This window comes from Chryseobacterium edaphi (assembly GCF_025628985.1).
Lineage (GTDB): Bacteria > Bacteroidota > Bacteroidia > Flavobacteriales > Weeksellaceae > Chryseobacterium > Chryseobacterium edaphi.
The window spans coordinates 980,413-1,211,098 of record NZ_JAOTEM010000001.1 but is presented as its reverse complement, the minus strand read 5'-3'; the positions used below and the strand labels follow the sequence as shown (position 1 = coordinate 1,211,098).

The 230,686-nt window shown below is 33.5% G+C and carries 228 protein-coding genes, 1 tRNA gene, 1 other RNA gene and 1 pseudogene (1 of these 231 cut by a window edge); 122 read left to right on the top strand and 109 right to left on the bottom strand.

Going from position 1 to position 230,686, the window contains the following annotated elements; all coding sequences use genetic code 11:
- A protein-coding gene (locus NZ698_RS05725) for a metal-dependent hydrolase (protein WP_263002119.1) crosses the window boundary here: on the top strand, positions 1-659 show its 3' portion. The gene continues 28 nt to the left of window position 1, outside the view; the window shows 659 of its 687 coding nt (coding positions 29-687); the start codon falls outside the window, past its left edge; its stop codon occupies positions 657-659.
- 68 nt (positions 660-727) lie between these two features.
- Here the strand turns inward: NZ698_RS05725 and ffs are convergent.
- Positions 728-825, bottom strand: an RNA gene (gene ffs, locus NZ698_RS05720) — signal recognition particle sRNA small type.
- A 132-nt stretch (positions 826-957) separates the two neighbouring features.
- On the opposite strand from ffs, the gene NZ698_RS05715 reads away from it, so the two are divergent.
- The 15 genes from NZ698_RS05715 to NZ698_RS05645 all read left to right on the top strand — a co-directional run bounded on the left by NZ698_RS05715 (position 958) and on the right by NZ698_RS05645 (position 16,324).
- Positions 958-1,551, top strand: coding sequence for a DUF4199 domain-containing protein (locus NZ698_RS05715; protein ID WP_263002118.1), 594 nt, complete (start codon positions 958-960; stop codon positions 1,549-1,551).
- Between the two features lie 17 nt (positions 1,552-1,568).
- On the top strand, positions 1,569-2,519 hold the full coding sequence (locus NZ698_RS05710; protein WP_263002117.1) for a glycosyltransferase family 2 protein: 951 nt from the start codon (positions 1,569-1,571) through the stop codon (positions 2,517-2,519).
- A gap of 10 nt (positions 2,520-2,529) precedes the next feature.
- Complete coding sequence (locus tag NZ698_RS05705; protein ID WP_263002116.1) at positions 2,530-3,747, top strand: ATP-binding protein; 1,218 nt, start codon at positions 2,530-2,532, stop codon at positions 3,745-3,747.
- Positions 3,744-4,259, top strand: a complete 516-nt coding sequence (locus NZ698_RS05700) for a hypothetical protein (RefSeq protein WP_263002115.1) — start codon at positions 3,744-3,746, stop codon at positions 4,257-4,259. Before NZ698_RS05705 ends, NZ698_RS05700 begins: the two co-directional genes overlap by 4 nt.
- Before the next feature lie 9 nt (positions 4,260-4,268).
- Positions 4,269-4,970, top strand: a complete 702-nt coding sequence (locus NZ698_RS05695) for a GIN domain-containing protein (protein WP_263002114.1) — start codon at positions 4,269-4,271, stop codon at positions 4,968-4,970.
- A gap of 28 nt (positions 4,971-4,998) precedes the next feature.
- The gene (locus NZ698_RS05690; RefSeq protein WP_263002113.1) at positions 4,999-5,346 is read left to right on the top strand and encodes a hypothetical protein; all 348 of its coding nucleotides are present in this window, start codon (positions 4,999-5,001) and stop codon (positions 5,344-5,346) included.
- Between the two features lie 26 nt (positions 5,347-5,372).
- Entirely contained in the window at positions 5,373-7,121 is a 1,749-nt protein-coding gene (locus tag NZ698_RS05685; RefSeq protein WP_263002606.1) for a phospho-sugar mutase, read from the top strand.
- Positions 7,122-7,153: 32 nt separating this feature from the next.
- A complete protein-coding gene (locus tag NZ698_RS05680) occupies positions 7,154-7,510 on the top strand; it encodes a four helix bundle protein (protein ID WP_263002112.1) in 357 nt (118 codons plus the stop codon).
- Between the two features lie 45 nt (positions 7,511-7,555).
- The gene (locus NZ698_RS05675; RefSeq protein ID WP_263002111.1) at positions 7,556-8,809 is read left to right on the top strand and encodes a pyridoxal phosphate-dependent aminotransferase; all 1,254 of its coding nucleotides are present in this window, start codon (positions 7,556-7,558) and stop codon (positions 8,807-8,809) included.
- A gap of 77 nt (positions 8,810-8,886) precedes the next feature.
- Positions 8,887-10,215, top strand: coding sequence for a S1 family peptidase (locus NZ698_RS05670; protein ID WP_263002110.1), 1,329 nt, complete (start codon positions 8,887-8,889; stop codon positions 10,213-10,215).
- A gap of 23 nt (positions 10,216-10,238) precedes the next feature.
- Positions 10,239-13,076, top strand: coding sequence for a DUF2135 domain-containing protein (locus NZ698_RS05665; RefSeq protein ID WP_263002109.1), 2,838 nt, complete (start codon positions 10,239-10,241; stop codon positions 13,074-13,076).
- Between the two features lie 262 nt (positions 13,077-13,338).
- Positions 13,339-14,061, top strand: a complete 723-nt coding sequence (kdsB, locus tag NZ698_RS05660; protein ID WP_263002108.1) for a 3-deoxy-manno-octulosonate cytidylyltransferase — start codon at positions 13,339-13,341, stop codon at positions 14,059-14,061.
- Positions 14,062-14,205: 144 nt separating this feature from the next.
- Positions 14,206-14,868 carry an outer membrane lipoprotein-sorting protein gene (locus NZ698_RS05655; RefSeq protein WP_263002107.1) on the top strand — a complete coding sequence of 221 codons (663 nt, stop codon included), beginning with the start codon at positions 14,206-14,208 and terminating at the stop codon, positions 14,866-14,868.
- A gap of 23 nt (positions 14,869-14,891) precedes the next feature.
- Positions 14,892-15,467, top strand: coding sequence for a glutathione peroxidase (locus NZ698_RS05650; protein WP_263002106.1), 576 nt, complete (start codon positions 14,892-14,894; stop codon positions 15,465-15,467).
- 62 nt (positions 15,468-15,529) lie between these two features.
- The gene (locus NZ698_RS05645; protein WP_263002105.1) at positions 15,530-16,324 is read left to right on the top strand and encodes a tetratricopeptide repeat protein; all 795 of its coding nucleotides are present in this window, start codon (positions 15,530-15,532) and stop codon (positions 16,322-16,324) included.
- 97 nt (positions 16,325-16,421) lie between these two features.
- Here NZ698_RS05645 and NZ698_RS05640 read toward each other — a convergent pair whose 3' ends face one another.
- Positions 16,422-17,078: an NAD(P)H-binding protein gene (locus NZ698_RS05640; RefSeq protein WP_263002104.1), complete on the bottom strand. Its 657-nt coding sequence runs from the start codon at positions 17,076-17,078 to the stop codon at positions 16,422-16,424.
- A gap of 92 nt (positions 17,079-17,170) precedes the next feature.
- On the opposite strand from NZ698_RS05640, the gene NZ698_RS05635 reads away from it, so the two are divergent.
- Positions 17,171-17,524: an MmcQ/YjbR family DNA-binding protein gene (locus tag NZ698_RS05635; protein ID WP_263002605.1), complete on the top strand. Its 354-nt coding sequence runs from the start codon at positions 17,171-17,173 to the stop codon at positions 17,522-17,524.
- A gap of 515 nt (positions 17,525-18,039) precedes the next feature.
- Complete coding sequence (locus NZ698_RS05630) at positions 18,040-18,891, top strand: GLPGLI family protein (RefSeq protein ID WP_263002103.1); 852 nt, start codon at positions 18,040-18,042, stop codon at positions 18,889-18,891.
- Here NZ698_RS05630 and NZ698_RS05625 read toward each other — a convergent pair.
- Positions 18,888-19,808: a bifunctional riboflavin kinase/FAD synthetase gene (locus NZ698_RS05625; protein WP_263002102.1), complete on the bottom strand. Its 921-nt coding sequence runs from the start codon at positions 19,806-19,808 to the stop codon at positions 18,888-18,890. The two genes, NZ698_RS05630 and NZ698_RS05625, sit on opposite strands and share 4 nt — an antisense overlap.
- A 206-nt stretch (positions 19,809-20,014) precedes the next feature.
- Between NZ698_RS05625 and atpD the strand changes: the two genes are divergently transcribed.
- The 3 genes from atpD (at position 20,015) to NZ698_RS05610 (ending at position 22,795) form a co-directional block, all read left to right on the top strand.
- Positions 20,015-21,523, top strand: a complete 1,509-nt coding sequence (gene atpD, locus NZ698_RS05620; protein WP_263002101.1) for a F0F1 ATP synthase subunit beta — start codon at positions 20,015-20,017, stop codon at positions 21,521-21,523.
- An 81-nt stretch (positions 21,524-21,604) separates the two neighbouring features.
- Positions 21,605-21,886, top strand: coding sequence for a F0F1 ATP synthase subunit delta/epsilon (locus NZ698_RS05615; protein ID WP_129536951.1), 282 nt, complete (start codon positions 21,605-21,607; stop codon positions 21,884-21,886).
- A 78-nt stretch (positions 21,887-21,964) separates the two neighbouring features.
- Positions 21,965-22,795 carry a hypothetical protein gene (locus tag NZ698_RS05610; protein ID WP_263002100.1) on the top strand — a complete coding sequence of 277 codons (831 nt, stop codon included), beginning with the start codon at positions 21,965-21,967 and terminating at the stop codon, positions 22,793-22,795.
- A gap of 323 nt (positions 22,796-23,118) precedes the next feature.
- Here the strand turns inward: NZ698_RS05610 and NZ698_RS05605 are convergent, their stop codons facing one another.
- The 3 genes from NZ698_RS05605 to NZ698_RS05595 form a co-directional block, all read right to left on the bottom strand.
- A complete protein-coding gene (locus tag NZ698_RS05605) occupies positions 23,119-25,332 on the bottom strand; it encodes a B12-binding domain-containing radical SAM protein (protein ID WP_263002099.1) in 2,214 nt (737 codons plus the stop codon).
- Positions 25,333-25,590: 258 nt separating this feature from the next.
- Positions 25,591-26,853, bottom strand: a complete 1,263-nt coding sequence (locus tag NZ698_RS05600; protein ID WP_263002098.1) for an aminotransferase class I/II-fold pyridoxal phosphate-dependent enzyme — start codon at positions 26,851-26,853, stop codon at positions 25,591-25,593.
- A gap of 74 nt (positions 26,854-26,927) precedes the next feature.
- The gene (locus tag NZ698_RS05595) at positions 26,928-27,965 is read right to left on the bottom strand and encodes a PLP-dependent cysteine synthase family protein (protein ID WP_263002097.1); all 1,038 of its coding nucleotides are present in this window, start codon (positions 27,963-27,965) and stop codon (positions 26,928-26,930) included.
- Between the two features lie 224 nt (positions 27,966-28,189).
- Here NZ698_RS05595 and NZ698_RS05590 point away from each other — a divergent pair, with 224 nt between their 5' ends.
- The 6 genes from NZ698_RS05590 to NZ698_RS05565 all read left to right on the top strand — a co-directional run bounded on the left by NZ698_RS05590 (position 28,190) and on the right by NZ698_RS05565 (position 37,695).
- Entirely contained in the window at positions 28,190-31,675 is a 3,486-nt protein-coding gene (locus NZ698_RS05590) for a glycosyltransferase family 117 protein (protein ID WP_263002096.1), read from the top strand.
- A gap of 98 nt (positions 31,676-31,773) precedes the next feature.
- Entirely contained in the window at positions 31,774-33,261 is a 1,488-nt protein-coding gene (locus tag NZ698_RS05585) for a DUF8728 domain-containing protein (RefSeq protein ID WP_263002095.1), read from the top strand.
- Between the two features lie 135 nt (positions 33,262-33,396).
- Entirely contained in the window at positions 33,397-33,927 is a 531-nt protein-coding gene (locus NZ698_RS05580) for a DUF1697 domain-containing protein (protein WP_263002094.1), read from the top strand.
- Positions 33,928-34,034: 107 nt separating this feature from the next.
- On the top strand, positions 34,035-34,844 hold the full coding sequence (gene kdsA / locus NZ698_RS05575; RefSeq protein ID WP_263002093.1) for a 3-deoxy-8-phosphooctulonate synthase: 810 nt from the start codon (positions 34,035-34,037) through the stop codon (positions 34,842-34,844).
- 42 nt (positions 34,845-34,886) lie between these two features.
- On the top strand, positions 34,887-37,139 hold the full coding sequence (locus NZ698_RS05570) for a TonB-dependent receptor plug domain-containing protein (RefSeq protein ID WP_263002092.1): 2,253 nt from the start codon (positions 34,887-34,889) through the stop codon (positions 37,137-37,139).
- An 82-nt stretch (positions 37,140-37,221) separates the two neighbouring features.
- Complete coding sequence (locus NZ698_RS05565; RefSeq protein WP_263002091.1) at positions 37,222-37,695, top strand: DUF3347 domain-containing protein; 474 nt, start codon at positions 37,222-37,224, stop codon at positions 37,693-37,695.
- Positions 37,696-37,774: 79 nt separating this feature from the next.
- On the opposite strand, the gene NZ698_RS05560 is transcribed toward NZ698_RS05565, so the two are convergent.
- The 5 genes from NZ698_RS05560 to NZ698_RS05540 all read right to left on the bottom strand — a co-directional run bounded on the left by NZ698_RS05560 (position 37,775) and on the right by NZ698_RS05540 (position 42,625).
- On the bottom strand, positions 37,775-38,431 hold the full coding sequence (locus NZ698_RS05560) for a T9SS type A sorting domain-containing protein (protein WP_263002090.1): 657 nt from the start codon (positions 38,429-38,431) through the stop codon (positions 37,775-37,777).
- Between the two features lie 446 nt (positions 38,432-38,877).
- Positions 38,878-39,999: an FAD-dependent monooxygenase gene (locus tag NZ698_RS05555; RefSeq protein WP_263002089.1), complete on the bottom strand. Its 1,122-nt coding sequence runs from the start codon at positions 39,997-39,999 to the stop codon at positions 38,878-38,880.
- Positions 39,999-40,631, bottom strand: a complete 633-nt coding sequence (locus tag NZ698_RS05550) for a hypothetical protein (protein WP_263002088.1) — start codon at positions 40,629-40,631, stop codon at positions 39,999-40,001. The genes NZ698_RS05555 and NZ698_RS05550 overlap by 1 nt, the downstream gene beginning before the upstream one ends.
- Positions 40,632-40,696: 65 nt before the next feature.
- Positions 40,697-41,563 carry a sigma-70 family RNA polymerase sigma factor gene (locus NZ698_RS05545; RefSeq protein ID WP_034757900.1) on the bottom strand — a complete coding sequence of 289 codons (867 nt, stop codon included), beginning with the start codon at positions 41,561-41,563 and terminating at the stop codon, positions 40,697-40,699.
- 270 nt (positions 41,564-41,833) lie between these two features.
- Positions 41,834-42,625, bottom strand: coding sequence for a S1/P1 nuclease (locus tag NZ698_RS05540; RefSeq protein ID WP_263002087.1), 792 nt, complete (start codon positions 42,623-42,625; stop codon positions 41,834-41,836).
- Positions 42,626-42,903: 278 nt separating this feature from the next.
- On the opposite strand from NZ698_RS05540, the gene NZ698_RS05535 reads away from it, so the two are divergent.
- Genes NZ698_RS05535 through NZ698_RS05525 form a run of 3 tightly spaced genes read left to right on the top strand, consistent with a single transcriptional unit; the run spans position 42,904 to position 45,968 of the window.
- Positions 42,904-43,845 (top strand): type VI secretion system baseplate subunit TssG, encoded by a 942-nt coding sequence (locus NZ698_RS05535; protein ID WP_263002086.1) that lies wholly within the window; start codon positions 42,904-42,906, stop codon positions 43,843-43,845.
- A gap of 53 nt (positions 43,846-43,898) precedes the next feature.
- Positions 43,899-44,798, top strand: a complete 900-nt coding sequence (locus NZ698_RS05530) for a TssN family type VI secretion system protein (protein WP_263002085.1) — start codon at positions 43,899-43,901, stop codon at positions 44,796-44,798.
- 24 nt (positions 44,799-44,822) lie between these two features.
- Positions 44,823-45,968 carry a hypothetical protein gene (locus NZ698_RS05525; RefSeq protein ID WP_263002084.1) on the top strand — a complete coding sequence of 382 codons (1,146 nt, stop codon included), beginning with the start codon at positions 44,823-44,825 and terminating at the stop codon, positions 45,966-45,968.
- Between the two features lie 76 nt (positions 45,969-46,044).
- Here the strand turns inward: NZ698_RS05525 and NZ698_RS05520 are convergent, their stop codons facing one another.
- Positions 46,045-46,698 carry a metal-dependent transcriptional regulator gene (locus NZ698_RS05520; protein WP_263002083.1) on the bottom strand — a complete coding sequence of 218 codons (654 nt, stop codon included), beginning with the start codon at positions 46,696-46,698 and terminating at the stop codon, positions 46,045-46,047.
- Between the two features lie 85 nt (positions 46,699-46,783).
- Here NZ698_RS05520 and NZ698_RS05515 point away from each other — a divergent pair, with 85 nt between their 5' ends.
- The gene (locus tag NZ698_RS05515) at positions 46,784-47,815 is read left to right on the top strand and encodes a threonine aldolase family protein (protein WP_263002082.1); all 1,032 of its coding nucleotides are present in this window, start codon (positions 46,784-46,786) and stop codon (positions 47,813-47,815) included.
- 54 nt (positions 47,816-47,869) lie between these two features.
- Here the strand turns inward: NZ698_RS05515 and NZ698_RS05510 are convergent, their stop codons facing one another.
- The 6 genes from NZ698_RS05510 to NZ698_RS05485 form a co-directional block, all read right to left on the bottom strand.
- The gene (locus NZ698_RS05510) at positions 47,870-48,373 is read right to left on the bottom strand and encodes a hypothetical protein (protein ID WP_263002081.1); all 504 of its coding nucleotides are present in this window, start codon (positions 48,371-48,373) and stop codon (positions 47,870-47,872) included.
- A 697-nt stretch (positions 48,374-49,070) separates the two neighbouring features.
- Positions 49,071-49,841 (bottom strand): phosphatase PAP2 family protein, encoded by a 771-nt coding sequence (locus NZ698_RS05505; RefSeq protein WP_263002080.1) that lies wholly within the window; start codon positions 49,839-49,841, stop codon positions 49,071-49,073.
- Between the two features lie 51 nt (positions 49,842-49,892).
- Positions 49,893-50,477 carry an HD domain-containing protein gene (locus NZ698_RS05500; RefSeq protein ID WP_263002079.1) on the bottom strand — a complete coding sequence of 195 codons (585 nt, stop codon included), beginning with the start codon at positions 50,475-50,477 and terminating at the stop codon, positions 49,893-49,895.
- 164 nt (positions 50,478-50,641) lie between these two features.
- Positions 50,642-52,288 carry an LTA synthase family protein gene (locus NZ698_RS05495; RefSeq protein WP_263002078.1) on the bottom strand — a complete coding sequence of 549 codons (1,647 nt, stop codon included), beginning with the start codon at positions 52,286-52,288 and terminating at the stop codon, positions 50,642-50,644.
- Between the two features lie 388 nt (positions 52,289-52,676).
- On the bottom strand, positions 52,677-53,963 hold the full coding sequence (locus NZ698_RS05490) for a sensor histidine kinase (RefSeq protein ID WP_263002077.1): 1,287 nt from the start codon (positions 53,961-53,963) through the stop codon (positions 52,677-52,679).
- Between the two features lie 9 nt (positions 53,964-53,972).
- Entirely contained in the window at positions 53,973-54,650 is a 678-nt protein-coding gene (locus NZ698_RS05485) for a response regulator transcription factor (protein WP_263002076.1), read from the bottom strand.
- 228 nt (positions 54,651-54,878) lie between these two features.
- On the opposite strand from NZ698_RS05485, the gene NZ698_RS05480 reads away from it, so the two are divergent.
- The 4 genes from NZ698_RS05480 to NZ698_RS05470 all read left to right on the top strand — a co-directional run bounded on the left by NZ698_RS05480 (position 54,879) and on the right by NZ698_RS05470 (position 57,183).
- Positions 54,879-55,256, top strand: coding sequence for a VOC family protein (locus NZ698_RS05480; RefSeq protein ID WP_263002075.1), 378 nt, complete (start codon positions 54,879-54,881; stop codon positions 55,254-55,256).
- Positions 55,257-55,277: 21 nt separating this feature from the next.
- Positions 55,278-56,003 (top strand): SDR family NAD(P)-dependent oxidoreductase, encoded by a 726-nt coding sequence (locus tag NZ698_RS05475; RefSeq protein WP_368407650.1) that lies wholly within the window; start codon positions 55,278-55,280, stop codon positions 56,001-56,003.
- 45 nt (positions 56,004-56,048) lie between these two features.
- Entirely contained in the window at positions 56,049-56,306 is a 258-nt protein-coding gene (locus NZ698_RS19505) for an SDR family NAD(P)-dependent oxidoreductase (RefSeq protein ID WP_368407649.1), read from the top strand.
- Positions 56,307-56,379: 73 nt separating this feature from the next.
- Positions 56,380-57,183: an AraC family transcriptional regulator gene (locus NZ698_RS05470; RefSeq protein WP_263002074.1), complete on the top strand. Its 804-nt coding sequence runs from the start codon at positions 56,380-56,382 to the stop codon at positions 57,181-57,183.
- A gap of 14 nt (positions 57,184-57,197) precedes the next feature.
- Here the strand turns inward: NZ698_RS05470 and NZ698_RS05465 are convergent, their stop codons facing one another.
- From NZ698_RS05465 to NZ698_RS05455, 3 genes are all read right to left on the bottom strand, one after another.
- The gene (locus NZ698_RS05465; RefSeq protein ID WP_263002073.1) at positions 57,198-57,533 is read right to left on the bottom strand and encodes a nuclear transport factor 2 family protein; all 336 of its coding nucleotides are present in this window, start codon (positions 57,531-57,533) and stop codon (positions 57,198-57,200) included.
- 133 nt (positions 57,534-57,666) lie between these two features.
- Positions 57,667-59,403 (bottom strand): UvrD-helicase domain-containing protein, encoded by a 1,737-nt coding sequence (locus NZ698_RS05460; RefSeq protein ID WP_263002072.1) that lies wholly within the window; start codon positions 59,401-59,403, stop codon positions 57,667-57,669.
- Positions 59,404-59,612: 209 nt separating this feature from the next.
- Positions 59,613-60,596, bottom strand: a complete 984-nt coding sequence (locus NZ698_RS05455) for an aldo/keto reductase (RefSeq protein ID WP_263002071.1) — start codon at positions 60,594-60,596, stop codon at positions 59,613-59,615.
- Between the two features lie 147 nt (positions 60,597-60,743).
- On the opposite strand from NZ698_RS05455, the gene NZ698_RS05450 reads away from it, so the two are divergent.
- Together NZ698_RS05450 and NZ698_RS05445 are read left to right on the top strand one after the other, a co-directional pair.
- Positions 60,744-61,685 (top strand): helix-turn-helix domain-containing protein, encoded by a 942-nt coding sequence (locus tag NZ698_RS05450; RefSeq protein ID WP_263002070.1) that lies wholly within the window; start codon positions 60,744-60,746, stop codon positions 61,683-61,685.
- An 84-nt stretch (positions 61,686-61,769) separates the two neighbouring features.
- Entirely contained in the window at positions 61,770-62,528 is a 759-nt protein-coding gene (locus tag NZ698_RS05445) for an SDR family NAD(P)-dependent oxidoreductase (RefSeq protein ID WP_263002069.1), read from the top strand.
- A gap of 70 nt (positions 62,529-62,598) precedes the next feature.
- On the opposite strand, the gene NZ698_RS05440 is transcribed toward NZ698_RS05445, so the two are convergent.
- The 4 genes and pseudogenes from NZ698_RS05440 to NZ698_RS05425 form a co-directional block, all read right to left on the bottom strand.
- A complete protein-coding gene (locus NZ698_RS05440; RefSeq protein WP_263002068.1) occupies positions 62,599-63,204 on the bottom strand; it encodes an NAD(P)H-dependent oxidoreductase in 606 nt (201 codons plus the stop codon).
- Between the two features lie 20 nt (positions 63,205-63,224).
- Positions 63,225-63,809, bottom strand: a pseudogene (locus tag NZ698_RS05435) (NAD(P)H-dependent oxidoreductase); the annotation flags it as partial.
- A 225-nt stretch (positions 63,810-64,034) separates the two neighbouring features.
- A complete protein-coding gene (locus NZ698_RS05430; protein WP_263002067.1) occupies positions 64,035-64,673 on the bottom strand; it encodes a helix-turn-helix domain-containing protein in 639 nt (212 codons plus the stop codon).
- A 52-nt stretch (positions 64,674-64,725) separates the two neighbouring features.
- A complete protein-coding gene (locus NZ698_RS05425) occupies positions 64,726-64,896 on the bottom strand; it encodes a hypothetical protein (RefSeq protein WP_263002066.1) in 171 nt (56 codons plus the stop codon).
- A gap of 126 nt (positions 64,897-65,022) precedes the next feature.
- Here NZ698_RS05425 and NZ698_RS05420 point away from each other — a divergent pair, with 126 nt between their 5' ends.
- Positions 65,023-65,916, top strand: coding sequence for a helix-turn-helix domain-containing protein (locus NZ698_RS05420; RefSeq protein WP_263002065.1), 894 nt, complete (start codon positions 65,023-65,025; stop codon positions 65,914-65,916).
- Positions 65,917-66,001: 85 nt separating this feature from the next.
- Here NZ698_RS05420 and NZ698_RS05415 read toward each other — a convergent pair whose 3' ends face one another.
- Genes NZ698_RS05415 through NZ698_RS05405 form a run of 3 tightly spaced genes read right to left on the bottom strand, consistent with a single transcriptional unit; the run spans position 66,002 to position 68,594 of the window.
- Entirely contained in the window at positions 66,002-67,237 is a 1,236-nt protein-coding gene (locus NZ698_RS05415; protein WP_263002064.1) for a MutS-related protein, read from the bottom strand.
- A gap of 47 nt (positions 67,238-67,284) precedes the next feature.
- Positions 67,285-67,872 (bottom strand): 5'-methylthioadenosine/S-adenosylhomocysteine nucleosidase family protein, encoded by a 588-nt coding sequence (locus tag NZ698_RS05410; RefSeq protein WP_263002063.1) that lies wholly within the window; start codon positions 67,870-67,872, stop codon positions 67,285-67,287.
- A gap of 23 nt (positions 67,873-67,895) precedes the next feature.
- Positions 67,896-68,594: a DsbA family oxidoreductase gene (locus NZ698_RS05405; protein WP_263002062.1), complete on the bottom strand. Its 699-nt coding sequence runs from the start codon at positions 68,592-68,594 to the stop codon at positions 67,896-67,898.
- 107 nt (positions 68,595-68,701) lie between these two features.
- Between NZ698_RS05405 and bla the strand changes: the two genes are divergently transcribed.
- The 6 genes from bla to NZ698_RS05375 all read left to right on the top strand — a co-directional run bounded on the left by bla (position 68,702) and on the right by NZ698_RS05375 (position 73,536).
- A complete protein-coding gene (gene bla, locus NZ698_RS05400) occupies positions 68,702-69,595 on the top strand; it encodes a class A beta-lactamase (protein ID WP_263002061.1) in 894 nt (297 codons plus the stop codon).
- A 13-nt stretch (positions 69,596-69,608) separates the two neighbouring features.
- Positions 69,609-70,262, top strand: coding sequence for a VOC family protein (locus NZ698_RS05395; protein ID WP_263002060.1), 654 nt, complete (start codon positions 69,609-69,611; stop codon positions 70,260-70,262).
- A gap of 147 nt (positions 70,263-70,409) precedes the next feature.
- A complete protein-coding gene (locus NZ698_RS05390) occupies positions 70,410-71,012 on the top strand; it encodes an alpha/beta fold hydrolase (protein WP_263002059.1) in 603 nt (200 codons plus the stop codon).
- A gap of 276 nt (positions 71,013-71,288) precedes the next feature.
- A complete protein-coding gene (locus tag NZ698_RS05385; protein ID WP_263002058.1) occupies positions 71,289-72,344 on the top strand; it encodes a serine hydrolase domain-containing protein in 1,056 nt (351 codons plus the stop codon).
- Between the two features lie 37 nt (positions 72,345-72,381).
- Positions 72,382-73,026, top strand: a complete 645-nt coding sequence (locus tag NZ698_RS05380) for an alpha/beta hydrolase (RefSeq protein ID WP_303649205.1) — start codon at positions 72,382-72,384, stop codon at positions 73,024-73,026.
- The gene (locus tag NZ698_RS05375) at positions 73,027-73,536 is read left to right on the top strand and encodes a YqiA/YcfP family alpha/beta fold hydrolase (RefSeq protein WP_263002057.1); all 510 of its coding nucleotides are present in this window, start codon (positions 73,027-73,029) and stop codon (positions 73,534-73,536) included. It begins immediately after the preceding gene.
- 88 nt (positions 73,537-73,624) lie between these two features.
- On the opposite strand, the gene NZ698_RS05370 is transcribed toward NZ698_RS05375, so the two are convergent.
- The 6 genes from NZ698_RS05370 to NZ698_RS05345 form a co-directional block, all read right to left on the bottom strand.
- Positions 73,625-74,539 (bottom strand): helix-turn-helix domain-containing protein, encoded by a 915-nt coding sequence (locus NZ698_RS05370; protein WP_263002056.1) that lies wholly within the window; start codon positions 74,537-74,539, stop codon positions 73,625-73,627.
- Positions 74,540-74,582: 43 nt separating this feature from the next.
- The gene (locus NZ698_RS05365; protein WP_263002055.1) at positions 74,583-75,482 is read right to left on the bottom strand and encodes an SDR family oxidoreductase; all 900 of its coding nucleotides are present in this window, start codon (positions 75,480-75,482) and stop codon (positions 74,583-74,585) included.
- A gap of 94 nt (positions 75,483-75,576) precedes the next feature.
- The gene (locus NZ698_RS05360) at positions 75,577-76,491 is read right to left on the bottom strand and encodes a helix-turn-helix domain-containing protein (protein WP_263002054.1); all 915 of its coding nucleotides are present in this window, start codon (positions 76,489-76,491) and stop codon (positions 75,577-75,579) included.
- 19 nt (positions 76,492-76,510) lie between these two features.
- Positions 76,511-77,689: a 4-hydroxybenzoate 3-monooxygenase gene (locus NZ698_RS05355; RefSeq protein WP_263002053.1), complete on the bottom strand. Its 1,179-nt coding sequence runs from the start codon at positions 77,687-77,689 to the stop codon at positions 76,511-76,513.
- A 105-nt stretch (positions 77,690-77,794) separates the two neighbouring features.
- Positions 77,795-78,709, bottom strand: a complete 915-nt coding sequence (locus NZ698_RS05350; RefSeq protein ID WP_263002052.1) for a helix-turn-helix domain-containing protein — start codon at positions 78,707-78,709, stop codon at positions 77,795-77,797.
- A gap of 48 nt (positions 78,710-78,757) precedes the next feature.
- A complete protein-coding gene (locus tag NZ698_RS05345) occupies positions 78,758-79,597 on the bottom strand; it encodes an SDR family NAD(P)-dependent oxidoreductase (protein WP_263002051.1) in 840 nt (279 codons plus the stop codon).
- Positions 79,598-79,780: 183 nt separating this feature from the next.
- On the opposite strand from NZ698_RS05345, the gene NZ698_RS05340 reads away from it, so the two are divergent.
- The 8 genes from NZ698_RS05340 (at position 79,781) to NZ698_RS05305 (ending at position 86,389) form a co-directional block, all read left to right on the top strand.
- Positions 79,781-80,617: a M23 family metallopeptidase gene (locus NZ698_RS05340; RefSeq protein ID WP_263002050.1), complete on the top strand. Its 837-nt coding sequence runs from the start codon at positions 79,781-79,783 to the stop codon at positions 80,615-80,617.
- Positions 80,618-80,729: 112 nt separating this feature from the next.
- Positions 80,730-81,086 (top strand): hypothetical protein, encoded by a 357-nt coding sequence (locus NZ698_RS05335; RefSeq protein WP_263002049.1) that lies wholly within the window; start codon positions 80,730-80,732, stop codon positions 81,084-81,086.
- Positions 81,087-81,167: 81 nt separating this feature from the next.
- Complete coding sequence (locus NZ698_RS05330) at positions 81,168-81,875, top strand: DUF2071 domain-containing protein (RefSeq protein WP_263002048.1); 708 nt, start codon at positions 81,168-81,170, stop codon at positions 81,873-81,875.
- A 25-nt stretch (positions 81,876-81,900) separates the two neighbouring features.
- Positions 81,901-82,293 carry a 2-dehydro-3-deoxyphosphooctonate aldolase gene (locus NZ698_RS05325; protein WP_263002047.1) on the top strand — a complete coding sequence of 131 codons (393 nt, stop codon included), beginning with the start codon at positions 81,901-81,903 and terminating at the stop codon, positions 82,291-82,293.
- A 313-nt stretch (positions 82,294-82,606) separates the two neighbouring features.
- Entirely contained in the window at positions 82,607-83,518 is a 912-nt protein-coding gene (locus NZ698_RS05320; RefSeq protein ID WP_263002046.1) for an alpha/beta hydrolase, read from the top strand.
- A 252-nt stretch (positions 83,519-83,770) separates the two neighbouring features.
- Positions 83,771-84,682 carry a helix-turn-helix domain-containing protein gene (locus NZ698_RS05315; RefSeq protein WP_263002045.1) on the top strand — a complete coding sequence of 304 codons (912 nt, stop codon included), beginning with the start codon at positions 83,771-83,773 and terminating at the stop codon, positions 84,680-84,682.
- Between the two features lie 34 nt (positions 84,683-84,716).
- Positions 84,717-85,220 (top strand): hypothetical protein, encoded by a 504-nt coding sequence (locus tag NZ698_RS05310; protein ID WP_263002044.1) that lies wholly within the window; start codon positions 84,717-84,719, stop codon positions 85,218-85,220.
- Positions 85,221-85,378: 158 nt separating this feature from the next.
- Positions 85,379-86,389 carry an SDR family NAD(P)-dependent oxidoreductase gene (locus tag NZ698_RS05305; protein ID WP_263002043.1) on the top strand — a complete coding sequence of 337 codons (1,011 nt, stop codon included), beginning with the start codon at positions 85,379-85,381 and terminating at the stop codon, positions 86,387-86,389.
- 105 nt (positions 86,390-86,494) lie between these two features.
- On the opposite strand, the gene NZ698_RS05300 is transcribed toward NZ698_RS05305, so the two are convergent.
- On the bottom strand, positions 86,495-87,202 hold the full coding sequence (locus tag NZ698_RS05300; RefSeq protein ID WP_263002042.1) for a DUF6261 family protein: 708 nt from the start codon (positions 87,200-87,202) through the stop codon (positions 86,495-86,497).
- A 390-nt stretch (positions 87,203-87,592) separates the two neighbouring features.
- Here NZ698_RS05300 and NZ698_RS05295 point away from each other — a divergent pair, with 390 nt between their 5' ends.
- Both NZ698_RS05295 and cap12 read left to right on the top strand, forming a co-directional pair.
- A complete protein-coding gene (locus NZ698_RS05295) occupies positions 87,593-88,615 on the top strand; it encodes a nucleotidyltransferase-like protein (protein WP_263002041.1) in 1,023 nt (340 codons plus the stop codon).
- Positions 88,616-88,617: 2 nt separating this feature from the next.
- Positions 88,618-89,559 (top strand): CBASS system CD-NTase-associated NAD(+) hydrolase Cap12, encoded by a 942-nt coding sequence (gene cap12, locus NZ698_RS05290; RefSeq protein WP_263002040.1) that lies wholly within the window; start codon positions 88,618-88,620, stop codon positions 89,557-89,559.
- Between the two features lie 53 nt (positions 89,560-89,612).
- On the opposite strand, the gene NZ698_RS05285 is transcribed toward cap12, so the two are convergent.
- Positions 89,613-91,034: a sugar MFS transporter gene (locus NZ698_RS05285; RefSeq protein WP_263002039.1), complete on the bottom strand. Its 1,422-nt coding sequence runs from the start codon at positions 91,032-91,034 to the stop codon at positions 89,613-89,615.
- Positions 91,035-91,214: 180 nt separating this feature from the next.
- Between NZ698_RS05285 and NZ698_RS05280 the strand changes: the two genes are divergently transcribed.
- Positions 91,215-91,964, top strand: a complete 750-nt coding sequence (locus tag NZ698_RS05280; RefSeq protein WP_263002038.1) for an NUDIX hydrolase — start codon at positions 91,215-91,217, stop codon at positions 91,962-91,964.
- Between the two features lie 39 nt (positions 91,965-92,003).
- On the opposite strand, the gene NZ698_RS05275 is transcribed toward NZ698_RS05280, so the two are convergent.
- The 3 genes from NZ698_RS05275 to NZ698_RS05265 all read right to left on the bottom strand — a co-directional run bounded on the left by NZ698_RS05275 (position 92,004) and on the right by NZ698_RS05265 (position 94,343).
- Positions 92,004-92,630, bottom strand: coding sequence for a chloramphenicol acetyltransferase (locus tag NZ698_RS05275; RefSeq protein WP_263002037.1), 627 nt, complete (start codon positions 92,628-92,630; stop codon positions 92,004-92,006).
- A gap of 78 nt (positions 92,631-92,708) precedes the next feature.
- Positions 92,709-93,875: a dipeptidase gene (locus NZ698_RS05270; protein ID WP_263002036.1), complete on the bottom strand. Its 1,167-nt coding sequence runs from the start codon at positions 93,873-93,875 to the stop codon at positions 92,709-92,711.
- Between the two features lie 120 nt (positions 93,876-93,995).
- On the bottom strand, positions 93,996-94,343 hold the full coding sequence (locus tag NZ698_RS05265) for a winged helix-turn-helix transcriptional regulator (RefSeq protein WP_263002035.1): 348 nt from the start codon (positions 94,341-94,343) through the stop codon (positions 93,996-93,998).
- A gap of 128 nt (positions 94,344-94,471) precedes the next feature.
- On the opposite strand from NZ698_RS05265, the gene NZ698_RS05260 reads away from it, so the two are divergent.
- The 15 genes from NZ698_RS05260 to pdeM all read left to right on the top strand — a co-directional run bounded on the left by NZ698_RS05260 (position 94,472) and on the right by pdeM (position 108,883).
- Positions 94,472-95,533, top strand: a complete 1,062-nt coding sequence (locus NZ698_RS05260; protein WP_263002034.1) for an NADH:flavin oxidoreductase — start codon at positions 94,472-94,474, stop codon at positions 95,531-95,533.
- A gap of 454 nt (positions 95,534-95,987) precedes the next feature.
- Complete coding sequence (locus NZ698_RS05255; RefSeq protein ID WP_263002033.1) at positions 95,988-97,109, top strand: aldo/keto reductase; 1,122 nt, start codon at positions 95,988-95,990, stop codon at positions 97,107-97,109.
- 3 nt (positions 97,110-97,112) lie between these two features.
- A complete protein-coding gene (locus tag NZ698_RS05250) occupies positions 97,113-97,403 on the top strand; it encodes a DUF3861 domain-containing protein (RefSeq protein ID WP_263002032.1) in 291 nt (96 codons plus the stop codon).
- Positions 97,404-97,419: 16 nt separating this feature from the next.
- Positions 97,420-98,271 (top strand): NAD(P)-dependent oxidoreductase, encoded by an 852-nt coding sequence (locus NZ698_RS05245; RefSeq protein WP_263002031.1) that lies wholly within the window; start codon positions 97,420-97,422, stop codon positions 98,269-98,271.
- A 78-nt stretch (positions 98,272-98,349) separates the two neighbouring features.
- Positions 98,350-98,745, top strand: coding sequence for a MauE/DoxX family redox-associated membrane protein (locus NZ698_RS05240; RefSeq protein WP_263002030.1), 396 nt, complete (start codon positions 98,350-98,352; stop codon positions 98,743-98,745).
- A gap of 127 nt (positions 98,746-98,872) precedes the next feature.
- A complete protein-coding gene (locus NZ698_RS05235) occupies positions 98,873-99,454 on the top strand; it encodes a Crp/Fnr family transcriptional regulator (protein WP_263002029.1) in 582 nt (193 codons plus the stop codon).
- 112 nt (positions 99,455-99,566) lie between these two features.
- Positions 99,567-100,640, top strand: coding sequence for an SDR family oxidoreductase (locus tag NZ698_RS05230; protein WP_263002028.1), 1,074 nt, complete (start codon positions 99,567-99,569; stop codon positions 100,638-100,640).
- Positions 100,641-100,728: 88 nt separating this feature from the next.
- Positions 100,729-101,319, top strand: a complete 591-nt coding sequence (locus NZ698_RS05225; protein WP_263002027.1) for a TetR/AcrR family transcriptional regulator — start codon at positions 100,729-100,731, stop codon at positions 101,317-101,319.
- Between the two features lie 68 nt (positions 101,320-101,387).
- On the top strand, positions 101,388-101,846 hold the full coding sequence (locus NZ698_RS05220) for a hypothetical protein (protein ID WP_263002026.1): 459 nt from the start codon (positions 101,388-101,390) through the stop codon (positions 101,844-101,846).
- 2 nt (positions 101,847-101,848) lie between these two features.
- Positions 101,849-102,151 carry a DUF3817 domain-containing protein gene (locus tag NZ698_RS05215; RefSeq protein ID WP_263002025.1) on the top strand — a complete coding sequence of 101 codons (303 nt, stop codon included), beginning with the start codon at positions 101,849-101,851 and terminating at the stop codon, positions 102,149-102,151.
- A complete protein-coding gene (locus NZ698_RS05210) occupies positions 102,148-102,507 on the top strand; it encodes a rhodanese-like domain-containing protein (protein ID WP_263002024.1) in 360 nt (119 codons plus the stop codon). The genes NZ698_RS05215 and NZ698_RS05210 overlap by 4 nt, the downstream gene beginning before the upstream one ends.
- A gap of 47 nt (positions 102,508-102,554) precedes the next feature.
- A complete protein-coding gene (locus NZ698_RS05205; RefSeq protein ID WP_263002023.1) occupies positions 102,555-103,583 on the top strand; it encodes a ligase-associated DNA damage response exonuclease in 1,029 nt (342 codons plus the stop codon).
- Positions 103,584-103,843: 260 nt separating this feature from the next.
- A complete protein-coding gene (locus NZ698_RS05200; protein WP_263002022.1) occupies positions 103,844-105,424 on the top strand; it encodes an ATP-dependent DNA ligase in 1,581 nt (526 codons plus the stop codon).
- Positions 105,425-105,683: 259 nt separating this feature from the next.
- The gene (locus NZ698_RS05195; protein WP_263002021.1) at positions 105,684-108,140 is read left to right on the top strand and encodes a ligase-associated DNA damage response DEXH box helicase; all 2,457 of its coding nucleotides are present in this window, start codon (positions 105,684-105,686) and stop codon (positions 108,138-108,140) included.
- A 98-nt stretch (positions 108,141-108,238) separates the two neighbouring features.
- Positions 108,239-108,883, top strand: coding sequence for a ligase-associated DNA damage response endonuclease PdeM (gene pdeM / locus NZ698_RS05190; RefSeq protein ID WP_263002020.1), 645 nt, complete (start codon positions 108,239-108,241; stop codon positions 108,881-108,883).
- A 2-nt stretch (positions 108,884-108,885) separates the two neighbouring features.
- Here the strand turns inward: pdeM and NZ698_RS05185 are convergent, their stop codons facing one another.
- Positions 108,886-109,188, bottom strand: coding sequence for a helix-turn-helix transcriptional regulator (locus NZ698_RS05185; protein ID WP_263002019.1), 303 nt, complete (start codon positions 109,186-109,188; stop codon positions 108,886-108,888).
- 350 nt (positions 109,189-109,538) lie between these two features.
- On the opposite strand from NZ698_RS05185, the gene NZ698_RS05180 reads away from it, so the two are divergent.
- Positions 109,539-110,129: a Crp/Fnr family transcriptional regulator gene (locus tag NZ698_RS05180; RefSeq protein WP_263002018.1), complete on the top strand. Its 591-nt coding sequence runs from the start codon at positions 109,539-109,541 to the stop codon at positions 110,127-110,129.
- A gap of 33 nt (positions 110,130-110,162) precedes the next feature.
- On the opposite strand, the gene NZ698_RS05175 is transcribed toward NZ698_RS05180, so the two are convergent.
- The gene (locus tag NZ698_RS05175; RefSeq protein WP_263002017.1) at positions 110,163-110,906 is read right to left on the bottom strand and encodes an SDR family oxidoreductase; all 744 of its coding nucleotides are present in this window, start codon (positions 110,904-110,906) and stop codon (positions 110,163-110,165) included.
- 45 nt (positions 110,907-110,951) lie between these two features.
- Entirely contained in the window at positions 110,952-111,566 is a 615-nt protein-coding gene (locus NZ698_RS05170; protein WP_263002016.1) for a Crp/Fnr family transcriptional regulator, read from the bottom strand.
- Positions 111,567-111,972: 406 nt separating this feature from the next.
- Here NZ698_RS05170 and NZ698_RS05165 point away from each other — a divergent pair, with 406 nt between their 5' ends.
- The gene (locus NZ698_RS05165; RefSeq protein ID WP_263002015.1) at positions 111,973-112,479 is read left to right on the top strand and encodes a pyridoxamine 5'-phosphate oxidase family protein; all 507 of its coding nucleotides are present in this window, start codon (positions 111,973-111,975) and stop codon (positions 112,477-112,479) included.
- 27 nt (positions 112,480-112,506) lie between these two features.
- Positions 112,507-112,860 carry a hypothetical protein gene (locus tag NZ698_RS05160; RefSeq protein WP_263002014.1) on the top strand — a complete coding sequence of 118 codons (354 nt, stop codon included), beginning with the start codon at positions 112,507-112,509 and terminating at the stop codon, positions 112,858-112,860.
- Positions 112,861-112,890: 30 nt separating this feature from the next.
- Here NZ698_RS05160 and NZ698_RS05155 read toward each other — a convergent pair whose 3' ends face one another.
- The 6 genes from NZ698_RS05155 to NZ698_RS05130 all read right to left on the bottom strand — a co-directional run bounded on the left by NZ698_RS05155 (position 112,891) and on the right by NZ698_RS05130 (position 116,719).
- On the bottom strand, positions 112,891-113,484 hold the full coding sequence (locus NZ698_RS05155; protein WP_263002013.1) for a Crp/Fnr family transcriptional regulator: 594 nt from the start codon (positions 113,482-113,484) through the stop codon (positions 112,891-112,893).
- Entirely contained in the window at positions 113,481-113,864 is a 384-nt protein-coding gene (gene ytxJ, locus NZ698_RS05150; RefSeq protein ID WP_263002012.1) for a bacillithiol system redox-active protein YtxJ, read from the bottom strand. The genes NZ698_RS05155 and ytxJ overlap by 4 nt, the downstream gene beginning before the upstream one ends.
- The gene (locus NZ698_RS05145) at positions 113,861-114,322 is read right to left on the bottom strand and encodes a DUF1569 domain-containing protein (RefSeq protein WP_263002011.1); all 462 of its coding nucleotides are present in this window, start codon (positions 114,320-114,322) and stop codon (positions 113,861-113,863) included. The genes ytxJ and NZ698_RS05145 overlap by 4 nt, the downstream gene beginning before the upstream one ends.
- Entirely contained in the window at positions 114,316-114,852 is a 537-nt protein-coding gene (locus NZ698_RS05140) for a YfiT family bacillithiol transferase (protein ID WP_263002010.1), read from the bottom strand. The genes NZ698_RS05145 and NZ698_RS05140 overlap by 7 nt, the downstream gene beginning before the upstream one ends.
- Positions 114,839-115,432, bottom strand: coding sequence for a hypothetical protein (locus tag NZ698_RS05135; RefSeq protein ID WP_263002009.1), 594 nt, complete (start codon positions 115,430-115,432; stop codon positions 114,839-114,841). Before NZ698_RS05135 ends, NZ698_RS05140 begins: the two co-directional genes overlap by 14 nt.
- Before the next feature lie 144 nt (positions 115,433-115,576).
- Positions 115,577-116,719: a DEAD/DEAH box helicase gene (locus tag NZ698_RS05130; RefSeq protein ID WP_263002008.1), complete on the bottom strand. Its 1,143-nt coding sequence runs from the start codon at positions 116,717-116,719 to the stop codon at positions 115,577-115,579.
- Positions 116,720-117,062: 343 nt separating this feature from the next.
- Here NZ698_RS05130 and pncA point away from each other — a divergent pair, with 343 nt between their 5' ends.
- Complete coding sequence (gene pncA / locus NZ698_RS05125) at positions 117,063-117,668, top strand: bifunctional nicotinamidase/pyrazinamidase (RefSeq protein WP_263002007.1); 606 nt, start codon at positions 117,063-117,065, stop codon at positions 117,666-117,668.
- A 107-nt stretch (positions 117,669-117,775) separates the two neighbouring features.
- Here pncA and NZ698_RS05120 read toward each other — a convergent pair whose 3' ends face one another.
- Positions 117,776-118,741 (bottom strand): pseudouridine synthase, encoded by a 966-nt coding sequence (locus NZ698_RS05120; protein WP_263002602.1) that lies wholly within the window; start codon positions 118,739-118,741, stop codon positions 117,776-117,778.
- Positions 118,742-119,131: 390 nt separating this feature from the next.
- Between NZ698_RS05120 and aroB the strand changes: the two genes are divergently transcribed.
- The 3 genes from aroB (at position 119,132) to NZ698_RS05105 (ending at position 121,876) form a co-directional block, all read left to right on the top strand.
- A complete protein-coding gene (aroB, locus tag NZ698_RS05115; protein ID WP_263002006.1) occupies positions 119,132-120,178 on the top strand; it encodes a 3-dehydroquinate synthase in 1,047 nt (348 codons plus the stop codon).
- A 256-nt stretch (positions 120,179-120,434) separates the two neighbouring features.
- A complete protein-coding gene (locus NZ698_RS05110; protein WP_263002005.1) occupies positions 120,435-121,094 on the top strand; it encodes a porin family protein in 660 nt (219 codons plus the stop codon).
- A 203-nt stretch (positions 121,095-121,297) separates the two neighbouring features.
- Entirely contained in the window at positions 121,298-121,876 is a 579-nt protein-coding gene (locus tag NZ698_RS05105; RefSeq protein WP_263002004.1) for a porin family protein, read from the top strand.
- Positions 121,877-121,943: 67 nt separating this feature from the next.
- On the opposite strand, the gene purF is transcribed toward NZ698_RS05105, so the two are convergent.
- From purF to NZ698_RS05080, 5 genes are all read right to left on the bottom strand, one after another.
- A complete protein-coding gene (gene purF, locus NZ698_RS05100; RefSeq protein WP_263002003.1) occupies positions 121,944-123,443 on the bottom strand; it encodes an amidophosphoribosyltransferase in 1,500 nt (499 codons plus the stop codon).
- 105 nt (positions 123,444-123,548) lie between these two features.
- The gene (gene purC / locus NZ698_RS05095; protein WP_263002002.1) at positions 123,549-124,268 is read right to left on the bottom strand and encodes a phosphoribosylaminoimidazolesuccinocarboxamide synthase; all 720 of its coding nucleotides are present in this window, start codon (positions 124,266-124,268) and stop codon (positions 123,549-123,551) included.
- 30 nt (positions 124,269-124,298) lie between these two features.
- Entirely contained in the window at positions 124,299-124,994 is a 696-nt protein-coding gene (locus NZ698_RS05090) for a DUF3307 domain-containing protein (protein ID WP_263002001.1), read from the bottom strand.
- Position 124,995: 1 nt separating this feature from the next.
- Positions 124,996-125,601 carry a SatD family protein gene (locus NZ698_RS05085; protein ID WP_263002000.1) on the bottom strand — a complete coding sequence of 202 codons (606 nt, stop codon included), beginning with the start codon at positions 125,599-125,601 and terminating at the stop codon, positions 124,996-124,998.
- A 109-nt stretch (positions 125,602-125,710) separates the two neighbouring features.
- Positions 125,711-127,573 carry an endonuclease gene (locus tag NZ698_RS05080; RefSeq protein ID WP_263001999.1) on the bottom strand — a complete coding sequence of 621 codons (1,863 nt, stop codon included), beginning with the start codon at positions 127,571-127,573 and terminating at the stop codon, positions 125,711-125,713.
- A 191-nt stretch (positions 127,574-127,764) separates the two neighbouring features.
- Between NZ698_RS05080 and NZ698_RS05075 the strand changes: the two genes are divergently transcribed.
- From NZ698_RS05075 to NZ698_RS05015, 13 genes are all read left to right on the top strand, one after another.
- Positions 127,765-128,904, top strand: coding sequence for an acyl-CoA dehydrogenase family protein (locus NZ698_RS05075; RefSeq protein ID WP_263001998.1), 1,140 nt, complete (start codon positions 127,765-127,767; stop codon positions 128,902-128,904).
- Positions 128,905-129,112: 208 nt separating this feature from the next.
- Entirely contained in the window at positions 129,113-132,043 is a 2,931-nt protein-coding gene (locus tag NZ698_RS05070) for a reprolysin-like metallopeptidase (protein WP_263001997.1), read from the top strand.
- Between the two features lie 208 nt (positions 132,044-132,251).
- Positions 132,252-132,956, top strand: coding sequence for a hypothetical protein (locus NZ698_RS05065; protein ID WP_263001996.1), 705 nt, complete (start codon positions 132,252-132,254; stop codon positions 132,954-132,956).
- Between the two features lie 139 nt (positions 132,957-133,095).
- On the top strand, positions 133,096-133,563 hold the full coding sequence (locus NZ698_RS05060; protein ID WP_263001995.1) for a pyrophosphohydrolase domain-containing protein: 468 nt from the start codon (positions 133,096-133,098) through the stop codon (positions 133,561-133,563).
- Between the two features lie 26 nt (positions 133,564-133,589).
- A complete protein-coding gene (locus tag NZ698_RS05055) occupies positions 133,590-134,186 on the top strand; it encodes a TlpA family protein disulfide reductase (protein WP_263001994.1) in 597 nt (198 codons plus the stop codon).
- Entirely contained in the window at positions 134,183-134,788 is a 606-nt protein-coding gene (locus NZ698_RS05050; RefSeq protein ID WP_263001993.1) for a DUF4230 domain-containing protein, read from the top strand. The genes NZ698_RS05055 and NZ698_RS05050 overlap by 4 nt, the downstream gene beginning before the upstream one ends.
- Positions 134,789-134,799: 11 nt before the next feature.
- Positions 134,800-134,982 (top strand): hypothetical protein, encoded by a 183-nt coding sequence (locus tag NZ698_RS05045; RefSeq protein ID WP_263001992.1) that lies wholly within the window; start codon positions 134,800-134,802, stop codon positions 134,980-134,982.
- 164 nt (positions 134,983-135,146) lie between these two features.
- Positions 135,147-137,066 (top strand): threonine--tRNA ligase, encoded by a 1,920-nt coding sequence (gene thrS, locus NZ698_RS05040; RefSeq protein ID WP_263001991.1) that lies wholly within the window; start codon positions 135,147-135,149, stop codon positions 137,064-137,066.
- A gap of 187 nt (positions 137,067-137,253) precedes the next feature.
- Complete coding sequence (gene infC, locus NZ698_RS05035; RefSeq protein ID WP_047444040.1) at positions 137,254-137,754, top strand: translation initiation factor IF-3; 501 nt, start codon at positions 137,254-137,256, stop codon at positions 137,752-137,754.
- Between the two features lie 321 nt (positions 137,755-138,075).
- The gene (gene rpmI / locus NZ698_RS05030; RefSeq protein ID WP_047444039.1) at positions 138,076-138,273 is read left to right on the top strand and encodes a 50S ribosomal protein L35; all 198 of its coding nucleotides are present in this window, start codon (positions 138,076-138,078) and stop codon (positions 138,271-138,273) included.
- 117 nt (positions 138,274-138,390) lie between these two features.
- Complete coding sequence (gene rplT, locus NZ698_RS05025; RefSeq protein WP_047444038.1) at positions 138,391-138,735, top strand: 50S ribosomal protein L20; 345 nt, start codon at positions 138,391-138,393, stop codon at positions 138,733-138,735.
- A 109-nt stretch (positions 138,736-138,844) separates the two neighbouring features.
- The gene (locus tag NZ698_RS05020; protein WP_263001990.1) at positions 138,845-140,032 is read left to right on the top strand and encodes a M28 family peptidase; all 1,188 of its coding nucleotides are present in this window, start codon (positions 138,845-138,847) and stop codon (positions 140,030-140,032) included.
- A gap of 83 nt (positions 140,033-140,115) precedes the next feature.
- On the top strand, positions 140,116-141,297 hold the full coding sequence (locus tag NZ698_RS05015) for a M28 family peptidase (protein ID WP_263001989.1): 1,182 nt from the start codon (positions 140,116-140,118) through the stop codon (positions 141,295-141,297).
- Positions 141,298-141,328: 31 nt separating this feature from the next.
- Here the strand turns inward: NZ698_RS05015 and hisIE are convergent, their stop codons facing one another.
- From hisIE to NZ698_RS04945, 14 genes are all read right to left on the bottom strand, one after another.
- Complete coding sequence (gene hisIE, locus NZ698_RS05010; RefSeq protein ID WP_263001988.1) at positions 141,329-141,913, bottom strand: bifunctional phosphoribosyl-AMP cyclohydrolase/phosphoribosyl-ATP diphosphatase HisIE; 585 nt, start codon at positions 141,911-141,913, stop codon at positions 141,329-141,331.
- Complete coding sequence (gene hisF / locus NZ698_RS05005; RefSeq protein ID WP_263001987.1) at positions 141,907-142,662, bottom strand: imidazole glycerol phosphate synthase subunit HisF; 756 nt, start codon at positions 142,660-142,662, stop codon at positions 141,907-141,909. Before hisF ends, hisIE begins: the two co-directional genes overlap by 7 nt.
- Positions 142,655-143,377, bottom strand: a complete 723-nt coding sequence (gene hisA / locus NZ698_RS05000) for a 1-(5-phosphoribosyl)-5-[(5-phosphoribosylamino)methylideneamino]imidazole-4-carboxamide isomerase (RefSeq protein ID WP_263001986.1) — start codon at positions 143,375-143,377, stop codon at positions 142,655-142,657. Before hisA ends, hisF begins: the two co-directional genes overlap by 8 nt.
- Positions 143,378-143,379: 2 nt before the next feature.
- Positions 143,380-143,958: an imidazole glycerol phosphate synthase subunit HisH gene (gene hisH, locus NZ698_RS04995; RefSeq protein WP_263001985.1), complete on the bottom strand. Its 579-nt coding sequence runs from the start codon at positions 143,956-143,958 to the stop codon at positions 143,380-143,382.
- Positions 143,959-145,053, bottom strand: a complete 1,095-nt coding sequence (gene hisB / locus NZ698_RS04990) for a bifunctional histidinol-phosphatase/imidazoleglycerol-phosphate dehydratase HisB (RefSeq protein ID WP_263001984.1) — start codon at positions 145,051-145,053, stop codon at positions 143,959-143,961. It lies immediately after the preceding gene.
- A 2-nt stretch (positions 145,054-145,055) separates the two neighbouring features.
- Complete coding sequence (gene hisC / locus NZ698_RS04985) at positions 145,056-146,081, bottom strand: histidinol-phosphate transaminase (protein ID WP_263001983.1); 1,026 nt, start codon at positions 146,079-146,081, stop codon at positions 145,056-145,058.
- 2 nt (positions 146,082-146,083) lie between these two features.
- Entirely contained in the window at positions 146,084-147,361 is a 1,278-nt protein-coding gene (gene hisD / locus NZ698_RS04980; protein ID WP_263001982.1) for a histidinol dehydrogenase, read from the bottom strand.
- Position 147,362: 1 nt separating this feature from the next.
- Positions 147,363-148,220 carry an ATP phosphoribosyltransferase gene (gene hisG / locus NZ698_RS04975; protein WP_263001981.1) on the bottom strand — a complete coding sequence of 286 codons (858 nt, stop codon included), beginning with the start codon at positions 148,218-148,220 and terminating at the stop codon, positions 147,363-147,365.
- 247 nt (positions 148,221-148,467) lie between these two features.
- Complete coding sequence (locus NZ698_RS04970) at positions 148,468-149,565, bottom strand: glycosyltransferase family 4 protein (RefSeq protein WP_263001980.1); 1,098 nt, start codon at positions 149,563-149,565, stop codon at positions 148,468-148,470.
- Positions 149,562-150,338, bottom strand: coding sequence for a polysaccharide deacetylase family protein (locus NZ698_RS04965; RefSeq protein ID WP_263001979.1), 777 nt, complete (start codon positions 150,336-150,338; stop codon positions 149,562-149,564). The genes NZ698_RS04970 and NZ698_RS04965 overlap by 4 nt, the downstream gene beginning before the upstream one ends.
- Positions 150,339-150,340: 2 nt before the next feature.
- On the bottom strand, positions 150,341-151,270 hold the full coding sequence (locus tag NZ698_RS04960; protein WP_263001978.1) for a glycosyltransferase family 2 protein: 930 nt from the start codon (positions 151,268-151,270) through the stop codon (positions 150,341-150,343).
- A 6-nt stretch (positions 151,271-151,276) separates the two neighbouring features.
- The gene (locus tag NZ698_RS04955; RefSeq protein WP_263001977.1) at positions 151,277-152,443 is read right to left on the bottom strand and encodes a glycosyltransferase family 87 protein; all 1,167 of its coding nucleotides are present in this window, start codon (positions 152,441-152,443) and stop codon (positions 151,277-151,279) included.
- 27 nt (positions 152,444-152,470) lie between these two features.
- Positions 152,471-153,283, bottom strand: a complete 813-nt coding sequence (locus tag NZ698_RS04950) for a 2,3,4,5-tetrahydropyridine-2,6-dicarboxylate N-succinyltransferase (protein ID WP_263001976.1) — start codon at positions 153,281-153,283, stop codon at positions 152,471-152,473.
- Positions 153,284-153,408: 125 nt separating this feature from the next.
- A complete protein-coding gene (locus NZ698_RS04945; protein ID WP_263001975.1) occupies positions 153,409-153,978 on the bottom strand; it encodes a C40 family peptidase in 570 nt (189 codons plus the stop codon).
- A gap of 150 nt (positions 153,979-154,128) precedes the next feature.
- On the opposite strand from NZ698_RS04945, the gene NZ698_RS04940 reads away from it, so the two are divergent.
- Positions 154,129-154,779: a hypothetical protein gene (locus tag NZ698_RS04940; protein ID WP_263001974.1), complete on the top strand. Its 651-nt coding sequence runs from the start codon at positions 154,129-154,131 to the stop codon at positions 154,777-154,779.
- 62 nt (positions 154,780-154,841) lie between these two features.
- On the opposite strand, the gene NZ698_RS04935 is transcribed toward NZ698_RS04940, so the two are convergent.
- The 10 genes from NZ698_RS04935 to amaB form a co-directional block, all read right to left on the bottom strand.
- Entirely contained in the window at positions 154,842-155,213 is a 372-nt protein-coding gene (locus tag NZ698_RS04935) for a hypothetical protein (RefSeq protein ID WP_263001973.1), read from the bottom strand.
- 24 nt (positions 155,214-155,237) lie between these two features.
- Positions 155,238-155,311 (bottom strand) — tRNA-Ala (locus NZ698_RS04930).
- Between the two features lie 198 nt (positions 155,312-155,509).
- Positions 155,510-156,925, bottom strand: coding sequence for an efflux transporter outer membrane subunit (locus NZ698_RS04925; protein ID WP_263001972.1), 1,416 nt, complete (start codon positions 156,923-156,925; stop codon positions 155,510-155,512).
- A 21-nt stretch (positions 156,926-156,946) separates the two neighbouring features.
- Complete coding sequence (locus NZ698_RS04920; protein WP_263001971.1) at positions 156,947-160,093, bottom strand: efflux RND transporter permease subunit; 3,147 nt, start codon at positions 160,091-160,093, stop codon at positions 156,947-156,949.
- A complete protein-coding gene (locus NZ698_RS04915; protein ID WP_263001970.1) occupies positions 160,093-161,277 on the bottom strand; it encodes an efflux RND transporter periplasmic adaptor subunit in 1,185 nt (394 codons plus the stop codon). The genes NZ698_RS04920 and NZ698_RS04915 overlap by 1 nt, the downstream gene beginning before the upstream one ends.
- A 2-nt stretch (positions 161,278-161,279) precedes the next feature.
- Complete coding sequence (locus NZ698_RS04910) at positions 161,280-161,735, bottom strand: GbsR/MarR family transcriptional regulator (RefSeq protein WP_263001969.1); 456 nt, start codon at positions 161,733-161,735, stop codon at positions 161,280-161,282.
- Between the two features lie 202 nt (positions 161,736-161,937).
- Positions 161,938-162,456 (bottom strand): GNAT family N-acetyltransferase, encoded by a 519-nt coding sequence (locus NZ698_RS04905; protein ID WP_263001968.1) that lies wholly within the window; start codon positions 162,454-162,456, stop codon positions 161,938-161,940.
- 176 nt (positions 162,457-162,632) lie between these two features.
- Complete coding sequence (locus NZ698_RS04900) at positions 162,633-162,863, bottom strand: DUF2007 domain-containing protein (RefSeq protein ID WP_129537152.1); 231 nt, start codon at positions 162,861-162,863, stop codon at positions 162,633-162,635.
- Positions 162,864-162,926: 63 nt separating this feature from the next.
- Positions 162,927-164,252 carry an L-lysine 6-transaminase gene (gene lat / locus NZ698_RS04895; RefSeq protein ID WP_263001967.1) on the bottom strand — a complete coding sequence of 442 codons (1,326 nt, stop codon included), beginning with the start codon at positions 164,250-164,252 and terminating at the stop codon, positions 162,927-162,929.
- Positions 164,253-164,363: 111 nt separating this feature from the next.
- Complete coding sequence (gene amaB, locus NZ698_RS04890; protein WP_263001966.1) at positions 164,364-165,914, bottom strand: L-piperidine-6-carboxylate dehydrogenase; 1,551 nt, start codon at positions 165,912-165,914, stop codon at positions 164,364-164,366.
- Positions 165,915-166,045: 131 nt separating this feature from the next.
- On the opposite strand from amaB, the gene NZ698_RS04885 reads away from it, so the two are divergent.
- Positions 166,046-166,240, top strand: a complete 195-nt coding sequence (locus tag NZ698_RS04885; protein WP_263001965.1) for a hypothetical protein — start codon at positions 166,046-166,048, stop codon at positions 166,238-166,240.
- Between the two features lie 51 nt (positions 166,241-166,291).
- Here NZ698_RS04885 and NZ698_RS04880 read toward each other — a convergent pair whose 3' ends face one another.
- Both NZ698_RS04880 and NZ698_RS04875 read right to left on the bottom strand, forming a co-directional pair.
- A complete protein-coding gene (locus NZ698_RS04880) occupies positions 166,292-166,486 on the bottom strand; it encodes a type II toxin-antitoxin system antitoxin (RefSeq protein ID WP_263001964.1) in 195 nt (64 codons plus the stop codon).
- A 224-nt stretch (positions 166,487-166,710) separates the two neighbouring features.
- Complete coding sequence (locus NZ698_RS04875) at positions 166,711-167,577, bottom strand: SPFH domain-containing protein (protein WP_263001963.1); 867 nt, start codon at positions 167,575-167,577, stop codon at positions 166,711-166,713.
- A 344-nt stretch (positions 167,578-167,921) separates the two neighbouring features.
- On the opposite strand from NZ698_RS04875, the gene NZ698_RS04870 reads away from it, so the two are divergent.
- Positions 167,922-168,134 carry a hypothetical protein gene (locus tag NZ698_RS04870; RefSeq protein WP_263001962.1) on the top strand — a complete coding sequence of 71 codons (213 nt, stop codon included), beginning with the start codon at positions 167,922-167,924 and terminating at the stop codon, positions 168,132-168,134.
- 113 nt (positions 168,135-168,247) lie between these two features.
- Here the strand turns inward: NZ698_RS04870 and NZ698_RS04865 are convergent, their stop codons facing one another.
- Positions 168,248-171,592, bottom strand: a complete 3,345-nt coding sequence (locus tag NZ698_RS04865) for a cytochrome c biogenesis protein (protein ID WP_263001961.1) — start codon at positions 171,590-171,592, stop codon at positions 168,248-168,250.
- A 236-nt stretch (positions 171,593-171,828) separates the two neighbouring features.
- On the opposite strand from NZ698_RS04865, the gene NZ698_RS04860 reads away from it, so the two are divergent.
- The 6 genes from NZ698_RS04860 (at position 171,829) to NZ698_RS04835 (ending at position 178,664) form a co-directional block, all read left to right on the top strand.
- Complete coding sequence (locus NZ698_RS04860) at positions 171,829-174,363, top strand: FtsK/SpoIIIE family DNA translocase (RefSeq protein WP_263001960.1); 2,535 nt, start codon at positions 171,829-171,831, stop codon at positions 174,361-174,363.
- A 69-nt stretch (positions 174,364-174,432) separates the two neighbouring features.
- On the top strand, positions 174,433-175,080 hold the full coding sequence (gene lolA1 / locus NZ698_RS04855; protein WP_263001959.1) for an outer membrane lipoprotein periplasmic chaperone LolA1: 648 nt from the start codon (positions 174,433-174,435) through the stop codon (positions 175,078-175,080).
- Between the two features lie 67 nt (positions 175,081-175,147).
- A complete protein-coding gene (locus NZ698_RS04850; RefSeq protein WP_263001958.1) occupies positions 175,148-176,602 on the top strand; it encodes an LptF/LptG family permease in 1,455 nt (484 codons plus the stop codon).
- Between the two features lie 163 nt (positions 176,603-176,765).
- Positions 176,766-177,533 (top strand): hypothetical protein, encoded by a 768-nt coding sequence (locus NZ698_RS04845; RefSeq protein ID WP_263001957.1) that lies wholly within the window; start codon positions 176,766-176,768, stop codon positions 177,531-177,533.
- A gap of 79 nt (positions 177,534-177,612) precedes the next feature.
- Positions 177,613-177,957 (top strand): hypothetical protein, encoded by a 345-nt coding sequence (locus NZ698_RS04840; RefSeq protein ID WP_263001956.1) that lies wholly within the window; start codon positions 177,613-177,615, stop codon positions 177,955-177,957.
- Positions 177,958-178,019: 62 nt separating this feature from the next.
- Positions 178,020-178,664, top strand: a complete 645-nt coding sequence (locus tag NZ698_RS04835; RefSeq protein ID WP_263001955.1) for a hypothetical protein — start codon at positions 178,020-178,022, stop codon at positions 178,662-178,664.
- Positions 178,665-178,724: 60 nt separating this feature from the next.
- Here the strand turns inward: NZ698_RS04835 and frr are convergent, their stop codons facing one another.
- Both frr and pyrH read right to left on the bottom strand, forming a co-directional pair.
- Positions 178,725-179,279, bottom strand: a complete 555-nt coding sequence (gene frr / locus NZ698_RS04830; protein ID WP_263001954.1) for a ribosome recycling factor — start codon at positions 179,277-179,279, stop codon at positions 178,725-178,727.
- A gap of 83 nt (positions 179,280-179,362) precedes the next feature.
- Positions 179,363-180,070 carry a UMP kinase gene (gene pyrH / locus NZ698_RS04825; RefSeq protein ID WP_263001953.1) on the bottom strand — a complete coding sequence of 236 codons (708 nt, stop codon included), beginning with the start codon at positions 180,068-180,070 and terminating at the stop codon, positions 179,363-179,365.
- A gap of 165 nt (positions 180,071-180,235) precedes the next feature.
- Here pyrH and porQ point away from each other — a divergent pair, with 165 nt between their 5' ends.
- From porQ to NZ698_RS04800, 5 genes are all read left to right on the top strand, one after another.
- On the top strand, positions 180,236-181,228 hold the full coding sequence (gene porQ / locus NZ698_RS04820) for a type IX secretion system protein PorQ (RefSeq protein WP_263001952.1): 993 nt from the start codon (positions 180,236-180,238) through the stop codon (positions 181,226-181,228).
- Positions 181,229-181,426: 198 nt separating this feature from the next.
- Positions 181,427-182,098: a (d)CMP kinase gene (cmk, locus tag NZ698_RS04815; protein ID WP_263001951.1), complete on the top strand. Its 672-nt coding sequence runs from the start codon at positions 181,427-181,429 to the stop codon at positions 182,096-182,098.
- 90 nt (positions 182,099-182,188) lie between these two features.
- Entirely contained in the window at positions 182,189-182,539 is a 351-nt protein-coding gene (locus NZ698_RS04810; protein ID WP_263001950.1) for a YtxH domain-containing protein, read from the top strand.
- Between the two features lie 76 nt (positions 182,540-182,615).
- Positions 182,616-182,924 (top strand): phage holin family protein, encoded by a 309-nt coding sequence (locus NZ698_RS04805; RefSeq protein WP_263001949.1) that lies wholly within the window; start codon positions 182,616-182,618, stop codon positions 182,922-182,924.
- Between the two features lie 2 nt (positions 182,925-182,926).
- A complete protein-coding gene (locus NZ698_RS04800; protein WP_263001948.1) occupies positions 182,927-183,424 on the top strand; it encodes a phosphoribosyl-ATP pyrophosphatase in 498 nt (165 codons plus the stop codon).
- 67 nt (positions 183,425-183,491) lie between these two features.
- On the opposite strand, the gene NZ698_RS04795 is transcribed toward NZ698_RS04800, so the two are convergent.
- A complete protein-coding gene (locus NZ698_RS04795) occupies positions 183,492-184,217 on the bottom strand; it encodes a TrmH family RNA methyltransferase (RefSeq protein ID WP_263001947.1) in 726 nt (241 codons plus the stop codon).
- Between NZ698_RS04795 and tamL the strand changes: the two genes are divergently transcribed.
- Positions 184,203-186,800 (top strand): translocation and assembly module lipoprotein TamL, encoded by a 2,598-nt coding sequence (gene tamL, locus NZ698_RS04790; protein WP_263001946.1) that lies wholly within the window; start codon positions 184,203-184,205, stop codon positions 186,798-186,800. The two genes, NZ698_RS04795 and tamL, sit on opposite strands and share 15 nt — an antisense overlap.
- Here the strand turns inward: tamL and NZ698_RS04785 are convergent.
- Positions 186,797-187,414 carry a SanA/YdcF family protein gene (locus tag NZ698_RS04785; protein WP_263001945.1) on the bottom strand — a complete coding sequence of 206 codons (618 nt, stop codon included), beginning with the start codon at positions 187,412-187,414 and terminating at the stop codon, positions 186,797-186,799. The two genes, tamL and NZ698_RS04785, sit on opposite strands and share 4 nt — an antisense overlap.
- Entirely contained in the window at positions 187,411-188,535 is a 1,125-nt protein-coding gene (locus tag NZ698_RS04780; protein ID WP_263001944.1) for a ferredoxin--NADP reductase, read from the bottom strand. Before NZ698_RS04780 ends, NZ698_RS04785 begins: the two co-directional genes overlap by 4 nt.
- Positions 188,536-188,656: 121 nt before the next feature.
- Between NZ698_RS04780 and NZ698_RS04775 the strand changes: the two genes are divergently transcribed.
- From NZ698_RS04775 to NZ698_RS04730, 10 genes are all read left to right on the top strand, one after another.
- Positions 188,657-189,223 carry a TlpA family protein disulfide reductase gene (locus NZ698_RS04775; protein ID WP_263001943.1) on the top strand — a complete coding sequence of 189 codons (567 nt, stop codon included), beginning with the start codon at positions 188,657-188,659 and terminating at the stop codon, positions 189,221-189,223.
- 20 nt (positions 189,224-189,243) lie between these two features.
- Complete coding sequence (locus NZ698_RS04770) at positions 189,244-190,215, top strand: FecCD family ABC transporter permease (RefSeq protein ID WP_263001942.1); 972 nt, start codon at positions 189,244-189,246, stop codon at positions 190,213-190,215.
- Between the two features lie 203 nt (positions 190,216-190,418).
- The gene (locus NZ698_RS04765; RefSeq protein WP_263001941.1) at positions 190,419-191,342 is read left to right on the top strand and encodes an ABC transporter ATP-binding protein; all 924 of its coding nucleotides are present in this window, start codon (positions 190,419-190,421) and stop codon (positions 191,340-191,342) included.
- A 166-nt stretch (positions 191,343-191,508) separates the two neighbouring features.
- Positions 191,509-191,958 carry a MarR family winged helix-turn-helix transcriptional regulator gene (locus NZ698_RS04760; protein ID WP_263002601.1) on the top strand — a complete coding sequence of 150 codons (450 nt, stop codon included), beginning with the start codon at positions 191,509-191,511 and terminating at the stop codon, positions 191,956-191,958.
- 44 nt (positions 191,959-192,002) lie between these two features.
- The gene (locus NZ698_RS04755; protein ID WP_263001940.1) at positions 192,003-194,396 is read left to right on the top strand and encodes a 3-hydroxyacyl-CoA dehydrogenase/enoyl-CoA hydratase family protein; all 2,394 of its coding nucleotides are present in this window, start codon (positions 192,003-192,005) and stop codon (positions 194,394-194,396) included.
- 100 nt (positions 194,397-194,496) lie between these two features.
- A complete protein-coding gene (locus NZ698_RS04750) occupies positions 194,497-195,678 on the top strand; it encodes a thiolase family protein (protein WP_263001939.1) in 1,182 nt (393 codons plus the stop codon).
- 18 nt (positions 195,679-195,696) lie between these two features.
- Positions 195,697-197,478 (top strand): acyl-CoA dehydrogenase FadE, encoded by a 1,782-nt coding sequence (locus tag NZ698_RS04745; protein ID WP_263001938.1) that lies wholly within the window; start codon positions 195,697-195,699, stop codon positions 197,476-197,478.
- Between the two features lie 200 nt (positions 197,479-197,678).
- Complete coding sequence (locus tag NZ698_RS04740; RefSeq protein ID WP_263001937.1) at positions 197,679-198,260, top strand: YdeI/OmpD-associated family protein; 582 nt, start codon at positions 197,679-197,681, stop codon at positions 198,258-198,260.
- 101 nt (positions 198,261-198,361) lie between these two features.
- Entirely contained in the window at positions 198,362-198,673 is a 312-nt protein-coding gene (locus NZ698_RS04735) for a hypothetical protein (protein ID WP_263001936.1), read from the top strand.
- Between the two features lie 102 nt (positions 198,674-198,775).
- The gene (locus tag NZ698_RS04730) at positions 198,776-199,222 is read left to right on the top strand and encodes a phosphohydrolase (protein WP_263001935.1); all 447 of its coding nucleotides are present in this window, start codon (positions 198,776-198,778) and stop codon (positions 199,220-199,222) included.
- Here the strand turns inward: NZ698_RS04730 and NZ698_RS04725 are convergent.
- Both NZ698_RS04725 and NZ698_RS04720 read right to left on the bottom strand, forming a co-directional pair.
- Positions 199,219-199,938: a DUF2490 domain-containing protein gene (locus NZ698_RS04725; protein ID WP_263001934.1), complete on the bottom strand. Its 720-nt coding sequence runs from the start codon at positions 199,936-199,938 to the stop codon at positions 199,219-199,221. The genes NZ698_RS04730 and NZ698_RS04725 overlap by 4 nt on opposite strands.
- A 51-nt stretch (positions 199,939-199,989) precedes the next feature.
- Positions 199,990-201,801, bottom strand: a complete 1,812-nt coding sequence (locus NZ698_RS04720; RefSeq protein ID WP_263001933.1) for a TonB-dependent receptor plug domain-containing protein — start codon at positions 201,799-201,801, stop codon at positions 199,990-199,992.
- 500 nt (positions 201,802-202,301) lie between these two features.
- Here NZ698_RS04720 and uvrA point away from each other — a divergent pair, with 500 nt between their 5' ends.
- Positions 202,302-205,091: an excinuclease ABC subunit UvrA gene (gene uvrA / locus NZ698_RS04715; RefSeq protein WP_263001932.1), complete on the top strand. Its 2,790-nt coding sequence runs from the start codon at positions 202,302-202,304 to the stop codon at positions 205,089-205,091.
- 259 nt (positions 205,092-205,350) lie between these two features.
- On the opposite strand, the gene NZ698_RS19545 is transcribed toward uvrA, so the two are convergent.
- The 4 genes from NZ698_RS19545 to NZ698_RS04690 all read right to left on the bottom strand — a co-directional run bounded on the left by NZ698_RS19545 (position 205,351) and on the right by NZ698_RS04690 (position 208,428).
- A complete protein-coding gene (locus tag NZ698_RS19545; RefSeq protein WP_263001931.1) occupies positions 205,351-205,818 on the bottom strand; it encodes a hypothetical protein in 468 nt (155 codons plus the stop codon).
- Between the two features lie 242 nt (positions 205,819-206,060).
- On the bottom strand, positions 206,061-206,495 hold the full coding sequence (locus NZ698_RS04705; protein ID WP_368407648.1) for an endonuclease V: 435 nt from the start codon (positions 206,493-206,495) through the stop codon (positions 206,061-206,063).
- Between the two features lie 6 nt (positions 206,496-206,501).
- Complete coding sequence (locus NZ698_RS19495) at positions 206,502-207,305, bottom strand: GNAT family N-acetyltransferase (protein ID WP_368407647.1); 804 nt, start codon at positions 207,303-207,305, stop codon at positions 206,502-206,504.
- A gap of 67 nt (positions 207,306-207,372) precedes the next feature.
- Positions 207,373-208,428, bottom strand: a complete 1,056-nt coding sequence (locus tag NZ698_RS04690; protein ID WP_263001930.1) for a M28 family metallopeptidase — start codon at positions 208,426-208,428, stop codon at positions 207,373-207,375.
- Positions 208,429-208,508: 80 nt separating this feature from the next.
- On the opposite strand from NZ698_RS04690, the gene NZ698_RS04685 reads away from it, so the two are divergent.
- The gene (locus tag NZ698_RS04685; protein ID WP_263001929.1) at positions 208,509-209,648 is read left to right on the top strand and encodes an aminotransferase class I/II-fold pyridoxal phosphate-dependent enzyme; all 1,140 of its coding nucleotides are present in this window, start codon (positions 208,509-208,511) and stop codon (positions 209,646-209,648) included.
- 88 nt (positions 209,649-209,736) lie between these two features.
- Here the strand turns inward: NZ698_RS04685 and NZ698_RS04680 are convergent, their stop codons facing one another.
- From NZ698_RS04680 to NZ698_RS04670, 3 genes are all read right to left on the bottom strand, one after another.
- Positions 209,737-212,472, bottom strand: a complete 2,736-nt coding sequence (locus NZ698_RS04680) for a sodium-translocating pyrophosphatase (protein WP_263001928.1) — start codon at positions 212,470-212,472, stop codon at positions 209,737-209,739.
- A gap of 312 nt (positions 212,473-212,784) precedes the next feature.
- Positions 212,785-213,396 carry an inorganic pyrophosphatase gene (locus NZ698_RS04675; RefSeq protein WP_263001927.1) on the bottom strand — a complete coding sequence of 204 codons (612 nt, stop codon included), beginning with the start codon at positions 213,394-213,396 and terminating at the stop codon, positions 212,785-212,787.
- A 23-nt stretch (positions 213,397-213,419) separates the two neighbouring features.
- Positions 213,420-213,932 (bottom strand): DUF7935 family protein, encoded by a 513-nt coding sequence (locus tag NZ698_RS04670; RefSeq protein WP_263001926.1) that lies wholly within the window; start codon positions 213,930-213,932, stop codon positions 213,420-213,422.
- 169 nt (positions 213,933-214,101) lie between these two features.
- Between NZ698_RS04670 and NZ698_RS04665 the strand changes: the two genes are divergently transcribed.
- Positions 214,102-214,884, top strand: coding sequence for an FkbM family methyltransferase (locus NZ698_RS04665; RefSeq protein WP_263001925.1), 783 nt, complete (start codon positions 214,102-214,104; stop codon positions 214,882-214,884).
- Positions 214,885-214,893: 9 nt separating this feature from the next.
- On the opposite strand, the gene NZ698_RS04660 is transcribed toward NZ698_RS04665, so the two are convergent.
- The 8 genes from NZ698_RS04660 to pepE all read right to left on the bottom strand — a co-directional run bounded on the left by NZ698_RS04660 (position 214,894) and on the right by pepE (position 222,131).
- Positions 214,894-215,826, bottom strand: coding sequence for a phytanoyl-CoA dioxygenase family protein (locus tag NZ698_RS04660; RefSeq protein WP_263001924.1), 933 nt, complete (start codon positions 215,824-215,826; stop codon positions 214,894-214,896).
- A gap of 69 nt (positions 215,827-215,895) precedes the next feature.
- A complete protein-coding gene (locus NZ698_RS04655; RefSeq protein WP_263001923.1) occupies positions 215,896-216,813 on the bottom strand; it encodes a hypothetical protein in 918 nt (305 codons plus the stop codon).
- Entirely contained in the window at positions 216,810-217,487 is a 678-nt protein-coding gene (radC, locus tag NZ698_RS04650; protein WP_263001922.1) for a RadC family protein, read from the bottom strand. The genes NZ698_RS04655 and radC overlap by 4 nt, the downstream gene beginning before the upstream one ends.
- A gap of 38 nt (positions 217,488-217,525) precedes the next feature.
- Entirely contained in the window at positions 217,526-218,101 is a 576-nt protein-coding gene (locus tag NZ698_RS04645; protein ID WP_263001921.1) for a murein L,D-transpeptidase catalytic domain-containing protein, read from the bottom strand.
- 14 nt (positions 218,102-218,115) lie between these two features.
- Positions 218,116-218,784, bottom strand: a complete 669-nt coding sequence (locus tag NZ698_RS04640; protein ID WP_263001920.1) for an ABC transporter ATP-binding protein — start codon at positions 218,782-218,784, stop codon at positions 218,116-218,118.
- A gap of 77 nt (positions 218,785-218,861) precedes the next feature.
- Positions 218,862-220,019, bottom strand: a complete 1,158-nt coding sequence (locus tag NZ698_RS04635; protein ID WP_263001919.1) for a sensor histidine kinase — start codon at positions 220,017-220,019, stop codon at positions 218,862-218,864.
- 5 nt (positions 220,020-220,024) lie between these two features.
- Positions 220,025-221,398: a D-alanyl-D-alanine carboxypeptidase/D-alanyl-D-alanine endopeptidase gene (gene dacB, locus NZ698_RS04630; protein WP_263001918.1), complete on the bottom strand. Its 1,374-nt coding sequence runs from the start codon at positions 221,396-221,398 to the stop codon at positions 220,025-220,027.
- 40 nt (positions 221,399-221,438) lie between these two features.
- On the bottom strand, positions 221,439-222,131 hold the full coding sequence (gene pepE / locus NZ698_RS04625; protein ID WP_263001917.1) for a dipeptidase PepE: 693 nt from the start codon (positions 222,129-222,131) through the stop codon (positions 221,439-221,441).
- A 205-nt stretch (positions 222,132-222,336) separates the two neighbouring features.
- On the opposite strand from pepE, the gene NZ698_RS04620 reads away from it, so the two are divergent.
- Positions 222,337-222,870: a tetratricopeptide repeat protein gene (locus NZ698_RS04620; RefSeq protein ID WP_263001916.1), complete on the top strand. Its 534-nt coding sequence runs from the start codon at positions 222,337-222,339 to the stop codon at positions 222,868-222,870.
- A gap of 58 nt (positions 222,871-222,928) precedes the next feature.
- On the opposite strand, the gene NZ698_RS04615 is transcribed toward NZ698_RS04620, so the two are convergent.
- Entirely contained in the window at positions 222,929-223,417 is a 489-nt protein-coding gene (locus NZ698_RS04615) for a YdeI/OmpD-associated family protein (protein WP_263001915.1), read from the bottom strand.
- A 123-nt stretch (positions 223,418-223,540) separates the two neighbouring features.
- On the opposite strand from NZ698_RS04615, the gene fsa reads away from it, so the two are divergent.
- Positions 223,541-224,194, top strand: coding sequence for a fructose-6-phosphate aldolase (fsa, locus tag NZ698_RS04610; RefSeq protein WP_263001914.1), 654 nt, complete (start codon positions 223,541-223,543; stop codon positions 224,192-224,194).
- Between the two features lie 53 nt (positions 224,195-224,247).
- On the opposite strand, the gene NZ698_RS04605 is transcribed toward fsa, so the two are convergent.
- The 4 genes from NZ698_RS04605 to pdhA all read right to left on the bottom strand — a co-directional run bounded on the left by NZ698_RS04605 (position 224,248) and on the right by pdhA (position 228,830).
- Positions 224,248-225,093 carry a GLPGLI family protein gene (locus tag NZ698_RS04605; protein ID WP_263001913.1) on the bottom strand — a complete coding sequence of 282 codons (846 nt, stop codon included), beginning with the start codon at positions 225,091-225,093 and terminating at the stop codon, positions 224,248-224,250.
- 14 nt (positions 225,094-225,107) lie between these two features.
- Positions 225,108-225,953, bottom strand: coding sequence for a GLPGLI family protein (locus NZ698_RS04600; protein ID WP_263001912.1), 846 nt, complete (start codon positions 225,951-225,953; stop codon positions 225,108-225,110).
- Positions 225,954-226,129: 176 nt separating this feature from the next.
- A complete protein-coding gene (locus NZ698_RS04595) occupies positions 226,130-227,746 on the bottom strand; it encodes a dihydrolipoamide acetyltransferase family protein (RefSeq protein ID WP_263001911.1) in 1,617 nt (538 codons plus the stop codon).
- Positions 227,747-227,828: 82 nt separating this feature from the next.
- The gene (gene pdhA, locus NZ698_RS04590) at positions 227,829-228,830 is read right to left on the bottom strand and encodes a pyruvate dehydrogenase (acetyl-transferring) E1 component subunit alpha (protein ID WP_263001910.1); all 1,002 of its coding nucleotides are present in this window, start codon (positions 228,828-228,830) and stop codon (positions 227,829-227,831) included.
- Positions 228,831-228,956: 126 nt separating this feature from the next.
- Between pdhA and NZ698_RS04585 the strand changes: the two genes are divergently transcribed.
- Positions 228,957-229,604, top strand: a complete 648-nt coding sequence (locus NZ698_RS04585) for a phosphatase PAP2 family protein (RefSeq protein ID WP_263001909.1) — start codon at positions 228,957-228,959, stop codon at positions 229,602-229,604.
- 39 nt (positions 229,605-229,643) lie between these two features.
- Complete coding sequence (locus NZ698_RS04580; protein WP_263001908.1) at positions 229,644-230,111, top strand: BlaI/MecI/CopY family transcriptional regulator; 468 nt, start codon at positions 229,644-229,646, stop codon at positions 230,109-230,111.
- A 109-nt stretch (positions 230,112-230,220) separates the two neighbouring features.
- On the opposite strand, the gene rbp is transcribed toward NZ698_RS04580, so the two are convergent.
- The gene (gene rbp, locus NZ698_RS04575) at positions 230,221-230,604 is read right to left on the bottom strand and encodes an RNA-binding regulator (RefSeq protein WP_263001907.1); all 384 of its coding nucleotides are present in this window, start codon (positions 230,602-230,604) and stop codon (positions 230,221-230,223) included.
- Positions 230,605-230,686: the final 82 nt, after the last annotated feature.

Here is a 230,686-nt window from a genome sequence, read left to right as displayed (position 1 = left end):
GTTTTTTGTTCACTTACAAAGAGAAAACAATTCTTTGTGATCCTTTCTACAATTACAAAAAAGCTGAATCAGGATTTGATATTACAGCTCAGAAAATTGATTACATTTTAATCACTCACGCTCACGGAGATCACATTGCAGATGTAGGAGAAGTATTACAGCATTATCCTGAAGCTACCATTATTGGTCAGCCAGAAATCTGTGCGTACTTTAAAGAAGCTACAAATAAAGATGATGTGAACTTAGGAGGATCAGCAGAAATCGACGATCTTAAAATCTCTATGGTTCCGGCTCATCATACAAGTTCTTTTCCAGACGGAAGCTATGGTGGAGTTCCTGTAGGATACATTTTCAGACTTCCTGAAGGTAAGAATGTTTATTTGGCAGGAGATACAGGAGTAATGGCAGATATGCAGTTATTTCCACAATTATATGGAAATTTACACTTATCAATTCTTCCGATTGGTGGTCATTACACGATGTGTGCAAGAAAAGCAGCTTTTGCAGCTTCAGAATTACTGAAAACTCCAAAAGTGATCGGATGTCATTTTGATACTTTCCCGGCAATTGAGATCGATCATGAAAATGCAATGAATCAGTTTAAAGAAAAAAATGTTGAATTGATTCTTCCAAAATTGGGTGAAAATTTCGATATATAACAAAAAAAAATTAAGAGATTAAGTAATTTAAATAAAATCATCTTAATCTCTTAATTTAAAAAAATAAAAAATGGCAAGCTACCTAAATCACACCGCTACGACCAATTACCTTTGCTGCGTTCCCACCCTGGAGGGTTCTCAGGAGCTGGTTGTTTAGGACTTGCCGTTGCAAAGATAGGAATTAATTGTAAACTTAAAAATATTATTAAAGAAAAAATCTTAGAAAAATCCTTTATCAAAGCTAAACTGCTGAAATTTAGAGCAATATTTTTTAAGAAATTTTCTAAAAATTAGAATTATGACGAAAAGTCCAGTAATCTTAGGAATTTTGCTTTATGCTGCTACAATGGTGATCTTTTTTGTAGTTTATTTCCTCTTCTCAGGCGTTGAGTATTTTGATACTTCATTGAAAGTCAATGCTTTCGTTTTACCAATTTTTTATGCACTTACAGCTTTTTGGTCTGTAAAATCCCGTTGGAATACTCATAGAATGGGTTTCAGAGAAGCTTTTAAAAGAGCTTTTGTTCCGATGTTTGTCGGCGGAATTTTATCAATTGTAAGCATTTTTTCTTTCTTAAATTTTATCGATACTGATGCAAAAGATCTTCTTAATTACCAATATGTTCAGAGACAAAAGTCAGAATTAGATAAAGAATATCTTTCTGCAAAAAAGATTTTGAAACATCAAAAAGACATCGACGAGCTCGAGCAAAAATATCAGGAAGGTCTTCAGAGATTTGACCCTAAAACAGTTAAGGGAAAAGATATGTTGACAGCAAGTCATTTTTCAGGATATTTTGCATCAATTCTTATATTTTACGTAGTTTTGTCAGTATTTTTCGGGGCATTTTTCAGAAAGAAAACAATGCCTGAAGAAATCATTGAAGAGTAATTTTTTATTGAAATTAAATGAATTTATCTATAGTTATTCCGTTGCTTAACGAGGAAGAATCTCTCGAAGAGCTTTTTACAAGAATTGATAATGTTTGTAAAACCAGTAACTTATCTTATGAGGTATGGTTTATCGACGACGGAAGTACAGATCTATCGTGGAGCATTATTGAGAATTTGAAAGTGCAGCATCCACAGATCCACGGAATAAAATTTTCCAAAAATTACGGAAAATCACAAGCTTTACACGCAGCTTTTGCAAGAACCAACGGTGATGTAATCATTACCATGGATGCCGACCTACAGGATTTTCCGGAAGAAATTCCTGAGCTGTACAGAATGGTGATTGAAGATAATTACGACATTGTTTCCGGCTGGAAAAAGAAGCGTTTTGACAATGTGATGACCAAAAATGTGCCTTCAAAACTCTTCAATGCTGCAGCAAGAAAAGTTTCCGGAGTGTATTTGCATGACTTCAACTGTGGTCTGAAAGCTTATAAAAAACAGGTTGTAAAATCAATTGATGTGTACGGAGATATGCACCGTTACATTCCTGTTTTGGCGGCGAATGCAGGTTTCAGAAGAATTACAGAGAAAGAAGTTCCGCATCAGGCAAGACCTTACGGAACCTCAAAATTTGGGACAGAAAGATTCGTTCGCGGATTTTTAGATTTGGTAACCCTTTGGTTTGTAAGCCGTTTTGGCGGAAGACCAATGCATTTCTTTGGAGCAGTTGGAACCATCATGTTTATCGTAGGTTTTCTCTCTGCATTTTGGTTAGGAGTTTCAAAATTGATTGATGTTGCAAGAGGAATTTACGGACATTTAATCACGAATAATCCATGGTTTTTTATTGCATTAACTATGATGTTGATGGGAACTTTGCTTTTCATTGCAGGATTTTTGGGTGAAATGATTATCCGAACCAACAGAGAGCATAAGAATTATAATATTGACGAAGTGATATAAGATATTTATTATGAAAATTAAAATTAAGAATTTTGGACCCATAAAGGATGGAATTCTAGAAAATAATGGTTGGATTGATATAAAAAAAGTCACATTATTTATAGGTGATCAAGGCTCTGGAAAAAGTACAATAGCTAAATTAATTTCAACATTTATGTGGATTGAAAAGGCTTTAGTTAGGGGTGATTTTGATGAAAAATGGTTAGAAAGAAAAAACAGATTGAAAAATTATTTCTTTAAATATCATCGGCTTGAAAACTATTTTAACCATCCTGATAATTCTGTTATAGAGTATGTTGGAGATGCTTTTCATTTTATTTATGAAAAAAACACTCTTAAAGTTATAACTGTATTAGGTGATAATTATAAACTTCCGCAAATTATGTATGTTCCAGCTGAAAGGAATTTTATATCGTATGTTAAATCGGCAAACGAATTAAAACTCTCATCGGAATCTTTACAAGAATTTTTAACAGAGTTTGATAATGCTTTAAATTCCTTAAATAGTAGGTTTGAATTACCAATTGATAATCTTATTGTTGAGTATGATAAACAGCATAAAATAATTAATATTAAAAACAAAGATCATAAAGTAAGATTATCAGAATCCTCTAGTGGAATTCAATCCTTAGTTCCACTATATTTAGTATCTAATTTTCTTTCTAATTCCATTAAAATTTCTTCTGAAAATAAAGAGTCTATGAGTTCACAGGAACAAAATAGGTTTAAAAATATTGTCGTGGAAATTTACAATAATGATAATTTAACTATTGAACAGAAAAGGCTTGCTGTATCTGCATTATCAGAGAGATTTAATAAAAAAACATTTATTAATATTGTTGAAGAACCTGAACAAAATCTTTTTCCTCTATCACAATGGAAAATGTTAAGTAGTTTGTTAGTTTTAAATAATTTAGTTTTAAATAATAAATTAATAATGACATCTCATAGTCCATATATTGTTAATTACCTAAGTATATCTGTACAGGCTAGAGAATTAATAGATAAAATTAATGATAAAGATCAAAAAGATAAGATTGCTAATGTTATAAATCTTAATTCAACGATATCATCTAGAGAAATTTCTATATATGAATTAAATAATGGTCTAATAAGCAAATTGTCGGATTATGAAGGAATCCCTTCAGATAATAATTATTTAAATTTAATGCTAAAGAAAGGAAATGAAATTTTTGATCAACTATTAGAAATTGAAGAAGAATTATGAGTTTAAATTTTTTTGATAATAGTTGTCAAGAAATTCCAATCAATAAGAAACTATTCGGCATCCGCGATGATATTGATGGAATTAAGGCTTATATTGATGAAAATAATCCTGATGATTGGGCTGCAACTGTTAAAAATGAAAAGGGCAACAATGGTGAAGGATATAATATTCTTTTTACGGCAATAGATAAATGTGTTCTAAATGATGTTGAATATCCTAATCGAGGTAGATGTGAAGGAATGCTTACTACTGAAAAGCACCTTTTTTTATTAGAATTAAAAGATAGAGCAAAACTACATAGTGGAGATATGTTAATACAATTAGAGAGTACTATCAATTTTCTTAACGAGTTTCATCCAAATGAATTAAGCAATTATAAACATAAAAAGGTTTTTGGTTGTAACAAAAAAAAGAAAGGTATATTCTATGAAATTGATAACGAGTTACAAAAAAAATTTTTTGATAAATATAAATTTAGAATAGATATTCAAACTGATATAGTTCTTGTTTAGTATACTGAAATGAAAAATACAATTTACACTATATTATTGTTGACAATAATTTCCTGCGGAAAAATTTCCCCAAAAGGAAATTTAGAGAAAAAAGAAATTGATGTGGAAGAATTTGTCAATTTAGATTTAGACGGAAAATTTCGTGTATTTTACGCAAGAGGACCGAAGAATTTTGTTGAAATTGAAACCTATCCGAATATTGCTGATAATCTGGATGTTGACGTAGATGAAAAAACACTTTCTATCAAAGAAGGCAGAGGAACAAAAGGTGTAGATTTCTACAATGTGACTATTTATTCGAAATACAATCTGGAAAAAGTTTCTCTTTCAGATTCTGTGGAAATGAATATTTCAAGCGAAATTAAAACCGATAATTTTAGACTCAATTTAAAAAATAATGCTACTTTTATGGGTTCAGTGAATACAAGAAGAGCAGAAGTGGAAATGCTGAACAGAAGCCGTGCCAATTTTTTGGGTGAAACTAAAGATGCACTGATAAAAATCTCAGATACAGCAAGTTTGATCGCGCCATATTGGAAAATCGCGAATCTGAACATTGATTCTAAAAATGGAAATTATGCAGAAGTTAATGTAAAGGATTCATTAAAGGGAAATATACAAAATACAGCTAAATTTTTGTATTACAATGATCCGATCAGAGCTTTTAAGGTTGAAAAAACTACAAAAGTTGAGAATAAAAAACTTCAGTAGAATTTCTAAAATGTATTTAGATAACTAGATGAAAACTCTTTTACTATTTTTAATCCTGATCGCAACGTCCTCAACATCTTGTGTGTCAACGAAAGTAAGTTTCAAAAATAATTATGATTATTCTGTTTTAAGAAATAATTCAAAATATATTATTGAAACAAAAGACGGAAATAAAATAAGACAGTTTGAATTTTTAAAACAAACCGAAAATTTAATTGTTGGAAAACAAGAAAATTCAGAAGTTCAGATTGAAAAAGGTAATATTAATAAAATTTTAAAGCAAAGTGCAGGAAAAACAATTCCTCTTATCGTAGGAATAGTAGGAGTTGCTGTTGTAATACCTGCCTATACTGATAATAAACCTGTTGGACAATAATAAATAAACTATAAATAATGTCAGAAATATCAACCATTGATAAAGCTAAATTATGGCTTTCAGATACATTTGATCAGGAAACGAAAGATGCTGTTCAAGCATTAATCGACAGCAATTCTCCAGACCTTGAAGATTCTTTTTACAGAGAATTGGAGTTTGGTACAGGAGGAATGCGTGGAATTATGGGTGTTGGAACTAATCGTTTAAATAAATACACGTTAGGTCAAGCAACACAGGGACTTGCGAATTATATGTTACAGCAATTTCATGGTGAAGAAACCGAAGGTTCGGCGAAGTCAGAGACGAGCCAAATTAGTGTTGCGATTGCTTATGACGTAAGAAATAACTCAAAAGAATTCGGAAAACTTGTTGCTGATGTTTTAACGGCAAACGGAATTAAGGTTCTTCTTTTTAAAGATCACAGACCAACTCCGGAATTATCTCTCACCGTTCGTGACAGAAAATGTAACGGAGGGATTGTATTGACAGCTTCTCACAATCCACCAGAATATAATGGTTACAAAGTATACTGGAATGATGGAGCGCAAATCGTTCCGCCGCATGATGAAGCGATTATCAATGAAGTATATTCTGTGAAATTTGAAGAAATTAAATTTGACGGAAATGATGATCTGATCGAATGGATCGGAGAGGAGCAGGATGATGTTTATATCGATGCCTGTATCGAAAATTCTACTTACCAAGATGTTGGAAAAGGAAATTTAAATATCGTTTTCACATCAATCCATGGAACGACTTATACAACAGTTCCCAAAGCTTTGGAAAAGGCAGGCTTCAAAAAAGTTGATTTGGTTAAAGAACAAATGATTCCAAGTGGAAATTTCCCAACGGTAGATTCTCCGAATCCGGAAGAACCTGCAGCTTTGGAAATGGCAATGGATTTAGCTAAAATCACCAACGCAGACATCGTAATCGGGACTGATCCGGATGGTGACAGATTGGGAATTGCAGTAAGAAATCTTGAAGGTGAAATTCAGTTATTAAATGGAAATCAGTGTAATACGATTTTAACGTATTATATTTTAGACCAATTAAAAAAGCAAAATAAAATTATAGGAAAAGAATTTATCGGTTCTACAATCGTGACTTCAGATATTTTCTTTGACATTGCTAAAAAATTCGGTGTTGACTGCAAAGTTGGATTGACAGGTTTCAAATGGATCGGAAAAATGATCCGTGATTTCGAAGGTCAGGAAAAATTCATTTGCGGTGGTGAAGAAAGTTTCGGATTTATGACAGGAGATTTTGTGCGTGATAAAGATTCTTGCGGAAGCATCATTTTAGCCTGCGAAATTGCGGCTTGGTGCAAAGCCAACGGAAAAACAATGTACGAATATCTGATTGAGATTTATCAGGACACAGGAATGTATTACGAAGGCTTGATCAACGTTACGAAAAAAGGTAGAGAAGGTGCAGAAGAAATTCAGAATATGATGAAAAATTTCCGTGAAAATCCTCCAAAATCATTGGCTGGATCTTTAGTAGAAGAAGTGAAAGATTTCAAAGAGCAGACTAATTTTGTAGTTTCTGAAAATCAAAAACATGTGATGAATGATATTCCAAAATCAAATGTTTTGATCTATTACACACAAGACGGAACAAAAGTGTGCGTAAGACCTTCAGGAACAGAGCCAAAGATCAAATTTTACGTTTCTGTAAAACAAGATTTAAACTCAAAAGAAGATTTTAAAGCAACATTAAAATCTTTAGAACAAAAAATAGAAGAAGTAAGAAAAGATCTTCAGTTAAATTAATATAATTAGTTATAAGTTTTGAATTATAAATTATGAGTGAGAGCATTGTTGGTAAGAAAAGTTTTGATTTCGCTGTAATTATTGTCAATTTTTATAGAAAGTTTACAGTTGATAAAAAAGAATATGTTTTATCTAAACAACTTTTACGATCAGGAACTTCAGTAGGAGCAAATGTACGTGAAGCCTTAAATGCGCAAAGTAGATTAGATTTTATACATAAATTATCCATCTCTCAAAAAGAATGTGACAAAACAATTTATTGGCTAGAACTTTTATATGAAACTCAATATATTTCAAAAGAAGAATTTGAAAAGTTAAAAAATCCAGCAATGGAAATTTTGAAAATATTGAGAAGCATTATTATAACCACGAAGAGTAAAAACTCATAATTCATAATTAATAACTTATAACATTTAACATCTAATATATAAAAAGTGAAAGTTTCAAAATTAGCGGCGAACCTGATCGGTTCTGAAATTGTAAAAATTGGTAATGAAGTAAATGATCTTAAGGCAAAAGGAGCAGAAATAGCCAACCTTACTATTGGCGATCTGAATTCTAATCTGTATCCGATTCCGGCAGAGTTGAAAGAAGAAATTCAGAAAGCGTATCAGAATAATTTAACGAATTATCCGCCTGCAAACGGACTTTTATCTTTAAGAAAAGAAGTTTCCAACGATCTTAAAAGAAGATGGAATCTTGATTATGACGCGAATGATGTTTTGATCACAGCAGGTTCAAGACCATTGATTTACGCTGTTTATAAAGTGATTGTTGATGAAGGTGATAAAGTAATTTATCCGACACCGTCTTGGAATAACAATCATTACGCATATTTGACTTCAGCAGATGCAATTGAGGTAAAAACTACTCCCGAAAATAACTTTTTACCGACAGCAGAAGAGCTTAAGCCACATTTGAGCGGAGCTGTTTTATTGGCACTTTGTTCTCCGTTAAACCCTACAGGAACAATGTTTACGGAAGAACAGCTTTCAGAAATTTGTCAGCTTGTTTTAGAAGAAAACAAAAGAAGAGGAGCAGACGAAAAGCCGTTGTATATAATGTATGATCAAATTTATTCGAATCTTACTTTTGGTGCAAAACACGTTGATCCCGTTTCACTTTTCCCTGAAATGAGAGAATTTACTATTTATATTGACGGTATTTCAAAATGTCTTGCTGCAACCGGAGTGCGTGTTGGTTGGGGATTTGGCCCTGCAAATATCATTGATAAAATGAAAGCACTTCTTACTCACGTTGGAGCTTGGGCGCCAAAACCTGAGCAGGAAGCTACTGCGAAATATTATCAAAACTCTGATAATGTAGATACTTTCGTAAACGAATTTAAAGGAAAACTTGAAGCAAGTCTAAAAGTTCTTCACAATGGAATTCAGGATTTGAAAGGAAAAGGACTTGCTGTAGAAAGCATCGAACCGATGGGAGCACTGTACTTAACAATCAAATTAGATTACATAGGAAAAACAAAACCTGATGGAGCTCTTATCGAAAGTTCTTCAGACTTAGTATTTTATTTAATCAATGAAGCTGGAGTTGCTTTAGTTCCTTTCTCAGCTTTCGGTGAAGCCAAATCTGAGCCTTGGTTCAGAGCTTCTGTGGGTGGTTTGGATATCACTGAAATTGAAGTAATGATGCCGAAATTGGAACATGCTTTAAATAATTTGAAATAAATTAAAAATTTTTTTTAATTTTATAAAATGTTGATTCTTTCATTAGAGTCAACATTTTTTTAACTTAATTAACACAAATGAACAACGAAAAAAATGATTCCAACAATGGGTTGGATTCTCAACCCCACGGTGAAACCCCTCAGAATCAGTATGATTTTTCCGAATCTGCACATTCTCTTGCAGAAAATTCTAATATTAATTCTGAAGAAAAAATTCCTTTACCTGAAGAAACAAATCAGGGTTCTCAACCAATCGAAACTAAAAAGAAAAACCCCTACAAAATTGCATTTTATGCTTTAGGAAGTGTTATTATTCTCGGATCTGCATCTTTTTTTGGATATAAATATATGAAACAGAAAGAAATTCCTGTTGAAATAAACCAATGCCTCGATACAGATACCAAAGTTTATGATGCTTACAAAGATGCGGTAGTATTGATCAAACATCAATACGGCTATTTTGCGAAAATAAACGGAAAAGAATTTCAACTTACAGTTCCGGAAGCTACGGAAGAAACTATCTATGGAACAGGTTTTTTTATTGATAGAGAAGGTTCTCTACTGACAAACACTCATGTTTTGCAACCTTGGAGTTCTAATGACGCACAAAACGAGAAGATTCAAACCAACATTTCAAATATGAGGATGAAAATTGCGTCAATTCTCACGACTGATATTTCGGAAGACGGGTACGAAAGTTTTATTCTCCGAAATTGGGAAAATGCAAGTGCAAATCAAGAAGAAGAAGAAGGTGAGTATTCTGAAAATGACGGAGAATCAGAAAATAATTCAGGAGAAGAATTCGTAACTTCCTCTGACTCTCAAATTGATTCTACAACTGCGGTGACGGATATTGCGGCTTCAATTCCTCAAAAAGAATATATTTCTGGAGAAAATATTGAAGTTTACATGAAAACAATTGATATTTCTGTAGCATTGCATGATTCCAATGAAGAATGGCTGAATTGTAATATTGTAAAAATTTCAGATGATGCAAATATTGATTTGGGAATATTACAGCTTCTTGACAAAAAGACTCCTGAAAGCGTTACCAATATTATTAATATGGATAATATGATCAGTGACGATAAGTCATTAAAACCTGGAGAAAAGGCAATTATGATAGGTTATCCTCTCGGTGTAGATTTGGCGCAGACCAATTCAGGAATTAAAGTGCAGCTTTACAACGGACAGATTAGTAAAGAATCAGACGGAAATAAAATTCAGTACAGTATTACTTCCACACACGGAGCAAGCGGCGCGCCGGTTTTTAATAAATGCGGTCAATTGATTGCCGTTAATTTCAGTGGAGTAGATGAGATTCAGGGATTTAATTTCGGAATTGTTGCCAAACAAATAAATACTATCTTTAAAACTAATGTTGGTGAAATAAAATCTAATAATTAAAAAACAAGAAACACATTTTTTATATGAATAAAATTTTAAACATCTGTGCATTAATGATTTTCAGTGCAGTTTTTTCACAGATTCCCATTTTGGAAATTGAAAATCAGAAAAAACATCCTGTCATTTTGCAAGAAGCAAAAATCGACACTAAAATTTTGGGAAATCTTGCAACAACCACCGCAACATATACTTTTTACAATCTGAGCAGCAGAATTTTAGAAGGGAAATTGACTTTTCCGCTTCCTGAAGGAGTAAGTGTAAGTGGTTATGCCTTAGATATTAATGGAAAACTCAGAAATGCAGTTCCTGTTCCGAAAGAAAGAGCAAAAGAAGTTTTTGAAAGTGTTGAGAGACGAAATGTAGATCCAGGAATTATTGAAAAAGTGGAAGGAAATAATTTCAGAACGAGAATTTATCCGATTCCACAGAATGGAAGCAGAACAGTTCAAATTACTTATCATCAGGAACTGAAGAATTTAGCTTCTGATTATCAGTATTTTTTAAGCTTTGTCAACGCAACGACCATTCCGAAATTTAGTTTGAATGTTTCGATTCATGAGAATACTTCAGTTCCGAAAATTTTAGAAAATCCAGATGGAAATTTTACTTTTCAGAAACAGGGAAATCAATGGATTGCAGAAATTCATAAAGACAATTTCACGCCTCATGAAAGTTTTAAAATAACAATTCCAAAGACGAACCAATCTGCGAATGTGCTATTTCAGAAAGCTTCGGATAACAAATCTTATTTTGCAACAAGCATTGCAATGAATTTTCCTGTAAAAGAAAAACCAAAATCTCAAAAAATCGCCATTATTTGGGACAATTCTTTTAGCGGATCAAAAAGAAATCGAGATAAAGAACTTGATTTCCTAAATGCTTATTTTGCTGATAATAAAGATGTTTTGGTATCTTTTGTCTTATTAAATAATACTTTAGAGAAGACAGAAGAATTTACAATAACATCAGGAAACTGGAGTCAATTGAAAAGCAAAATTCTAAATGTAAAATACGATGGTGGAACTGATTTTGGAGCTTTAAAAGAAATTCCGAATGTTGAAGAATATCTTTTATTTTCTGACGGAATTTCAAATTTTGGAGATCTTTCAATAAAATTCAAAAAATCACTAAACAGCATCTCAAGTACACCAACTTCTGATTTTAATACGCTTAAACTTTTATCTTCACAATCTGGCGGAAATTTTATCAATTTAAATGAATTAAATACAGATTCAGCTCTAAAAACATATAAAAAACTTCCCGTAAAGTTTTTAGGATTTAAAGAAAATCCGGTGATTCAGGATATATTTCCAACAGTAGGTTCTGCGGTTAATGAGCCTGTCAATATTTTCGGAATTTCATCTTCAAACTTGGGAAAACTCACTGCTGTTTTTTCTGTCGGAAATGATCATTATGAAGTTCCTGTAGATTTTAATGTAGGTTCTCAGGTTGAAAATTGGCAGATTGCTCAGTTTTGGGCTCAGAGAAAAATCAATGAGCTGGAACTGAATTCTACCCAAAACAGAAATGAAATAAAAAATATCAGCGAACAATTCGGTGTAGTGAGTAAAAATACAAGTTTGATTGTTTTGGAAGATATCAATGATTACGTTCGCTACAAAATCGATCCACCACAGGAATTGCAGGCAGAATATCAAAAAATCGTTTCTCAGAATAAAGGACGAATTTTAGAACAGCGAAGAAATCTTTTATCTAAAGCTTTTGACAAAACCAAAGAATTAAAAACTTGGTGGAAAACAGAATTTAAACCATCAGAAGAAAAAAAATATCCGAAAATTTCTAATCAATCGGCAAGAGATACTACAGATAATAGACGACTTGAAGAAGTTGTAGTTGTAGGTGCTTTAGGAATTAAAAGAAATGAAGTTTCAAGCTCTAATAAAATGGTAGGGTCTGAAGCAAAACCTAAAGGGAAAATTACTTTAGTTGACGTTGAAAGCAAAGAAGAATACATGAAAGATTTTCAAAATCTGCAATCTGCTGAAGTCATTTATCAAAAATATTTGGAAAACCGTTCAAAATACGAAAAGCAGGTTTCTTATTACTTTGATATTTCTAAATTGCTTTTCAAAAAAGGAGATAAAGCACTCTCATTGAAAGTTTTAAGTACATTGGCTGAGCTGGATTTGGAAAACGAAGAATTGTACAAAACCATATATTATCTTCTGAAACAGCGTGGTCATTATGACAAAGAACTTTGGATCACGCAGAAAATTCTGGAATGGCGACCGTTCGATTCCCAGAGCCACAGAGATTATGCTTTGGCTTTGGTTGATAATAAAAGACCACAGGAAGCTCTGAATGTTTATAAATCCTTACTGTATCAGGAATTTACAGATGAAATTTCCATGAGAGACAACGGAATTGAAGAAATTCTGATCATGGAAATCAATAATATTCTGAGGCAGAACAAAAATGTTGACGGAAGCAAGATTGATGATCGTCTGAAAGCAGATCTTCCGGTTGATATTCGGGTTGTAATCAATTGGAACAAAGACAATACAGACATTGATCTTTGGGTAACAGATCCTCGTGGAGAAGATTGTTCTTACGGTCACAAATCCACTCAAATCGGAGGTAGATTGAGCAACGACTTTACACAAGGTTTTGGTCCGGAACAGTTTTTACTAAAAAAAGCGGTCAAAGGAAAGTATAAAATCAAAACCAATTTCTTTGGTGAAAGACAAAATATGCTTTCGGGGCCTACAACCGTGATGGCAGAAGTTTATCTCTACTATTCAGACGGGAGACAGGAGCGGAAAATTGCAGTTTTCCAGAGTCAGAAAGAAAATAAACGTGAAAGTGACAGCAAAATTCTAATAGGAGAATTTGAGTTTTAGAAAAAATCATATAAATTGCCGAAGATTTGTACTTCGGCATTTTTTATGGAAGTTTAAGGCAATATTCATGACCAGGTTTATTTTTATGGCAGCTTTTTCCGCCTGAAGTTTATCCTGAGTTTATCGAAGGGCTCCCGCTTTTTTACCTCGCTATCTGAGCGTAGTCGAAGGCAGCAAGGCAATAAGAGCTCCGCTCAAGTCGGGCTGCAAACGTTTCGTTTTTTGTACAATTTAAGTTTTAACTAGAAAGTAAAGAAAATATATGAAAATTATCGCCGTCATTCCCGCACGTTACGAAGCAAGCCGTTTTCCGGGAAAACTGATGCAGATTTTAGGAGAAAAAACCGTCATCACAACAACCTATCAGAATGTTGTGGAAACAGGTTTATTTGATGAAGTTTTTGTAGCGACAGACTCTGAAATTATTTTTGAAGAAATTAATAATAATGGTGGAAAAGCTGTAATGACAGGTCAACACGAAACGGGAAGCGACCGTATTGCTGAAGCCGTGCAAAACATCGATTGTGATATCGTTATCAATGTTCAGGGGGACGAACCGTTTCTTAAATTAGAACCTCTGAAGCAACTGATTGAAGTTTTTAAACAAGATGATAATCAGGAAATTTCTTTAGCATCTCTGAAAATTCAACTTACTGAAAAAGAAGAAATTGAAAATCCGAATAACGTAAAAGTAATTACTGATAATAATGGTTTTGCTTTATATTTCAGCCGTTCTGTAATTCCTTTTCACAGGGAAATTTCTTATGATATCAGTTATTTCAAACATATCGGAGTATATGCTTTCAGAAAACATGCTTTGCTTCAGTTTTCAAAATTAGAAATGAAACCTTTAGAAATTTCAGAAAAAATAGAATGCATCCGTTATCTTGAATATGGCATGAAAATCAAACTGATAGAAACCAATTTCATCGGAGTAGGAATTGACACGCCGGAAGATCTTGAAAAAGCAAGAAAGCTGATATAGTTTAAAAGAGCCAAGTAAACAGTTTGATGTAAAAACTAAAAATGCCAACACATTAGAAAATTGGAATATTTTGTTACACTGTTAGATTTCTACATTGTTACATTAACAAAGAAAGACTTATATTTGAATTTATAAATTGATTGAATGAAGAAATTACTCTTAGTACTCGTCCTGATATTTTCGCAACTATCTTTTGCACAGACAGCCAAAGAAATCATTGATAAAAACATCGAATTGTCCGGAGGATTAACGAGTTGGAAGCTTTTAAATTCAGTATTGCTTCAAGGGAAAGTAATTTTAGGAATTAAAGATGAATATCCTATTAAAATTTATCAGCAACGCCCGAATTTTACCAAAACTGTACTTACCATCAGCGGAAAGGAAACTGCTATTGAAGGATATGACGGCAGTAAAGGTTATGCAATGAATTATGCAACCAACAAACTTCAGGTTTATCCTGATTATATTACCGAAAGTTTTGACAATGATTTTATCGATTGGGAAAATAAAGGTTTTGAGGCTAAATATTTAGGAAAAGAAAAAGTAGGAGATATTTATTGTCATAAGGTTGAACTCACAAAAAACGTCAATAAAAATCTATATTATTTCGATACAAAAACATACATGCTTTTAAAAGAAGTAAAAAGAGAAGAAACGTTGACTTATTCTGATTATAAAAAGGTAGGAAACTTATTGATGCCCTTCAGAATCGAGTCTTCAAGCACAAAAAAAGACGGAGATTTTGTGATGCTTTTAAACAAAGTAGAAATCAACAAAGTTTTCCCTGCCAATATTTTTAAGTTTTAAAATCATCATTAATATTAAATCTAATGAAAAAATTATTTATCATGCTGCTTTCATTTGTGGCATTTTTCAACAGTTGTGCACAGAAAAAAAGCTCATCCAAATCTAAAAGTAAAGAACTTATGGGAAAAACAATATATGATTACAAAGTCGAAGCTTTGGAAGAAGGGAAAGAAATCAATTTTGCCGATTTTAAAGGAAAGAAAATCTTGATCGTAAACACCGCTTCAGAATGTGGTTTTACTCCTCAATATGCTGATCTTGAGAAGCTTTCAAATGAATATAAAGATAAATTGGTGGTTATAGGATTTCCTGCAAATAATTTTGGCGGACAGGAACCGGGAACCAATGTTGAAATCGGAGCTTTTTGTCAGAAAAATTATGGAGTGACTTTTCCATTGGCAGCAAAAGTTTCTGTAAAAGGTGATGACACCGCTCCAATCTTTAAATATTTAACAGAAAAAGAACTTAACGGAGTAAAAAACACAACTATACTTTGGAATTTTACGAAGTTTTTAGTTGATGAAAACGGTAAGTTAGTTGACACTTTTGTAAGCACTACAAAACCTACTGACAAAGCGATTACTAAGTATTTGCAGTAGAATTAAAATAAATTATTAAATTTATGAAGTGGATTTTATCCACTTTTTTTATTTAAAAAATTATGAAAAAACTAGTAACTCTTTTTATTGTATTTCTTTCCATAAATGTATTTTCACAGGAAAATTATTTTTCAGGAAAAACAAATTATTGTACTCCTCAAAAAGAGGAATCAAAGAAAAATTTTGAAATTTCTTTTTTAGCGCTTAAATATCCCAAATATTATGGAGGATATACCAACCTTCTAATGAAAGTTGTAAAAGAAGATCCTGGTTATTGTGATGCCTATTTTATGGCAGGGTATTTTTTTAGATTGCAGGATATGCATAAAGAAGCATTGGCTTTGTACTACATTGCAGACAGTTTAGCACAGAATAAAGCTCCAATATTTAAACAAAATCTTGCAATACAATTCATGAGATTTGGAAAAGCGGATAAAGCGAGAGCAAAGTATGAAGAAATGGTGAAATATTTTCCAACCAATCCTGAAGGTTTTTATGGAATCGCAAACACTTCAATAATTTTATCTGATTATGATAAAGGATTGGAGAATTTGAAAAAAGCAGAAGAATTATATCAAACTTCAGGAGGTGTAAATAATGATGTAAAGTATATGTATGGAATGCTTAATTGTCTTAAAGGAAATTATGAAAAAAGTTTACCATACTTAGACGAAGTATATTCTACCTACAAAAAAGATGAAAATTATTTATCACTATATGCTTTGGCACAAATAAAAGTTGGTAAGAGTACTAACGATGAAAAATTAATTAAGAAAGCAAAAAAGACCTATGAAAAAATAAAAGATAAACCTCTTGTTGAAGATATTTCAATAAAATTAAAAGAGGAATTTTCTTAAATTTCAGAGTATAATAAATTCAACTTCGTGCAGAATAGCAATAATTATTAGGTGCTATTTGGAGAACGGAGTCGAAATATTTTATCATTAATTATTCTTAATCATTGCTTTTCTCCGCAAATCCAAAAATATTACCCAGTTTTATACTCGAATAACCATTGCTTTTTATTTTTGAAGAATTGACCATTGCTTTGGCTAAGACCTCTGTTGGCAGTGGTTTCTGACTTTCAAAAAGTCCGATTTTGTTGGCAAATTTAATAATTCTGCTTCCAAGAACTTCTCCTGTTCGTTCAGAGTCTTTTCGTTCTAACATTCCAGGTTTGAAAATCGTAATTTTATTGAAATGTAACTGTTTTACAGCTTCTTCCAATTCGCCTTTCATTTTAGAATAAAAAATTTTAGACTTCGGATTGGCTCCATAAGCTGAAACCAAAACATAATCATCGACATCATTTTCTTTGGCAGCTTTTGCAAATTCGTATTGATAATCAAAATCAACTTTTTTCTGTGCTTCCTTGCTTCCGGCATCTTTTAGAGTCGTTCCCAAACAAGAAAACGCAACATCACCTTTTACAAAACTTTTCCATTCTTCGGGTTTTTCAAAGTTGACAACATGAACTTTCAGTTTATCATTTTGAAGATTGAGTGGTTTTCTTACGAAAACATTCACTTCTTCGAAGTCTCTATCATTTAATAATTGTTGAACCAAGTCTTTTCCTGTAGCGCCTGTTGCACCGATTACCAAAGCTTTCATAATAATTGTGATTAATTCTGATGTAATTTTCTCTTTTAAATTTACTAAATTTGAAACTAATATCAATCATTATTAATCATTTATTAAAATTCATGAATGCCAACGAAATTCTGGAATATGGTCTTGCTAAAAAGGGCGTAACTGAAAGTTTTCCTTTTGATAAGGAAACATTGGTTATGAAAGTAGGGACAAAAATGTTTCTGCTCATGTCTCTGGAAAAGCAACCTTTGACAATCGCCGTAAAAACCGATCCTGAATGGAGTGCAGAACTCCGTGAGCAACATCCACAAATTACCGGAGCTTATCACATGAATAAAATTCATTGGAATTCTGTCTCAATTGATGGTCTGAAAAAAGAATTGATTTTAAAAATGATCGATCATTCCTATGATTTAATTTTTAAATCTTTGACAAAGAAGGCGAAAGAGGAAATTGAGAATTCTTAAAATTATTTTTCATTCAATATAATCTGATTATTCTTATTTATTAGTGATTTATTTTTAATTATAAGTATTTAAAAATTAGCTATTTAAAATAATAAATTTATCAATAAAAAGTGATAATAACTATTGTATTTTTCACTTTTTCTTTTTTCTTTTTTCTTTTTTCTTTGAAGCGTTAAAACCAAATGCGCAAAAAGTTTAAACACAAATTTATTTATTAATTAAAAATTTTATTAAAATGAAAAATTTCAAAAAATTATCTCGAAATTAGCTTAAAACTGTAACAGCAGGTCAAGTTTGGTTTGCGGATACTTCTTGTGGTGTACAAGCTACAACAACTCAAAATTGGACTGCAGCAGAAGCAGATGCATGGCGTGAAAGGCTTGAAGCAAATTATTGTAAGACTCCAACATATTCTGGTAACGATGTTAAACATTTAGCATCTAATTAAGCTAATTTTGTGCACTTATAGTGAAAAATCATTTCCTGTAAGTGCCATTTTTATAATAAAAAATTTTATGCATATTAATAAAAAATTATTCCAGCTATTAATACTATTATTTATTTCTTTTTCTTTTACTCAATCATATGCACAAGATACTATAGTTGGTGAATTTACTTATCTACTAAAAGCAAAATTTGATTTGCGAACTGATTATAGGGATCAAGAACTTTTTTCATTACAAATAACTGATAATCATGCATTTTTTGCAAGTGTAATATCGTTGAAGGGTGATTCTGTAATGGCGAATTCTGGAACGTCGACAAAAAATTCTGATGGAAGTATAACTCTTGGTTGGAAAAAAGGAGTAGTGATTCCAAAAACAGATTTTAATTTTACTATTATTCAATCAAATGATAATATACAGTATTTCGATTCAGTTGGAATGTCGTTACTTACCTATAAAGAACCTGTAATAAAGAATTGGAAACTCATAGATGAAACAAAAATCATCAATACTATTAACTGTAAAAAAGCAGAAGTTACTTTTAAAGGAAGAAACTGGATTGCATGGTATTCCCCAGAAATTCCTTTTCCATATGGTCCTATGAAATTTAGCGGATTACCCGGATTAATTATAAAAATAACTGATGATAAAGGTGATTTTGATTTTGAACTGGTAAAATCTGTATCTGATACTCAACTAAAAGGTAAATTAGTAAATATCAAGAAAAGTAGATATACTAATGCTATTGAAACAACACAGGCGAAATTAAGACAAGCACAAAAAAATGCTGATGCTAATGCCGCTGGTGTACTAGCAAGCTATGGAACCACGATTATAAAAGGGCAGGAAATGATAAGGGAAAGAGAAAAAGCAAGAGAAGAAAATAAAAAATACGCAAACCCACTTGAATTAGAGAACTAAAAGATAAAACTCTTCGTCAGTTTTTTATCCTCATCCAATCTTTCAATCAATTTTTCTAAACTTTCAAATTTGATTTCTTCGTGCAGGAAATCTCTGAATTTTACGGTGATATTTTGATCATAAATATCTCCCTCAAAATCAAGAATATAAACTTCAACGGTTAATTTTTCTCCATTGACGGTTGGGTTGGTTCCCACACTCAGCATTCCTTTGTATTGTTGACCTTTTACAAAAACTTCAACAATGTAAGCTCCTTTTTTCGGTAAAAGTTTAATTGATTCAGTCTCAATATTAGCAGTTGGATATCCAATCGTTCTTCCTAATTTTTTTCCATGAACCACCGTTCCTGAAATCGAGTAGGAGTAGCCTAACATCTCATTGGCATCTTTTATATTTCCTTCTAAAAGAGCATTTCTTATTTTGGTAGAGCTGATATTATTTTCGTGAATGTTGATAGCTTCCATTTGTTCGACCTCAAAATCCAGTTCTGCTGACAGTTTTTGAAGCAGTTCAAAATTTCCGCTTTTGTTTTTTCCGAAAGAATGATCGTAACCGATGATCAGATATTTTACATTTAGTTGATCAATTAAAATCTGACGTACAAATTCTTCTCCGGTAAGATTTCTGAATTCATCATCAAATTCTTTTACAAATAAATTATGGATGTTGTATTTTTCCATCAGAAATTTTTTCTCCTCGATGGTGTTGAGAAGTTTTAAATCTTCATTTGGATTAAATACAAACCTGGGATGTGGCCAGAAGGTAAGGATTGCCGTTTCTAAATCATTCTCAGAACCAACTTTTTTCAGCTCGTCAATAATATATTTATGACCAAGATGTACACCGTCAAACATACCTAAAGATAATGCTAAAGGCTTTTCAGAGTGGTAATCTTTAAAATTCTTGAAGATATTCAAAACGGAAAAATTTTGACAGCAAATATAAACATAATGTAACAATGTATCGATATAACAATTTACCAATGTTTTCAACCGCAAAATGATTGGGAAACCAATAAATTTTTACAATGGGAAATTATTGAAAAAGCATGATAAAAATCTTTTTTTTAGCAATTGCAGGTTTGTGAAGATTCATTATATTTGCACCAAGAAAAAATTTAGCAATGGCAAACCAAATTAAAGGAAAAATTTCTCAAATTATTGGTCCTGTAATCGACGTAGTTTTTAATAATGTGGAAGCAATTCCTAGTATTTATGATGCGTTAGAGATTATCAAAGGGAACGGTGAAAAAGTAGTCTTAGAGGTAGAACAACATATTGGTGAAGATACAGTAAGATGTATCGCAATGGATGCTACAGACGGTCTTCAAAGAGGGCAGGAAGTAATAGGATATGGTAATCCTATCATGATGCCAATTGGTGAAGCTGTAAACGGAAGACTATTCAACGTTGTTGGGGATGCTATCGATGGGCTTCAAAATATTTCTAAAGAAGGTGGTCTTCCTATTCACAGACCAGCTCCGAAATTTGATCAACTTTCAACTTCTGCAGAAGTTTTATTCACAGGTATTAAAGTAATCGACTTAGTTGAGCCTTACGCAAAAGGAGGTAAGATTGGATTGTTCGGTGGTGCCGGTGTTGGTAAAACAGTATTGATTCAGGAGTTGATTAACAATATTGCAAAAGGACACGGAGGTCTTTCTGTTTTTGCCGGAGTAGGTGAAAGAACAAGAGAAGGAAATGACCTTTTGAGAGAGATGCTAGAGTCAGGTATTATTAAATACGGAGATGACTTTATGCATTCTATGGAAAACGGTGGTTGGGATCTTTCTAAAGTTGACCTAGAGGTTATGAAAGAATCTAAAGCTGCTTTCGTTTTCGGACAAATGAATGAGCCGCCAGGAGCAAGAGCTAGAGTAGCACTTTCTGGTCTTACATTAGCTGAGTACTACAGAGACGGTGGTGAAAGCGGACAGGGTAGAGACGTATTGTTCTTCGTAGACAACATCTTCCGTTTTACGCAGGCTGGTTCTGAGGTATCTGCACTTCTTGGTCGTATGCCATCTGCGGTAGGTTACCAACCAACATTGGCATCTGAAATGGGTGCGATGCAGGAAAGAATTACTTCAACTAAAAATGGTTCAATTACTTCAGTACAGGCGGTTTACGTACCTGCGGATGATTTAACTGACCCGGCTCCTGCTACAACGTTTGCTCACTTAGATGCAACAACTGTACTTGACAGAAAAATTGCTTCATTAGGTATTTATCCTGCAGTAGATCCATTGGCTTCTACGTCAAGAATTTTGGCTCCGGAAATTATCGGTGAAGAACATTATAACTGTGCTCAGAGAGTGAAAGAAATTCTTCAGAGATACAAAGCTCTTCAGGATATCATCGCAATCTTAGGGATGGAAGAACTTTCTGAAGAAGATAAATCTGTAGTTTACAGAGCTAGAAAAGTTCAAAGATTCTTGTCTCAGCCTTTCCACGTAGCAGAACAGTTTACAGGTATTCCGGGATCATTGGTAGATATCAAAGATACCATCAAAGGATTCAACATGATTATGGACGGTGAATTAGATCACTTACCGGAAGCTGCTTTCAACTTGAAAGGAACTATCGAAGAAGCGATCGAAGCCGGACAAAAAATGTTAGCTGATAACGCTTAAGAAATTTTAAATGTTAAATTTTAGATTTTAGATTGAAAAATTATTTAAAATTTAAAATCTATAATCTATAATTCATAAAAGATGAATATAAAAATTTTAACACCAGAATACGTAGTTTTTGAAGGAGAGGTAAACTCTGTATTGTTGCCTGGAAAAAATGGTGAATTTCACATCATGAAAAACCACGCAGGAATCGTTTCTTCATTAGTTGGCGGTAAAGTAAAATTGTATGCAAATTCTATCAACGAAGCTTTTGCTAAAAACTTTACCAAAGAAAATGAAAAAGACTCTGTTTTTTCTTATCCTATAAAAAGCGGTGTGATAGAATTTAATCACGATAAAGGAATTATCCTTTGCGAATAATTAAATGATAAGCTAAATATATTTTCAAGAAAGTGTAACTTTGTTACACTTTTTTTATGCCTTATAAAAATCTGATTCATGCAGAAAAGTTTAATCTTATTCTTTACAGTTCTGAGTTTTATATGCAATGCTCAAATTATTAAAACCAAAAGAGGAATTGTAAGTCTCGACGGAACTCACGTAGCCAAAATTACCAATAAATCTAATGAATATACTTTTATGGATTTAAAGGAAACCCCAATTTTCACAGTCGAATTTGTCGATAAAAGTGTGGTGGATTCAGTACGCGACAGTTATGTGAAAATTAATCGGGTGTACAACCGTGAGAAAACGTTAGATTTAGATTATATATCACCATCTGCATTTTCGGGTGATGAAAAATCTGCGGTGTATACTTGTATAAAGGGTTTAAAAATTATTGATGAAAGAGGAATCAACATCAAAAACCTTGATGAACTTTTTAAAAATATGCCTAAACGTAAGCTTGACAATAAAACTAAAGAAGCTTATACCATCCGGACAAAAATTGATAAATTAAATCTTGAGGTCAACAGTGTGGGTGAAATTTTAAGCAACGGTATCCCGGTAGGATATTTTACTAATTTACCTGTAAGTTTTGGTTCAGATGACAGAGTTACAGACAAAACTTTTGTGGACATCGAAATTTATGATGCAAAAAGTAAGTACATCGGAAAATACATTACAACCACCAAACAAATAAAAACTGCCGGAGGAAAAACTTTTACTTTGTACAGAGAAATGTCAGGAAGAGCTTCCATTTTAAAATATCCCACTTACAAAGCAATTGCCGAACGCATGGCAATACTGGATCCGAATTTTATAAAAATTCAGGAGAAAGTAATTGTGGGCGAAGTGGTGAAAGATGGAATTGAAAAAGATAAAAAGTGATTTTTCAGACAAATTTTAATGAAGATTTTTATTCAGTATTAACTTGTATGTCATCCGGAGCTTGTCGAAGGAAGCCGTTTAAAAAAAAATAAAAATTCTATTTGCTTTAGCCAAAACTTAAAAAATCCTGAGAAATTGTTTTTCAGGATTTTTATTTAGTATAAATTTTATTAACGTTCGGTTTATCATTGACTGCGTCGAATCTTCGATTTCCATAGGAATCTAAATTTTTTTATTATAAAATAACTGCCGAGATTCCTACGGAATGACAAACATTATTTATAATTTTAAAAACTAAAAACTAAAAACTAAAAACTAAAAAATCACAAACTCAAAATCACTCCGTTTTCTTTCAGCTGTTGCATCGGCTTTGAAAACCAGAACAGTTCAAAATCTTCAAAATCATTTTCAAAATTAGTTTTCAATTGTTGTAAAGTAATCCTTTTCGGATTCTCAAAAGTGTTTTCCTGCAAAATTTTGGTCAGCCATTCTCCTTTTTCCTGTTCAAAATCTAAAGAAACAATATTGGTTTTTAAATGGAACGTAATTCTCGTGTACGGCCATGAGTTTTGTTTTTTTGTTTTTATGTAATTCTCAGCGATTACGTTTTTTTCCAGAAAAACAATTTTTGAATTAGGTTTGAATGTAAAATTCTCTTCTTCCAATAGTGAATCGTGAATGTAATCGGGATGAATCGTTGTTTTCGGAATTTTAAAATCAAACCAGTTCTGCAGCGGTAATTCAAAATTAATTCCGTGCATATAATTGAACAGAGATTTTTTTAATCCAAAACTAAATTTACTGTGGTCGATTCCTGTTCTGTCTGTGAAATCGATATCGTTATTGGCGAACAAAATTTCTTGTTTGATCGGAGTGACTCCAAATTCTTCAGGATTTAATCCGACAGGTGAATGAGCAGTCATCGCAAACTGATGCCAAAATGCACTTTGCAGAATTCCCATTTCAAAAAGCTGGCGAACCATTTCCAGAGAATCGACCGTTTCCTGAATCGTCTGGGTCGGGTAGCCGTACATCAGATATGCATGAATCATTACTCCAGCTTCAGTGAAATTTCTTGTTACCTGAGCAACCTGTTCAACAGATATTCCTTTATCGATTAATTTTAGCAAACGGTCACTCGCAACTTCCAGTCCACCTGAAACCGCAACACAACCAGAAAGTTTTAAGAGAAAACATAAATCTTTAGTAAAACTTTTTTCAAATCTGATATTCGTCCACCAGGTTACCACGAGATTTCTTCGTAAAATTTCCAGAGCAACTTCACGCATCAAAGCTGGTGGAGCCGCCTCATCCACAAAATGAAATCCGGTTTCGCAAGTTGTCTCAATGAGTTCTTCCATTCTGTCAACCAGAATTTTGGCAGAAATAGGCTCGTAAATTTTTATATAATCTAAAGAAATATCACAAAAAGTACATTTTCCCCAGTAGCAACCGTGCGCCATAGTTAGTTTATTCCATCTTCCGTCGCTCCACAAACTGTGCATCGGATTAGCAATTTCAATGACAGAAATATATTGATCTAACTGTAAATCAGCATAGTCTGGAGTTCCAACTTGTGCTTGTTTGTAATCGTGCTTTGTGGAATTGTTTTTATAAACAACCTCTTCATTTTCAATTAAAAAAGTTCGTTTGTAAGAGGCTTCACTTCGACTTTGCTCAGTGTTGACTGGCACAGCCTGACAAACATTTTCGTACACCAATTCAAGAGGAACTTCACCATCATCCAAAGTGATAAAATCAAAAAATTCAAAAACCCTTTTGTCTTTCACTTCTCTCAATTCGGTATTGGGAAAACCGCCGCCCATTGCAATTTTAATGTGAGGATAATTCTCTTTGATAAATTTCGCAGAACGAAAAGCAGAATATAAATTTCCGGGAAAAGGAACCGAAAAACAAACCAGCTTTGGCTGAACCAATTCCAGTTTTTCGTGAAGAATTTTTAAAGTGATATTATCAATGAAAGTTTGATTTGAATTTAATTTTAAATATAATTCGTCAAAAGAATTGGCCGACTTTCCTAATCTTTCGGCATATCTGCTGAAACCAAAATCAGAATCTACATGTTCAACTATATAATCAGATAAATCTTCTAAATATAATGTAGACAAGTGTTTAGCTTTATCTTGCAAACCCATATTTCCAAACGCAAATTCCATATCATCAAGCTGATTGAAACGGGAAGCTTCAGGTAAAAAATTCATTGAACAAATCTGTCTCGCCAAAGTTGGATTTCTATTCTGTAAAAAAAGAATGACCTGATCGATGGTTTTAATGTACTCATCTCTTAAAGCAAAAATTCTCTGTGAGTTTTCAGATGTATTTTTTAAATCAATTTCTTTTGCAAAAATTCTTTGAATTCCTTCTTTTGAAAACAATTCCAAAATCACTTCAATGCCCAAATCGATCTGATAGCTTGATATATTTTTGGTATTTAAAAAACCTTTGATATATGCGGTCGCCGGATATGGAGTGTTGAGTTGCGTGAAAGGTGGAGTTATAAGAAGAAGATCTTTCAAAAGTAATTTTTTGCAAATTTATGAGTTTAAATGGAAAAGGAAGAAAATTTTTTGGATGATTTGAAAAATTAAACATTAAGAAGGTTTAGGTGGTTAGAATGATTAAGTAAATATCTAAAGATATTATTAAGCAGACTGCTTCATTCAAATTTATTTGAATCTTAAATAAACTTTATTATTTCATTTTCTTAATGTTTTAAAATTTAAAAACCGTTAGAATTTTCTAACGGTTTTGTATATTAATAAATGAAAATCAAATTACATTTGCTTGTACTCGATATTCATTTGCTTTTCCATTTCTGCGTAAGCTCCAGATTCTAATTTCTCTTTGATGCCTTCGAAAGCTGCCAAAGTTTCATTAATTTCGGAATCTGTATGAGAAGCGGTAGGAATTAATCTCAATAAAATCATTCCTTTTGGAATTACAGGATATACTACAACTGATGTAAATACTCCGTAATTTTCTCTTAAATCTTTAGCTAAAAGTGTCGCTTCAATCGTTGTTCCCTGAATGAAAACCGGTGTCACACACGTATTGGTGTTTCCAAGGTTGAAACCTCTTGCTTTTAATCCGTTTTGAAGTTTATTTACGTTTTCCCACAATTTATCTTTAATTTCTGGGCGAGTTCTTAATAGTTCCAATCTTTTCAAACCTCCGATTACCATTGGCATTGTCAAAGATTTAGCGAAAATCTGAGAACGAAGATTGTATTTTAAGAATCTGATAATCGTTTCATCTCCTGAAAGAAAAGCTCCGAAACCAGCCATTGACTTGGCAAAAGTTGAGAAGTACACATCAATCTGATCCTGACATCCTTGCTCTTCACCAGCTCCGGCTCCTGTTTTACCTAAAGTTCCGAATCCGTGTGCATCATCAACCAACAGTCTGAAATTGAATTTAGATTTTAAATCGCAAATTTCTTTCAGTTTACCCTGCATTCCTCTCATTCCAAAAACACCTTCAGTAATCACTAAGATTCCTCCACCGTTTTCTTCAGCAACTTTCGTTGCTCTTGCTAGGTTTTTCTCTAAACTTTCAATGTCGTTATGTTTGAAAGTAAAACTTTTTCCCATGTGAAGACGTACTCCGTCAACGATACAAGCATGAGAATCTGCATCATAAACGATAACGTCATGTCTTGTCACCAATGCATCGATACAAGAAACCATTCCCTGGTAACCGAAATTCAGAAGATAAGCAGCTTCCTTTTGAGTGAACTCTGCCAATTCTTTTTCAAGTTGTTGGTGCTGTTGAGTTTCTCCAGACATTGCTCTTGCGCCCATCGGATAAAACATTCCGAATTCTGCAGCAGCTTTTGCATCAGCCTCCAAAACTTCCGGGTGGTTACACAATCCTAAATAGTCATTGGCACTCCAGAAAATTACATCTTTACCTTGAAATTTCATTCTCGGACCAATCGGACCTTCCAATTTTGGGAATACAAAATATCCTTCTGCATAATCTGCAAACTGACCAAGAGGTCCGGGATTTTGTTTTATTCTGTCAAAAATATCTACCATTGTATGAGTATGTTTTATGTAAAAAAGCCTTTTGTATTGTACTAAAAGGCTTGATTTGTATTGCTATATTTTTCTTATTTGATGAATTCTGTTTTGAAAACTTCATCATAGTTGTGGAAACAGTTGTTGATAAATCCCTGCTCCTCCATCCATTTGTCGCTGTACACTTTTGTAATGTAACGTGAACCGTGATCAGGATAAATCATTACAACAAAATCATTTTCAGTCAGTTCGTGAGATTGTGCATACTGCATCAATCCCTGAGTAACAGCTCCTGTAGTGTAACCTCCCATAATAGCTTCTTTTAAAGCAATCTCACGGGTTCTGTACGCAGACATTTCGTCGTTGACTCTCACAAACTCATCCACTTTATCGAAAAGAAGGGCAGAAGGAATTAAATTTTTCCCCATTCCTTCAATTTGGTAAGGATGAACGTCTTCTTTATGAATTTCTCCGGTTTCGTGGTAACTTTTTAAAATAGATCCGTCAGCATCTACACCGATGATTTTAATATTAGGATTTTTCTCTTTTAAGAATTTTGCTGAACCGGATAATGTTCCGCCAGTTCCAGTACATGCAAAAAGGTGAGTAATTTTCCCTTCTGTCTGTTCCCAAATCTCAGGACCTGTAGTCTGATAGTGGGCATCAACATTCAATTCATTAAAATATTGATTGATATAAACAGAATTTGGGGTTTCGGCAGCAATTCTTTTTGCTACTTCATAATATGATCTCGGGTCATTCGCAGGTACATTCGCAGGACATATATATACTGTTGCACCAAGAGCTTTCAGATATGCTATCTTTTCAGCTTTTGTTTTGTCACTCACGGCAAGAATACATTTGTATCCTTTGATGATGCAAACCATAGCAAGTGAAAAACCTGTATTTCCGGAAGTCGTTTCTACAACTACAGAATCTTCCTTTAATAAACCTTTTTTCTCAGCGTTTTCAATAATGTGAAGTGCGATTCTATCTTTTGTGGAATGTCCAGGATTATATGATTCTAACTTGGCATAAACTTTAGCAGGAATGTCTTTAGTTACTGTATTAAGTTTCACTAAAGGGGTGTTCCCAATCAAGCCAAGAATATTATCGTAAACATTACTCATTATTTGTTATTTTTCAAATAAAAATCTGACCGCAAAAATACAAAAAAATAAATAATTTTTAAACTTTTCAGAAATTATAAGTGTTGAAAGTAGAATTAAATGTTTTAAGCTCTCAATTACAGTCTCGAAACGCAGACAAAAAGCACGCCAGTTTTTTAAATTTTTGTTAAAATCTACATAAAATGAAGTAAAAACCTTATTTTCGCACTAATTGATTTTATACTATGAAAAACTGGACTTTTAGGCAATGGAACACCCTTCTCGGATGGGTGATTTTCGTCATTGCATTTTTCACGTACTTGTCAACGATAGAACCCAACTTCAGTTTTTGGGATTGTGGTGAGTACATTTCTTCAGCCGTAAAATTAGAAGTAACACACGCACCGGGAGCAGCTTTGTTCCAGATTGTTGGTGCTGTTGCCGCTATTTTTGCTTTTGGAAAAGGTGAAAATTATTCTGTTGTAATTAATGCAATGTCTGCATTATTCAGCGCATTTACGATTCTGTTTTTGTTCTGGACGATTACACATTTTGTAAGAAGACTTCTCAACAAAGATTTTGAGGAAGTTACCAAACATCAGGAAATTGCTATTCTTTTTGCCGGAGTGATTGGTTCTCTTTGTTTTACCTGGTCGGATACTTTTTGGTTTTCGGCAGTGGAAGGAGAAGTTTACTCGATGGCTTCACTGTTTATTGCCATATTGGTTTGGCTGATCACAAAGTGGGAGAATGAATACAAAGAATCTGACAATGAACGATGGATCATTCTGATTTTCTTCGTTGTAGGACTTTCTGTTGGTGTTCACATGATGTGTATGTTGGCAATTCCGGCAGTTTGCTTAGTATATTATGCAAGAAATTATGAATTTACCTGGAAAAATTTCCTTTGGGCAAATGGAATTACATTAGGAATATTAATTTTTGTATTTAAAATAATTTTCCCTGTAATCATGTCATTATTCGGAAAGCTTGAAATATTCTTTGTGAATGGTGTAGGTCTTCCTTTCCATTCCGGAACGATTGCTGGTTTTGTTATTTTAGTTGCGATTTGTTATTTCATTTTAAAATATGCGAGACAGGCAAAGAAAAATATTTACCAAACAATAGCTTTATCTGTTGTCTATATGATGATTGGTTTCTCTTGCTGGATGGTAATTCCGATCAGAGCAAATGCCAATCCGCCGATGAACCTGAACGATCCCGATACCGCAATCGGTATGCTTGATTATTATAACAGAGAACAATACGGTGACTGGCCAACAATTTATGGTCAAAACTACACAGCTTTTTTAGATAACAGCGGGATTGAAAAGAATGAAGACGGAAGTTTCAAAACAAATAAAACAGGAGAGATTTACGAAAAAGATGAGAAATTAGGAACCTATAGAAAAACCGGTGACCGTTTCAATTACGTTTTCAATCCTGCTCATGTAAGTTTGATGCCAAGAATGTTCAGTGAAGATAAAGATGTGATGGCAAATTACATCTCAATGTACGGAGCGCCGGATTTTCAATTTAATTATGCTAATGAAGAGATCGCAGATGATCCTCAAGCTAAAGAAATTTTTGAAGAATTAAGAGGGAAATATGAAGATAAAACCATTACTGCAGCAGATTATTTAAAGGTAAAACCATATGAACTGATTACCGTTCAGCGACCTTCTTTTGCTCAGAATATGGATTATTTTATCACATTCCAAAACGGATATTATTTCATCAGATATCTTTTATGGAACTTTGCAGGAAGACAAAATGATCTTGAAGGAAGTACACAGGATACAAGCGGAAACTGGATTTCTGGATTTTCTTTTATAGATAATTACAGATTGGGAGATCAGGATGCAATGCCTTCAAAATTTAATAATGAAAGTACTGTAGCATTCTTTTTCTTACCATTATTATTAGGAATTATCGGATGTTACTTCCAGTTTATGAGAGATTTTGGAAGATTCTATGCACTTCTTTCTTTATTTATATTAACAAGTGTGGGAATCGTTTTCTACACCGGAATGAAGCCTTTTGAACCAAGAGAAAGAGATTACGCAGTAGTTGGTTCCTTCTATGCCTTTGCTATTTGGATTGGATTGGGAGCAGGAGCAATTCTCTGGTATTTGCAGTCAAAAGTTAAATCAAATATTGCTAATATCGGTTTTGGTGTTGTTTTATTAGGAATTCCTTTGATGATGGGCTTCCAGAATTACAATGTTCATGACAGAAGCGGAAGATATACTGCTTATGATTATTCATATTCTATGCTGAAATCTTTACCGAAAGATGATATTCTTTTCGTTTATGGCGATAACGATACCTATCCGGTTTGGGCAATGCAGGAAACTGAAAGATTCCGTGATGATGTAAAAGTGGTTAACTTTACGTTGCTTTCAACTCCTTGGAATATCGATCAGGTGAAGAGAAAAACTTACAATGCAAGTCCGATCCCAAGTCAATTGACTCACGATGATTACAGAGACGGTGTTAATGATCAGATTTATCTGATGAAAAAAGAAAATTGGGAAGGCGTACTAAGCAATTTAAAAGATGCTGGAACTCCGCCGGAATTACTTAAGCCATTCGAAAAATATCTTGTTCAGGATTCTATGACATTAAAAGAAGCTGTAAATTTCCTTAAAATAAAATCTCCTGAAAAAGACGAAGTTTTAAAAATGATTTTCGGTGAAGCACGTTACGAGAAATATAATTTCCTTCCTGTGAGCAAATTTATTTTGCCTGTTAATAAAGCAAACGCTGTAAAATCAGGTATTATCAAAGCTTCTGATGCTCCAAACGCAGTTGATCAGATTATGATTAAATATGAAGCAAATACTTTATACAAAAGCAATTTGATGATGTTTGATATTTTGGCAAACTTTGATTGGAAGCGTCCGATCAACTTCTCTTCAGGAGGAGTTTATGACAGCGAAAATATTTTCTTCTTAGACGAATATCTTCAGTTTGACGGTTTCAGTTACAGATTGGTTCCGATTCATACACCAAGAAGCAGTGACGGAGAAATGGGTAGAGTAGATGCCAATTCATTATACAATGTAGTTAAAAACTTCAAATGGGGTAACTTCAAAGATCTGAATGTTCATTTTGACGAAACTGCTACTTCAAATATTGTTAGCTACAGAGGTTCTGCAAGCAGAGCTGCGGCAGCTTTGGCATTATCCGGACAAAAAGGTAAAGCTTTAGAGATCTTAGATTTAGCTTCAAAAGAAATTCCTGCAGAGAAATATAATGATCCACGTTCTTTGAGTTCAATGGTTTATGGTTATATCGTTGCAGGTCAGGAACAAAAAGCATTAAAATTAGCTGAAATTCTTAAAAAAGGAATTTTCGAAGAGTATGATTATTATCTGAATTTAAGTAAAGCTGACCAAAGATTTGTTGGTAGACAGATGAGATCAAAACCAATGGAATATTCTCTTGTAGTTTCTGCTGTTACAGATGCTTACAAGAAAATCGGTCAAGATCAAAAAGCTTATGCTTATTTAGTGAAATCTATTGAGCCAATTGATAAGAAATTCAATGTTTTCATTAAAGATCTTCAGCAGATGGGCAAAGAAAAAGCGATGAAAGAATCTGAAAACGTACAAAAAATCACTCCTTTTTATCAGTATTTATTTGATGTAATGGAACCTTTTGATTCAACTTATTCGAAAGAAAAAGAAGATCAGATTACCAATTCGATCATCAAAGCAACACAGTAGAAATTTATTTCAAATACTTAAAACGGAACTTCGGTTCCGTTTTTTTTATGTTGATATTCAAGAATAATAGGATTATATTTGTGCATCAAAAAAACGCAATGGCCGAGAACACAAACAAAAATCTTCCATTATATGCTGTAATATTTGCAGTAATTGCAAAACTCTATTTTCTACTGACGCATCACATTCAGGAAGATGCTTTCATCACTTGGCGTGTTGCCCAGAATTTGTTGGATTATGGAGTGATTGGTTTTAATGGTGATACCAAAATTTCTGCTTCTACAACGCATTTGTATGTTTTTGTTTCTTATTTTTTTAATTTGATTTTCGGAAAAGAAAATTTTATCGAACCACTTTTGGTTACCAATACCATCCTTTTCACCATTGGTAGTTTATTCCTTTCTCATTTATTATTAAAAAATCCGTGGCATAAAGCAATTTTTATTTTTCTGTTCGGACTATTACCGCCTTCCATAAAAATTTCAATCCTTGGAATGGAGTATGGAATTTTGTTTTTCCTCGAAATGGCTTTACTTTATTATGGTTTTAAAAAAGAGAAAAAATGGGCATTGATTGTGCTTCCTGTTTTGATTTTATTTACAAGAATCGATACGGTTATTTTTCTCGGAATTGTATTTTTAGTCGATGTCTTCTGGAATAAAAAAATAAAATGGTTTTATGTTTTAGGTGGAATTTTAGGTGTTTCCGCAGCATTAGCTTTTAATTGGTTTTACTTTGGTGAATTGGTAAATAATACGATTGTTGCTAAAAAATTGGCTTACGACAGAGTTTATACTTTAAGTCAGGATTTCGAATATTTTAGGTTAAACTATGGTAACTTCTGGGGAATGCTGAAACTTCCGGGAGACTTCAATCCGTTTACCATTATTATTGCCATTTTTGAATTGCTGTGTTTTATTTTCCTTATTCGACAGAGAGAAAAAAGAAATTATTTTCTTTGGATTATTTTCCTTTTTGCATGGACAAAACAGATTATTTTTCTTTCCCAAAAAAGCCTTTTCGATTGGTATTATTGGGTTCCTCAAATTTTACTTTTCATTCCGGTTTTAATATTTGTAATAGAGCAAAAAGTAAAAAGAAACTGGTGGCTTTCAGCATTAATTATTGTTTATATTTTACCGATGTTGGCGTTCCAAACTATTCATTCTATTGCAACAGGAAACGGAGAATGGAATTACAGAAGAACAATTGGATTGTTTCTGAATAATTACGAAAAAGACAAAAAACAATGGATTTTGCTCGAACCAGCTGGTTATATTCCTTATTTTTCAGGTTTAAAAGCAATCGATGAAGTTGGCTTAGTTGATAAACAAATTCAGGACGAAATCAAAAAAGATAAACCCAATTATTGGGTGAATACTGTAAAAAAAAGAAAACCGAAATATTTGTTATCCTACAATAGTTTATTTGAAGGAAAAGACGGTCTTTATTACAAAGCTCATTACAAATTATTGAATGAATTCAGAATAAAAAATCACCTTCAAAGTGATAACAAAATTCTGGAGAAAATCTACAAACTGAAACCTTCCGGAACTGATTATAATTTGTATGAAAGGGTTAAATAAAAGTAAAAAGTAAAAAGTAAAAAGTAAAAAGTAAAAAGTAAAAAGTAAAAAGTAATTTTGACTCTAAAACTCTAAAACTCTAAAACTCTAAAACTCTAAAACTCTAAAACTCTAAAACTCTAAAACTCTAAAACAATGAAATACTGTGCTTTCCTCCGCGGCGTCAATGTAAAAGGAACCAACATGAAAATGGCGGAAGTCTGCGAAGTTTTCAAAAATGCTGGAATGAAAGATGTGGCTTCGGTTTTGGCTTCAGGAAATATTATATTTTCATCCGAAAAAAGTGCACAAGATTTAAAAATAATTCTTGAAAAAGCAATGTCTGAATATTTCAATTATGAAGCTTTTTTATTTATAAAATCTGTGGAAGAAATTGAAAGTTTTTGGAATTCAAATCCTTTCGACAAAAACGAAAATTTGCATATTTATGCTTTTGTCGGTCATAATGAAGTCGAAAAAGTTTTAATGAAAGAATTTGAAAGTGCCGAAAAAACAGAAAATGAAGAAGGGAAAATCGTCAATAACAACTTTTATTGGCAGGTTCCGAAAGGAAATACTTTAGATTCTACCTTCGGAAAAATTTTAGGCAAAAAAAACCTGAAAGATCAGTTTACAAGCAGAAATATCAACACTTTTGAGAAGATTATGAAAAAGATTAATTCTTAGTAATTTCAAATTATAGTGATTTAAATGCATTTAAATCCTAAGAATTAAATAATTTCGATTTTCCGAACTTTATAAGTATTTTTACTGAACTTTTTAATTCAAATAAAATGATTCAGTATTTAGACAACATACAACACAAAGATTCAAAAAACTTTTTCTTAATTGCAGGACCTTGCATCATCGAAGGTGAAGATATGGCTTTGAGAATTGCTGAAAAAGTGATTGAACTAACCAATAAATACAATATTCCATATATTTTTAAAGGAAGTTTCAAAAAAGCTAACAGAAGCAGAGTAGATTCTTTTACCTCGATTGGTGAAGAAAAATCTCTGGAAATTTTGAAAAAGGTAGGTGAGACTTTCAACATTCCAACTACAACAGATATTCACGAAAACGAACATGCAGCTTTAGCAGCTCAATATGTTGATGTATTGCAGATTCCGGCATTTTTGGTTCGTCAAACCGACTTATTGATTGCTGCCGCAAAAACCGGGAAATGTGTTTCATTAAAAAAAGGACAGTTTCTTTCTCCGGAATCGATGAAATTTGCCGTTCAGAAAGTGACAGATTCTGATAACCCAAAAGTTGCCATCATCGAAAGAGGAAATTCTTTCGGATACACCGATTTGATTGTAGATTACAGAGGAATTCCTACAATGAGAGCATATGCTCCGGTAATTTTGGATGTGACACATTCTCTGCAACAGCCAAATCAAAGCTCAGGAGTAACAGGAGGAAGACCGGATTTGATAGAAACTGTTGCCAAAGCAGGAATTGCAGTTGGGGCAGATGGAATTTTTATCGAAACACATCCTACACCTGAAACGGCTTTATCTGATGGTGCAAACATGCTACGTCTGGATTTATTAGAAGATTTATTACAAAAACTAACAAGAGTTAGAGAATCCATTTTGTAATTGTTAAAAAATCCTTAATTTTAGAATTCTAAAACCTTTCTTTTGAAAAAACTAGTTTTACCACTGAGCCTTATGGTTCCCATGTTAGTATTCTCCCAAGCTAAAAAGCGAGATACAGCAAAAACAAGAACAACAGATATAGAGGAGGTCGTTTTCCAGAAAAAAGTAGTCGGAAGTACAAATGACCTTACCACAGTAAAAATATCTGCCAAAGATGCTCAGAATGTTGCAAGCGTTTCCGGAGGTATTGAAGCAATTATTAAAACTTTACCTTCTGTAAACTCTAATACGGAACTTTCTTCACAATACATGGTGCGTGGTGGAAACTATGACGAAAACCTTATTTACATCAATGATATTGAGATCTATAGACCTTTTCTGATCAGAAATTCTCAACAGGAAGGTTTAAGTATCATCAATCCGGACATGGTTTCTACAGTAAATTTTTCTGCCGGAGGTTTTGAGCCGAGATATGGTGATAAAATGTCTTCAGCTTTAAATATTTATTACCGTGAACCTAAAAAGTTTGAACTTTCGGGAGAAGCAAGTTTAATTGGCGGGAGATTAACTACCGGATTTGCATCTGGTAAAGAAGATGAAAGTGGAAATAAGAAATTTACGGCTTTATTTTCAGGAAGATACAGAAATACAAACCTGGTACTTAATACCCTGAATGAAGATACAGATTTTAACCCTAAATATTTTGATTTTCAGACCTATCTGAATTATCATGTGAGTAATAAATTTACGATGTCATTTATCGGATATTATTCAAAGAATGATTACGAAATGTTCCCAAAAGAACGATCTGTAGATTTTGGATCTCTTCAGAGACCCATTAATCTTTCTGTTTTCTATAATGGTAAAGAAAATGATCAGTATAAAAATATGATGGGAACGTTCTCGATGAACTATAAACCCTCCGATAAATGGAGATTTACTCTAGACAGCTTTGCGTATCAGAATAGAGAAAAAGAATATTATACGATTGCTTCAAGTTATATTTTACAGACTTTTGATCCGATTACAGGAAATCCTGTAACGTCTTATGATGTTGGCGGACAAATAGAACACGCGAGAAATGATCTTTTTGTAAGAACTTACGGAACGCAGTTCAGAACGCGTTTTTCACCCAATGTAAATACGGATATTGAGGTTGGATTTAAATTTGAAAAAGAAAATCTTAGTGATTTGACCAACGAATATAAATTAGTTGATTCTTCCGGTTACAGCATACCGCATCCTGTTGATGATCCAAGATTTCCCGATGCTTCAGATCTTGATTTATATTACAGTATTCAGGGTAATAACCACATCGAACCGACAAGAATGTCTGCGTATGCCCAATATTCTCAGAAATTTTTCTGGGGTGCAAGCAAAGTTTTTGTGAACGCAGGAGCTAGAGTTGCACACTGGAGTTTCAATGACGAAACAATATTTTCACCGAGAGCTCAGTTTGCAATAAAACCTGAGTGGGATACCGATATGTTGTTCAGGATTTCTGGTGGAATTTATTATCAGGCTCCTTTTTACAAAGAAATTAAAGACTTAAACGGAAATTTTAATTCGAATATAAAATCTCAACGATCCATTCAGGCAATTGTTGCTAATGATTATGAATTTGAGTTTGATGACAGACCTTTCAAGTTAACAACAGAATTGTATTATAAAAAAATGGATAATCTTATTCCTTATTTTATGGATAATGTGAGAATCCGTTACTCCGGGAAAAATAACGCAACGGGTTATGCTTACGGAATTGATACAAGATTGTTTGGAGAATTTGTTCCGGGTGTAGACTCTTGGTTGTCTGCAAGTTATGCGAGAACTTACGAAAATGTAGATGATAGAGGAGATGTACCGAGATCAACAGATCAGCGATTTAAATTTTCTATGTTTTATCAGGACTATATGCCAAGATTTCCACAAATGCGTGTAAATTTGACTTTAACTTATGCTATGGGGTTGCCAACAGGAGCACCAATTATTTTTGATAATAATGTACCTGATGTAGATTCTAGATATCAATATCAAAAGACTTTACCTTCTTACAAGAGAGTAGATTTGGGACTTTCTTATGCGTTTGTAGATGCTAAAGAGAAAAAACAAACCTATGGTTTTTTAAGTAATTTTGATGAACTGACATTAGGTGTTCAGGTTTTCAACGCATTTAATATCAACAATACTGTTTCAAATCAGTGGATTACGGATGCAAACACGAATTTAATGTATCCCGTTCCGGTAAGATTGACAGGTAGATTTTTTAACGTAAAACTTGAATTTAAAATTAAATAAATTAGAAGCTCCTGAATTTTTCAGGAGTTTTTTATTTTCTGATTATTTCTTTTAAATTTGTCATCATTATAAGTTCAGAACAATGAAAAAATGTATTATCACATTTCTATTTTCACTGATTGCTTTTGTTACAGCAAACGCACAGTCAAAATCAAACCCGCAACTAACGAAGCTTTACCAAAATTATATTTCGGTAAAATCTGCTTTAGCTTCCGATGATATCAAGAAAACATCGATGGCAGCAGGAGAGTTTCTCAAAACTTCCAAAACCGTCAATGCAAAAATGATTACAGAGAAGCAACTAACGTCGTTAAAAGCTGATGCAACAACAATAGCTCAGGCAAAAAACATTGAGACACAAAGAAAAGCTTTCTATAGTTTATCAGATGTTATGATTGGTTTAGCTAAAGAAAATAAATTGTCTGATAAAACGATTTTCGTACAATATTGCCCGATGGCAAAAGGAAGTTGGATGAGTAACGAAAAGCAAATCGTCAATCCTTATTACGGAAAATCGATGCTTGATTGTGGTTCTGTGAAGTCTGAAATTAAGTAATTTAAGTTAATTTAAATATAAAAAAAAGAAACTCTAATTGAGTTTCTTTTTTGTTCTGTAGAATATTCTAATCCTAATCCTAATCTTTAATCATTTTAATTGTTGAAGATTGATTTTTGTTTTGAATTTCTAAAATATAAATTCCTTTGGCTAAATCACTTACATCAGTTGGTTTTTTCTCGGAATACATAATTTTCTTCAGCAACTTACCTTCAAGATTATAAATTTTGACTGGTATTTGATCAACGCCATCACCCAATTTTAAAATGAGTTCATCTTTAACGGGATTTTCCGCCAGAATTACTTGTTTAGAAGATTTACTCAAATCGGAAGTTCCTAAAATTCCTTTTGTATATGTTAGAACTTCACCATTTATACTATTGGTAAGTGTCATTTGACTTTGACTGATATTTGTTACGTTATAAGAATACTGATAGTAAGTGGTATACTGAATGTAGTCTACGTATTGCGAAATGTAAGTAAAAGTAATTGTATTATTTGCAGGATTATAGACTACAACATAGTTGTATTGAGAAGGATTCGGAAAATTTGAATTGTAATAATACGTTCCGTAATCATAACGTGCTTTTGTATTGCCTTCGTTATTTGACAATGCTGTTATTTTCAGCAATTTACCGTCACTCTGATTCCAGTCTCCAAGAAAGGAATTAATCGTGGTTTGAGCATAACCTAATGTTGTGCTTAAAATTGTAAAAAAGAATAATGTTTTTTTCATAATATGATTTATTTAATTGTTAATATTTATTATGTTTTTTTCAATTCAGAAAATCCGGTATTTTGATCACCAATCAATGGTACAAAATATTGTTAGCGTAAGACTTACAATGGTAGTCAAAAATCCTTTATCAGAACTGTTAACTTGTTGGATAATAACAGATTGAATATTCCTAGTCTCTATCCCAACTTGAACATTATATTAATAATATTAAGTCAAAATGCTATAGGAAACAGAAATTTTTTTTGCATTATATGTGTATTTAATGTTCAAAGATACCACATAATCTCTAATTGATAATTATTTTGTTAATAAATGTTTATTATTTAGTTGATTATTTAAGAATTTTAAAATAATTTAATTAGTAATAGATTTTTAAATATAATGTTATAATTTTATATATATCTAAAGAAATAAAGTAATTTTAATGTCTTTGATTAGTTAATTTATTCTAATTCAAGCTTTAGTATCTTATCAATCATTGTCTGATTCAGACTTTCGGGAATTGATCTCATCAAGAAATTTCGTATCGAATTTCCTTTTTCCCACTGTGAAATTTTTCCTATTTTCCAGCTTGTGTTGACAATATAATTAACTTTTTTTCTTCTGATATTTTGGAATTCTTCGAAGACGGAATTGAAATTTTTATTTTTCTTGAGTAATTTTCCGATAATATATGCATCTTCAATCGACTGACAAGCGCCCTGTCCCATATTCGGAGTAGTTGCGTGAGCGGCATCGCCAATTAAGCAAAGATTTTCAGAAAACCATTTCGGAATAGGAGCAAGGTCAATAATATCATTTAAAATTATTTTTTCCGGTTTCGTAGCTTCCAAAATTTGTAAAACTAACGGATCAAAATCACTGAATTCTTCAATTAAATCAATTTTTTCCCTAAAATTTTTGTCGTTAATCAAAGCGTACCAATATACTTTATTTTCAGATAGTTTTACAAAACCAAACCGTTTTCCTTTTCCCCAAATTTCTAAAGCATGATGAAAATATTGTTCAGGTAAATCAAAATCAGTTAATCCACGCCAACATTTTTGCTTTGCATTTCTAATGTTTCCAGTTTTTAAAATTTGATTTCTTATTTTCGAATGAATTCCGTCTGCTCCGAAAACGATTTTGCTTTCAATTTCGTTTCCGTTTTCAAACTTTAAAAGATAATTTTCTTTTTTTTCAATCGTATTTAGATTATAGTCAAGTTTAATGTTTTCAAAACCAATGCTTTCCGCCAAAATATTTTGTAAATCAGCTCTGTGAATGGCAACGTTACAAGAATTGAATTTCTTTTCTAAAGCCCAAACATTGGTGGTAGAAATCGTTTTCAGTTTTTCATCCGTGATAGAAATTCCGTGAATTTTGTTTCCGGTATTTTCAATTTTTTCTTTTAAGCCTAATTTCTCAAAAATCTGCATTGCGTTGACTGCCATCATAATTCCTGCTCCGACAGGTTTTATCTCCGGCGCAGATTCGTAAATGGTAAAATCTAAATTTTGTTGTTTGAGAATATTTCCTAAAGTCAAACCGCCAATTCCGGCTCCGATGATTGAAATTTGATTCATTACTTTAAACCAAAATCTAATAACATTGCCCCTTTTGAAGTAATTAAAAATGTTGTTTTATTAAATTCAGCTCTCTCTTCTTCTGTCGCATCAAATGAGCCTATTCCTTGTACTGTCACTAAGTCTGAATTATAAAGTTCTTTATCTAAGTCTATATAGAATTTACCATTTTTGCATTCCTTCAATAATATAAGATCATAATAAAATGATTTTTCGACAATATCAGCCAATTTTAAAAAATCAAGATAACTAAATTGTTTATTTATGAAATTTCTAAATAAACGACCAATGATTTGAGGCTTGCCTTCAGAATCAATTCTATTTATTATTTCTAATATTTTTTCACCAACTTTGCGGTTATGTTTTTCTGAATCATCAATATATCTAATTTCTTTTAAAATAAATTCTTGATCTAAGTTATCTATTTCTTTTAAGAAATGAATTAGCTTATCTGTGAAAATTCTGTCGCCAATTGTATTACCAATATTTAATAATTTAACAATTGTTCCAATTATCGGTACATCTTTTATAATCCCGTCATTTGCAAAACTATCTAATGATATTTCTGCGATATCTGAGGCTAAAGCAAATTCTTCGCTTTTAATAATTTGATTTAATTTATTTTCTTCCATATTCAAATATAAAAAAAACGGAGCCTGAAAAATCAAACTCCGCTTAATAATTATTTAAACTAAAATTATTTACCTAAATAAGATTTCAAAATCTTACTTCTTGTATTGTGTTTTAGTCTTTTGATCGCTTTTTCTTTAATCTGACGAACTCTTTCTCTTGTAAGATCAAAAGTTTCACCGATTTCTTCCAAAGTCATTGGATGTTTACCGTTTAGTCCGAAATATAATCTTACCAAATCTGCCTCTCTTGGAGTCAACGTGTTTAAGGCTCTTTCAATTTCAATCTGAAGAGATTCAAGCATTAAGTCTTTATCCGGGCTTGGAGACTCTCCGGAACGCAATACGTCATATAAGTTAGAATCTTCACCTTCCACCAATGGAGCGTCCATCGACAGGTGTCTTCCAGAGTTTTTCATTGATTCTTTGATGTCTTCTTCACTCATGTCAAGAACTTCAGCCAATTCTTCCGGAGAAGGAGGTCTTTCATTTTCCTGTTCAAGGTGAGCGTATGCTTTATTGATTTTGTTAATCGAACCAATTTTGTTAAGCGGTAATCTTACAATTCTTGACTGCTCAGCCAAAGCCTGTAAAATCGACTGACGAATCCACCAAACGGCATAAGAGATAAATTTAAAACCTCTTGTTTCGTCATATCTTTTTGCAGCCTTCATCAATCCTAAATTCCCTTCATTGATCAAATCGGGAAGAGAAAGACCTTGGTTTTGGTACTGTTTTGATACTGAAACTACGAAACGAAGGTTGGCTTTGATCAATTTTTCCAACGCGACTCTATCGCCGGCGCGGATTTTTTGTGCCAAATCAACTTCTTCATCTGCGGTAATCAATTCTACTTTACCAATTTCCTGCAAATACTTGTCTAGTGAAGCGGTTTCCCTGTTGGTAACCTGCTTGGTTATTTTTAATTGTCTCATTTATTTTTATTCTCAAAAATAGAGTTACTATATATTATACGTTTGAAATTAATAAAAGGTTACACTTGTTTTAATTATTTTTTATTTAGTTAAAATGATGTTGGGAAATTAGTTGTAAATTATCGCTCCTGATTTATTTGATTCTACATTGTGAAAAACACCTTAACTGACGCATCAATTAACGAGACAAAAAAAGTGAAACCGAAGTTTCACTTTATATATTAAGAATTTAAAATTGACTTTTAAAATTCACCTATTCAAAAATCACTTTTAAAACAAATCATTCAACACTTTAGCCAATCTCAAACCTCCTGAAAGAAGCTGTCTTTCCATAGTATCATTAAATTTGTACTGATAATCGTATGCTAATTTTGAATCATTTGGAGTTTGCGCATAGATTTTATTGGCAATCTGATGAGAATCGTACAACCAGTTTTCTAATGTTCCCGACTGAATTTGCTTTACTTCATCTTTAGATTTAATATCGAGAAGTTTTGCGTATTCTGTGTAGCTGTATTTTTGAGAATCTACTAATTTTCCGTCCCATACTGAGTGTAAATTTGTTTTTTCACCAAAATAAGTAACATTAATTTTATTTCCTCCTAAATCTTCAGACCTTCCTGTGTGCATCGGCTGAGAAAGATCTCCCATCATATGAATAAGGAAAATCAAAGCTATTTTTCTGTCTTTTTCAGAAGTTTTTTCATCTTTGATCTGTGCAGATAAAGTTTTGATCTGAGAGTAAAGACTTGGTCCTGACTGCGCTTTTAAATTCTTTTCAAATGCTGTGAAATCTGTTTGCGGATCGATGTTTACATAATGCCAAACTGATGTCTGCTTCCAGACTCCGGTAGTATCAGATTTAATAAAATCAGGCCAGTTTGCCCAATATGCAAGACGTTCCTGACCCATCATTTTTCTGATTTCTCTTCTTGCTTTACCAGACAAGTGGTTTTCTGCAATTTCTGCAATGATACGGTGACCCGTCAATCCCCAAGCATAAGAATATACTGAGCTGGAAATCATCAATAAAAGCAGCATTTTAGAATAAATACTTTTCATTTTTCAGTAATAATTTTAGATGTGCAAAGATAGGTCAGACTTTTTAAAATCAGATTAAATAGAATCTTTTTCTTTTGACATTTATGGATTGTTAAAGAAATTTAATCTGTAATATTTTTGCGGTAAATTTCTAAATTTTAATTTTATAATCATCAATTCACAAATTTTATTACTAAATTGGATTGGTAAAAATATTTAAAAATTAGAGAAAAAATAATTTTTCAAAATTTAGAGATATATTATCTTGTACCAAACAACCACAATCACAGAATAAGAGTATGTACGAAAATAGCATTGTAGATATGCATTATAACAAACTGCAGACAGATTTTAAAGCTGAAGCAGTGGCAGTAAATCTCCTGAAATACCATCGGGCGGTCAGCAATATTTTTATTGACAGAATAGGAATCAACGACAGAGCTTACCTAAAAGATATCAAAAGTATCTCCAGTCAATATTTGGGTTTTGATGAAGAAGTTCTCAATATAAAAACCTATAGAGAAGGTATTTACGACTATTTACCTGAAGGAATTTTTCATCCGCCGTCACTTAATACATCAAGAAAAAATGTCGAAAGTGTAGTCAACGAAATCAGAAAACAAAAAAGGGTAGAAGATGATGCTAGAAAGTTTTTCAGACCTTTTGAGCTTGAAATTTTCTTTACGGAAATCGGTGCTTTGCTTAAAGAATTTGACTTTGATCTGGCAAGTGAAACAGATTCTCTTTTGAAAGTTTTTTCTGAACTTTGGCCGGTTGTGAAGATGCTCGACAAAAAAAACGCTTATATTTTTATTCATATTTTACCTTTTTTTCATCATATACGAGGAGATAAAAAATGGTTTGAACGTTGTATGACTTCATTTTTACAAGTTCCTGTAGAAATTACTTTTACTCCAAATATCATCGATAGAATTGAAGAAGACGATGATTCTATTCTTCTTGGAAATTCAAGATTGGGAGTTACCTATATTCCAAGCGGAAAACATATGGACGGCGAAAGAAACTGGATCGTAAACATCGGTCCGATTCCTTATCATGAAATGAAAAGGTACATTCCGGGAAATCCTTTCAGAGAAGTTCTTCAGGCTTTGTACGATTATTGCCTTCCCGTAAGTGTAGAAATTGAAGAAAATTTTATTACCGAAAAGAAAGAATATTCATTCATGCTTGAAGATGACGAAAGAAATTCCAACAGGCTAGGTTTCTCTACTTTTCTGTAAAATATTTTATTATATTTACAATCATCAATCACAATCAATATTAATAGAACTCAATGGAATTTTCATCAGTAAAAGGTGTATTTTTAAGATATATTTTAGTGCCGTTGCTGGCGGTAATTATGATGGGCATCATGGCCGCTATCAGAAGAAATCAGCCTGCAATAAAGATTAAAGTAATCATCATTTATGTTTTGCTTTTCAGTTTTTGCTTGGCAATTCCCGGGTTTTTGGGTTTTTCGGGAAATCTTTTCAACCCTTATTACTATCTTATTTCTCAGCTTATTTATTTATTGCTTGGGATTTTTCACGTCAATTTAATGCACAGGTTTTTCAGAAAACACATACAGTCATTTGGTTTAAGTGTTTTATTTGAATCTGTACTTTCATTTACCTGCGTTCTTTTGGGAGCATATTTATTCGTTATGATTTTTAGATGGGTCGGCAATGATCAGGGATTTCCCGTGATGTCTGCAACAAGTGCTCTGATCTTCTTTGTACCGATGGCTTTTCATTATTGCTATATTCAGTTTATCAGTATTCCTGTTGATATTTATAAAACCTGGAGATATTCTCCTGATCAGAAACCGCCGGATTTTGAAGGAGCAGATTTTGACCGGTTAATGGTTTTGAATGTCGAATTGAGTAAAAATCTTGAAGACGCCAACAGATTCAGAATCAAAGCTAAAACTTTACCGACCGGAGTTACTTTCGGAGACTGGTTTTTCCGTGTAGTTGACGATTACAACCACAAAAATCCCAAATCGATCATTCATCTTTCTGATGAAAGCAGAGAATCGTACTATTGGATATTTTATACCAAAAAATCTTTTTTCAGTTTCAGAAAATATATCGATTTTGACCAGGATATTAGTACAAACAGCATTTCTGAAAATGAAGTAGTAGTTTGTAAAAGGGTTATCCAACATGAAGAAGAAGGAAGAAGATTATCATAATCACAAATTTTAAAAAGTATTACTATGATACAGCCAATCAAACATTTTGCAATCAACTGGGTCGACGGGATGAAAGTTTCTCAGAGACACCTCAATGATCAGGATAATTTTTTAATAGATACGATCAGAGATGCCAATTCTCTGGCTATCACAACATATAATTACGGATTGCTGCCAATTCCTAATGAGTTTACGGACAAGACCATTTTTGATGTTCATAATACCGCGACCAATGACGTACAGCTTGTTATCAAACATTGCAGCGCAGTAACATTGGCGGGTTACAGAATTGAACTGAGAGACAGGAGAGTAAGCGTAAAATCTCTTGCCAAATCAATGAATTTGGATGAAAATCAGATCGATGGAGAATATTATATTTTAATTTCGGTCAATCCTTTTGATAAAGTACCTTTTGGTGATATCGATCCGGAAGAAATTCCGCCGCGTCATCCGAATGCTCATGCCAATTATCATATCGAATTATTGGCAGTTTCATCTTTGAACAGCAATTATTCGGGAGGGAATTATCTCGTTGTGGGAAAGGTTGATTTTAAAGGAAATATTGCGCAGGTTAACACAACATTTATTCCACCTTGTACGTCTGTACAAAGCCATCCTGCGATAATTGATTATTATAACGGATATGCAAAATCAATCGGAAATCTTCAGCAATATGCATTTAAAATCATTCAGAAAGCTTCGCATAAAAATCAAAACACAGCTTTAGCATTGAATGTAAAATCATTGTGTACGGTTTTAGTTAATACTTTCGGTGATATGTATTTCCAGTTTAGAAATGTAATTCCTTATCAACCGCCAGTTTTTTTAATCGAAACTTTTGCTAAATTGGCTTTAAGACTTTACAACGCCACACAGGTTTTGGTTCCGGCTGAGTTAGAAGAAATGTTGAATTACAGTTTAGAATGGAGTGAAATTGCTCCCCATACTTTACTCAACCAATTGTCAACCGTGGCAGAAACCAATTACGATCATCATAATTGTGGCGAACCGCTTTTATACATTCAGCAGATGTTGAGAAGTTTAGAAATCATTTTCTCTAAATTGAGCGAACTGGATTACATCGGACAAAGAAAAGAAAATATCATTGTTAACGAACAGGAAGTTTCTTCCAATACCAATCCGAAAAGAGGTTGGAGCGTTTTAGATTAATTATTTTCAATTTTAAAATAAATAAATCCCGAATTTTACAGTTCGGGATTTATTTTTAATATCAAATTCTGAGTCTCTATTTTTTAACTAAAATTTTCTCAGTTGCTTTTTTACTTAAAACTTCCTGTTTTCCTTCAACTTCAACTGTGACTGATCTGTCAAAATCTTCAATCTTAATGATCTTAATTTTTGTATTCAAAAGAAGCTTTCTTTCAGTAAGATAATTTAGAAATGCATCATCAGAAAGCGTTACAGAAGCAAAAGTTACATTTTCACCAACTTTACAATCGCTTAATTTCTGCAAATCCTGAGAAATAATATTTCCGTCTTTGTCGGGAATCGGTTCTCCGTGAGGATCAAATTTAGGATGGTCAAGAATCTCATCCATTTTATCAAAAAATATTTTTGAATGAACATGTTCCAGCTGTTCGGCGATTTCGTGAACATTTTCCCAGCCAAAATTCATTTTTTTGACAAGAAACATTTCTGTCAGTCTGTGTTTTCTTACTACTAAAGCAGCTTCACGTCTTCCTTTTTCGGTGACTTTCAAAGGTTTGTAGGTTTCATAAACAACCCATTTTTTCTCTGAAAACTTTTTCATCATATTATTAACGCTTGGCATTTTTACGTTGAGAAATTTGCTCAATTCATTAATCGTTACTTTTCCTTCATTGTCAACTAAGTGAAACAAAGCTTTCAGATAATTTTCTTCTGTTAATGTTGTTTTCAAAATGTTAGATGATTTTCATTACAAATCTAACAAAATAATATTTAAAATTTAGTCTTGTTATTTTAAGTTTTTTTAATTTTACTGAATGAAATTTTCATTTAAGAACGACTATTCCGAGGGTTGTCATCCCCGAATTTTAGAATCACTTTTACGTTATAATACCGATCAACAGGCGGGTTATGGAGAAGATGAATATTCTTTAAAAGCCAAAAATATAATTAAAAGAAAAATTGATAATAAAGATGCGGATGTTTACTTCGTTTCGGGAGGAACTCAGGCAAATCTGATTGTTATTTCTTCAGTTTTAAAACCTTATCAGTGTGTAATTTCTGCTTCAATAGGACATATTTTGAATAATGAAACAGGCGCAATCGAAGCAACCGGACATAAAGTATTAAGCATAGAAACTGAAGATGGAAAGGTGAAACCTTCTGATATACAACCAGTTTTGGATAATCACAGAAATATTCCGCATCAGGTAATGCCGAAGTTGGTTTATATTTCAAATTCTACAGAACTTGGAACAATCTACAGAAAGGAAGAACTTGAAAATCTTTCAGAATTTTGCCGTGAAAATAATATGTATTTGTTTATGGATGGTGCAAGATTGGGACATGCAATTACTTCCGAAATAAGTGATTTATCTTTAAAAGATATTGCAAAACTGACCGATATTTTCTATTTGGGCGGAACAAAAAACGGAGCTTTAATAGGAGAGGCGATCATTATCAACAACCAGTCGTTACAAGAAGACTTTGCTTTTAACATTAAACAAAAAGGAGCTTTGTTGGCAAAAGGAAGGTTGTTGGGAATTCAGTTTTTAGAATTGATGACGGATGATTTGTATTTTGATCTGGCAAAAAACGCCAATCAACAGGCTATGAAAATCAAAAAAGCTTTATCAGAAAAAGGAATTTCGTTTCTTTCAGATACTTTTACCAATCAGATTTTTCCGATTTTAAATCACCAAATTATTGATATTTTATCTGAAAAATTTGAATTTTATGTTTGGAAAAATGTTGATGAAAATTCGTCGGCAGTTCGCTTGATCACATCATGGAATACGAGTGATGAAGCAGTCGAAGATTTTATTAAAATTATTGATCAAAATATATAGAAAAAAAATGCAACCGAATAAGGTTGCATTTTTTTTAGATAAGTAATTTAAAAATTATTTTAAAGCTTTTGAAACGATTGTACAATCTGCAGTTTCCAGTTTCTGACCATCTTTGTAAGCGACTTTAGCTTCATCAGCATATTTCATCTGGCCATTTTCATCTTTTTGATTTCCAATGCCTTCCAATAAACTTGCACCTTTTTGAAGGAAGAAAATATCTCTTTTACTGGTTGTTCCTTCGGAAGCAAATTCGTAAGTCAGTTTCAGCGTATCTCCAGATTTAAAACCTGTAAGTTCACCTTTTGAACTGTCTTTTTCGCTGTTTTTATAAGCCATTTTTCCTGTAACTGTACCTAGATTATCGTCGATGCTCACGAAAACACTGTCTTTTCCGGTAACTCCAAAATAGCAGTATGATTTTGCGCCCAATGTATCAATGACTGTTGCGGTTGTATCTGTAAGCGAATCTGCATTTGCAGCGGGTGCTGTAGTTTCAACTTTTTTATTACAGTTGATCAGAAATAAAGATAACGAACTTAATAGAATGTACTTTTTCATGACTTTTTATATTATGTTAAATTGATTTGTTTTGCTAAAATAATGATTGTTATCTGAATGGTAGGTAAATTAATAAGAAAATTAAATCTCAATAAATTTTACATATTTTTCTATGATTGGAAAATTTAAAATTTTATTATTAAATCATTCAACAAAAAATCTTCCAAACTTAATAGAATTTCTAATCGCTGAGAATCGCATAAAAATATTTTTCTGGAATGATATTCGAAATTCCGTGAAAATAAATGATAAAAAAAATTAAATCTAAATCTAATTTAAAATCGCTGTGTACGTAAGGAAATATTTTCAGATTAGAATTTAAAATATGAAGTTTCAAATTATTTATTACTAAATCTATTCAATTTGTATTAATCATTTAGATGAGTTAAAAATTACTTCAATTTGAGCATAATTTACATCAATAAACTGCTCCACATTCAGTTTTCAAAAAGTCCTATAATTTATATTATGTTAAATAGAATATTTTTTATGATTTGAATTAACTGTTTTTAATATTGTAAATCAATTGATTACGTGTTTTAACTAATATTGTCACAATTTGAAATTTGGATAAATTAATCATAATAATTTTTATTTTTTTGAAATTATTGTTTGTTATATACATTACAATAATAATTTAGAACAATTGTCTGTTCAATTATTTGATTACATATTACTACGAATATTTATTTATCATTTAAAAATTCTTCACCAATCCGATTCCGAAACTTTTATTCTGGTAATAAGGCATAATCATCGTTGATACATTTTTATTTTTTCCTGAAAGTAAATGATTGATTTTTGGGTACAACCAATATGCTAATTCAGTTGAAAGAATTCCAAAACCTGCACCTGCAACCACATCTCCTACCCAATGTTTGTCATTTAACGTTCGGTAAATTCCTGTGAAAATCGCAAATGAATAACCAGAAATTCCTAACAGAAAACTAGTGTCTTTATATTCTCTGAACATAAATTGTGCTGAAGCAAAAGCAATTGCAGTGTGTCCCGAAGGAAAAGAAAGTTTATTTGATTGATCAGGTCTTTCTTCTTTCACGACATGTTTTAAAGGAACTGTAATTGCCGAAGTAATCAACATTGATGTTCCGTAAATAATGCTTCTGTCCCTGAAATTGTGTTTCCCTTCAATTCCGGCAGCATTCAATCCGTAAACCAAAACTGCGGGTGCAAATTGCGTATAATTGTCAAGCCGGATGTGATCAGGTTTGTGTTCATTGATTTCATCTCTGGTAGAAAAATTCAGCTGTTGCAGATCTTTTATCGCTAAACTGGCAACTCCGTAACTTATAAATGCTGTCGGTATTATGAAGCGTTTATAATTCAACCGGTTTTCTTTGGAATTTATTTTAATGATACTATCCTGTCTGAAATGTAAAACCTTTGTAGAATCAATCGTGCTTTGCGCAGTAATTTTTCCGTAGGCTGAAAGCATAACGATAAAAATCATTATTAATTTTTTACTGTATTTTGACATTTTTAAACTGGGTGTTTTTGAAAATTATTTTTGACAATTCATTAATTTAAGATTGACTTCTTTAAATCTTGAAAGTACTTTTTGACCGTATTCTGTATGATAAACATGTTCTCTGAAAAAATTACAATTCTTAATTTTCCAATTTTCATCATTGTAAATCAAACCGAGATATTTTTCAAATTCCTGACGTAGAGCTTTCTCGTATTTTGGATAATTCGGCGATGTCAAATGATACATATCTGCATCACACAAGATTTTTTCAACAAGGCACAACGGATTTTGAGGATATTTTGTGGCATCAATACATTTTAAAACTGTGTCAATAAAATATGACTCACAGCCAAATTTTCCAAGAAAACTTTTCGCAATTTTTTTGCTTTCATCTTCATGTCTAATGTAAGTTTTTGCATAACCACAATCATGAAACCAAGCGGAAATAATAACAGTTTCCATTTCATGTACAGGTAAATTTTCATGTATCCCTATTGCCTTCACTGCATTCACAACCATTTTAGTATGTTCTATCGTGTGAAATTTAATTTGATCCGAAAGATTTTCTTCAAGAAATAATTTCACATAATTGCTGACAGCTTCTATTAAATTATTCATCATTTAAATATTTGTCATATTTATATTTCAAACTTTGTAAGCTTATTGTTTTTGTAGCAATAAAATTCGTGAGAAGGTGTCTCGCCAAAAGTGAAAACCAATATACCAAACAAAGGTGTAACCTGATTTAGAAGAAATTTTGAATTATTATTCGAATCAAAAATTTATTTAGCTTTCATTTTACCATTTTTAAAACGTTCACTTGCAGTTTGATAAGATGCAATGGTTTCAGAAATTAAATTTCTGTTGACAGAATGAATTTCCGTTAATGACTGATCTTTTCCGGAAACTTCAAATTGTTTCACTCTTTTGCGATCATCAATTTGGGTAAAAGTATTATTTTTTAAAAGTCCTAAAGTCCTGTAATTTCCGATAAATGCTCTTTCGTCTCCTTTTTTTGTTTGATTAATGTCTTTTCCGTACAGATTTGTTTTATAATTCCAACCGAGGTAACCGAATAAAGTCGGAATCAGATCGATTTGTGAAGTCAGGCGATTGATTTTTTCGGGTTGTTGATTAAGATTATAAATTATGGCTGGGATATGATGTTTGGCAATATTGATTTCCCATTTTCCGGCACTGCTTGCGCAATGATCTGCAACGATGACAAACACTGTATTTTTAAACCAGGATTTTGTTTTTGCATCTGCAATAAATTTTCCTAAAGCGTAATCGGTATATTTCACAGCTGCATTTCTGTCACCTTGCGGAAGATCAATTTTTCCTGCAGGAAAAGTAAATGGTTTGTGATTGGAGGTCGTCATTACAAACTGAAAAAACGATTTGTTTGCCTGAGCACTTTTGTCGGCGTATTTTATAGATTGTTTGTAAAGATCTTCGTCGCAGATTCCCCATGCATTTTCAAAACTCACTTCATTATCATTAATAGCAAATCTTTGTGTTTTAATTTCGTCTGATAAAGGATTTCCTCGATTTCTGTCAACGATATTGAAACCTTGTCCGCCAAAAAAAGTATTCATATTATCAAAATAACCGTCACCACCGTAAATAAAATAAGGCTGATAATTTTTTGATTTCACAATGGTTGAAACTGAAAATAAATTCTGGTTATTGGGTCTTCTTACGATGCTATTTCCCGGAGTTGGCGGAACAGACAACGTCAAAGCTTCCATTCCACGAACAGTTCTGGTCCCGGTTGCGTAAAGGTTTTTGAAGAAAATACTTTCCTTTGCAAGTTGATCATAATTTGGTGTAAGATGATCTTTATTTCCAAATTCTGTCAGAAAATCTGCACTGAAACTTTCAATGGCAATGACAATAATATTTGGATGCTGCTCTTGATTTCCTTTTGTCAATCTTGAAATATCATCAAATTTTGGAGATTCGTAATTTTGATTTTTCTGTAAAAGTTTACTTTTCACAATCGAATAAGCTTCTTTTTTGGGAATTTTCGGGTAGAAAGTTTCATAATCAAGTTCATTGGATTGATATGCAGAAATAAAAGAAAAGGCACCGTTTTTTCCAATTTCATTGATGACAAGATTATTGCTGAAATCTGCCTGTTTGTTTTTCAGTAAAATTCCTAAAACAGATCCGATAATCATTACAGAAAGTGCAGGTAGAAAACGTGAAGAAATCGGTTTCCTGTCTCTAAAAGTATTTTTGAAAGCGCTTTTCTTTTTTAATACAAAAAATGTCAATGTAATTATTCCGATCAAAACACCTGCAACTAAAGGCAACGGATAAGATTGGTTAATGTTTTCTATTACTTCGTAAGTATAAATCAAATAATCGACAGCGATGAAATTAAATCTCACTCCAAACTCATCCCAAAAAGGAATTTCAGCCATGAGACTAAAATAAATAATGATGAAAATTAAGGTTAAATAAAAGTACGTAAAAGCTTTATCTAGCAAAGATCCTATCCATTTTTTTGGAAAAACTAAAAGATAAAAAGCATATAGAAATAAAAATAACGAGCCCATTGTAAGATCGTAAAGAAATCCTGTAAAAAATGCCCGTAAAATATAAAACGGATTAAAATCAGCATCGGATGATGACCAAATTAAGAGAATTATCCTAATCAGAAAGGATAAAATCATGTAAAAGGTTAAAACATAAAATAATACAGAAAATCTGCCTTCAAAAATTTTAAAAAAACGCTCTGAACGTTGTTTTGTCGTAGTCATTGCCTGTCTGTTAAAGTCAGACAAAGGACATACTCAATTTAGAATAAATTTAGAATTTTACTGAAAATACGTGATTATTATCGACAAAACTGTACTGAACATCCCATCTTTGGGATTTGGAAATTTCCTTAATAATTGCCAATCCTAAACCACTTCCGCTGTTATTGGCAGATAGTTTTGAAAATCTTTTGAATAAAAGCTCTTCGTTCAGTTTCACTACTCCGGAATTTGCTACTGAAAACACAGAATTATTTAAACTGATAAAAATAAAACCATTTGTCGGAGTGTGTCGAATGGCATTGAGAAATAGATTATTAATCAGTATTTCTGTCAGACTTGTATTTCCATTCACTGTTGTATCTTGTAGTGAATCAATCTGCAAAGTGATGTTTTTCTGATCGAGATGTTCCTGAAGGTTTTCTATGCTTTGTTTTACCAATTCATGAAAATTGATGATTTCCGAGTGATCAAACTGACTGTTTCCAATTTTTGCAAGAAGCAAAAGGTTTTGATTAATTCTGGCACTTCTTGAAAGTGCTTTATTCATATCTTCAGCAATATTGTATTGCTTTTCCGTAAGATCAACGTTTTGCATCAGCAGATCAAGCTTGTTTTTCAAAATTGCAAGTGGTGTTTGCAATTCGTGAGATGCATTTTCGGTAAACTCTTTCTGTGATTTGTAAACGGAAACATTATGAGCAATGAGTTTTCTTAAAGATTGATTCAGTTCCTCAAATTCTATAGTGTCTGTATTTTCAAATTCTATCTGAGTTTGTGTATTGAGATTGAAGTTTTTCAGCTTTTCTAATGTATTTCTAAAGGGTTTCCAGATTGTTTTGGATAATCTTCTGTTGAGAATAAATAAACCTGTAACAATTAAAATAAAAAAGAATAATGTGATGATCCCGATAATCATTACTGTACCTTCAGTTTCTTCAATATTGGTTTCTATCGTAAAAAGATAGGGTTCGTTTTTAATATAAATCACTTTTTTGAGACATCGGTAACGTTCGATTTTCTTATCAGCTGAAAATGGTTTATACTTTTCGGTCGTAAATATTACGTCTTTCTTAAAATTATTATTCGATAACTTTATAATGCTTGTTCCCGGTTGAATCTGATTCCATAAAGTGATGTTCCTTTGAATTTCTTCATTAGGAATTTTCATCCGGTTAAACTCAAATGATGTTTTTTCTGCAACGATTTCATTATGCTCGTCAAGTTCGTTTTGCCAGATTGCATCCACCATAAAGTAATAAACAGGAATACTGATCATTAAAACAATCAGTACAAAAATCAAAAACGGTCTTGTTGTTTTACTTAATAGTGGCTTCATAAATTTTATTTATAGGCTTTCCCATTTATAACCTGTTCCATAAACTGTTTTCAGATAATGATCGCAACCAGCATCGTACAATTTCTTTTTCAGATTTTTCACATGAGCGTAAACAAAATCGTGGTTTTCAAGCATATCTGCAAAGTCTCCGGAAAGATGTTCTGCCAAGGTACTTTTAGAAATCACCCGATTTTTATTGCCAATGAAATATACCAATAAATCAAATTCTTTTTTGGTTAAAGCTATGATTTCATTATTCACAGAAACAGTTTTAGCCAAAAGATCAATCTGCAATTCTTTCTGAGTGACCACATTGGTATTACTAAATTGCTTTCTGCGGATAACTGAATAAATTCTGGCCGTCAATTCCGACAGATGAAAAGGTTTTGTAAGATAATCATCTGCACCAATTTGTAAACCTCTGATTTTATCATCTAATGCATTTTTAGCTGAAATAATGATTACACCATCCTGTTTTTGTTCTTTTTTAAGTTCTTCTAAAATTTTCAGACCGTTTCCGTCCGGCAAAGTTATATCAAGCAAAATACAATCGTATTGAAATATCTCTATCTTGCTCATTGCTTCACTGAATGTTGCTGCAAATTCGCATAAATAGTTTTCCACCGAAAGATATTCTGCAATACTTTTGGCAAGTTCTACTTCGTCTTCTATAATCAGGATTTTCATCAGTGATATTTATTGGTTTAATTGACTGATCATATAAAAATAATCATTCTGCTAATTTATAGATTCAATTCTGAAGAAATTTTGAATTTTAAAATAATCAATAGTTATTATTGATTTTATGAGATTTAAATAAAATAAACGACCCTCTCAACAAAGTAAAATAAGTCTTTAAAACAAAGTACATCGTTCTCATGCAATCTACCTTTGTTATAACAAAAAATCAAAAATATGTTGGATCACATTATTATTACGGTAAGCGATTTAGAGCGTTCAGGCGCTTTTTACACCACCGCTTTAAAACATCTTGATATCAAATTATCAATGGATTTTAAAGGTCAGGACGGACATCCCGATCTGAAAGGTTTTGGCAAAGACAATTCGATATTTTTTTGGCTGAAAGAAGGAAAGTCAGATTCCAATGGAGTTCATATTGGTTTTGTAGCAAAAGATCATGCAGATGTTGAAACATTCCATAAAGCGGCTCTTGCTGCAGGTGCCAAATCTTTGTATGCACCAAGAGTTTTCCCTGAATATTATCCAGGCTATTTTGCAACTTGGATCATCGATCCGGATGGTTATGAAATTGAACTTGTGCATAAAGGATAATTTTTATCTACCAAAAGAGAAATGGAAAAAAATAATTATCATGGAGCGTTACAACATCCAATCGGTTCAGGTTTTAATGCTGCATCTACGACAAATGACGTTATAAAAGGTATTGATCTTACAGGAAAAATAGCCATTGTAACTGGTGGTTATGCTGGTATGGGATTGGAAACTGTAAAAGCATTGTCATTAGCGGGAGCAACCGTTTTTGTACCTGCAAGAAATACTGAGAAAGCAAAAAGCAACTTGCAGGGAATTTCCAATGTAATTTTGGAAGAAATGGATTTAATGGACTCAAATTCCATAGATTTATTTGCGAAAAAATTTCTCCATCTGAAAAAACCACTGCATTTGCTTATCAACAATGCGGGTATTATGTGGGTTCCGTTACAACGTGATGAACGGGGTTATGAAAGCCAGTTATCAACAAATCATCTTGGACATTTTCAACTGACTGCAAAACTTTGGAGTGCATTGGCAAAAGCAGATGGAGCGCGGATTGTAAATGTTTCATCGTGGGGACATCACTTTTCGCCATTTGTTTTTGATGACCCCAATTTTATCAATCGAGAATTTGAAACCTTTTCTGCTTATGGTCAGTCCAAAACTGCAAATATTCTTTTTTCTTTAGAATTGGATATCAGAGGAAAAAATGCTGGCGTTCGTTCCTATGCTGTTCATCCGGGAACAGTTGTGTCCACGGAATTAAGTAGAAATGTTTCACAAGATGTACTACAAAGTTTTTGACTTTTTGATGAAAACAACAATGTCATTAATGATCCATCAAAAGGTTTGAAATCGGTTTCACAAGGAGCTGCAACAACGGTTTGGTGTGCTACAAGTCCGCAACTTAATGAAATTGGAGGTGTTTATTGTGAAAATGTGGAAATTGCAGAATTGGATAAATCAGAAAAAAATATGTCAATAGAAAGTATTGAAGGTGAGCAAGTAATGCACCGTGGCGTTATGCCTTATGCTTTAGATGAAGGGACATCTCAAAAACTTTGGAAGCTAAGCGAAGAATTGACAGATTTAAAATTTATGATTTAATTTTTTAGTTATTAATGATTTTAGAGAGGTGAAGCAAAACACCTCTTTTATACGTAGATTTGTATTTTAAGTTATGGCGGGAAAACAACAAAGTGAATATGCTGAAATTCTTTTATCATGTATAGAAGAAAAATATTTCAAAGATGAGATTGCTTTGGAGCATCATTCTTTTGCCCGGATAATTTCAGGTGAAATGAAAGTAATACAAGCCGATAAAACCTACACTTTTGGTCCAGGAGACACATTGCTATTCCCCAACAATCAATTATCTACGCTGATAAAAAATCCAAAAGACGGGCAGCCTTATAAGGCAATCGTTATATTTTTCACGCCACAAAGATTAAAGGAGTTTTATACTAAAAATCTCATTCAATTTACAATAGGAAATAAGCATACAATCAAGAAGTATAAAAAAAATCCTTTGCTGGAAAGTTTTTTTACTTCGCTCATCCCCTATTTTGATTTGGAAAGTGAATTGCCTCCGCAAATTGTTTCTATAAAAATAGATGAAGCAATAACCATTCTACGATCCATAGATCCTGATATAGACAGTCTTTTGGCAGATTTTTCTGAACTTAATAAAATTAATATATCCGATTTTATGGAGAAAAATTATATGCATAATCTGACTATGGAAAAATTCGGATATCTTACAGGAAGAAGTCTCACAACTTTTAAGCGGGATTTCAAAAAAGCATTTAATACAACTCCTCAAAAATGGATTATCAAAAAGAGATTAGAACTTGCCCATTATCAATTATCTGAGCAAAAACGTAAACCAATTGATGTTTATCTTGAAACAGGTTTTGAAAATCTGTCACACTTTTCTTTTGCTTTCAAAAAACATTTCGGGTATTCACCAACGGAAATTCAATAATCTTTAATTACTTTTCAGTGAATAAGATCTGCTTTTACAAATTCAATCTTCCCATTTTTAAAGATAAAGTCAAAACTTCCGCCAATTTTACCTTCCGGAAAATCTCCTGTAAATTCAACTTCCAGATAAGCAGAATTTTCTTTTGCATCTAATTTTCTAAATTCAGTCTGGGTTTTATAACCGATGAAATAATTTACAAAATAGTCTTTGATTCCCTCATGACCGACAAATTTCCGTCCGACAGATGGGTCATCCAAAATTGCATCTTTAATATAAAATTCAAGATATTTTTCGGTATCATAACTGTTGCCTACTGCAATCCAATCTTTGATCAATGTTTCTGTATTCATTTTAGATTAATTTTTAACAAATTTTGAATGACTGATTTCTCAATTTAATATTACAAAGGTCGGTTGATGAAAAGAAAATCACGTTGCCAAAATGAGTTAAATCGTATCCTAAATGACGAAGAGTTAATTTTAATTATCCATAAAAATCATCCAGTTCCAATTTTTTGATTCTGGAAGCAATTGCACCTTTTGTGCGACCAAAATGTTTAGCCAGATCATTTCCGCTGATTCCTTCAGAAAACATTTCAGAAAGTTCCCGGTCAAGTTCGGGAGTCCATGGTTGATACGCACCTTTATGCTTTTCTCGTACCTGATCGACGGTATAAGATCTCTCGGATTTCTTTTCTTCTTTTGGAATGTTTTTGATAATATTAATTTGCGTGGATTCCGGAAAATCAACAGGCATCAATGATTCAGGAATATGAAGTTTGCTCTTTGCACGCGTAACGGCAACATAAAGTAAGTTAATTTCTTCATTAAGTTTTGTAAAATTAATTTCTTCCGGTTTTTTATCTTTCTTAAGTTTTTCTAAAGTCTCTTCCGAAATAAAATCTTCTACCAATCTCACACTGTCGTATTCCATCCCTTTGCAACGATGAACTGTAGAAAAAATCATTTCTGCTTTTTCCTTTTCGTCGCCATCGACATGTTTTTCTTTAATTGTTTTAATGATATTCGGGATTTTGTTGCCATATTCTTTCACAATTTCAACCATCATTCCAAGTTGCAGATCTTCTGTTTTTCCAATGTAATCTTCCAGTTCCTTGAGATTTTTCATTGCTTTGATGAGCTTGTCTTTGATGAGATGACGATTTTCATTTTTTAAATTAAGAACATCATACAACGACGCACCTTCATCTGCATAAGTATAAGAATTGATATTTCCCTCGAAATAGATATGTTTTACATTTTTCTTTTCGGTAACGTATTCGATAGCTTTTAGCAAAAGTCCAAGATTGGTTCTTGCCAGAATCGCTTTAGTTTTAGTTTCTCCTGTCTCACCTTTCCCGGTTATCAAAACAGATTGATGATTATTGATGTGCTTTTTATATTTTAAAACTTCCATTGCAAGATTGGCGATATCCTGACTAAAACGAAAGCTGGTTGAAAGATGATGCGTTTCAAAATCTGCTTTTTCTAAAGAATTGACGGCAAAACGCCATCCGTAAATTTGCTGATGCGTATCACCAACAATTACTTTGGTTGCATTTTGCTTTAAGAAAACATCAAGCATTGCAGGTGAAGCGTCCTGACCTTCATCAAAAAGAATATAATCGAAAGGAAGTTTTGGATTTGCAATCTGAAACTTTTTAAGATAAAAATCGTGCGTGATTTCAATTTCGCCTTTGTCCATTTTACTCAGTAATAATCGGGTTTGGGTAAGGATGTACTGATAAAATGTATTCACAAAAATTCTTGCATTGGGATCAGAAATTGTATCCAGATAATTCAAATCCTGAACCTTCAGTTTGTCGCTGTTGCAGAAATACGTGATGAATTTGTTGATGTGATTGGCAATGATGTATTCGGTGTGCTTCTCTTCATTTCCCTGAAGATTTAATAGCTCAGCAATTTCGTTGGTTTTGTAGCCTTGAGCCCTGATTTTATAGTTGCTTTGAAAAACAATATTTTTGTAAGCCAATGAATGTGCAGTTTCCACAGTTACGTTTTTAAGACCTTTCTCCTGAAACTTTTTTATAGCTTCTAATTTTACCGATTTGTTGAATGCCAGATAAAGAATCTTGGTTCCTGCAGGTCTATTTTTAGCGTATTCAATAACGGTTGTGGTTTTTCCGGATCCGGCGACTGCATTGATCTTGATGTTTCCTGTAGAATTGATGATGTTTTTTTGTTCCTGAGTCCACTCCATTTTTTGTGTTTTTTTTTAAATGCTTTTCTTATTTTTTTAAATTATAATTGAAAAATTCTGCATGTTCAAAAATTAAAAAAAAGCGAGAGTGAATTTACAATTTTCTGCAGAAAAAAAGCTGAAGTTTTCGCTCCAGCTTTTAAATTTATTACAAATCTTGATGTTGTTACTAATATTTTAAACTAAGATTTAATTTAAAATGCAATAAGTTACTTTCCTACTCTCGCCTGTAAATGTTGAGGATATCTTTCACCCACAATTTCAATCTGGCTCAAAGATTCTTTTATTTTAGATAAATCTTCAGAAGACAATTCGACAGAAGCTCCGCCAATATTTTCCTCTAAACGGTGAATTTTCGTCGTTCCCGGAATCGGCGCAATGAATGGTTTCTGTGCCAATAACCAGGCTAAAGCAATCTGAGCAGGTGTAGTTTCTTTTTCTGTGGCAATTGTTTTCACCAAATCTACCAAAGACTGATTGGCTTTTCTGTTTTCTTCTGAAAATCTCGGAACGATATTTCTGAAATCGTCTTTGTCAAACTGTGTATTTTCATTGATTGCACCCGTCAAAAAGCCCTTTCCAAGTGGACTGAAGGGAACAAAACCAATTCCTAATTCTTCCAAAGTCGGGATGATTTCTTTTTCAGGTTCACGGTAGAATAACGAATATTCACTTTGTAAAGCTGCAACAGGTTGTATTGCGTGAGCTTTTCTGATGGTTTCTACTCCGGCTTCTGACAAACCCCAATGTCTTATTTTTCCTTCCTTGATTAACTCCTGAATCGTTCCTGCAACTTCTTCAATCGGAACATTCGGATCAACTCGATGCTGGTAAAATAAGTCAATGTAATCTGTGTTTAAAAATCTTAATGAATTTTCAGCGACTTGGCGAATGCGTTCCGGACGACTGTCTACACCTTTTGAAGGATCGCCATCCTGAAAACCAAATTTTGTAGCAATTACCACTTTGTCTCTGAATGGCTGAACTGCTTTACCTAATAAAGTTTCATTTCCACCCTGGCTGTAAGCTTCAGCGGTGTCAAAAAATGTAATTCCTGATTCGTAAGCGTTTCTGATCAGTTCAATTGCTTCTTTTTCGTCTGTTGCAGGTCCGTAACCGAATGTTAATCCCATACAACCCGATCCTAATGCGGAAACTTCTAATCCTTGATTTCCTAATATTCTTTTTTGCATTTTATTTTTTTAATGTAATATTTATTGCAAATATCAGACGATCGTGTTCGAATATTGTTATACCAATTACTGCATCTCTTACCAATATTACTGATTGGTTATTTCTCGGTTAATTTCAAACTCGTATCTTTGATTTTTACAAACAAAATGAGTTCAATAACCATCAAAGAATTTTATCAGGATATTTTGGGAGAAACCTGTCCCGATATCAATCAGTTCCTCAATGAAAATATTCATAAGGACATTGGTCATTTCAACGTTTTTGATATTTCTGAAATTTACAGCAACTGCACTTCGAAAACCGAAATGCCTTACAACAGAAGAACTTATTACAAGATAAGTCTCATCAACGGTAAGAATAAAGTAGAATACGCAGACAAAACCATTGAAATTGAAGATTGTGCAGTTCTTTTCGCTTCACCAAAAATCCCTTACAATTACACCCATCTTTGTACAGAACAGTCGGGTCATTTTTGTGTTTTTACTAAAGATTTCTTACCAACGTCCAAGATTGGTTTAGAGATCGACCATCTTCCGGTTTTCTCGCCTCAGAGTGATTTTATCTATCAGATCTCAACAGAACAGTTTCAACAATTTGAAGCGATATTTCTTAAAATGCATGAAGAAATCAAGTCTGATTATTTTTATAAATATGATTTGCTGAGAAATTATCTGATGGAACTTATTCATTTCGGTCAGAAATTAAAACCAATTCTTCCTGTTGAAAATACGAAGACTGCCGCTTCCAGAACTACGACGCTATTCATTGAACTATTGGAAAGACAGTTCCCTATTGAAAATATCAGTCAGCTTCTGCAATTGAAAACACCTGCTGATTTTGCAGGAATCTTAGGAGTTCATGTTAATCACTTGAATAGAGTTCTCAAAGAAACAACAGGAAAAACAACCGGCGAAATCATCGGAAGCCGGATTTTTCAGGAAGCTAAAATATTGTTGACCCAAACACAATGGAATATTTCAGAAATTGCTTTCACTTTGGGTTTTGAAGAAGTAGCTCATTTTTCAAACTTTTTTAAAAAACACAGCAAGCAATCGCCGCAACATTATCGTGAATTACTGATTGTTTGATTTTCACAAACTTTCATTTGATTTATACAAATATGCTGATCTGCTATTTTTCCAACTTTGTACCAGTAATTAAAACATTAAAAAATGGCAAGTAAAATAGCATTAGTAACAGGCGCAAGCCGCGGATTGGGTAAAGATTCAGTTTTACAATTAGCAAAAAAAGGATTTGATATCATCCTTACCTATCAAACAAAAAAAGAAGCAGCGGACGAAGTTGTAAAAGAAATTGAAACTCTTGGGCAAAAAGCTTTCGCATTGTCTTTGGATATTTCAACGACCGCAGGTTTTGACCAATTCGTAACCGAAGTAAAAAATCTTTTGGATAATCAGTTTGCATCTGCAAGACTGGACGCATTGGTCAACAACGCAGGAATCGGGATTACAGAAAGTTTCGAAACTACAACCGAAGAAACATTAGATGCAATGACTAATATTCACTTCAAAGGTCCTTATTTCCTAACTCAACAATTGTTACCATTACTAAATGATGGAAGCAGCGTTGTAAACACCTCTTCTGGATTGGCAAGATTTTCTTTTGCAGGATATTCTGCTTATGGTGCCATGAAAGCAGCAATTGATTCGCTGTCAAGATACCAAGCTTTAGAATTGGGAAGCAGAAAAATCAGAGTCAATTCTATAGCTCCGGGAGCTATTGAAACAGATTTTGGTGGTGGAGCCGTTCGTGATATTTCAGATTTGAACAAACATTTGGCTTCTGAAACAGCTTTAGGAAGAGTTGGTTTGCCGGATGATATCGGAAGCGTAGTTGCATTCCTTTGTTCAGACGATTCCAAGTGGATCAACGGTCAAAGAGTTGAAGTTTCAGGCGGTTTTAAACTTTAATGAAATTTAAAATAAATCAAAATCCCATTCGACAATTGTTGAATGGGATTTTTGTTTAAATTTATTTTGATTAAAGTTCAAAAACAGTTTCTAAATGTTTAGGATAATTTTCAAGATCTCCTGCGATATCGCCGTCTTTGAAAATGTCGAAACAGTTATAATCCGGAACAACTTCTGCACCGCAAAAACGATAATTGCTGGTAATTTGAATGAGAACATCCGTTGTACTTCTTCCTTTAAAAAGAGCCTGATTTGGATCATTGAAACTTGCTTTCGGAGCATTCCATGTGGAACAAACCATAAATTTTTTGCCCTGCATTTTTCCGCCGGTTCCGTATTGTTTTGTTACATCATCTCTGGTTCTGCCATCTCCGGAAAGAAATTTTTCACTGAATAAACCGCTGTTGAAAACTTCATCTACATATTTTTTATAAATCCACGGTGCGCCAAACCAGTTGATGGGCGTTTGAAGAATGATAATATCTGCCTCGATATGTTTTTCCACTTCTTCATCAGCATTGTAACCATCTTCTACCTTCGTTTCCAGGACTTCAAAACCTTTTTCAAGGAAAAAATCTTTTGCTTTTTGATGGAAAGCATCGTTTAATAATCCTTCTGACCAATTGGGGTAAGTTAAATGCGTATTGATTAACAGAACTTTTTTTGTTGTATTCATTTTAATTTATGTTGAATATATTATTTAATTTTAAAAACTTTCTGTAAATAAGCCGGATAGTTTTCTATGTCTTCCTTAATATGTTTGTTGTGATAAACATCGTAGCAATAATATCCGGGAACGACTTCAAACCCAGTGAACAGGTAATTTGCTGCAACATTAAACAAAGCGTCATCTGCGCTTTTGCCCTTAAACAAATATTGATTTTTGTCGTTAAAACTTTCCTCAGGAGCATTCCACGTTGCAGAAATCATAAATTTTTTGCCCTGCATTTTTCCGCCCATTCCGTATTGTTTTGAACCTTCCTCTTCTGAACGTCCGTCTCCGGAAAGAAATTTTTGACTTTTCAGCACACTGTTAAATACTTCATCCACATATTTTTTATAGATCCAGGGTGTGTTTTCCCAGTTGACAGGTGTCTGTAGAATGACAATGTCTGCCTGCAAATGTTTTTCTACCTCTTCGTTTGCATTGTAACCGTCTTCCACTTTTGTTTCCAGAACTTTATAGTTTTTAGATATAAAAAAAGCTTTGGCAGCATTATAAAATGAAGCGTTCAGTTTACCTTCTGACCAACCGGGATAAGTTAAATGTGTGTTGATGAGTAATACCGTTTTCTATTTTGAAGAGGTCTTTTGAGCTTTTAGTTTTATTCCGAATGAAAAGAAAATCAGGAATATAAAAAGAGCGTTTTTTGCTTTCATAAATTGAAAATATTTAATTACAATGCAAAGTTAAAAGCCATCGGAAAAACAGACGGAAACAGACTACTACTAAAAAAGAGACAAATTACGGATAACAAAAAACGCCTCCTTTCGAAGACGTTTGTATTATTTAATTAATTCTTGCCGATATTCTTTCGGACTTAGCCCAACTTGCTTTTTGAAGAATTTTGAAAAGTAATTCGGATATTCGAAACCCAATTCATAAGCTACCTCTGTTGTGTTAAGTTTCCGATTTTCTGTCAACATTTCTTTCGCTCTTTTAATGATAAATTCATGGATGTTTTCAAGAGCTGATTTTTGAGTAAAATGTTTGATGATATCGCCCAAATAATTAGCTGTCAATCCTAATTTTTCAGCAAAATACTGAACGTTCGGAAGCTGTTTTGCAGGTTGGTTATAATATTCAACCAAGCTTTGCTGAAAATCTGTGACCACTCTATTATATTGCTTTGGATCAGTTGAAAATTGACGTTTATAAAATGCTTCGACCAATGAGATTACAACATTGACATAAGACAAAAGCACATTGAAATTTTGCTTTTCACTTTCATAATATTTCATCATCAATTTGAAAACTGCGCTGATTTCTTCAACTTCTTCATCAGTTAAATATAGTGCTTCGTGTAGTCCGTAATCAAGATAAGTTTTAAACAAAAATCTATTTTCCTCAATTACTTTTTTAGAAAGCTGAAGATACATTCCGGTATAAGTCGGTTCAACATCCCAACCTTCATTGACAACCATTTCAGGACTGTTGAAAAATACAGCTGTGATAGGTTGAACGTTTGGTGTTTTTTTATTTTTTTAAATTGATTTTAAAAGAAATTCTGTAAAAATCGACCGCAACTGGTTCAGATTTCAAAAGCATATTGGGCGGATCGTAATATCCGATATCAATATCGTTATCCAATGGTGGTTTTACCTGAATATATTGGTTATATGAAATAAAGTCTCTGAAGATTTTCATTGTACAAATGTAATAATTTGATGATAATACAGATTACGGTTTTTCTTACCATTATTACTGATTTGAGATTACGAATATCCATACCTTTTTGGGAATGCTTAGATTTGTATTAGAAATAAAAGCAAAATGGATACAGCCATCAATTTTAATACGGTAAAGGATTACAATGATTTCAATAAAAATGAAACATTGCATCCCTTGGTAAGCGTTGTTGATTTGTCGAAAGCAGACCCACGATCAGCGCATAAAATGGTGTTTGATGTCTTCTGTGTCATCCTGAAAAATGTAAAATGCGGAGATTTACGTTATGGCAATAACAATTATGATTATCAGGAAGGTACATTGGTTTTTTTCGCACCAGGACAGGTTGTCGAGGTAATGAGTGATGAAGTTTATCAGCCTGTAGGATTTGCTTTGGTCTTTCATCCTGATCTTTTGTTGAATACTGCTTTAGGAAAAAGAATGCACGAATTCGGGTTTTTCTCTTATAAAACTAACGAAGCACTTCACCTATCGGATAAAGAGAAAAAATTGATACTCGAATGTTTTGATAAGATTTCTTATGAGCTGAATCAGTCTATTGACAAGCACAGTAAAACGTTGATAACTTCTAATATTGAACTCTTTTTAAATTACTGCACACGATTCTATGACCGTCAGTTTATTACAAGAGATAATGCCAATAAAGGAATTTTAGAGAAATTTGAAGACTTGCTAAACAGTTACTTTATTTCCGAAAAACCTCAGAGTATCGGTTTGCCATCAGTTGCTTGGTGCGCCGATGAACTGAATCTTTCATCCAATTATTTCGGAGATCTGATCAAAAAAGAAACAGGAAAATCTGCACAGGAATATATTCAGGCAAAAGTGATTGATGTAGCCAAAGAAAGAATCTTTGATGTCGATCAGTCGATCAGTCAGATTGCTTACCAGTTGGGTTTTAAATATCCACAGCATTTTACGAGACTGTTTAAGCAGAAAGTCGGGGTGAGTCCTTTGGAATATCGAAGCTTGAACTGATTCAATCTTTAAAAATATTTAAAAACTGCAAAACTTTGAAACTCTTTCAATATTGATATTAATTCTGTGAAGAAATAGTTTTAAATCAATTATCTAGAAGTTCATTCAAACCGTATTGCTCGAATAATACATTTCCTACTTCAAGTTTAGACCAGCCTTCCTTCAACTGATAGGTAAATCTCAATTCACTCTTTTCTAAGAAACATTCTAAATGTAAAACTTTTATATTGTCATGTTTTGTAAGGTGAGTTTCTATGCTATTGAGATGGGTTGAAAAAATAAACATTGATTTTTCAAACTTAGATAATCCTTCAATGGTTTTTACCGTGATTTGAGAAGCGTCATTTATATTGGTTCCACTGAATATTTCATCAAAAACTACAAAGCAATTTTTTGATTTGAGTTTTAGCAAAATGTTTTTCAGATTAATAATTTCCTGAGCAAACAGACTATAACCTTTTTTCAGATTATCATTCACCGAAAAATGTAAAAAAATATTGTCGTAAAATGGAATATTACAATATGCTGACGGAACAGCTATTCCCAAATGAGCAAGCAGAACAATTGTGCTTAGAGACTTCATCGCAGTAGACTTTCCAGACATATTTGCACCCGTAAAAACGACAACGTTTTGATTCTTTATTTCTAAACTGTTTTTAACAGAATGTTGCAAATCTAAATGATAAAAGTCTTCAACTGTAAATTCATTATTGATATTGAAATGTGGGAATTGTAGATCATGAATTCTTATTCCTTTTGATATGCTAGAATAGACATCAAACATATAAAAGAAGTCCCAAAACGAGACAAACCTATTATTTTTTTGTTTAGCCTCAAATTCTATTTTTTTCAAAATTGCCTTTTTTTGATTAAAATCTAATACTTTACCATAACATTCATTGACCGACAACGAATTGATAAAGGCTATGATTTTATCAATCTCTTTACAATAATCTAAATGAAGATTTGTCTGTTGGAAATTTCTTAGTAGTAAACCATATTGGTAGAAAAACCCTACAAATAAATTGATATTATTGTTGGTCTCTCTATAATATTCTTTATATCTGAATCTGCTTATAAGCGTGTATTGATCGGCATTAATCTCACCCAAAAACTTCTGAATATAAGAAATTGTATGCTCATTGACTCTGAAAGTTTCTAAAAGCGAAAAATTTTCTATAAATATTTTTAGCTTCTCCTGAACGTACAATGTGTTATCTAAGTCGAAAGATTTTTTATTAAAAAATAAGTTGAGATATTTTTTAGATTTTCTTGTTTGTGTAAAATTAAAATGGGCAACTAACTCATCAATATTTTCCATTAATCACTTGTGTTATTTTTTTTCAACTGTAAAACTATTTAAAATTTTCAGTTTTCACCAAACAAAAGTTTTCTAAATGCTTCAGCAGCCAAAAGCACCTGCACCGACCAATCATCTGCGGCATCGCTTCCGGCATCATCTGAAATATATTTTAAACATAAAAACGGAATATTTTCCTGTATAGCAATGAGTGCCAACGGATACGCTTCCATGTCGATGACATTATATTCTGTGTTGATATGATTCATCTCGAAACTGTCGCCGCTGCCACAAATTCCTTCCTGCACGCCATCCATTTTTAAGCCGTTTTCGAGAACGATTGGGATATTGGATAACGGAGTTTCAAACTTTTTAAATCCTAAACCTCGCGCATCCATATCACGCTGGATGAATCTTGTACAACAGATGATCTCACCTTTATGAAAACCGATTCCGCCTGCCGAACCAAGATTGACGATTAATGTAGGTTTTCTTCTGATGATTTCTTTTGTCAGTGCGATAGAAGCACTAACTTTTCCGATTCCGGTGATCAGTTTTTGCGTGTGATCAAAAGCTTTTCCGGCTTCAGATTCTAAAGCGAAAACGAAAAGTGTATCTTCAACTGCAAACGTTGTCTGATTATTTATTTTTATCATTTTAAATTTAAAGATAGTTTAAATTAAATGCTGCAACCGTCTGTATCACACGATAATTCAGATTCTGAGGAGCCTTTGAAAGGCTTCACTGTTTCATTATAAGTTTGTGTGAGAGCTTCTTCAAAGACCTGAGAAGGTTGAGCACCTGAAACTGCATATTTTCCGTTTAAAATAAAGAAAGGAACTCCGGTAACGCCGTTGTTACGACCTTCCATAATGTCTTGATTAACATCGTAATCAAATTCGTCAGAACTCAATGTTTGCACAGCTGCGTCTTTATTGATGCCTAACTTTTCAGCTAAATTTGACAGAAATTTGATGCTTCCAAGGTTTTCACCATTCAAAAAATGAGCTTTGAATAATTCTTCTTCCATCTCTGAAGCTTTGTTATGCTTTTTAGCTAAGTGAAGGAGTTTGTGTGCAGGAAAAGTATTAGTAATCAATGCTTTTTCAAAATTAAAATCTATACCAGAAGCTTTTCCCATTTGTACAACCTGAGCAGTCATTTGTTTTGCCTGTTCTTCAGGAAAACCTTTTTTTTCTCTGAAATATTCAGCAGTTGTTTTCGTTTCTGTAAGCTCTAAAGTTGGGTCAAGCTGAAAACTCTTCCACTCTACTTCCACTTCATTTTTAAATGCCACATTTTCTAATGCCTGCTCAAAATTTTTCTTCCCGATATAACAGAACGGACACATCACGTCTGACCAGATTTCTATTTTCATTAATTTATTTTAAAGTTTAAAGATATTTATAAACCCCGAAATTCTTGTCACTTTTTTCAATAAAAAATATTGAAATTCATGTATATTTGGCTCGTAAAAATTCACAAATGATTGAACAAAAGAAAATTTTGATGTTTGTTCTGGCTTTCCTGTGCCAGCAACTATTTTCACAAACTAATCGTAACAATTTATTAGAAGAGAAAATTCATAAAATAATTTCATCTAAAAAAGCCATTATTGGAGTTTCTATCATCGGAACCGAAAATGATCTGGTTTCGATCAATGCAGATCAATTTTATCCAATGTTAAGTACCGTGAAATTTCCTGTCGCACTAACTATTTTAGATAAGATGGAAAAAGGCAAATTATCGATGCAACATGACATTTTCATTAAAAAAGAAGAACTTTTGGAAGATACTTGGAGTCCATTTAAAAAAGAAAATCCCAATGGAAATATTTCAATCACACTTGAAGAAGCAATGAAATGGATGGTGTCGTACAGTGATAATAATTTAACAGATATTTTATTAAGACTCATCGGAGGGACAGAAACGGTGGAAACTTTTATTGACAGTGAGGACTTCATTATTGAAAATAATGAGGAAGACATGCACAAAAATTGGGATTCTCAGTTTATCAATAAGATCAAGCCAAACTATGCAACCCTTTTGCTGAAAGAATTTTCTGAAGGAAAAATATTGAATAAAACTAACACAAAATGGCTTTATCAGGCAATGCTCAACAATACAACCGGATTGAAACGTCTGAAAGGAAAACTTCCAGCAAACACAAAAGTAGCTCACAGAACAGGAACATCTTTTACAAACAATGGCGGAATGACAGGTGCTATTAATGATTTTGGAATTATTGAGTTACCAAATAAAAAGAAAATTTATATTGCTGTTTTTGTACAAGACACGTTTGAGAGTTTTGAAAATTCTGAAGAGATCATTGCTGATATCGCCAAAGTAACTTATGATTATTATTTAAATAAAAACTAACGAAGTTTAAAAAATGAAAATCTCTGAACTTATTATTCAAACAAGCAACTTATACCAAACTGAAACATTTTATTCCTCTATTTTGGAGTTTAAAATACTTAGTAAAAATGAAAGTTATGTTTCATTTATCGTGGGGCATTCTGTACTGACTTTCGAAAAAACTGATAATGAAATAAAACCAAAATATCATTTTGCATTCAATATTCCCTTCAATAAGATGGAAGAAGGTCTGTTGTGGATTTCAGAAAAAATTTCACTCATAGAAATAAATGGGGACTACATTGCTCATTTTGAAAATTGGAAAGCAAAGTCTATCTACTTTTACGATAATAATGAAAACATTCTGGAACTAATTACTAGGAATGATTTAAATAATTATTCTGAACATAAATTCACTAATGAAAGTATCATAAGCATTAATGAGGTTGGTATTGTCACCGAAAAACCAATGGTATTAGGAAACGAAATAATTAAAATGACCAAATCGGAATTTTTCGCAAAAGGTCCAAAAAGAGAAGATTTTGTAGCTGTAGGCAATGAAAACGGATTATTTGTGATTTCAAATAGTCATCGCAATTGGTTTCCTACAAGCTATAAAGCTGAAAAGCAAAGAACTAAAGTAAGGATAAAGGTTGATGATACTGACTTTGATCTTGAATTTAATTAAAGAATGTAACAAAATAATTTATGAAAATGATATATAAAATGAAAGTGAAAATCATTCATAATAAAATTTTTTTATAATAAAATGACTAAAATAATTCTACTTTTTTTCGTGCTATTCTTTTTTCAAGTGAATGCCCAAAATAGTACAATGTATTCAAAAGCATATGGCAGAACTGAAAATCCTTCTGTCATTTTTATTCACGGCGGACCAAGTGGAAATGCCACTCTTTTTGAAGCTACAACAGCACAAAAATTAGCGGATAGAGGATTTTATGTGATTGCTTATGACCGTCGTGGTGAAGGCCGTTCAATCGATAGTACGGCGACGTTCGCTTATGAAGAAGCTATTAGAGATCTGAACGAAATTTATAAGCTCTACAACATCAAAAAAACAAACCTTATTGCTCATAGTTTTGGAGGCTTGGTTGGCACAATTTTCACAGAGCAAAATCCTGAAAAAGTAAATGCATTGGTCCTTGCCGGAGCTCTCTTTTCTCAGCAAGAAACTTATGATCATATTTTAGGTACAACAAAAGCAATTTATCAGAAACAAAATGAAAGCTTAATGCTTTCTAAAATTACTGAAATTGAAAATTTAGATAAAAATTCAGCGGCGTATCGAAAACGATGCTTTGAACTGGCAGGTCAAAATAATTATTTTAAAATGCCGTCCCCAACAAGTGAAGCGAATAACCTTCGAAATAACTATGAACAAAGTGATTTTTTTAAAAATAACATTCGAAATTCTTAGGCGCCTATTTTGTTTATCAAAATGAAATCAGGAATAATATTGACACCAAGCCCATCTTGAAAAAGCTGAAAAGTAAAGTTAAATTATTTGCTATTTATGGAAAGCAGGACAACATATTTTCTAAAAAACAATTGAATGACATACAAAAAATTGTCACTAAAAAGAATTTTAAAATCATAGAAAACTGTTCGCATTATCTTTTTGTAGATCAACAACAAAAATTCATTGAAACCATTGAGAAATGGTTAAAAAGCAATTAATAATTATAAAACCGATATGAAAAACTTTTTTAAAATCCCACTCATTGCAATCGCACTTATATTTTCTTCCTGCAATGCAGATGCGCAGCAAAAGGATAATTACTCTGCAAAAATCGACAGTTTGGTAAAAGCTACCAATCCTCGAAGTTTTAACGGCGTGGTTTTTATCCAGCAAAATGGCAAGACAAAGTATGAAAAAGCGTACGGTTATGTAGACTTCAATAAAAATACACCACTGACAATTTCTGATCGATTTTCAACGATGTCTATTGCAAAACAAATTACCGCAATGCTTATTTTACAGGAAGTAGAAAAAGGAACAATCGACTTACAGGTACCGATTCGAAAATACTTACCGGATTTCAAATATTCGTGGGCAGATACCATTACTGTTCATCATTTGCTGAATCATACTTCGGGACTATACAGCGATGATTTAAAGCCTGATCTAAAGCTTAAAACAGGAACAAATTTCAGCTATTCAAATGTTGGCTATTCAGTTGCAGGACTGGTGTTGGAAAAGCAAAGTGGCAAAACTTATAATGAATTGGTGACGGCTTTATTCAAAAAATGTAAAATGAACAGCAGCGCCTATCCTACTGAGATTAGCAGTCAGCTTTTAACAAAAGGCCATACCATCAGAAAAGACGGAACGTTTAAACTGAATGAAAAATCAGACTTCAATGCTGATTATTATTTTGGAAGTCATTTGATTGTGACCGCGCCCGATTTAGCAAAATGGAATGATTTTCTTCACAACGGAAAATTATTGAAACCGGAAACTTATAAATTGATGACCAATTATTCAACAACTGCAACCCATCAATTATTTAGTGACAAGCCAATTGGTTACGGGTACGGTTTGCGAATCAACGATAAAGCTGACATTTACGAAATCGGGCATACAGGTTTTCATCCTAGCGAAGGATTTACTGCCGTTAATTTATATTATCCGAAAACAAAGACCAGCATTATTGTAATGGAAAATGTAGCGAATGAAAACTTTGATATTGCTTATTATTTTGAGCAGGAAATCAGAAAAATTGTGAAAGAATCTGGACTTTTGAAATAGATGAAAAATAAAATTATCCTTATTCAGATTTTTGTTATTGGCAATTATTATAAGTTGTCAGTCAACTAAAGAATCTCAAAATTCTAATAGTGAAAACAATTATATTTTCTTTTTGCATAATAAATTTCTGGAATCTAATCCTGATGGAACTTTTTCTACGGAATATGGTGTTAAAGCGGAGTACAGTAAAATTTTAGAATCATTTAGAAAAGATGGATTTGTAGTTTTTAGCGAAAAAAGAAAATCTAAAACAGATTGGATTGAATATGCAAAAAAAACAAAATCTCAAATAGATAGTTTATTGTCGAAAGGTGTAAAAGCCAACCACATTACAGTTATCGGCACTTCAAAAGGTGGTTACATTGCCCAATATGTATCAACTATCGCAAAAAATAAGGATTTGAATTTTGTATTTATTGGTTCGTATCAAGATTCTGATATTGAAGAAACTCCTGAAATTGAATTTTGCGGAAACATTTTAACCATTTATGAAAAATCAGACGTATTTGGTGTCCCCGCTTTGAAGAGGAAAGAATTATCTAAACTGCCAATTCCACATTTTAAAGAAATTGAACTCAACACCGGGTTAAAGCACGGATTTTTATACATCGCTTCTGATGAGTGGGCGAAACCATGTAAAATGTGGGCGAAACGGAATTATGAATTGAAAAATTTTAATTGAATGAAAATAATTTATTTTCCGGGATTTGGTGGAAATCAAAACTCAGAAACCTACCGAAAACTCATTGAGAAATATAAGAATTCTGAAATAGTAATTTATGACAATATTAATGCTGATTATGCTTTCATGGAAATTCAAACTCAAATTCAAAACTACTTATCTGAAAATCTGCTATTGATTGGGCAAAGTCTTGGTGGTTTTTGGGCAGAACATTTTGCCATAAAATATGATCTGAATGTAATATTAATCAATCCCAGTCTTGAGCCTCATGAATCTTTGAAAAAATATGATTTGTCTGATGATAATTTACGTAGTTTTAAAAAATTTAAATTAAAAGAATCTTCAAAAAAGAAAACTTCAATTATACTTTCAAAAAATGACACAGTTGTAAATCCTAAACCGGTTTTAGAAAAATATAAAAGTTTGGTAGATTTCAAATATGTTGAAGGTGATCATAAATTAACAGAATATGAAACACTTTTTGAGGAAATTGAGAAGATGAAATTCTAAGATTAATTAGCAATCGACCGTTATCAAGCATAAAACTAAACAGATTGATTCTGTAAATTTTTACTCAAGCACACCTTTTAATCTATCTTCAGTTAAAAGACTTTCTAAATTCCAAAGGCGAAACATCAGTTTTTGCTTTAAATAATTTACTGAAAGACTGAGAATGTTCGAATCCTAATTCATAAGCAATTTCACTTACGGAAAGTTCGGTTGTTGACAGCTTTTCTTTGGCAATTTTGATTACTTTTTCGTGAATGTGCTGTTGAGTAGTTTGTCCGGTCAAAGTTTTTAAAAGACTTCTCATATATTGCGGCGACATATTAAATTCCTCAGAAAGATATTGCACGCTCGGTAAACCATTGGTTTTGAAATCATCTCTTTCGAAATAATCATTCAGTAGATTTTCCAATTTCTCTAAAAACTGATGATGCGCTTTTTGTCGCGTAATAAACTGTCTTTGATAAAATCTTTCGGAATAATTCAGAAGCGTTTCTAACTGAGAAATAATAATATTCTGACTGAATTTATCAATATTTGTCTGATATTCCTGCTTGATGTTTTCAATCATTTGCTGTACTTTTCTTTCCTCGTCTTCAGACAAAAATAAAGCTTCATTCACAGAATAATCGAAGAATTCATACTTCTTGATGGCAGTCGCCATTGGTGTATTCCATAAAAAATCCGGATGAATCAAAAGTGACCATCCTGTAGGATTTTTAGCATTTTCTTCTCTCATAATCGTAAGAAGTTGATGAGGCGCCATACAAAATAAGACGCCTTCATCAAAATCATAATCATTTTGGCCGTATCTGTATTTATGATTCATATCTCGTTTGACAGAAATCATATAAAAATCAAAGATCAGACTCTGCTTCAAACTTTCTGTAGATGGCGCCATATCTTCAAAATTGATCACACTGATTAGCGGATGTTTCGGCTTCGGCAAACCACGTAAAGTATGAAATTGAGAGATTGTTTTTATTCTTATAGGAGAGTCAGACATCGTTTTTAACATTTAATCAAATTTAATGAATATAAACTACAGATTATTTTGGTTCAGGGAAATAAACATCACTTTTCAAATCCTCCATCAAAGTTGGATGTTGAGGTTCCCAGCCTAAAGCTGATTTAGTTTCTTCGCTTGAAGTTAAATTATTAAGCTTTGTAAAATGTGCAAACCACCCAAAATGATCTGCTGCTTCCTCGTCTTTAAGGGAAACCAACGGAACATCCAATTTTTCAGCAATTTCTGTTGCAATGTCTTTTAACCGAATGCCCTGTTCTCCAACTGCGTGATATCTGGTTCCGCTTTCAAAAGGATTTTCCAAAGCCAATCGGTACAATTTCGCAGCATCCAATTTGTGAACTGCAGGCCAAAAATTATCGCCGTCATTGATCACAGCAGATTTGCCTTTTTCTTTTGCAATTCTTATCAATGTCGGAACAAAACCAATGATGTCTCCTTTCCCGTGAACTGACGGTGACAATCTTATAACTGCAACCTTCACCCCTTTTGCAGTTACAGCGTCGGCAGCATTTTCTGTTGCAATTCTTGGATGCGGGTTTACTGAACGGTCTGTTTCTACGGTAAGTCCGTCTTTCGAAAAAAGTGCCGTTCCTGAAGTAATGAGAAATGGTTTTTCGGTTCCCAATAACGCTTCGCCGATGGTTTCGATAACTTTTCCATCAAGTTTACACATCTCTTCGTACCGTGTAAAATCGTGAACAAATCCTAAGTGAATCACAGCATCTGAAACTTCAACTCCCGATTTCAAACTTTCAAAATCGTTCAAATCTCCTCGGTGTGCTTCAGCTCCTGCCGCAATTAATTTATTGGCTGATTCTTCCGAACGCGCCAAACCTAAAACCTGGTGTCCGTTAGCTAATAATTCCTGTACTACGGCAGTTCCTACGAAACCTGTTGCACCTGTTACAAATACTTTCATTTTGATATATTTTTGATATAAATTAATGAGGCAAAGTTCAGATTTCGCTTTTGTACTCTTGTAGCCGAAAAGTATTTTCTTGTAGCCGAAAAATTTAATTAAATGACTTTCTGAATTCCAAGGGTGACATCTCTGTTTTGCTTTTAAATAGTTTATTAAATGATGACGAATGTTCAAATCCCAATTGAAACGCAATTTCGCTAATTGTTAATTTCGTTGTTGATATTTTTTCTTTGGCTTTTTCAATTAATTTGTTATGAATGTGTTGCTGTGCATTCTGTCCTGTCAAGGATCGCAGCATATCGCTTAGATAACTGGATGAAATATTCAGTTGTTCTGAAACGAATTGAACAGTTGGAATCCCTCGATTTACAGATTCTTCTTCGTCAAAATAATTGTTCAAAATATCCTCAAGTTTCCCCAGTAGATCATTATTTAAAACTTTTCTGGTAATAAACTGTCGATTGTAAAAGCGGTTGCTGTAGTTTAGAAGTGTTTCTATCTGTGAGATAATTACATCTTGACTAAAATCATCAATGGTGTTTAATAACTCATCTTCAATAATTCTAAATACAGAATAAATTGTAGATTTTTCTTTGTCTGATAAATGCAATGCTTCATTGGTGGAATAGGAAAAGTAACTATATTGCTTTATTTTTTTAGCCAGCGGATACGAAAGTAAAAAATCAGGATGTATAAACAAAATCTTCCCTTCATTTTCCGTATCATCGGGAGCCTCAAACAATTGATTTGGAGCAGTAAAAATCATCCCACCTTCACCAAAGTCAAAATGATTTTGTCCGTATTTTACCCGTTTTTTAATACTTGATTTATAAGCAATCTTATAGAAGTTGAGTATATAACAATTTGATAATTCGTCTGGTGAAACTTTGATATCTTCTATATTGATAAAACTCACCAATGGATGTAATGGCTTTTTTAACCCTAATACTTTATGGAATTCTGTTAGAGATTCAAATTTATACGGAACATCATGGTCTTTATTCATATTTCTGAAATAAATAAAATTAAATATTGCCTTTCTGATACTCGCTATGCAGTTGTGTTGCCGCTGGAGAATTAAATAAAGTGTCTAATTGCGCACGTGCTGTCATTTGACGAAATTTTCCGTGCTGTTCTGGATTACCTGCGTCATGCATAAGATTTGTCATCGAAATGGCAAAATCCTGATAAGTCCAAATGTGTGGTAAACATGTATCCGAATATTCATTTAATGCTTTTAGATCATTGTAGTTGACAGCAGATAAAAATGCCTGTGCTAAAATATCTACATCATAAAGCGCAAGATTCATGCCTTTAGCGCTGGTAGGTGGTACAAGATGCGCCACATCGCCAGCAAGAAAAAGATTTCTGTATTGCATAGGTGAAAAGACTACACTACGCAATGGAACAAATTGTTTATCAATTATCGTGACATCAGATATTGTTGAATCATTTAGACGTAAACGTACTTCATTCCAAAATCTTTCATCAGTCCAATCCTGCGGACCGTCACTCAATTCACATTGTAGATAATATCTGCTTCTATGCGGTCCACGCGGCAGTTGCCCAACAAAACCATAATCACTCACAGCCATTATTGGATGTTCTTTTAAAGGGGATTCAACATGAGCAGCTAACCACGAATATCCAAACTCATAGCTATACTTGGTTAAAATACCATTTGGGATTGAAGACCGACTTGTACCTCTACTACCATCACAACCAGCAATGTACTTACAATCTATTTCATGTGTTCCAGCTTTATCATAATATATGACTTTTGTTGGCTCATTTTGTTTATTTTGAATTATAACATTTTGTACTTCAAAACGAACATCTCCGCACATTTTATCTATTAATGTTTTAAGCAAATTATTTACAAGCATTTGCTGTGTACAAAAACGTCCTGAATTTCGGCTGTCTTTAGTCAATTTGAAAATTCTGCTTTTACCATTGACCCGATAATCAATAGTTTGGGCTATTGATCCTGCAAGTAGATCCTCTGCCAGTCCCCATCTTTCAAACATTTCTACACCACGTGCTTCCACTACGCCTGCACGTTGTAAAGTTTCTACAGTACTCCTGCTTTGAGTTTCTAATACGATACAGGCAATTCCGGATTTTTGTAGTAAAGTAGCTAAAGTTAGACCTGCTACACCCGCTCCAATAATTGCGACCGTAGTTTTTTCCTGATTGTAATTCATAATATATTTTTAAAAATTGAAACACAAAGGTCTACAGTTTGCAAGTTATTAACTTAGCCATATCGAAGCATTTTTTTGCCAAAATGAGTGTTGAAAAGAAATAATCTAATTAAATGACTTTCTGAATTCTACAGGCGAAATATCCGTTTTAGTTTTAAAAAGTTTACTGAAAGACTGAGAATGCTCAAACCCAAGTTCATACGCGATTTCACTTACTGAAAGTTCGGTTGTGGAAAGCTTTTCTTTGGCTTTCTCAATTAGTTTTTCGTGAATGTGCTGTTGCGTGGTTTGTCCGGTCAGTTGTTTTAATAAGCTTCCAAGATAATTGGTGGAGATATTCAGTTGTTCCGCGATAAAATTGGCGGTCGGCAAACCTTTATCCATTGCATTTTTGTTAAAATAATCTTCCAGAATGATTTCTAATTTATCCAAAACCTGATGATTGGTCTTTTTTCGGGTAATGAATTGTCTTTGATAAAATCTTTCGCAATAATTTAAAATCACTTCAATCTGAGAGATAATAATACTCTGCGTAAACTGGTCAATTCCCGACTGATATTCTTTTTCGATTCCTTTGAAAAGTCCGATTAATGTTTCTTCTTCCTTTTCAGATAGAAATAAAGCCTCGTTCACATCATATCCGAAGAATTTATAATTATTAATGGTTTTTGCTAAAGGTGTATTCCAGATAAAATCTGGATGAAATGCCAAAAGATATCCGGAAGGTTTTGTTTCATATTTGCTGATAACCATTTTGACAACCTGTCTCGGCGCAATAAAACACATTAAACCTTCATCAAAATCATACTGACCTTGACCGTAATGAAGTTTGCCCTGAATATCTCTTTTGAAACCCATAAAATATAAATCCTGAACCCAGCTTATTTCAGATTCTTCGATTTGATATTCCACCAAACTGTAATCTACCAGACTGATGAGCGGATGCTGAGGTTTGGGCAATCCTGAAATTCTGTGAAATTCAGAAATGGTATCGATGGTGTATAATTTTCTGTTATGCATAACTTTAAAAATTAAAGGCAACAGCAAGAAACTGTTGCCTTTACAAATTTAATAATCTGTAGATGTACTTAGCGTTTTAAATTCAGAAATTTCACTTTGAAGCGCATTTAATTTGTTTCCCGCAATTCCGAATGCATCAGAGCCTAAAACCAAATGAACCGGCGGATTTTCCATTGCCACCAATTCCATCAATGCCACAGCTGCTTTTTCAGGATCTCCCGGCTGATTTCCGTTGATGTCTTTTTCGTGCGCTGTCTGAAGCTGTCTTGCGACGGTGTATTCTTCAATTTCAGTTTTTGGAGTTCGAAGTGAGCCACCAGTAAGGAAATCTGTTCTAAAATATCCGGGATAAACTACGGTTGCATTGACTCCAAATTCTTTCACTTCTGCAGCCAAAGCTTCTGTAAAACCAACGACTGCAAACTTAGTGGCACAATAGATTCCCCAACCGGCAAATTCTCCGGTCAATCCGCCGATTGAAGCAATGTTGATGATGAATCCACTTTTCTGTTCTCTTAAATAAGGCATTGTTTTTCTGATGATATTCAGAGAACCAAAAACGTTGGTGTCAAAATTTTGACGGCTTTCCAAATCTGAAATCTCTTCCAAAGTTCCTAATTGTCCGTAACCCGCGTTGTTCACCACAACATCCAGTTTCCCGAATTTTTCTACTGTTTTTGAAACTGCTTTCTCAACAGAATTTTCGTTGATCAAATCTACTTCAAGCGGAAGAAATGTTCCGTTTTCTTCACTGACTGCTTTCTGAAGTTCAGCAATATTTCTTGAAGTTGCCGCCACCGAATAACCTTCTGCCAATAATTTTTTGACTAATGTTAAACCTAAACCTTTTGAAGCTCCTGTCACGAACCATACTTTTTTTGTACTCATTTTTGATTGTTTTTAATTGATTAATTTTTACAGTACAAAGTTGAAAAATTGGTGAAATACAATTGTGACTGAATCAATGATAGTTGTAGCCAAATCACAGATCCCAAGTTTGACGATTTTCAAAAACTTGTGATGAAATGTTTTTTTTTGAGTAATTTTATTTAAATAAATCAAATACTTTTTATGTCATTTTTCCGATCAGTTGCGGCTCTTATTATCATTTTAAATTTTTCTATTTATAACGCACAAGAACTTCCTAAAGAAAAGCTGTATCAGTTCTCTTACGACAGAAAAATTAAATATGAAAATAACACAATCACAATAACTATTAAAAATCCTCTATTGTGCCCATTGAGAGTTTACCTTTTCTCAAAGTATCTAAAAGAACAACATTTGATCAAAGACACAATAAGATTGACAGTAAAAGAAAAATCAGATAGTGAGTATAAAATTTTCGCTAAAAATATAAATTTTCAAAATGTTAAATTCAGAATTGAGGGCGCATTCGGAGATGTAAAACAGCCGATTCTTAAAATGAATCTTGCACTCCCCTTTTTAAAAGAGAAAGAATATAAAATTGTTCAGGAACAAAAAGGAAATTTCAGTCATAATGATGATTATTCAAGATATGCAATTGATTTTGCAATGCCGGAAGGTGAGACTGTTGTAGCTGCTGATGACGGTTTTGTAGTCGGAGTTATCAAAGATTATCAATATGGAGGAAATGACAGAAAATGGATTCCTTTTGCTAATTTTATTACTATTTACCATCCTAAAAGCGGTTTATTTACACAATATGTTCATCTGAAACAGAATGGAAGTTTCGTAAAAGTTGGAGATTCTGTCAAACGAAATCAACCTATTGGTTTAAGCGGAGAAACAGGATATACTTCAGGCGCACATCTTCACTTTAACGTTTTGATTCCCGAAAAAAATAAAACATTAATTTCAACTCCTTTCAGTTTTGAGAATAATCTGGATGCTAAAAATTTAAAGAAGAATATGAAAGTAAAAAAGTAATTTTTGTAATAAGTTGAAAGAAGAAAAATTATTAAAATATTAACGTTTTTTTATCCATTAAAAGTGACTTGTTTTATTATTTTTAATTTTTTAAAGTAAAAAACATTACATAATGAAAAAACTTCTGAAAATCACAACAACATTCGCCATAGTTCTATTTTCTCAGAATGCATTCTCACAAGAGAAAGAAAATATTCCGCAAGAAAATCTTCTAAACCTGTTCGCAGAAAATACCAAGAGAAATATTAAAGAAAAAACAATTACTTATGACGGTAAAGTAAATTATCGATCAAAATTCATTTCGTTTGATGATGCAGAAAAAGTGGTGATTGATGAGAAAACGAGTACAATGAAAATTTTCAACTGCAAAAATTTCAAAATAATTGAAGTAAAAACTCTCACTAAACCTGCAAAAAAAGAAAATGATTTTATTATTTACAATTATAAAGAAAATACCCTGACTTTGTAAAACTTCCTAAACATGGGTGCAATATTTTAAATTTTAAAGTAATTTCGAAGAGTTATCCGTTTATACAATAAACGTTTACCTATGAAAATCCCAACCATTCACGGCTACATTGATCGTCGAATTTTGATTAATTATACAGCCGATCCCAAAGATGTTGAGAAGATAATTCCTTATCCGTTTCGTCCAAAAATTTACAAAGAAAAAGCAATTGTCGGGATCTGTCTCATCAGATTAAAAGACATTAAACCCAAAGGTTTCCCAGATTTTTTGGGAGTGAATTCTGAAAATGGCGCACACAGAATTGCGGTTGAATGGGATGAAGACGGCGAAGTGAAATCCGGAGTTTATATTCCACGAAGAGATACTTCTTTACCGCTCAATACTTTGGTGGGTGGAAGATTATTTCCGGGGAAACATTATCTGGCAAAATTTAATGTAGAAGAACAGAATGGAAATTATCATATCAATTTTAAAAGTTCGGGCAATACTGAAATTTCAATTGATGCTAAGGAAACGAGAACCTTTAATGAAAATTCAATCTTTGAAAATTTAGAAAACGCTTCTGCTTTTTTTGAAAAAGGCGATCTGGGATATTCTCCGAATAAAGAAAAATTTGATGGCTTACAACTCAATGCTTACGAATGGAAAGTAAAGCCTCTTGAAGTTTCTAATGTAAGATCAAGCTTTTTTGAGGATGAAAATATCTTTCCGAAAGGATCTGTAAAATTTGACAACGCATTATTGATGACCAATATCGAGCATGAATGGAAAACTGCAAAAAATAAATAAACTATTAAAAATTAAACTAAAAACCATGAAAAAACTAATTCTGAGCACTTTGATGCTAATCACATTATCGTCATGCGGAATAACAAAAACTGTAGCCGAAAGCTCAACTGATTCATTTACCACAGATTCAACTTATGGTTTTACTGAAAAAAATCCTGTAAAAGTTGGCGGAGTTGGAAACGGGCCGCTTAATGAGAGAAATTATCTAAACTCTCTTACAGGTCCGAACGGTGAAAAAGTTTCTTACGAAAGACATGGAAGCTGTTGCGAATTTAAATCCAAAAACAGTCCGTTCGGAATGGGATTGCTTGACATGTATGCCGTTACCTACGAAGGAAAAAAAGATACTGTAACCATTTATCTAAATATGTATGATAAAGCGAAAACAATGGCTCCTGTAGGATTTAAAATGAAATAAACTGAGTTTGGATACAACCTCCCCGATTTGGAAGCATTTGAGAATTCAAATAGATAGAACTTTGTCATGTAAAATTAAACTACAAAACAATGCAAAAAACAATTTTCATTACAGGTGTTTCGGCAGGTTTAGGAAAAGCAACCGCACAATTATTTCAAACCTCATCAAATATGTCGCCACTGGAATTCAGACAGTCATTTAATTAAAACAATAGAAAGGTAAACTGCTCTTGTTTGGATACACAACCGTCCGTTTTGGAAACATTTAAATTCATCTTTCACACCAACTTTGTATTGTAATTAAATAAAATACAATGCAGAAATCAGTGAAATTTAAAAACAGAGATTGGGAAGTTGCGGCAGATCTCTATTTGCCGGAAGGTTTTAATGAAAAACAAAAATACAGCGCTATAGTTTGTGTACATCCCGGAAGCAGCGTAAAAGAACAGACTGCAGGTTATTATGCCAAAAAAATTTCTGAAGAAGGTTTTGTTACCATTGCTTTTGACGCTTCATTTCAGGGAGAAAGCGGTGGAGAACCACGTTATCTTGAAGATCCTGCAACACGTGTAGAAGATATAAAATGCGCCGTAGATTATCTTACCACATTAGATTTTATAGACGAAAATAAAATCGGTGTACTGGGAATTTGTGCAGGTGGCGGTTATGCAGCAAATGTCGCGCTTACCGAAAAAAGAATAAAAGCTGTAGGAACAGTATCAGCTTCTAATTTTTCCTGTGCATTTGCAGAATCTGGAGATCCTTTAAAAATGCTCGAAGAAGTTGGTAAGCAACGAACTGCTGAAGCAAGAGGTGCAGAACCGCTGATCACAAACTGGACACCCAATTCCCGAGAGGAAGCAATACAGTCAGGAATTACAGCATCCGATATGTTGGAAGCAATCGATTACTACAGAACGCCACGAGGTTTTCATGAAAGATCAAATAATAAGATTTTATTTAAAAGTATGGGTTCTACCATTGTTTTTGATGCATTTAATCTGGCAGATTATTTACTTACTCAGCCCTTATTGATCATTGTCGGCGACAGAGTTGGTGAATTTGGTTCTTACAGAGACGGATTTACATTGTTTAACAAAGCGGCATCAAAAGATAAAAATATCTATGTGGTAAAAGGCGCAGGTCATTACGATTTATATGATCAACCGGAAGCAACATCTGAAGCTCTCGGTCAGTTGATTCCTTTCTTTGAAAAACATTTATAATCTTTAGACCTAATTCATTGTGATTTAATGTTGTATTTCGAAAATAAGTGAAACGGCTTTTTTTATCTTATTTCTAAGTAGTTAATTGACAATTCTTTGTCTAGCCTTGCGTGTAATAGGATCAAAATAAAAGACAAAGTTTTGTGAATAAAATTAAAAACTTGAAAATTCTAAAAATTTCTAAATTTAAACCCAATAAGAAAGACAAATTCGCAAAACTTTGTCTTTCTTATATTTGTACAAACAAAGAAGATGAACACCATCAATTCTATCCTGCAGTTCCATCGTTTATTAAGTCTTCCCGATCCTTTGCATCCGTTGATAAGCATTGTGAATCTTGAAGATATAAGACTAAAAAATGATCCTGCTCTTGAAAAATTCACGACCACATTTTACAGTGTTTCATTAAAAAGAGATGTGGAGGCTAAAATGAAGTACGGTCAGAATTACTATGATTTTGATAAAGGAATTTTAAGTTTTACAGCTCCGAAAAAGATCCAGATTCTTGATTTGAAAGACTTTGATCTTCCGAATAATGGCGCAGGAACAGGATATGCACTTTTCTTTCATCCTGATTTTCTGGGAAAACACTCAATTGCAGCAGCTATCAAAAATTACGGATTCTTTTCTTACGAAATGAATGAAGCACTTCACCTTTCTGAAAAGGAAGAAAAAGACATCATCGATATTTTTCTCAAAATTAAAGATGAATATCAGTTTGTTGATCAGCATACACAGGATATTATCATTTCACAGATCGATTTGTTATTAAATTACTGCAACCGGTTTTATCAAAGGCAGTTCATCACCAGAAAACCTGTCAATAACGATCTTCTCACAAAAATGGAAAATATGTTGGATGAATATTTTGAACAGGAACAACCTTTGAAAAACGGACTTCCGACGGTAGAATTCCTTTCTGATAAGCTTCATGTTTCTCCACATTATCTGAGTGACATGCTTCGGTCGCTTACAGGACAGAGTGCACAACAACACATTCACGAAAAGCTTATTGACAAGGCAAAAGAATATCTCTCATCAAGCAATTTATCAGTTGCTGAGATTGCTTACCAATTAGGTTTTGAATATCCTCAGTCTTTCAATAAATTATTTAAAAAGAAAACGGAAATGTCACCGCTGGAATTCAGACAAAGTTTTAATTGATCGGGAATTATTATATTTATCTGTATTATTTAAAATGAAAAAAAGAAAAGTTCTTAACATCCTCCTCTACCTAGTTGTAGTTCCCATCTCATTATTTCTGCTCTTTTGGGCGATGAATGCTTATGGCGGTTGGTACGGATATCAAAAATGGAAATACCGCGGAGGAACTTCTTCAATCTCAGAATCAAAAAAAAGAGGAGTTTTTGTCAAGACACTTAATTATAAAATTATCGAATCCGAAAACCTCCATGATTTTAAATTTACACCCTATTTAGAAAGAGGTTTTAAAGTCGGTCTTCATATCAGTGAAGAAACAAATATTGTCAGGAACAGTCAGTTTCCATTCAATCTTTCGTATGACCGAAATAAAAAGGATTCTATCGCTTTAAACATTTTAAATATGGAAAAAGCGGACAGTTCAGATGTTGTGTGGTCTTATTTCAGCAATGCCAAACTGAATGATACGATCATTATAGAAATAGACGGAGCCAGGAATAAAAGTGGAAAATTCATTAGTGGAAAGATCAAAGTTTGGTAATAATATTTTATTTGGTTGTGATGGAAAAAAAAGAATTCATATATCTATTAATTCTTTAATCTCCGATTTTCTTCAAAATAAATCCTCATTCCTACCCTTTTGGTGTAAAAATAGATAGGTTGTAAGTATCAACACTATGTATTCAAAATCATCACCATATGAAATCAGAAAATAACTTAGAAAAAAGAAGTCTTCGTGGGAAAACCGTTGTTGTGACGGGAGGAAGCAGCGGAGTCGGAAGAGCCACCGTAGAAGCATTTGCTCTGGAAGGCTGTAATATCGTGATTGCCGCGCGAGGACAGGAAGCTTTAGATGAAACTTTAAATCTATGCAACGAACTTGAAGTAAAAGCAATCGCCGTTCCTACCGATGTTTCCAAAGCGGAAGAAGTGGATAATTTAGTTAAAAAAGCTATTCTTGAATTTGGAAGAATCGACATCTGGGTAAACAATGCCGGAGTAATGGCAAGCGGTAAATTTGAAGAAATCCCGATGTCACTTAACGAACAAGTGATCAAAACAAATCTTTTCGGGTATATGCACGGAGCCTACAGTGTGCTCCCGATTTTTAAAGAACAGAATGAAGGAATTCTGATCAACAATGTGTCGATTGGCGGGTTTATGCCTGCTCCGTACAGCGCAGTATATTCAGCGACAAAATTCGGAATTCGTGGAATGATGGAATGTCTTCAGGGAGAAATCTCAGATTTTACAGACATTCATATTGCTAATCTGTATCCACAGATTCAGCGTTCTACAGGAAATGCACATTCGGCAAAGTATTCCGGACTTGATTTTAAAGTTCCGCCGTTTGCAGCCGATCCTCGTGATACGGCGACAAAAATAGTTCAGCTTGCGAAAGAACCTAAGAAAGATCTGTTTCCCGACTTTACATCAAGACTTTTGGTCAACGTTTATGGAATGTTCCCGAAAGCCGTCATCAACACCGCTTCTGCCGGAATGAGAATGATGATGAAACTGAAAAATGGTGAACCCACATCAGGAAATGTTTTGGAATCGTCATCTGAACCTCATCAGATCTACGGAGAAACCTCGCTCCCAGTTCCAAGTAAGAAAACAAAAATGGCTATGGTAGCAGGAGTTACTTTAGGATTAGCGTATATGTTTTTTACTTCCAGAAGTTCTCGCAGTAAAGATTCAGTAGATTAATTAAAGTAAATTTTAAATAATTAAACCCCGATCAAAAGTCGGGGTTTATTTTTGTATGTCTGTGGTAAATTGTTAATCAAAAGTTTTTATAATTCAGGCAATATCTTAAGGCTTATTCTCTTCTTTAATTTCTACATTAGTTTGTTTAGATTGTTTCGCAGCTTTTACCAGTTCATTGATCTCTGCGTACAAAAGTTTCCAGTCTGAGACGTCCTTCATGGCAGTGATGAGGTTGAGGAAAGACTTTAAAATCTTCTCCAGATTTCTGCGGATTGCAGATGCGCTTTTCATCTGTCGAAGAGTAGCATTTGCATTAGACTGTTCTGAAAATATCTGTTCGAAAGTATCTTGCTTAGATTTCATATCATTGAAAGCAGTAATGATCGAAAGAGCATTGAGCTTTTGAATATTCTCAGGTTTTTCCAGATCTTCAATAAGCTTTTTCATTTGAGCACTTTGGGTAGAATAGCTCTCTTTATCCATATCTTTTCCGTACAGTTTAAAAATCTGATATACATCTTCTGCAAACTGATAATTATTTAAGGAGGTCATTTTTCGATAACCGTTTACAAAGTTTTTCAGGACTCTAAAAGCGTTGTCGCGCTCTTTGTCTGCTTCTGCAACATTTACACCTTTACCGCTATAGATTTGTTTGGTGTAAACCTCATCATAATCTGCATACATCGTTTTAAGTTCTGTAAGCAACGGATGATTGTTGATGACAGCGAAATTCCCTGATTCTGCAGAATTGATAATTCTTTGAGAAAGAGTAGCCAAATCTTTGGTACTCAATTTTGATAATGTAATTTTCATACAAAATGTGTTTTTACTTGTTTTTAATTCACTAATTACAAGTTTTAAATGTAAATAAATTATTGATTGGTTCCAAATATTTTGTGGGAAACAAAACAACTTTATGTTTTGTCTCAACCAAACTGTGGGAAACTTCCGCCAATTGTGTTTTGTTACAAAACAGTTGTTTTGAGACAAAAGTAAAAGTTGTTTGATTACAAAACGGTCGTTTTGTGACTTTCGACTAAGTTGTGAGGTTTGGAAACAGGTGTTTTTAACGGTTTGATTTTTCAGTGGAAATACTGAAGGTTTAGAATTGGGATTGGTTTACTTTTGAGATTACGGAAAGCCGTAAGGAATAAGATTTATAAGTAATTATTTTTGAAACTAACAATCATAAAACAATATTCTATGCCAAAAAATTATACACAAAGATTAGAAAAGCTTCAAAAGAGAAGATACGATGATTATTTAGAAAAAAGTATTTTGTCTGAATCATTTAGAAGAACCGACTTGGGAGCGAGTACAAAGTATACACTTGAATCAATGAAACCAATTGATGATTCATACACAAAAAATACAATTAAAGCCGCAGAAAATATTCAAAATAATCTTAAGGAGAAACTAAAAAACGAATATAATCTTGAATTTAGGCATCAAGGTTCTACAATAACTGATACCCATATTAAAATCCATAGTGATATTGATATATTAGTATTTACAGATTCATTTATAACACTTGAAAATCCTCAAATTCCCGACAATCCTTATAGTGGAAATCCAGTTGAGGATCTTAAGATACTTAGATCAAAATGTTATGAAAAACTTAATAATACATATAACCAAGTTGATAATTCTAATTCCAAAGCTATTAAGGTCTTTCCAACTCAACCAAAAAGAAAAGTTGATGTGGTAATTTGTAATTGGTTTAACTCTAATGCATATAAGCAATATAGTAATGAGATCTACAGGGGAATTTACTTTTTAGACAGAGATAATAATAAACGAATAAAAGATCATCCTTTCTCACATATCAATCAATTAAAACTAAAATCAACATCCACAAATAAAAACTTTAATAAAGTAGTAAGAATTCTTAAGACATTGAAGATTGATGCAGACTATGAAATAAAATTATCTAGTTTTGAAATATGTTGTTTGGTTTATGATATTGATAATAGTAAATTAAATTTTCCTGAATGGTCATCATTACTCTTGTTAAATGTTGCTTCAGAACAATTAGGCAAATTGATTTTAAATGATTATTATCGAGAAAACCTTGACTCACCAAATAATACCGAAAAAGTTTTTCCTAATTCTAATAAAGTGGTTGAATTGAAAAAGTTGAAACTTGAACTTGATGAATTGATTGTAGACGTGACAAAAGAATTATCTTATCAACATAAGTCCCTTAATGAATCATTAAACTATTAGTTATGAAAACAAGAATATTTATAGGGTCTTCATCTGAAGGTTTAGATGTAGCTCAATATGTAAAGCATAGATTAATACAGGCAGATTTTGAATCATACTTGTGGACAGACGATATTTTTAAGGCGAACAATAGTGTTTTAGAGACTTTATTGAAAGAAGCATCTTTATTTGATTTTGGAATATTAGTTGCAACTAAAGATGATTATACAAAAAAAAGAGAAAAAGAATTTCAAACTCCAAGAGACAACATTATTTTTGAATATGGAATTTTTCTGGGAAGGCTGGGAACGAATAGAGCGTTTGTAATCCAAGAGAAAGGTTCAGAATTACCATCTGATATGTACGGTATTACTGTCCCAAGATTTGAGATCACTGGAACTTTTGAAAACAATTATGGTTTAAATTCTGAAGTGGATAAGATTATTAAAACCATAAGAGAGAAAATACAATTAGGTGAATTAGGTCTTTTACCATCAACTGTATTAGCCATTGGTTATTTTGAGAATCTAGTTTCTATAATTTGTGAAGCCTTGAATATGCTTCCGTATCTAGAAGTAGAAGGAAATCAATATAAGAAATTCCAGTTTAATATAGTAATCCCCAAAGATTTGGATGCCGACATAAAAAAAAGAGCAAAAATATATTTTAAAAGTAAAAGCTTAGAAGAACTAGAAATTTCGACAACTTCCAGAACTTATCCAATACATATTCAATATGATGAAGATTCAAACGACGAAACACTCCAGCTATATGATATGCCGACAACTATTGGTGCAATTGATAAAGCAATTGAGATGTATATGAGGAAAGGTCATATTGGAAAAACAGACCAACAAAAATTATTGGAAGAAAGAGAATTAAGAAATTTTCAAACAACCTTAGAAAATTTGATTGCAAATGATGCATTTGCGAAAAATATGGTAAAAATAATTATTGAAGAATAATAAACAAAAAAACCTGCTCAGAAGCAGGTTTTATATTTTAAAATTCAGAAATCTCAGTGCCCCGACTTCGCATCAACATCCTGTTTCACGTGACCCAAATATTTAGTACAATATGCACCAAAAATCAGGATAAACAAGTAACAAAACACAGGAATAATAAATGAATGCTGAACTCCGAAAATATCAGCCAGAAATCCCTGGAAAATCGGAACAATCGCTCCTCCTAAAATAGCCATTACAACCAAAGAAGAACCTTGGCTGGTGTATTTTCCTAATCCTGAAATTGCCAAAGTGTAGATATTGGAGAACATAATAGAGTTAAAAATTCCGATTCCTAAAATGCTGTACATTGCCAATTCGCCGTGATTCAACATTGCTGAGATTAATAAGACAACGTTGATTCCTGCAAAGATAGAAAGTGTTCTTGCAGGAGCAGATTTCCCAATGAAAAACGCAATAAAATTAAGTGCTATAAAAACAAGGAAGAAACTGATCTGTGCAAAAGTAAGATCCACAATACTGAAGATCACCAGGAAAACGGCAATTGCAGCTCCAAACATATAGATAGCTTTTTTGCCCTGACTGATCGAATGATTCAGTGAGATCGCACCTAAGAAACGACCGATCATCGCACCGCCCCAATACAGAGAAAGATAATTTTTGCTCACCACTTCAGAAAGATTCATGACTTGTGGCTGCTCCAGAAAGCTAATGATAAAACTTCCTACCGCTACTTCCCCGCCAACATAACAGAACATCGCAAAGACTCCGAATAAAAGATGATTGTACTGCAATGCGCCCAAACCTTTCACGATTTCGCCGCCTTTTACCTGAAAGTCAGGAAGCTTTACTCTTGAAATTAATAAAGCGACCAGTAAAAGAATTCCCGCAAAGATTAAATAAGGAATTTTTGTTGCCGCTGCAGAGAAAGATCCATCCGGAGCAGAGAACAGTTCAAAGATTAAATGCCCACCCAAAACCGGAGCAATGGTTGTTCCGAAAGCGTTGAAAGCCTGTGTCATATTCAGTCGGCTCGACGCAGAATCTTCAGGACCCAACAAAGAAACATAAGCATTTGCCGTAATCTGCAATACTGTAAAACCAAGACCCAAGATAAACAAAGCGCCTAAGAACAAAGGATAAGAAGACAAACTCGCCGCCGGATAAAACAGGACACAGCCAAAAGCTGCTAAGAAGATCCCGAAAAGAATTCCTTTCTTATACCCTACTTTATCAATCGGATCGCCTTGTGTAGTGGAAATTAAAAAGTAAATTAAAGAGCCTATAAAATAAGCACCAAAGAAACAGAACTGCACCAACATCGACTGAAAGAAAGTGAGTTTGAAAAGCTGTTTCAGATATGGGATCAGAATGTCATTCATACAGGTGATGAATCCCCACATAAAAAATAAAAGTGTAATCGTGATCAAAGGAATAGTGTAGCTCCTTTTCGCCTGAACTTCATTATTTGTCATATACATTTAATTTAAAAAGTGGCTAAGATAGCCTCTTTTGATGATAATTGCTTATAGTGAGACAATAAATTTTCAATTGCTTTGACATTGCTGAACCAATTTTTTTATTCGGAACATCATTTTTTATAAATTCTTAATTTTAAATATTAAATTTGTAACATTAGGTATTTCACAAAGCATATGGACCCACAAAAACAATTTTTACAAAAATCTGAAGAAGCAAAAGATCTTTTTCTTCCACATCTGTCAACCGATCCCGTAGTTTTTGGTTTTGATAAAAGTGAGCTGAAAGTTCTTCTTCTTCAAATGACCTATCGTAAGCAATGGCTTTTACCTGGTGGTTATGTGAAAAAGGATGAAGATCTGGATGATGCAGCAAAGCGTGTTTTGAAAGAGAGAGCAGGAATTTCTGATGTCTATCTGGAAGAATTTGCTGTTTTTGGAAAAAATAAAAGAAGTGAGTTTTATTTTGAAGATTTTGATGATTCGCTTTGGCATAAGCAACGTTTTGTATCCATCGGATATTACGCGCTGTACAATCCTGATAATGCTAATCTGATTGTAGATGAATACAGTGACAAATGTGAATGGATCTATCTGAGTCAGCTTCCGGAAATAGATTTAGCAATGGATCATCGTGAAATTATAGAAAAAGCACTACTCGCTTTAAGAGAAAGAATAGCCTATAAACCGATTGGTTATAATCTTCTACCTGAGAAATTTACGCTTTCAGAATTGCAGAAATTATATGAAACTATTTTAGGAAAAGAACTTAACAGAGGAAATTTCTACAGAAAAATAAAGAATCTTGGAATTCTTAAAAAATTAGACGAACAGCGTCGCGGCGGTGCTCACAAATCTCCTGATCTTTATTCCTTTGACGAGGAAAATTATAAAAAAGCCTTAGAAAACGGACTGAGTAATTGGTAAACCAAAAATCCTGATTAAATTTAAATCAGGATTTTTTTATTATAAACTTAGCTGTCTCTGAAATTCTTCAACATATTTTGCCAGATGCAATCCGTCTGCTAAACCGTGATGTGCTTCGATAGATACAGGCATCAATTTCTTCCCGTCACGAATACTGAATTTTCCAAAAGTAATTTTTGGTATACATTCTTTCGGATCAAAATTGGTGGGATGAAGCAAAGCGCTGAAAGAATTCCAAGGAATTGTAGTATGTCTTATGTGATTGATCGGCAAATCGTCATTGCTGATTCCTAAACCTGTAGAGTTTTGTACAGACTGTATTTCTTTCTGCAAACCTTCATTGAAAATTTCAAAGTTTTCAGAATAATGAAAAAATGAAAAACCAAAAGTTCCGTCTGCTCTGCCGATTGTGCTTCCGCCATGAACTTCATCAAACAGAATGATTTGATCATCGACCATTCTTAGTTTCAGTTCATCTACAGAATTTACAGCAACCATCGACTTGTGAAGATAATAAGCGAAAAATGAAATTCCTTTTTCTTTTGCGTCATCATACGCTTTTGTGCATTCAACTTCTGTTGTAAATCCGAAATATGGACTTTTCATTTTAGAGAAAAATTCAAAATGTTCCTTTCTGTTCCAACTTTCAATATCTATTACCTTCATTAATTATTTTTTGCAAATTTCCGTAAGATTTTTTTATTTTAAAATTTTAAAGGAAACAAAAATCGATTTAACCACATTTTATTGTGTAGCTTCATCGAAAACCCTGAGAAAATTTTGACCGCCTATTTTTGAGATTTCATTTTCATTAAATCCTGTTTTCAGCATGGCCTCTACAACACAATAATAAAAACCTTCTTTTTGATCTTTCCATGCAAAATTGGTGCGTTCTCCTACTCTTTCTTCATATTGCTTATGGTCGGAATTTGATTTTCGTTGAGAATCATTTGTAGATCTGTATGCGGGAGTTAACTTCGTATCTGTGCCAATACAAACATGATCTATTCCCACAACATCTACCATGGCTCTCAAGTTATTTGCAAAATCTAAAGGTGTTTCTGCCAAATGTGTCCAGACTCCTATTACACTGCCCGATTCGGCAACTATTTTCGCCTGCACTTTGCTGATCAGTCTCGGACGCATCATTTTTGCCATAAATTCATTGGTTCCCAATTGAGTATCGAGTCCGGTATGAGATATTAAAATAGGTTTAGTTGAAATTTTGATTGCTGCGTTGAGGGTTTCGTTGCTTGCGTGAGCAAGATCTATCAGGATTCCTAGTCTGTTGCATTCTTTAATGATATCTGATCCGAAAGAAGTTAAGCCGCCAAATTGCGCCGGATTGGTATAAACATCACCTAGAGGAACGGAAGCATCATTGTCATGCAGTAGCCCCAGTTGTCGTAAACCTCTTTTATAAGCGATTTCTAATCGGTCTGTTTTTCCTTCAAGGAAATGACCGCCTTCAACAGATTGAATGACTGTGGGAATATGATTCTTATGCGAAAGTTTTATATCTGAAAGACTCATCGCCCGTTTCATACTATTATCAATCAGAATTTTGTCCGTCGCATCAAATCCTGCTAAAAATCTGTTGTAAGCGTCTCCGGGATTTTCCAGTTTTTGATAATCAACGGCAAATGTCATACTGATTGCTGATAAACCTGATTTTTTCAGCTCATCTGCCAAATTAACTTTTGCTCCCGGAAGTTCTTTTGAGTTTAATGGAACATCTATGTGATTATGAGTATCAATACCAATCGTATTTGCAACAATTGTTGCTATTCGAGGATCTGTTTCTGTGATTTCAGTCCATGATAATAGAGGATTAAGTAACACAAATCCACCGGCTCCTGCGACTATTTTTAGAAATTTTTTGCGTGACAAGTTGTAATCGGAGTTTTCCATAGTTTAATAAAAGTAATAGTTTATTCAGCTCGATGATTAAGAATACTTCATCGAACTTTTATTTGATTTATTTTCTACGGAATTGTTAAACCTTAAATGGATATTAAAAAAATTTATTTCCTAAACAATTACATCTAATTTTTTCTCAGTCATTTCAAACTCCTTTTCCCATTCTTCGAGTAGATTTAAGATCGGTAATAATGCCAAACCTTTTTCAGTAAGCTTGTATTCTACCCTTGGCGGAAGTTCTTTAAATTCCTGACGGGTTACAAGACTGTCAACTTCCATTTCTCTTAATTGATCGGTAAGTACTTTTCTGGAAATAACAGAAATGCGCGCAGCAATTTCACCGAACCTTAGTGTTCGGTCCTTGATGACCAACACAATAATTGGTTTCCACTTACTGCCCAAAGCTGACATGGCTTTTCCGAGCGCACAACTGCATTGCTTGATTTTTTCTTGTCTCATGGTTGGTTAAATTAGTTATTAGTTACTGCTAAGTTACTAGTTTTTTTTAACTCAATGATACAAAAGTAAACTATTATTAGTTACTTTGTGTAACAATTAAGAAATTAATCATTCAAATAAATTTTAAAATGAATATAAACGAGTTATTCACTCCATTCAATTATAAAAATCTGAATCTAAAAAACAGATTAGTAATGGCACCAATGACAAGAGCACAATCAGATAATGGCATTCCTACAAAGGAAATTGAAGATTATTATGCAAGACGTGCTGCTTCAAATGTAGGTTTGATCTTGTCTGAAGGAACAGTGATCAATAGACCTGCATCAAAAAACATGCAAAACATTCCTGACTTTTACGGAACACAAGCTTTGCAAGGCTGGAAAAACGTGATTGATGCTGTTCATAAAAATGGAGGAAAAATGGGACCTCAAATCTGGCACGTTGGTGATACAAGAAGTTCAGCAGATTATCCGACAATTGAAATGGAAAAAGCTTCTACAATGTCTTTGGAGGATATTCAGGATACGATTGCGCAATTTGCTGCATCGGCAAAATCTGCAAAAGATCTTGGTTTTGACTGTCTAGAAATTCACGGAGCTCACGGTTATCTGATCGATCAGTTTTTCTGGGAAGTGACCAATACAAGAACTGATGAATATGGCGGTAAAAACATTAAAGAAAGAAGCAGATTTGCAGTGGATGTTATCAAAGCAATTAGAGCTGCAGTTGGTGAAGATTTCACAATCATCATCCGTCTTTCCCAATGGAAACAACAGGATTATAAAAGCAGATTGGCAACAACTTCGTCTGAAATGGAAGACTGGCTTTTACCATTGAAAGAAGCGGGAGTTGATATTTTCCACTGTTCACAACGCCGTTTTTGGGAACCGGAATTTGAAGGTTCTGATTTAAATTTTGCCGGTTGGGCAAAGAAAATTACTGGTCAACCAACAATTACAGTGGGTTCTGTTGGTTTAAAAGGTGATTTCATGAGCGCATTTGCAGGTGAAGGAAGCGAAAAGGCAGATCTTTCGGAGTTGATCCGCAGATTTGATCGTCAGGATTTTGATTTGGTTGCTGTCGGTCGTGCTTTATTGACCGATCATCAATGGGTACAAAAAATAAAAGAAGGAAGAATTGAAGAAATTTCAGATTTTTCTGCCGAGAGTCTTAGCGTATTATATTAATTTTTGATTAAATAGTTAGTGAAGGCAGTTTCGTTTCGGAACTGCTTTTTTTATTCGGTATTTAGTAATTTAATCCTTCTTAACATTAGTATGGACAATTTTTTGATGTTAAATGGTCGTCACTTTTGCTGGGCAGAAAGAGTATGAAAAAACCGTACTAGATGTGAAGGCAATCAATATCAAACTTTAAATTAAAAAAATAATGACGATTTGGTTAATGCTTTTTAGTTGAAATTTTTTTAAACGCAAAGTCAGACAAAGAGATTAAAAAACTTTATACAGATTTAAAGTTAAAAAAAGGCATTTCACTTAATAACGAAATATAAAATTGTATTACTTAAAATAAGCGAAGCGGCTTTGTTTATCTTAAAAATACTATGAATGTAAAAAGAACTTTGTCTCTCCTTGCTTTTAAAGAAAAATAAAATATCACCACACAAACAAAATATTAAAAATGGAAAGAAGAACATTCATCAAAAACAGCGGACTTGCAGCGGCAGGATTAATGGCTTCCTCTGTGGTGCCCGCTTTTGCATCAAATTTATTTAAAGAAAATATTATGGAACAATTTGAAAATACAGGATTAGGAAAAAGATTCAGACCGAAATATAAATCTGGCTTTGGAGGTGTTGCTCTGGGAAACGGATTCAACATCAATTCCGACATCGAATGTTTACAATCTATAGAAGCAGCCTGGAATGCTGGAGTTCGGTATTTTGACACTTCGCCTTGGTACGGTTTGGGACTTAGCGAACATAGAATGGGATTGTTCCTGAAAGATAAAAAACGCGACGAATTCACACTTTCTACCAAAATGGGAAGAATTCTTAAACCTTACGATGATTTTAAATTAGATGGTCTTTGGAAAGGAAAACTGAATTTTTCTTACGAGTACGACTATTCGGCAGCAGGAGCGAGAAAAAGTGTGGAAGACAGTTTGCATAGATTGGGAATTGCTTCATTAGACATCGTTTTCATTCACGATTTGTCGCCTGACAATAAAGATATGAAGGGCGATTGGGTAAAATATTTTGATATTGCTGCAAAAGGTGCAATGCCCGAACTGATCAAGATGCGTGAAGAAGGTTTGATCAAAGGTTGGGGATTTGGTGTCAACACGATCGAACCTATTTTGAAAGCGATCGAAGTTTCAGATCCTGATATTTTTCTTTCCGCTTGTCAGTATTCATTGATTCATCATACCGATGATCTCAATAAAGTTTTCCCTAAAGCTGCCGAAAAAGATATTTCAATTGTTGTCGGAGCGCCATTATGTGCTGGTTTTCTTTCAGGAAAAGACCGTTATTTATACAATGGAGATTTCCCGGCCAGAGTGAAAGATAAATTAGCTGCCTTGCAAAGAGTTGCGAATAATCATAAAGTCGATCTCAGAACTGCGGCACTTCAGTTTGCTGCTGCTCCTGATGTGGTTTCTGGAGTGATTCCGGGAGCTCACACTGTACAACAAGCTCAGGAAAATGCCGCATCTTTTCTAACTAAAATACCTGCAAGCTTTTGGGCTGAACTGAAAAAAGAGAAATTAATTGAAGCAAATGCTCCTGTACCAAAAGGATAAACAATGGAAAAAAGAAGTAATAAATACCAACTTCAACTGAACGAAATGTCCCTTAAAGACGGTTCTTCAGCTGATAAAAAGCTGACTTTTGAATTTGAAAATCATGATGATCTGTTTAAAATAATTGATTTAATTAAATCTAAAAAAATATTTGAAGATGAACAGACTGCGAACGAATTCAGTCTCGGATTAAAACTTTTCACAGAAGTTTTAATTAAAAACGGAAAGCATCCGCTTTTTGAAGAACTGAATCCTGCAATTTCGGATTTCATGAAAAAATTAAAGAGTTATTAATTAAATAGAATTAAAAATGAATTCAGAAAAAATAGGTTTCATCGGTTTAGGAAACATGGGACATCCGATGGCAAAAAATCTTGAGAAAGCAGGATTTTCAATATCTGTTTATAACAGAACTGTTGAAAAAGCTAATGATTTTAAAGAAAAATCAAAAGTTTCTAAAAGTGTTAAAGAATTAGTTCAGGACAGCGACGTAATTTTCACCATGTTGTCTCATGATGATGCTTTAAGAGCAGTTTATGAAGAAGTTTTAAAAATCAACATCTCCGGAAAATTATTTATTGATATGAGTACCGTTTCTCCCGAAGTTTCGAATGAAATCGGGAATGCTTTAAAAATAAAAGAATCCTCTTTCATTGATGCTCCTGTCGCAGGAAGTACAAAACCAGCCGACGAAGGGACTTTAATTATCATGGTTGGAGGTGAGGAAAAAGATTTGGAAAGAGCAACTCCGTATTTAGAAAAACTCGGAAAGAAGATTAAACATTTAGGCAAGAACGGGAAAGGTTTGGCTGCGAAATTATCTGTTAATTATTTCATTTCGGCTTTATATCAAGGTTTGGCGGAAACCATTTTATTCTCAGACAAATTGGGGATTAAGAGAAAGGATATGCTTGAAATCATCAATGAAAGTGCAAGCGGAAGCGGTGCCACGAAAGTGAAAACACCTTTGTTGGTTGAAGATGATTACAAACCTGCTTTTTCTTTAGATTTAATGTTAAAAGACATTTTGCTGGCTAAGAATGCGGGTGCAGATTTTCCGTTGGCTCAAACACTAATCGAAACATATCAGTCTGCTCAGAACGAAGGTTTCGGAAAAGACGATGTGATAGGAATTATTAATTATCTTAAAAAAGAAAAATAATAAAACTATTAACTGATTAGATTTTGCGAAGAAAATCAGCTCTCCCGTCTTCGTTCTTCCAACTTAAACAATAAAACAATGAAAGACTTTAAAACAATATTTTTCTTTTTAAAACTTCCGATTGCCGTTTCTTTGGCAGGACACGGAATGGTAAGAATTCCCAAGTTGCAGATCTTCACAGACGGAATGGTAAAATCAATGGAAAAATCGGCGATTCCTGAAGCGTTGATGACACCTTTCGGATATATTTTGCCTTTTCTGGAAGCGATCGTAGGAATTTCTCTTTTGATTGGTTTTAAACCTAAACTGACAATCTATACTGCTATTTCACTGATGACAATTTTGATTTTTGGAAGCAGTTCGGTCGAAAACTGGTCGGCTATTGAAGCGCAACTACTCCATTCTTTATATCTTTTTGTGCTTTTGTGGTTTTATTTAAAATATAATTTTGAAGAAAACCCAACAATTATATAATTTATATGTTGAGTATTGAGAGAGCAAAGAAACTTTTTCATAAATCAAAAAACAAAGATACTGGTATCAGTCTTTATGATTTGAAAAGTAATTTGAGAAACATTAATTTTACACTATATTTTTTCAAATGTTTGACGTTCTCATTTCCCATATTCAGAATAAAGTTGAGTTAACTGATGATCAGAAAGATGCTTTACAGTCATTTTTTATCGTTAAAAAACTTCGTAAAAAGCAATTTCTGTTGCAGGAAGGTGAGATTTGTACCCATCTTTCTTTTGTGAGTAAAGGTTTACTCAAATCTTATTTTGTCGATGAAAAAGGAAACGAACATATCAATATGTTTGCTTTTGAAGGTTGGTGGATCTCTGATTTCAAAAGTTTTATCAGTCAGGAAAAAGCAGTTTTGAATATAAATGCCGTTGAAGAAACCGAATTGTTAATGATCAGTCTTGAAGATTACGAAAAACTGATGATTAAAATTCCAGTAATGGATCGCTATTTCAGGATTTTGTATCAGAACAGTTTAGTGACAAAAGATTATCGGTTAATTGCATCAAACAGCTATACAGCTGAAGAAAAATATCTCGAACTATCTCAAAAAAATCCTGAAATGATCAAAAGAATTCCTCATAATTTAATTGCTTCATTTTTGGGTCTGGCTCCGGAAACAGTCAGCAGAATTCGCAAAAAGTTATTATTGAAAGGTTAGATTTAAACTTAAAAGATAGACCTACAACTATCAATCATCAACGAAAACTCATGACTTAGATCAAGTGCATTCGATTCCAATCACCATAGCTTTGTAGAAGAAATTTTACAAAATGGAAAACAATAAAATGGCATTAGTCGTTGGTGCCACCGGAATTACAGGAAGCAATCTTGCCAACGAACTTATTTCTCAAGGCTGTACAACCTACGGAATATCCAGAAATACAAACAATAATATCGAAGGATTAATTTCAGTAAAAGCGAATCTTTTAGATAAGGTTAGTTTGGAAGCTGCATTAGAAAACATTGCCCCTACTCATGTTTTTTTCACAACCTGGATGCAGAATGATACTGAAGAAGAAAACATCCGTATCAACAGCGCTTTGGTTAGAAATCTTTTGAATGTTTTGTCTCCTAGAAAATCGTTGCAGCACGTTGCTTTGGTGACAGGATTAAAGCATTATTTAGGACCATTTGAAGCATATGCAAAAGAAGGAAAACTTCCCGAAACTCCTTTGAGAGAGGAGCAGCCAAGACTTCCTTTACCCAACTTTTATTATGCTCAGGAAGATGAAGTATATGCTGCTTCGGAAAGAGATGGTTTCACCTGGAGCATTCACAGACCTCACACAGTAATCGGTTATGCTATAGGAAATGCAATGAATATGGGAACAACTTTGGCAGTTTATGCAAGCATCTGTAAAGAAACCGACAGAAAATTTATCTGGCCTGGATCTTCCGCACAATGGAACGGAATTTCTGATGTGACAGACGCAAGAATTTTAGCAAAACAGTTAGTTTGGGCATCAACGGCAGAAGAAGCGAAAAATACTGCATTTAATATTACAAACGGTGATATTTTCCGTTGGAAATGGTTATGGTACAGATTGGCAGATTATTTTGGAGTGGAAGGAGTTGGCTTTGAAGACGAAATCAAACCTCTCGAAAAAGAAATGCAAAACGATCAGGAAATCTGGAGTAAAATAGTTCAGAAATATGATTTAAAAGAAGAAAATATAGAACGATTGTCTTCAGCTTGGCATACGGATTTGGATTTGGGAAGACCGCTTGAAGTGATGACAGACATGACCAACAGCAGAAAAGCAGGATTTACTGAATTTCAGAATACAGAAGAATCATTCTTTGATTTATTTAAAAAATTAAAAGAAGAAAAGATTATTCCCTAAAATATTTATGAGAAAGAGTTGTTTTAATCAGCTCTTTTTTTTGTTTAAGAAAAATTGTTCCTTTGTGAAACAGACTAATTGGGATTTTATGAAAAAATCGGAAGCAACACGCCAAAATATTCTTCAAAAAGCATTTGAATTAATTTACAGTCACGGTTATCAAACGACCAGTGTTGATGAGATCATTGCTACGACACAAGTTACAAAAGGAGCTTTCTATTATCACTTTAAAACAAAGGATGAAATGGGTTTGGCAATTCTGAATGAATTGATGATTCCCAAATTTAAAAATACTTTTACTGAACCATTTCAAGTTGATGTAAATCCGTTAGATACAATTTATAATATGATGTATTATTTATTAATGGAAAGCGAAGATTTGAAGGTTGAATACGGTTGTCCTGCTTCCAATTTTACTCAGGAAATGGCACCGTGGAATGTTGATTTTACCAAAGCTTTGAACCAACTTTCTCTGCAATGGGAAAATACAATGATTAATGCAATTGAAAAAGGAAAAATTAATGGTGAAATTAAGACCGATGTTAGCGCAAAGGAAGTGGCAGTTTTTGTATTATCAGGATATTGGGGTGTTCGGAATTTAGGGAAATTGGAAAACTCAAAATCAGTTTATCTTATTTATTTAAAAGGACTTAAGAGTTATTTTGAAACATTAAAATAATTTTATCTTTGAAAACATACTATTTAGTATTTTTTTATTTTATCTTTGCTACATCTTAAAATTTAATAATGTATCAAACACTTACATTTTTACACTCCATTTTTCGCTGGTTGGTTTTATTGAGTTTACTCTACTCTATTTTCAGAGCATATCAGGGTTACTTTTCTGATAAAATCTTTTCAAAAACAGACGATTCCGTCAGACACTGGACGGCGACCATTGCACATATTCAACTGGTTTTGGGAATCACCTTATATTCTCAAAGTCCCATTATCAAATATTTTTGGAAGAATTTCACCGAAGCCCGAGAATCTTTTGACTTATTTTTTTTCGGATTGATTCACATTTCACTGATGCTTATTTCCATTATTCTAATTACCATTGGTTCCTCCATTTCAAAAAGAAAGACCGATGACAGGGAGAAATTTAAGACAATATTAATTTACTTCGTTATCGCTTTAGTGATAATTTTCATCGCTATTCCGTGGCCATTTTCACCGCTTGCCAACAGACCTTATTTCAGATAATTATGATTGATTTATTTAAAACAAAAATCGGACGCCTGAGAATCATTGCCATTCTTGAAGGAATTTCGTTATTAACATTAGTATTTATCGCCGTCCCTTTAAAATATGGATTTGATAATCCCGCTTTCGTCAAAATGATGGGACCGATTCACGGTTCATTATTTCTGCTTTTTTTATTCAATACGTTAAGTGTTGGTATAGAACAAAACTGGAAGTTTAAAGAAACAACCTGGAAAGTTCTTTTAGCGTGCATCATTCCGTTCGGAACATTTTATATCGATAAAAAAATACTAAGCAAACTATGAAGAATATCTTGATTTTCTGTGGAGTAATCTTATTGATTTATGTTGTGTACAGAGTTTATCAATATCAGACTTTGGACGATGGTCTAGACAAATTGATTAAAAACGGAGCCGTAATTTTAGATGTAAGAACAGAAAAAGAATTTGAAACCGGACATATCGCTGGCTCACAGAATATTTCTTTAGGAACAATCCGTGAAAGATATCATGAACTTGACCCTAATAAAACGTATATCACAGTCTGTTCGCACGGTTTGAGAAGTGTAAAAGTCGAACATATTTTAAAAGAAAAAGGTTTCAAAAAGGTTTACAACGGCGGTGCGTGGAGTGATTTGCAGAAAAGTCTTGAACAAAAGTAATTTGGTTAGGTTTTTGAATATTCAGAGACACACTAATCATCACGCTTTTGAAACTCATCACATTCACAAACAAAGGTATTTACTGTCCGCAAGGGAAATTTTACATTGACCCGTGGCGACCTGTAGATTATGCGGTCATCACGCACGGACACGCCGACCACGCCCGTTGGGGAATGAAAAAATATCTTTGTCATCATTTCACAAAACCTATTTTACATCAAAGAATTTCTCCGGATATTGAATGTCAAACCTTGCAGTACGGTGAAGTTTTAGACATTAATGGTGTCAAACTTTCGATGCATCCGGCTGGTCATATCATTGGTTCAGCGCAGATTCGTCTGGAATATAAAGGTTATGTGAGCGTAATTTCCGGTGATTATAAAGTTCAGGATGATGGTTTGAGTACACCGTTTGAGTTGGTAAAATGCAATGAATTTGTGACTGAAAGTACTTTCGGACTTCCCATTTACAATTGGCTCGAAGTTCCGGATTTAAATAAAAGATTGCAGAACTGGGTTTTACGAAATCAGGAAAATAAGAAAACTTCTGTGTTCATCGGATATTCTTTGGGCAAGGCACAGCGTATTATGAAAGCCGTCGAAGGAATGGGAAAAATCCACGTTCATTACTCGATTGGAAAACTCAACAAAGCCTTTGAAGAAGTCGGAATCGTACTTCCCGATTATGAAGTTCCCGATTTCAGGGAAAGCATTAAACACGTTGCAGGCGACATTGTGATTGTTCCTCCGGCTTTGTTGGACAGCAATGTCATCAAGAAAATTCCTGATGCTGCTACAGCGATTTGCTCCGGTTGGATGCAGGTTCGCGGTGCGAGAAGATGGCGAAGTATGGATGCGGGTTTTCCGATGAGCGACCACGCCGATTGGAAAGGATTATTGCAGGCCATCAAAGCAACTGAAGCAGAAATCGTTCACGTTACACACGGACAAACCGAAGTTTTTTCTAAATATTTAAATGAATTGGGAATTAAGTCTGATGTTGTGGAAACTTTGTATGGTGACGATGATGAAGAGGTAGTTGAAAAGGAAGTTGTATCAGATAAGCAAGAAGAATAATTAAATCTTCAAAGTTTCCCTTGTACGTTAGAAAGCTCCAAAGGAGCGAAATGTTTGTAGTAATAAGGCAATAATAAAAGTTTGAGCTCCGTAGGAGCGGAACTCAACAGTAAGTTTAAAACGTCGAATTGCTCGCAGCCCGACTTGAGTGGAAATCCTTTTTTTGCATAAAATGAAACCTCAATTAAAGACAAAACGTCTTGCAAAAAAAGATTGGAACGGAAGGCGGATAAAGCTGCCCAAATAAAACAAAGATTAGAATGAAAAATTTCGCAGAACTCATCAACGCCCTCGAAAGCACGAATAAGACAAATGCTAAAATCGATGCCATCATCGATTATCTTGAACGTGCGCCTGATGACGATAAATTGTGGTTCATTGCCTTGTTTACGGGGAAAAGACCTAAGCGAAATGTGAACACCAACTATATGAAAGAATGGGCGTTGGAAATTACCCAACTGCCATTCTGGCTTTTTCAGGAAAGTTATTCTTCAGTCGGCGATTTGGGTGAAACAATATCGTTGATTCTTCCTCCTCCCACCGAAAAAATCGAAAAAACATTATCTGAATGGATGAATGAAATCATCGGACTTAAAACGAAAACTGAAGCCGAGAAAAAAGAATTTGTTCTTAATTCCTGGAACGGTTTGGATTATACCGAACGATTGATTTTCAATAAATTACTGGGTGGAAGTTTCAGAATTGGGGTTTCCTCGAAGACTCTGATTAATTCTCTGACCAAATTTTCCGGACAGGAAGCGAGTACGTTGATGCACAGTTTAATGGGAAAATGGCAACCTGATGAAGTATCATTTCAGGAATTGATTTCGGCTGAAAATATCAATCCTGACAACTCAAAACCCTACCCTTTCTGTTTGGCCTATCCACTGGAAAAAGAGCTGGAAGATTTGGGAAAACCTGAAGGATGGTTGATTGAGTATAAGTGGGACGGAATCCGTGGACAAATCATCAGACGAAATGACGAAGTTTTCATCTGGTCGCGTGGTGAAGAACTGGTTACCGAGCAGTTTCCCGAAATTGCCGAGACTGTAAAAGCGATGAAAGGCAACTTTGTGATAGATGGAGAAATACTTGCGGTAATGGAAGGTAATGTTTTAAATTTTAATGAATTACAGAAGCGTTTGAACCGTAAAACTTTAACTAAAAAAATGCTCGCTGAAATTCCGATTGAAGTTTTCGCTTATGATATTTTGGAACTGGAAGGAACTGATTTAAGGGAAAAGCCCATCTCAGCCAGAAGAGCAATGTTAGAGGAATTATTATTAAATGAAGAGCCGGGAAACATTAAAATTTCTCAGTCCATTGATTTTGAAGACTGGAGCAAATTAGATTTAATCCGGGAAAATTCAAGGGAAATCAACAGTGAAGGTTTGATGCTGAAACAGAAAAATTCTCATTATCATTCCGGACGGAAAAAAGGCGACTGGTGGAAGTGGAAAATCAGTCCGTTGACGATTGATGCAGTTTTGATTTATGCCCAAAAAGGAAGCGGACGACGAAGCGCCTACTACACCGATTACAGTTTTGCCGTGAAAAGTGGCGATAAATTGGTTACGATTGCCAAAGCTTATTCCGGATTAACTGACAAAGAAATAATGGAAGTCAGTAAGTTTGTCAATAAAAATGCGATTGAAAAATTTGGACCTGTCCGCACTGTGAAAGCCGAGTTGGTTTTCGAGATTGCGTTTGAAGGAATTGGCTTCAGCAACCGACACAAAAGCGGTGTGGCATTGCGTTTTCCTAGAATTTTAAGATGGCGGAAAGACAGAACCGTGAACGATATTGATGATATTGAGGAGATTAAGAAATTGATACAGTAGATTTGATTTAAACCACAAAAGTCACAAAAGTTTTTGTAATAGTTTTGATTAATGAGAATCAGAAGTTCAAAAAAGCTGATGCAAAAGGCTTTTTTGAACTTTAAAAAGTATTAATTAAAACTTTTCTTTTGTGACTTTTGTGGTGAAAATAAGAAAGTAAAAAATTAAGCATCTTCCTTTTTTGAACTTTAATTAGATATAATCAAAACTTATCTTTTGTGACTTTTGTGGTTACAGTAAGAAAAATTATGTGGTAAAAATGAGCAACTACAAAAATACCGAAGGCTTTAAAATCATTCAGAACTGGATGATGGAAAAGGGCAACTCGCCATTTAAATTTCAGGTCGATACGTGGAAGAAATTTGGCAGTGGCTATAGCGGAATGGTGGTGGCTCCTACGGGGTTTGGGAAAACTTTTTCGGTATTTTTAGCTTTGGTTTCTGATTTTCTTACGAATCCTGACCATTATAAAAAAGGGCTTAAAATGATTTGGATTACCCCTCTTCGTTCCCTTTCCAAAGACATCGCCAAGGCAATGCAGGAAGCGATTGACGAGATTGGTTTAGACTGGGCAGTTGGCGTAAGAAACGGTGATACAGACCCGAAAGTCCGCCAACAACAGGTGAAAAATATGCCTGAAATTCTGGTGGTCACACCTGAAAGTCTACATTTACTTTTAGGACAGAAAAACCATCAGCAATTCTTTACCAATATGCATTGCGTTGCAGTGGATGAGTGGCACGAATTGCTCGGTTCCAAACGGGGCGTGATGGTCGAATTGGGAATTTCACAGCTCTTTCATTATGTTCCTAAACTTAAAATCTGGGGAATTACGGCGACCATCGGAAATCTTGATGAGGCACAGGATGTTTTGATTCCTTATGATATTAAGAAAACAAAAATTACTGCGAAAGAACTCAAGAAAATAGATATCATTTCTGTGTTTCCGGATGAAGTTGAACTGTTGCCTTGGGCAGGACATCTCGGACAAAAATTAGCCGATAAAGTCGTTCCGATTATTTTAGAATCAAAATCGACCATCGTCTTTACGAATACCCGAAGTCAGAGCGAAATGTGGTATCAGCTTTTGCTAAATGCCTATCCCGATTTTGCCGGACAAATCGCTATTCACCACAGTTCGATTGATGCGCATCTGCGAATTTGGATTGAAGAAAATTTAAGTTCAGGAAAGTTAAAAGCCGTCGTTTCCACATCATCTTTGGATTTGGGAATTGACTTTAAACCTGTCGATACAGTCATTCAAATCGGCTCTGCGAAAGGCGTTGCGAGATTTCTGCAACGTGCGGGACGGAGTGGCCACTCCCCTTTTGAAACCTCAAAAATCTTCTGTGTTCCCACCCACTCTCTGGAACTGATTGAAGTTGCAGCTTTAAAAGAAGCTGTAAAACAGAAAGTTATCGAACCACGGGAGCCGGTGGTTTTATGTTTCGATGTGCTGGTTCAGTTTCTAATGACATTGGCAGTTGGTGATGGATTTTTACCGAACGAAGTTTACGAAAGAATTAAGAAAGTCTATACTTTTCAGGAAATCAGGGATGAGGAATGGAAAGCGATGATAGATTTCCTCACGATTGGTGGAAGTGCTTTAAAAAGCTACGAAGAATATCACAAAGTTGTCGTGATGGAAGACGGTTTGCACAAAGTGACTTCCAGAAAAATTGCGATGCTCCACCGGATGAATATGGGTGCGATTGTCAGTGACGCAATGCTGAAAGTTAAATTTATTTCGGGCGGTTACATCGGGATGGTTGAGGAATATTTTATTTCAAGACTGAAAAAAGAAGAGAAATTTATTCTGGCCGGTCGTGTTTTGGAAGTGGCAATGATAAAAGATATGACCGTTTTCGTTCGTGCTTCCAAAGGAAAAGCGCAGGCTCCGAGTTATCTGGGTGGAAGACTTCCTTTAAGTTCTAATTTAGGTCATTTTTTGAGAGAAAAATTATCCGGTGCATTAAACCCGAAAGCTTCTGAGAAGGAACTGAAATTTCTGCATCCACTTTTGGCGAATCAGGAAAAGCGTTCACACATTCCGAGAGAAGATGAATTTTTGATTGAATTAATTAAAAACCGCGAAGGGTATCATTTGTTTATGTACCCTTTCGAAGGGCGTTTGGTGCACGAAGTGATGGCGGCTTTGATTGCCTACCGAATTTCCAAACTGGCTCCGATTTCTTTTTCGATGGCGATGAATGACTACGGTTTTGAATTGTTCAGCGACAAAGAAATTCCTGTGACTGAAGACAATTTAGATAGAATTCTGACCAGAGATAATCTGATGGTTGATGTGATTTCGAGTATCAATTCAGCAGAAATGGCAAGCCGTAAATTCAGAGATATTGCGGTAATTTCGGGAATGGTCGTGCAGAATTTCCCAGGACAGCAACGTTCTAATAAAGCTCTGCAGAGCTCAGCCGGATTGATTTTCAAAGTGCTGGAAGATTACGACCCAAATCATTTTCTTGTGAGACAGGCCTACACGGAGGTTTTTAATATGCAGTTGCAGGAACAAAGATTGGTGGAAGCTTTTAAGCGGATTGAAAAATCGAAGTTTATTTTAAAATATTCCAATAAATTTACACCTTTGAGTTTCCCAATAAAGGTTGACAGTTTAAGACAGACTTTGACGAGTGAAAATCTCGATGCGAGAATTCAAAAATTAATTAAGCAATCCGGTAGAAATATTAAAGACGATTGAGTCGAAAGATATCCGTAAAGTTGTCATTCCAAAGGAATTTCAACGTTGCCGATATTAAAAAAATTAAGTTATTGCAGAATGAAAAATGATAAATTTAAATGAATATAGCGACAAAAGATATTACGATACATAACGAAATTTTTACCTTAACTAATCAACGCGCGCTATATTGGGAAAAAGAAAAAGCCTTAATTTTTTCAGATTTACATATCGGAAAAACCGCTCATTTTCGGAAAAATGGAATTGCTTTGGCCAATCATATTATGAAAAATGATTTGGAGCGTTTATCTATTTTAATTGAAAATTTCCAGCCTGATAAATTTATTATCGTTGGCGATTTGTTGCACGCAGGAAATAATTCTGACGTTGATGAATTTTGCGCGTGGCAAAATCAATATCCAGATATTAAATTCTGTCTCGTAGAAGGCAATCACGACAGGATTTCGAAAACTTTAGAGAAAAAATTATGTTTGGATTCAAGAAGTGCTTCTTTGGAAATTGATGACATTGCTTTTGTCCACGACTTTGACCGTTCAAATCCAAAATTTCAAATTACAGGACATATCCATCCAGGATTTGTTATCAATTCACCGGTGAAAAGAATAAAACTACCCTGTTTCGCCCAGACTTCAAAACAATTATTGTTACCTGCCTTCAGCGAGTTTACGGGATTGGATACGAAAAATATTCCTAAGAAAGGAAGTTACTTTGTCTTCACCGATTCTGAAATTTATGAAATTTAATTTTACAAATAAGAATCAACCCACTTGTAGATATCAACTGATGAAGCGATATTCAGTTTTTTTCTGATTCTGTTTTTTCTGTTTTGAACTGCTTTTGGAGTAACGAAGGTATAAGTTGCAATTTCTTTGGTGCTTAAATTGAGTTTAAGGTAAATACAGAAAATGAGCTCTGAATTCTGAAGATTAGGCTGTATTTCTGTTAGTTTTTCAAAAAAATCAGGATATAAACTTTTAAATTTACTCAAAAGACGCGGAGAATTTTCTTTCGCCAATCTTAAAATTTCATCTTCTGCTAAATTTTTCATAAAATGTTTTGAACTTAATAATTATATTTATTATTTAATTGTCTATAACGAGCTTAAAAGATCTTTACAAAACATAAGTTCTCAAGATTTTATAGCAAAATTCGCAGGTAGGCATTGAAATAATTATCAAATATATTAGATTTTTACAAAAACTTTTTATGATTGAAATCACGATAGAATAAATTATCTACCCTCATATTCTTAAATCATGTGGTATCTGTGTGGTATTATATTAATTCACTATTAATAAAAATTCTATTTTCTTTACATCTTATTAAAATAAACCGTTTTTAAAGCGTTTTTGGATATCCAATGAATGTTTTTTATTAAATTTTTATCTATTCAAATCTATGATTAATGAAGATCTTTTACTTTCCTATGGTGCAGATTATAAAAACTATAAAACGAATGATGTAATTTTTACCGAGGGAGATACACCATCTTATTATTTTCAGATTGTGGTAGGGAAAATCAAAATAAACAATTATAACGAGCAGGGAAAAGAATTTATCCAGGGAATTGTTTCTGCAGGTGAAAGTCCGGCTGTTACTGCGCTTTTCAATGAAAGATCGTATCCTGTAAATGCAGTTGCTTTTGAAGACTGTAAAGTACTGAAACTTCCAAAGCAGCAGTTTTTTGAATTGTTGAAACAAATACCTGAGCTTTATGAAAGTATATTGCCATCTATTTCAGAAAATATGTATTACCAATACATTATGATGCAGACAATGTCTTTTCAGAATCCTGAAAATAAGCTTAAAACCTTGATGAATTATCTTAAAGGTTATGAAAACAAATCTCCATATTCTTTCCAGATTCCTTTTACGAGACAGCAATTGGCTTCTCTTACAGGACTTAGCGTTGAGACGGTAATTCGTGTAACTAAAAGCATGGAAAAAAACGAAATTCTTAAAATTAAAAACAGGAAGATATTTTATTAATACCTTCCTTTAATTTTAATCAGATTTGTAAATTTATCCATTTACAATCGCTCCTCCATTTGGATGTAAAACCTGTCCTGTAAACTGCGCTGCTTGATTTGAAGCTAAAAACAGATAGCTTGGTGCAATCTCATCTTCTGTGGCATTACGTTCGAGTGGCGGTTTTGAGGTGTCTTCTTCATCTTCTCCAAAAGTTTCTTCTGTAAGTGGTGTTGCAACAGGTCCCGGTGCAACTGCATTTACACGAATTCCTTTTGATTTTGCCTGCAAAGCAAGAGATCTTGTGAAAGAAACGATAGCTCCTTTAGTTGCTGAATAATCCAATAATTCTTCGTGACCTTGATATGCCGTTGCAGATGTTGTATTGATCACCGAACCTCCTTTTTTTAAATATGGAAAAGCAGCTTTTGTAAGCAAAATCATTCCTATGATATTGGAATTGAATGTTGTTCTGATATTTTCTTCTTCAAGTTCCTCAATATTTTTTGAAGGAAATTGTGTTCCGGCGTTATTGATGAGGATGTCTAATTTCCCAAACTCTGCAACAGTTTTTTCTATAGACTCTTTACAAAATTTAGAGTCATTGACATCGCCTTGTAAAATAATTGATTTTCGTCCCAAAGAAATAATTTCTTTCATCACTTTTTCGGCACCTTCTTGATCGCTGTGATAAATAATTGCGATATCAGCACCTTCTTTCGCAAAAAGTAATGCTACTACTTTACCTATCCCGCTGTCGGCACCGGTGATGAGTACTGATTTATTTTCTAACTGCATATATCTTCTAATATTTTTATGGTATGGTTTGGTGTAATTTATTTATTAAAAGAAAATCTTTCTGTTATCAATTTTGACTGTATTTTCTTTTTCCATTTTTTTTATGGTTCTGATTACAGTTTCTACCCGAAGACCGGTGAGATTTGCGATTTGCTGTCTCGTAAGCTGTACCTGAAAAGATAATGGAATATCGTCTGAATGAAAACTTTTCAAATATTCCAGTAATCCTGTCAATCTGATAACCGGATCATGAGAAGCTAGATTCTGCATCATAATAAACTGATAATGCATTCTTTGAGACATACATGAGTTGATTTGGACTGATGTTTCAGGATGTTTTTCCAAAAGATTCAGAAAGTTGGATTTTGGAAGTCTAATAATTCTGCAATCTGTAATTGCTTCAGCATTAATAGGATATCTCTTGTCTATAAAAAGCATAGAATCACCAAAACTTTGACCATTGCCTAAGATATTATGTATAAATTCTCTTCCTTCTTTGTCCTGATTGTTTTCCTTTACTTTTCCGTCGACAATCTGAAAATAATACAGTGGAAGTTCCCCCTGCTCAAAAATTTTTTCTCCTTCTTTATAGGTTTTGATTTCACCTCCAAAAGATTTTAATAGATTCTCGTCTAGTTTAGTACAGCTAATAGTTTTCATATCATTTGATTATTATTTTTTTATTCAGTTTTATTCGACATATTTTGTGCCAAATCGCTTTCACAGGCAAGTTTCCGTTATAATTTTAATTTCCAAATCCTGATTATTTTTTCTTTAAATGAATTAACAATTTAAAATCTGATCAATTGCCGATGAATTAATTAATTTAAAATATTATATTAACAAATTTAAGCTAAAATTATTATGATTTGAATCATAATTGCAATGTATTGTTATTTACTTGTATGAAATTGAGGCTGATTTTAAAATATTTGAAAAAAAATGTACGTTTTGCAAATTTTGGAGAGATTTTTGAAGTTGAAAATTCGGAGTCGACAAGATTCTGCCAACAGAGAAATTACACCTTCTCTTTTTTTTATTAAAATCACACTTAAATATTAATATTATGTCAACAGAAAATCTTACGAACACAGAAGCAATCAAAAAAATCAAAGAACTTTCAGAAAAAGCAAAATTCTGTATGTTTGCAACCGATCTGGAAAGTCTTCCGATAACTTCAAGACCGATGGGTCTTCAGGAAACTGACGATTCAGGGAATCTGTGGTTCATCAGCAGTGATGCGAGTAACAAAAATTTTGAAATCAAAGAAGATAAAAGAGTTCAGTTGTTTTTTATGAATAACAGCGATTCTGAATATCTTTCTGTGTATGGAGAAGCAACAATTTATAAAGACAAATCTACCATTGAAGATAAATGGTCAGCGATGGCAAATGCATGGTTTGACGGTAAAGATGATCCGAATGTTTCTATCATTCGTGTGGAGCCAAAAGAAAGTTATTATTGGGACACAAAAGCTGGAAAATTGGTAAGTATGCTAAGTTTTGTTGCTGCGGCAGTTTCCGGTAGCAAAACTGATAACTCAGATGGAGTTGAAGGTAATGCAACGATCTAAAAGCTAAATTTAAAAACCTGATTAATCATGATTTTCGAAGATAAACCGCATATCGTCTTGCAAGAGAAAAGCAGTATGCCACAGGAAAATTTTAAATTTATTACAAATGTCATCAATTTTAATGGCGATAAGTCTTTTATTTTAAGCTCTTTACAAAGAATTAAAAATAGCACTTTATGCAAAATTAAGAGGAAAGCCATTAATAAATTTATTAAAGAATATGCTACCATTCATTTTGAAGGATATGTCGAAAATGATAGTCATACTCTGCATTCTGAAGGCTATCAATTGACTCCTGCTTATGCAAAACAATCTTACGAAAAAGTTCTGAAAGAGCAGGAATACCTAAATAGACTGATCACAACACTGGATAGAGATTAATATCCGGTGTTTTTGTTTTTAAATAAAAGATTATTTATCCGTTATAAAATTTTTTCTAGCCAATTCCTTTCTTACTCTGCTCAGACTTTCCGGAGTGATCCCAAGATAAGAAGCGATCATCCACTGGGGAACTCTCAGAAGTAAGTCAGGATACATTTTAATAAATTTCAGGTATCGCTCTTCTGCAGTTTCGCCAAGTAAAGAATTAATTCTGTCTTGTAAACTTTTGACATGTTTTTGCAACACTAGATCATTTTTTTCAATGCTATTTGGAAATTCGCTCAATAGTTTATTAAAAAAATCTCGTGGTAAAACTGAAATTTCAGATTCTTCAATAGCTTCAATGAAATAATTTGATTTTTCGCTGAAATAAAGACTGCTTCTGTCACCAATCAGCCAATTTTCGGGAGCAAACTGGATAATGTGTTCTTTACCATTTTTGTCAATAGAAAACATTCTCAAAAGCCCCGATTCTACAAAGTAAGTATTGCGGCAGATTTCTCCTTGTTGCAATAAGATTTCTCCTTTCTGCACCTTTTTTATTTCGTACTGCATACTGCAAAGACTCAGCCTTTCTGCGGGAACTTCGAGTACTTTTGCTAAATAAGTGGTCATATTGCTCATGAGGTAATCTGGCTTAAAGTGATATCCTGATGTGAAGCATCGTTGATAGCTTTACCATTTTCGATGACGATCAATTGCGGACTTTCGTGTCTGATTGCAAAATCTTCAGCAATTTTGTTGGAAATACTTCTGTAAGCCAAAAGATCAAGAAAGTATAACACAGCTCCTTGCTCTTCTGCTTCTTCAATTTCTTTTTCGAAATTTCTCAAGACTGTTTTGCTGATGAAACAGCTTGTAGAATGTTTGAAGATGGCAATTTTTCCTTCAAAAGATTTTTTTATAGCCATTTCCAAATCTTGCTCGGATTCTATGGTAATCCAAAAAGATTTTGACAGGCTTTCTTCCTGTTTTCCGCCAAAAATTTTATCAAAAAAACTCATACATTAAATTGTTTCAGGTGATGATTGAGGTGTTTGTATTCTAAAAATCCCCAGTCTTTTTCTTTCATAGCTCCGAAAAGCGCGTGATCTTGTGCCAAATTTCTGTTCTTGTAAGCTTCCCAATATTCGTTGAGAGTGTCTAAAAGGCGAAGTTTTGATTTTTCAAAATCACATTCAAAATTAACGATTACTTTTTGAAAACTCGGCATATTGGGTGGAATTCCGTTATTGAAAATCTGTATCTCTTTCTTAGTGAAAATCCCAACGGCTCTGAAAAGGAAATTAATCTTAGGAAGTTCGATCTTTTTTAAAGCTACCTGAAGAATAAGATCACAGTGACAAAGCATCTGAGCAACGTTCATTTTCCCCCATTTTCTCTGAGAATTTTCCGAAAGATGAGAAATCCTTTCAATTATTTCGTCGAAATCTTTTTTGTTATGAAGACTTTTTTTTACCAACCTTTTTCTTTCTTTAAGTTTTCAATATGGACAAAATGATGATTACAATGCCAAGAATATAACGCCAAATAATATCTCAAGTTATGGTCTTCAGATTTTTCAGGATGACGAAAAGTTCTTTCAAACTGTTTATTCGTAAGGGTTTTCAATAAGAAATACCATCTCTGATGAATTCCCTTCAACATTCTCATCGCCGGCTTTACAGGCATATTGATGCTGTCCTGAAGTTCTGCCCATTTTGCTTCGTCATAAGGTTTTATAGTCGGATTGTCTTCTGTAAGAGCCAATTTGAAACGAATAAAACTGTTGGCATGACTGTCTGCCAAATGATTGACAAGTTGTCTCACCGTCCAACCTCCATTTCTGTACGGAGTGTCGAGCTGTTCGTCAGAAAAATCTTCAATTAATTTTTTTAATTTTTCAGGAAAATTTTTAATGACTTTGATGTGACTTTCCAGTTCAATGTCGCAATTGGTGTCACCTTGCTGAAAATCTCCGATTGGGAATCTTTTGATGTCAATATTGTCCATTATTTTTTATGATTGTTAAAAGGTTCGATAAAATTACGGCATTTTCATCTTTCAAATAGTACAGCATTTTATTCTGATATTCGTTCTGATTAGAATAGATTAAATAATGATGCTTATACTTCTTAATTTCAAGATTTTTGAATAGTAATTCTTTATTGTTAAATTTTATTTTGTCAGTCAAAAACTGAACTCCACACAATTCAAAATTCTCGCCACTAATAATTTTGTTCAAATAACTTTGTGAAAGATCATCAAGATAATTGTTCCACAATTCATCAATAATATCATAGAATAACTGATGTTTTTCCTGTAATTTTCTACCGTAAAAAAGTTTAAAATTGATTTTGATTTCGTGATTCGAAATAGTTTTGATGTAAATCAAATATTCTCTTCCGATGTAGAAACTGTAGCCATTAATGAATTGAATTCCATATCTGATTCCTGTAATATCTTCCTTATTGATAACTGTAAATAAATCTCCTTTACGATCTTTATTTTCAAATTTGATAAAGTTTTTATCTAAAATCAATTGTCGTTTCCGGTTGTCAAATAATCCACGAACAATGGTAAATTCTTTCATAAATATTGTTTTCTGTGGCAACTGGCTTTGGAGCGTTTTTTAATTTTAACCTGCGTAAATTTATCAAAAAATTTGAGAATTCTAAGCATAAAAAAAGCCTCAGATTCTTTTAAAATTGAAGCTTTGATTCTTTTGGTTTTCTCACTAATAGCCGTGTAATTCGATACCTTCAGTTCTATGTAAAGTAACCTTCTTCCCCATTTTCTTCTGAATGACTCTGAAATGCTGTAATTCGTCATCGGTAAGAATATTGATAGCAGTTCCTTTTTCGCCTGCACGTCCTGTTCTACCAATTCTGTGAATATAATCCAGAGGCGAACGAGGCAATTCATAATTAATGACACATGGCAAAGATTCGATGTGAATACCACGACCAATCAGGTCTGTTGCAACTAAAATCTGTGCACCATTTACTTTAAATTCTTCTAAATTATTTCTCCGAGCGCCCTGCGATTTCTGACTGTGAATGGCAACAGCTTTTATTTTGTTTTTCTTTAATTTTTCAACCAGATTATCAGCAGATTTCGTTGATGAAACAAAGATCAAAGCTTTCTCAACCTTTTTTTCCTTAATTAAATATCTCAAAAAAGGACCTTTGTTTTCCGGTGAAACGTGATATGCCAATTGCTCGATATTGTCGATTTCGACTTCTTCTTTTTTGATTTCAATCAATGTAGGATTCATTGAGATTCGCTTCTTCATTTCAGAAACTTTGTCATCTAAAGTTGCAGAAAATAACGTTGTTTGTTTCATGACAGGCATCATCCCGAAAAGTTTGTTCATCTCATCGCCAAAACCTAACTGAAACATTTTATCAGCCTCATCAATCACTAGATGCTGAATTCCTGAAATACTTAATGCATTATGATCAATCAAATCCAATAAACGACCAGGAGTTGCAATCAAAACTTCGACCCCAAACATTCCTTTCATCTGCGGATTGATAGAAACACCGCCATAAACTGCCATTGTACGAATCTCACGCTTCAGATTTTCTGTAAAAGCTCTAAAAACTTCATCAATCTGAATCGCCAATTCTCGTGTAGGAACCAATATTAAAACCTGAACATTTCGATCTTTTTTAACTTCCGCATTTTGTAATTTTTCTAAAATCGGCATCACAAAACAAGCTGTTTTTCCGGAACCGGTCTGCGCAATTCCCACCAGATCTTTTCCCTGCAAAATAATAGGAATTGCCTGTTCCTGAATTGGAAAAGGTTTCAGATAACCTAATTTTTTAACAGAATGAATAATATTGCTTGATAATCCTAACGACTCAAATGACATAAAATATTGATTTGTTGCAAAGATAAGCTATTGATATTTGTTTAGATCGCGAAAGTGAAATACTGATTGTAATAATTTTAATAAATAAAGACTTTCAATTTTTTGACCTATTAATCCATATTGTTTGTCATTCCGGAGGAATCTACATATCGCAAATAAAGTATCGTAGAGATTCCTCCTGAATGACAGACTGGATGTTCATTTAAAATGTCGTTTTTATTATTTATAAAATCTTTGTTGAAAACTTTCAATCTAAATGCCGTTTTGTCCGATATTTAAAATTTGGATAAATTTTTGAGTATTTGATTTAAATAAATATTAAAAAAAATCAATCATAATAAACATGAAAAAAGCATTAATAATAGTCGATGTACAAAACGATTTTTGTGAAGGTGGAGCATTGGCTGTTCCTGAAGCAAACGAAATTATTCCCTACATCAATTCTCTGATGGAAGAAAACGATTATGATCAGATTGTTCTGACTCAAGATTGGCATCCCGCAAACCATAAAAGTTTTGCAAGCAATAATGGAAAAAAAGTGGGAGAAAGTATTATTTTAAATGGAGTTCCGCAGTTTATGTGGCCGGATCATTGTGTGGAAGGAACTTTTGGGGCAGAATTTCATCAGGATTTGAACAGAGAAAAAGTAACTCACATTATTCAGAAAGGAAAAAATACTGAAATTGATGCTTATAGCGGTTTTCAGGATAATAATCATTTTATGAAAACGGGTTTAGATGATTTCTTAAAATATCACGACATTCAATTAGTGGAAATTGTAGGTTTAGCAATGGATTATTGTGTGAAATTTACCGCAACAGATGCAGTTGCAAACGGGTATATTACTTGTCTACACTTCAATGGAACTAAAGCTGTCAACGTAAAACCTGATAATGGAAAAGATGCCATTTTTGAAATGATTCAAAAAGGAGTGACGGTTTTAGGATAGTTAATGAGTTTTTTTAGTTACTCAGTTATTTAGTTAATTAAATTAGAAATAAAAAAGACGCAGAAAATTCATTCTGCGTCTTTAATTTTTATAAGCTTTAAGTTTTTTTAAAGCATTTTCAAAGTATTCACTTCCAAATCTGTAAGGATTCTCCAGTGTCCTCTTTTGATGTTTTTCTTTGTCATTCCTGCGAACATTACTCTGTCAAGAGCTTCTACCTCATATCCTAATCTTTGGAAAATTCTTCTGATGACACGGTTCCAACCGATGTGGATTTCCATTCCGATTTCATTTTTTGGTTTCCCTTCGATGAACGAAATTTGATCTACAACAGCAATCCCTTCTTCCAGACGAATTCCTTCAACAATCAGTCTCATATCTTCATTGGTCAATTTCTTATCCAACGTTACATGATAGATCTTTTTGGCGTCAAAAGATGGATGCGTCAATTTCTTCGTCATATGTCCGTCATTGGTCAAAAGAATAACTCCCGTTGTAGAACGGTCGAGTCTTCCAACCGGGAACACACGATACGGAGATGCATTCGCAACCAAATCCATTACGGTTTTTCTTGCTTTATCGTCTTTGGTCGTAGAAATATAACCTTTTGGCTTATTTAAAAGTATATAAACCGGTTTTTCCGGAGTGATACCTTGTCCGTCGAAAACTACTTTGTCCGTTTTCTCAACCTGATATCCCATTTCGGTAACTACCTGTCCGTTAACTTCTACCAATCCCTGAACGATCAATTCGTCAGCTTCTCTCCTGCTGCAAATTCCTGAGTTTGCAATGTATTTGTTAAGACGGATCGTATCTTTATGAACATCTTTTTCAACCTTTTTGAATCTTCTTTTCTGTACAAAAGATCTTGCTCTGTCATCATCTCTGTCAGTTTTTTCGCTTCCGGGTTTTCTTCCGTATTTTAAGCTACCTCTTTCGTACTTTCCTCTTACATCAGAACTGCTTCTACCTTCACCACCTCTCTTGAAGTTAGTCTTGCCAAAAGACTTTCTCTCTTCACTTTGGTTGGATACGAAAGGTTCTTTTTCAGTTTTTGAGTATTTCTTTTCCATTCGACTCTCATAGCTTGTATCAGATCTCCTAGAATCGGGTTTTTTAAAAGGCTTAGAGCTGTCTGTAGCTCTGTCACTTCTGCTGAAAGGCTTTTTATCAAATTTTGATGAGCCGTTTTCACTATTATCTTTTGGTTCAAAACTTCTTGCACCAGTTTTAGAAAATGGTTTTTTGAAAGATTTTGAGTCTGAAGAATTTCCAGATTTAGGAGAGCGAGGACTGTCCGAATTTCTCGTTGAAGATCTCGGTTTTTTTGGTCTTCCTGAATTATTATTGTCTCTGCTCATTCTAAATATTTTTGCAAAGATAGTAATTTAGTTACGAGTTAAAAATTAAGAATCATAACTTTGTACAATTGTTTGCTTATTAATTTAATTAAAAATCAAAAAATGATTACTTTTTTAGACCAGAATTTTTCTCAACTTAACGATTTTTTTACCCAAAAAACATTCAGTAAAATATTTATTCTTGTAGACGAAAATACTCATGAATATTGTCTTCCTTTACTTTTGGGAAATTTGGAAACCGAGATCAGCTTTGAAATTCTGGAAGTTGAGTCAGGTGAGGAAATGAAAAATATTCAGACGGTCAATCAGTTATGGGAGATTTTAACAGAAATGCAGGCAGACCGAAAAGCTTTGATCATCAATCTTGGTGGCGGAGTAATTACCGATATGGGCGGATTTATCGCTTCAACTTACAAAAGAGGAATCTCGTTTATCAATATTCCAACTACTTTATTATCAATGTGTGACGCTTCTATTGGCGGAAAAACCGGAATTGATTTAATGCATTATAAAAATATGGTAGGAACTTTTAGTTTTCCCGAGCAGATATTTGTGTATCCTCAGTTTTTAGAAACACTTCCTTATACAGAGCTGCGCAGCGGTTTTGCTGAAATGCTGAAACACGGATTGATCGCTGACAAAACTCATTGGGAAAATCTTATTCAGATTCAGAAGATAGACACGGAAGGTGTTTTTCCTCACATTCAGACATCGATGGATATAAAACAGAATGTTGTTGAAAAAGATTTTAATGAAAAAAATATAAGAAAAACTTTAAATTTTGGTCACACCATCGGTCACGCAATAGAAAGTTTATGTTTAGAAAAAGAAACCCCGATTCTTCACGGTGAAGCTGTAGCGCTTGGCATGATCTGCGAAACTCATCTTTCTTTTTTGGAGGGGCTAATTTCGCAAGAGGAATCAGAATTAATTATTGAGAACATCCGAAAATATTATTCATTTATAGATTTAAGTGATTTTAAGGAAGAAAATATTTTCAATCTACTATTAAATGACAAAAAGAATGTTGAGAGTAAAATCAATTTTTCTTTACTTTCAGGAATTGGTTCTTGTGTATTTGATTATGAATGTACCACAGAAAACATTCAAAAATCATTAGATTTTTATAAGAAAATGAGCGGATTTTAAATTTTAAACTTCATTTTTCACTAATTATACAGAATATTTCAAATTTATTTAAACAGATGTTTTATTTTTATAAATGTTTGTATTTTAAATAGTTAATTAATTAAAAGGCTTTGTTTTCTATTTGTATAAACCTGATTTTTATCATCATTTTCATTTTTGGCAAACAATTTGGAAGATACCACTCGTCAAATTGAAGGTTTGACAGAAAATTTAAAATTAGGAAATAGGAAATAGTAAATATTAAAAATTTAAAGTTATGAAAAAGTTAATTTTAGGACTAGCGGTTACAGCAGGTTCATTAGCATTCGCTCAGACAACAACTACCACGACTACAACAAGATCAACATCTTCATCAGATGTAAGATTTGGTATTAAAGGTGGTATGAACGTTTCATCATTATCAGATGACGGATCATTGGAAGATCAAGGATCTAAAATCGGTTTTAATGCAGGTGTTTTTGCAAGTATTCCGGTAGCAGAATCTTTCAGCATTCAGCCAGAGGTTATTTATACACAATATGGTGACAAGTATGATTACAGAGCTCCAATTTCAAATGATAGAATTTCGTATGCAAGACATTTGGATTATGTTGCAGTTCCTTTAATGTTCCAGTATAATTTTATTCCAAATCTTTATGTTGAAGCTGGTCCGGAATTCGGATTTTTAGTTAGTGCTAAAAACAAATTGAAAAACGAAAGCAACAACGATCCTTTGAATACTACTGGAGACTATAAAGATCAATTGAATACTTTCAATTTGGGTATTGGTCTAGGTGCAGGTTATTACTTTACAGATAATGTAGGTATTACAGCAAGATATACAGCTGGTGTTACTGATGTTGCTAAAGACAGACCAAATGGTTCTGATGCAGTGAGAAACAACAACTTTGCAGTTGGTTTAGCATTTAAATTCTAAGAATTTTAAACAAATTTTATTTCAATAAAGAAGGTCAGACTTAAGTTTTAAGTCTGACCTTTTTGTTTAATAGTATATTATCAATATTCATTCTAACTTAATTTCGCCATCTATTTTGCTGTTTTGAAATTAATTAAATAAATTAGCGAAGAATTTGCTGCAAATTTGACCGATAAACTATTTATTAATTATAAACAATAACTATGAAAAAACTAATTTTAGGATTAGCCATTATGGCGAGTTCATTATCATTTGCTCAAGAAAAAGAAAAGACATCATCTTCACCTGTAAGATTTGGTATTAAAGCAGGTTTGAATGTAGCCTCAATTAACGATAACGAATTTAAAAGTAAACCAGGAATTTACGGAGGATTTTTTGCAAATATTCCGGTAGCAAGTTCATTTAGTGTACAACCCGAAATTTTATACAGCGGAATGGGTGCTAAATTCAAAAGTGTATCTGATGCGAGATTAAATCTTGATTATATTGCTGTTCCAATTATGCTTCAATACAATATTCTTCCTGAATTATACTTAGAAGCGGGACCACAGTTCAGTTTTGCGATCAGTCAAAAGATAAAAGGTGATGGAGGATCTGCTGATGTTGATAGTCTTTTCAAAGGATTTGACTTTGGTGTCGGTCTTGGAGCAGGATATTATTTTGCTCAGGGATTTGGATTGACCGCAAGATTTGTCGCAGGTGCAACTGATATTGCAGAGAACAATCCGGATGATGCTATCAGAAATAGTGTCTTTCAGGTAGGAGTTGCGTACAAATTTTAAAAATAATTTCAGCATAAAAAAGGTCAGACTTAGAAATTAGTCTGACCTTTTTATATTTACTTAATTCTTAACTGAATAATTCAATTTCTTCTCCTTTTGCAACAGGATATTCCTCTGTAAAGCATCCGAAACAGTGGTTTGATGAACCTAAAATTACTTTTAAATTTTCAGTACTCAAAAATTCCAGAGAATCTACTCCCAAATAATCTCGCAACTGTTCAGTTGTCATATTTGCAGAAATCAAATCATCTTTTGATGGAGTATCAATTCCTAAATAACACGGAGCAATAATTGGCGGAGAAACACTTCTGAAGTGAATTTCCTTAACTCCCGCTTCTTTCAGAATTTTAACCAGTCTTTTCGAAGTAGTTCCACGAACGATCGAATCGTCAATGATCACAACTCTTTTTCCTTTGATTTCAGAAATGATCGGGTTTAATTTTAAATTGACTACCCTTTCTCTCATTTCCTGAGTCGGAACAATGAAACTTCTTCCAATGTATCTATTCTTAATCAAAACCGGACGGAAAGGAATTCCCGAAGCTTTAGAAAAACCGATTGCTGCAGGAACTCCGGAATCAGGAACTCCGATTACAATATCTGCTTCTACAGGAGCCTGTTCCCAGATTTTCTCACCAGATTTTTCTCTGATTTCGTAAACATTGATATTTTCTAATGTAGAATCGGGTCTTGCAAAATAAATATATTCAAATGAACAGATTCTTTGCTTTCCTCTTTCTTCATTCACCATGTAAGAATTCAGTTTTCCAGGTTCATTTTCATTGGTATAAATGATTTCTCCCGGTAAAATATCTCTTACATATTGAGCTCCAACTGCGTCTAAAGCTACAGATTCTGAAGCTACAACGTATGTCTTTTCGTCAACTGCTCCCAAAACCAAAGGTCTGATTCCGTTGAAATCTCTGAATGCAAAGAATTTGTTTCTCGTCATTCCCACAACAGAATATGCTCCTTCAATCTTTTCCATGGTTGCTTTGATAGCACCACGAAGTCCTAAATCAAGATTTTTCTGAATTAATCTTAAAATAACCTCAGAATCTGAAGTTGCTCTGAAAACTACACCTTCAGCTTCCAATTCTGTTTTTAATTCTCTCGCATTGGTTAAGTTACCGTTGTGAGCGATAGAAAGTATAATCTGATCATACTCATTTTTAGCAAAAAATGGCTGAAAATTATACTTCTTTTTGTCTCCTGCAGTTGTGTAACGGGTGTGACCGATTGCAGAATTTCCCATAAAAGTTTCAGGATCTGGGATCTCTTTATAAACATCCAAAACCAAACCTTCATCTTTCATATTGCTTATCTTTCCGTCTTTAAGAACAGAAATGCCACAAGCTTCCTGACCTCTGTGCTGCAAAGCAAAAAGCCCGAACTGTGAAAGGGAAAACGTATCAAGATCGTTATCAGAATACATTCCGAAGATACCGCACTCCTCATTCGGAGCGTCGAGTCTTTCTTCTTCCTGCGTTCTGAAAAGATTTCTTCCGTAGGTTTGAGTTTCAAATTGTTTTAAATATTCACTTTTATGAATGTCTAAACTTTTCATTTCTATTTTTTCTAATCTAGATTTATTTTGATAGATGTATAATTAGATGAAAAATTAAATATTATGTTAAATAAGAAAACTTAACATCTAATTTTATCTAAAATCTTATTTGCCTAAAGCTACCTTCAATCTATTGTAGATCTCAACATAAGCTTCAGTTACTTCTCCTAAGTCTCTTCTGAATCTGTCTTTATCCAGCTTTTTCATTGTATCTTTATCCCAAAGTCTGCAGGTATCAGGAGAAATTTCGTCAGCTAAAATAATTTCACCGTCAGAAGTTTTTCCTAATTCGATTTTGAAGTCAACTAAGATGATATTCATTTTATCAAAAAGATCGATTAAGATCTCATTGATATCAGAAGTCAACTCATACATCTCGTCAAGTTCTTCATATGTTGCAGCACCTAAGAAAACTGCGTGGTGATCGTTGATAAGAGGATCTCCCAACTCGTCTTTTTTGTAGCAGATATCGAAAATTGTAACCGGAGATTTGATTCCTTCTTCAACTCCTAATCTTTGAGCCATACTTCCTGCAGAGTAATTCCTTACCACCATTTCCAAAGGAATGATAGATACTTTTTTTACCAATTGCTCTCTTTCGTCCAATTGCTTAATGAAATGAGTTTTAATCCCTTTTTCATTCAGATATTCAAAAATAAGAGTGGTGATGGCGTTATTCATTTCACCTTTCAAATCAACAGATCCTCTTTTTTGAGCATTAAATGCTGTAGCGTCGTCTTTAAAACGTACTACAACCTGATCAGGATTATCGGTAGCAAATACTTGTTTTGCTTTACCTTCGTACAACATTTCTTTCTTTTCCATTTCTAAAATTTCTTTTTTAGTTAGATTTATTTATTTAATTAAAATTCCTGTTAAAACAGCCATTCCAAAGCTGAGAAGTGTACCAATCAATACATATTCTGTCAGTTTTCTTTGTTTTGCCTGTGCAAGATCGCTGAATCTGAATACAGATTTTGCTGCGACCATAAAACCTACGCCTTCCCAATGATTAACCATAATAAAAGTGAAAACGAGTAGTCGTTCCAAAATTCCTATATATTTTCCGGCACTTGATAAAGATTCGGTTTGTATATCTGTTTGTGTCTCCGGAACCGGAGTCCATGAAGACAATAATATTTTAATGAAAATTGATGCCGGCGAAGTTAAAAACAAAGCTGCCATCGCTATTTTTAATAAATTCTGATCTTGTAAAAATTCAAAATCAAATTCATTAAAATAAAATGAAACCCCTACAATTACTGCAATATGTAAAGCCTGGTCAAAGAAAAACCATCTTTTTTTGGTCTTGATATTCTGAAAGCTGAGCTTAGAGGCGTCAATAATAAAATGGGTAATTCCAACTAAAACAGCAACCCACCAAAGTTCAAGGTTCCAAAGGAATATTAGACTTAAAATGGTGTGAATCAGAACATGAAGGTAAAGATATTTGCTCTTCAGTTTTTTATTTTCTTTATCTGAAACCCAAGAGTTTGGCTGGAGAACAAAATCTCCGAGTAAATGTGCCAATATGAGTTGTATAAAGATCATGCTATAATTCTGAGATTTTCTTTCTAAAATATTGATTGGTTTCTACGATAAGATCATAATTTGCGCGTTTCAGTCGCTGACTGATAGACGACTGTGAAATGGTAAATTTCTTAGCTAAATCTTCCTGCGTTATGTCATTATTCATGATCATTTCGTGAATGATCTCCGAAGTTGCCATCGTCCAGTTATCAAAATCTTTTGAGGACCATTTCAGGAGAATATTTAGATCTCTGTCTAAAGAATCATTGGATGTTTTAATGGCAACAGTGTGACCATCATTTTTAATGTCATTCAATAATCTTCCGGAATTTACATAAGCAGTTCCGTTGGATTCTGTGATTTTTTCAGACGAAAAGTTTTCTTCACCAATACCAATGGCAATTCTCACATCTAAATTTTCCTGACTTTTTATAAGAGATTTTATGGCTAAGAAACGCCAGAAAACGTCATCGATATTACATTTGAATTGAAATTCGTCACCTCTGTAAATTTCCCATGTCTGTGGAGCACTTCCCCAGCTTTCAAGAAGATTTTTGAGTCTGGTAATCCAAACTTCTGTGTCTGCATGTTGCGAATTTATAATATCACCGGTGATGACCGCTATCATTTTGCAAATATAAGCATAAATACTTATATATAAAAAATATAAGCAGATGCACTTATAGATATTAATTATTAGTGAATCTGCTTATATCAATTTTGATGAAAATCTAATCTTATCTCTTGATAAACGGATAAATTTTATCATTTAATTTTAATAAATAATTTCCTGTTGTAAGCTGTTGTACAGAAATCGAATTTTTATTTTTAAAAGGTTTTTTTTCAGAATAAATTAATTTTCCTGACAGATCCAGAATCTCAGCAATCTTAATATTATCCATATTTCCTTTTACATAAATGTTTTCATTAGCAGGATTTGGATAAATTTTAAATTCTTTATCTGCTAAAATAATATCAGACGTAGAAAGTGTTCCTAAATTCTGACAATAATCATTTGCATAAGAATCCCATTCTGAGATACTGAAAGTTGTCGTTGGTTGAGTGATATTATTTTTCCTGTATAAAGAAACGTTTGATAAAATTGAACTGTTCGATTGTCCGCTCACTCCTACTCCGTCAACACTTGTAGATTTGTATCTCAATTCTATGTAATTACTTCCGGTAAAAGTCATTTGAGGAGCTGCCGTAACAAATTTCGCCTGATTGATCGTATAGCAGGAAAAATTAGCAGCAGGGTTTAAAACAACAAAAACTTCATTATTCTGAACCGTTCCTTCCAACTCGTAAGGATCTACAAAATAATAATTTGTTCCGCTGTAAAACTGAATCGACAATCTGTAATCACTTAGATTAACTGGATGTCCCGTTTTATTGGTGATTTCTAAAGCTTTATTGTTCGCCGTTCCTTCCAGATATTTTGAAACAAATAAATCTTTAGCATAAATATCTGTTGCCAAAGTAGTTGTAGTGGCTAAATTACTGTCAGGAGAAAGCAAATATCCGTTATCATAAGCTTTTACGGTAAATTGATAAGATGTGGAAGGCGTTAAATGATCAATACTTATTGATGTTCCTTTTGTGGAAGCTACCAAAGTTCCGTTCTGATAAATTTTATAACCGATAACATCTGTACTTGTACTCGGAGACCAGCTTAAATTTGCAAAGTATGCACTGTTTTGGATTACCGTTAAATTTGTCGGAGTTTGTGGCACAACCGCATCAGGAGTTTGACCCCAAATTGCATTCACCCAAGAAGGATTATCTATAAAGGGGTTTCTGTTTTTTTGAATGGCATATACAGCATTGTTTCTGTCGATTTCTTTCTGGGAAACAGGATCTTGAGCATGCCATTGAAGAAGCATTGAAATGTAAGCAGGATCAAAACCTCTTTCTTCTGTTCCGTCTAAAGGATTGGTGTCTGAAGCGGGATTTGTGTTATTATTAAAATTAAAAGTTCCCAATTTCCCTTCGTATCTTACTGCGAAATACAGTAAACTTCTCGCCACATCACCTTTAAATTCATTGATTGGTTCGTAAACACGTCCTGTATAAACTGATCCCGGAATAGCACTGTTTCCAATTTTTGATGTGTTGGTAAAAGTGTAAAAATTAGTTGTTCCGGCAATCCCATAAGGATAATTACTTCTCAACTGATTGATTCTCGCATCTGTAGGAACCACATAAAACAAATCAGAGTACATCGGATAATTGCTGTAAAATGTACTTTGAGGCATCATATGTTCTCTGTTCCAACCTTGTCCTTCTGCTGAAGCACTACCAATGATATTTGCAGTTGTATATTCATAAGCATCTGGACCTGATGGAATTTCAGAATACATATCCAATAAAATTGTTGTATTTGTAGTTCCGTGATCGTAATATTTATCCAAATCTGTCTGATTGTAATAATTGGTAAGATCACCATAGTGCCAATTGATATTTTTCTCAGAAATAATATCGTGTACCTTCGATTTCAGCGCATATCCGCTAAGCCCGGCTGTTCCATTATAGTATCCCGCAGGAACCTGGGCAAAAGCTAACGATGAAATGAATAAAACAGGAAGTAAAAATTTTTTCATTCTCTAGAAATTGGATGGCTAAATTATGAAATAATTACATTATTAGTTAAATATCTTCATTAATAATTTATTAAATTTAGAAATGTAAAAAATTGATAAATAAAACTTTAGACATAAAATTTAATACTTGAGTAAATTTTTTTTCGTATTTCGGCAATTTAAGTATCTTTGGGCACTAACTATTATCTAATATGAATACAGAAACTATCAACAACATTAAAATGATAGCTGAAACAGCAAAAGAATTTGCTGAGAAAAATATCAGACCCAATATTATGGAGTGGGACGAAAGCCAGACTTTTCCTAAAGAATTGTTTCATCAATTAGGAGATATGGGTTTCATGGGAATCGTAATTCCTGAGCAGTATGGCGGTTCTGGTTTGGGTTATCATGAGTATGTTACCATCTTGGATGAGATTTCTCAGGTAGATCCATCTATCGGACTTTCTGTTGCGGCTCACAATTCATTGTGTACCAATCATATTTATGAATTTGGAAACGAAGAACAAAGAAACAAATGGCTTCCTCAGTTAGCTACCGGAAAAGTAATCGGAGCTTGGGGATTGACAGAGCACAACACAGGATCAGACTCTGGCGGAATGTCTACAACTGCTGTAAAAGACGGTGATGAATGGGTAATCAACGGAGCCAAAAACTTCATTACTCACGCAATTTCAGGGGATATTGCTGTTGTGATGACAAGAACCGGAGAAATTGGTGCTAAAAATAACTCGACAGCTTTTGTTCTTGAAAAAGGAATGGCAGGTTTTACTTCAGGTAAAAAAGAAAATAAGTTAGGAATGCGTGCTTCGGAAACTGCAGAACTTATTTTTGATAATGTTCGAGTGCCGGATTCTTACCGTTTGGGAGAAGTTGGTGAAGGTTTCAAGCAGGCAATGAAAATATTGGATGGCGGTAGAATTTCTATTGCTGCATTAAGTTTAGGAACTGCAAGAGGAGCTTATAAAGCAGCTTTAAAATATGCTCAGGAAAGAAAACAATTCGGAAAAGCAATTTCTGAATTTCAGGCTATCAACTTCATGCTTGCAGATATGGCAACTGAAATCGATGCTGCTGAATTATTGATCCAAAGAGCTTCAACATTAAAAAATGCCAAACAAAAAATGACTAAGGAAGGTGCAATGGCAAAATTGTATGCTTCTGAAGCTTGTGTAAGAATTTCAAACAATGCAGTTCAGGTATTTGGAGGTTACGGTTATACAAAAGACTTCCCTGCTGAAAAATTCTACAGAGATTCTAAACTTTGTACCATCGGAGAAGGAACTTCTGAAATCCAAAGATTGGTTATCGGTAGAGAAATTACCAAGTAGTTTTCTATTTCAGATAAATTTCAAACTATATTAATTAGTAGCACATGCGAATGCATGTGCTATTTTTATGTGATAAGAAGTATTTACCGCATATTTAATGTATTGCATAATAATTTAAACTGATTATCTAAAATTTTCTTAAAAAATTTTGTTTTTCGTAAAGATTTTTTTACTAGCTTTGGTATTCCACAATCAAAATGTTATTTATATGAAAAAACAACTATTGGTGATTGGAATGCTTTTTATCTCTGGCATTTCTTTCGCTCAGACTGATCGACTATGGTCTGAAAGCGCTACAAAAACAAATTCTGAAGTTTTAGAAAACAAAACTAACATTCTCAATCCCAAAATTTATCAACTTGATATCAATGGACTGAAAAATGCTCTTGCAAAAGCTCCTAAAAGATTGGCAGCAAGAGAAAAATCAGAAATTCTTATCTCATTTCCAAATTCTGACGGAAAATTAGAAAACTTTAAAGTAAGAGAAAATTCTAATTTTGATCCTCAATTGGCCGCAAAATATCCGGATATTAAATCTTATGTCGGAGAAGGTCTTGAAGATCCTACTTCCACGGTATATTTCAGTATTTCTCCTTTAGGATTATCTTCAATGGAAATTTATGGTGATAAATCAGCAGTTTTCATCGAGCCTTACACTAAAGATCTTTCATCATATGTAGTTTATAAAAAGTCTGATAAAAAAGATAATCTAAGCACTTTTGAATGTACAGTAATTGATGTTGCCCAAAAAGGAATTAGTACAACAGCTCTTGCAGCAAGACCAAATGCAGATGATGCTAAATTAAGAACATTCAGACTTGCATTATCGTCAACTGGCGAATACACAGCTTATTTCGGAGGTACAAAAGCATTAGCTTTAGCAGCGATGAATAATACAATGACCCGCGTAAACGGTGTTTTTGAAAAAGATTTCGCAGCAAGAATGGTTTTAATTGCCAATAATGACGCGGTAATTTATACAAGTGCATCTTCAGATCCTTATTCTGCTGCTGCACAGATGAGCAACTGGAATTCTCAGCTTCAGTCGACTTTAACTTCGGTAATTGGTGAAGCAAATTATGATGTAGGTCATTTATTCGGAGCTTCAGGAGGAGGTGGAAACGCAGGTTGTATTGGTTGCGTTTGCGTAAATGGTTCTAAAGGTAGTGGCTACACTTCTCCAGCAGACGGAATTCCATCGGGTGACAATTTTGACATCGATTATGTTGCTCACGAATTAGGTCATCAGTTTGGAGGAAATCATACTTTTTCTAATTCAAATGAAGGAACTGGTGTCAATATGGAGCCTGGCTCTGGTTCAACAATTATGGGATATGCAGGAATTACGGCTCAAGATGTTCAACCGCATTCAGATTCTTTCTTCCATGCGATAAGCATCCAGCAGATTACAAATAATATTAAAGCCAAAACCTGTCCGGTCAGTACATCTACAGGAAATTCAATTCCAACCGCAGATGCAGGTTTAGATTACACCATTCCGAAAAGCACACCTTTTATGCTTACAGGAATAGGAACTGATGCAAACGGAGATTCTCTGACTTATATTTGGGAACAAGTCGACAATGCTTCATCTTCTCAAACAGGAGCAAGTTCCGCAGCAAGTGCAACAAAAGCAACTGGACCTACATTCAGATCTTGGACACCACAAACAACTCCGGTAAGATATTTCCCAAGAATGGCATCAGTTTTAACTGGGGCAACAACTACGGCTGGTTCAGAAATTACAGTTGAAGCACTTTCTTCAGTTGCGAGAACTTTAAATTTCAGATTTACAGTTCGTGATAACAGAGCGGGAGGTTCAGGGAATAATTCTGACGACGCTAAAGTTACTGTCAATGGTACAGCAGGACCTTTCATCATAACGTCTCAAGGTACAGCAACAACTTACACCGGAGGAAGTTCACAAAACGTAACGTGGAATGTTGCAGGAACTACTGCAAATGGTGTCAATGCTGCCAATGTAGATATTCTGTGGTCAACCAACTCCGGGACAACTTGGACAACTTTATTGGCAGGCACTCCGAATGATGGTTCACAATCAGTTATAATTCCGAATGTTACTACAACTACGGGGAGAATCATGGTAAAAGGAAGTAATCATATTTTCTTTGATGTGAATAATGCTAATATTTCTGTAAATGCAGGATCAGGAAGTACAGACACAGTTGCTCCGACGGCTCCTACTCTTTCAGCTTCAGGTACTACTTCAACAACAACCAATCTTTCCTGGAGTGGCGCGACTGATGCAGTAGGTGTTACAGGTTATGATGTTTATCAGGGATCTTCACTTGTAGGTTCTACAGCATCTACAACTTATACGGTAACAAGCTTAACGCCTTCTACCACTTACAGCTTTACAGTTAAAGCTAAAGATGCGGCAGGAAATATTTCTACAGCAAGTAATACTGCAACAATAACTACTCTTGCAGGAACTTCCGTTACCTATTGTACAGCGACAGCTACAAATACTGCAGATGAAAGAATTGGAAATGTAAAATTCGGTACTATTAATAATACTTCAACAGGAACTGCCGGATATGAAAACTTTACTTCTGTTTCAACTAATGTAACAAGAGGAACGTCAAATGCAATTTCTATCACACCGGTTTGGACTTCAACTAAATACAATGAAGCATACGCAGTTTACATCGATTATAATAAAGATGGTGATTTCACAGACAGTGGAGAATTAGCCTGGACGAAAACAGGTTCACAAACAACTCCTGTAACGGGATCAATTACGATTCCTTCAACAGCTACTCTTGGTAGTACAAGAATGAGAGTCATGATGCAGTACAACACAGTTCCTTCATCATCTTGCGGATCTTATACTTACGGACAAGTTGAAGATTATACTTTAAATATTCTTTCATCAGGAAGAGGCGATGATTTTGATGTCAAAAATTTAATGACTGATATTAAATTATATCCGAATCCTGTAAGAGATATTTTAAATATTTCAAATACGACTTCAGAAGATTACAAAATCTTCGATATGGGTGGAAAACTAATCAACTCAGGAAAACTCGAAAGAGGCACAGTGAATGTGAGCAACCTTACTACGGGAGCTTACACGATCCAGATTGGAGAAATCTCAAAAAGATTTATCAAAAATTAACCATTGAAAAATTAAACTTTTGAAAAGACTGCCTGAAAATGGCGGTCTTTTTTTTTGGTGAAATTTACGAGAAGTTCTATACGAATTTTGCTTATAGAATAATTAATTAGTGATTTCACTAAAATATACCATAGTTATGGTATGGCTTACAAAGTTTGATGATATTATTTTTGCTCCAATAATTTTATTAATTACTAAAAAAACATTTATGAAAAAATCATTATTAATTCTTGGTTTAATGACATTGTTTGCTTGTAATCGTGAAAACGAAAATTTAGGCATAACTGAACTTTCCGGTTCTTCTTCAAAAACTGCTTCGAGTCGTAGTGGAGATATTGGAGCAATCCCTAGTGGCTTCCTTCCTCATAACTTATCTTGTGAGGATGGTGAAACGATTGGATTAATTGATTCTTTACCCGACCCCTTTTCTAATTTTAACTCCGTAATACAGGTGAAAACTAAATACCAACCTATAGCAAAGCAAGGAGTTATTTCATTACCAGAGTTGATTGTTAAATACTTAAGCGAACAAGGTATTAGATATGAACAAGTATTTTTTGATAATAGTACACCACAACCTGGTTCGTATTTTGCAAATAATTCTTATAAAGAGTTCACTTTTAGTGAGGGAAGAACCACCATACCAGAGCCGAATGGAAATGTTGCTACATTTAATGTATTTCCATATAACGATTTTATGGACAATGATTACGCTTCAATAGTTGTGAAAAATGCATATTCCAAAATCGTTGCAAGTATGCCTGGTAATGCAAGAAATTCTATCAAAGCAATAAGAATTTTTTATCCGAATGATTACATATGTTCCAATATTTCATCAGAAAGAAGAAATTTAAAGATTCAGGTTATATATAAATTAAATTTTGCAACTCAAACGCCTGTATTAGAACCATAGGGAATTATTACTTTATGCTGAAATTTGATATTTAATAAAATCTATATATGTTGAAAAAATGATTTGAACAATATTTTGATTTTATATATGCTGCTTTTAAGGCAGCATTTTTTATATTTGTTGAAATTTTAGATGATATATGGAAAAATTAGACAGTCTGAACCAGGTAGCAGAATTCCACACAACCTTTAAAGCTCCTATTCTCGAAACTCCGCAAATTCCTTCTCAGGAAAGATGTAATTTAAGAGTTGAGCTTTTACAGGAAGAATTAAATGAACTGAAACAAGCGATTGAAGATAAAAATTTAGTAGAAATTGCTGATGCATTATGCGATTTGCAGTACGTTTTGAGCGGTGCAGTTTTAGAATTCGGATTGGGTGATAAATTTGTTGAGTTATTCAATGAAGTTCAGCGTTCAAATATGTCTAAAGCTTGTGATAACGAAGAACAGGCAAATGAAACAGTAGAATTTTACAAAGAAAAAGAGGTTGAATCTTTCTACGAAAAGTCAGGAGAAAAATTCAATGTGTACAGAAAAGCAGATCATAAAGTATTAAAAAACAAATACTACTCTCCTGCCGATTTAAAAAAAATTATTGAAAATTAAAATCAAATCAAAGATTCACAGATACAATGAAAAATAATAGAATTATTATTTGTAATAAAATTATTACCAAAATACTTGCAATTTCAATGCTTTCAATGGCTGTTCAAGGGTTTAATGCTCAGAAAGTTGTGGTCAATCGTGAGGTTGAAACTACAAATGATGGTAAAATGCTTTTAGGAAATCAGTTAAAAGAGCAATTTCTAAAAGAACCTTATTCTGAATGGTATACAAAAGAATTTAACGAATATGCTTTAGACCAAAAAGCTGTTGGAGAATTAAAGAAAAATAAAATTAATTCTTACAATCTTATCGTTTTCATTGGAACGTGGTGTGAAGACAGTCACAGAGATTTTCCTAGATTGATGAAGATTTTACAAGAGGTGAAGTTTCCGGACAGCAGACTGACGATTATCGCAGTTAACCGTAAAAAGGAATCTCCGACAGGCGACGAGTCTAAGTATAATGTTAGCAAAGTTCCGACAATTATCGTTGAAAAATATGGCAAGGAAATTGGAAGAATTATTGAAATGCCGACTACAGGATATATAGAGAGAGATCTTGTGGAAATCTTAAAGAAAGATGACCAATCGGTGATCAAAGAAATATTTAAAAAAGAAAATTGAGAAATTTAAAACTTGTTATTCCATTTGTTGCGGGGATTCTTCTAATGTTGATTCTGTTTTTCAGTTTCAGGTCTTGCTTAAATGTAAGTGAGAAAACCGAAAAATCAGATTACTATATTTTGACCAATCAAATTTCAAAAATGAATAAAATGGTTGTTTTGGAGCAGGATTTTTCTGCAATGCAGAAAACTAAGTTTGGCTACGAATTTTTTGGGAAAGAAATGACAAGCAATAGCATTATGACTTACACAAAAACCAATGCGCAGGTTTCGTATGATCTTAATAAAATGAAAATGGAAGTAGATTCTGTCAATAAAAAATTAATTATTACAGAATTACCAAATGCAGATATAAGAATTACTCCAAGTGTGGAAATTCAATCATTAGATGACTCCTTTCTCAATAGGATTTCTGAAAAAGATATTAAAAATGTGCAGCAGAAGGCTAAACAAACGGCGATAAATTCTGTAGATCAAAACAAACTTAGAAACGAAGGTCGTCAACAATTAATGGAAAATTTAAATAATATTTTCGTTTTGGCAAAGGCTTTGAATTATAAGATAGAAGACAAAACCGGAAAACTCGGTGTTCTTGGACTCTAAAATTCGAAACAATGGACTCAAAAGACGATAACAAAAAAAAGGAATCTGCAAACTCTGCAGAAACTAAAAAGCAAAACGAAGATTTTCAAAATATTCCTGCTTCGTCAAACAAACAAAATCCTCCTGATGTAGATAAAGAAGATGTACAAAAATCATCAAAAAATAAATCAGGAAAAACAGATAATACTAAGTGAAAGCTTAGTATTTTTTTGTTTATGTATTAATGAAAATGATTAATACAAATTTTAATTAATGTCAGAATTTAAAATAAATTGTATTTTTCGCGATTTATCATGCTTCGATTTCATAAAGATGTAAAAAATGCGTATTTTTGCAACTTAAAATTTCTAAGTAAACAATGATAAAAATTACACTTCCAGACAATAGCGTCAGAGAATTTGAGGGAGAAGTCACTCCGTTCGATGTGGCAAAATCTATAAGCGAGGGATTGGCTAGAAATACCATTTCCGCAGTTGTAAACGGCACACAAATCGAAGTTACCACGCCTATCACCACAGATTCCACAGTACAGCTTTTGACATGGAATGATGATCTTGGTAAGAAAGCCTTCTGGCATTCTTCTGCCCACCTTTTGGCGCAGGCTATCCTTGAATTTTATCCGAATGCTCAATTAACAATCGGTCCTGCAATCGAAAGCGGATTCTATTATGACGTAGATTTCGGTGATGAAGTTTTGTCTGAAAAAGATTTTGAGAAAATTGAAAAGAAAGTTTTAGAAAATGCTAAAAAAGCTTCTACATTCTCACTATATCCTGTTTCTAAAGCAGAAGCTCTTGAGACTTATGCAAACAATCCTTATAAAGTAGAATTGATTTCTAATCTTAATGATGGCGAAATCACTTTCGTTACGCACGATAATTTCACAGATCTTTGTCGTGGCGGCCACATTCCAAACACCGGAATTGTGAAAGCAGTAAAGATTTTGAATGCTGCAGGTGCTTACTGGAGAGGAAACGAGAAAAATCCTCAATTAACAAGAGTATATGGAATTTCTTTCCCGAAACAGAAAGAACTTACTGAATATCTTGAGTTATTAGAAGAAGCGAAAAGAAGAGATCATAGAAAATTAGGTAAAGAATTAGGAATTTTTGCTTTCTCAGAAAAAGTAGGTGCAGGTTTACCACTTTGGTTGCCAAAAGGTACTGCTTTAAGAAAAAAATTAGAAAATTTCCTTTCTGATGCTCAGAAAAAAGGAGGCTACGAATTTGTAATGACACCACATATCGGTGCAAAAGAATTGTATGTGACTTCAGGACACTGGGATAAATATGGAGCAGACAGTTTCCAGCCGATCAAAACTCCGAATGAAGGAGAAGAATTTATGCTGAAACCAATGAACTGTCCTCACCACTGTGAAATCTACAAAACTTCACAATGGAGCTACAGAGATTTACCAAAAAGATATGCAGAATTCGGAACAGTTTACAGATATGAGCAAAGTGGCGAACTTCACGGTTTGACGAGAGTTCGTGGTTTTACTCAGGATGATGCACACCTTTTCTGTACTCCGGATCAGTTGATGGAAGAATTTAAGAAAACAATTGATTTGGTTCTTTATGTTTTTGGTTCTCTTGGTTTTGCAGATTTTACGGCTCAAATTTCGTTAAGAGATCCTGATAACAAGGAAAAGTATATCGGTTCTGATGAAAACTGGGAAAAAGCAGAAAATGCAATCGTAACTGCAGCAAAAGAAAAAGGATTAAATACGGTTACAGAATATGGTGAAGCTGCATTTTACGGTCCTAAGTTAGATTTCATGGTGAAAGATGCTTTAGGAAGAAAATGGCAGTTGGGAACTATTCAGGTAGATTACAATTTACCGGAAAGGTTTGACCTTACTTACATCGGAAGCGATAATGAGAAGCACAGACCGATCATGATTCACAGAGCACCGTTTGGTTCTATGGAACGTTTCATTGCGATCTTATTAGAAAATACTGCCGGAGATTTCCCATTATGGTTGAGCCCGGATCAGTTTACGATATTGCCGATCAGTGAAAAATATGTAGATTATGCTAAAAAAGTTTCAGAATTTTTAGAAATTAACGATATTAGCGGATTGATTGACGAGCGAAACGAAAAAACGGGTAAGAAAATCCGAGATGCAGAATTGAAAAAGATTCCTTTCATGCTTGTAGTAGGAGAAAATGAAGAAAGAGATGGCACAATTTCTGTACGTAGACGTGGAGAAGGCGATCTTGGAGTAATGACGATGGATGAATTCGCAGCATACTTCAAAAAAGAAGCAACACTATAGTTGAAAATTTAATGATTTAAATATTAAACTTATTTAGAGATTAATTTGCAAAAAGCAATTTTTAAATTTTTTAATCATTAAATTTTTCAATTCAAAATTAGTTATTAACCAATAAAATTATAAAGCAATAGCACAACGATTTAACAACAGAGGCCCACAAAGACGTCCACCTCAGGAGGACTTACACATGATAAACGATAAGATTCGCGTAAGAGAACTTCGTTTAGTGGGCGACAACGTAGAAGCGGGAATTTTCCCGATTGACAAAGCGAGACAAATTGCCAAAGAGCAGGAATTAGATTTGGTCGTGATTTCAGACAAAGCTGAACCTTTCATTGCAAGAATATTAGACTATAAAAAGTTTTTATACGAGCAAAAGAAGAAAACAAAAGAGCTTAAAGCAAAACAAATCAAAGTGGTTGTAAAGGAGATCCGTTTCGGACCTCAGACTGACGAGCACGATTATGATTTTAAGAAAAAACATGCTGAAAAGTTTTTGGAAGAAGGTTCAAAATTGAAAACCTACGTATTTTTCAAAGGACGTTCTATTATCTTTAAAGATCAGGGTGAAATTTTACTTCTTAAACTGGCTCAGGAATTAGAGCACGTTGGGAAAGTAGATCAGCTTCCTAAACTTGAAGGTAAGAGAATGATTATGATGATGAGTCCTAAAAAACCAGCTAAATAATTTGACAATACGATGATGAGTTTATGACTCATTGTCCTACGGAAATATACATTGAGAGATTTTCTAATGAAAGTCTCTTTTTGTATGATAATTTTTCGTAATTTTGCAAACCGAATATCTGCGTGAAGGATAGAAATGGAAAGCCCACAGCAGGAGCCGGCAAAAGCAATGGCGCGAGGACTTGAAATGGATAGCCTGACCCGAATGAGAGAATGGAGCGAAGCGGAATGAACGAGTGAGGGACACACCCAAAAAGCTAATAGCCAAAAGCTTTTAGCCGATAGCTAAAGTATTGATAACAAAAACATAAAAAAGCAAACAATGCCAAAATTAAAAACGAAATCAGGTGCTAAGAAGCGTTTTAAACTTACCGGAACTGGTAAGATTAAAAGAAAAAATGCTTTCAAAAGCCACATCTTAACTAAAAAAGAAACTAAGCAGAAGAGAAATCTTACTACTACTTCTTATGTTGCGAAAGTGGATGAGAAAGGCGTTAAACGTCAATTAGCAATTAAGTAGTTTTTATAAATCATTTTTCGGTTTATAAGAATAACAATTCAACATTTTAACCCTGAAACGGTGCAAATAAGTGTAATGAAACAGTTTACCGCCCTTTTCAAAAAAACAATTTAAATTATGCCAAGATCAGTAAATGCCGTAGCTTCTAGAGCGCGCAGAAAAAAATTAATGAAACAAGCTAAAGGTTTTTTCGGTAGAAGAAAGAACGTTTGGACTGTTGCTAAAAACGCGGTACAAAAAGCAATGCAATATGCTTACCGTGGAAGAAAAGAGAAAAAGAGAAACTTCAGATCACTTTGGATCATGCGTATCAACGCAGGAGCTAGAGAGCACGGAATGTCTTACTCTCAGTTTATGGGAGCTCTTAAAAAGAACAACATTGAATTGAACAGAAAAGTTTTAGCTGATTTGGCTATGAACTATCCTGAAGCGTTCAAAGCAGTTGTAGATCAAGTAAAATAATGTAAAATTTTTTGTTATCAATATAAAATCCTGAGTTTATTGCTCGGGATTTTTTTATTTTATCTACATTTGTTTAAAATTATCTCAAAGTATAAAATCGACGTTTAAAGTGAAAAAATTATCCACTCTTCTACTCCTTTCATTGGCTTCATACAGCATACAGGCTCAAAGTTTTATTCAGGCTTATCAAAATAGAGCCAACCAGGTAACACAAACCAATATTACATCACTATTACAAGAGTTTGCATCTTATGGTATTAAAACTTCAGGCTCGACCGCAAATAATAATACTTTAAATTGGCTTAAAGCCAAATATCAAACATATGGTTATGATGCCAGTCAAATTACCGAAGATAGCTTTACAGTAAACGGAAATACGACAAAAAATTTAGTTGTTACGAAAACGGGAACTGTTTATCCCAATATTTATGTAATTATCTGTGGACATTACGATACGATCGTTGGTCCTGGTGTAAGTGACAATGGAAGCGGAACATCTGTTTTGCTGGAAGCTGCCAGAATTTTGAAAGACATTCCGACTGAATATTCTATTAAATTCATTCATTTTTCTGGAGAAGAACAGGGGCTTTTGGGCAGTAATCACTATGTCAATAATGTTGTTTTTCAGAATAGTGTTCGTCAATTAAATCTGAGACTGGTTTTTAATATTGATCAGGTTGGAGGTAAGCTGTCTTCACCGAGTAATTCCATAAAATGCGAGAGTGATCAAATATCCAATAGCAGTAATCCAATACAAAATTCAAACAATGCACCTTCACTGGCATTTACACAGCAACTTGCGGTATGTACAACTTTATATTCACCGTTACAAGCTGTAATGTCTAATGCTTATTCTTCAGATTATATTCCTTTCGAAAGCAAAGGAGATATTATTACAGGTTTCTATGAAACACCACAGAGTATGAATGAACATACTGTAAATGACACTTTTGCCAATGTAGATCCTACTTACGTTTTCAATGTAGGAAAAGCAGCAGTGGGAGCTCTTCAACATTTTGCGGTTGCAACCACTACTTTATCTGTCAATGAAACTCAAGGAAGCCAATTAGAGTCGGTGAAGATTTACCCAAATCCTGCAAAAAACATTGTTAAATTAGAATTACCAAATAATATTAAGGATTTCAAAGTTGAAATTTCAGATATGAGCGGAAAATTAGTTTTGAAAACAGAAAATGAAACCGAAATCAATGTTTCAGAATTACAGAATGGAGTTTATGTTTGCTCGATAAAAGCTAATGGCGAAAATATCACAAGAAAAATTGTCATTAAAAAATAAGAAAACATTTACTTTAAATAAATAATGATTCTGATGTATATTTGGAATCATTTTATTTATATATTTGCCGAAATTTCTAAAAAATGAAAAATTTTTTAAGTCTTATCGTTTTGTCTCTTGGATTACAGAGTTTCAATTCTCAAAGCTTTATTCAGGCTTATCAAAACAGAGCAAACCAAGTTTCACAAACTAATATCACTACGAATTTACAGGAGTTTTCAAATTTTGGAGTCAAAACCACCGGTTCGACAAACAACGCCAATGCATTAAACTGGCTCAAAAATAAGTATCTTTCTTACGGTTATTCTGCAAGTCAGATTGTAGAAGATCCATTTTCCTATACTTCGGGAAGTAATACCATTAATTCTAAAAATTTAGTGATTACAAAAACAGGAACCGTTTATCCTAATAAATTTGTGATCATTTGCGGGCATTTTGACAGCATCAACGGACCGGGAGTCAATGACAACGGAAGCGGAACTTCCATTATTCTTGAAGCTGCTAGAATTTTAAAAGATATTCCTACAGAATATTCAATTAAATTTATTCATTTCTCAGGAGAAGAACAAGGTTTAAAAGGAAGCACTCATTATGCGAATACAGTTGCTTATCAAGGTGCAAATCGTATTTTAGACATCAAATTGGTTTTCAATCTTGATCAGGTTGGCGGAAAAGTTGGTAATAATAACAATACGATTTATTGCGATGAAGATATGGGAGGAAATCCCAATAATACGATAGCTTCCGTTGCCGCCACACAGGAACTAGTAAATCTTACCACCCTTTATTCACCGCTTTTAACAGATATCGATGAAGCTGAAGATACAGATTATATTCCGTTTGAATTAAAAGGTGAAGTGATTACAGGTTATTTCGAGAAATTAAGAAGCAATTATCCTCATACCGCAAACGATACTTTTGCGAATACAGATCCTGTTTATATTTACAATGTTGGAAAAGCTTCAGTGGGTGCGCTTCAACATTTTGCAGTTGCTACAACTTCAATTTTGAGTACAGATGAAAACTCCACAAACGAATTGGAACAAGCAACAATCTATCCTAATCCGGCAAAGGAATTTCTGAATATTAAACTACCAAAAAATGTAAAAAATTTCTCATTTGAATTAACAGATTTGCTTGGTCATTCTTTTTTAACAACAAAAGATCAGACTAAAATTAATATTTCGGGTATTACAAAAGGAGTTTATTTAGGAAAGATTCTCACCGATAATCATACAGTCGTAAGAAAAGTTGTGATCGAATAATATACTTAAAACCTGCATTTTGCAGGTTTTTTTATTGATTACGATCCAAAAGAATTTCTTCAATTTCCTGCAACGAAAAGTTTTTGGCTTTCAATAAAATTAAAAAATGATAAAGAAGATCTGCAGCTTCATTTTTAAATAAATCTGCATTATTATCTTTAGCTTCAATAATCAATTCTACAGCTTCCTCTCCTACTTTTTGTGCAACTTTATTGATTCCTTTTTGATAAAGTGAATACGTGTATGAATCTTCCACTTTGTCATCAATTCTTTGACCGATTTTCTCTTCCAGTTCATATAAAAAACCTTTCGTTTCTTTATCTCCGAAACAACTGAAACTTCCTGTATGACAAACGATATTTTCAGGAATTGCTTTAATCAAAATCGTATCCTGATCACAATCTATTGCTATATTTTTTACTTTTAAAAAATTTCCGGATTCCTCACCTTTTGTCCACAATCTATTTTTTGAACGACTGAAAAAAGTAACAATTCCTTCAGTTCTTGTTTTTTCAAATGCTTCTTCGTTCATGTAACCCAACATCAAAACCTGTAAAGTTCTGTCATCCTGAATAATAACAGGAATCAAACCATTTGTTTTATTAAAATCTACCATCTTATTGCCAGTTTTTTTAATTTTAATTCTTCCTTTAATTCATTGATACCGATTTCTCCAAAGTGAAAAATACTTGCGGCCAAAGCTCCTGTTGCTTTTGTCTGATAAAATACATTTTCAAAATCTTCTATTTTTCCAGCTCCACCGGAAGCAATAACAGGAATATTGATACTTTCCGCAATCAATTTTGTAATTCTCAAATCGAAACCATTTTTGGTTCCGTCACCATCCATTGAGGTTAAAAGAATTTCACCCGCACCTAATTCTTCTGCTTTTTTTGCCCAATCTAAAGTTTGTAAAGAGGTCTGTTCTCTTCCGCCTTTTACAAAAACCCAATCAGAACTATTAATTAACTTTGTATCAATCGCAACAACGATGCACTGACTTCCAAATTCGTTTGATAAATCTGAAATAAGTTTAGGATTTTTAACCGCCGAAGAATTGATACTGATTTTATCGGCTCCGGCTTCAAGCAATTTTCTGACATCTTCCACCGTAGAAATTCCGCCACCAACTGTAAATGGGATGCTCAATTCTTTAGCAATATCTTTGACCAATCCTACAAAAGTCTTTCGCTCTTCAATTGTTGCAGTAATATCAAGGAAAACCAATTCGTCTGCGCCTTCGTTCTCATATTTTTTAGCCAATTCGACAGGATTTCCTGCACTGATTAAATCTTCAAAATTGATTCCTTTTACCGTTGTTCCGTCTTTAATATCAAGACACGGAATGATTCTTTTTTTAAGCATTTTCAATAAAATTTTTAAGTTGACTGAGTGATATTTTATTCTCATAAATAGCTTTTCCGATAATCGTTCCGGAACATCCAATTTCTTTCATTTTAAAAACATCATCAATGCATGATATTCCTCCACTCGCAATGAGATTTATATTAGTTTTTACTATTATTTCCTGATACAATTCTGTCGAAGCTCCTTCCAGCATTCCGTCTTTTGAAATATCTGTACAGATCACGTTTTTTATATTTTTTTCTTGATATTGAAGAATAAAATCGAGAATATCTTTATCACTTTCTTCAACCCAGCCTGAAGTTTTTATCTTTCGTTTTTCACAGTCGGCTCCGAGAATTATTTTTTCAGAACCATATTTTTCAATAATTTCATAACAATATTCAGGATCTTCAACAGCAATACTGCCAATTGTAATTTGTTGTGCTCCAGAATTAAAAGCAATCTCAATATCTTCTTCTGTTTTCAAACCGCCTCCAAAATCGATGTGTAACGAAGTTTCATTAGCAATCTTTTCCAATATTTTTTGATTAACGATATGTTTGGATTTTGCTCCGTCAAGATCAACTAAATGTAGAAACTGAATTCCGAAGCTTTCAAATTCTTTGGCAACTTCTACAGGATTTTCATTGTATATTTTTTTTGTGCTATAATCACCTTTTGAAAGTCTTACGCATATTCCGTCGATGATATCTATTGCAGGAATTATTTTCATTTTTAGATTTTTAAAAAGTTTTTCAGTAATTGATTTCCAATTTTTCCCGATTTTTCCGGATGAAACTGTGTTGCAAAGAAATTATCTTTTTGCAACGTTGCACTGAATGGCAAAATATAATCACAGACAGAAGTTGTAAATTCAGATAATTCACAAAAATAACTATGAACAAAATAGAAATCATCTCCTTCTGAAATTTCTGAAAATAATGATGATTTTAAACCTGAAATCGTATTCCATCCCATATGCGGAACAATATTTTCTGACGGAAACTTCTTCACATTAATATCAAAAATTCCCATTCCTTCTGTATTTCCTTCTTCATTACTTCCACACATCAACTGCATTCCGAGACAAATTCCGAGAACAGGCTGAGTTAATTTTGGAATTAATTGATCCAAATTCTTTTCTTTCAATAATTTCATCGTTGATGAAGCTTCGCCAACTCCCGGAAAAATCACTTTATCGGCTTTCTGTATCAATTTAAAATCATCCGTGATGATAGATTTTTCATTTAATCTATTTAATGCATTTTGAACCGAATTTACGTTTCCGCCGTTGTATTTTATAATTGCAAACATTTATAAACTTCCTTTTGTTGATGGTAAATTAAAATTTTGATCTGTTTGATTTACAGCCATTTTTATTGCTTTTGCAAAGGCTTTAAAGACAGATTCGATCTTATGATGCTCATTATTTCCTTCAGATTTTATATTTAAATTTGACTTTGAAGAATCTGTAAATGATTTAAAGAAGTGGAAAAACATTTCAGCAGGTACATCACCAATTTTTTCTCTTTTAAATTCAACATCCCAAACCAACCACGGTCTTCCGCCAAAATCGATCGCAACCTGAGACAGACAATCATCCATTGGAAGCAGAAAACCGTATCTCTCAATTCCTTTTTTCTTGCCTAAAGCCTGAGAAATTGCTTCTCCCAAAACAATTGCCGTATCTTCAATTGTATGATGCTCATCAACTTGCAAATCTCCTTTTACATTTATTTTTAAATCTAAATTTCCGTGTTTTGTAATCTGTTCGAGCATGTGATCGAAAAAATGAAGTCCAGTAGAAATCTCAGAATTTCCGCTTCCGTCGAGATTAACTTCAATCTCAATTTCTGTTTCATTAGTTTTTCTGTAAACCTTTGCTTTCCTGGGAATCTGTTTTAAAAACTGATAAATTTCGCTCCAGTTTTTTGTAGTCAATTCAGATTCTTCATTTGCATTTTCGCTGATAAAAATAGCTTTTGTTCCTAAGTTTTTTGCTAATTCAATATCAGTCAATCTATCACCAATTACATAAGAATTTTCAAGATCATAATTTCCGTGAATGTATTTACCAAGCATTCCGGTTTGTGGTTTCCTTGTACTTTTGTTTTCCTGCTCAAAACTCTTATCAATGAAAACATCTGTGAAAAATATTCCTTCACTTTCAAAAGCCCTCATGATTTTTTCTTGTGGCTTTATAAAATCCTCGTAAGGAAAACTGGCTGTTCCCAAACCGTCCTGATTCGTTACCATCACCAATTCATAATCTAATTCTTTTGCGATTTTTGCTAAGTTTTGAAAAACTCCGGGATAAAATTCAAGCTTTTCCAGAGAATCAATCTGAAAATCTATTGGTGGCTCAATAATTAATGTTCCGTCTCTATCAATGAATAATACTTTTTTCATTTTTAAATATTTTTTAAAGCATTAATTAATTGGATATTTTCTTCTCTTTTTCCAACATTTATTCTGATACAGTTCGGAATTTGAGGAAATCTTTTGCTGGTTAAAATTTCACTTTCCAACAATTTTTGATAAACAGTTTCGACATTTTTAAATTTGATAAGAAAAAAATTAGCTTCGGTTGGAAAAACTTTTTCGATGCTGTTAATCGTTTTAAATTCTTCCTTCAGCCAAGATCTTTCTGCAATGATCTGTTCCAAATTATCCTGAAATTTGTTTACACTTTCAAGACTTTCTGAAACTAAATTTAGGCTTAAAGAATTGACATTATAAGGAGCTTTAACAGTATAAATTAATTGAGTGATCTGTTCCGAAGAATAAGCGATTCCGACTCTTGCTCCAGCCATTCCCCACGCTTTTGAAAATGTTTGCAGGACAATCAGATTAGGATATTTTTCTATGAATTCGATTGCTGATCTTTCATCTGAAAATTCAATATAAGCTTCATCTACAACTACAATTCCATTGAAATTTTCGATATAAAATTCAATGTCACTAATTGAATTTCCGGTTGGATTGTTGGGCGAACATAAAAAGAAAATTTTAGGCTGATTTTCTCTAATTGTTTTTAAAAAATCTTCTTTCTGAATTTCAAAATTTTCGTCTAACTGAAGTGTTAAAACTGAATTTTCATTGATTGATGCATAAAAACCATACATTGCAAACGAAGGATTCATCATTAAAATCGAATCTTTTTTTGGTTCGCAGAAGATTTTGATGATCAAATCGATCAATTCATCACTTCCGTTTCCGACTGAAATTTGAGTGGAAGAAATGTTCTTTAACTGAGAAATCTGATTTCGGATTTTCTGATGAGTAGAATCCGGATAACGGTTGAATTCACCAAACGGACTTTCATTGGCATCCATCAAAACAGGATTGGTAAACTCATTCTGATCTCTGAAACTGATATAAGGTTGAAGTTCTAAAATATTCTTTCGAACAAACCTATTGATATTTATTGTTGTCATTTTTATTGTTTTAATCTGATTGAAACGGCATTTTTGTGAGCAATTAGACCTTCTGCTTCTGCCATTATTTCTATGGTTTTACCTAAATTTTGAAGTCCGTCTTTTGATAAATTTTGAAACGTAATTTTCTTCACAAAACTGTCTAAGGAAACTCCGCTGTAATTTTTAGCAAAACCATTCGTCGGTAAAGTGTGGTTGGTTCCGCTTGCATAATCTCCTGCACTTTCACAGGAGTAATTTCCGAGAAAAACTGAACCTGCATTTTGAATTAAAGAAATATAATTTTCAAAATTTTTAATTGCTAGAATCAAATGTTCTGGAGCGTATAAATTGCTGAATTCTAAGGCTTCTTCGATATTTTTAATTAAAATAAAATGGCTATTGTCTAAAGATTTTTGGGCAAATTCATTTCTTGGGAGATTTTTAATCTGCTTTTTAACTTCATCAACAGTCTCATTTAAAGTTTTAAGATCGATCGAAATAAAAATCACCTGACTGTCACTTCCGTGTTCTGCCTGTGAAAGAAGATCTGCCGCACAAAACTCAGGAATTGCATTTTCATCTGCAATGATTAAAACTTCGCTCGGTCCTGCAGGCATATCGATCGCAACACCGAAATTCTGAGCCAGTTCTTTTGCTGCAACGACAAATTGATTTCCCGGACCAAAAATTTTATAAACATTAGGAATGGTTTCTGTACCAAAAGTCATTGCTGCAATTGCCTGAGCTCCACCGATTTTAAAGATATGAGTGATTCCGCAAAGTTGTGCAGTGTAGAGAATCGCAGGATTTATTTGTCCGTTTTTGTCTGGTGGTGTGCAAAGAATAATTTCCTTACAACCAGCCAATTGCGCAGGAATTGCAAGCATTAAAACTGTCGAAAACAAAGGTGCAGTTCCACCTGGAATATAAATTCCGACTTTTTCGATGGCGCGATTTTCTCTCCAGCAAATCACTCCTTTCGTTGTTTCAATTTTCTGAATCTCAGTATTTTGAGATCCATGAAATTTTGTAATATTTTTTTTTGCCTGTTGAATAGCATTTTTTAATTCTTCTGAAATTAAATTTGAAGAATTTTCAATTTCATTTTTTGAAACAAGAAGATTTTCTATTTCAACCGAATCAAATTTTTTATTGAAATCAAACAATGCTTTATCGCCAAATTTTTGTACTTCATCGAAAATTCCTGAAACGATTTCAGAAATTTCTTCTCTTTTAAAAACCGGACGTTTTATCAGTTCGTTCCAGCTATTTTTACTGGGAAGTTGGTGTATATTCATCTTAAATAACCATTTTATCGATTGGAATTATTAAAATATCCTGCGCTCCGTTTTCTCTCAATTCATCAATGACATCCCAAAAACGTTCTTCATCAATCACAGAGTGAATACTGCTCCAACCTGCTTCTGCCAAAGGAATTACGGTCGGACTTTTCAGTACCGGAAGCACATTTGAAATATCAGTGATTTTTTCATTCGGAACATTCATCAGAATATATTTTGAATTTTTTGCTTTTAGAACAGCTTTGATTCTGAATAAAAGTTTCTCAAGAATGTTTTCTTTTTCAAAACTGAGTTGAGAAGTTTTAGCTAAAACGGCTTCAGACTTTAGAATGGTAAGTGTTTCTCGTAAACCGTTTTTAAATAAAGTACTTCCAGAGCTTACAATATCACAGATTCCGTCCGCCAAACCAATATTAGGAGCAATCTCTACCGAACCGGAAATCACGTGAATATCTGCTTCAATATTATTTTTCGATAAAAATTTTTTAAGCGTATTTGGATAAGAAGTGGCAATCTTTTTTCCCTGAAAATACTGAATATTGTCAGTTTCAATATCTTTTGGAACGGCCAGAGAAACACGACATTTTGAAAATCCTAATTGCTGTACAATCACGATTTCTTTGTTTTTTTCAGCTAAAAGATTTTCACCAACAATCGCAACATCGACTACTCCATCTTCAAGATATTGAGGAATGTCTGAATTTCTGAGATACATAATTTCCATCGGGAAGTTTTCTACAGAAACTTTTAGTTGGTCTTTGCCGTTGTTTACAGAAATTCCGCAATCTTTGAGCAGCTGCAGAGATTCTTCATAAAGACGACCGCTTTTCTGGATTGCAATTTTTAATTTACTCATTTTCACTTTTCTTGTGTCTGAGTAAATGGAAAGTAATTATTGAGATTTCTGAGGAAAATTCAGGAAACAAAAAAACCGTCTATAGACTCAGACGGTTTAAATTATTAATATATTTCTTTAACACAAATATCAATCAATTCCGTCTTAGCAGAGATGATGATAATGATGTGCTGTTAAAAAATTAGGTTTCATTGTTGAATATTTATGGTACAAATGTAGAACTAATTTTTAACTGACCAAGAATTTTTTAAAGAATTTTTTGATAAAGATTCATTAATTCGTTTGCAATTGCTTCGTCATTAAACTTCTGAACAAACTCGAAACCCTTTTCAGCACGGCGTTTTCTCTCAGATTCATTTGCCCAGAGAAATTTTATTTTTGACTGAATATCTAAGTAATTTTTTGGATCGATGTAAACTGAATCTTTTCCGCCAGCTTCGGGAAGACAACTTGTGTTGCTGGTAATCGTTACCGTTTTTGAAAATAATGCTTCAATAATGGGAATTCCAAAACCTTCAAAAAAGCTTGGATAAACAAAAATATCGGCCAATTTGTAAATCACAGCAAGCTCGTCCATAGAAACTCCTTCTAAAAAATGAATCTGTTTTTCTAATTTATTTTTCTTGATGTACTGTTCTATTTTGACGAAATATTTTGTTTTTCTTCCGACAACAACTAAAGGAATTTCAGTTTTGTCGATTGCTTTTACAATATTTAAAAGATTTTTTCTTTCTTCAATCGTTCCGACATTTAAGATAAATCTTTCAGGGAGATTAAATTTCTCTTTCGTTTTCTGAATAAATTCTTCAGACTGATTTTCTTTAAAAGACTGATGACAACCTTGATAAATAACTTCGATTTTGTCTTCCGGAACTTTTAAATATTCAATAATATCACTTTTCGTCTGCTCAGAAATCGCAATGATTTTATCCGCCATTTCGGCTGATTTTTTAAACTTCCAAAAGTGAATTTTTCTGTCAAAAAAAGAATAATATTGCGGATATCGCATGAAAATAAGATCATGAATAGTAACTACTTTTTTAATCGGAGTTTTGTCCCATTTTAAAGGCAATTCACCGGAAAGTCCGTGGAAAATATCTGCGTTTTGTTTTTGAGCATCTTTTCCCATCTTCAGCTGTCGCGAAAAGTTTCCTTTTGATGTTTCAACAAAATGAACATTAGAATTTTCTACAATAGAATTTCCTCTTTCAGACTTGTTTTTATTTAGAAGAAAATATTGATTTTCAGGGAAATATTTTGAAAGCATTCTCACCAAATCTCTTGAATAATTCCCTAATCCTGAAGTATTGTGAAAGAAACGTTTTGCGTCGTAAGCTATCTTCATGATTCTATCTGCTTTTGAAATTCCTGAAACGTTCCGAATTTGTAATTTTTATTTTTTAACCAGCCAACGAAATTATCAAACCTTTCAACCATTTCATTTCCAGAGTTTTTAACGGTAAATCCCGGAAGTTTAAATTCAGAATTTTTAATTTCAGCAAATTCCCATGGGTGAAAATAAATGTTGAGATAATTATCTTTTTTCAAAGTATCAGAAGCTAATTTTTTATAAAAACTTAGCGGGAAATTATGAAAACTCAGCCAAAACAAAGGTATTCTAAAATTGGGAGAAACCGAAGCCGGAATTTGTATGACACTTTCTTCTTTAAAGTAAGTTCGAGAAACTTTCAGGTTGTTGTATCTTCCAGGAAGAAAAGTTGGATTTATAGATGAATTGTACAAATATCCGGCTTTTTCAACTTCTTTTTTATCAACAGGCATCATTCTGGGCATTCTTAATCCCGTAACATTTGTAGAAAATAAATCCTGCAATTTTTCTCTGGATTCCTTTAAATGATTTACTTCAAATTCGGAATGAAACCAAGTGTGAGAAGCCAACTCGTGACCTTCACTAAGTAATCTTTGAATAAGCGATTTGCTGTTTTCTGCGAAAACTACGGTTGAGAAAAAAGTAGCTTTTGCATGATGTTTTTTAAGAATATTCAGAATTCTTTCTAAGCCAATCTGAGAAATCGAAATTTGATCTTCAAAGGAAATTTTCCCTTGATATTCGAATGGCATATCAAATTCTTCGATGTCAAAACTTAACAATACCATTTTTAGAAGTTTTTATTTTTAATAATATAATTGGGTCTCGCTTTCACTTGTTTGAAAATTTTACCTAAATAAATTCCAATAATTCCTAAAATAATCAACTGTAAACCACCAAAAAAAACGATGGTCATAATCAATGATGCCCAACCTGAAATTTCTGTTTTTGTAACAAAAGAATGAATGACATATGCAGCGTAGCCAATTACCGAAAAACCTGAAAATAGAAATCCTAAATATGCTGCGATGTATAAAGGTTTTACACTGAATGCAGTAATTCCGGTGAAAGCAAAGGTGATCATTTTCTTTAAGTTATAACTGCTTTCTCCCGAAACTCGTTCAGATGCTGTGAAGTCTAAAGCAGTTTGCTTAAAGCCCATCCAGCTTGTTAATCCGCGTAAAAATAAATCATCTTCATTGAATTTTCTCATAACTTCTACAACATTTGCATCCATCAATCTGAAATCTGAACCGCCTCCTTTTGTAAGATTTACATCAGATAAACCGGAAAGAATTTTATAGAAAAAATCTGAAGTTTTTCGTTTAAAAAAAGAAATCTCTTTGGGATATTTTCTCACTGTCAAAACTACATCATATCCTTCTTCCCATTTCTGGATCATCTTTGGAATCAGTTCAGGAGGATGTTGAAGATCGCCGTCCATTGAAATTACCGCATTTCCTAAAGCACTGTCTATCCCGGCTTTTACGGCAGGTTGATGTCCGAAATTTCTCGAAAATTCTATAAATTTGACTTCGCTGAATTTATTGGATAAATCTTCAAGTACTTGTTGAGTCTGATCTCTGCTTCCATCGTTTACAAAAATAATTTCAAAATCATAATTCTGCAATTCAGAAAAAACTTCTTTGATTTTCTGATGAATCAACGCAACATTTCCTTCTTCATTATAGGCGGGAATTACAATAGATATTTTTTTCATTTTACATTATTGTAGGCTATAATCTTTTTCAAAATCTCTTGTCATAAGTTCATAAATTATTCTGAACCAAACGATAATGCAAGGTACCGCTTTTAAAGAATATTTAACGATATAATTGACTTTGATGGATTTCGGAAATAAATCTGAAGGTGAAAAACACGTCAAAATAATTACAAAAATAAGCATCGCAATAATTAATGGTGATCTTTCTTTCTGTAAAAAGAACCAAATCATCACTCCTACAACTGCAATAATGTAAGTGGGAGATTCTGAACCTGAACTAAATAACACTAAAAACAATAAAGTAGATGCTAAAATCATTAACTGAAAAGCATAATTTTTATATTGTTTGATTCTGATATATGGCAATGCAAATAATGGCAAACCAAACGATAAAAATACAAGATTTGAAATTGAGGCATCACCTAAAATTCTTCGGACAAACCCCATAAGAGAAATATCCTGATAACTATTTAAGCTTTGATTTTGTCCGTTTTTTTCTGCCAGAGAAACTGACCAATCTTTATAACTCTGAATGACAAATTCGGGACTTGAATAAATCATCGGAAAAACGAAAAACAGTAACGCAATAACGATTCCGGCGATGATAAATTTTGTTTTATTTTTAATGAAGAAAAACTGTGATAAACCTACAACTCCGTAGATTTTCACAAAAACTCCAACCATGAGTGCGGCTGCAGATTTCAATTCTTTCTTTTCATAAATATAAGTTGCTGACAACATCAACAATCCGACAAGAGCAATATTAAACTGTAAACTCAAAGCTGCGGTAATAAATTCCTGTAAACATAATAATGCAAATAATGCCTTCTTACCATCAGAAAAAGGAAGTTTATGAATGGCATAAATAAAAATGAAAGTATTGGCAATATTCCAAAGAGAAATTCCGAGCCAATCGGGCATTAAAGCAAATGGAGCAATCAGTGCACTAAAGAAAATCCCGTAATGATTGGAGTCCTGAAAATGTTCCGGATATTGCAGATACAGATTTTTCTCAAGAAGCGTATTGAAATATGTGTACTTAAAAATGAGGTAATTATTGATTGCGTTACCTCTAAAGTATTTTGAAATCGCCGTGACGATTGCTATAATAAGATAAACCCCAAATATATACTTGGGGTTTAATATAAACTTTAAAAATTTTTCTTTCAAGGTTTTTTAGTATTAGGTTATTTATGATTAAACCGCAACATTATTCTCTCTTAAAGCGTCATTGAGTGACGTTTTTTTATCTGTAGATTCTTTTCTTGTACCAATGATTAATGCACATGGAACCTGATATTCTCCTGCTGGATATTGTCTTGTATAACTTCCAGGAATCACCACTGAACGTGCAGGAACTCTCCCTTTAATTTCAATTGGTTCAGGACCTGTAACGTCAATAATTTTTGTTGAAGCTGTCAAAACAACATTTGCTCCCAAAACAGCTTCTCTTTCAACATGAACTCCTTCTACAACAATACATCTTGAACCGATAAAACAATCATCTTCAATGATTACCGGTGCAGCCTGAAGTGGTTCCAAAACACCACCAATTCCAACTCCACCGCTTAAATGAACATTTTTACCGATCTGTGCACAACTTCCAACTGTCGCCCAAGTATCAACCATCGTTCCTGAGTCTACATAAGCTCCGATATTTACATAAGAAGGCATCAAAATTACACCCGATGCGATGAAAGCACCTTCTCTTGCAACTGCATGAGGTACAACTCTCACTCCTTTTTCAGCATAGTTTCTTTTCAAAGGCATTTTATCGTGAAACTCAAACGGACCCACTTCAATAGTCTCCATTGTCTGGATCGGGAAATACATTACTACAGCCTTCTTTACCCATTCGTTTACCTGCCATCCGTTTTCTGTAGGTTCAGCAACACGAAGTTTTCCTGAGTCTAAAAGAGAAATAACTTCTCTGATAGTGGCTTTGCTGTCTTCGTTTTGTAATAAATCTCTATTATCCCAGATGTTTTCGATAGTTTGTTGTAATGACATGTTTTAAGTTTAAATCAGTTTAATAATTATGTCGCCAAATATACAAAAAAGTTGTGCAAAACCCCTTTAAACTTATCATTTGAACATTATTTTATTTAAAATAAATGAGATTTTTGAAGTCTGATTTATAAAACTCTCTGTGCATGAAGATAAGCTTTGTTCCAATACTTTTCGTTGAGTGAAGAAATAATCACGCCTTTTGACGTTGATGCATGAATAAATTTTATCTCGCCACCATTTTCTATTGTATGTACAATTCCTACATGAGAAACTTTGTTTCCGCCTGCTGTTGCAAAGAATAACAGGTCACCTGGTTTTACTTCTTCTACGTCAATGCTTTTTCCTGTATTTGCCTGATCCGATGATCTTCTTGGTAATTTTAAACCATTATCGTCGAAAATTTTTGTAGTTAACCCAGAACAGTCAAAACCAGAAGATGTGTTGCCAGCAAATTTATATGGGCTTCCCAAATATTTCTCAGCATCTTTTATAATGTCTTTTGCAGAACCGGATATCTTACCATCAAACTTAGAATCGAGTTTTCTCAAATTCTCGGATTTTGAAATTGTTTTACTTGAAGAGGATTTTGATTTCGCAATATTTTTTGAACTTCCACAAGATATAACTATTGAAGAAACCAGTAAAATAACAATATAATTTACCGGTTTCTTAAACTGTATTTTTTTTAAGTTCATAAACAATTGATTTAATGTATAATATATTTAGAAACAAATTTAGTAAATAAAATTTAATTATACTATAACTATACTACAACTATATTATAATTATACGTTATAATTATAGTATTAAGTAATAATTTGTATATTTGGTTCTTAATTGAATGAATGGCAACATATGAAAGCTTAATAAAACTGAACGGATCTTTAGGAGATCTGATTTTTTATAATCTGAATGGTAAAAATATCGTTCGGAAAAAAAGCGGTTTTAATAAAAATGCATTTAAGAAAAGTGCTTCCTACGAAAAAGTGCGTCAGAATAGTTCGGAATTTGGTCACTGTTCAAAAATTGGAAAGATTATAAGACAATGTCTGGACATTTATATCAAAAAATCTGATGATGCCCTACTCTATCAAAGGTTTGCAAAGTTGATGACTGAAATTAAAGATTTAGATATCATTTCAGAAAAGGGAAAAAGATCTGTCAAAAACGGACTTGAAAAAGAATCGGGATTTCAGTTGCTGAAAAAATTTCAGTTTGGAATTATCGAAAATCTTGAAAACTTGGCGTCAGTTTCTATAGGTTTATGGGATAAAAGTTTAATTTTAGATAAAAATATAAACAGTGATGAGATTATTTTAGAGACTTTAAGTATTGATTTTGAAAGCTATACAGCTACAAATTTTAAACAAACGATACTTGTAGAAAAGCAGCTGAACGAATATGTTTTTGAGAAGCATTTTTCTGATGAAGAATCTTTACTTCATTTTGTTGTTCTAAAAAAAGAAGGAGAAATTGTCCGTATGGGATTTGCCTAAATATCATAAAAAAACCTGTAAACACAAAATGTTTACAGGTTTTTGATTTTATAATTGAAAAATTATTTATTCTTTTCACCAGTCCATGCACCGCTTCTCGTTGGCGTTGGTACTGCATTCGTCCAGTTTCCGTTTCCTTTCTTATCAAGAGTTAATGTTCCTACAAACTGCCCATCTTGAGGCAATCCTAGCTCTGCAGTTAATTGTCCTGAAGCATCCAAATGACCAGAGATATTGTAGTTCTCATTATTAGTTTCAGAATGCATGGTTCCGGTAACGTCACCATCGTTCGCTACTACGAAATTCCACACTCCTTTATCACTTCCTGTGTAAGTTCCTGACCAGGTTCCGATGTAATCATAGATCGTTTCGTCATCTGCAGTACATCCGATTAATAAAAAAGTAGTCACCAAAAGTAAAAAAAGTTTCTTCATAGCCTTGATAAAGTTTTGTTTATGTGGAGAATACGAGACTCGAACTCGTCACCTCGACACTGCCAGTGTCGCACTCTAGCCAGATGAGCTAATTCCCCATTGTTTCGGTGCTTTTCACACGAAGCGCTACAAAAGTAAGTAATTAAACCATATTTGCAAATATTTTGTTAAATTTTATTTAAGAAGTTGTTTAAATAAATACAGAATAATCACCTATTCAAGAATATCATCGGAAAAAACACAAAAAAACGTATACCGAAACAGCATACGTTTTAAAAAGAATTTATATTAATTAATTATTTCCAACCACCGCCTAAAGCCTGATAAAGGTCTACTGCGGCTTTCATTTTACTGTATTGAGCATTAGAAATATTCAGTTCTGCATTCAGGGAATTTACATTGGCATTCAAAACTTCAAGATAGTTTGCCATACCATAATTTACCAATTCCTGAGAATATTCTACAGAGTTTTTGTAGGCATTTAATTCTTTCGTTTTCAGATCAATAAAAGAATCCTGCACAGAAAATACTCTGATCGCATCCGAAACTTCTTTTCCTGCTGTAAGAACGGTTTTTCTGAAGTTTAAATAAGCAGTTTCTTTATTTGCCAAACTTACTTCGTAATTTGTTCTGATCTGTCTTTTATTTAAAATTGGCTGTACCAATCCTCCAACAATACTAGCAAACAATGAATTTACACTAAATAAGTGGTCAATATCCAATGACTGTAATCCTCCGCTACCCGTTAATCTTAAAGTCGGATAGAATTGTGCTTTTGCAGAATTAGTGAGTTCAAATGCATTCATTAAATTAAATTCAGCCTGCATTACATCTGGACGATTTGCCAATAAAGCAGCGGGATAACCCAAAGCTAGACTTTCAGGAAGTTTTTGAGCGACTAATGTTGATCTTTCAATTGTTTGTGAAGGTTCACCCATCAAAAGACTCATCGTGTTTTCTAAAAGCTGAATCTGTGTGTCGATATCAATTAACAAAGATTGTGCATTGTAAACCAATGCAGCGCTTTGCTGTACAGCAACTTCTGTCAGAATCCCTGCTGTTTTTAAAGATTTTGTAGTCTCCAGATTTTTCTCACGAATTTCAATTGTTTCATTAATGATCTTTTTCTGATCATCCAAAGTCAACAGTTGATAATAATTGGATGCAACAGAAGCCACCAATTCGCTTTTCACAGACTGATGTGCAGCTACGCTACCTAAATAATTGGCAAGTTGAGCCTTTTCCTGAGATTTTAGTTTCCCCCATAAATCAACTTCCCAAGCTAATGATGCTGTAATATCCAATTGATTGATATAACGTCTTGAGCCAAATAATTGTCCTGTCTGTGTATTGGTCGATTGCGTCTGAAAGGTATATCCAGGTCCTACAGAAAGTGTGGGTTGATAAGCAGCTTTGCTTTGTCTAAGATACGCTTCTGCAGAATTAATGTTTTGCAAAGCGATTCTTATATCTAAATTATTTTCTAAAACTTTTGAGATATGTTTCTGCAGAACGGGATCTGTAAAAATCTCTTTCCATGAGACATTGGCAATACTTGTACTGTCTTGTGGAAGCATATCTGTTCGGTACAGTTTTTCATCTACAACAGCAGTGGGTCTTTCATATTCTTTTCTGACATGACAAGAAGTAATTACTACCGCAGTAAGCACTGAAAAAGCAGTTCCTTTTATAATTATTGATAAATTTTTCATTATTTAAATCTTAAAGATTTCTTATTCAGCTAAATTGATGTCTTCTTGCTTGATTGGTTTAATTTTTTCCTGTAAAGTCTGGAAAACCACGTACAGCACAGGAATTACAAATACTCCTAAGATTGTACCTATCAATAATCCTATCGAAGCACCTGTTGCAATTGATCTGTTCCCTACTGCACCAATTCCGCTTGCTAAAACCAATGGTAATAAACCGAAGATAAATGCCAATGAAGTCATCAAAATAGGTCTTAATCTCGCTTTTGCAGCATTGATCGCAGATTCTACAATTGTTTCACCATGATGTCTTCTCTGAACTGCAAATTCGATAATCAAAATCGCATTTTTTGCCAGCAAACCAACCAACATAATCAATGCAATCTGGAAATAAATATTATTTTCAAGTCCCATAATTTTCTGTCCGAAATATGCACCCATTACACCTAAAGGAAGCGAAATGACCACAACCAAAGGCAAAATGTAACTTTCGTATTGAGCAGAAAGAATGAAATAAACAAACACCAAACTCAAGGCAAAGATCAATAATGTCTGAGATCCTGAATTTAATTCTTCTCTTGTAAGACCTGTAAATTCAACATCATAATTTTGATCCAATGTTTCTTTTGCAACAGCCTGAACTGCAGTAATTGCATCTCCAGAACTGAAACCTGCTTTGTTTGCTCCGGTAATTTTCACTGAAGTAAACAAGTTGTAACGACCTACAGATTGAGGACCATAAGTTTTAGTCAGTGTCACAAATTGTGAAATGGGTGACATTTCTCCTGAAGTTGTTTTAACGTAGTATTGATTCAGATTTTCAGCATTTTCTCTGTTTTCCGGAAGTGCCTGAATCATTACTCTGAACTGTTTTCCGTATTTGGTAAAGTCAGCTCCGTAAATTCCACCAATATATCCCTGCATCGTTGCCAAAATATCATTTACAGAAACTCCCTTTTGTTTTGCTAACGGAACATTGATTTCCATTAAATATTGAGGATATTTTGTATTAAATGATGTCTGAGCAAACTCAATTTCCGGTCTTTGCATTAAATTTCCGATGAACTCATTAGTTTTTGCATCCAAAGCGGCAAAGTCGCCACCTGATTTATCTAAAAGTACCATCTCAAAACCTGCACTGTTACCAAATCCCGGTACACTTGGTGGTTGGAAGAATACAACTTTCGCATCAGGAACTTTACCTGCTAAACCAAATAATCGCTTAGAAATCTCTTCAGATGATAAACCATCACCTTTTCTGTCGTCAAAAGGTTTTAACTTGATGAAAGCAAGACCGTTATTACTACCGTTTCCTGAAAGTAAACCACGTCCTGTAGAAATCGTAACATTTTGAATTCCCGGAATCTGCATTGCATTTTTCTGCAAAGTTTTCAAGACATTATACGTTCTTTCCATCGATGCTCCCGGTGGAAGTTGTACATCGGTAAAGATAATACCTCTGTCCTCTGTCGGTACAAAACCTTTTTTCATACTTCCGTTTGCCCAATAAATAATTCCTCCTGTAACAATAAGAATCACTACAGTTACCCATTTATGTTTAATTAAGAAATTAAATCCTCTTCCGTAACGATCTGTAGCGGTTTTAAAACCTATATTGAACTTATAAAAGAATTTCTTAATAAAATTTAAATCTTTATATTCCTTGTGATGCTCTTCGTGTGGTTTTAAGAATAATGAACATAAAACCGGACTTAAAGTCAATGCATTCACCGCTGAAATAATAATTGCAATAATCAAAGTAATTCCAAACTGCTGATAAAATACACCAGTTGGACCTGTAATAAACGTTACCGGAATAAATACCGCTGCCATTACCAAAGTAATTGAGATAATTGCTCCTGTGATTTCATCCATCGCCTCAACGGTGGCTTTTTTCGCATTCGAAATACCGTTTTCCATCTTGGCGTGTACAGCCTCAACGACGACAATCGCGTCATCGACCACAATACCAATTGCCAATACCAAAGCAAAAAGTGTCAATAAATTTAATGAATATCCGAATAAATTCAGGAAGAAAAATGTTCCCACAATAGAAACCGGAACCGCAATCGCCGGAATCAGTGTTGATCTGAAATCCTGTAAGAAAATATAAACCACGATAAACACCAGGATAAATGCTTCGATCAAAGTATGGATTACTTTTTCGATAGATGCATCCAAAAATTCATTCGTATCAAAGTTGAAGGTATATTTTACGCCTTCAGGATATGAAGCTTCATTATCTTTAAGTTGTTTCTTGATATTTTCAATAATTTCCTGTGCATTTGATCCCGGAGTCTGGAAAACCCCCATACTGATCGATGGGTTATCCCCATTTTCACCAATTCCTGAATAAGAAAGACCTCCTAGTTCCACTTTCGCAACATCTTTCAACATCAAATTCTGTCCGTCCGGAAGAGATTTGATGATAATATCATCATATTGTTCCTTATCACTGAATTTTCCTACATATTTAATGATATATTCAAAAGAACTGCCGCTGTTTTGTCCTAAAGAACCTGCAGCTGCCTCTCTACTCTGATCATTTATTGCATTGGTAACTTCAGTTGGTGTGATTCCGTATGCTGCCAATTTAGCAGGATCAAGCCAGATTCTCATTGAGTAGTTTTTCCCACCAAAAACGTTGGCTTCACCTACTCCATTAATCCTCTGTAGATTTGGGATAACGTTGATATTTAAAAAGTTTTGAAGATAAACGTCATCAATATTTTTGTTCTCAGAATAAAAAGAAAGATACATCAACGCACTTGTCTGCTGTTTCTGCGTAACGACACCCGCTCTTGTAACTTCACTCGGAAGTAACGGGGACGCTCTCGCAACACGGTTTTGAACGTTTACTGCAGCAATATCTGCATCAACTCCTTGTTTAAAAAATACCTGAATCTGTGCTGAGCCGTCGTTTCCGGCTGTAGAAGTAATATAATCCATTCCTTCAACCCCGTTGATCTGTTCTTCCAAAGGAACAACGACACTTTTCATTACTGTTTCAGCGTTGGCTCCGGTATAATTTGCTCTTACACTCACCGTTGCCGGTGCAATGTCAGGATACTGTGTAACCGGAAGCGCTGTCAATCCCAAAACCCCGAGAATAACAATCAGGATGGAGATTACAGTGGATAAAACCGGTCTGTTAATAAAGTTCTTTATCATTAGAATTTCGGTTTTACTGATTGAACGAGACTATCCATGCTGACTTTTTTAGGCTTTACGGCGGTTCCAGGTTTTATATTTCCGGTTCCGGCTGCAATAATGACTTCACCTTTTTTAAGTCCGGATTTTATTAAAGCTAAATTGTCGATTCTTTCAATTACTTCAACAACGGTATTTCTTGCCGTATCTTTTTCAACTTTATAAACGTAAACAATACCTTGCTGCTCATAAGTTGCACTTTCCGGAACCACCAAAACGTTATCAAATGATTTAGGAAATCTGATGCTTCCACTGTTTCCGTTACTTAAAAGTTTCTGTGCATTTTTAAATGAAACTCTGAACTGAATTGTTCCGGTAGTCTCATCAATAGAACCTGTAATGGCTTCAATTCTTCCCTTTTCAGGATATAAACTTCCGTTCGCCAACTGTAATTCAACCATTGGAAGGTTTTTAATTTTTTCAGGAACCGTTGATCCGACAGATTTTTCAAGGAAATCAAAATACTCTTTCTCATTCATTGAAAAATAAGCGAATACCTCTGAAGTATCTGAAATTGTCGTTAAGGCAGTTTGATCTGTTGGTCCAACTAAGCTTCCTACTTTTAACGGTAATTTACCAATAACTCCCGAAATAGGAGCACGAATAATTGAGTAGTCAACGTTTGCTGCCGCTCCTTTATAATTAGCATTTGCCTGTTGTCTTGCAGCAATTGCCTGCTGAACCTGAGCTTGTGCCTGAGAAAGATTGGCTTGTGCAGTCTGAAGCTGAATATTACTGATAATATTTTTATCAACTAAGGGTTTTAGCTTATTAACTTCAACCTGAGCTGCATTTACTGCGGCTTGAGCCGCTGCGATATTTGATTGTGCTGCTCCAACTCCTGCTTTTGCTGCTGCTGCAGTTTCATTTAAAGTATTGGTTTCAAGACGGAACAATGGTTGTCCTTTGGTTACGTATTGCCCTTCATCTACCAAAACCTGAGTGATGTAACCTGATATTTTTGCTCTTACATCATTGTTTACTCTACCTTCAATACTTGCCGGAAAGATGTCGTATCCCGTTATATTTTTATTTTCTACCGCAATTACAGGAAAGGTTTTTGGGCCATCCTGTTGTGGAGCTTCTTTTTTGCAGGCAGTCAGAGAAAATGCTGCTACAGAAAATAGTATAAGCTTGTTTGTCATTTTTATAGTTTATTAAGAGATTCCTGAATATTTACGATGTTTTTATTTAAAAGAGATTTATAGACTTCTATTTTTTGGTCGTAGTCTTCATCTTTCACTTTTCTGAATTGATTGAGCTCGTCTAAAAGTTTAATTTCATCCTGCATTTTCTGAACAATTTTTTCAAATCTGATTTTTTTATAACCATCATTAGCAAAAAAATAACGTTTTCTCTCATCCATTTTATTGACATCAACGATCAATTGTGAGTTTAATAAAAGAGAAATATTAGTAGAGACAGAACTTTTGCTTGCAGAAAAAACTTCAACAAACTCATCAAAAGTAATTCCCACCTTTTCAAAGTCGAAAATAAGGTAGGAATAGATTTTAGAAGCTAATGGAGGCAGATTAAACATCGTACTGTAAAACTTTACAGCATCCTGAAAAATCTTCTCATCAATTTCTATACTTTTATTCATATGTAGAAATTATTTATTAGTAATAAGTAGGTAATTGTTTATGTCAATTGATATGAAAATTTCATCAATACAATTCATAGCATATTAATTCTGAACAAAAGTAAAACTTAGTTCGGAACTAAACGAACAAACCTAATAGAGTTTATGAATATATAGTTTCTTAAAGAATCAATCAAAAACAGATTTAACCTTTTACCATTTTTTAAATCAACACTTTTTCGAATGCTTTACGAACTCCACCTGCAAGAAAAACTTCACCGCAATAAGTGTACCCTTTATCATTCAAAATCTTAAGCATTGCAGCGTTATCATAATTGGTGTCAACTTTGATACTATGAACATTTTCTGATCTTACATAGTCTTCAATCAAATCAAAAAGTCTTTTGGCTAAACCTTGCCCGGCAAAATTTTCCGAAACGGCAACCCTGTGAATGACAACAAATTCTCCGTTAGTAAGCCAGGCTCCATCGATCGTACTGTAAGCTGGTTCGTCATTGAAGATCAAAGCAACATACACAGCAATTTCATCATTTACAGTAAGAACAAAACCAAAGTTTTTTGAAATATCACTTTCAATTGTTTGCTCATTTGGATAACCATTTTGCCATTGAGAACTGCCATCAATTCTCCTTCGCTCTATAGATTGCTGAATGATTTCCCAGATTACTTCTTTGTCGGAAATCTCAGCTTTCCTGAATTTGATTTTATTATCTTGAGTCATTAAGTTTATTTTTTTAAAGATTTAGATATTTTAATATTTAAAAAATTTTTATCAGTAACAATTTATTATTTGATAATCAATAATATGATTTTAAAATTTGACAAAAAAAACCGAAAACTAATTTGAATTAATTTTCGGTTCCGAAGTAGTAAAATTTAAAATTATGAAATTGATTTTTATTGATTCTGATTTTGTTGAAGATAAGCATCAATCACATCGAATGCTTTCTTCTCATCCTGCAAATCTACCATTACCTTCAGCGAAGTTGCGGTAGGTGTTGTCGTGAAAGTAAGATAATTATTTTCTACGGCATTGGTAATTTGCGCATCCTCTAATTTAGACTTGATCAACTGAATTTCTGAAGGTTTATCGCTTTCAAAAACTGATACTCTCGTGTTACGTTCCATATAAATTACATTTTGAGTATCTAAATATAGGACGTTTTTTTTACAATTCCAAATTTTGAAATTTTAAATTTTATTAATATTAGCTTCAATTTTATCTAAAGCAATCTGAATTTCTTCTTTAGTAACATTCAAATGTGGTCTAAAACGTATGGATTGATCACCACATGCAAGAATGATCAAACCTTCTTCAAACAAGATTTCTCTAAGATCATTTCTCTGCTCATGAGTTGGTAGATCAATTGCGCACATTAAACCTCTTCCTCTTGCATTAGAAATTTTCTCAGGATATTTTTGAGCTAAATCTTGTAAGCCTTCCAATAAATAGTCACCAACAACTTTTGCATTTTCAACTAAATTTTCTTTTTCAATTACTTCCATCACCAATTGGAAACGCAGCATATCAATAAAGTTACCTCCAAAAGTTGAATTGATTCTTGAACTTTCTCTAAATACGTTATTAGGAACTTCATCAAATTTTTCTCTGTTCGCTAAAACCCCGCAAACCTGAGTTTTTTTTCCGAAAGAAATAATATCCGGTCTTACACTGAAATGCTCGAATGCCCACATTTTTCCGGTGATTCCGATTCCTGTTTGCACTTCGTCAAAAATTAATAAAACTTCATGCTCGTCGCACAGTTTTCTTAATTCAACAAAAAATTCATCTCTGAAGTGATTGTCACCACCTTCAGCCTGAATCGGCTCGATGATAATACACGCAACTTTATCAGGATTTGATAAAATCGCTTCACCGATATTTAATAAAGCCAATCTTTCATTATTAATTGTTTCCTCTAGATTTTCTTCTGTAATCGGAAAAGTTAATTTAGGATTTAAAATTCTAGGCCATTCAAACATCGGAAAATACTGATATTTTCTAGGATCTGAAGTATTGGTTAAACTTAAAGTATAACCGCTTCTTCCGTGAAAAGCCTGTCTGAAATGAATACAGATTCCGGCTTCAATATCAAGACCCTTGTCGAAATTTTTTCTCGTTTTCCAGTCAAAACATGCTTTCATGGCATTCTCAACGCCTAAAGTTCCGCCTTCGATAAAGAATGCATACTGAAGTTCTTTCGGTAAAACAACTCTTTCAAAAGTATCTAAAAAGTCTGCATATTCTTTAGAATAAACATCTGCTAAAGTCGGTTTGTTGATGGCCATTTTTCCCAGCCAATTTGATTTTTCAACCAGGTAAGGATGATTATAGCCTATTGAAGCTGATCCGAACATCGAAAACATATCCAGATAATTTTTACCTGTGATCGAATCATGAATCCATGATCCGTGCGAGTTTTCGATATCCATTACGAAATCAAAACCATCTGCCAAAACATGCTTTCCGACGGTTTCTTTTACTTTATTTATTTTTGTTTCTACTGTGTGTTCCATATTGTTGTGTGAATTGAAAATATTTTTTATTAAAAGATTAAAGAATTAAAAATTATTTAGTGCTAATCATTGAATCTTTAATCTTTTAATTTTTAATGATTAAATTAAAGCTTACAAATCAAATTTAATTCCTTGTGCTAATGGAAGATTTGCGGTATAATTGATGGTGTTGGTTTGTCTTCTCATATAGTATTTCCAAACATCAGAACCAGATTCTCTACCTCCGCCGGTTTCTTTTTCACCTCCGAAAGCTCCACCGATTTCCGCGCCCGAAGTTCCTATATTCACGTTGGCAATTCCACAATCTGAACCAGCCTGAGAAAGGAATAATTCTGCTTCTCTCAAATTCTGTGTCATAATCGCAGAAGATAATCCTTGCGGAACATTATTTTGAATCTCAATAGCTTCGTCTAAAGTTTTGTATTTAATCAAATATAAGATCGGTGCAAAAGTTTCGTGCTGTACAATTTCAAAAGAATTTTCAACTTCAGCGATACATGGTTTCACATAGCATCCGGATTCGTAATCTTTTCCTTCTAAAACGCCACCTTCAACGACAAATTTTCCACCTTCCTGAATACAGTTTTCAATCGCCATTTCGTACTGATTGACTGCATGAACATCGATAAGCGGACCAACATGCATATTTTCGTCTAAAGGATTTCCAATTTTCAACTGTCCGTAAGCTTTTACCAAACGGTTTTTTACTTCATCATAAACATCTTCGTGAATGATCAGTCTTCTTGTCGAAGTACATCTTTGTCCTGCAGTTCCTACCGCTCCGAAGACCGCTCCGATAATTGACATATCCAGATCAGCATCTTTAGAAATGATGATGGCATTATTTCCTCCCAATTCAAGGATTGATTTTCCGAATCTTTCAGCAACTTTTGAAGAAACCATTCTTCCCACCTTGGTTGATCCGGTGAACGAAATTAATGATACTCTTTTATCATCAACTAATAATTGTCCAATTTCGTGATCTGCTACCAAAACACTAGAAATACCTTCCGGAAGATTATTTTCTTTTAAAACTTCCATCATAATATTCTGACATGCAATCGCACAGAATGGTGTTTTTTCTGATGGTTTCCAAATCGTAACGTTCCCGCAGATCCATGCTAAAGCTGTATTCCAAGCCCAAACTGCAACCGGAAAGTTGAAAGCGGTAATTACACCAACGACACCAAGCGGATGATATTGCTCGTACATTCTGTGTCCCGGTCTTTCGGAATGCATTGTGTAACCGTGAAGCTGTCTTGAAAGTCCAACTGCAAAATCACAGATGTCGATCATTTCCTGAACTTCACCAAGACCTTCCTGTAAAGATTTTCCCATTTCGTAAGAAACAAGTTTTCCTAAATCGTCTTTATATTCTCTTAATTTCTGACCCAATTGTCTTACAAACTCTCCTCTTTTAGGAGCAGGGATCATTCTGAATTCTTTGAAAGCAGTATGTGCAGTTTCGATTACCTTGTCGTAATCTTTTTCTGCGGAAGTTTTTATTTTTCCGATTAATTTTCCGTCTGATGGAGAATAACTTTCTATAGTTTTTCCGGAAGCGAAAAATTTACCTCCTGTGGAAGTTCCTTTATTTTCAGCTTTTATTCCGAGATTTTTTAAAGATTTTTCAATTCCGAAATCTTTTACTTTTTTTGACATAAATGATACTTTTCGTTTTGTCTAAAGATAAAAATATTTCTGAGACTGATGAAACTTTAATAATTTTAAAGCTGTTTTTATTTGGAATGATTATAAACATCTTTATCTTTGCATGATAAATCTCTGTTAAAATGGAAACCAATAAATCTGTAAATGAACCTACAGAAGAGAAAAATTCTCGCTGGAAAAAGATGCTGAAAAAGTTTGGAATTTGGGGTATTGTCTTTTTTACGGTAAAAGGAATCATCACTTCTACATTGATTTATTTTTTAGGTAAAAATTTCTGGAATATAATCAGCGGTTATTTTTCCGGAATTTTCCAATAAAAAAAGCAAAGATTTCTCTCTGCTTTCGGTTTAAATTATCAATAATTTTTTTTATTCTTTTTTCTTTCTTCCTGAGTTTATCAAACTTTGATTCAACAAATATTCCATTTGTCCGTTTACACTTCTGAATTCATCATTTGCCCATTTTTCAAGTAATTTATAAGTTGACTCATCAATCCTGATCACAAAAGATTTTTTACCTTTTGCCGGAGTTTCAGAAGAGTTTTTGGGATTCTGAGATTTCATTTTTTATATTTATCGTAGATTCTGCTGACTTAAAAACTAAATTATATTAACGCAAAGTTCGCAAAGATTTTTTTTTACTACTAACTGTTTTTAAGTTCGCAAAGGCGTTTCACTTAGCTAAGAACACTAGGATTTTCAATTAGAAAGAGTCTGTTTTTTTTAGATAAAATTTTTTAAATTAATTTCTATCAATTTTAATCTAAAACTTAACCTTTTCCTTAACCTTAATTATACAATGTTCCTGCGTTTAGAATTGGTTGAGCTGCTTTTTCGCCACAAAGAACGACCATTAGATTGCTGACCATTGCTGCTTTTCTTTCATCATCCAATTCAACAATATTTTCTTCTGAAAGTTTCTTTAAGGCTAAATCTACCATTCCGACTGCACCTTCTACAATTTTGGTTCTCGCAGCTACAATTGCAGTCGCCTGTTGTCTCTGAAGCATTGCTCCTGCAATTTCTGATGCATAAGCCAAATGTGAAATTCTCGCTTCCTGAATAATAATTCCTGCTTTTGAAAGTCGGTCTGTCAATTCCTGTTCAAGAATAGAATTGATTTTATCACCACCTTCTCTCAAAGTAATCGGAGCATGATCGTCTTCCAGATTATCGTAAGGAAAACTCATCGCTAAATGACGAACTGCAGCCTCACTCTGCATTTTCACAAAGTCAGAATATCTTTCAACATCGAATGCTGCTTTATATGTATCTCCAACTTTCCAAACCATTACTACAGCAATTTCAATAGGATTTCCCATTTTGTCGTTTACTTTCAAGGTTTGTCCCTGAAGGTTTTCAGAACGTAAAGAAATTTTCTGTGATGAATATAAAGGATTAATAAAAAACAATCCGTTATCTTTTACTGAACCAACATATTTTCCGAAGAAATTCAAAACTCGTGAATGATTTGGCTGAATGATCATTAAACCTTTCATAAAAAAACAGCTTAACAAAAAACAAGCAATTGCAAGAATTACAAAAGTGACATTGACTTCAACTCCGGTAATAAACAGATAGCCTGAAGCTGCCAATAATGCTAAACAAATAACGAGGGCAAGATAACCCGACATAGGTTTTAAAACTTTTTCCATGATTTTTTATTTTTAAAATGATATTAATTTGATATCATAAAGATATAAATAAAATAAATACCATTTTGCTTTTTATCCTGTTTTAATTTTTTTTTACAATCAAAGATTGACTAGTCAGATAAAAGAAATAAAAGCTCAAGATTTAGATCTGATCACTAAATTCAATTCAAAAATTTTATCTAAAGCTTATAATAAGTCTGATAAATAAATTTTATTTAACGGACAACAACACCGGACATTTAGTACGGTAAATTTGAACAAGAAAGCTAATACTTCATAATTAGCAGGAGTAGTAGTTTGGATTTATTTTTACTTAACTATAAAATGATTTTAAAATTAACACAATGGAAAAATTTGACTTAAACAGTATGCACATATATATAATAATTTTTTTTGCATTTATTGTCGCTATGATTCTCTTAAAATTCATAGATAATTTGCTTAAGAAGATTTTTGAATGCAATGATGAAATCGATTACGGAGTACAAAATCGATTTATAGGAAAAATATGGATTAGTAAAAAGCCAAAGGAAGAAAATAATATAGATACTACTTAGCATTTATAATCTACTCTAATTTTTTCGTAATAAAATTAACAATTTTAATATATAACACAAAAAAACTCCCGAAAAAAATAATTCCGGGAGTTTTAAATATTCTAAATTGATATCTATTTTTTCTTTAAAGCAACAAACTTTACGTAAGAAATTACAGATAAAGTAAGCATCGAAGCCAAGCCGATGTAAACCCAAGCCGGAACCGGAACCGGATCTCCTGCTGCGTATGAATGCAGTCCACTTAAGTAATAATTAACTCCAAAATACGTCATTACCATCGAACAGAATGCAAACATCGTCGCAACGTGGAACGCCCATCTGCTTCTCAATCCCGGAACTAATCTCATGTGTAATACAAAAGCGTAAACCATAATTGAAATAAATGCCCATGTTTCTTTTGGATCCCAACTCCAGTATCTTCCCCAAGATTCATTCGCCCAGATTCCTCCTAAAAAGTTTCCTACAGTAAGAGCAAAAAGTCCGATCGTTAAAGACATTTCAGAAACGATTGCCAGTTCTTTTAATGTCGAATCATTATGAATTTTAAAAGCATTTTTATCTGAGATGATATAAAACACCAGTGAAATTACTGCGATAATCATTGATAACCCAAAGAAACCATAACTTGATGTAATAATCGCAACGTGTACAATCAACCAGTAAGATTTCAAAACAGGAACTAGTGGCGTAATCTGCGGATCAAGCGCCGAACCTCCGTGAGCAAACCCCATCATGATTACCGCTACCATAAATCCTGCTGCCGGAATTAGAGCATTCGAATCATTTTTAGCTCCGAATAATCTTGTGGTCAATTTAAGAGCTTTGATATCTAAAGGATAATTGCTGTTTTTTCCAAATCCGAAATAGAACATTAATCCTGCAGAAATTCCAATCCATGAAATAAAGATGATTGCTTCATAACCGTTACTCCAAGGAGCGTGACCTGAAATGTACCATCTTGCAACAAGACCCAGAAAATGTAAGAAATATCCTACAACTCCTATATATATAATGATTTTAATGATCTTGTTTAAAAGTTTTTTAGGCTTAAACAATTCCACAAAACCTAAGATCAATAATAAACTTCCAATAATTGTGTAGAAAATTAAAAGTTTAAAATTAAGATTCACTTCATTCATGAAAACTTCAAGATTAACTTTATTTTCTGAAGGAACAACACTTTTTCCCCATTTTTGCTGATATGCGGAAAGCTTTGCCAATTCTGCATCAGCTTTAGTCCAGTCACCCGATTTCTGAGCTTGAAGAGCTTCTGCGAAATAAGGTCCCATCACTTGCTGAGATTCCATATCCGGTTCCATTTTTTGGTCAAGCCATGAATGCCAAGTGTGATTAGGATCGTTTTTCACTGGAACAATTCTCATAAACTGACCACTGAAAAATTCATTGAAAATCTGGACTCTTTCGTTTACTTTAATCACTTGCTTGTCATATTCAGTCTGCTCAGAAGCTTTTTTACGGAAAGCGGTATTGTAATCCTGATCTAAAATATAAGTCAGATTTCCATTTTTATCTGCCGGAAAAAGATTCATCAATGAAGTATAACCGTCTTCGTCGGCTTTTGTTTTTTCTAAAAGTTCTTTACCTCCTTTTGAATCAATTTTGATCAACGGAACCATCGTCCAGCTCGGCGTATCTGTATTTACGGATAAAAACCATTGATTGGCTGTAAGATATTTTCCATCAGTACCTCTGAACGCATCTTTTTTGTACAGTTTTCTTAAAACATCTAAAGCCTGCGTATTCGTAGGAACAATTCTACCTTCAAAATTCTGAACCAAAAGATATCCGAATTTATCTGCGTGTTCTTTACTGATTTTATTTCTTGCAATGATCTCATCTGCAGAAATCATTTTCATCTTCGTTAAAGGAGCGGCTACAGAATTCTGCTCTACATTTGGTTGTGGCTTAAGTGTTTCTGACGGAGCTTCATGAGTATGACCATCTCCTTCTACATGTATATGTTCTCTGCTTCCGTCTGTTGTTCCGTGAGTTTCAATTTTTTGTGCATTTAAACCTAAACTTAAAAATAAAAGTAAAATTGCTGCGGCTCTTTTTTTATTAATGTCTTTCAACATTTTATTTAATTTCCAGAAGTGAGTTCCTTTCCAGAAAAACATCACAAACATTCCTCCGAATAAAAATGCATATCCTATATAAGATATCAAAGTTCCCCAAAAATCATGATTTACAGACAAAACAGTTCCCATTCTGTCTGGTGAAAAACTAGACTGGAAGAAACGGTATCCTTTATAATTCAAAACATTATTCATATAAATCTTGTAAGGAGTCTGTTTTCCCTGATCAATAACTTTCACATGACTTTCGTAAGCACTCGGAGATGAACTTCCGGGATAAGTTTCCATAACGAAATCATCTAATTTTATTGCAAAAGGTGTATTGTAAATTTTCGGACCAAAACCTACCATGATATTCAGACCATCCAATGTAATCTGCTTGTAAGCATTCGGATTTCCTCTTTCAACTGATAAATCAACGATTTGTTTTGTTTTCGGACCTTCAATTTCAACGGTCATTACATCAGGAACGTTTTGATCTTTCTTTCTGTCACCTTCAAATGCTAGTAACTTACCTTTTCTGATACCTTCAGGAACAACCAATTTTAATTCGTTAATAGTATATAGACTTCTCAAAACCAAAGGTTGAAACTTATCTTTCACAGTCGTTCCTGTAGCCTGAGTTGCCATTGTCATGTAATTGGCATTAACAGGAGTTTTAATTAAAATCTGTCCGTTTTCTTTTCTAAATTCAACTGCACCGTCAATAGCTCTGTTGAACGTTACCAAAGTTCCGTTGATTGATTTGGTTTCACCCGGTTTGATGTAAATATTTTGTCTTCCCGTTTCGGCTGTAGAAACCAGATGAAGATATTCAGTGCCGTTTGGATCAGCAACTAAACTGTCTTTTTTCCTTTGAACGTAATCCAAAGTTTTCACTTTAATATCTTTTCCGTGGAAATCGTAAGTAGCATTAAAATCTTTATGCAAAGGAGACATTAAGTAAGGAACATCCTGATAATCTAATGCATCACCCTTTTCTTCTATTTTGATTTTAAAGAAATGTTTATCAGTCACAATTTCATTAGAAGTTTCTCCTTCTCTGATCACCATCTGACCTTCGAAACTTACATATCTTGTAATGGCACCGCCAGTAAAAATCAGTATAAATGCAAGGTGAAATACCAAAACCGGCCATTTTTCTCTTCTCCAAAGACGGTATCGACCAATGTTGCCGACGAAATTTAAAATCAAAACAACCATGATCAGTTCAAACCACTTAGCTTCATAGATTAATGCTTTCGCTGTGGGCGTTCCATAGTCGTTTTCTAAGAATGTTGCATACGCCATAGAAAAGGCATAAACCAGCAATAGAACAGCCATTGTTCTGGTTGAAATAAGAATATCCTGGATCTTCTTCATGATTTTTTTTACTTGACATGCAAAAATAAGGATGATAAAACGAAAGGGAGAGAAAAAAAACTGTTTTTTGTCATCAGAAGCCGATGAAAGCGTTATTTTGAATCATTCTTAATAATCTTAAATTCATTATTAAAAACCTAAATTATCTGTGAATCAGCTCAGAAAAGACACTTTGTTTTAATGAAAAAAAATAAGGACAATATCAAAAAAACACTAAATTTGCCGGGATTGACATTATGGAAAAGAAAACACAAAAACCACAGACCGAGTCGCCAGAAAAAGGCAAGATCTTATCGAAGCCGCGAATCTTTTTCGGATTAACGTTTATCGTTTTTTCGGGAGTTCTAGCATTTTCTTTCATTTCGTATTTAATGAATTGGAAATCAGATCAAAGTCAGGCAGGAACGATGCTTGACAAAAGCATACAATCTTCTAATATTTTTGGAAAATTGGGTGATTGGCTGGGCAATATTTTTATATTTGAAAGCATTGGTGTTGCATCATTTATTGTTGCATTTCTTTTTGTAGTTTTCGGGACAATGATTCTGAAGAAAAAAATCTTCAAACCTTGGATGACTTTCGGGCATTCTTTGTTCTTTATCTGTTGGCTTCCTATCTTTTTTGGAGCGATTACAAAGGGTCAGGGAAATGCAGGAGTTCTAAGCGGAGTTTATGGTTATCAGATTATGGATTCTTTGAATGCAATCATCGGAAGTGTTGGTCTTTGGTTAGTGTTGGTGGTGAGTATCGCATTATATTTCATCTTGGAATTTAATCTTCGTCCAAGCTCAATCAAATCAAAGTTTAACGAAATCAATGAAAATACAATTGGCAGAGTGAAATCGATGATGCCCAATTCAAGTGAAAATTTCGAAGCGGATGAAGAACTTGAAAATGAAATTCAGGATTCCCAGTCAAACATTACCGTTACTGATCTTTCAAATAGTGGAAAAATTCTGGAGACGGAAAAACCTGTGAAAGTTTCAACTGTTGAGCCTTCGGTAAATGTAGAACCTATTGTTACTCCTAATCAGACTTCATTTGAAGAAATAAAAAAAGATTCTTCGCCGACTGTAAGTTTAGATCTAAATACAAAACCAGTAATTCCGGTTGCAAGACCTGAAGAAGCTTTTGATATCAAACCATCACCTATTTCAACTCCATCATCTGACGGAATTAAATTTAATGTAGAAGTTGCTCCTGCTGTAGAAATTATTACTGATGCTGATCAACAATCAAATGATTTGGTTGAAAAACATGGTTTGTATGATCATCGTTTAGATTTAGCTAAATTTCAAATGCCGACTTTAGATTTACTGAAAGATTACGGTAATGAGGAGATCTCGGTAAATAAAGAAGAATTAGAAGAAAATAAAAATAAAATTGTCGGCTTATTAAAGAATTTCAACGTCGGAATTGCCGAAATTAAAGCGACGATCGGACCAACCGTAACGTTATACGAAATCGTACCGGAAGCAGGAATCAGGGTTTCTGCGATCAAAAAACTTCAGGATGATATTGCTTTGAATCTTTCTGCTTTAGGAATCAGAATCATCGCACCGATGCCTGGAAAAGGTACGATCGGAATTGAAGTTCCGAGAAAAAATCCTACAATGGTTTCTATGCGTTCGGTGATTGCTTCACAGAAATTCCAGAATACAGATATGGATCTTCCGGTTGTTTTTGGAAAAACGATTTCCAATGAAGTTTTCATGGCCGATTTGTCAAAAATGCCTCACCTTTTAATGGCTGGTTCTACAGGTCAGGGAAAATCGGTCGGGATTAATGCAATTCTTACTTCCCTACTCTACAAGAAGCATCCAAGCGAATTGAAATTCGTAATGGTGGATCCTAAAAAAGTGGAACTTTCTTTATATTCAAAAATCGAAAGACATTATCTGGCGAAACTTCCGGATTCGGATGATGCAATTATTACAGATACTCATAAAGTAATCAACACTCTGAATTCTCTTTGTGTTGAGATGGATCAACGATATGATTTGCTTAAAAATGCATTTTGTAAAAATTTAAAGGAATACAATAAAAAATTCTCTGAAAGAAAATTAAATCCTGAAAACGGACACCGATATTTGCCTTACATTGTTTTGGTTGTCGACGAATTTGCAGATTTGATTATGACAGCAGGTAAAGAAGTTGAGCTTCCTATTGCAAGATTGGCGCAGTTAGCAAGGGCAGTTGGGATTCACTTAATTGTTGCCACTCAAAGACCTTCTGTAAATGTAATTACAGGTATGATTAAAGCAAACTTCCCTGCAAGAGCGGCGTTCAGAGTAATTTCAAGTGTCGATTCAAGAACAATTCTGGATTCTCCGGGAGCTGATCAGCTGATCGGAAAAGGTGACATGCTCTATTTTAACGGAAATGAAATTTTAAGACTTCAATGTGCATTTGTTGATACTCCTGAAGTTGAAAGACTGGCTGAATTTATTGGTGAACAAAAAGGATATGCTTCAGCTTTTATGCTTCCTGAGTATGTCAATGAAGAAGCAACAAGTTCTGTAGGAGCTTTCGATCCAAACGAAAAAGATCAGTTATTTGATGATGCTGCGAGAATCATTGTTTCAACACAGCAAGGTTCTACTTCTATGCTTCAGAGACAATTGAAATTGGGATACAACAGAGCCGGAAGAATTATGGATCAGCTTGAAGCAAGCGGTATTGTTGGAGGATTTAATGGTGCTAAAGCTAGAGAAGTTTTGATCAGTGATCTGAATTCTTTGGAACAGTTTTTGGAAGACCTGCGAAATTAAAGAAACAGACATCTTTTAACTTTTAATTGTTGACGGTGTCTAAGTAGTAAAAAATTTAGAAATAAAAAGATGAAAAAAATAATTTCAAAAATAGTATTTGGAAGTTTTGTAATAGGAAGTATTGCTTTTGTTCAGGCTCAGAAAATTGATGCCAAAGCAAAAAAAATACTGGATGATGTGACGGCTAATTACAAATCTAAAAAGAATTCATATTTCAAGTTTGCCTTCGGAAGCGGTGTAAACGGTGTCGTAAGTAAAAACGAACCCGGAATTTATTACACAGCCGGAGATAAATATAAGTTGAAAATCATGGAAACCGAACAGATTTTCGACGGTAGCAAAATTTACAATATCAATACAGAAGATAAGGAAGTGACGGTAGCAAAGCCTAATGAAAGTTCTACTATGTTCTCTCCTATTAATTATTTGACCTCTTACAGAAATGATTACAACGTTTCTTACAGTGGAAAAAAAACTATTGATGGTGTAAGTGCAGATTTTATCACTTTAACACCGGTAAAAGCAAATGGTTTAAAATCTATCTACATTTTTATAGACGGATCAAAAAAGCAAATGCTTAAGCTTGAACAGCACGGAAACAACAAAGATATTGCTGTAATTTCTATTAAAGAATACAAAGAAAACCAGCAATTAGACCCGAATATGTTTGTTTTTGATAAGAATAAATTCAAAAATTATCTTGTTACAGAATTATAATTCTAAATATATATTAAAATTTAAAGTCACAAAGGAAACTTTGTGGCTTTTTCATTAATTTTGGCGAATGTTTAAAATATTAGACCGATATATCATTAAAACCTTTTTTGGTCCGTTCTTTTTTATATTCAGCGTATTGTTTTTCATTTTTATTGTAAACATTATCTGGATTCAGCTTGGGCAGTTTATAGGAAAAGGACTTACTACATTTCAGATCATGAAGCTTCTTTTTTATCTGGGAGTGAACGTTGTAAGTATGGTGTTACCGTTGACAATACTTTTGGCGAGTATCATGTCTTTCGGAGAATTTGGTGAACGCTATGAACTTGCCGCCATGAAAGCTGCCGGAATTTCGTTAACGAGAGTGATGATGCCGCTTTTAGGTGTTGTGACCTTATTAGCAATAATGCTCTACCTCTTCTCAAGTAACATTATTCCCGATTTTCAAAGGAAGGCTAAGAATATGCTCTTCAATATAGCTCAGACTAAACCTGCATTAAATTTTACACCTGGACAGTTCATTGATCAGATTCCTGGTTATATGGTGAAATTTGATAAAATTGAAGGTGAAGATGGAAGAGATCTTGAAGGAGTTTTTATCCATAAAAAAGCAAGTACATTCGAAAACCAACAGTCTATTGTTGCAGAAAAAGGAAAATTTGTAACACCGCCCAATAAGAATTATCTGCAATTGGTTTTATTTAATGGATATGTTTTTGAAGATGATTACGCAGGAAAAGTAGAAAATGTAAGATTAAAGCAACCCGATCAGGCTATAAAATTTGATACTCTAGTTTCTCATTTTGATGTAAGTGAGATCATCAACAAAGCCATTGAAGAAGAAAAGATCACTGAAGATTTCCGTTTTCAGTCATTTGAAGAATTGTTTAAAACAATTGATAATACCAAAAAAGATAACGTTAAATTGGTAACGAATATCAGTACTGAGGTAATGTCCCAAACGAGTTCGGTTGTGAGCTATATGGATAAAAATAAATCGAAAGCTCCTGTAAAATCCCAGTATAAATTTGATACGATCAAGAAAGACAAAAAGCTTGAGATGATCTATAATGCGCACAGCAGATTAGACAACCTAAAAACAACGCTGGATTCAAAAAATCAAGAACTTAGTCCAAGTATAAAATATTTCAATAAAGTCGTGATCTATCAACAGAGAATGTTAACATATTCATTCACGTGTATTATTTTCTTTATGATCGGTGCGAGTTTGGGATCTATCATCCGAAAAGGAGGAATGGGTGTTCCCGTTATTATTGCTATTGTCATATTTATTATCTTTTATGTAATCAATGTTGGTTTTGAGAACGTAGCGTGGTCGGGAAAAATGAATCCTTATCTCGCAGCTTGGCTTCCGAATATTATTTTATTTCCTTTTGGAATTTTGATGACTTACAAAGCTTTAACAGATTCTCAGCTGTTTGATTCTGAAAAATACAAATCGTTCTTTAAACCGCTTATTAAGCTTTTTGTGAAAGATAAAGAACATAAACGTTATCAGTAAATCTTTAGATCCGGAACTTGTTTCCGGATTTTTTGCTTTAAAATGAATTTAACTTTTCATCCTTTTGATGGTTTATTATGAAATTGTCTGCTATAAATTAATTAGTTTAAAAATTCAAAAAAAAGTCTCATATTTATCACCTAATTTAATTTATCTAAATTCTATGAAGAAATTATTACTTATTGGTTTATTCGGGCTTTTGTCATTCAATGTTCATGCTCAGGAAGAAACCACTTATAATGGAGAAAAATACGGATATATCATTGATAAATCCGGAAAAAAAATTGAAGGAGTTGTTCATCTTAATGGAGGTTATTCAAGTCCGTGGGAAAATCAGTTGAAAGTGAAATTTGCTGCTGTTGCTGATATTGATAAGGTGAAAAACAAGATTAAATTTAAAACTTATGATGCAGATGATATCAAAGAATATATGGTTTATGAAGGCGAAACACCAAGAATTTTTCAGGCTATAAAATATACCAACACAAGAGAAGCATTGAACAGCTCAAACAATTCTACAGGCATTGGTGCAGGTATAAAAGCATTGAACAATATAACACGAACGTCTCAGTTTGCAGAAGTTGTGACAGAAGGTAAAATCAAAGTATATAAAATGTACGGTTATCCTACTTCTGGTGCAAATTACAATTCTATAGAAAACGAAAGATTAAGAACAACTCCTGATTATGTTTACTCAAAAAAAGGTGGAAAAGTAGAAGACTTCACCCCTGCAAAAGTAAAAATTGCCATTGCAGACTGTCCTTATGCGAAAGCTAAATCTACCAAAGGTGAATACGCATCTTTAAAACATGAAGAAAAACAAAGAAGCGGTCTTGGAAAATTCATCAGAGATGAGATCAAAAATGCAACAGTCGATAAATTATCTATCGTCAATGAAGTGATTTATGATTATAACGAAAACTGTAAATAATTAATTGGCAAATAAAAAAAACAACTGCTTTTGTAGTTGTTTTTTTTACCTTTAAATTCAAAAATCTTAAATTTTAATCATGAAAAAAATATTTTTTATATTCTTAATCTTCATTGGTATTTCTGCTTCAGCTCAACAGACTGATAAAGAAAATTATATCAAAAAAGAAAGCATCGGCGGAAAGCTGGATTTTACAAAAAAAGTAGAGGCACAATATAAAGACGCTCCATTCATTCGCTTTGGTGATAGTAATATACTTTACAATAAAAAAGATTTTGCCATTTTACTTTGGGCTGCAAACGTTAGAAACTTAGGAATAGAATCTTTTGATCAGGCAGTAAAAATTTGGGAAGAAATTTATAAAAGAAGTTTAACTGATCCTGAAAAGAAAGCTTTGAAAACCGGATTTGAAGCGAAATTTTAATATTGGAAATATTTGTCGCACATTTTTTGTTTTAGCAAACATCCAATCACAAAATTTCTATAATGAAAAAACTATTTTTAATTTCCAGTCTTATTATCATAATATCCTGCAAAAAAGAAAATGATAAAACTCTCGAAAATGATGTTACACAAGAAGTTTCCAACTCAAAAATAAATAAAGATTCTTTACAGTTAAAAAATGATTTACATTCAGTTGACGGGATAAAAAAAGAATACAATCTGGTCAATTCAAAACTGACAGCAAAAAAACTCGATTCTGTAAGTTTTGATTATGAATGCGAAGAGAGATCCGGAAATGTCGTTTATTATTCAGAAAAAGGAATTTTAAAGGTTGTTAAACATTTCAACGCAGACAGTCATTTTTCTTCAACTGAGAATTATTTTGTGAATGATGGAAAACCTTATTTTGTTTTCAAAGATGATACAGTCTGGAGTTTTGACGGTGGAACACCTGAAAAACCGGAAACAAAAGATGACATTACTGAGCAGAGATTTTATATTGTTGAAGGTAAACCTATTCAATGTCTTGAAAAAAAATACACTTTAAAATCTAGCTCAAAAAATAATCCCAAATCTGAAAATGTTCACAATAAAGAAATGAAAAATTGCTCGATTGACGAATTGCAGAAAACTTTTAATCTGCTTATGAAAAATAAAGAAAAAAAAGGCAAAATGAATTGTCTTTAAAATTAAAAAGTGGTTCCAAAAAAATTCGGAACCACTTTTTTTGTTATTTAAAACTGAAAATTATACTTTCATAATTTCAGCTTCCTTCGTCTTAAGATGATCGTCACAAAGTTTTACGTGCTTATCTGTAAGTACCTGAATTTCTTCTTCAGTTCCTTTGATAGCATCTTCAGAAACTCCTTCTAGCTTCTTCAGTTCTTTGATTCCGTTTTGTCTTGCGTTTCTTACAACGATTTTTGTATCTTCAGTTTCTCCTTTAGCTTGTTTTGCCAATTCTCTTCTTCTGTCTTCTGTCAAAGGTGGAACATTAAGGATGATATTTTCCCCATTATTAGAAGGTGCAAAACCTAAGTTAGAATTAATAATTGCTTTTTCAATAGCATTGATTGCCGTTCTATCCCAAGGTTGAATAGAAATTGTCATCGCATCGGGCACAGAAACGTTAGCAACCTGATTAAGAGGAGTTGGAGCACCATAATATTCTACCATCACATCCTGAACCATATTTGTAGACGCACGTCCCGCTCTGATTCTTTGAAATGCATGATCCAAGTGCTTTATAGCTGCTTCCATATCATGTTTTACAGATTCTACGATAAGATCTAATTCTTCCATTATATAATAAAAATTTGATAAGTTACACATTTGATTAAGATGAGTAATAAGTAATTTTTTTAATAAATAATACTCTTACTTTTTTAAATATTCACTAAAGTTCCGACAGATTCTCCTTCTACAATCTTCACCAAATTACCATCTTTATTCATATCAAAAACAATGATTGGCAATTTATTTTCGTGGCTTAATGTGAAAGCAGTCATATCCATCACTTTAAGATTTTTCTCGAAAACTTCGTCGAAAGACAGTGAGTTGTATTTTACGGCATTTTCGTTTTTCTCAGGATCGCTGTCGTAGATTCCATCTACTCTTGTTCCTTTTAAGATAACGTCTGCATCAATTTCGATAGCTCTTAAAGTTGCTGCAGTATCAGTTGTGAAATAAGGATTTCCTGTTCCCGCTCCGAAGATCACCACTCTACCCTTTTCAAGATGTCTTACTGCTCTTCTTTTGATGAATGGTTCAGCTACTTTATCCATTTCAATGGCAGATTGCAATCTTGTTTTGATTCCTGCATCTTCCAAAGCGCCTTGCAATGCCATTCCATTGATCACGGTTGCCAACATTCCCATGTAATCGCCTTGTACTCTATCCATTCCTGCCGCAGCTCCTGCAACACCACGGAAAATATTTCCTCCTCCAATTACAATAGCAGTTTCGCAGCCCATATCAACTACCTTTTTAATTTCCTGAGCATATTCCATCAGTCTTTCGGGATCAATACCGTACTGTCTGTTTCCCATCAATGCTTCACCACTCAGTTTCAGAAGGATTCTTTTATATTTCATCTTTAAATTTATAATAGTTTTTGAGAATTAATTTCCTCAGAAATTAACTTTGCAAATATAATCATTAAAAATATTGAAAAAAGAAAAATATTTAATACTAAATAATGTTCTAAATATTTTGATAAGTACGAAAAAGGATTATTTTTGCATTAATTAATTACTGATTTGAAGAAAGTTCTAATTTTTTCACTATTTCTTTCGGGAATTGTTTCATTTGCTCAAACTGGAACAAATGTATATCCGTTTCTGAACATTCCTGTTTCGGCAAGACAGGCCGCTTTAGGCGGTGATGCAATTACAATGAGAGATCACGATGTATCTTTTGCGATTGCCAATCCTGCTTTGTTGAATAAAGAATCAGACAAGCAGCTTTCTGTGAATGCAACTGCATATCTCGCAGACTCAAAATATGGAACCATTGCTTTTGCCAAAGATCTTGACAACGGTCATATGGTTACTGTAAATGCTCGTTACATGAGCTACGGTAACATTCCGAGAACTGATGAAAGTGGTTTTGAAATGGGAGAATTCTCTGCTTCAGATGTTGCAGTTGGTGGTGGGTACGCATATCAGTTTGAAGAAGACTGGACAATCGGTGGCGGATTAAATTTTATTACTTCAAAAATAGACACCTACACTTCTTCCGCTTTAGCAGGAACTTTGGGGGTTACTTACCATCCAAAACAAAGCAAAGAAGTTGTTTCCGTAGTATTAAGAAACTTCGGATATCAGTTTAAATCGTTCAACGGTGTAAGAGAAAATCTGCCATTCAGAATTGATTTAGGTTATACTAAAATTTTAAAAGCTTTTCCTTTAGCAATTACAGTTACGGCACACGATTTACAGGAATTTGATATTTCGTCAGAATTAAATGTAAACGGACAGGAAGTGAATGTCGGAAGGAAGATTGCCGATCACTTTTCTTTAGGTGCAGAGCTTTTTCCCGAAAAAAGTTTTAATGTAAGATTGGGTTACAACGTCAGAAGAGGAAATGAACTAGCCGTTGCAGATCAGAGAAATTTCTCAGGACTTTCTGCTGGTTTCGGACTTAAAATTTCAAAATTTCGTATTGATTATGCTCATGTGAGATATCACAATTCTTCTAATGTCAATCAAATAGGAATTTCTGTTGATCTTAGTAGTCACAGAGGAGAATAATTTCATTCTACAATTTAATTTAAATACTTTATTTTCCTAAACATTGTGATCTCTGCTAAGTGAAACGCCTTTGCGAACTCAAAAGCAGTTAGTAGTAAAGAAACTCTTTGCGAACTTTGCGTTAAAATTAATCATTAATTTCAGGTTTAAATATTAGATTTTTTTGAAATTTTCAGATTTTTTTTTGAAATTTGTAGTATGAAAAAACCAGTAATAGCCATTGACGGATTCTCATCTACCGGGAAAAGTTCAATCTCAAAAATTATTGCCGAAAAGTTAGGAATTGTACATCTTGATACGGGAGCTTTATACAGAGGTATTACTTGGTTTGCACTGCAAAACTGCTTAAATGAAGATGGAACCATCAATATTGAGCAGCTTTTTTCATCTTTCTCACTCATCGAACTTGAATTTAAAAATGATACTGGCGAGCTGGTTCTCTTTATGAATCACATCAATATTTCTAAAGAAATTCGCAGCAACGAAGTTTCAAACAATGTAAGTTTAATCGCAAAGCAAAAAGAGGTAAGAGATTTTCTTTTGCAGTCTCAACGAAATTTGGCAGAAAAAGGCGGAATCATCATGGATGGCAGAGATATTGGCACAGTTGTACTGCCAAATGCCGATTTTAAATTTTTTCTGACAGCAAGTATTGATGAAAGAACGAAAAGAAGATATCAGGAATTATTAGGTTTAGGAATAGAAGCCGACGAAAATCAGGTGAAAGAAAACCTTATAGAAAGAGATCGCATCGACAGTGAAAGAGAAATTGCACCTTTGAAGAAAGCAGACGATGCAATCGTCATCGATAATACGATGCTTACTAAGAAAGAGACAATAGAGAGTATATTGTCACATTTAAAAAAATAGCATTTTTTATCTGCCACAAACCTTATTTGGTATATTAATTGTAACATTCAATCTATAGAATATTTATTAACAATAATTAAAAAACAAGAAATGTCTAGAAAAGAAAACAATACAGCAGGTATTTTAGCAGGACTTTTAGCAGGTGCTGCAGCAGGTGTAATTTTAGGAATGTTATATGCTCCGGAAGAAGGTAAAGAAACTAGAAAAAAAATCAAAAATAAAGCTAACGACTTAAAAGAGGAAGCTAAAAATAAGTACGGAGAAGTTTCTGAAAAAGTAAAAGACCAGTATGGAAACATTTCTTCTACTTTCAAAGAAACAGCTAATAACGTAGCTCACACCGTGAAAGACGGTTACGATAAATACAAGGATCAGATTGTTTCTAAAACGACAGACATCGTGAAAGATGTTGAAACAGGATTGAATGATCTAAAAAGATAAATTCATTTTAATTTAAATGATAAAAGGAACTTTGACCAAATTAAAGTTCCTTTTTTTGTAACTTTAAAGAAAAACAATGATAGAAACTATAAAAGAATATGCATCAAAGCGAATAGATTTGCTGAAGATTCAGGCGACAGAAAAATCATCAATTTCTGCAGGAGTTATTGCTTATCTGGTTATTTTATTAGTTGCTTTTACTTTTTTTATTATCCTTTTTAATTTTGGACTCGCATTTTTCATTGGCAAACTATTGAATAATACTTCGTATGGATTCTTAATTGTTGCAGCATTTTATTTGTTGATAACATTAATAGTTGTTACCTTTAAAAAGCGCATCGTCAATATAATTGCAAATAAAGTAATCGAATTTTTAAACCACTAATTATGAGCAGAAGTTATAATAGTTTGGAAGAACTAAGAAGAAAGAAAAAGCTTTTAAAAGGTGAAATTGAAGATTTGGAAGGTTTATTGACTTTCAAAAATACCAAAGAAAGCTTAAGCGCATTTACTAATGGTCTCACCGATCAGTATCTGAAAGAAAAAATTGATGAAGATGGTGAAGAAAAAACTGTTCTCAGGAAAGATGTCATTGCAAAACAATTGACTTCTGAAGTAAAAGACCTCTTTCTAAATAAAAATACGGCGATGGGTATTGCCGGAAGCGCATTCAAAGGTGATGCAATGGATACCGTTGTGAAACTTGCTGTAACTGCTTTTGTTGCCAATTATGCAAAGAAAAATATGCGCAGTTCAAATTGGAAAAAGAAAATATTGGGAGCTGTATTAATTTACGTTGCACCAATGGCTCTGAAATTTGTGAGAACAAAATTAGAAGCTTACCAAAAAACAAAAAGTGTTTCGAGCATGGAGCAACTTATATAATCTTAAGAAGTTAGCTGTTAGAAAATAGAAATTAGTTTAATTGATTTTTATTTCTGATTTCTAACTTCTATTTTGAAAATAACTGTCCTAAAATAATTCCTGCAGCCATAGAAACATTAAGACTTTCTGTGGATTGAGATTTTCCAAATCTTGGAATTGAGATTTTTTTGTGAAGTAATTTTTCTGTTTCTTCACGCATTCCTTTTCCTTCGTTACCTAAAATTAAATTCAGTTTTTCTGGCTTTTGGAAGGAATAAATATTTTCTCCATCCATATCGGTTCCAATGTTTGTATTTTGAGTTGCAGAGAGATATTCAACCAAATTACAATATATCAAATTTACTCTTGTAAAAGATCCCATACTTGCCTGAATTACCTTTGGATTGTAAAAATCTACTGTATCATCACTACAAATGATCTGTTCGATTCCAAACCAATCTGCCAAACGAATAATTGTTCCCAAATTTCCTGGATCCTGAATTCCGTCTAAAACCAATTGAATACTTTGATCTCCTAATTTTAATTCTTGATTCAATTCACAAACAGCTACCGAATCTTTAGGATTTTGCAGAAAACTAATTTTTTTTAGTTCATTTTCAGCGATTTGATGCACAATGGTGTCCCTAAAATTTAAATTTTGAGGATTTGTAGAAAATATTTCTTTAATTTTAAAGTTAGAATTAGGAAGTTCGGAGATTATTTTATTCCCTTCAACCAAAAACAAATTGTATTTTTGTCTGAACTTCTTTTTATCTAAAGACTGTAAAACTTTTATTGTATGAGCTGTAAGCATTATAAGAATTCTCCTCAAAAATATTATAAAATTATATCATTCGCAACAGTTGTTGGTTTACTTTACGCTTGCAGTACAACAAAAAAAGTTCCGGATGGAGAATTTTTGCTCACGAAAAACAAATTTGAGTTTGAAGATAAAAAAGAATTTTTCGATGAAGAACTGATAGGTTATGTTCAGCAGAAGCCTAATAAAAAACAATTACTTTTCGTACCGTTAGGACTTTTACTACACAATGCAGCAAACCCAAAATACGATACATTATTTAGCGAATATCTTACCTACCCTAGTGAAATGAGAAATCAAAAGCTGAGGGATTCATTGTTTATTAAATATAATATGCAAAGTGACGTGGGTAAAAGTTTGTTGTGGGACAGAATCTTACACAATTTTGGAACTCCACCCGTTATTTTGGATCAGACAAGAACTGAGAAAAGTGCACAGTCTATCGAGAAAAGAATGACTTATCGTGGATATTGGGATTCTGAAGTTAAATTTAAACATGAACTTGATTCTACCGCAAAAAAGGCGGCTGTAACTTATTTTTTAAAGCATAACAGTCCTACAAATATTAGAGAATATTATTACAATATTCCCGATGCCGGTGTTAAAAGTCTTTATCAGCAAAATATTAATGAAACCCTTGTAAAATCAGGAAGAGTGCTTGATCAGACTGTTCTTGAGAAAGAAGTGGTTAGAATTAATGATATTATGCGAAGAAGCGGATATTATAAATTTAATAATGCAAATGACGAAGTTTACTTCGTTGCTGATTCATTAAAAGACAGAAAGAATGTACCATTAACACTCGAAATTCATAAAGATTCTGCAGATTCTCCTTACAAAAGATCTACATTTGGGAACATTGATGTTGCAATTGTCGATGAACCAAGTGATTTTGGCAGAAAAACAGTTAAAGACAGTCTCAGAAGAATAAGATTTCATAAAATGAATGATAATTACAAAACCAATTCTATTTGGAGAGCAATTATCGTTGATAACAAATCAGTTTATAATCAGAATCAACTTGACTTGACGAAAAGAAATCTTCTTGCCATGAATAATTTCAGTATTCTGAAAGCTAAAGATTCTTTGAGACAAGGAGGTGCTATAAAACCAAATGACAGTATAGTTGACGTTTTATATTTATTAAAACCACTCCCTAAATATGAAATTAAAGTTGGTACAGATTTAAATTATTCGCAATTTTTAAATTGGGGATTATCTCCTTCAGTAGATCTTACAACCCGGAATGTCTTCGGAGGTGCAGAAAACCTTTCTACAAGTTTATCAGGAACTTTTGGCCGAGTTGTCAATCCAAGAGACTTAGACAACAGAATCTGGGCTTATGAACTATCAGCTCAGGCTTCTTTGAGTTTCCCTCGTTTATTATTGCCATTTAATTATTATAAACTGATTCCTAAAAGATACACTCCTACTTCATCAATTGTTTTAGGTGCTTCTGTGCAGAATAATATTGGTTTGGGAAGAGTGAATTTCAATACGGGTTTAAATTATTTTGCAAACGTTAATGATCAGTCCTCACACAGATTGACTTTGTTTAATACACTATTCAGTTTAACAAAAAATAAGGATAGTTACTACGATTTCTTCGTCAATGATGATGCGATAAGAAGGGTTGTTTTCGACGATTATTTTATATATAATCCACAGTTAAAACAGCAATTTGAATCGGGTGCATTGACAAGAGATCAGGTTTCTGAGCAGATTATTGGTGATCTAAATTATGTGGCAACGCTTGATGCAAAAAAAGCAAATGATTTAGTAGGCTTTCTGGGAACGCTTGTCAACAAAGACAGACAGACTCAGGATGTAATTATCTCATCTTTCATTTATAATTTCATTTATAACGAAATCGGAAAAAAAGATTATCCTAATGCATTCTATTTTAACGGAAAAATGGAAGTTGCAGGTAATATTCCAAGTTTATTTAATCAAAAAAGAGAAGATAATGGAGGTGTTTTACGAAGTCCGGAACGAACTATTTTTGGAATTCCCTACGCACAATTTGTAAAATTTGATTTTGATGTAAGAAAATACTTTAAAACTTTTGGCAATCAGACTTTGGTTCTTAGACAATTTATTGGTGTAGGAGTTCCTTATGGAAATTCTTCATCGATGCCTTTTGTAAGATCATATTTCAATGGAGGTGCAAATGACATACGTGCATGGGTTGCATTCGGAGGTTTAGGTCCTGGAGGATCGCAGGTTGATGAAAGAGTGCGAACTTATTTGATGGGAAATATTAAATTAACAACCAATCTTGAATATAGAATTCCGTTTACTGATATGTATGAAGGAGCTATTTTCACAGATATTGGGAACGTTTGGAATACAGAAAATAACGGATTTGACGATCAGTTTAAATTCAACCGATTCATTAGAGAAATGGGTGTTGGTAGCGGATTTGGATTGAGAGTAAACGTTGCATACATTACTTTGAGAGTAGATTTAGCATACAAAATCTATGATCCGAATAAACCGGACGGTGAAAAGTGGAGATTTAATCAGTTTCAACCTCTAAAACCTACATTGAATATCGCTTTTGGATATCCTTTCTAATCCGGAGAAATTCCCAATAAAAAATACACTACAGCAACCACTCGTGCGAGAATTTCTCTTGATTGGTTTCTGTAGAAACTTTCAGGTTTGTTGACATCTTGAGCATCAAAACCCAATGCATTCATACTGTTATTTCTTGCAAAAAATAAGGCTCTTAGATTATGAAAACCTTGTGAAACGATGATCACATTTTTCTTTTTATAAATGTCTTTGCAGCGCAGAATACTTTTGTATGTATTAAAACCTTTCGGATCTTCAATGATAATTTCTTCAGGAACGCCTTCCTGATAAATCAGGTAATTTTTCATGGCGGCAGGTTCGTTATAACCTTTACTTTTCTCGCCGCTTACAATGATTTTTTTGATTTTTCCGTGATGATACAACAAAGCAGTTGCATCCATCCTCTTTGTAAAATAGGGGTTTGAAACACCTGATCTCATTCTGGGAGAAGTGCCTAAGACTAAAGCAATCTCGCGTGGCGGAATTTTTGATATTTTATTGTAGGTTCTACCATTCGTTAAACCAAAAACCCAGATATTGGAAAGACAGATCAATAGAAAAATCAATTCTATTGACGCTATAATAAGTTTAAATATGTTTTTGATGATTCTCAACTGAAATCAAAGTTAAGCTTTATTTTCTTAGTTTTTGCTATTGACATACAAGCTAAAATTTTCCCCTGAGCTTCTTCTTTTTCGGTCAGGTATTCGTTTTCCAAAAGTTCCACTTCACCTTCTTCAAGTGTACATTCGCAACTTCCGCAGATACCCGATTTGCATGAATAAGGGACGGGAAAGTTTTGAACCAGTAATTGATGAAGAATTTTTTCTCTGTTGTCAGGAAGCTCGGTCTGATAATTTTTTCCAAACATTTTAAAATCCACTTGTACATTTTCAATTAATGGAAATTCTTTTTCTTGCGGATAAATATTATCATTAAATTCTTCGAAAAGTTCAAAATGAATATTTTTCTTTGGAATTCCATGATGATAACATGCATTTGCCAACGTTTTTACCATCTCCCCTTTTCCGCAAATCAAAACTTCATCTACCGCATCCCAAATTGTAGATTCTTCGTCAGTATCATCCAAATGCAGGATTTGATTGATAATTAAATTTAATTTTTTAGCATCAAGTCTTCCATAAAATAACTGATGCAAAGTTTTCTCCTGTGAATAAAAATAATGAATCTGCAGCCGATCGTTGTACGTTCTTGCAAGATTGTCCAAAAGATCTCTGTAGATCAGATCCTGAGAATTTTTATTTCCAAAAAAAAGAAAAAGTCTGGTTCGCGGTTCGTTATGAAGAATATTTTTGAAATGACTTAAAATGGGCGTTATTCCAATTCCGGCAGCAAAACCTACAATTGTTCTGAATTCGCTTGGCTTGGAAACTAAAGTAAATCTTCCATTTGGCTCGCTCACAGACAATTCGTCACCGATATTGTAATTTTTATATAAATCGGAAGTAGTTCCATCGGAAGAAGTTATTTTAATTCCTAAGCAGATTTTCCCCTCGTAAGGAGCTGAAGTCATTGAATAATCATTGATGATATCTTTACCATGAGAAGAGAATTTTATACTCACAAACTGTCCCGCTTCAAACTTGAAATTCTCTTTAAGATTCTCCGGAACTTCAAGCTCCAGCGAAAAAGTATTTTTGGTCAGGTCTGCCTTTTTAGCTATTTTTAACCGATGAAACTGCGTCAGTTTCCCTTTATAGATTTGTTGTTCCATACTTCAAATCAAAAATAGAGAAAAAATAAATATGAAACTGTCTATGGCGTAATTTTCTTACCAATAAAACCAGTGAGAAATAGCCATCGTATATTTCATGATAACAAAAGAATATTTACTTATGAAAAAAATACTTTTATCAACACTTTTAGCAGTTACGCTTTTCAGCTGTAAAAAAGAAGCCGATAAAACGCAGGAAAATACAGCTTCAAATGATTCAATTTCAACGGTTGTTCCTGAAACTGAAACTGCTCCTGCGACTGTATCTCTAAAAGTTTTGAATCCGCAGCAAACAACTGATTTTCTTCAAAAGAAAAATGACACCTTATATGTAACTAATTTCTTTGCAACCTGGTGCGGACCATGTGTGAGAGAAATTCCTCATTTTAAAGATAAAATTGTAGAATTAAAAGATCAACCTGTAAAAATCACATTTATCAGCTTAGACACAAAAGAAGTCTGGAATTCTGAAGTTCCTCGATTTGTTGATAAACAGGGAATCAGAAACAATACAATTTTATTGGATGGGGGACAACTTGATGAAAAATTTTTTAAAAATAATTTTGAAAAATGGGACGGCGGAGCTATTCCATTCACATACATGAGAAAAGGTGATAAAACCGACGAATATTTAGGAATGATGACTCCAGATTTGCTGGATTCTAAAATCAAAACCTTTATTAAATAATTTTTCCGGAAAATATTTTAATGTCAAATAAATTCAAAATCCTGTGTTCAGTTTTGGTCATCGCAATAATTTGTGTGGCAATTGTAAATCTGAATACAGGATTTTTAAATTTAAACCTAAATGATTTCATTCAAAGTTCGGAAAACGGGCAAATTGCAGAGATCAGAGTAAATCGTGTTTTGGTAATGCTTTTGGCTGGAATTTCAATTCCGACATCGGGTTTCCTGATGCAGGAATATTTTCAGAATCCTTTAGCCGGACCCGATATTTTGGGAATAACTTCTGTTGCGAGTTTATCAGTTGCATTTTATATTTTCTTTTCCCACAGTATTTTACTTCCTGAATTTTTGCAGAACAGTTTTTTGAGTTTATCAGCGATTATCGGAAGTTTGCTTTTGATGTTGGTTTTACTTTCAATGTCGAATAAATTTCAGGATAAATCTTATCTGATTATTTTCGGATTTTTAGTTTCTGCTTTTGCAGGAGCAATTGTTTCCCTTTTACAGTTTTATGCTGAAAATCAAAGTCTGAAAAACTACATTTTGTGGTCTTTCGGAGCCAATAATATGGTTTCCAGAAATCAGATTATTGTCTTGTCGATTTTGGTTGGGATTGGATTATTTTTTTGTTTTAAAACCATCAAACCTTTAATAGGAAATTCTTTAGGAAGTTCATACGCACAGAGTTTGGGAGTGAATTTAAATCATTTAAAAATATTGATTATTGTAACTTCATCACTCCTATCTGCTTCTATCACAGCTTTTTTGGGACCTATTTTATTTATCGGAATCATTGTTCCTCACTTCTGTAGATTAATCTACAATCCATCAAAACTTTGGCAGCAATGGATTTTAAATATGTTTTTGGGAATGCTGATTATGCTAATATTTTCCATCGCAGCTGAAAAAACTCAAATCCCATTGAATGTCATCAGTTCGCTATTTGGAATTCCAGTGATTTTGATGATGCTTTTGAGACAGAATAAGGTATAAAGTGAATTGTGAATGAGTCAATTGTTAATTTAAAAATCTTTCGCAGATTTTTCAGATAATACAGAAATTTAAGAATGCTTTTTTAATTTGAAATATTTAAATAAACATTCTATTTGTCATTCCGGAGGAATCTAAGCTAACTTTGTAGAGATACTTTCAACATGAGAAACCAAATATAAAATCAGCGAGAAAAATAGAAATAAATGCACCTACTAATCAATCAAGCCAACATAGGCTACGATAAAACTCTAATTTCAAATGTCAATGCAGATTTGAATTTAGGAGAAGTATGTCTATTGATTGGTAACAACGGTGTCGGAAAAACTACTTTAATTAAATCAATTCTCCATCAAAATTCCTTAATGGAGGGAGAAATTTTAATTAATAATAAAAACGTAAAAGATCTTTCCGTAAAAGAGATTGCAGAAAACATTGCAGTCGTTTTTTCAAAATCTGTAATTCCTCAAAATTACACGGTTGAAGATCTTATATCGCTTGGAAAATACATTTACTATCCTTTCTATTTTGAATTGAAAAAAGAAGATAGAGAAGAAGTTAAGGAGATAATTCAAGAACTAGATTTAACTCAATATAAAGATACACTCCTAACAAATCTTTCAGATGGAAATCTTCAAAAAGCATTTATCGGGAGAGCTTTGACGCAAAATTCTCCGATTATTATCCTTGATGAACCAACCACTCATTTGGATGAAAAGAATAAATTAATCATTCTAAAAACTCTTCGAAATTTAGCTCAAAAACAAAATAAACTCATCCTGTTTTCTTCTCATGACTGGAGATTGGCAAAGGAATTTGCTGATAAAATTTGGTATATCAAAGACAATCATTTGTATTCAGGAATTGTTGAAGATGTTTTACTACAACATGATGAACTGACAAATGCATCTTTGTTTCAGTTTAATGAAAATTTTGTTGCACCTTCAATAAAATCTCCTCAGATTCAGAAAGAAATGTTATACTCTTTACTTCAGAAAAACTTTCAAAAAGATTTATCATCTTTTAATTTTAGTTTTAATGAATCAATTTGGGAGATTTCGCACTGCAATAAAATGTATAAATGCGAATCTTTTGAAGAAATAGTCATATTAATTTCAAAGCTTCATTAAATCAGTATTTTAATTATTAATTCTATATACTATGCATGCATAGTATTATGCTAATCATACATTTTAATCAATTGTAAATCAGATTGTTAATAAATTTTAACAATCAATAATACTATGCATGCATAATATTTGCTACATTTGATAAAACCGATTAGCAAAAATAATGATGGATAATCATAAAGAAAAAACAGAAAATGTTGATCTCATTTTAAAACAGACTTGGTTAGCTGTTTCAAAAATGTACACTGAACTTGCTCAGGAACATGATTCTACTGCAGTTCAGGCACTTACTTTACTTAAAATTGATCCTAAAGAAGGTACACGAAGTACCAATTTGGGACCCAAAATGGCAATTGAACCAACTTCTCTTACAAGAATTATTAAGCTCCTTGAAGACAACGGATATATTTATAAAGAAAAGACAACTACCGATAAGCGTGAAGTTATTATCAAGCTTACTGATAAAGGTTTAAGCTCAAGGAATATGTCTAAAGAAGTCGTTGTGAATTTCAATAAAAAAGTGATGGAAAAAATTGCTCCCGACAAGTTGGAGACTTTCAAGGAAGTCATGACAGAAATTATGAAAATCGCAGCTGATTTAAATAACAGAAAATAAAGTGAAACCGAAAGGTGACATCTAAAAAATAAATAAATATAATAATGAAAAGACGAATCAAACACGTTACAGTTTTAGGTTCTGGAATTATGGGAAGCGGTATCGCTGCACACTTTGCCAATATCGGAGTGCAGGTTTCATTGCTTGACATTGTTCCGTTTGAGTTGAATGAAGCCGAACAGAAAAAAGGTTTGACCAAAGATGACAAAGCCGTTCGAAACAGAATCGCTTCCGAAAACTTTGAAAAACTGAAAAAATCAAGTCCGGCACTACTCTATTCTCCGAAATTTGCGGATAGAATAAAAGTCGGAAATTTTGATGATGATTTAAAGAAAATAAAAGACACTGACTGGATCATCGAAGTTGTTGTTGAAAGATTAGACATCAAAAAATCGGTTTACGAAAAAATCGAACAGTTCAGAAAGCCGGGAACTTTAGTTTCATCCAACACTTCGGGAATTCCAATCAATATGTTGGTAGAAGGACGAAGCGATGATTTCAAAAAATATTTTGCTGGAACGCACTTTTTTAATCCGGTAAGATATCTTCCTCTTTTAGAAGTTATTCCAACTCACGATACGGATCCGGAAATTGTAGATTTCTACATGAATTACGGGGCAAAATTCTTAGGGAAGACAACCGTTTTGGCAAAAGACACACCAGCGTTTATTGCCAACAGAATCGGAGTTTTCTCAATGATGGATTTGCTTCATAATGTACAGAAATTAGGTTTAAATGTTTCTGATGTTGATAAATTAACAGGTCCAATTATCGGTCGTCCAAAATCTGCAACTTTCAGAACAGCTGATGTTGTTGGTTTGGATACTTTGGTAATGGTTGCAAATGGCGTTCGTCAAAGCGGTGCAGAAGCAAATGATTTCAATAATGTTTTCTCACTTCCTGATTATATTCAGAAAATGGTAGACAACAAATGGTTGGGCTCAAAAACAGAACAAGGTTTCTACAAGAAAGTAAAAGGTGCGGATGGAAAATCTGAAATTCACGGTTTAAATCTTGACACTTTAGAATACGAACTTCAGGGTAAATCTTCTTTCCCGACTTTAGAATTGACTAAAAACATAGACAAACCGATTGATCGTTTCAAAGTTTTAATCGGTGGAAAAGATAAAGCCGGCGAATTATACAGAAAATCTTTAGGCGCATTATTCGCTTATGTTTCGCACAAAGTTCCTGAAATTTCGGATGAAGTTTACAAAATCGATGATGCGATGAGAGCAGGTTTCGGTTGGGAGAATGGTCCTTTCGAAATCTGGGATTCAGTTGGTGTTCAAAAAGGAATTGAATTAGCTACAGAAGCTGGTTATGAAGTTTCCGATTGGGTGAAAAATGTAGAATCTTTCTATAAAGTAAATGAGGATGGACAAAGTATTTTCTTTGATAAAAATTCAGGAAATTACAATAATATTCCGGGTCAGGAATCATTTATCATTTTAGATAATATCAGAAAAAACAAGACACTTTGGAGTAACTCGGGTTCTTCAATTGAAGATTTGGGCGACGGAATTATCAACTTTGAAATTCGTTCTAAAATGAATTCTTTGGGTGGCGAAGTTTTGGATGGGTTAAACAGAGCGATTGATTTAGCTGAAAAAGAATATGACGGTTTAGTTATTGGAAATCAAGGTGCAAATTTCTCTGTTGGAGCCAATTTAGCAATGATTTTAATGATGGCAATCGAACAGGATTGGGATGATTTAAATATGGCAATTGCTTATTTCCAAAAATCGATGATGAGAGTTCGTTATTCATCAATTCCTGTTGTAGTTGCTCCTCACGGAATGACTTTGGGCGGCGGCTGTGAAATGACCATGCACGCGGACAGAGTGGTTGCAGCAGCAGAAACTTATATTGGATTGGTTGAAACCGGAGTTGGTGTCATTCCAGGTGGTGGTGGAACGAAAGAATTTGCTTTGAGAACTTCAAGAGAATTCCACAGTGATGATGTGAAAAACAACAGACTTCGTGAAGCTTTCATGAATATCGCAATGGGAAAAGTTGCTACTTCAGCTTACGAAGCTTACGATATGGGAATTCTTGAAAAAGGAAAAGATGTAGTTGTGGTTGATAAAAAACGTCAGATCATGACTGCAAAAATGATGGCAAAAAGTTTAGCAGAACATGGCTACACGCAACCTATCGAACAAACCGTAAAAGTTCTTGGAAAAGATGCTCTCGGAATGTTCTATGTTGGAACGGATCAGATGTTAACCGGTAATTTCATCTCAAAACATGATAAATTAATTGCCGATAAATTGGCGAACGTTCTGGTAGGTGGAAATCTTTCAGAACCAACAGTAGTTACTGAACAATATCTATTGAATCTTGAAAGAGAAACTTTCCTTCAATTATGTGGCGAAAGAAAAACTTTAGAAAGAATTCAGTTTATGTTGCAGAAAGGAAAACCGCTTAGAAATTAATAACTATCAATATTTTAACACAAAATTTGTCAATCCGCATGAATCAGCTTAGATGCTATCAGCATGACAAAAGTATGTTTAAATTAAAATAAATAAAAAAATGTCAAGACAAGCATATATCATAAAAGGGTTCAGAACTGCTGTTGGAAAAGCTCCAAAAGGTAGTTTGAGATTTACAAGACCCGACGTAATGGCAGCAACAGTAATTGAAAAACTGATGGCAGCCGTTCCGCAATTAGATAAAGACAGAGTTGACGACTTGATCGTTGGGAATGCAATGCCGGAAGCTGAACAAGGCTTAAATGTGGCACGTTTAATTTCATTAATGGGATTAAATACCGACAAAGTTCCCGGAGTTACCGTAAACAGATATTGCGCATCTGGTTCTGAAGCAATTGCCATTGCTTCAGCAAAAATTCAGGCAGGAATGGCAGATTGTATCATTGCAGGTGGTACAGAATCAATGTCTTACATTCCGATGGGTGGTTATAAACCCGTTCCGGAAACCGATATTGCAAAAACCAATCCCGATTATTATTGGGGAATGGGATATACTGCTGAAGAAGTTGCAAAACAGTTTAATATTTCACGAGAAGAACAGGATCAGTTTGCTTTTGAATCTCATCAGAAAGCTTTAAAAGCCAATAAGGAAGGCAAATTTGCCAGTCAGATTGTTCCGATTCCTGTAAAATATAATTTCTTGGATGAAAACCAGAAAATGCAGACTAAAAAGTTTGACTTTTCTGTAGATGAAGGTCCGAGATTAGATACATCTTTAGAAGGATTAGCTAAATTAAAACCTGTTTTTGCGAATGGAGGTAGTGTGACTGCTGGAAACTCTTCTCAAATGAGTGACGGAGCGGCTTTCGTGATCGTGATGTCTGAAGAAATGGTGAAAGAATTAGGATTGGAACCCGAAGCAAGATTGGTTGCGTATGCAGCAGCAGGTTTGGAACCTAGAATTATGGGAATGGGACCAATTTATGCCATTCCAAAAGCTTTAAAACAGGCTGGTTTAGAATTAAAAGATATTGAATTGATTGAATTAAATGAAGCATTCGCGTCTCAATCAGTTGCTATTAAAAAAGAATTAGGTCTAAATCCTGATATTCTGAATGTGAACGGAGGAGCAATAGCTCTTGGTCACCCTCTAGGTTGTACTGGAACAAAATTAACCGTTCAGCTTCTTGACGAAATGAGAAAACGCGGAAACAAATACGGAATGGTTTCTATGTGTGTTGGAACCGGACAGGGTGCTGCTTCAATTTTCGAACTTTTATAATCTAAAAAAACAAAAACAATGAGCGATATACTTAATAAAACATTAAAAGGCGGTGAATTCTTGATCAAAGAAGTTGCTGCAAACGAAATTTTCACTTTAGAAGAACTTTCAGAGGAACAAATAATGCTTCGTGATTCTGCGAAAGAATTTATCGACAGAGAAGTTATTCCACAAAAGGAAAGATTCGAGCATAAAGATTATGCCTTAACAGAAGAAAAAATGCGTCAGTTGGGCGAAATGGGACTTCTTGGTGTTGCTGTTCCAGAAGAATATGGTGGCCTTGGAATGGGATTTGTCAACACAATGTTAGCTTGCGACTATTGTTCAGGTGCAAATGGTTCATTGGCAACTGCTTATGGAGCTCACACAGGAATCGGCACGCTTCCAATCCTACTGTATGGAACCGAAGAGCAAAAACAGAAATATCTTCCGGATTTGGCGACAGGTACAAAATTCGGTGCTTACTGTTTGACTGAGCCGGATGCTGGTTCTGATGCAAACTCTGGGAAAACAAGAGCTAAATTATCTGAAGACGGAAAACATTATGTGATCAACGGACAGAAAATGTGGATTTCTAATGCTGGTTTTGCAGAAATTTTCATAGTTTTTGCCAAAATTGATGATGACAAAAATATTACAGGTTTCATCGTAGAAAAAAAAGGTACAGAAGGTCTTTCTTTCGGTGAAGAAGAGCATAAATTGGGAATCCGTTCGTCTTCTACAAGACAGGTTTTCTTTAATGATATGAAAGTTCCTGCTGAGAATCTTTTAGGTGAAAGAAACAACGGTTTCAAAATCGCTTTGAATGCTTTGAATGTTGGACGAATTAAATTAGCTGCTGCAAATCTTGACGGACAGAGAAGAATTCTAAATCATTCCCTTCAATATTCTAACGAAAGAAAACAGTTTGGAGTTTCAATCTCAACTTTCGGAGCTATCAGAAAGAAATTGGCTGAAATGGCAACTGGAGTTTTCGTTGCTGAAGCTGGTTCTTACAGAGCTGCAAAAGATGTTGAAGATAAAATAAATGAATTGGTTGAAGGTGGAATGAATCACCAACAAGCTGAATTAAAAGGTGTTGAGGAATTTGCTGTGGAAGCTTCGATTTTGAAAGTTTTCGTGTCAGATTTGACGCAACATACTGCAGATGAAGGAATTCAGATCTATGGTGGAATGGGATTCTCTGAAGATATGCCAATGGAAGCAGCCTGGAGAGACTCTAGAATTGCAAGAATATACGAAGGAACCAACGAAATCAACAGACTTTTATCTGTTGGAATGTTGATCAAAAAAGCAATGAAAGGTGAACTGGATTTACTTTCTCCGGCAATGGCGATTTCAAAAGAATTAATGGGAATTCCAAGTTTTGAAGTTCCTGATTATTCTGAATTGATGAGCGAAGAAAAAGCAATTTTAGCGAATTTGAAAAAAGTTTTCCTGATGGTTTCCGGAGCTGCATTGCAGAAATATATGATGGATATTGAGAAACAACAGCATTTATTATTAAACGCCTCTGAGATTCTTAACCAGATTTACATGGCAGAATCAGCAGTTTTAAGAGCTGAAAAACATTTCTCAGCAGATTCAACAGAAGTTGCAATGGCTCAGTTAAATCTTTACAAAGCGATTGAAAAAATTATTTCTGCTGCGAAAGAAGGAATTGTTTCTTTTGCTGAAGGTGACGAGCAAAGAATGATGCTTTCAGGATTGAGAAGATTTACAAAATATACAAATCATCCGAATGTTGTCGCACTAACTGAAAAAGTTGCTGCTGATTACATTGCAAAAGGGCATTACTAAAAACTCTTATTTAAAAGTAAGTTTAGACTAATTCTACTTTATACAGACCTGACAGACTTCAAAATCTGTCAGTTTTTTTTTGTAACTCGCTATTTATTCAATTTTGATTTTCAATATTTCATGAATAAAAAATGAATTTAAAGATTATTAATGTTAATCTAAACTACTATTTATATTTTTAATGAAATAAAATTAAATCTATGAATACGGAAGCTGAACTCTTTTTTGAAAAAGCTAAAAAATGGAATGAGGAATTTCATCTACTAAGAGAAATCATTCTTGAAAATAAATTGCTTGATGAAGATTTTAAATGGATGCATCCTTGTTATACTTTCCATGGAAAAAACGTAGTTTTAATTCACGGATTTAAAGAATATTGTGCCTTGCTTTTCCATAAGGGAGTTTTGTTGAAAGATCCTGAGAAAATATTGATTCAACAAACTGAAAATGTACAATCAGCACGACAGTTGCGTTTTAAAAATATATCTGAAATAGAAGATTTAAAATCTGTAATCAAAACTTTTGTTGACGAAGCTATTAAAATAGAAAAATCAGGCGAAAAAGTAGCGCTGAAAACCGTAAAAGATTATAATGTTCCGGAAGAATTCCAAAAGGTTTTAGATAACGATAAAGAATTGAATAAAGCTTTTTATTCTTTAACACCGGGACGACAAAAAGGATACTTGTTTTACTTTTCGCAAGCTAAACAGTCAAAAACTAGAGAAGCAAGAATTGAAAAATATTATCAAAAAATTCTTGATGGGAAAGGTGTTGATGATTAAAATTTAGATTCAAAATAAAGGCTAATGAATTGGTTATTGTGAGAATGGGATTTTTAATTCATTTATATTTAAAGATTATTTGTAATTTAGATAAAAAAAACATGAAAATTATTCTCGGCACATTGATTTTAATATCTGCAACTTTTTCAGCACAAGAAAAAAAAGCGGACACAACCAAAAGATCATATTATTTCAAATCAGAAAAGTTACCACAACTGTTATCAAAGAATCAAAAAGATATTCTGAAAAAAGATTCAATCAAACAGTTAGGTAATATCTATAAAATGCCAGTTGCAAAACCTAAAGACACTTCTGTTTATCTAAGTTTAAAAGAAGCGGATAAAGATTATTCCAAATACAAGATTCTAAATTCTATCGCTCCGGAACCTTCCAAAAAAGAAATCAAAAAATAATTATTTTAGGAAATTGACTATTTTTAAAATTGTTGATAAATAATTTTAAAAATCATTTGTTTTTTTGAAGCGTTTTATATTTTTGTAGTCTATTATTTAGTAATGACAAAAGAAGAACTTTTACATAAAGCCATTAGAATAGCTGATAAAGCACATAAAGGACAAAAAGACAAATACCATGCTCCATACATCGCTCACGTCATGCGTGTCATGGAATATGGCAAAACCATGGACGAAAAAATTGTGGGAGTTCTTCACGATGTTGTTGAAGACAATCCTCAGGATTTTAGTATTGAATATTTAAGAAACGAAGGATTTCCTGAGTATATTTTATATGCTGTCAGTTGTCTTACGAAATATGATCCGGACGAAATTTACGATGATTTTGTAAAAAGAACAGAAAGATCTCCTTTAGCCGTTGCAGTAAAATTAAACGATCTGCGCGATAACATGGATTTGAGAAGAGTAAACCGTGAACTCACTCCAAAAGATATTACAAGATTTAACAAATATTTGAAAGCTTACCGATATTTATCAGATAAATATTAGTCTGCTCCGGGGAAATGATAGGATTTTGTTTCCTCACTTTTTGTTCCGTCGATGTTGATGTTTAAAGCCAGGTAGATGAAATGTACATTTTTGTTGCCTTTTGCTTCAAATTCTCTCTGCCACAAATAACCGCCCAAAACGCCAAAGTTTTCATCAATCTGATAACCAAGACCACCATAAACTCTATTTCTTGCAAATGCCGGTTTTATAGGTGATACAATGAAGATTTCATCATAAACATTGGCAAATAAAGTTCCCGGTGCAATTTTTTTTGCATTTAAAGGAACTGAAACATTCAAACGGTAACGATAACGCATTCTTTCAGATCTCTTATCAGTCTGCGGTTCGTAAAACCAAGACTTTTCTGCACGAAATCTGTTTTCAAACTTTACTACTCCACTTTTAAAATCAATGACATCCTGCAACCAAACACGGAATTCTTCTCTATTGATCGCATGATCTTTGTAAGTTGCATATCGTCCTAAACCAATAAAAGGTTTGTGATTTTTGGTCAGATTATAACCTAAACCTCCTTTTATTTCATAATAATCGGGATAAGTATATTCTTCAATACCTCTCATCTGACCTTCTGCATAAAGGAAAAATTTTGGATGAAACTTGTAAGTGACAGTCAAAGCATTAAAAGCGGAAACATGTTCCTGAGCATTCAAAAGACTCATCATCAAAACAAAACCAAGACTTGTTATAAGTTTCATCCAAAAAATTTTTGCAAAAGTAAATGATTTAATGGTTAGTTCATGTTAAGTTTACTTAATATTAATATTGTAGGTAAAGCCAACGTGAAACCATCTTTGCGGCATCGGAACTCCAAAAGTTTCGGTATAATTAGTATCTGTGATATTATTAACGAGAATATAAAATGAAAAGTTTCTGTCAGTAAAAGTCGTTTTCTGATCTAAGGTATTGTAACTTCCTAAATTTACCCTTTCTGTATATCGGTAAAGCAATTCAGTTGTGATTTTTTTACGAATCTTGAATTGAAGTTTTGATATAAATTGATGTTTCAGATTATCAAGCACATATCTTGAATATCCATTATTGAATTCTTTAAATTTATTATCCAGATAAGTATAACCAATAGTATATTTCATCCAGTCAAAAACCTGATGCCCTAATTCTACTTCAATACCTTTTACTTCGGTGTCACCAATATTCTTTGCGTACCAAACAGGATCTTGAAGCGAGTTTTTCACCCAGTCAATTGCATCACTTGAACTTCGGTAAAAACCACTTGCTTTTGCCAGGATATTTTTTGTCTGATATTGATATCCAACTTCCGCGTAGACAGCACTTTCCGGAAGAAGATTTTCGTTTCCTTTTTCAGTTTTACTGGTATAATAAAGGTCGGTAAAAGTCGGTACACGATGAACTTTTGAGATATTTCCGTATATTTTATTGTTTTCGTAGAAAGTATACCCCACATCCAATCCCGGATAAAAGAAATTTCCTTCGTTCGAATAATTTGCCCACGAAATTCCCGGAGTAATATTTAATTTTTTATCTAAAAGTGACAAATGATGCTCAAAGAAAACCTGAGAAACAAATCGTTCTCTGTGTCCCAAATTATTACTTGCCAGAAATTCTTTTCTTAATTCTACACCCAATCCGGTAGTTCCTAAATTTGAAGTATAACTTGAATTCACTTCTCCTCCCACATTATTTCCAATATGCATATTTCTATAGATTTCAGGCTTTTCTCTGTTAAAAAGATACATATCCTGTCCTCTTCGCCAATACACATTTGAATTTAATTTTAATTTTCCGAAGTCTTGCTGATAAGCCAAACTTACGATTGAAGCCTGAAGTTCTTCATACTGTTCAGTTGCAGCTGGTGACGAGTAGAAACCGTTGGCTCCGAATTTTTTCTCTGAAATCCCGGCTTGCAATCTGATGCTTCCGTCTTTTATTTTTAGCTGGTTTTGATAGAAAACATTTCTCATTTCAAAATCAGTATTGTGTCGGTAACCTTGCGAAGAATTTGAGTTGGCCTGTAATAAATTTGAGAATTTTTCATTTCCAAAATTGGCATTCAAACCTATTCCGTAACTTTCATAATCTCCGATTTCACCGCCTATTTTTACACGTTTTCCTGGATTCGCTTTTGTGATAATATTGATTGCTCCGGCGTAAGCATTTTGCCCGAAACGTCTTGCTGCAGGACCTTTGATGATTTCAATTCTTTCTACGTCTTCCAGATCAACGGGAACGTTCAGTGAATTGTGACCTGTTTGAGAATCATTCATTCTGATGCCGTTCAAAAGTAAAAGAACCTGCTCAAAAGAACTACCACGAAAGCCAATATCACTTTGCACACCATTTGCTCCTCTCCTTCTGATATCCATTCCCGGAATTTGCTGCAAAATTTCATCGATGCTTGTTGCCGGTGAATTCAGAATATCTGCTTTTGTGATGACAGAAATGTTTTGGTTGGCATTTTTATACGGTGTGGAAATAAATTTCCCCTGAATTTCTATAGAATCTATATCAGCAGTTTTTTCCTGAGCTTGTACTGTGAGTACAGAACCAAGAAAAATTACAGCTCCCAGTTTTTTGATCATGTTTCTTTCTTTACTTTTTTGATATTATTTGAAGCTTCCAAAATTAGGAGACTTTCTCAAATACCAAAAATGATACATATCATAAAAAAAAGATGCCGGGAAAGTGCATCTTTTAGAGGGGATTCTATCTTTTTCTCATTAAATGTGTAATTAAATGTTGGAATAGCTTTCTCATTTTTAACACTGATTTAATAAAACAATTTTACAACAAAAATAAATACGAAACAATAGATAAGTCCTAAAAACAGTACATTTTTTGCAGATTTATGAAAATACTATTTCAACGAATCTGAGCATATCTATTTTAACATTTCAAATTTATTTTAACATTACTTAAGAAATCATTTTAAACATTAATTTTTTTGATTTGAATCATCTGACTGATGTGAAAATCTTTGACTTATCTTTTTTATTTAAAAGTCACATCAGCAATATGATTTGATAAATATCTTAAAGTTTTCCCGTCAGAATTTCGTATTTTTGTTGGTCTTAATTTTACTATGGCTCCAATTACAGAAATAGATATAAAAAAACAGGTTTTCGTTAAGAATGCACATCTTAACAACCTGAAACACATCGATGTATTACTTCCTAAAAATAAATTGATCGTTATCACAGGAGTTTCCGGCAGCGGAAAATCTTCTTTAGCTTTTGATACGATTTATGCAGAAGGACAAAGACGTTATGTTGAAAGTTTAAGTTCTTATGCACGTCAGTTTTTAGGTAAACTTGAAAAACCTAAAGTTGATGATATCAAAGGATTAGCACCATCGATCGCAATTCAGCAGAAAGTAATTTCTTCAAATCCTCGTTCGACAGTAGGAACTTCTACGGAGATTTACGATTACATGAAACTTCTTTTTGCAAGAATCGGCCGAACTTTTTCTCCGGTTTCTGGTGATGAAGTGAAAAAAGACTCGGTTTCTGATGTTATTGATTACATTAAATCGGTAAAAAGCGATACTTCATTTCTTTTAACGGCTCCGTTAGAATATGATATTGAAAATTTTGCTGAAAATTTAAATATTCTGAAACTTGCAGGTTTTACAAGACTTGAGGTTAACGGAAATGTTGCAGGAATCGAAGATTTGGAAAGTTTCGGATTTACACCTGAAAAAGAAATGGTCATCAATTTGGTGATCGACCGTTTTTCGTATGAAGAGGATGAAAGTTTTCTTCAGCGTTTGGCAGATTCTATTCAGATGGCATTCTATGAAGGTCGAGGATATTGTTCGTTAAAAAATATTGAAACGGGGGATAAAAAAGATTTTTCCAATAAATTTGAATTGGACGGACTGGAATTTCTGGAGCCAAATGTTCATTTTTTTAGTTTTAATAATCCTTATGGCGCTTGTCCGACTTGTGAAGGTTATGGAAAAGTGATTGGTATCGACGAAGATTTAGTGATTCCAAATAAAGCTTTATCAGTTTTTGAAGATGCAGTTGCATCATGGAAAGGCGAAACAATGAGCGAATGGAAAAAAGATTTCATTAAAAAAGCAAAAGATTTTCCTATTCATAAACCTTATCATCAATTAACCAAAGAGCAGAAAAATTATTTGTGGAAAGGTGACGGAAAAAGCACATTCCCATCGTTGAATAATTTCTTCAAAATGCTTGAGGAAAATTTATATAAAATTCAGTATCGTGTCATGCTTTCTCGTTACCGTGGAAAAACGCTTTGCCCTACTTGTGAAGGTTTGCGTTTGCGAGAAGAGACAACATGGGTGAAAATTGACGGTCACAATATTCAGTCGATGATTGAGCTTCCTTTGGACGAATTGTCGCCGATGATTAATGGCCTGAAACTTTCTCAACACGATAAAGATATTGCCAAAAGATTATTATACGAAATCACTACCCGACTTGAATTTTTATTAAAAGTTGGTTTAGGATATTTATCAATCAACAGAACTTCAAACACGCTTTCCGGTGGTGAAAGTCAGAGAATTAATCTTGCTACAAGTTTGGGAAGTTCTTTGGTAGGCTCTATTTATATTTTGGATGAGCCGTCAATCGGACTGCATTCTCGTGATACCGAAAACCTGATTGGAGTTTTGAAAAACCTGAGAGATTTAGGAAATACAGTGATTGTCGTTGAGCATGACGAGGATGTGATGAGAGCAGCAGATTATATCATTGATATTGGTCCGGAAGCGGGATATCTTGGCGGTGAATTGGTTTTTGCAGGAGATTATAAAGAACTGAAAGATGCCAATACACTGACTTCAAAATATTTGACGGGAAGATTAGAAATAAAAGTTCCTGAAAAACGCAGAAAAGCGAAAGAATTCATTCATATAAAAGGTGCAAGAACTAATAATCTTAAAAATATTGATGTTGATGTTCCTTTAGAAAGTCTGGTTGTGATTTCAGGAGTTTCTGGAAGTGGAAAATCTACTTTAATGAAAGAAATTCTGACGAATGATATTCAGATCCAATTAGGAATGGGCGGAAAAAAAGGTGACTATGATTCTGTAGAATTTCCTAAAAAACTGGTGAAGCATATTGAATTGATTGATCAAAATCCAATCGGAAAATCATCCCGTTCAAATCCTGTTACCTATCTGAAAGCATATGATGACATCAGAGATTTGTATTCAAAACAGAAGGTTTCAAAAATGATGGGTTACAAGCCAAAACATTTCTCTTTCAACGTTGATGGCGGAAGATGTGACGAATGTAAAGGTGAAGGCGTGATCAATGTTTCGATGCAATTCATGGCAGATATTGAGCTTGAATGCGAAGTTTGTAAAGGAACACGTTTTAAAAACGAAATTCTTGAAGTACGATTTGACGAAAAAAACATTTCAGATATTCTTCACATGACTGTTGATGAAGCTTTGACATTTTTTAAAGATAATAAAGAAGATAAAATCGTAACGAAACTGACTCCGCTTCAGGAAGTTGGTTTGGGATATCTGCAATTAGGACAGAGTTCTTCTACTCTTTCCGGAGGTGAAGCGCAGCGTGTGAAACTGGCTTCATTCCTTGTAAAAGGCGTGACGACAGACAAAACCTTATTTATCTTTGATGAACCTTCAACAGGACTCCATTTCCATGACATTCAGAAATTATTGAAATCTCTTCAGGCGTTGATTGATCTCGGACATTCAGTGATTGTCATTGAACATCAACCGGACATTATGAAATCTGCGGATCACATTATCGACATCGGTCCGGAAGCCGGAAAGTACGGTGGTGAAGTCGTTTTTGCAGGAACTCCGGAAGATTTAGCTAAAAATAAAAAATCGCATACAGCGAAATATATTGCAGAGAAACTGGAGTAATAAACTTATCCACAAAAAAATGTGGATAAATTGTGAATTTTAACATTAAATTATTATTGCGTATCAAAAATATTCTTACATTTACTATGTAATAAAACTGAAATGAATTCATTATTTGCTTTTTTCAGCTTTGAAATTGCAATTAAATTTGAAATAAAAATTTAAGCACAGCATCGTCGGCTGTGCTTTTTTGTTGTTGTCTAATTAAAAAAATGAGATGTATTTATCTATTGAATCCGCTTCTAAAGAGCGGATTCTTTTAATCTTTATACTTTGATCTTCCAAGAGGAATCTCTTCGGAAACCCAAATGCCACCAATTATATTCTGATCGTGATAAATCCAAACACTTATATATTTTATTTGAGGTAATTTCTCAGAGGTAAAATTAAAAACATATAAATCTGTAGGATCAAAATCTTTGCTGTATTTGTTTAAATAAGCAGAATTAAAATTAAGAACTTTTATATTGCCATAAAGTTCTGGTATTTTTTCACATGCATCTTTACCTTTTTCACGATATTGTCTTTCAAAACTTTTGCTCAAAATAAATTTTTCAAAAGCCGAATAATCAGAGCGTTTACATTTATTAAGATATTCGTCAATAAATTTTTCACTTATTTCTAATCTCTCCTGATTAACTTTTGAACTTTTGATTTTAGAATAATTTTTCTGTGAAAATACAATGACAGAAAATAACAGACAGAAAGCTGTAAGTATATTTTTCATTTGTGTTTATTTTTCACAAAAATAAAATTTAAGTTTAATAAATCAAACATTTAAGATTAATTAGTCAAAAAACCGTCAAGTAAAGTTATCGGTCCCTAAATTATATGGATAATTTATTTAGAATTTAATTTAAATGATCAACACTTTTAATCAGTTTCAGGCACTTAAACAATAATTCAATCTCTTGTTAGCTGATCGAGTTTTTTCAAAAGTGTCGGAATTCTGTATAAACCGTGCATTTCTTACACTTTCTTTTTGACTTCATCAACATCAATTCCCATTGCAGTTAAGAATAAGGGAGTTTTACTTTCTCCACGAACGACAATTCTTCTTTTTTCATCGGGTGACGAAAATTCATTTTTAGCAATACCAACAATCGGAATTTTTTGGTCTAAAGCGTTAAAAAGATAACCTCCCAAACCTATTTTTCCATCATTATTTAGGGTTACAAAACCATCAACGATAATGATGTCATTTTCTTTTAATTCAATTTTAGAAAGTAAACTCAAAATACATGGCAATTCTCTTTTATAAAACGCTCCGCTTTCATAATCAGAAGTGATCTGCGTATTTTCTGTAAAAATTTCATTTTCTTTTTCGGAAGACCAATCTTCCAAAGCAATACAGACGGTTTTGGCGAAATCTTCGTAGTAATAAGTATCAAATGCGTAAATCATCACGTATTATTTATTAAAAAACTCGCCAAAATGCCAAAGAATTCCAGAAGGATCATGAAGAAAACACTCTTTTCCCCAATCCATCATTCTTACAGGAGTCAATTTTGAGGTTTCATATTTTTGAGGAAGATCAAGCGATAAAAGTTCGTTATAATATTCATCTGTGCTTTCAACTTCTACGAAAATCATTGTGTTTTCAATCCATTCTTTTGCGTAATAATCCTGTAGATAAAATGCAATTTCCTGTTTTTTAAATACCGAAAAATTGCTTTCAATAACGAATTCCTCAAAGCCAAGATCTCTGTAAAATGCCCTGCTTTCCTCAAAATTTTTTGCTCCGATAAACGGTCGGATTGATTTTATGTTTTGTTTCATATTATTTTTTTTCCATTGACCAGAAGTCATTTCAAATTTAATTTCCTTACCGTGCATTCCTATTTCCTTCCAGCCGGATTTTTTGTAAAATGTTTCTGCTCTTGTATTAGGTGAAGTTCCTAGCCAAACAGTCTCATTTGTTTCCGTGAAATACCAATCGAGCATAATATTATGTAATTTCCTGCCAATTCCTTGGTTTTCAAAATCAGGATGAAGAAATAATGCCCAAATATTATTTTCCTTTAAATCGACAATCGAAAATCCTACAATGGTATCATCAATTTCGCAAACCCAACCTTTACCTCTTACAGTCAAAAATTCTTCACAATCTTGATCTGTAACCAGATTCGGATCTGATAAAGTATTTTCTTCTACAGAATTTCTTACAATCTGTATTTGTGGAATATCTTTGATTCCTGCTTCTCTTATCATCATTTAAATTTCAGTTTAAAAAACCTACAAGAAATAATCTTATAGGTTTGTCTAAATTTCTTAATTGATTTTATTTCTTATCAACTACAATTCTGTCCTTTCTATTGGCAATTTCCCATGCTGTAGCAAAAACCAATTGTGTTCTTTTCTGCAAGATAGCGTAGTCTATTTTTTCAACGTCATCGGTTGGTTTATGATAATCTTCGTGAATTCCGTCAAAGAAAAATGCAACCGGAATATTATTTTTTGCAAAATTGTAATGATCTGATCTGTAATACAATCTCTCCGGATCTTTCGGATCGTCATATTTGTAGTTCAGTTCTAAGTTAACCGTTTTTTTATTGGCAGCTTCATTGATTACTTTTAATTCAGAACTCAACATTTCAGAACCGATTACATACACATAATTTTTGCCTCTGTTTTCGGGATCATCACGACCAATCATGTCAATATTTAAATCTACAACTGTATTCGCTAATGGGAAAACTGGATGATCAGAATAATATTCGGAACCAAATAATCCGTGCTCTTCACCAGTTACATGAAGAAATAAAATTGATCTTTTCGGTCCGTTTCCTGTTTTTTTAGCACTTTGGAAAGCTTTAGCTATTTCCATTACTGCAACTGTTCCGCTTCCGTCATCATCGGCTCCGTTGTAGACTACTCCATTTTGTGTTCCTACATGATCGTAGTGTGCAGAAATCACAACGATTTCTTCAGGTTTTTCACTTCCTTCGATAAAGGCTAAAATATTTTCAGAATCCGGTAAATTTCCACCACCTCTTTTCTTCATATAATCAGCCGGAACTTTTTGATAATGAGAGTTTAAAGTTTTAGGAAAAGAAAGTCCCAAAGTTTTATAATAATTAACCATATATTCTCCCGCTCTTTTCTGACCCGGACTTCCTGTGTCTCGTCCTTCCATATCATCTGCTGCAATTACATAAAGATTTTTCTTTAAATCCTCAAGCTTAATCGTTTGATAGGCAGATTGAAAAGCTTTGTCATTTTTAGATGTACTTGAGCTAGCTGTTTGAGGTAAACTTTGATCATTCGTTACTACTTTCGAACTTCCGCAACTTGTAAGAATAACAATTGAGAATATTGGAACCAGGAATTTTTTCATTCGTAAATTATTTGTTTAAAAATAACAAAAATAATTTAACTGCGAACGGTATCGTTTTTTTTATATATTTGATAAGCACTATGAAAAAGAATTACGGATTTAATGATTTCAAATTTTTCACTGAAATGTCTGAGCTTGCTTCAAGACATCAGAGCTTCGATCTTTCCTTAGGTCTACCCGATTTTGAAATAGATCCTCGACTGCGCCACTATTTGAAAGAGTCTGCAGATGTTATAACTCACAGCTATGAATCTTTATCAGGAAATCCTTTGCTGATTGATAATATTATAAAGTTTAATTCTCAAAGAACCAACAGTTTAAAATTAAAAAAAGAAGAAATCAATATTGTTCCGTGTTCTACTTTTGCACTTTATACTTCATTGAAATCAATTTTAGAATTTGGCGACGAAGTAATTGTAATTCAGCCTTCTTATTATACTTATGCTCCGTCAATCGTTTTAAATGGCGGTGTTCCAGTTTATTATGATCTTGACAATGATTTTGCGATTGATTGGGATAAACTTCAAAACTGTATTTCGGATAAAACAAAAGCGATCATCATCAACTCTCCACAAAATCCTACAGGAAAAATGTGGACGGCTTCAGATTGGGAACAATTGTATCATTTGATTAAAAATCAGGAGATTTATCTTATCTCGGAAGAGATTTATGATATTTACTGTTATGATGAAATTTCACATTACAGTCCGTTTCTGCATTCTGAACTTAAAAAAAGAACGTTTTCAATATTTTCTTTTGGCAAAATGTTTCATGCTACAGGCTGGAAGGTGAGCTATCTTTTAGCATCAGAGGAACTGTTAGAAAATTTCAGAACTCATCAACAATACATTTCTTACAGTTCAAATGCTCCTTGTCAATATGCAATTGCCAAATATCTTGATGTGTTTGATCCTTCAGACAATCAGAAAATCATGCAGAATAAGAGAAATATTTTTAACGAATTGATTAAAGATACTCCCTTACAAATCGAACAAAAAGCTGAAGGTGGATTTTTCCAACTGGTAAATTTTAGAAATGTTTCAAAAACGATGACCGATGTGGAATTTTCAAAATGGCTGACTGTTGAGAAAAAAGTTTCCTGTCTGCCACTTTCTGCTTTTTACAATTCGAAAAAGGATTCAGATTATATAAGATTTAGTTTTGCTAAAAAAGATGATGTTATCATTCAGGCTATGGAATATTTGACGAAGAATTTGTAAGCATTCCCACAGATTACGCAGATTTTCACAGATAAAAAAACACCGCAAATCATTGCGGTGTTTTTATTTAAGTTAAGTTATACATTTATTATAAAGAAAGAACTCTTACATCAATTCTTCTGTTTTTTGCCATACATTCATCAGTATCATTTGCCGGACAAACAGGATATTGTGAGCCGTAACCTTCAGCTTCTATTCTGTCTGCTGCGATTCCTAATTCCAACAATTTAAGTTTGGTAGTTTGCGCTCTCAGATTAGAAAGTTTCATATTACTTTCTTCACTTCCTGAGTTATCTGTGTAGCCACCCAATTTTACTTTAATGTTTGGATATGCATTTAAGATTTCAGCTAAATTAATCAACTGATTTTCTGAACCAATTTTCAAATCGCTAGAACCTGTTTCAAAATAAAGATTTTCAATGGTAAACCAGGCATTTGGATCTAAAACGGTTTGTTTATTATTCTTAATTTGATCATACATCAAATAAAGCTGACTTTGATCTCCTAATGAAATCGTTTTGCCACCTTTCAGTTTTATCTCCTGAACATTTCCTGTATTATAAACAAAATCTCCATTCTCATTTAATTGACCAACAATTTCTGAAGGTACGACTGCAACTGCTGTTCCGGCAACATTTTGATTTGCGGAATGAGTACCTGTAATTCCTGTAAGACTTGCAATTTTAGCCTGTCTGTTAGCATCAATTTTATCTTTGTGCATTACGGCTAAAGTCGGGGCGATCACCAATGAAACAATAGACATTAGTTTAATCAAAATATTCATTGACGGTCCTGAAGTGTCTTTAAATGGATCTCCTACTGTATCTCCGGTTACAGATGCTTTATGGGGTTCTGAACCTTTATAATATGTTTCTCCGTTGATTTTCGCTCCTTTTTCGAAAGACTTTTTCGCGTTATCCCAAGCTCCACCTGCATTATTCTGGAACATTCCCATCAAAACACCACAAACGGTTGCTCCTGCCAAAAATCCACCCAAAACTTCAGGTCCGAAAATGAAACCAACCAAAAGCGGAGAAATAATTGCGATCGCTCCAGGAAGCATCATTTTTTTGATGGATGCATCGGTAGAAATGGCAACACATTTTTCGTATTCAGGTTCTGCTTTACCTTCCAAAATTCCCGGAATTTCTCTGAATTGTCTCCTAACTTCTTCCACCATTGCCATTGCAGCCTGTCCAACTGCTGTAATTGCTAATGAAGAAAAGATAAATGGAATCATTCCGCCCACAAACAATCCTGCCAAAACATCGGCTCTGTAAATATCAATTCCATCGATTCCTGCAATTCCCACGAATGCTGCAAATAATGCCAAAGCCGTCAAAGCTGCTGAAGCGATTGCGAAACCTTTTCCAGTTGCGGCAGTTGTGTTTCCTACTGCATCCAAAATATCTGTTTTTTCACGAACTTCTTTTGGTAATTCGCTCATTTCTGCAATCCCTCCCGCATTGTCAGCAATCGGTCCGAATGCATCAATGGCCAATTGCATTGCTGTTGTCGCCATCATTCCTGCTGCTGCAATGGCAACGCCGTATAATCCCGCACACAAATATGAACCGTAAATACCACCTGCTAAAACAATGATTGGTAAAAATGTAGATTCCATTCCCACAGATAGTCCGCCGATAATATTGGTTGCATGACCAGTAGAAGACTGTTTCACAATACTTTGAACAGGTCTTTTCCCCATCGCGGTATAGTACTCTGTAATGATACTCATTAAAGTTCCTACAACTAAACCTACCATAATTGCCCCGAAAACGCCCATTTTAGTAAATTCAAGACCGCGTAAAACCATAGTTTCCGGTAGTAAATAATTAACCAGGAAATAAGATGAAATTGCTGTGATAACGATGCTTCCCCAGTTTCCAAGATTCAAAGCATTCTGAACACTTGATGTGGAAGAATCTTCGTTATCGTTTATTTTAACAAATAAAGTTCCGATCATGGAGAAGATAATTCCTGTTCCAGCAATCAGCATCGGTAAAAGAATGGGTGCAAAACCACCAAATGAATCATCTGACATGGTTTCTCTTCCCAAAACCATTGTTGCCAAAACAGTAGCAACGTAAGATCCGAATAAATCGGCTCCCATTCCGGCAACATCTCCAACGTTATCACCTACATTATCTGCAATTGTTGCAGGATTTCTAGGATCATCTTCGGGAATTCCGGCCTCCACTTTTCCAACTAAATCGGCTCCAACATCGGCAGCCTTTGTGTAAATTCCACCTCCTACTCTCGCAAAAAGTGCAATTGATTCCGCGCCGAGAGAAAATCCTGTAAGAATTTCAATGGTTCTTTCCATTTCTTCCGAATTAACGGGAGAATTCGGAGCAAAGATTTGTTTAATGATTAAATACAAAGCCCCTAAACCTAAAACAGCCAATCCTGCAACGCCCATTCCCATCACAGAACCTCCTGCGAAGGAAACTTTTAAGGCTTTTGATAAAGAAGTTTTTGCAGCTTCTGCAGTTCGCACGTTTGCTTTGGTGGCGATTTTCATTCCGATAAATCCTGCCAAGGCAGAAAATACGGCACCAATCACGAAAGCAATACTGATGCTCCAATGAGAATTTGAATTGGTAGTTCCCATTACTGCCAATAAAATGGCAACGATGACAACGAAATAAGTTAGGATTTTGTATTCTGCTTTCAAGAAAGCCATGGCTCCGTCAGCAATGTGTCCGCTGATTACTTTCATTCGTTCATTTCCAGCATTTTGCTTGGTCACCCAATTGCTTTGAAGAAATGTATAGAGTAATGCGATGACACCAAAAATGGGTACTAAATAAAATAAGTCCATAGTTTAATATTTTTTTGGTAATAGATTAATAAATATACCAAATTATTCTATTCGTAAAATGGAAAATATTACAAAGTATTCAAAAATAGTTAATGATGTAAATTGGATGATGAATAGATTGTGGAAATTTGAGATAGCGTTCCTACGGAACGCCCGACATTTAGATGAAATTTATTCTATACAGATATTGCTCCGCTGGAGCAAATAAAGTTTTAATTGCAATTAATTTAGACATAAAATATCTAAAAGTTGAAACAAAAAAAGAGCAAATGAAAACTCATTTACTCTTTAGTATTTATAATCAAGAGAATTCTATCCTCCGAATTTGCTTGCGTAATCGTTTTGAGAAGCAATAATTACTTTTCTTGCGTGCTCAGCTCCGTAAACTTCCTGAATTCTACATTTTGCAGGCTCATCCGGAAGATTTTTATACGTTAAGAAGTAGTGCATCAATCTTTTCACTTCAGCTTCAGGAAGTTCAGCAATATCTCTGAAATGTCCGAAAGCATGGTCATCAACCATTACCGCAACAATTTTATCGTCAGCTTCACCACCATCGATCATTTTGAAACCACCAATTGGAATAGCCTGCATCAACAATCCTCCTGAGTGAATATTGTGAGAGCTTAAAACACAGATATCCAAAGGATCATGATCTCCCATTGTAACATCATCTGCTCCGCTTTCTACAGCCAATTTCATTACTTCTTCGTTACAGTAAGTTCTTGGAACAAATCCATATAATGCAGGAATAATGTTTGAGAATTTCTGAGGTCTGTCAACCTTTAAATATCCTGTAGCTTTATCAATTTCGTATTTAATAGTATCTGAAGGAACAATTTCCACGAAAACGTTGACCACGTTTGGCGCATCTTCTCCTGCAGAAATCCCATGCCACGGATGTGCTTTAAAATTTGGAATCATTTATTTATTTTTATTTTTATAGTTTAAGCTATTATTAAAATTTCTCTTCTTAGATCTTCGATTGTCGCCCCAATATAATCATCACCATTCATATAATTCATGATGAAAACAGTTTTGAATTCGTCAAGATTTGGACTGTTATTCAGACTTTCATAGGTTTTATGAAGAAGATCTATAATGGCATTTTTAGAATCAACAATATTCTGCCAAGAATTTTTAGTCAAATATAATTGCTGAGAAGAATTGTATTCAAACTCTTCGTTGATCGTCCTTTCCGTCAGAAATACAAATTCGTGAGCAGCAAGATCTTTATCAAATTTCTGTATAAGATTGGAAGGTTTCATTCTTTCTAAAAACAAAGTCATTCTTTCGTATGAATGGGTTTTGTTTTCAGAATTTGATTTTACTGAAAGCAATTTAATCTCCTGATTTTTTAAATTGATGTAATTGTATACAAACTGTCTCAGCAAAACCAAAAAAGGAATTGCAACAATCAGTGCAAAAGCATACGGTAAATAGTCTGAAAACTCTGTCATAATTTGAGGAAGCAAAATTACTAAATATTTGTTATTTAATCGTTATTTTAACAAGTTTTAATAAAAGCTTTGCCTGCGAGCATTTACAATGCATAAGAAATCAACAAAATGAATTTATTTTTATTGAAATTTAAACTAATTTTACGCTGAGAATTCCCGAAAACCATTTATGTCATTTAAAAATTACCTTTCAAAACTTTTTTTTACGTCAAAAATCAGTCACAGTTTTAAATCTTGGGTTTCGTTGATTGTGAACTCGAAAAGATACAGTTCGAGATTTGAGAAAAACATTTTAGATCTGAAAGATGACGAAACTTTTGTTTATCATTTTAAAAGTGCAGGACGAAAATTTGATCTTTATCTGCGGACTTTTACAGGAGATATTGGTATTTTCTACGAAGTACTTTGGAAAAAAACTTACGCCGAACATCTTTCTTTATTAAAAAACGAACCCCAAATAATTGTTGATTTGGGAGCGCATATTGGTATGACATCGATTTACTTGTCTCTAAAATATCCCAATGCAAAAGTATATGCGGTCGAAGCTTCCCAAGAAAATTTTCAGTTACTAAAACTGAATACAATCTCATTCAAGAATATTGAATGTATAAATGCAGCAGCTTATTTCGAAGACGGGTTTGTCAATTTCAGCAATGATGAACTTTCTTATAATCAGAAAATATCGGATATCGGAGTTTCTACTACAGCAATCTCCATTGAAACTTTAAAAAGGAATTTTGAAATTCCACATATAGATCTGATGAAAATCGATATTGAAGGCGGAGAAATTGATTTATTGCATAAAAATAATGCGTGGCTTTCAAATGTAGAAAATATCATTATAGAAATCCATCATCCATACACTTCTTCAGATTTAAATAGTGATCTTGAGTCCTTTGGATTTAGAGTCAAAAGAAATGAAGATTCTGTTTTGACTCTGACAAAAGATTAATATTAAAATTTATAATTCGAACAATGCAGGTCGCTGTGTAACTTCATGGTAGCAAACACTGTTTTCGTCAAAATAATGATAAACCAAACTTTTTCTGGTTTTTGATTTGTCTAAATGCGGTTCTCCACCATGTAAAATATTGGCGTGCCAGATCAATAAATCACCTTTTTTGGCTCTGAAAATCTCTTTTTTAAGACCTAATTCTTTTACTTTTTCTGCAAGAAATTCTTCATACGCTTTATAACTTTTCTTTCCTATTTTGAAAGCCGTTCCTTCATTGTCATAATCTGAATTTAAAAAATAAGGTAATTTATGGCTTCCCGGAATGTAATGTAAAGCTCCATTAGTTTCGTCAACATCCTCCAGCGCAATCCAGACTCCTAAAAGTCCGCCCAAAGGATAAGTGGTCATGTGAATACTGTCGGAATGGGTTTTTTGTTGACTTCCATTGATGAAGTTAATACTCTGGAAAAGTTTCGCTTGTCCATCCATCAAAACAGATAAAAATTCTAATAATTTTTTGTCGTTGCCAATATTTTTGACGATTTCAGAATGATGAATTACAAACATCAGTTTGCCACCATAACGGAATTTCACCGTTCCATCAGACATCAGTTTGTCGATTTCATTATTGATCTGATCGGCAATCTTTTCAGTCAGAAAATTTCTTAATACCAAAAATCCTTTATCATCAAATTCAAGAACTGAATTTTGATTTTCAGAATTTAGTTCTTTATAAAAATCGGTTTCTACTAGTTTTGGATAATCAACTTTTCGTTTGTCAGAAGGCAGATTTGAAAAATCTTTGCTTGAAATACTCGAAAAATAACTTTTATCAAGCCCAAATTTCTTATAAAGCGGAATATTATGTTTCAGTTTTTTCTTGTTGAAAAAATTGTAAACGATGTAAGGAAATTTGTAGGTTCGGATTCTATTAAGCATGCCTGATTGCGTTGATAATTACTGGATAAATTTAAGAATAATATTTAGAATTGATCTAAACAGCACTCTTTATTTCAATAAAAATTTCAGCAGATATTTTGGACTTAATAACTTAAACAATAAATCCTTTTTTGATGACTCAATTATCGGAAAAGGTTTCAATTCTGGACGAAAACCTCTGAAAAACTCTTCAACATTAGGCAATTCGCTTCCTTCAAAATCAAAAATCTTTTTCTCAATATTTTCTTTGATAACTTGATCAATAAGAATAGATGCTCCGGAAATTTTCACGTAATTTTTATCATTAAATGTTCCCAGCAAAGCATTGGTTTTTTCGTCCGAATATATTGCAATTACATTGGTAATTTTGTTTTGATAATGATAAGCATAAAAAAACACCAATCCGGAACGTGAAAATTCTTTAAAAATATTAATAAAACGAACAGTATCACCCTCCTTTTCTGCACCTAACAAATGAGATTGGATAAATTCCTGAGCATCATTATAACTGATTATTTTTACTTCGGAATCATTGAGAATTTCAGGCTCGGAACGTAATTTTCGTTTTCTCTTAGGAGAATATTTGGAATAAATTACTTCGTAAGAATCGGGATAGATAATGTAGTTTTTTTTCTTTTTTAAATCTGACTTAAAACAATTGACATCATTAAAAGGATAAATTCTGATTAGATAATTTTTTTCTAAATAATAAAGAAATTTCTCATTGATTTCTACAGAATCTTTTTCTGAAAATATTCCCAATTGTTGACAAAGCATCGGATTGTGTACGATTTTCAGTCTAAATTTAATAACGAAAGGAATCGGCATTACCGCTTCGTAATCATTATAGATCAACAATTCCCACTGTTTATCTGAAGTGATATCAAGAAAATCTTTTGCTGCAGAGTATTTCCTTTGTGCAGAATTCTCTAAGCAATTTGCATATTTTTCAAAGTCAATTTCGTGATATTTCAATCTTCTAATCATAATAATCCTTCGTCTGCGAAACTTAAATAAGAATTTTGGGTGATGATAAGATGATCCAAAAGCTGAACATTCATCAGATTTCCTGCTTCTTTGATTGTTTTTGTGATCTGAATATCTTCTGCACTTGGCTTTAAATTTCCCGAAGGATGATTGTGCGAAATAATAATTCCCGTTGCAAAATGATCTAAAGCCGTTTTAAAAACAATACGAATATCAACAATTGACTGATTGATTCCTCCTTGAGTAAGCTGCGCAATATGAATAACTTTATTGCTCTGATTCAAGAAAACCGCCCAGAATTCTTCTGTCCTGAGATCTGCCAAATGAAGTTTTAGAATCTGATAAGCATCATTGCTGCTCGAAATCTGTGGCTTTTCCGGGATTTCCTGGCTTGCTCTTCTTCTTCCGATTTCCAAAGCAGTTGCTATTGAAATTGCTTTTACTTCACCAACCCCTTTGAATTTTGTTAAATCTTTAATGGTTAATAAACTCAACTGATGCCAATTATTATTGACTGATGTCAGAATTTTTCGTGCGAGTTCTACTGCAGTTTCATCTCTACTTCCGCTTCCCATAATGATTGCCAAAAGTTCAGAATCAGAAAGTGAATTTTTACCTTTCAGCAAAAACTTTTCTCTGGGTCTGTCGTCTTCGGCTAGAAACTTTATGGACATAGATTAGTGGTAAATGATTAGAATTCAGTTAAAAAGGTTTAATAAAATGCGTATAAGATGATTGGCTTTTTTGATTGATCAATATATTTTGCAGTTTGATTGAAAGCTAATTTAGAAAGCATCGGACAACCAAAACTGAGACAGGCAGGATCTATAGATTCTTTATCCGAAATACAGTAATAAGAATGGAGAACTATACTTCTTAATCTTGCATTATCATTAGTTTTGTCTAAACCATCCAGTCGATAAGCTTTTCCGAATTTACCATTATAACTTTCACGAATTTCATATTTGCCCAAAGATGACTGATGAGAACCATCAACATTGCTAAATTTCAAAGAATTTGAGTGAGGAATTACAGAACCTTCCCCATGTGCAACAATTGCTCGTTGTAAGATTTTATTATTTTTCAGATCATAAACAAAATAACGGTATTTTCCTGAATGCGTTTTAAAATTGATAAAAACTGCGATCTCCTGGTTGTAATTTTTCCCTTTTACAAAATCTTTAATTTCTGAAATTTTTGATTCCGGCAAAACCAAATGATTTTGCTGAGATTGAGTTTTGGAACAGGAAATAATAATAAGAAACAGAAAAATAAATTGTTTCATCATCAAAAATTGTGTTTTTATTCTATAATCAAACCGTCTTTCATAACGAGTTTTCGGTCCGTAATTTCTGCCAAATTGGGATTGTGAGTGACAATCACGAAAGTCTGATTGTATTTGTCTCTCAAATCAAAAAATAATCGGTGGAGATCATCTGCATTTTTTGAATCCAAATTTCCCGTAGGTTCGTCTGCATAAATGATTTTTGGAGAATTGATCAAAGCTCTTGCAACTGCAACTCTCTGTGCTTCACCTCCTGAAAGCTGATTGGGCTTATGATGTAATCGGTGAGCAATTTTCAGATCTTCAAACAAATCGTAAGCTTTTTCTACTGCTTCTTTTTCGTTTGCTCCTGCGATTTTTGTTGGAATTAAAACATTTTCCAATGCAGTAAATTCCGGAAGAAGCTGATGAAACTGAAACACAAAACCAATATTCTGGTTTCTGAATCTTGAAATCTGCTTATCGCTCATATTGATAAACGATTCACCGTTCAGTTCAATTTCAGTCTGGTAATTTTTGGGATTAGAGGGACTGTCTAAAGTTCCTAAAATCTGCAAAAGTGTAGATTTCCCAGCTCCTGACTCACCAACAATTGAAACAACTTCACCCGCTTTGATGTGAAGATCAACACCTTTTAAAACTTCCAGATTCCCATAAGATTTATGGATATTACTTGCTCTAATCATGCTTCAAAAATAGTGATTTTTTTTTGCTTTTGGCTTCCTGTAATAAGCTTTTAGCAACAATGATTTTTATGAAAAAATTATCCTTTTTTAATGACAATTCTAAAAGTAGTTCCTTTTCCTACTTCGGTTTGTGAAATTTTAATATCACCATTATGATATTCCTGCACTACTCTCTTTGCCAAACTTAAACCTAATCCCCAACCGCGTTTTTTCGTAGAATAACCTGGTTTAAAAGCATTTTGAGCCTGATATTTTGTCATTCCGCTTCCGTTGTCTTTTACTTCGACCAAAATATTTTTATTGCGTTCAAAAACTGACATCTGCAAAATTCCTTGTCCTTTCATTGCATCGACAGCATTTTTAACCAAATTTTCAATGACCCAGCTCATCAGAATTTTGTTGTGAGGAACCAAAATATTGTAAGTAGGAAGTAGAAGAGAAAAATTGATTTTCTTTGAAATTCTTGTTTTAAGATAATCATAATTCTCCTGAATTGTTTCATTAAAATCCATATCATTAAGTTCAGGAACCGAACCTATTTTAGAAAATCTTTCCGAGATCGTTCTTAATCTTTCAATATCTTTTTCAATTTCGTGAACACCGTCAGATTCGGGATTTTCTAGTTTCATGATTTCCATCCATCCCATCATAGATGACAAGGGTGTCCCAATTTGATGTGCAGTTTCCTTTGCCAAACCAGCCCAAAGATAACCTTCGTCAGTTTTTTTGACCGTCCTTAAAAACCAGTATGAGAATAAAAAGTAACATAATATAAAAAAACCAAGCAAAAAAGGAAAATACTGTAGATTATTAAGAATTTCTGAATTATCATAATAGACAAACTGATTGTTACCCCCCTGCACTTTTATTTCTATCGCAGGATATTTTTTAGTCATCTTTTTTGCTAACGCAACTATTCTATTAGAATCATCACCAACTTCTTTCGGTAGATGCTTATATTCAATAATTTGATCATTTTTATCCAAAAGAATTAATGGAATTGTAGTATTTGAACTGTAAATCTTCAGAAGCAATACTTGAACTTCAAGACTTGGAGAAGTAGCTTCCTGCTGAAATTTTAAGGCATTTACCAAAATATCTACTCTTCTTACTTCTTCTCTTCTTAAATAATTGATTACCAAAGTTGAAGCGATCACGATTGCTACAACAACTAGCGTCATCAGAGAAAAAATAAACCAGTTGTTGAATCTGGAAAATATGGATCTTTTTTTCAATTTAATTATTTTAAAACATTTAAAATCTTCTGCAATTCTGTACTTCCGCTTCCTTCGTAATTATTAATCATAATTGCATAAACATATTTTTTACCATCTTTTGAAGTATGATAACCTGCATAGGATTTTGTATCTCTCATTGTTCCGCTTTTCATTTTCATGCCATTATCCTGAGTTGGAAATCCGTCATAATATGATTCAAACCAAGGTTGTTTTTTTGCATAAAGTAATGCCTGAACTTCTGCTTTTGCCGAAACATAATTTTGGGGTGAAAGTCCGCTGCCATCAGCAAAATTAATCATACTTGAATTAATTCCTTTTGACTTCCAAAACTCTTTAAGATAAGCTACTCCACTTTTGAAACTTGGATTTCCTTTTTTTTCTTTTCCCAAAGTTTTAATTAAATTTTCACCGTACATATTCACACTTTTTCTCAAAAACCAATAAACGATCTTGTCTAAAGTCGGTGATTCGTAAGTAAGAATGATATTGCTTTTCGGATATTCTAAAGTTTTCTTTCCATCAATTTCGAGCTGAGAATTTGTCAATAATTTCCCTGAAAATTCAATTCCCGAATCTTTGATCCATTTTTCAACTTCAACTCCCAATTGCAAAGGTGGATTGGGAACAGAACCTGAAACTGTTGTCACTTTTCCGGCAGGTAAACTTCCGTTTATCAAAGCAACATCAGAATATGGCGATGTGAAGATCAGACTTTGATCTGAACTTCCCGCCGCTTTCAGATCATTTAACCATTTAATTCCGGCTAAAGGATAGGAAAAACTTTTAAAATCTGTTCCGTTAATATTGACGTCGAACTGATTTTCACGCCAATTTACCCCCCAAACACCTGCTCCGTAATAATTTCCAAAATCATCAAAAGGCCAACCTCCGGGAATTGTCTGATGGTCAAAATAAGTATCATCAATAATCAAATCTCCCGAAATTTTTGTAATTCCGGATTTTTTGATGGCGTCTAATAATTTTTGTTTAAAATTTTCGGGTTTGTGCCCTTCATATCTCCAGCTTCCTAAGGTAGGATCACCGTTTGAAGTGATGAATAGATTTCCAGTCAGATTTCCGTTCGAAATTGTTCCTGAATAGAATGAAGTTGTTTTATAAGTATAATTTTTACCTAATGTTTCTAAAGCTGCTGCAGCAGTGAAAATCTTCTGTGTCGACGCGGTTGAAAGACCTTTATTTCCTTGAAATTCATAAACTAAACTTCCGCTTTCGTCGGCAACATAAAATGACAAATTTGATGAGATTGCTGTCGAAGAATTCATTAAACTTTTCGTAGCATCTTCCAGTTTTTGACTTATATTTTGAGCAAAGATGATTTGTGTCGAAAAAATTAAAACAGAAATTGTTTTCTTCATAGAAAAATATTTAATCAAATATAAAAATTAAGAAGTGAAGTTAAAGCTTAGTTCCCGCTTCTATTTCGTAAGGCTCGTTTCCTTTTTCGAAAATTCTTGTCAATTCGCTTCCTTCAACAGTAATTGCATCTCCAATTTTTCTGATCCAGTTTCCTTCACGAAGTCCGACAACTTTAATGTCATTTTGAGTCAGAAATTCTTTAATTCTGGTTTCTCTCGTTTCTCCATTATGTTTCAATTCAGGGTTGGGATCGAGATAATGCGGATTGATATTGAAAGGAACCAATGCCATACATTCAAAACTTGATGGATAAACAATCGGCATATCATTAGTGGTTTTCATATTTTGTCCGCCAATATTGCTTCCTGCGCTGCATCCCAGATAAGGTTTTCCATTTTCTATGTTTTGTTTTAAAACTGTCATTAAATTTTCTTCGTGCAGTGTTTTAACCAACAGAAAAGTGTTTCCGCCTCCTGTAAAATAACCTTTTGCATTATTCAAAGCTTCTGTTTTATCTACAAACTCATGGAGACCTTTGACTTTTATATTAATTGTTTCAAAAAACAACCTCACTTTTTGAGTGTAGTCATCATGAGAAATCCCACCTGGTCTTGCAAAAGGAACGAAAATAATTTCGTCGATTTCTTTGTACAATTGTATTAATTCTTCTTTCAAATAGGCTAAATATTCTCCGCCGAAAAGTGTGGAAGTTGATGCTAAAATGATATTCATAAAGGAAACTTTTAATTACTTATTAAAATAGACATAACGACAAAGATAAATGAAACATCGATGAATCAAAAATTAAGCTAAAAAAAACATTGATTCGTTAATACTTTCTAAAAAAACTTAAAGGTTCTAAAATTTGTGTTTTTCTGGAATTATTATTGAATTTTAAATTTCAATATTAAATTAAAAGATTATGAAAATGATTAAAATGTATAGTAAAAATTTGTTTTTAGGTTTATTATTTGCGGGAAGTGCAAGTTTGATGAATGCACAAACAACTCAGCAAGAGAGTGTGAAAACTACCGCTACAGCAAGTCAGGTCAATCCTGCTATTGAGGGTTTAAAAAAGCAAATTGAGACAAATCCGAAAGATACGGAAGCATTAGCAAAATTAGCTACAGCGTATCAAGATGCATCAGATTGGATGAATGCAGTCGATACATGGAAAAAGATATCATTACTGTTGCCAGATTGGTCACCATCTTATTACAGTCAGGCTTATGCCTATCAATCTGCTAAAGATGATGCCAATGCAAAACTTGCTTATGAGAAGTATATTGCAACTGTAAAACCTACAGAGATTGAACAGAATAAGAAGAATCTGGCTTATGCATATTTTTATATTGCATTTGCTGAACAGAAAAACGAACCAGCAAAAGCAAAAGAGCATATTGCTAAGTCTATAGAATATGATCCTACCAATCAGGATGCTATAAAACTTAGCCAAACATTAAATTCATAGTTTAAAAGTAAAATCCGGAGATAATTTTTCCGGATTTTATTTTTTATATAGATTAGTTTTAAGTAATCTTCTTACCGAAAAAATCTGTTTCTCCTTTTAGATGACGTATAATCTTTTCTATATTTTTATTAATTGCTGTCTCTGATTTAAGATTATTTATGTATTTGATCAGTTCATTTTTTCTGGATGGGATTAGGTTTTCAAAATTCTTCAATGCTACATTGTTTTCATTTATTGCTTTTTCCAGATCAGGATGAATGATATTCTTTATTACAGCATTATCATATTCAATCCAAATATCAAGAATTTCACCAATTCTTTTAGGTGAATTTTTCAACATTTTCAAATTAATATACAATCGCCATTCTCCTAGATATTTCATTAAATTTTGTCTGAATTCCTTATCATTCACAGATCCTTTCACACGAATCGGACTTTTGTTTTTTCCTGACTTTTCAAAAATCTCATTCAAAATTTTCTCAGATAAAAAAACAAAGGGATTAATTCCTGTGATTTCAAGACGTGCTTTAAAATGATTCTTCTTCATGAGAAACAAATTTAATATTTATTAGACTGATCAATTAAAACGTTACAGAAAATCATTTTCGTAACATGATCTCAATCTTTAATTACAAAGTATTCATTACCTTTGTAAGAATAAATCTATTATATGAAATTTTTTATTGACACTGCTAATTTAGAGCAAATTAAAGAAGCTAAAGACCTTGGAATTTTGGATGGTGTAACCACAAATCCATCATTGATGGCCAAGGAAGGGATAAGAGGTGCTGAAGCAATTAAAGATCATTACAAAGCAATTTGTGAAATCGTAGACGGAGATATTTCTGCTGAAGTACTTTCTACAACTTATGAAGAAATGATTAAAGAAGGTGATGAATTAGCGGCTATTCATCCAAATATCGTGGTGAAAATTCCAATGATAAAAGACGGTATTAAAGCATTGAAATATTTTTCTGACAAAGGAATCAGAACTAACTGTACTTTGATTTTCTCTGTTGGACAGGCGCTTTTAGCTGCTAAAGCAGGTGCATCTTACGTTTCTCCTTTCCTTGGAAGATTAGATGATATTTCTACAGACGGTTTAAATCTAATTCAGGAGATTCGTTTGGTATTTGATAACTATATGTATGAAACTGAAATTTTGGCTGCTTCTATCCGTCATTCAATGCACATTATTGATTGTGCTAAAATTGGCGCAGATGTGATCACTTCCCCACTTCCTCCAATCTTGAGTTTATTGAAACATCCTCTAACGGACAGCGGATTGGCTCAGTTTATTTCAGATTCTCAGAAATTAGCTTAAATAAATTAAGTTTAAAATATGAACTCCCGAAACTAAAAGTTTCGGGAGTTTTTTTATTGTAATATATCAAGTTCTAAAAGATTATTATCTTTTGCATTATTTTCCTTTGCTCTTTTTTCCTGATCTCTCATCATTTTATTGGTGTCAAGTTCTTTTCCGTTTTGATCGGTAAATTTGACGGTTCCACCTCTCGCCATCAATTGTTTCATGCCTTTTGTAGGATTATTTCTGTGATCGATGACCTGCTTATTATATTTATCATAACTGAGATTGATCAATGGATCATATCTCTCTCTATCATTTTCACTGATCCAAATTTCGTCTGCTTTGAGATTTTTCACACCCTTTAAAATAAAAGAATGAGACTTTGAATTGTCTTCAATTTTCGCAATCAAGCCAGGTAATCCATGAAATTTATATGGACCATCCTGAAAAGGAATGTCAGTTGTAAACCATGCTGTCCATTTTCTTCCAGCGAAATTAGTGGTTGCTTTCTGAGTATTAAATTCTGCGAATTTTTCTTTTTCAGCAAGAATTTTCCAGTCAATTTTTCTTTCATCAGAAACTTTATAATTGTCCATATCTACCGAATTAAAAAATATAATTTTATAATCCGGATACGACTTTTCAACAATGGACTGAACTTGTCCGAACTTAATTCCTGAAAAATCGGGATTGCTTTTTTTATCTATTTCCTTCATTATAGAATCTGCAACCGCCTTGTCCCGGCTATAAAATTTCGATCCTTTTTTTGAAATGTCAAGGTGCATAAGTTCAGTTTGAGATTTATCTTTGTTGATTGAGTCGCTTACAAATTTGTATTCGTAGCTGAATCTTTGGTTTTGTGCGTACAGTAGAATACTTGAGAAAGTAAAAATTGTAAGTAATAAATTTTTCATTAATGTATTTTAAATTATTTTAATAACTCCAGTTCTAAAACATTATTGTCTCTGGCATTGTTTTCTTTAGCCGCTCTTTCTTTATCCTTAATTAGTTTTTCAATATCTAAGGGTTTTCCGGTCATATCAATTATATTTATTTTTTGATTGCTTGAAACTATTTGTCTTAAACTTTTAGCCGGATTATTTCTAAAATCAATAAACTGTTTTTTATATTTTATCTCATCGAGTGGAATTGTTGCATTCAAGCTCTTTATGTCATTGTCACTTTTCCATTGATAATCTGCAGGAAGCTTTTTGATTTCTTTTAATACAAAAGAATGCGACTGGGTTTTATCCTCTAATTTTACAATCAATCCGGGAAGACCATGAAACTTATAAGGTCCATCCTGAATCGGAATATCAGTAGCAAACCACGCTGTCCAGGTTCTTCCGGCAAAATTAACGGAAGCTTTCTGAGCACTCAATTCACCTATTTTTTCTTTATTCGGCAGTATTTTCCAATCTAATTTTCTCTTGTCTGTAACCTTGTATTTATCCATTTCCAACATATTGAAGAACTCAATTTTAAAATCGGGATATGTTTTTTCAACTACATCCGGCACTAATCCCCAATCTGTTCCTGAAAAATCTTTTACTTTTTTTTGCAACCTATCCTGGTGTATCGAGTCTGCTATGCTTTTTTTCAAACTGTAGAATTTAGAACCAATTTTAGTGGCATCTAAAACCATGAGTTCAGTTTCAGATTTGCTTTTTTCGGTAGAATCTTTTACAAATTTGTATTCATAGATGAATCGTTGGTTTTGCGCATAAGTAATGATGCTTAAAAATGAAAGCATTCCGATAATCATTCTCTTCATTAATATTTTTTCACTAAAATAGGATATTATTTTCTATTGGCAAAGATTCTTAAGTTAGAAGTTAGAAGTTAGAAGTTAGAAGTTAGAAGCACAATTAAGAATTGAACGATTAAGTAAAATTTAAAACAAAAAAAACCTCTCAAGCTGAGAGGTTTTAGTATTAGATAAAAAGAAAATTACAGTAACAATGTTAATGGGCTTTCTAAATATGTTTTTAAAGTCTGTAAGAACTGTGCTCCCGTAGCACCGTCAACCACTCTGTGATCACATGCCAATGAAAGTTTCATAATGTTTCCTACGACGATCTGACCGTTCTTTACGATTGGTTTTTCGATGATGGCACCTACTGAAAGAATTGCAGCGTTGGGTTGGTTGATGATACTTGTGAAAGTTTCAATTCCGAACATTCCCAAGTTGGAGATAGAGAATGTAGAACCCTCCATTTCGTTTGCTTTAAGCCCTTTAGATTTTGCTCTTCCGGCCATATCTTTCACAGCAGCAGAAATCTGAGTATAATTCATCTGATCTGTATTTTTCAGAACCGGAACTACCAAACCGTCAGGAATTGCAACTGCTACTCCAACGTTGATATTTCCTCTGTGAATAACTTTATCTCCTGCCCAGCTTGAGTTCACCTGTGGATGTTTTCTTAAAGCTACAGCTGTCGCCTTAATTACCATATCATTGAATGAAATTTTAGTATCTGGTAATGAGTTGATTTCTTTTCTCGCTTCAATCGCTTTATCCATGTTGATTTCAACCATCAGATAATAGTGAGGCGCAGAGAATTTACTTTCAGAAAGACGTTTCGCAATGATATTTCTAACCTGAGAGTTTGGAGTTTCTGTATCTTCTCCCTGTACAAAACTTAGTGCAACCTGAGCTGCAGCATTATTTTGAGCCGGAGCAGCTTCAGTTTTTTGTGAAGGCTGATAATTCTCAATATCTTTTTTCACTATTCTTCCGTTCTCACCAGAACCTTGAAGACTGTTAATGTCAACACCTTTATCCTGAGCCATTTTTTTAGCTAAAGGAGAAATTGCTACTCTGTCTGATGATGAAGCACTTGCAGTTTGTGCAACCGATTTCTCTTCTGCTTTTGCTTCAGATTTTTGTTCGGCTGGTTTATCAGATGATTTATTTTCAGATTTAGCAGCTCCAACTCCTGAAACATCAGTTCCTTCCGGGCCGATAATTGCTAAAACAGTATCAACCGGTGCAGCTCCACCTTCTTCAACACCTTGCTTTAAAAGAACTCCGTTAAATTCAGATTCAAAATCCTGAACGGCTTTATCCGTTTCGATCTCAGCAAGTAAGTCTCCTTCTTTTACTGTATCTCCAACGTTTTTGTGCCATTTAGCTACTTTACCTTCTGTCATTGTATCAGAAAGTCTCGGCATTGTAATTACCTCTACACCTGCAGGAACCTCTGCTGAAGTTTGCTCAACACTTGTAGATTCATTTTCAGTTTTAGATTCTTCTTCAGATTTTTTCTCTTCAGAACTACCTTCAGCTGCAGGAGCACTTCCTCCTTTTAAAGAAGAAATATCTTCACCTTCTGCACCGATAATTGCTAAAATAGAATCAACTGCTGCTGCAGCACCTTCTTCAACTCCTACAAATAAAAGAGTTCCTTCAATTTCAGATTCGAAATCCTGAACAGCTTTATCTGTTTCAATTTCGGCTAAAATATCTCCTTCCTTTATTTTATCTCCTACTTTTTTATGCCATTTTGCCACCTTTCCTTCCGTCATCGTGTCGGAAAGACGTGGCATTGTAATAACTTCTGCCATAATCTATATTGATTTGAGATTTGAGATTCGAGATTTGAGATTAAATAGTCTCAAATTCAATTATCAAATTAATTATTAATTTTTAGTTTTCTAATTTATCTAAGAACGGATAATCTTCCTGAGCGTAAACATACTCATAGATTTTTTCTGCAGTCGGATACGGAGAATTTTCCATAAACTCAATGCACTCTTCTACGAAATCTCTCGATTTGTTATCTGTAGCTTCCAATTCTTCTTCAGTCGCCCAGTTGTTCTCTAGGATTCTCGCTTTGATTAATTCAATCGGATCATCTTTCTTTGCGATAGAAACTTCATCCTTAGATCTGTAAGGTTCAGCATCAGACATTGAATGACCTCTGAAACGATAAGTTCTTGCTTCGATAAAAGTTGGTCCGTCTCCTCTTCTAGCTCTTTCAATTGCTTCATAAGCAGCTTCTGCCACTTTCTCAGGATCCATTGCATCAACAGCTAAACAAGGCATTTCGTAACCAAGACCTAGTTTGTAGATATCTTCGTGGTTTGCGGTTCTTTTTACAGAAGTTCCCATCGCATATTGGTTGTTTTCAACAACGAATACTACAGGAAGCTTCCAGTTCATTGCCATGTTGAAAGTTTCGTGAAGAGAACCTTGTCTTGCGGCACCGTCTCCGAAGAAACAGATGTTTACCGCTTTTCTGTCGAAATATTTGTCTGCGAAAGCAATACCTGCTCCCAAAGGAATTTGTCCTCCAACAATACCGTGACCTCCGTAGAAACGGTGTTCTTTACTGAAAATGTGCATAGATCCACCCATACCTCCGGAAGTACCTGTAGCTTTACCACAAAGTTCTGCCATGATTCTTTTCGGGTCTACTCCCATTGCCATCGGATGAATGTGACATCTGTAAGCAGTGATCATGCTGTCTTTAGTTAAATCCATTGCATGCGTAAAACCAGCCGGAATAGCTTCCTGACCGTTGTACAAATGTAAAAAACCTCTGATTTTTTGTTTTAAATAAAGAGAACGGCATTTGTCTTCAAACCTTCTCCACATAGTCATATCTTCATACCATTTCAGGTATACCTCTTTAGAAAATTCTTTCATGTGCTAGCTTCTTGCTTATTTATTATGAAATAGTTGAGCAAAAATATAAAAAAAACTTTGTTTTTATTATATATAGAGCAATTGTTTTTTTAGTTATAATGTTATATTTACATCACAAACTTCAATATGGAAGAAAAGAAGACTACATTATTACAAATTGTTTCAAGAATTATCTCAGATTTTTTCAATCCTTTAGTTTCTCTGGTTATTTATTTCGTGTATTTCAGCATTCAAAATTACACCTTTAAGGAAGCCTCCACGCACTTTTTACCTATTTTATTGATTACCATTCTTCCAGTAATTATCTGGATTGTGTGGAATGTAAAAACTGGTCGTTATACAAATATGGATGTATCAAACAGAGTTCAACGAAAAACGCTATATATCTTCATTGCAGTTTGTATTGTTTCCTATTTGACATTCAATTATATTAAAAACGGATTCATTGATTTTGTGATGCTGTTTATTCTAATCCTTTTATTCGCATTACAATTCAGTAATCTATATATTAAAAGCTCGATGCATACGGCTTTCAATGTTTTTGTTTCTGCATTATTCTTTGCATTTGATATAAAAATTGGTTTTGTCTGGCTTGCGATTGCAGTTTTGGTAGGAATAACAAGAATTATTCTGAAAAGACATACCGTGAAAGAAGTATTTATGGGAGCAGGCATCGCTGTTTTGGTTTCTTTTATTTATCTTTATTGCAATAATAAGTATCAGCGCAATGATTTACCAACTGAAGTGATTCCGGTGGAAACTACAATTAAGTAAGCGTTTGTGAAACCGATAACTTATTTTTAAAAATAAAATATGAAAATAAATCATCTTACATCAGCGGAAGAAAACTTAATGAAGCTTTTCTGGGACTTAAATTCATTCTATCTAAAGGATGTCATGGAGAAACATCCAGAACCAAAGCCGCATCAGAATACGGTTTCCACTTACCTGAAAATCTTAGTTGAAAAAGGTTATTTATCTACACAGAAAGAAGGAAGAATTTTCAAATACAGTGTTGTCGTTCCTTATGATGAGTACAAAAAGTTTATTTTACGAGAGCTAACTGACAATTTTTTCAATAATTCAGGAAAAGAAATTTTAGAATTTTTGTTTAAAGAAAATCTGGTTTCTCAGAATGACCTAAAAGAATATTTTGATCTTAAAATTGAAATGAAACCTGTAAAAGTAAAAACTCCTACATTAGAATATGCAGAAGAAATTCTAAATCCTAAAAAAGATAAAAAAGGAAAGGATAAGAAAAAGAAGAAGAAAAAAGATTGATTAAATTAGTTGATGGTTATCAGTTTTTAGTTGTTGGTAAAATAAAAACTCTAGATATTTCAAATAAATAAAGACATAAAAAAAGCGGCTTAAAAGCCGCTCTAATTTTTTACCAACGACTTCCGCCGCCTCCGTTACCTCCACGGTTGTTGTTACCTCCGTAACCACCACCTCCAGAATTACCTCCTGAACGGTTGTTACCATAACTTCCACCACCGCTTCTGTTATTATCAAAACTTCTTCTTGGTTTTTCTTCTCTTGGCTTAGCCTCAGACACGTTAAGAATCTTACCGTTAAGTTCTTTTTGATTAAGAGCTTCGATAGCTTGAGCTCCTTCTTCGTCACCCATTTCTACGAAACCGAAACCTCTAGAACGACCAGTTTCTCTGTCTGTAACAATTTTAGCAGATGATACATCGCCAAATTCTGCGAATAAATCGTGCAACTCATATTCTTTAGTTGCGTAATTGATGTTTGAAACAAAAATGTTCATTTTAAAAAAAAATTAAAAATTAATATAAATTCTGGTATAAAAGAAAAGCAACATAATAATGAACATAATATTGATTCCTGAT

Bases quoted from the DNA above. Each gene is read 5' to 3' on its own strand.
- NZ698_RS05715 (WP_263002118.1), top strand. From the start codon at position 958: ATGACGAAAAGTCCAGTAATCTTAGGAATTTTGCTTTATGCTGCTACA.
- NZ698_RS05710 (WP_263002117.1), top strand. From the start codon at position 1,569: ATGAATTTATCTATAGTTATTCCGTTGCTTAACGAGGAAGAATCTCTC.
- NZ698_RS05705 (WP_263002116.1), top strand. From the start codon at position 2,530: ATGAAAATTAAAATTAAGAATTTTGGACCCATAAAGGATGGAATTCTA.
- NZ698_RS05700 (WP_263002115.1), top strand. From the start codon at position 3,744: ATGAGTTTAAATTTTTTTGATAATAGTTGTCAAGAAATTCCAATCAAT.
- NZ698_RS05695 (WP_263002114.1), top strand. From the start codon at position 4,269: ATGAAAAATACAATTTACACTATATTATTGTTGACAATAATTTCCTGC.
- NZ698_RS05690 (WP_263002113.1), top strand. From the start codon at position 4,999: ATGAAAACTCTTTTACTATTTTTAATCCTGATCGCAACGTCCTCAACA.
- NZ698_RS05680 (WP_263002112.1), top strand. From the start codon at position 7,154: ATGAGTGAGAGCATTGTTGGTAAGAAAAGTTTTGATTTCGCTGTAATT.
- NZ698_RS05670 (WP_263002110.1), top strand. From the start codon at position 8,887: ATGAACAACGAAAAAAATGATTCCAACAATGGGTTGGATTCTCAACCC.
- NZ698_RS05665 (WP_263002109.1), top strand. From the start codon at position 10,239: ATGAATAAAATTTTAAACATCTGTGCATTAATGATTTTCAGTGCAGTT.
- kdsB (WP_263002108.1), top strand. From the start codon at position 13,339: ATGAAAATTATCGCCGTCATTCCCGCACGTTACGAAGCAAGCCGTTTT.
- NZ698_RS05655 (WP_263002107.1), top strand. From the start codon at position 14,206: ATGAAGAAATTACTCTTAGTACTCGTCCTGATATTTTCGCAACTATCT.
- NZ698_RS05650 (WP_263002106.1), top strand. From the start codon at position 14,892: ATGAAAAAATTATTTATCATGCTGCTTTCATTTGTGGCATTTTTCAAC.
- NZ698_RS05645 (WP_263002105.1), top strand. From the start codon at position 15,530: ATGAAAAAACTAGTAACTCTTTTTATTGTATTTCTTTCCATAAATGTA.
- NZ698_RS05640 (WP_263002104.1), bottom strand. From the start codon at position 17,078: ATGAAAGCTTTGGTAATCGGTGCAACAGGCGCTACAGGAAAAGACTTG.
- NZ698_RS05635 (WP_263002605.1), top strand. From the start codon at position 17,171: ATGAATGCCAACGAAATTCTGGAATATGGTCTTGCTAAAAAGGGCGTA.
- NZ698_RS05630 (WP_263002103.1), top strand. From the start codon at position 18,040: ATGCATATTAATAAAAAATTATTCCAGCTATTAATACTATTATTTATT.
- atpD (WP_263002101.1), top strand. From the start codon at position 20,015: ATGGCAAACCAAATTAAAGGAAAAATTTCTCAAATTATTGGTCCTGTA.
- NZ698_RS05615 (WP_129536951.1), top strand. From the start codon at position 21,605: ATGAATATAAAAATTTTAACACCAGAATACGTAGTTTTTGAAGGAGAG.
- NZ698_RS05610 (WP_263002100.1), top strand. From the start codon at position 21,965: ATGCAGAAAAGTTTAATCTTATTCTTTACAGTTCTGAGTTTTATATGC.
- NZ698_RS05600 (WP_263002098.1), bottom strand. From the start codon at position 26,853: ATGGTAGATATTTTTGACAGAATAAAACAAAATCCCGGACCTCTTGGT.
- NZ698_RS05595 (WP_263002097.1), bottom strand. From the start codon at position 27,965: ATGAGTAATGTTTACGATAATATTCTTGGCTTGATTGGGAACACCCCT.
- NZ698_RS05590 (WP_263002096.1), top strand. From the start codon at position 28,190: ATGAAAAACTGGACTTTTAGGCAATGGAACACCCTTCTCGGATGGGTG.
- NZ698_RS05585 (WP_263002095.1), top strand. From the start codon at position 31,774: ATGGCCGAGAACACAAACAAAAATCTTCCATTATATGCTGTAATATTT.
- NZ698_RS05580 (WP_263002094.1), top strand. From the start codon at position 33,397: ATGAAATACTGTGCTTTCCTCCGCGGCGTCAATGTAAAAGGAACCAAC.
- kdsA (WP_263002093.1), top strand. From the start codon at position 34,035: ATGATTCAGTATTTAGACAACATACAACACAAAGATTCAAAAAACTTT.
- NZ698_RS05565 (WP_263002091.1), top strand. From the start codon at position 37,222: ATGAAAAAATGTATTATCACATTTCTATTTTCACTGATTGCTTTTGTT.
- NZ698_RS05560 (WP_263002090.1), bottom strand. From the start codon at position 38,431: ATGAAAAAAACATTATTCTTTTTTACAATTTTAAGCACAACATTAGGT.
- NZ698_RS05555 (WP_263002089.1), bottom strand. From the start codon at position 39,999: ATGAATCAAATTTCAATCATCGGAGCCGGAATTGGCGGTTTGACTTTA.
- NZ698_RS05550 (WP_263002088.1), bottom strand. From the start codon at position 40,631: ATGGAAGAAAATAAATTAAATCAAATTATTAAAAGCGAAGAATTTGCT.
- NZ698_RS05545 (WP_034757900.1), bottom strand. From the start codon at position 41,563: ATGAGACAATTAAAAATAACCAAGCAGGTTACCAACAGGGAAACCGCT.
- NZ698_RS05540 (WP_263002087.1), bottom strand. From the start codon at position 42,625: ATGAAAAGTATTTATTCTAAAATGCTGCTTTTATTGATGATTTCCAGC.
- NZ698_RS05535 (WP_263002086.1), top strand. From the start codon at position 42,904: ATGTACGAAAATAGCATTGTAGATATGCATTATAACAAACTGCAGACA.
- NZ698_RS05530 (WP_263002085.1), top strand. From the start codon at position 43,899: ATGGAATTTTCATCAGTAAAAGGTGTATTTTTAAGATATATTTTAGTG.
- NZ698_RS05525 (WP_263002084.1), top strand. From the start codon at position 44,823: ATGATACAGCCAATCAAACATTTTGCAATCAACTGGGTCGACGGGATG.
- NZ698_RS05515 (WP_263002082.1), top strand. From the start codon at position 46,784: ATGAAATTTTCATTTAAGAACGACTATTCCGAGGGTTGTCATCCCCGA.
- NZ698_RS05510 (WP_263002081.1), bottom strand. From the start codon at position 48,373: ATGAAAAAGTACATTCTATTAAGTTCGTTATCTTTATTTCTGATCAAC.
- NZ698_RS05505 (WP_263002080.1), bottom strand. From the start codon at position 49,841: ATGATTTTTATCGTTATGCTTTCAGCCTACGGAAAAATTACTGCGCAA.
- NZ698_RS05500 (WP_263002079.1), bottom strand. From the start codon at position 50,477: ATGAATAATTTAATAGAAGCTGTCAGCAATTATGTGAAATTATTTCTT.
- NZ698_RS05495 (WP_263002078.1), bottom strand. From the start codon at position 52,288: ATGGCTGAAATTCCTTTTTGGGATGAGTTTGGAGTGAGATTTAATTTC.
- NZ698_RS05490 (WP_263002077.1), bottom strand. From the start codon at position 53,963: ATGAAGCCACTATTAAGTAAAACAACAAGACCGTTTTTGATTTTTGTA.
- NZ698_RS05485 (WP_263002076.1), bottom strand. From the start codon at position 54,650: ATGAAAATCCTGATTATAGAAGACGAAGTAGAACTTGCCAAAAGTATT.
- NZ698_RS05480 (WP_263002075.1), top strand. From the start codon at position 54,879: ATGTTGGATCACATTATTATTACGGTAAGCGATTTAGAGCGTTCAGGC.
- NZ698_RS05475 (WP_368407650.1), top strand. From the start codon at position 55,278: ATGGAAAAAAATAATTATCATGGAGCGTTACAACATCCAATCGGTTCA.
- NZ698_RS05470 (WP_263002074.1), top strand. From the start codon at position 56,380: ATGGCGGGAAAACAACAAAGTGAATATGCTGAAATTCTTTTATCATGT.
- NZ698_RS05465 (WP_263002073.1), bottom strand. From the start codon at position 57,533: ATGAATACAGAAACATTGATCAAAGATTGGATTGCAGTAGGCAACAGT.
- NZ698_RS05460 (WP_263002072.1), bottom strand. From the start codon at position 59,403: ATGGAGTGGACTCAGGAACAAAAAAACATCATCAATTCTACAGGAAAC.
- NZ698_RS05455 (WP_263002071.1), bottom strand. From the start codon at position 60,596: ATGCAAAAAAGAATATTAGGAAATCAAGGATTAGAAGTTTCCGCATTA.
- NZ698_RS05450 (WP_263002070.1), top strand. From the start codon at position 60,744: ATGAGTTCAATAACCATCAAAGAATTTTATCAGGATATTTTGGGAGAA.
- NZ698_RS05445 (WP_263002069.1), top strand. From the start codon at position 61,770: ATGGCAAGTAAAATAGCATTAGTAACAGGCGCAAGCCGCGGATTGGGT.
- NZ698_RS05440 (WP_263002068.1), bottom strand. From the start codon at position 63,204: ATGAATACAACAAAAAAAGTTCTGTTAATCAATACGCATTTAACTTAC.
- NZ698_RS05430 (WP_263002067.1), bottom strand. From the start codon at position 64,673: ATGGTTGTCAATGAAGGTTGGGATGTTGAACCGACTTATACCGGAATG.
- NZ698_RS05425 (WP_263002066.1), bottom strand. From the start codon at position 64,896: ATGAAAATCTTCAGAGACTTTATTTCATATAACCAATATATTCAGGTA.
- NZ698_RS05420 (WP_263002065.1), top strand. From the start codon at position 65,023: ATGGATACAGCCATCAATTTTAATACGGTAAAGGATTACAATGATTTC.
- NZ698_RS05415 (WP_263002064.1), bottom strand. From the start codon at position 67,237: ATGGAAAATATTGATGAGTTAGTTGCCCATTTTAATTTTACACAAACA.
- NZ698_RS05410 (WP_263002063.1), bottom strand. From the start codon at position 67,872: ATGATAAAAATAAATAATCAGACAACGTTTGCAGTTGAAGATACACTT.
- NZ698_RS05405 (WP_263002062.1), bottom strand. From the start codon at position 68,594: ATGAAAATAGAAATCTGGTCAGACGTGATGTGTCCGTTCTGTTATATC.
- bla (WP_263002061.1), top strand. From the start codon at position 68,702: ATGATTGAACAAAAGAAAATTTTGATGTTTGTTCTGGCTTTCCTGTGC.
- NZ698_RS05395 (WP_263002060.1), top strand. From the start codon at position 69,609: ATGAAAATCTCTGAACTTATTATTCAAACAAGCAACTTATACCAAACT.
- NZ698_RS05390 (WP_263002059.1), top strand. From the start codon at position 70,410: ATGTATTCAAAAGCATATGGCAGAACTGAAAATCCTTCTGTCATTTTT.
- NZ698_RS05385 (WP_263002058.1), top strand. From the start codon at position 71,289: ATGAAAAACTTTTTTAAAATCCCACTCATTGCAATCGCACTTATATTT.
- NZ698_RS05375 (WP_263002057.1), top strand. From the start codon at position 73,027: ATGAAAATAATTTATTTTCCGGGATTTGGTGGAAATCAAAACTCAGAA.
- NZ698_RS05370 (WP_263002056.1), bottom strand. From the start codon at position 74,539: ATGTCTGACTCTCCTATAAGAATAAAAACAATCTCTCAATTTCATACT.
- NZ698_RS05365 (WP_263002055.1), bottom strand. From the start codon at position 75,482: ATGAAAGTATTTGTAACAGGTGCAACAGGTTTCGTAGGAACTGCCGTA.
- NZ698_RS05360 (WP_263002054.1), bottom strand. From the start codon at position 76,491: ATGAATAAAGACCATGATGTTCCGTATAAATTTGAATCTCTAACAGAA.
- NZ698_RS05355 (WP_263002053.1), bottom strand. From the start codon at position 77,689: ATGAATTACAATCAGGAAAAAACTACGGTCGCAATTATTGGAGCGGGT.
- NZ698_RS05350 (WP_263002052.1), bottom strand. From the start codon at position 78,709: ATGCATAACAGAAAATTATACACCATCGATACCATTTCTGAATTTCAC.
- NZ698_RS05345 (WP_263002051.1), bottom strand. From the start codon at position 79,597: ATGAGTACAAAAAAAGTATGGTTCGTGACAGGAGCTTCAAAAGGTTTA.
- NZ698_RS05340 (WP_263002050.1), top strand. From the start codon at position 79,781: ATGTCATTTTTCCGATCAGTTGCGGCTCTTATTATCATTTTAAATTTT.
- NZ698_RS05335 (WP_263002049.1), top strand. From the start codon at position 80,730: ATGAAAAAACTTCTGAAAATCACAACAACATTCGCCATAGTTCTATTT.
- NZ698_RS05330 (WP_263002048.1), top strand. From the start codon at position 81,168: ATGAAAATCCCAACCATTCACGGCTACATTGATCGTCGAATTTTGATT.
- NZ698_RS05325 (WP_263002047.1), top strand. From the start codon at position 81,901: ATGAAAAAACTAATTCTGAGCACTTTGATGCTAATCACATTATCGTCA.
- NZ698_RS05320 (WP_263002046.1), top strand. From the start codon at position 82,607: ATGCAGAAATCAGTGAAATTTAAAAACAGAGATTGGGAAGTTGCGGCA.
- NZ698_RS05315 (WP_263002045.1), top strand. From the start codon at position 83,771: ATGAACACCATCAATTCTATCCTGCAGTTCCATCGTTTATTAAGTCTT.
- NZ698_RS05310 (WP_263002044.1), top strand. From the start codon at position 84,717: ATGAAAAAAAGAAAAGTTCTTAACATCCTCCTCTACCTAGTTGTAGTT.
- NZ698_RS05305 (WP_263002043.1), top strand. From the start codon at position 85,379: ATGAAATCAGAAAATAACTTAGAAAAAAGAAGTCTTCGTGGGAAAACC.
- NZ698_RS05300 (WP_263002042.1), bottom strand. From the start codon at position 87,202: ATGAAAATTACATTATCAAAATTGAGTACCAAAGATTTGGCTACTCTT.
- NZ698_RS05295 (WP_263002041.1), top strand. From the start codon at position 87,593: ATGCCAAAAAATTATACACAAAGATTAGAAAAGCTTCAAAAGAGAAGA.
- cap12 (WP_263002040.1), top strand. From the start codon at position 88,618: ATGAAAACAAGAATATTTATAGGGTCTTCATCTGAAGGTTTAGATGTA.
- NZ698_RS05285 (WP_263002039.1), bottom strand. From the start codon at position 91,034: ATGACAAATAATGAAGTTCAGGCGAAAAGGAGCTACACTATTCCTTTG.
- NZ698_RS05280 (WP_263002038.1), top strand. From the start codon at position 91,215: ATGGACCCACAAAAACAATTTTTACAAAAATCTGAAGAAGCAAAAGAT.
- NZ698_RS05275 (WP_263002037.1), bottom strand. From the start codon at position 92,630: ATGAAGGTAATAGATATTGAAAGTTGGAACAGAAAGGAACATTTTGAA.
- NZ698_RS05270 (WP_263002036.1), bottom strand. From the start codon at position 93,875: ATGGAAAACTCCGATTACAACTTGTCACGCAAAAAATTTCTAAAAATA.
- NZ698_RS05265 (WP_263002035.1), bottom strand. From the start codon at position 94,343: ATGAGACAAGAAAAAATCAAGCAATGCAGTTGTGCGCTCGGAAAAGCC.
- NZ698_RS05260 (WP_263002034.1), top strand. From the start codon at position 94,472: ATGAATATAAACGAGTTATTCACTCCATTCAATTATAAAAATCTGAAT.
- NZ698_RS05255 (WP_263002033.1), top strand. From the start codon at position 95,988: ATGGAAAGAAGAACATTCATCAAAAACAGCGGACTTGCAGCGGCAGGA.
- NZ698_RS05250 (WP_263002032.1), top strand. From the start codon at position 97,113: ATGGAAAAAAGAAGTAATAAATACCAACTTCAACTGAACGAAATGTCC.
- NZ698_RS05245 (WP_263002031.1), top strand. From the start codon at position 97,420: ATGAATTCAGAAAAAATAGGTTTCATCGGTTTAGGAAACATGGGACAT.
- NZ698_RS05240 (WP_263002030.1), top strand. From the start codon at position 98,350: ATGAAAGACTTTAAAACAATATTTTTCTTTTTAAAACTTCCGATTGCC.
- NZ698_RS05235 (WP_263002029.1), top strand. From the start codon at position 98,873: ATGTTTGACGTTCTCATTTCCCATATTCAGAATAAAGTTGAGTTAACT.
- NZ698_RS05230 (WP_263002028.1), top strand. From the start codon at position 99,567: ATGGAAAACAATAAAATGGCATTAGTCGTTGGTGCCACCGGAATTACA.
- NZ698_RS05225 (WP_263002027.1), top strand. From the start codon at position 100,729: ATGAAAAAATCGGAAGCAACACGCCAAAATATTCTTCAAAAAGCATTT.
- NZ698_RS05220 (WP_263002026.1), top strand. From the start codon at position 101,388: ATGTATCAAACACTTACATTTTTACACTCCATTTTTCGCTGGTTGGTT.
- NZ698_RS05215 (WP_263002025.1), top strand. From the start codon at position 101,849: ATGATTGATTTATTTAAAACAAAAATCGGACGCCTGAGAATCATTGCC.
- NZ698_RS05210 (WP_263002024.1), top strand. From the start codon at position 102,148: ATGAAGAATATCTTGATTTTCTGTGGAGTAATCTTATTGATTTATGTT.
- NZ698_RS05200 (WP_263002022.1), top strand. From the start codon at position 103,844: ATGAAAAATTTCGCAGAACTCATCAACGCCCTCGAAAGCACGAATAAG.
- NZ698_RS05195 (WP_263002021.1), top strand. From the start codon at position 105,684: ATGAGCAACTACAAAAATACCGAAGGCTTTAAAATCATTCAGAACTGG.
- pdeM (WP_263002020.1), top strand. From the start codon at position 108,239: ATGAATATAGCGACAAAAGATATTACGATACATAACGAAATTTTTACC.
- NZ698_RS05185 (WP_263002019.1), bottom strand. From the start codon at position 109,188: ATGAAAAATTTAGCAGAAGATGAAATTTTAAGATTGGCGAAAGAAAAT.
- NZ698_RS05180 (WP_263002018.1), top strand. From the start codon at position 109,539: ATGATTAATGAAGATCTTTTACTTTCCTATGGTGCAGATTATAAAAAC.
- NZ698_RS05175 (WP_263002017.1), bottom strand. From the start codon at position 110,906: ATGCAGTTAGAAAATAAATCAGTACTCATCACCGGTGCCGACAGCGGG.
- NZ698_RS05170 (WP_263002016.1), bottom strand. From the start codon at position 111,566: ATGAAAACTATTAGCTGTACTAAACTAGACGAGAATCTATTAAAATCT.
- NZ698_RS05165 (WP_263002015.1), top strand. From the start codon at position 111,973: ATGTCAACAGAAAATCTTACGAACACAGAAGCAATCAAAAAAATCAAA.
- NZ698_RS05160 (WP_263002014.1), top strand. From the start codon at position 112,507: ATGATTTTCGAAGATAAACCGCATATCGTCTTGCAAGAGAAAAGCAGT.
- NZ698_RS05155 (WP_263002013.1), bottom strand. From the start codon at position 113,484: ATGAGCAATATGACCACTTATTTAGCAAAAGTACTCGAAGTTCCCGCA.
- ytxJ (WP_263002012.1), bottom strand. From the start codon at position 113,864: ATGAGTTTTTTTGATAAAATTTTTGGCGGAAAACAGGAAGAAAGCCTG.
- NZ698_RS05140 (WP_263002010.1), bottom strand. From the start codon at position 114,852: ATGGACAATATTGACATCAAAAGATTCCCAATCGGAGATTTTCAGCAA.
- NZ698_RS05135 (WP_263002009.1), bottom strand. From the start codon at position 115,432: ATGAAAGAATTTACCATTGTTCGTGGATTATTTGACAACCGGAAACGA.
- NZ698_RS05130 (WP_263002008.1), bottom strand. From the start codon at position 116,719: ATGTCATTTGAGTCGTTAGGATTATCAAGCAATATTATTCATTCTGTT.
- pncA (WP_263002007.1), top strand. From the start codon at position 117,063: ATGAAAAAAGCATTAATAATAGTCGATGTACAAAACGATTTTTGTGAA.
- NZ698_RS05120 (WP_263002602.1), bottom strand. From the start codon at position 118,741: ATGGAAAAGAAATACTCAAAAACTGAAAAAGAACCTTTCGTATCCAAC.
- aroB (WP_263002006.1), top strand. From the start codon at position 119,132: ATGATTACTTTTTTAGACCAGAATTTTTCTCAACTTAACGATTTTTTT.
- NZ698_RS05110 (WP_263002005.1), top strand. From the start codon at position 120,435: ATGAAAAAGTTAATTTTAGGACTAGCGGTTACAGCAGGTTCATTAGCA.
- NZ698_RS05105 (WP_263002004.1), top strand. From the start codon at position 121,298: ATGAAAAAACTAATTTTAGGATTAGCCATTATGGCGAGTTCATTATCA.
- purF (WP_263002003.1), bottom strand. From the start codon at position 123,443: ATGAAAAGTTTAGACATTCATAAAAGTGAATATTTAAAACAATTTGAA.
- purC (WP_263002002.1), bottom strand. From the start codon at position 124,268: ATGGAAAAGAAAGAAATGTTGTACGAAGGTAAAGCAAAACAAGTATTT.
- NZ698_RS05090 (WP_263002001.1), bottom strand. From the start codon at position 124,994: ATGATCTTTATACAACTCATATTGGCACATTTACTCGGAGATTTTGTT.
- NZ698_RS05085 (WP_263002000.1), bottom strand. From the start codon at position 125,601: ATGATAGCGGTCATCACCGGTGATATTATAAATTCGCAACATGCAGAC.
- NZ698_RS05080 (WP_263001999.1), bottom strand. From the start codon at position 127,573: ATGAAAAAATTTTTACTTCCTGTTTTATTCATTTCATCGTTAGCTTTT.
- NZ698_RS05075 (WP_263001998.1), top strand. From the start codon at position 127,765: ATGAATACAGAAACTATCAACAACATTAAAATGATAGCTGAAACAGCA.
- NZ698_RS05070 (WP_263001997.1), top strand. From the start codon at position 129,113: ATGAAAAAACAACTATTGGTGATTGGAATGCTTTTTATCTCTGGCATT.
- NZ698_RS05065 (WP_263001996.1), top strand. From the start codon at position 132,252: ATGAAAAAATCATTATTAATTCTTGGTTTAATGACATTGTTTGCTTGT.
- NZ698_RS05060 (WP_263001995.1), top strand. From the start codon at position 133,096: ATGGAAAAATTAGACAGTCTGAACCAGGTAGCAGAATTCCACACAACC.
- NZ698_RS05055 (WP_263001994.1), top strand. From the start codon at position 133,590: ATGAAAAATAATAGAATTATTATTTGTAATAAAATTATTACCAAAATA.
- NZ698_RS05045 (WP_263001992.1), top strand. From the start codon at position 134,800: ATGGACTCAAAAGACGATAACAAAAAAAAGGAATCTGCAAACTCTGCA.
- thrS (WP_263001991.1), top strand. From the start codon at position 135,147: ATGATAAAAATTACACTTCCAGACAATAGCGTCAGAGAATTTGAGGGA.
- infC (WP_047444040.1), top strand. From the start codon at position 137,254: ATGATAAACGATAAGATTCGCGTAAGAGAACTTCGTTTAGTGGGCGAC.
- rpmI (WP_047444039.1), top strand. From the start codon at position 138,076: ATGCCAAAATTAAAAACGAAATCAGGTGCTAAGAAGCGTTTTAAACTT.
- rplT (WP_047444038.1), top strand. From the start codon at position 138,391: ATGCCAAGATCAGTAAATGCCGTAGCTTCTAGAGCGCGCAGAAAAAAA.
- NZ698_RS05015 (WP_263001989.1), top strand. From the start codon at position 140,116: ATGAAAAATTTTTTAAGTCTTATCGTTTTGTCTCTTGGATTACAGAGT.
- hisIE (WP_263001988.1), bottom strand. From the start codon at position 141,913: ATGGTAGATTTTAATAAAACAAATGGTTTGATTCCTGTTATTATTCAG.
- hisF (WP_263001987.1), bottom strand. From the start codon at position 142,662: ATGCTTAAAAAAAGAATCATTCCGTGTCTTGATATTAAAGACGGAACA.
- hisA (WP_263001986.1), bottom strand. From the start codon at position 143,377: ATGAAAATAATTCCTGCAATAGATATCATCGACGGAATATGCGTAAGA.
- hisH (WP_263001985.1), bottom strand. From the start codon at position 143,958: ATGTTTGCAATTATAAAATACAACGGCGGAAACGTAAATTCGGTTCAA.
- hisB (WP_263001984.1), bottom strand. From the start codon at position 145,053: ATGAAAAAAGTATTATTCATTGATAGAGACGGAACATTAATTATTGAG.
- hisC (WP_263001983.1), bottom strand. From the start codon at position 146,081: ATGACAACAATAAATATCAATAGGTTTGTTCGAAAGAATATTTTAGAA.
- hisD (WP_263001982.1), bottom strand. From the start codon at position 147,361: ATGAATATACACCAACTTCCCAGTAAAAATAGCTGGAACGAACTGATA.
- hisG (WP_263001981.1), bottom strand. From the start codon at position 148,220: ATGAGTAAATTAAAAATTGCAATCCAGAAAAGCGGTCGTCTTTATGAA.
- NZ698_RS04970 (WP_263001980.1), bottom strand. From the start codon at position 149,565: ATGAAGATAGCTTACGACGCAAAACGTTTCTTTCACAATACTTCAGGA.
- NZ698_RS04965 (WP_263001979.1), bottom strand. From the start codon at position 150,338: ATGGTATTGTTAAGTTTTGACATCGAAGAATTTGATATGCCATTCGAA.
- NZ698_RS04960 (WP_263001978.1), bottom strand. From the start codon at position 151,270: ATGAAAAAAATATCTATTGTAATTCCCGCCTATAATGAAGAAGGAAAT.
- NZ698_RS04950 (WP_263001976.1), bottom strand. From the start codon at position 153,283: ATGTCATTACAACAAACTATCGAAAACATCTGGGATAATAGAGATTTA.
- NZ698_RS04945 (WP_263001975.1), bottom strand. From the start codon at position 153,978: ATGAACTTAAAAAAAATACAGTTTAAGAAACCGGTAAATTATATTGTT.
- NZ698_RS04940 (WP_263001974.1), top strand. From the start codon at position 154,129: ATGGCAACATATGAAAGCTTAATAAAACTGAACGGATCTTTAGGAGAT.
- NZ698_RS04935 (WP_263001973.1), bottom strand. From the start codon at position 155,213: ATGAAGAAACTTTTTTTACTTTTGGTGACTACTTTTTTATTAATCGGA.
- NZ698_RS04925 (WP_263001972.1), bottom strand. From the start codon at position 156,925: ATGAAAAATTTATCAATAATTATAAAAGGAACTGCTTTTTCAGTGCTT.
- NZ698_RS04920 (WP_263001971.1), bottom strand. From the start codon at position 160,093: ATGATAAAGAACTTTATTAACAGACCGGTTTTATCCACTGTAATCTCC.
- NZ698_RS04915 (WP_263001970.1), bottom strand. From the start codon at position 161,277: ATGACAAACAAGCTTATACTATTTTCTGTAGCAGCATTTTCTCTGACT.
- NZ698_RS04910 (WP_263001969.1), bottom strand. From the start codon at position 161,735: ATGAATAAAAGTATAGAAATTGATGAGAAGATTTTTCAGGATGCTGTA.
- NZ698_RS04905 (WP_263001968.1), bottom strand. From the start codon at position 162,456: ATGACTCAAGATAATAAAATCAAATTCAGGAAAGCTGAGATTTCCGAC.
- NZ698_RS04900 (WP_129537152.1), bottom strand. From the start codon at position 162,863: ATGGAACGTAACACGAGAGTATCAGTTTTTGAAAGCGATAAACCTTCA.
- lat (WP_263001967.1), bottom strand. From the start codon at position 164,252: ATGGAACACACAGTAGAAACAAAAATAAATAAAGTAAAAGAAACCGTC.
- amaB (WP_263001966.1), bottom strand. From the start codon at position 165,914: ATGTCAAAAAAAGTAAAAGATTTCGGAATTGAAAAATCTTTAAAAAAT.
- NZ698_RS04885 (WP_263001965.1), top strand. From the start codon at position 166,046: ATGGAAACCAATAAATCTGTAAATGAACCTACAGAAGAGAAAAATTCT.
- NZ698_RS04880 (WP_263001964.1), bottom strand. From the start codon at position 166,486: ATGAAATCTCAGAATCCCAAAAACTCTTCTGAAACTCCGGCAAAAGGT.
- NZ698_RS04875 (WP_263001963.1), bottom strand. From the start codon at position 167,577: ATGGAAAAAGTTTTAAAACCTATGTCGGGTTATCTTGCCCTCGTTATT.
- NZ698_RS04870 (WP_263001962.1), top strand. From the start codon at position 167,922: ATGGAAAAATTTGACTTAAACAGTATGCACATATATATAATAATTTTT.
- NZ698_RS04865 (WP_263001961.1), bottom strand. From the start codon at position 171,592: ATGAAGAAGATCCAGGATATTCTTATTTCAACCAGAACAATGGCTGTT.
- NZ698_RS04860 (WP_263001960.1), top strand. From the start codon at position 171,829: ATGGAAAAGAAAACACAAAAACCACAGACCGAGTCGCCAGAAAAAGGC.
- lolA1 (WP_263001959.1), top strand. From the start codon at position 174,433: ATGAAAAAAATAATTTCAAAAATAGTATTTGGAAGTTTTGTAATAGGA.
- NZ698_RS04850 (WP_263001958.1), top strand. From the start codon at position 175,148: ATGTTTAAAATATTAGACCGATATATCATTAAAACCTTTTTTGGTCCG.
- NZ698_RS04845 (WP_263001957.1), top strand. From the start codon at position 176,766: ATGAAGAAATTATTACTTATTGGTTTATTCGGGCTTTTGTCATTCAAT.
- NZ698_RS04840 (WP_263001956.1), top strand. From the start codon at position 177,613: ATGAAAAAAATATTTTTTATATTCTTAATCTTCATTGGTATTTCTGCT.
- NZ698_RS04835 (WP_263001955.1), top strand. From the start codon at position 178,020: ATGAAAAAACTATTTTTAATTTCCAGTCTTATTATCATAATATCCTGC.
- frr (WP_263001954.1), bottom strand. From the start codon at position 179,279: ATGGAAGAATTAGATCTTATCGTAGAATCTGTAAAACATGATATGGAA.
- pyrH (WP_263001953.1), bottom strand. From the start codon at position 180,070: ATGAAATATAAAAGAATCCTTCTGAAACTGAGTGGTGAAGCATTGATG.
- cmk (WP_263001951.1), top strand. From the start codon at position 181,427: ATGAAAAAACCAGTAATAGCCATTGACGGATTCTCATCTACCGGGAAA.
- NZ698_RS04810 (WP_263001950.1), top strand. From the start codon at position 182,189: ATGTCTAGAAAAGAAAACAATACAGCAGGTATTTTAGCAGGACTTTTA.
- NZ698_RS04805 (WP_263001949.1), top strand. From the start codon at position 182,616: ATGATAGAAACTATAAAAGAATATGCATCAAAGCGAATAGATTTGCTG.
- NZ698_RS04800 (WP_263001948.1), top strand. From the start codon at position 182,927: ATGAGCAGAAGTTATAATAGTTTGGAAGAACTAAGAAGAAAGAAAAAG.
- tamL (WP_263001946.1), top strand. From the start codon at position 184,203: ATGAGCTGTAAGCATTATAAGAATTCTCCTCAAAAATATTATAAAATT.
- NZ698_RS04795 (WP_263001947.1), bottom strand. From the start codon at position 184,217: ATGCTTACAGCTCATACAATAAAAGTTTTACAGTCTTTAGATAAAAAG.
- NZ698_RS04780 (WP_263001944.1), bottom strand. From the start codon at position 188,535: ATGGAACAACAAATCTATAAAGGGAAACTGACGCAGTTTCATCGGTTA.
- NZ698_RS04775 (WP_263001943.1), top strand. From the start codon at position 188,657: ATGAAAAAAATACTTTTATCAACACTTTTAGCAGTTACGCTTTTCAGC.
- NZ698_RS04770 (WP_263001942.1), top strand. From the start codon at position 189,244: ATGTCAAATAAATTCAAAATCCTGTGTTCAGTTTTGGTCATCGCAATA.
- NZ698_RS04765 (WP_263001941.1), top strand. From the start codon at position 190,419: ATGCACCTACTAATCAATCAAGCCAACATAGGCTACGATAAAACTCTA.
- NZ698_RS04760 (WP_263002601.1), top strand. From the start codon at position 191,509: ATGGATAATCATAAAGAAAAAACAGAAAATGTTGATCTCATTTTAAAA.
- NZ698_RS04755 (WP_263001940.1), top strand. From the start codon at position 192,003: ATGAAAAGACGAATCAAACACGTTACAGTTTTAGGTTCTGGAATTATG.
- NZ698_RS04750 (WP_263001939.1), top strand. From the start codon at position 194,497: ATGTCAAGACAAGCATATATCATAAAAGGGTTCAGAACTGCTGTTGGA.
- NZ698_RS04745 (WP_263001938.1), top strand. From the start codon at position 195,697: ATGAGCGATATACTTAATAAAACATTAAAAGGCGGTGAATTCTTGATC.
- NZ698_RS04740 (WP_263001937.1), top strand. From the start codon at position 197,679: ATGAATACGGAAGCTGAACTCTTTTTTGAAAAAGCTAAAAAATGGAAT.
- NZ698_RS04735 (WP_263001936.1), top strand. From the start codon at position 198,362: ATGAAAATTATTCTCGGCACATTGATTTTAATATCTGCAACTTTTTCA.
- NZ698_RS04730 (WP_263001935.1), top strand. From the start codon at position 198,776: ATGACAAAAGAAGAACTTTTACATAAAGCCATTAGAATAGCTGATAAA.
- NZ698_RS04725 (WP_263001934.1), bottom strand. From the start codon at position 199,938: ATGAAACTTATAACAAGTCTTGGTTTTGTTTTGATGATGAGTCTTTTG.
- NZ698_RS04720 (WP_263001933.1), bottom strand. From the start codon at position 201,801: ATGATCAAAAAACTGGGAGCTGTAATTTTTCTTGGTTCTGTACTCACA.
- uvrA (WP_263001932.1), top strand. From the start codon at position 202,302: ATGGCTCCAATTACAGAAATAGATATAAAAAAACAGGTTTTCGTTAAG.
- NZ698_RS19545 (WP_263001931.1), bottom strand. From the start codon at position 205,818: ATGAAAAATATACTTACAGCTTTCTGTCTGTTATTTTCTGTCATTGTA.
- NZ698_RS04705 (WP_368407648.1), bottom strand. From the start codon at position 206,495: ATGATTTACGCATTTGATACTTATTACTACGAAGATTTCGCCAAAACC.
- NZ698_RS19495 (WP_368407647.1), bottom strand. From the start codon at position 207,305: ATGATGATAAGAGAAGCAGGAATCAAAGATATTCCACAAATACAGATT.
- NZ698_RS04690 (WP_263001930.1), bottom strand. From the start codon at position 208,428: ATGAAAAAATTCCTGGTTCCAATATTCTCAATTGTTATTCTTACAAGT.
- NZ698_RS04685 (WP_263001929.1), top strand. From the start codon at position 208,509: ATGAAAAAGAATTACGGATTTAATGATTTCAAATTTTTCACTGAAATG.
- NZ698_RS04680 (WP_263001928.1), bottom strand. From the start codon at position 212,472: ATGGACTTATTTTATTTAGTACCCATTTTTGGTGTCATCGCATTACTC.
- NZ698_RS04675 (WP_263001927.1), bottom strand. From the start codon at position 213,396: ATGATTCCAAATTTTAAAGCACATCCGTGGCATGGGATTTCTGCAGGA.
- NZ698_RS04670 (WP_263001926.1), bottom strand. From the start codon at position 213,932: ATGACAGAGTTTTCAGACTATTTACCGTATGCTTTTGCACTGATTGTT.
- NZ698_RS04665 (WP_263001925.1), top strand. From the start codon at position 214,102: ATGTCATTTAAAAATTACCTTTCAAAACTTTTTTTTACGTCAAAAATC.
- NZ698_RS04660 (WP_263001924.1), bottom strand. From the start codon at position 215,826: ATGCTTAATAGAATCCGAACCTACAAATTTCCTTACATCGTTTACAAT.
- NZ698_RS04655 (WP_263001923.1), bottom strand. From the start codon at position 216,813: ATGATTAGAAGATTGAAATATCACGAAATTGACTTTGAAAAATATGCA.
- radC (WP_263001922.1), bottom strand. From the start codon at position 217,487: ATGTCCATAAAGTTTCTAGCCGAAGACGACAGACCCAGAGAAAAGTTT.
- NZ698_RS04645 (WP_263001921.1), bottom strand. From the start codon at position 218,101: ATGATGAAACAATTTATTTTTCTGTTTCTTATTATTATTTCCTGTTCC.
- NZ698_RS04640 (WP_263001920.1), bottom strand. From the start codon at position 218,784: ATGATTAGAGCAAGTAATATCCATAAATCTTATGGGAATCTGGAAGTT.
- dacB (WP_263001918.1), bottom strand. From the start codon at position 221,398: ATGAAGAAAACAATTTCTGTTTTAATTTTTTCGACACAAATCATCTTT.
- pepE (WP_263001917.1), bottom strand. From the start codon at position 222,131: ATGAATATCATTTTAGCATCAACTTCCACACTTTTCGGCGGAGAATAT.
- NZ698_RS04620 (WP_263001916.1), top strand. From the start codon at position 222,337: ATGTATAGTAAAAATTTGTTTTTAGGTTTATTATTTGCGGGAAGTGCA.
- NZ698_RS04615 (WP_263001915.1), bottom strand. From the start codon at position 223,417: ATGAAGAAGAATCATTTTAAAGCACGTCTTGAAATCACAGGAATTAAT.
- fsa (WP_263001914.1), top strand. From the start codon at position 223,541: ATGAAATTTTTTATTGACACTGCTAATTTAGAGCAAATTAAAGAAGCT.
- NZ698_RS04605 (WP_263001913.1), bottom strand. From the start codon at position 225,093: ATGAAAAATTTATTACTTACAATTTTTACTTTCTCAAGTATTCTACTG.
- NZ698_RS04600 (WP_263001912.1), bottom strand. From the start codon at position 225,953: ATGAAGAGAATGATTATCGGAATGCTTTCATTTTTAAGCATCATTACT.
- NZ698_RS04595 (WP_263001911.1), bottom strand. From the start codon at position 227,746: ATGGCAGAAGTTATTACAATGCCACGTCTTTCCGACACGATGACGGAA.
- pdhA (WP_263001910.1), bottom strand. From the start codon at position 228,830: ATGAAAGAATTTTCTAAAGAGGTATACCTGAAATGGTATGAAGATATG.
- NZ698_RS04585 (WP_263001909.1), top strand. From the start codon at position 228,957: ATGGAAGAAAAGAAGACTACATTATTACAAATTGTTTCAAGAATTATC.
- NZ698_RS04580 (WP_263001908.1), top strand. From the start codon at position 229,644: ATGAAAATAAATCATCTTACATCAGCGGAAGAAAACTTAATGAAGCTT.
- rbp (WP_263001907.1), bottom strand. From the start codon at position 230,604: ATGAACATTTTTGTTTCAAACATCAATTACGCAACTAAAGAATATGAG.